215 protein-coding genes, 5 tRNA genes, 2 pseudogenes and 1 riboswitch (1 of these 223 cut by a window edge) are annotated in these 227,275 nt (G+C 58.4%); of the genes and pseudogenes, 117 read left to right on the top strand and 105 right to left on the bottom strand.

Annotated features, from left to right (window positions below; all coding sequences use genetic code 11):
* The 10 genes from ACR0AM_RS04110 to ACR0AM_RS04065 form a co-directional block, all read left to right on the top strand.
* Positions 1-1,138: the 3' portion of an SPFH domain-containing protein gene (locus ACR0AM_RS04110; protein ID WP_480493719.1), read on the top strand. Its footprint begins 8 nt before the window's first position; only the last 1,138 of its 1,146 coding nucleotides appear in the window; its start codon lies off the left edge, out of view; its stop codon occupies positions 1,136-1,138.
* 47 nt (positions 1,139-1,185) lie between these two features.
* Positions 1,186-2,289, top strand: a complete 1,104-nt coding sequence (locus ACR0AM_RS04105; RefSeq protein WP_480475731.1) for a TFIIB-type zinc finger domain-containing protein — start codon at positions 1,186-1,188, stop codon at positions 2,287-2,289.
* Positions 2,290-2,354: 65 nt separating this feature from the next.
* Entirely contained in the window at positions 2,355-3,023 is a 669-nt protein-coding gene (locus ACR0AM_RS04100) for a nitroreductase (RefSeq protein WP_480537382.1), read from the top strand.
* A 41-nt stretch (positions 3,024-3,064) separates the two neighbouring features.
* Positions 3,065-3,502 (top strand): D-aminoacyl-tRNA deacylase, encoded by a 438-nt coding sequence (gene dtd, locus ACR0AM_RS04095; RefSeq protein ID WP_480622195.1) that lies wholly within the window; start codon positions 3,065-3,067, stop codon positions 3,500-3,502.
* On the top strand, positions 3,502-4,605 hold the full coding sequence (locus ACR0AM_RS04090; protein ID WP_480622194.1) for a glycerate kinase type-2 family protein: 1,104 nt from the start codon (positions 3,502-3,504) through the stop codon (positions 4,603-4,605). Before dtd ends, ACR0AM_RS04090 begins: the two co-directional genes overlap by 1 nt.
* Before the next feature lie 234 nt (positions 4,606-4,839).
* Positions 4,840-6,426 carry an ABC transporter substrate-binding protein gene (locus ACR0AM_RS04085; protein WP_480506188.1) on the top strand — a complete coding sequence of 529 codons (1,587 nt, stop codon included), beginning with the start codon at positions 4,840-4,842 and terminating at the stop codon, positions 6,424-6,426.
* Positions 6,427-6,441: 15 nt separating this feature from the next.
* Positions 6,442-7,398, top strand: coding sequence for an ABC transporter permease (locus ACR0AM_RS04080; protein WP_480622193.1), 957 nt, complete (start codon positions 6,442-6,444; stop codon positions 7,396-7,398).
* Complete coding sequence (locus ACR0AM_RS04075; protein WP_480475720.1) at positions 7,398-8,213, top strand: ABC transporter permease; 816 nt, start codon at positions 7,398-7,400, stop codon at positions 8,211-8,213. The genes ACR0AM_RS04080 and ACR0AM_RS04075 overlap by 1 nt, the downstream gene beginning before the upstream one ends.
* Positions 8,210-9,847 carry an ABC transporter ATP-binding protein gene (locus tag ACR0AM_RS04070; protein ID WP_480475718.1) on the top strand — a complete coding sequence of 546 codons (1,638 nt, stop codon included), beginning with the start codon at positions 8,210-8,212 and terminating at the stop codon, positions 9,845-9,847. The genes ACR0AM_RS04075 and ACR0AM_RS04070 overlap by 4 nt, the downstream gene beginning before the upstream one ends.
* A 156-nt stretch (positions 9,848-10,003) precedes the next feature.
* Positions 10,004-10,840, top strand: coding sequence for an alkaline phosphatase family protein (locus ACR0AM_RS04065; RefSeq protein ID WP_480475716.1), 837 nt, complete (start codon positions 10,004-10,006; stop codon positions 10,838-10,840).
* 10 nt (positions 10,841-10,850) lie between these two features.
* On the opposite strand, the gene ACR0AM_RS04060 is transcribed toward ACR0AM_RS04065, so the two are convergent.
* The 5 genes from ACR0AM_RS04060 to ACR0AM_RS04040 all read right to left on the bottom strand — a co-directional run bounded on the left by ACR0AM_RS04060 (position 10,851) and on the right by ACR0AM_RS04040 (position 16,833).
* A complete protein-coding gene (locus ACR0AM_RS04060; RefSeq protein ID WP_480516138.1) occupies positions 10,851-11,774 on the bottom strand; it encodes an alpha/beta hydrolase in 924 nt (307 codons plus the stop codon).
* A gap of 12 nt (positions 11,775-11,786) precedes the next feature.
* Positions 11,787-13,676, bottom strand: coding sequence for an acyl-CoA synthetase (locus tag ACR0AM_RS04055; RefSeq protein WP_480622192.1), 1,890 nt, complete (start codon positions 13,674-13,676; stop codon positions 11,787-11,789).
* A gap of 159 nt (positions 13,677-13,835) precedes the next feature.
* On the bottom strand, positions 13,836-15,656 hold the full coding sequence (locus ACR0AM_RS04050; RefSeq protein ID WP_480622191.1) for an ABC transporter transmembrane domain-containing protein: 1,821 nt from the start codon (positions 15,654-15,656) through the stop codon (positions 13,836-13,838).
* Positions 15,657-15,783: 127 nt separating this feature from the next.
* Positions 15,784-15,857, bottom strand: a tRNA-Gly gene (locus tag ACR0AM_RS04045).
* A 103-nt stretch (positions 15,858-15,960) separates the two neighbouring features.
* Positions 15,961-16,833 carry a MurR/RpiR family transcriptional regulator gene (locus ACR0AM_RS04040; protein WP_480482048.1) on the bottom strand — a complete coding sequence of 291 codons (873 nt, stop codon included), beginning with the start codon at positions 16,831-16,833 and terminating at the stop codon, positions 15,961-15,963.
* Between the two features lie 94 nt (positions 16,834-16,927).
* Between ACR0AM_RS04040 and ACR0AM_RS04035 the strand changes: the two genes are divergently transcribed.
* The 7 genes from ACR0AM_RS04035 (at position 16,928) to ACR0AM_RS04005 (ending at position 24,789) form a co-directional block, all read left to right on the top strand.
* Positions 16,928-17,722, top strand: coding sequence for an N-formylglutamate amidohydrolase (locus ACR0AM_RS04035; RefSeq protein ID WP_480492630.1), 795 nt, complete (start codon positions 16,928-16,930; stop codon positions 17,720-17,722).
* 16 nt (positions 17,723-17,738) lie between these two features.
* The gene (locus ACR0AM_RS04030; protein WP_480486424.1) at positions 17,739-18,260 is read left to right on the top strand and encodes a TRAP transporter small permease subunit; all 522 of its coding nucleotides are present in this window, start codon (positions 17,739-17,741) and stop codon (positions 18,258-18,260) included.
* Positions 18,260-19,585 (top strand): TRAP transporter large permease, encoded by a 1,326-nt coding sequence (locus ACR0AM_RS04025; RefSeq protein WP_480622190.1) that lies wholly within the window; start codon positions 18,260-18,262, stop codon positions 19,583-19,585. The genes ACR0AM_RS04030 and ACR0AM_RS04025 overlap by 1 nt, the downstream gene beginning before the upstream one ends.
* Positions 19,586-19,642: 57 nt before the next feature.
* Positions 19,643-20,680, top strand: coding sequence for a TRAP transporter substrate-binding protein (locus tag ACR0AM_RS04020; RefSeq protein ID WP_480622189.1), 1,038 nt, complete (start codon positions 19,643-19,645; stop codon positions 20,678-20,680).
* Between the two features lie 57 nt (positions 20,681-20,737).
* The gene (locus ACR0AM_RS04015; protein WP_480622188.1) at positions 20,738-22,099 is read left to right on the top strand and encodes a glutamine synthetase family protein; all 1,362 of its coding nucleotides are present in this window, start codon (positions 20,738-20,740) and stop codon (positions 22,097-22,099) included.
* 94 nt (positions 22,100-22,193) lie between these two features.
* Positions 22,194-23,576, top strand: a complete 1,383-nt coding sequence (locus ACR0AM_RS04010; protein WP_480622187.1) for an aldehyde dehydrogenase family protein — start codon at positions 22,194-22,196, stop codon at positions 23,574-23,576.
* 67 nt (positions 23,577-23,643) lie between these two features.
* The gene (locus ACR0AM_RS04005; protein ID WP_480475696.1) at positions 23,644-24,789 is read left to right on the top strand and encodes an iron-containing alcohol dehydrogenase; all 1,146 of its coding nucleotides are present in this window, start codon (positions 23,644-23,646) and stop codon (positions 24,787-24,789) included.
* A 62-nt stretch (positions 24,790-24,851) separates the two neighbouring features.
* Here the strand turns inward: ACR0AM_RS04005 and ACR0AM_RS04000 are convergent, their stop codons facing one another.
* On the bottom strand, positions 24,852-26,084 hold the full coding sequence (locus tag ACR0AM_RS04000; RefSeq protein ID WP_480475694.1) for an HlyD family secretion protein: 1,233 nt from the start codon (positions 26,082-26,084) through the stop codon (positions 24,852-24,854).
* Positions 26,081-26,485, bottom strand: coding sequence for a hypothetical protein (locus ACR0AM_RS03995; protein ID WP_480476916.1), 405 nt, complete (start codon positions 26,483-26,485; stop codon positions 26,081-26,083). The genes ACR0AM_RS04000 and ACR0AM_RS03995 overlap by 4 nt, the downstream gene beginning before the upstream one ends.
* Positions 26,486-26,671: 186 nt before the next feature.
* On the opposite strand from ACR0AM_RS03995, the gene ACR0AM_RS03990 reads away from it, so the two are divergent.
* The 3 genes from ACR0AM_RS03990 (at position 26,672) to ACR0AM_RS03980 (ending at position 28,800) form a co-directional block, all read left to right on the top strand.
* The gene (locus ACR0AM_RS03990; RefSeq protein WP_480622186.1) at positions 26,672-27,745 is read left to right on the top strand and encodes an NAD(P)/FAD-dependent oxidoreductase; all 1,074 of its coding nucleotides are present in this window, start codon (positions 26,672-26,674) and stop codon (positions 27,743-27,745) included.
* Positions 27,742-28,395 carry a DUF938 domain-containing protein gene (locus tag ACR0AM_RS03985; RefSeq protein ID WP_480622185.1) on the top strand — a complete coding sequence of 218 codons (654 nt, stop codon included), beginning with the start codon at positions 27,742-27,744 and terminating at the stop codon, positions 28,393-28,395. Before ACR0AM_RS03990 ends, ACR0AM_RS03985 begins: the two co-directional genes overlap by 4 nt.
* A 69-nt stretch (positions 28,396-28,464) precedes the next feature.
* Complete coding sequence (locus ACR0AM_RS03980) at positions 28,465-28,800, top strand: carboxymuconolactone decarboxylase family protein (RefSeq protein ID WP_209504659.1); 336 nt, start codon at positions 28,465-28,467, stop codon at positions 28,798-28,800.
* A gap of 41 nt (positions 28,801-28,841) precedes the next feature.
* Here ACR0AM_RS03980 and ACR0AM_RS03975 read toward each other — a convergent pair whose 3' ends face one another.
* The 6 genes from ACR0AM_RS03975 to ACR0AM_RS03950 all read right to left on the bottom strand — a co-directional run bounded on the left by ACR0AM_RS03975 (position 28,842) and on the right by ACR0AM_RS03950 (position 36,659).
* Entirely contained in the window at positions 28,842-31,349 is a 2,508-nt protein-coding gene (locus tag ACR0AM_RS03975) for a GcvT family protein (RefSeq protein WP_480622184.1), read from the bottom strand.
* Between the two features lie 142 nt (positions 31,350-31,491).
* Positions 31,492-31,770 (bottom strand): hypothetical protein, encoded by a 279-nt coding sequence (locus tag ACR0AM_RS03970; protein WP_480537374.1) that lies wholly within the window; start codon positions 31,768-31,770, stop codon positions 31,492-31,494.
* Between the two features lie 86 nt (positions 31,771-31,856).
* Positions 31,857-33,266, bottom strand: coding sequence for an FAD-binding oxidoreductase (locus tag ACR0AM_RS03965; protein WP_480622183.1), 1,410 nt, complete (start codon positions 33,264-33,266; stop codon positions 31,857-31,859).
* 94 nt (positions 33,267-33,360) lie between these two features.
* On the bottom strand, positions 33,361-35,151 hold the full coding sequence (gene ggt, locus ACR0AM_RS03960; protein WP_480622182.1) for a gamma-glutamyltransferase: 1,791 nt from the start codon (positions 35,149-35,151) through the stop codon (positions 33,361-33,363).
* A gap of 111 nt (positions 35,152-35,262) precedes the next feature.
* A complete protein-coding gene (locus ACR0AM_RS03955; RefSeq protein WP_480475679.1) occupies positions 35,263-35,652 on the bottom strand; it encodes a GFA family protein in 390 nt (129 codons plus the stop codon).
* A 20-nt stretch (positions 35,653-35,672) separates the two neighbouring features.
* Positions 35,673-36,659, bottom strand: a complete 987-nt coding sequence (locus ACR0AM_RS03950; protein WP_480622181.1) for a 2-hydroxyacid dehydrogenase — start codon at positions 36,657-36,659, stop codon at positions 35,673-35,675.
* Between the two features lie 198 nt (positions 36,660-36,857).
* On the opposite strand from ACR0AM_RS03950, the gene ACR0AM_RS03945 reads away from it, so the two are divergent.
* The 6 genes and pseudogenes from ACR0AM_RS03945 to ACR0AM_RS03920 all read left to right on the top strand — a co-directional run.
* The gene (locus ACR0AM_RS03945; protein ID WP_480554140.1) at positions 36,858-37,319 is read left to right on the top strand and encodes an SH3 domain-containing protein; all 462 of its coding nucleotides are present in this window, start codon (positions 36,858-36,860) and stop codon (positions 37,317-37,319) included.
* A 111-nt stretch (positions 37,320-37,430) separates the two neighbouring features.
* Positions 37,431-38,420, top strand: a complete 990-nt coding sequence (locus ACR0AM_RS03940; RefSeq protein ID WP_480475677.1) for an NADPH:quinone reductase — start codon at positions 37,431-37,433, stop codon at positions 38,418-38,420.
* Between the two features lie 90 nt (positions 38,421-38,510).
* Positions 38,511-38,585 (top strand) — tRNA-Gln (locus ACR0AM_RS03935).
* Between the two features lie 161 nt (positions 38,586-38,746).
* A riboswitch (cobalamin riboswitch) is annotated at positions 38,747-38,938 on the top strand.
* 153 nt (positions 38,939-39,091) lie between these two features.
* The gene (locus ACR0AM_RS03930) at positions 39,092-40,096 is read left to right on the top strand and encodes an ABC transporter substrate-binding protein (protein WP_480622180.1); all 1,005 of its coding nucleotides are present in this window, start codon (positions 39,092-39,094) and stop codon (positions 40,094-40,096) included.
* The gene (locus ACR0AM_RS03925; RefSeq protein WP_480519006.1) at positions 40,093-41,142 is read left to right on the top strand and encodes a FecCD family ABC transporter permease; all 1,050 of its coding nucleotides are present in this window, start codon (positions 40,093-40,095) and stop codon (positions 41,140-41,142) included. The genes ACR0AM_RS03930 and ACR0AM_RS03925 overlap by 4 nt, the downstream gene beginning before the upstream one ends.
* Positions 41,139-41,649 (top strand): annotated as a pseudogene (locus ACR0AM_RS03920) (ABC transporter ATP-binding protein); the annotation flags it as partial. The gene ACR0AM_RS03925 and the pseudogene ACR0AM_RS03920, both read left to right, overlap by 4 nt.
* Before the next feature lie 889 nt (positions 41,650-42,538).
* Here ACR0AM_RS03920 and ACR0AM_RS03915 read toward each other — a convergent pair.
* Positions 42,539-43,489: a GlxA family transcriptional regulator gene (locus tag ACR0AM_RS03915; protein WP_480537370.1), complete on the bottom strand. Its 951-nt coding sequence runs from the start codon at positions 43,487-43,489 to the stop codon at positions 42,539-42,541.
* Between the two features lie 166 nt (positions 43,490-43,655).
* Between ACR0AM_RS03915 and ACR0AM_RS03910 the strand changes: the two genes are divergently transcribed.
* From ACR0AM_RS03910 to ACR0AM_RS03895, 4 genes are read left to right on the top strand one after another with little or no spacing between them, the layout of a single operon-like run.
* Positions 43,656-44,366, top strand: coding sequence for a GntR family transcriptional regulator (locus tag ACR0AM_RS03910; protein ID WP_480622179.1), 711 nt, complete (start codon positions 43,656-43,658; stop codon positions 44,364-44,366).
* 7 nt (positions 44,367-44,373) lie between these two features.
* Positions 44,374-45,291, top strand: a complete 918-nt coding sequence (locus ACR0AM_RS03905) for a dihydrodipicolinate synthase family protein (protein WP_480622178.1) — start codon at positions 44,374-44,376, stop codon at positions 45,289-45,291.
* 5 nt (positions 45,292-45,296) lie between these two features.
* Positions 45,297-46,793: an aldehyde dehydrogenase gene (locus ACR0AM_RS03900; RefSeq protein WP_480622177.1), complete on the top strand. Its 1,497-nt coding sequence runs from the start codon at positions 45,297-45,299 to the stop codon at positions 46,791-46,793.
* Positions 46,790-48,130 (top strand): NAD(P)/FAD-dependent oxidoreductase, encoded by a 1,341-nt coding sequence (locus ACR0AM_RS03895; RefSeq protein WP_480622176.1) that lies wholly within the window; start codon positions 46,790-46,792, stop codon positions 48,128-48,130. The genes ACR0AM_RS03900 and ACR0AM_RS03895 overlap by 4 nt, the downstream gene beginning before the upstream one ends.
* A gap of 9 nt (positions 48,131-48,139) precedes the next feature.
* Here ACR0AM_RS03895 and ACR0AM_RS03890 read toward each other — a convergent pair whose 3' ends face one another.
* Positions 48,140-49,687 (bottom strand): trimethylamine methyltransferase family protein, encoded by a 1,548-nt coding sequence (locus ACR0AM_RS03890; RefSeq protein ID WP_480612198.1) that lies wholly within the window; start codon positions 49,685-49,687, stop codon positions 48,140-48,142.
* A 228-nt stretch (positions 49,688-49,915) separates the two neighbouring features.
* On the opposite strand from ACR0AM_RS03890, the gene ACR0AM_RS03885 reads away from it, so the two are divergent.
* From ACR0AM_RS03885 to ACR0AM_RS03875, 3 genes are all read left to right on the top strand, one after another.
* Positions 49,916-51,382: a flavin-containing monooxygenase gene (locus tag ACR0AM_RS03885; protein ID WP_480622175.1), complete on the top strand. Its 1,467-nt coding sequence runs from the start codon at positions 49,916-49,918 to the stop codon at positions 51,380-51,382.
* Positions 51,383-52,384: an alpha/beta fold hydrolase gene (locus ACR0AM_RS03880; RefSeq protein WP_480622174.1), complete on the top strand. Its 1,002-nt coding sequence runs from the start codon at positions 51,383-51,385 to the stop codon at positions 52,382-52,384.
* Between the two features lie 55 nt (positions 52,385-52,439).
* A tRNA-Met gene (locus ACR0AM_RS03875) sits at positions 52,440-52,516 on the top strand.
* A gap of 58 nt (positions 52,517-52,574) precedes the next feature.
* Here the strand turns inward: ACR0AM_RS03875 and ACR0AM_RS03870 are convergent.
* Positions 52,575-53,132 (bottom strand): ZrgA family zinc uptake protein, encoded by a 558-nt coding sequence (locus tag ACR0AM_RS03870; protein ID WP_480622173.1) that lies wholly within the window; start codon positions 53,130-53,132, stop codon positions 52,575-52,577.
* Positions 53,133-53,380: 248 nt separating this feature from the next.
* On the opposite strand from ACR0AM_RS03870, the gene ACR0AM_RS03865 reads away from it, so the two are divergent.
* The 10 genes from ACR0AM_RS03865 (at position 53,381) to speB (ending at position 64,412) form a co-directional block, all read left to right on the top strand.
* Complete coding sequence (locus tag ACR0AM_RS03865; RefSeq protein WP_480622172.1) at positions 53,381-54,652, top strand: imelysin family protein; 1,272 nt, start codon at positions 53,381-53,383, stop codon at positions 54,650-54,652.
* Positions 54,653-54,745: 93 nt separating this feature from the next.
* Entirely contained in the window at positions 54,746-55,039 is a 294-nt protein-coding gene (locus ACR0AM_RS03860; RefSeq protein ID WP_480476910.1) for a (2Fe-2S)-binding protein, read from the top strand.
* Positions 54,987-55,472, top strand: coding sequence for a bacterioferritin (gene bfr / locus ACR0AM_RS03855; RefSeq protein ID WP_480475650.1), 486 nt, complete (start codon positions 54,987-54,989; stop codon positions 55,470-55,472). The genes ACR0AM_RS03860 and bfr overlap by 53 nt, the downstream gene beginning before the upstream one ends.
* Positions 55,432-56,979: a di-heme oxidoreductase family protein gene (locus ACR0AM_RS03850; protein ID WP_480622171.1), complete on the top strand. Its 1,548-nt coding sequence runs from the start codon at positions 55,432-55,434 to the stop codon at positions 56,977-56,979. The genes bfr and ACR0AM_RS03850 overlap by 41 nt, the downstream gene beginning before the upstream one ends.
* 3 nt (positions 56,980-56,982) lie before the next feature.
* On the top strand, positions 56,983-57,993 hold the full coding sequence (locus ACR0AM_RS03845) for an imelysin family protein (RefSeq protein ID WP_480622170.1): 1,011 nt from the start codon (positions 56,983-56,985) through the stop codon (positions 57,991-57,993).
* A 3-nt stretch (positions 57,994-57,996) separates the two neighbouring features.
* On the top strand, positions 57,997-59,082 hold the full coding sequence (locus ACR0AM_RS03840; protein WP_480622169.1) for a DUF1513 domain-containing protein: 1,086 nt from the start codon (positions 57,997-57,999) through the stop codon (positions 59,080-59,082).
* 100 nt (positions 59,083-59,182) lie between these two features.
* The gene (gene speA, locus ACR0AM_RS03835) at positions 59,183-61,072 is read left to right on the top strand and encodes a biosynthetic arginine decarboxylase (RefSeq protein ID WP_480622168.1); all 1,890 of its coding nucleotides are present in this window, start codon (positions 59,183-59,185) and stop codon (positions 61,070-61,072) included.
* A 22-nt stretch (positions 61,073-61,094) separates the two neighbouring features.
* Positions 61,095-62,318 (top strand): saccharopine dehydrogenase family protein, encoded by a 1,224-nt coding sequence (locus tag ACR0AM_RS03830; RefSeq protein WP_480557714.1) that lies wholly within the window; start codon positions 61,095-61,097, stop codon positions 62,316-62,318.
* Positions 62,319-62,403: 85 nt separating this feature from the next.
* A complete protein-coding gene (nspC, locus tag ACR0AM_RS03825) occupies positions 62,404-63,573 on the top strand; it encodes a carboxynorspermidine decarboxylase (protein ID WP_480622167.1) in 1,170 nt (389 codons plus the stop codon).
* Complete coding sequence (gene speB / locus ACR0AM_RS03820; RefSeq protein WP_480622166.1) at positions 63,570-64,412, top strand: agmatinase; 843 nt, start codon at positions 63,570-63,572, stop codon at positions 64,410-64,412. Before nspC ends, speB begins: the two co-directional genes overlap by 4 nt.
* Here speB and ACR0AM_RS03815 read toward each other — a convergent pair.
* Positions 64,409-64,999: an HD domain-containing protein gene (locus tag ACR0AM_RS03815; protein WP_480605317.1), complete on the bottom strand. Its 591-nt coding sequence runs from the start codon at positions 64,997-64,999 to the stop codon at positions 64,409-64,411. The genes speB and ACR0AM_RS03815 overlap by 4 nt on opposite strands.
* Positions 65,000-65,101: 102 nt before the next feature.
* Here ACR0AM_RS03815 and ACR0AM_RS03810 point away from each other — a divergent pair, with 102 nt between their 5' ends.
* Positions 65,102-65,935 (top strand): LysR family transcriptional regulator, encoded by an 834-nt coding sequence (locus ACR0AM_RS03810; RefSeq protein WP_480622165.1) that lies wholly within the window; start codon positions 65,102-65,104, stop codon positions 65,933-65,935.
* A gap of 2 nt (positions 65,936-65,937) precedes the next feature.
* Here ACR0AM_RS03810 and lptF read toward each other — a convergent pair whose 3' ends face one another.
* Positions 65,938-67,077, bottom strand: coding sequence for an LPS export ABC transporter permease LptF (gene lptF, locus ACR0AM_RS03805; protein ID WP_480622164.1), 1,140 nt, complete (start codon positions 67,075-67,077; stop codon positions 65,938-65,940).
* 443 nt (positions 67,078-67,520) lie between these two features.
* Between lptF and ACR0AM_RS03800 the strand changes: the two genes are divergently transcribed.
* The gene (locus tag ACR0AM_RS03800; protein WP_480622163.1) at positions 67,521-67,733 is read left to right on the top strand and encodes a hypothetical protein; all 213 of its coding nucleotides are present in this window, start codon (positions 67,521-67,523) and stop codon (positions 67,731-67,733) included.
* Between the two features lie 164 nt (positions 67,734-67,897).
* Here the strand turns inward: ACR0AM_RS03800 and ACR0AM_RS03795 are convergent.
* A tRNA-Trp gene (locus ACR0AM_RS03795) sits at positions 67,898-67,973 on the bottom strand.
* A gap of 141 nt (positions 67,974-68,114) precedes the next feature.
* On the opposite strand from ACR0AM_RS03795, the gene ACR0AM_RS03790 reads away from it, so the two are divergent.
* A complete protein-coding gene (locus ACR0AM_RS03790) occupies positions 68,115-68,819 on the top strand; it encodes a lysophospholipid acyltransferase family protein (protein ID WP_480506017.1) in 705 nt (234 codons plus the stop codon).
* On the opposite strand, the gene ACR0AM_RS03785 is transcribed toward ACR0AM_RS03790, so the two are convergent.
* From ACR0AM_RS03785 to ACR0AM_RS03765, 5 genes are all read right to left on the bottom strand, one after another.
* Positions 68,816-69,061: a MoaD/ThiS family protein gene (locus ACR0AM_RS03785; RefSeq protein ID WP_170346142.1), complete on the bottom strand. Its 246-nt coding sequence runs from the start codon at positions 69,059-69,061 to the stop codon at positions 68,816-68,818. The genes ACR0AM_RS03790 and ACR0AM_RS03785 overlap by 4 nt on opposite strands.
* Positions 69,054-71,309, bottom strand: a complete 2,256-nt coding sequence (locus ACR0AM_RS03780; protein WP_480622162.1) for a xanthine dehydrogenase family protein molybdopterin-binding subunit — start codon at positions 71,307-71,309, stop codon at positions 69,054-69,056. Before ACR0AM_RS03780 ends, ACR0AM_RS03785 begins: the two co-directional genes overlap by 8 nt.
* Positions 71,309-71,788, bottom strand: a complete 480-nt coding sequence (locus tag ACR0AM_RS03775; protein ID WP_209504694.1) for a (2Fe-2S)-binding protein — start codon at positions 71,786-71,788, stop codon at positions 71,309-71,311. The genes ACR0AM_RS03780 and ACR0AM_RS03775 overlap by 1 nt, the downstream gene beginning before the upstream one ends.
* Entirely contained in the window at positions 71,785-72,651 is an 867-nt protein-coding gene (locus ACR0AM_RS03770; protein ID WP_480493673.1) for an FAD binding domain-containing protein, read from the bottom strand. Before ACR0AM_RS03770 ends, ACR0AM_RS03775 begins: the two co-directional genes overlap by 4 nt.
* A gap of 125 nt (positions 72,652-72,776) precedes the next feature.
* On the bottom strand, positions 72,777-75,989 hold the full coding sequence (locus tag ACR0AM_RS03765; protein WP_480622161.1) for a 2Fe-2S iron-sulfur cluster-binding protein: 3,213 nt from the start codon (positions 75,987-75,989) through the stop codon (positions 72,777-72,779).
* Between the two features lie 75 nt (positions 75,990-76,064).
* Between ACR0AM_RS03765 and ACR0AM_RS03760 the strand changes: the two genes are divergently transcribed.
* Both ACR0AM_RS03760 and ACR0AM_RS03755 read left to right on the top strand, forming a co-directional pair.
* Positions 76,065-76,967, top strand: a complete 903-nt coding sequence (locus ACR0AM_RS03760; RefSeq protein WP_480622160.1) for a LysR family transcriptional regulator — start codon at positions 76,065-76,067, stop codon at positions 76,965-76,967.
* A 131-nt stretch (positions 76,968-77,098) separates the two neighbouring features.
* Positions 77,099-77,800 carry an SDR family oxidoreductase gene (locus tag ACR0AM_RS03755; RefSeq protein ID WP_480475618.1) on the top strand — a complete coding sequence of 234 codons (702 nt, stop codon included), beginning with the start codon at positions 77,099-77,101 and terminating at the stop codon, positions 77,798-77,800.
* Between the two features lie 2 nt (positions 77,801-77,802).
* Here the strand turns inward: ACR0AM_RS03755 and ACR0AM_RS03750 are convergent, their stop codons facing one another.
* From ACR0AM_RS03750 to ACR0AM_RS03740, 3 genes are all read right to left on the bottom strand, one after another.
* Positions 77,803-79,074: an NAD(P)/FAD-dependent oxidoreductase gene (locus tag ACR0AM_RS03750; protein ID WP_480622159.1), complete on the bottom strand. Its 1,272-nt coding sequence runs from the start codon at positions 79,072-79,074 to the stop codon at positions 77,803-77,805.
* A 175-nt stretch (positions 79,075-79,249) separates the two neighbouring features.
* On the bottom strand, positions 79,250-80,407 hold the full coding sequence (locus ACR0AM_RS03745; RefSeq protein ID WP_480605305.1) for an acyl-CoA dehydrogenase family protein: 1,158 nt from the start codon (positions 80,405-80,407) through the stop codon (positions 79,250-79,252).
* Positions 80,408-80,549: 142 nt separating this feature from the next.
* Positions 80,550-81,113 carry a TetR/AcrR family transcriptional regulator gene (locus ACR0AM_RS03740; RefSeq protein WP_480493663.1) on the bottom strand — a complete coding sequence of 188 codons (564 nt, stop codon included), beginning with the start codon at positions 81,111-81,113 and terminating at the stop codon, positions 80,550-80,552.
* A gap of 303 nt (positions 81,114-81,416) precedes the next feature.
* On the opposite strand from ACR0AM_RS03740, the gene ACR0AM_RS03735 reads away from it, so the two are divergent.
* Positions 81,417-81,881 carry a nuclear transport factor 2 family protein gene (locus ACR0AM_RS03735; RefSeq protein WP_480475610.1) on the top strand — a complete coding sequence of 155 codons (465 nt, stop codon included), beginning with the start codon at positions 81,417-81,419 and terminating at the stop codon, positions 81,879-81,881.
* Between the two features lie 11 nt (positions 81,882-81,892).
* Positions 81,893-82,513 (top strand): pyridoxamine 5'-phosphate oxidase family protein, encoded by a 621-nt coding sequence (locus ACR0AM_RS03730; RefSeq protein ID WP_480475608.1) that lies wholly within the window; start codon positions 81,893-81,895, stop codon positions 82,511-82,513.
* Between the two features lie 220 nt (positions 82,514-82,733).
* On the opposite strand, the gene ACR0AM_RS03725 is transcribed toward ACR0AM_RS03730, so the two are convergent.
* Positions 82,734-83,396 (bottom strand): TetR/AcrR family transcriptional regulator, encoded by a 663-nt coding sequence (locus ACR0AM_RS03725; RefSeq protein ID WP_480622158.1) that lies wholly within the window; start codon positions 83,394-83,396, stop codon positions 82,734-82,736.
* 65 nt (positions 83,397-83,461) lie between these two features.
* Between ACR0AM_RS03725 and ACR0AM_RS03720 the strand changes: the two genes are divergently transcribed.
* From ACR0AM_RS03720 to ACR0AM_RS03685, 8 genes and pseudogenes are all read left to right on the top strand, one after another.
* Positions 83,462-84,778 carry a flavin-containing monooxygenase gene (locus tag ACR0AM_RS03720; RefSeq protein ID WP_480622157.1) on the top strand — a complete coding sequence of 439 codons (1,317 nt, stop codon included), beginning with the start codon at positions 83,462-83,464 and terminating at the stop codon, positions 84,776-84,778.
* On the top strand, positions 84,775-85,677 hold the full coding sequence (locus tag ACR0AM_RS03715; RefSeq protein WP_480622156.1) for a bile acid:sodium symporter family protein: 903 nt from the start codon (positions 84,775-84,777) through the stop codon (positions 85,675-85,677). The genes ACR0AM_RS03720 and ACR0AM_RS03715 overlap by 4 nt, the downstream gene beginning before the upstream one ends.
* A complete protein-coding gene (locus tag ACR0AM_RS03710; RefSeq protein WP_480622155.1) occupies positions 85,674-86,606 on the top strand; it encodes an SDR family oxidoreductase in 933 nt (310 codons plus the stop codon). The genes ACR0AM_RS03715 and ACR0AM_RS03710 overlap by 4 nt, the downstream gene beginning before the upstream one ends.
* Positions 86,603-87,367 carry an SDR family NAD(P)-dependent oxidoreductase gene (locus ACR0AM_RS03705; RefSeq protein ID WP_480475597.1) on the top strand — a complete coding sequence of 255 codons (765 nt, stop codon included), beginning with the start codon at positions 86,603-86,605 and terminating at the stop codon, positions 87,365-87,367. Before ACR0AM_RS03710 ends, ACR0AM_RS03705 begins: the two co-directional genes overlap by 4 nt.
* Positions 87,368-87,446: 79 nt before the next feature.
* Positions 87,447-89,915: a heavy metal translocating P-type ATPase gene (locus ACR0AM_RS03700; protein ID WP_480622154.1), complete on the top strand. Its 2,469-nt coding sequence runs from the start codon at positions 87,447-87,449 to the stop codon at positions 89,913-89,915.
* Entirely contained in the window at positions 89,912-90,301 is a 390-nt protein-coding gene (gene cueR / locus ACR0AM_RS03695; protein ID WP_209504709.1) for a Cu(I)-responsive transcriptional regulator, read from the top strand. The genes ACR0AM_RS03700 and cueR overlap by 4 nt, the downstream gene beginning before the upstream one ends.
* A gap of 95 nt (positions 90,302-90,396) precedes the next feature.
* Positions 90,397-91,275 (top strand): annotated as a pseudogene (locus ACR0AM_RS03690) (NAD(P)-dependent oxidoreductase); the annotation flags it as partial.
* A 107-nt stretch (positions 91,276-91,382) separates the two neighbouring features.
* On the top strand, positions 91,383-94,448 hold the full coding sequence (locus ACR0AM_RS03685; RefSeq protein ID WP_480622153.1) for an aminotransferase class III-fold pyridoxal phosphate-dependent enzyme: 3,066 nt from the start codon (positions 91,383-91,385) through the stop codon (positions 94,446-94,448).
* A 49-nt stretch (positions 94,449-94,497) separates the two neighbouring features.
* Here the strand turns inward: ACR0AM_RS03685 and ACR0AM_RS03680 are convergent, their stop codons facing one another.
* Entirely contained in the window at positions 94,498-94,974 is a 477-nt protein-coding gene (locus ACR0AM_RS03680; protein WP_480622152.1) for a hypothetical protein, read from the bottom strand.
* The gene (gene hemP / locus ACR0AM_RS03675; RefSeq protein ID WP_209504713.1) at positions 94,971-95,138 is read right to left on the bottom strand and encodes a hemin uptake protein HemP; all 168 of its coding nucleotides are present in this window, start codon (positions 95,136-95,138) and stop codon (positions 94,971-94,973) included. Before hemP ends, ACR0AM_RS03680 begins: the two co-directional genes overlap by 4 nt.
* 187 nt (positions 95,139-95,325) lie before the next feature.
* Here hemP and gph point away from each other — a divergent pair, with 187 nt between their 5' ends.
* Both gph and ACR0AM_RS03665 read left to right on the top strand, forming a co-directional pair.
* Positions 95,326-96,015 carry a phosphoglycolate phosphatase gene (gene gph, locus ACR0AM_RS03670; protein WP_480622151.1) on the top strand — a complete coding sequence of 230 codons (690 nt, stop codon included), beginning with the start codon at positions 95,326-95,328 and terminating at the stop codon, positions 96,013-96,015.
* Positions 96,016-96,344: 329 nt separating this feature from the next.
* Positions 96,345-98,048, top strand: coding sequence for a SulP family inorganic anion transporter (locus ACR0AM_RS03665; RefSeq protein ID WP_480622150.1), 1,704 nt, complete (start codon positions 96,345-96,347; stop codon positions 98,046-98,048).
* Positions 98,049-98,055: 7 nt separating this feature from the next.
* On the opposite strand, the gene ACR0AM_RS03660 is transcribed toward ACR0AM_RS03665, so the two are convergent.
* From ACR0AM_RS03660 to ACR0AM_RS03650, 3 genes are all read right to left on the bottom strand, one after another.
* Positions 98,056-98,325 (bottom strand): hypothetical protein, encoded by a 270-nt coding sequence (locus tag ACR0AM_RS03660; RefSeq protein ID WP_480622149.1) that lies wholly within the window; start codon positions 98,323-98,325, stop codon positions 98,056-98,058.
* Between the two features lie 439 nt (positions 98,326-98,764).
* Positions 98,765-99,331 (bottom strand): tetratricopeptide repeat protein, encoded by a 567-nt coding sequence (locus ACR0AM_RS03655; protein ID WP_480622148.1) that lies wholly within the window; start codon positions 99,329-99,331, stop codon positions 98,765-98,767.
* A 30-nt stretch (positions 99,332-99,361) separates the two neighbouring features.
* Positions 99,362-99,844 (bottom strand): Lrp/AsnC family transcriptional regulator, encoded by a 483-nt coding sequence (locus ACR0AM_RS03650; RefSeq protein WP_480475581.1) that lies wholly within the window; start codon positions 99,842-99,844, stop codon positions 99,362-99,364.
* A 108-nt stretch (positions 99,845-99,952) separates the two neighbouring features.
* Between ACR0AM_RS03650 and putA the strand changes: the two genes are divergently transcribed.
* Both putA and ACR0AM_RS03640 read left to right on the top strand, forming a co-directional pair.
* Positions 99,953-103,351 (top strand): bifunctional proline dehydrogenase/L-glutamate gamma-semialdehyde dehydrogenase PutA, encoded by a 3,399-nt coding sequence (gene putA / locus ACR0AM_RS03645; protein WP_480622147.1) that lies wholly within the window; start codon positions 99,953-99,955, stop codon positions 103,349-103,351.
* A gap of 42 nt (positions 103,352-103,393) precedes the next feature.
* Positions 103,394-104,137, top strand: coding sequence for a rhomboid family intramembrane serine protease (locus ACR0AM_RS03640; RefSeq protein ID WP_480622146.1), 744 nt, complete (start codon positions 103,394-103,396; stop codon positions 104,135-104,137).
* Between the two features lie 18 nt (positions 104,138-104,155).
* Here ACR0AM_RS03640 and ACR0AM_RS03635 read toward each other — a convergent pair whose 3' ends face one another.
* Together ACR0AM_RS03635 and ACR0AM_RS03630 are read right to left on the bottom strand one after the other, a co-directional pair.
* Entirely contained in the window at positions 104,156-104,941 is a 786-nt protein-coding gene (locus ACR0AM_RS03635) for an inositol monophosphatase family protein (RefSeq protein WP_480622145.1), read from the bottom strand.
* Between the two features lie 98 nt (positions 104,942-105,039).
* Positions 105,040-105,945: a LysR family transcriptional regulator gene (locus ACR0AM_RS03630; RefSeq protein ID WP_480475573.1), complete on the bottom strand. Its 906-nt coding sequence runs from the start codon at positions 105,943-105,945 to the stop codon at positions 105,040-105,042.
* Between the two features lie 94 nt (positions 105,946-106,039).
* On the opposite strand from ACR0AM_RS03630, the gene metF reads away from it, so the two are divergent.
* Both metF and ACR0AM_RS03620 read left to right on the top strand, forming a co-directional pair.
* Complete coding sequence (metF, locus tag ACR0AM_RS03625; RefSeq protein ID WP_480519088.1) at positions 106,040-106,906, top strand: methylenetetrahydrofolate reductase [NAD(P)H]; 867 nt, start codon at positions 106,040-106,042, stop codon at positions 106,904-106,906.
* Positions 106,907-107,135: 229 nt separating this feature from the next.
* Positions 107,136-107,801, top strand: a complete 666-nt coding sequence (locus ACR0AM_RS03620; RefSeq protein ID WP_480622144.1) for a DnaJ domain-containing protein — start codon at positions 107,136-107,138, stop codon at positions 107,799-107,801.
* Between the two features lie 48 nt (positions 107,802-107,849).
* Here the strand turns inward: ACR0AM_RS03620 and ACR0AM_RS03615 are convergent, their stop codons facing one another.
* Positions 107,850-108,368, bottom strand: coding sequence for a YHS domain-containing (seleno)protein (locus ACR0AM_RS03615; RefSeq protein ID WP_480622143.1), 519 nt, complete (start codon positions 108,366-108,368; stop codon positions 107,850-107,852).
* Positions 108,369-108,616: 248 nt separating this feature from the next.
* On the opposite strand from ACR0AM_RS03615, the gene yghU reads away from it, so the two are divergent.
* Positions 108,617-109,495 carry a glutathione-dependent disulfide-bond oxidoreductase gene (gene yghU, locus ACR0AM_RS03610; RefSeq protein WP_480622142.1) on the top strand — a complete coding sequence of 293 codons (879 nt, stop codon included), beginning with the start codon at positions 108,617-108,619 and terminating at the stop codon, positions 109,493-109,495.
* A 59-nt stretch (positions 109,496-109,554) separates the two neighbouring features.
* Here the strand turns inward: yghU and ACR0AM_RS03605 are convergent, their stop codons facing one another.
* Both ACR0AM_RS03605 and ACR0AM_RS03600 read right to left on the bottom strand, forming a co-directional pair.
* Entirely contained in the window at positions 109,555-110,343 is a 789-nt protein-coding gene (locus ACR0AM_RS03605) for an SseB family protein (protein WP_480622141.1), read from the bottom strand.
* On the bottom strand, positions 110,336-110,923 hold the full coding sequence (locus ACR0AM_RS03600; protein ID WP_480622140.1) for a uracil-DNA glycosylase family protein: 588 nt from the start codon (positions 110,921-110,923) through the stop codon (positions 110,336-110,338). The genes ACR0AM_RS03605 and ACR0AM_RS03600 overlap by 8 nt, the downstream gene beginning before the upstream one ends.
* A gap of 249 nt (positions 110,924-111,172) precedes the next feature.
* On the opposite strand from ACR0AM_RS03600, the gene ACR0AM_RS03595 reads away from it, so the two are divergent.
* The 4 genes from ACR0AM_RS03595 to ACR0AM_RS03580 are packed head-to-tail and all read left to right on the top strand — an operon-like array spanning position 111,173 to position 115,744.
* Positions 111,173-111,832, top strand: a complete 660-nt coding sequence (locus tag ACR0AM_RS03595; RefSeq protein ID WP_209504732.1) for an ABC transporter ATP-binding protein — start codon at positions 111,173-111,175, stop codon at positions 111,830-111,832.
* A complete protein-coding gene (locus ACR0AM_RS03590; protein ID WP_480622139.1) occupies positions 111,810-113,393 on the top strand; it encodes a capsule biosynthesis protein in 1,584 nt (527 codons plus the stop codon). Before ACR0AM_RS03595 ends, ACR0AM_RS03590 begins: the two co-directional genes overlap by 23 nt.
* A gap of 5 nt (positions 113,394-113,398) precedes the next feature.
* Positions 113,399-114,232 carry a 3-deoxy-8-phosphooctulonate synthase gene (gene kdsA, locus ACR0AM_RS03585; RefSeq protein WP_480622138.1) on the top strand — a complete coding sequence of 278 codons (834 nt, stop codon included), beginning with the start codon at positions 113,399-113,401 and terminating at the stop codon, positions 114,230-114,232.
* A gap of 15 nt (positions 114,233-114,247) precedes the next feature.
* Positions 114,248-115,744: a phosphomannomutase/phosphoglucomutase gene (locus tag ACR0AM_RS03580; RefSeq protein WP_480622137.1), complete on the top strand. Its 1,497-nt coding sequence runs from the start codon at positions 114,248-114,250 to the stop codon at positions 115,742-115,744.
* A gap of 47 nt (positions 115,745-115,791) precedes the next feature.
* Here ACR0AM_RS03580 and ACR0AM_RS03575 read toward each other — a convergent pair whose 3' ends face one another.
* Positions 115,792-117,747, bottom strand: coding sequence for an AsmA family protein (locus tag ACR0AM_RS03575; RefSeq protein ID WP_480622136.1), 1,956 nt, complete (start codon positions 117,745-117,747; stop codon positions 115,792-115,794).
* Between the two features lie 95 nt (positions 117,748-117,842).
* Between ACR0AM_RS03575 and rimO the strand changes: the two genes are divergently transcribed.
* Positions 117,843-119,231 (top strand): 30S ribosomal protein S12 methylthiotransferase RimO, encoded by a 1,389-nt coding sequence (gene rimO, locus ACR0AM_RS03570; RefSeq protein WP_480622135.1) that lies wholly within the window; start codon positions 117,843-117,845, stop codon positions 119,229-119,231.
* Between the two features lie 138 nt (positions 119,232-119,369).
* On the opposite strand, the gene ACR0AM_RS03565 is transcribed toward rimO, so the two are convergent.
* Positions 119,370-119,558 (bottom strand): hypothetical protein, encoded by a 189-nt coding sequence (locus ACR0AM_RS03565; RefSeq protein WP_209504738.1) that lies wholly within the window; start codon positions 119,556-119,558, stop codon positions 119,370-119,372.
* 226 nt (positions 119,559-119,784) lie between these two features.
* Between ACR0AM_RS03565 and ACR0AM_RS03560 the strand changes: the two genes are divergently transcribed.
* On the top strand, positions 119,785-120,027 hold the full coding sequence (locus ACR0AM_RS03560; protein WP_480475549.1) for a CDGSH iron-sulfur domain-containing protein: 243 nt from the start codon (positions 119,785-119,787) through the stop codon (positions 120,025-120,027).
* On the opposite strand, the gene ACR0AM_RS03555 is transcribed toward ACR0AM_RS03560, so the two are convergent.
* From ACR0AM_RS03555 to ACR0AM_RS03535, 5 genes are all read right to left on the bottom strand, one after another.
* Positions 120,028-120,288, bottom strand: coding sequence for a DUF6455 family protein (locus ACR0AM_RS03555; protein ID WP_480622134.1), 261 nt, complete (start codon positions 120,286-120,288; stop codon positions 120,028-120,030).
* The gene (locus tag ACR0AM_RS03550) at positions 120,288-120,557 is read right to left on the bottom strand and encodes a DUF6455 family protein (RefSeq protein WP_480605258.1); all 270 of its coding nucleotides are present in this window, start codon (positions 120,555-120,557) and stop codon (positions 120,288-120,290) included. Before ACR0AM_RS03550 ends, ACR0AM_RS03555 begins: the two co-directional genes overlap by 1 nt.
* Before the next feature lie 14 nt (positions 120,558-120,571).
* Positions 120,572-120,823: a DUF6455 family protein gene (locus ACR0AM_RS03545; RefSeq protein WP_480475543.1), complete on the bottom strand. Its 252-nt coding sequence runs from the start codon at positions 120,821-120,823 to the stop codon at positions 120,572-120,574.
* A 68-nt stretch (positions 120,824-120,891) separates the two neighbouring features.
* A complete protein-coding gene (locus ACR0AM_RS03540) occupies positions 120,892-121,260 on the bottom strand; it encodes a YigZ family protein (protein ID WP_480475541.1) in 369 nt (122 codons plus the stop codon).
* Positions 121,257-121,964: a M48 family metalloprotease gene (locus tag ACR0AM_RS03535; protein ID WP_480493647.1), complete on the bottom strand. Its 708-nt coding sequence runs from the start codon at positions 121,962-121,964 to the stop codon at positions 121,257-121,259. The genes ACR0AM_RS03540 and ACR0AM_RS03535 overlap by 4 nt, the downstream gene beginning before the upstream one ends.
* A 121-nt stretch (positions 121,965-122,085) precedes the next feature.
* On the opposite strand from ACR0AM_RS03535, the gene ACR0AM_RS03530 reads away from it, so the two are divergent.
* Entirely contained in the window at positions 122,086-122,325 is a 240-nt protein-coding gene (locus ACR0AM_RS03530; protein WP_267364243.1) for a hypothetical protein, read from the top strand.
* Here the strand turns inward: ACR0AM_RS03530 and ACR0AM_RS03525 are convergent.
* Positions 122,322-122,597 carry a DUF167 domain-containing protein gene (locus ACR0AM_RS03525; RefSeq protein ID WP_480622133.1) on the bottom strand — a complete coding sequence of 92 codons (276 nt, stop codon included), beginning with the start codon at positions 122,595-122,597 and terminating at the stop codon, positions 122,322-122,324. The genes ACR0AM_RS03530 and ACR0AM_RS03525 overlap by 4 nt on opposite strands.
* A gap of 134 nt (positions 122,598-122,731) precedes the next feature.
* Here ACR0AM_RS03525 and ACR0AM_RS03520 point away from each other — a divergent pair, with 134 nt between their 5' ends.
* Positions 122,732-123,310 carry a nitroreductase family protein gene (locus ACR0AM_RS03520; RefSeq protein WP_480622132.1) on the top strand — a complete coding sequence of 193 codons (579 nt, stop codon included), beginning with the start codon at positions 122,732-122,734 and terminating at the stop codon, positions 123,308-123,310.
* The gene (locus ACR0AM_RS03515) at positions 123,307-124,005 is read left to right on the top strand and encodes an EI24 domain-containing protein (protein ID WP_480622131.1); all 699 of its coding nucleotides are present in this window, start codon (positions 123,307-123,309) and stop codon (positions 124,003-124,005) included. Before ACR0AM_RS03520 ends, ACR0AM_RS03515 begins: the two co-directional genes overlap by 4 nt.
* A 6-nt stretch (positions 124,006-124,011) precedes the next feature.
* Here ACR0AM_RS03515 and ACR0AM_RS03510 read toward each other — a convergent pair whose 3' ends face one another.
* Both ACR0AM_RS03510 and mce read right to left on the bottom strand, forming a co-directional pair.
* Positions 124,012-124,284, bottom strand: a complete 273-nt coding sequence (locus tag ACR0AM_RS03510; RefSeq protein WP_480519116.1) for a DUF1467 family protein — start codon at positions 124,282-124,284, stop codon at positions 124,012-124,014.
* A gap of 24 nt (positions 124,285-124,308) precedes the next feature.
* Positions 124,309-124,713: a methylmalonyl-CoA epimerase gene (gene mce / locus ACR0AM_RS03505; protein ID WP_170346086.1), complete on the bottom strand. Its 405-nt coding sequence runs from the start codon at positions 124,711-124,713 to the stop codon at positions 124,309-124,311.
* A 136-nt stretch (positions 124,714-124,849) separates the two neighbouring features.
* On the opposite strand from mce, the gene ACR0AM_RS03500 reads away from it, so the two are divergent.
* Positions 124,850-125,569, top strand: coding sequence for a response regulator (locus tag ACR0AM_RS03500; RefSeq protein ID WP_480622130.1), 720 nt, complete (start codon positions 124,850-124,852; stop codon positions 125,567-125,569).
* Between the two features lie 180 nt (positions 125,570-125,749).
* On the opposite strand, the gene aspS is transcribed toward ACR0AM_RS03500, so the two are convergent.
* The 4 genes from aspS to ACR0AM_RS03480 form a co-directional block, all read right to left on the bottom strand.
* Complete coding sequence (gene aspS / locus ACR0AM_RS03495) at positions 125,750-127,525, bottom strand: aspartate--tRNA ligase (protein ID WP_480519122.1); 1,776 nt, start codon at positions 127,523-127,525, stop codon at positions 125,750-125,752.
* Between the two features lie 79 nt (positions 127,526-127,604).
* Positions 127,605-127,967, bottom strand: a complete 363-nt coding sequence (locus ACR0AM_RS03490; RefSeq protein ID WP_480622129.1) for a CPBP family intramembrane glutamic endopeptidase — start codon at positions 127,965-127,967, stop codon at positions 127,605-127,607.
* Positions 127,968-128,121: 154 nt separating this feature from the next.
* On the bottom strand, positions 128,122-128,769 hold the full coding sequence (locus tag ACR0AM_RS03485; RefSeq protein ID WP_480622128.1) for an aminotransferase class IV family protein: 648 nt from the start codon (positions 128,767-128,769) through the stop codon (positions 128,122-128,124).
* Positions 128,724-129,851, bottom strand: a complete 1,128-nt coding sequence (locus tag ACR0AM_RS03480; protein ID WP_480622127.1) for an aminodeoxychorismate synthase component I — start codon at positions 129,849-129,851, stop codon at positions 128,724-128,726. The genes ACR0AM_RS03485 and ACR0AM_RS03480 overlap by 46 nt, the downstream gene beginning before the upstream one ends.
* A gap of 178 nt (positions 129,852-130,029) precedes the next feature.
* Between ACR0AM_RS03480 and carB the strand changes: the two genes are divergently transcribed.
* A complete protein-coding gene (gene carB, locus ACR0AM_RS03475; protein ID WP_480622126.1) occupies positions 130,030-133,383 on the top strand; it encodes a carbamoyl-phosphate synthase large subunit in 3,354 nt (1,117 codons plus the stop codon).
* A 65-nt stretch (positions 133,384-133,448) separates the two neighbouring features.
* Here carB and ACR0AM_RS03470 read toward each other — a convergent pair whose 3' ends face one another.
* Genes ACR0AM_RS03470 through ACR0AM_RS03460 form a run of 3 tightly spaced genes read right to left on the bottom strand, consistent with a single transcriptional unit; the run spans position 133,449 to position 138,009 of the window.
* Positions 133,449-136,496, bottom strand: a complete 3,048-nt coding sequence (locus tag ACR0AM_RS03470; RefSeq protein ID WP_480622125.1) for an efflux RND transporter permease subunit — start codon at positions 136,494-136,496, stop codon at positions 133,449-133,451.
* 11 nt (positions 136,497-136,507) lie between these two features.
* Positions 136,508-137,545: an efflux RND transporter periplasmic adaptor subunit gene (locus ACR0AM_RS03465; protein WP_480622124.1), complete on the bottom strand. Its 1,038-nt coding sequence runs from the start codon at positions 137,543-137,545 to the stop codon at positions 136,508-136,510.
* Entirely contained in the window at positions 137,542-138,009 is a 468-nt protein-coding gene (locus tag ACR0AM_RS03460) for a MarR family winged helix-turn-helix transcriptional regulator (RefSeq protein ID WP_480475511.1), read from the bottom strand. The genes ACR0AM_RS03465 and ACR0AM_RS03460 overlap by 4 nt, the downstream gene beginning before the upstream one ends.
* A 160-nt stretch (positions 138,010-138,169) precedes the next feature.
* Here ACR0AM_RS03460 and ACR0AM_RS03455 point away from each other — a divergent pair, with 160 nt between their 5' ends.
* Entirely contained in the window at positions 138,170-139,294 is a 1,125-nt protein-coding gene (locus ACR0AM_RS03455; protein ID WP_209504758.1) for a beta-ketoacyl-ACP synthase III, read from the top strand.
* Positions 139,295-139,320: 26 nt separating this feature from the next.
* On the opposite strand, the gene ACR0AM_RS03450 is transcribed toward ACR0AM_RS03455, so the two are convergent.
* Positions 139,321-141,123, bottom strand: a complete 1,803-nt coding sequence (locus tag ACR0AM_RS03450; protein WP_480622123.1) for a hypothetical protein — start codon at positions 141,121-141,123, stop codon at positions 139,321-139,323.
* Between the two features lie 159 nt (positions 141,124-141,282).
* The gene (locus ACR0AM_RS03445; RefSeq protein ID WP_480475505.1) at positions 141,283-141,744 is read right to left on the bottom strand and encodes a hypothetical protein; all 462 of its coding nucleotides are present in this window, start codon (positions 141,742-141,744) and stop codon (positions 141,283-141,285) included.
* Between the two features lie 355 nt (positions 141,745-142,099).
* Here ACR0AM_RS03445 and ACR0AM_RS03440 point away from each other — a divergent pair, with 355 nt between their 5' ends.
* The gene (locus tag ACR0AM_RS03440; RefSeq protein ID WP_480519134.1) at positions 142,100-142,678 is read left to right on the top strand and encodes a thymidine kinase; all 579 of its coding nucleotides are present in this window, start codon (positions 142,100-142,102) and stop codon (positions 142,676-142,678) included.
* Here the strand turns inward: ACR0AM_RS03440 and ACR0AM_RS03435 are convergent.
* From ACR0AM_RS03435 to ACR0AM_RS03415, 5 genes are all read right to left on the bottom strand, one after another.
* Entirely contained in the window at positions 142,675-143,625 is a 951-nt protein-coding gene (locus ACR0AM_RS03435; RefSeq protein WP_480493632.1) for a 2-hydroxyacid dehydrogenase, read from the bottom strand. The two genes, ACR0AM_RS03440 and ACR0AM_RS03435, sit on opposite strands and share 4 nt — an antisense overlap.
* Complete coding sequence (locus tag ACR0AM_RS03430; RefSeq protein ID WP_480475499.1) at positions 143,625-143,963, bottom strand: tRNA-binding protein; 339 nt, start codon at positions 143,961-143,963, stop codon at positions 143,625-143,627. The genes ACR0AM_RS03435 and ACR0AM_RS03430 overlap by 1 nt, the downstream gene beginning before the upstream one ends.
* Complete coding sequence (gene proC, locus ACR0AM_RS03425; protein WP_480622122.1) at positions 143,956-144,771, bottom strand: pyrroline-5-carboxylate reductase; 816 nt, start codon at positions 144,769-144,771, stop codon at positions 143,956-143,958. The genes ACR0AM_RS03430 and proC overlap by 8 nt, the downstream gene beginning before the upstream one ends.
* 39 nt (positions 144,772-144,810) lie before the next feature.
* Positions 144,811-145,311 carry a type III secretion system chaperone family protein gene (locus tag ACR0AM_RS03420; RefSeq protein ID WP_209598027.1) on the bottom strand — a complete coding sequence of 167 codons (501 nt, stop codon included), beginning with the start codon at positions 145,309-145,311 and terminating at the stop codon, positions 144,811-144,813.
* A gap of 321 nt (positions 145,312-145,632) precedes the next feature.
* Positions 145,633-145,881: an accessory factor UbiK family protein gene (locus ACR0AM_RS03415; RefSeq protein ID WP_050604795.1), complete on the bottom strand. Its 249-nt coding sequence runs from the start codon at positions 145,879-145,881 to the stop codon at positions 145,633-145,635.
* 97 nt (positions 145,882-145,978) lie between these two features.
* Here ACR0AM_RS03415 and lgt point away from each other — a divergent pair, with 97 nt between their 5' ends.
* From lgt to ACR0AM_RS03390, 5 genes are all read left to right on the top strand, one after another.
* Positions 145,979-146,869, top strand: coding sequence for a prolipoprotein diacylglyceryl transferase (gene lgt / locus ACR0AM_RS03410; protein WP_480622121.1), 891 nt, complete (start codon positions 145,979-145,981; stop codon positions 146,867-146,869).
* Positions 146,866-147,933, top strand: coding sequence for a class I SAM-dependent methyltransferase (locus ACR0AM_RS03405; protein ID WP_480622120.1), 1,068 nt, complete (start codon positions 146,866-146,868; stop codon positions 147,931-147,933). The genes lgt and ACR0AM_RS03405 overlap by 4 nt, the downstream gene beginning before the upstream one ends.
* A complete protein-coding gene (gene pgeF / locus ACR0AM_RS03400) occupies positions 147,930-148,688 on the top strand; it encodes a peptidoglycan editing factor PgeF (protein ID WP_480475491.1) in 759 nt (252 codons plus the stop codon). Before ACR0AM_RS03405 ends, pgeF begins: the two co-directional genes overlap by 4 nt.
* 270 nt (positions 148,689-148,958) lie before the next feature.
* Positions 148,959-149,087, top strand: a complete 129-nt coding sequence (locus tag ACR0AM_RS03395; RefSeq protein ID WP_480622119.1) for a hypothetical protein — start codon at positions 148,959-148,961, stop codon at positions 149,085-149,087.
* Positions 149,088-149,416: 329 nt separating this feature from the next.
* Positions 149,417-150,199 (top strand): Hint domain-containing protein, encoded by a 783-nt coding sequence (locus ACR0AM_RS03390; RefSeq protein ID WP_480475489.1) that lies wholly within the window; start codon positions 149,417-149,419, stop codon positions 150,197-150,199.
* Between the two features lie 119 nt (positions 150,200-150,318).
* On the opposite strand, the gene ACR0AM_RS03385 is transcribed toward ACR0AM_RS03390, so the two are convergent.
* Positions 150,319-150,819 (bottom strand): Lrp/AsnC family transcriptional regulator, encoded by a 501-nt coding sequence (locus ACR0AM_RS03385; protein ID WP_480493624.1) that lies wholly within the window; start codon positions 150,817-150,819, stop codon positions 150,319-150,321.
* A 227-nt stretch (positions 150,820-151,046) separates the two neighbouring features.
* Between ACR0AM_RS03385 and trxB the strand changes: the two genes are divergently transcribed.
* The 4 genes from trxB to ACR0AM_RS03365 all read left to right on the top strand — a co-directional run bounded on the left by trxB (position 151,047) and on the right by ACR0AM_RS03365 (position 156,128).
* The gene (trxB, locus tag ACR0AM_RS03380; RefSeq protein ID WP_480622118.1) at positions 151,047-151,988 is read left to right on the top strand and encodes a thioredoxin-disulfide reductase; all 942 of its coding nucleotides are present in this window, start codon (positions 151,047-151,049) and stop codon (positions 151,986-151,988) included.
* Between the two features lie 3 nt (positions 151,989-151,991).
* Positions 151,992-152,441 (top strand): RES family NAD+ phosphorylase, encoded by a 450-nt coding sequence (locus ACR0AM_RS03375; protein ID WP_480493622.1) that lies wholly within the window; start codon positions 151,992-151,994, stop codon positions 152,439-152,441.
* Between the two features lie 80 nt (positions 152,442-152,521).
* The gene (locus tag ACR0AM_RS03370) at positions 152,522-154,213 is read left to right on the top strand and encodes an adenylate/guanylate cyclase domain-containing protein (protein WP_480622117.1); all 1,692 of its coding nucleotides are present in this window, start codon (positions 152,522-152,524) and stop codon (positions 154,211-154,213) included.
* 196 nt (positions 154,214-154,409) lie between these two features.
* Positions 154,410-156,128 (top strand): bifunctional sulfate adenylyltransferase/adenylylsulfate kinase, encoded by a 1,719-nt coding sequence (locus ACR0AM_RS03365; protein WP_480519148.1) that lies wholly within the window; start codon positions 154,410-154,412, stop codon positions 156,126-156,128.
* A gap of 101 nt (positions 156,129-156,229) precedes the next feature.
* Here the strand turns inward: ACR0AM_RS03365 and ACR0AM_RS03360 are convergent, their stop codons facing one another.
* From ACR0AM_RS03360 to ACR0AM_RS03350, 3 genes are all read right to left on the bottom strand, one after another.
* Complete coding sequence (locus tag ACR0AM_RS03360; RefSeq protein WP_480622116.1) at positions 156,230-157,117, bottom strand: PhzF family phenazine biosynthesis protein; 888 nt, start codon at positions 157,115-157,117, stop codon at positions 156,230-156,232.
* Between the two features lie 93 nt (positions 157,118-157,210).
* Positions 157,211-157,435, bottom strand: a complete 225-nt coding sequence (locus tag ACR0AM_RS03355; protein WP_209504776.1) for a DUF1150 family protein — start codon at positions 157,433-157,435, stop codon at positions 157,211-157,213.
* A 5-nt stretch (positions 157,436-157,440) separates the two neighbouring features.
* Positions 157,441-157,854: an Hsp20 family protein gene (locus tag ACR0AM_RS03350; RefSeq protein WP_058275530.1), complete on the bottom strand. Its 414-nt coding sequence runs from the start codon at positions 157,852-157,854 to the stop codon at positions 157,441-157,443.
* A gap of 163 nt (positions 157,855-158,017) precedes the next feature.
* Between ACR0AM_RS03350 and ACR0AM_RS03345 the strand changes: the two genes are divergently transcribed.
* The 4 genes from ACR0AM_RS03345 to ACR0AM_RS03330 all read left to right on the top strand — a co-directional run bounded on the left by ACR0AM_RS03345 (position 158,018) and on the right by ACR0AM_RS03330 (position 160,626).
* Complete coding sequence (locus tag ACR0AM_RS03345; RefSeq protein WP_209504778.1) at positions 158,018-158,242, top strand: YdcH family protein; 225 nt, start codon at positions 158,018-158,020, stop codon at positions 158,240-158,242.
* Positions 158,243-158,318: 76 nt separating this feature from the next.
* Positions 158,319-158,804, top strand: a complete 486-nt coding sequence (gene purE, locus ACR0AM_RS03340; protein WP_267362974.1) for a 5-(carboxyamino)imidazole ribonucleotide mutase — start codon at positions 158,319-158,321, stop codon at positions 158,802-158,804.
* Positions 158,801-159,556 carry an NAD(P)-binding domain-containing protein gene (locus ACR0AM_RS03335; RefSeq protein WP_480622115.1) on the top strand — a complete coding sequence of 252 codons (756 nt, stop codon included), beginning with the start codon at positions 158,801-158,803 and terminating at the stop codon, positions 159,554-159,556. Before purE ends, ACR0AM_RS03335 begins: the two co-directional genes overlap by 4 nt.
* A 2-nt stretch (positions 159,557-159,558) precedes the next feature.
* Positions 159,559-160,626 (top strand): 5-(carboxyamino)imidazole ribonucleotide synthase, encoded by a 1,068-nt coding sequence (locus tag ACR0AM_RS03330; RefSeq protein ID WP_480622114.1) that lies wholly within the window; start codon positions 159,559-159,561, stop codon positions 160,624-160,626.
* A 65-nt stretch (positions 160,627-160,691) separates the two neighbouring features.
* On the opposite strand, the gene ACR0AM_RS03325 is transcribed toward ACR0AM_RS03330, so the two are convergent.
* From ACR0AM_RS03325 to ACR0AM_RS03300, 6 genes are all read right to left on the bottom strand, one after another.
* Complete coding sequence (locus tag ACR0AM_RS03325; RefSeq protein ID WP_480622113.1) at positions 160,692-161,843, bottom strand: alpha-D-ribose 1-methylphosphonate 5-triphosphate diphosphatase; 1,152 nt, start codon at positions 161,841-161,843, stop codon at positions 160,692-160,694.
* Positions 161,840-162,613, bottom strand: a complete 774-nt coding sequence (locus ACR0AM_RS03320; RefSeq protein WP_480519156.1) for an alpha/beta fold hydrolase — start codon at positions 162,611-162,613, stop codon at positions 161,840-161,842. Before ACR0AM_RS03320 ends, ACR0AM_RS03325 begins: the two co-directional genes overlap by 4 nt.
* 29 nt (positions 162,614-162,642) lie before the next feature.
* Positions 162,643-163,494 carry a DMT family transporter gene (locus tag ACR0AM_RS03315; RefSeq protein WP_480622112.1) on the bottom strand — a complete coding sequence of 284 codons (852 nt, stop codon included), beginning with the start codon at positions 163,492-163,494 and terminating at the stop codon, positions 162,643-162,645.
* A 246-nt stretch (positions 163,495-163,740) separates the two neighbouring features.
* Positions 163,741-165,378: a chaperonin GroEL gene (gene groL / locus ACR0AM_RS03310; protein ID WP_480475465.1), complete on the bottom strand. Its 1,638-nt coding sequence runs from the start codon at positions 165,376-165,378 to the stop codon at positions 163,741-163,743.
* 53 nt (positions 165,379-165,431) lie between these two features.
* Positions 165,432-165,719, bottom strand: coding sequence for a co-chaperone GroES (groES, locus tag ACR0AM_RS03305; protein ID WP_209504786.1), 288 nt, complete (start codon positions 165,717-165,719; stop codon positions 165,432-165,434).
* Between the two features lie 152 nt (positions 165,720-165,871).
* Entirely contained in the window at positions 165,872-166,546 is a 675-nt protein-coding gene (locus tag ACR0AM_RS03300; protein WP_480622111.1) for a DUF2161 domain-containing phosphodiesterase, read from the bottom strand.
* A 109-nt stretch (positions 166,547-166,655) separates the two neighbouring features.
* Here ACR0AM_RS03300 and ACR0AM_RS03295 point away from each other — a divergent pair, with 109 nt between their 5' ends.
* The 4 genes from ACR0AM_RS03295 (at position 166,656) to ACR0AM_RS03280 (ending at position 170,279) form a co-directional block, all read left to right on the top strand.
* Positions 166,656-167,636, top strand: a complete 981-nt coding sequence (locus ACR0AM_RS03295; protein ID WP_480622110.1) for a TraB/GumN family protein — start codon at positions 166,656-166,658, stop codon at positions 167,634-167,636.
* Between the two features lie 110 nt (positions 167,637-167,746).
* The gene (locus tag ACR0AM_RS03290; protein ID WP_480622109.1) at positions 167,747-168,667 is read left to right on the top strand and encodes a manganese-dependent inorganic pyrophosphatase; all 921 of its coding nucleotides are present in this window, start codon (positions 167,747-167,749) and stop codon (positions 168,665-168,667) included.
* Positions 168,668-168,858: 191 nt separating this feature from the next.
* The gene (locus ACR0AM_RS03285) at positions 168,859-169,734 is read left to right on the top strand and encodes a TIGR01459 family HAD-type hydrolase (protein WP_267362988.1); all 876 of its coding nucleotides are present in this window, start codon (positions 168,859-168,861) and stop codon (positions 169,732-169,734) included.
* Between the two features lie 101 nt (positions 169,735-169,835).
* A complete protein-coding gene (locus ACR0AM_RS03280) occupies positions 169,836-170,279 on the top strand; it encodes a MaoC family dehydratase (RefSeq protein ID WP_267362989.1) in 444 nt (147 codons plus the stop codon).
* A gap of 75 nt (positions 170,280-170,354) precedes the next feature.
* Here ACR0AM_RS03280 and ACR0AM_RS03275 read toward each other — a convergent pair whose 3' ends face one another.
* Both ACR0AM_RS03275 and ACR0AM_RS03270 read right to left on the bottom strand, forming a co-directional pair.
* Positions 170,355-171,344, bottom strand: a complete 990-nt coding sequence (locus ACR0AM_RS03275; protein WP_480553918.1) for a methylenetetrahydrofolate reductase — start codon at positions 171,342-171,344, stop codon at positions 170,355-170,357.
* The gene (locus ACR0AM_RS03270) at positions 171,341-171,922 is read right to left on the bottom strand and encodes a methylenetetrahydrofolate reductase C-terminal domain-containing protein (RefSeq protein WP_480519165.1); all 582 of its coding nucleotides are present in this window, start codon (positions 171,920-171,922) and stop codon (positions 171,341-171,343) included. The genes ACR0AM_RS03275 and ACR0AM_RS03270 overlap by 4 nt, the downstream gene beginning before the upstream one ends.
* A 261-nt stretch (positions 171,923-172,183) precedes the next feature.
* Between ACR0AM_RS03270 and ACR0AM_RS03265 the strand changes: the two genes are divergently transcribed.
* The 3 genes from ACR0AM_RS03265 to ACR0AM_RS03255 are packed head-to-tail and all read left to right on the top strand — an operon-like array spanning position 172,184 to position 174,620.
* Positions 172,184-173,116, top strand: a complete 933-nt coding sequence (locus ACR0AM_RS03265) for a bifunctional riboflavin kinase/FAD synthetase (RefSeq protein WP_480519267.1) — start codon at positions 172,184-172,186, stop codon at positions 173,114-173,116.
* Positions 173,113-173,586 (top strand): YcgN family cysteine cluster protein, encoded by a 474-nt coding sequence (locus tag ACR0AM_RS03260; RefSeq protein WP_480622108.1) that lies wholly within the window; start codon positions 173,113-173,115, stop codon positions 173,584-173,586. Before ACR0AM_RS03265 ends, ACR0AM_RS03260 begins: the two co-directional genes overlap by 4 nt.
* Positions 173,586-174,620 (top strand): threonine aldolase family protein, encoded by a 1,035-nt coding sequence (locus ACR0AM_RS03255; protein WP_480605204.1) that lies wholly within the window; start codon positions 173,586-173,588, stop codon positions 174,618-174,620. The genes ACR0AM_RS03260 and ACR0AM_RS03255 overlap by 1 nt, the downstream gene beginning before the upstream one ends.
* Here ACR0AM_RS03255 and ACR0AM_RS03250 read toward each other — a convergent pair.
* Positions 174,607-175,440, bottom strand: a complete 834-nt coding sequence (locus ACR0AM_RS03250) for an alpha/beta fold hydrolase (protein WP_480622107.1) — start codon at positions 175,438-175,440, stop codon at positions 174,607-174,609. The genes ACR0AM_RS03255 and ACR0AM_RS03250 overlap by 14 nt on opposite strands.
* Positions 175,437-176,039: a DsbA family protein gene (locus ACR0AM_RS03245; protein ID WP_480622106.1), complete on the bottom strand. Its 603-nt coding sequence runs from the start codon at positions 176,037-176,039 to the stop codon at positions 175,437-175,439. Before ACR0AM_RS03245 ends, ACR0AM_RS03250 begins: the two co-directional genes overlap by 4 nt.
* 107 nt (positions 176,040-176,146) lie before the next feature.
* Here ACR0AM_RS03245 and ACR0AM_RS03240 point away from each other — a divergent pair, with 107 nt between their 5' ends.
* Together ACR0AM_RS03240 and rpiB are read left to right on the top strand one after the other, a co-directional pair.
* Positions 176,147-177,166 carry a ribose-phosphate pyrophosphokinase gene (locus tag ACR0AM_RS03240; RefSeq protein WP_480475441.1) on the top strand — a complete coding sequence of 340 codons (1,020 nt, stop codon included), beginning with the start codon at positions 176,147-176,149 and terminating at the stop codon, positions 177,164-177,166.
* Between the two features lie 105 nt (positions 177,167-177,271).
* On the top strand, positions 177,272-177,721 hold the full coding sequence (rpiB, locus tag ACR0AM_RS03235; protein WP_480487551.1) for a ribose 5-phosphate isomerase B: 450 nt from the start codon (positions 177,272-177,274) through the stop codon (positions 177,719-177,721).
* A gap of 28 nt (positions 177,722-177,749) precedes the next feature.
* Here rpiB and ACR0AM_RS03230 read toward each other — a convergent pair whose 3' ends face one another.
* The 7 genes from ACR0AM_RS03230 to ACR0AM_RS03200 all read right to left on the bottom strand — a co-directional run bounded on the left by ACR0AM_RS03230 (position 177,750) and on the right by ACR0AM_RS03200 (position 184,107).
* Entirely contained in the window at positions 177,750-178,100 is a 351-nt protein-coding gene (locus ACR0AM_RS03230) for an H-type lectin domain-containing protein (protein ID WP_480553912.1), read from the bottom strand.
* A 114-nt stretch (positions 178,101-178,214) separates the two neighbouring features.
* Complete coding sequence (locus ACR0AM_RS03225) at positions 178,215-178,625, bottom strand: F0F1 ATP synthase subunit epsilon (RefSeq protein ID WP_209504801.1); 411 nt, start codon at positions 178,623-178,625, stop codon at positions 178,215-178,217.
* Between the two features lie 12 nt (positions 178,626-178,637).
* The gene (gene atpD, locus ACR0AM_RS03220) at positions 178,638-180,062 is read right to left on the bottom strand and encodes a F0F1 ATP synthase subunit beta (RefSeq protein WP_480475437.1); all 1,425 of its coding nucleotides are present in this window, start codon (positions 180,060-180,062) and stop codon (positions 178,638-178,640) included.
* A gap of 20 nt (positions 180,063-180,082) precedes the next feature.
* Entirely contained in the window at positions 180,083-180,958 is an 876-nt protein-coding gene (locus tag ACR0AM_RS03215) for a F0F1 ATP synthase subunit gamma (RefSeq protein WP_480482282.1), read from the bottom strand.
* A gap of 12 nt (positions 180,959-180,970) precedes the next feature.
* Entirely contained in the window at positions 180,971-182,509 is a 1,539-nt protein-coding gene (gene atpA, locus ACR0AM_RS03210; protein ID WP_480475432.1) for a F0F1 ATP synthase subunit alpha, read from the bottom strand.
* Positions 182,510-183,070, bottom strand: a complete 561-nt coding sequence (locus ACR0AM_RS03205) for a F0F1 ATP synthase subunit delta (RefSeq protein ID WP_480493594.1) — start codon at positions 183,068-183,070, stop codon at positions 182,510-182,512.
* A gap of 302 nt (positions 183,071-183,372) precedes the next feature.
* Entirely contained in the window at positions 183,373-184,107 is a 735-nt protein-coding gene (locus ACR0AM_RS03200; RefSeq protein WP_480622105.1) for a class I SAM-dependent methyltransferase, read from the bottom strand.
* Between the two features lie 61 nt (positions 184,108-184,168).
* Between ACR0AM_RS03200 and gloB the strand changes: the two genes are divergently transcribed.
* Together gloB and clpA are read left to right on the top strand one after the other, a co-directional pair.
* A complete protein-coding gene (gloB, locus tag ACR0AM_RS03195; RefSeq protein WP_480605199.1) occupies positions 184,169-184,936 on the top strand; it encodes a hydroxyacylglutathione hydrolase in 768 nt (255 codons plus the stop codon).
* A 174-nt stretch (positions 184,937-185,110) separates the two neighbouring features.
* Complete coding sequence (clpA, locus tag ACR0AM_RS03190) at positions 185,111-187,435, top strand: ATP-dependent Clp protease ATP-binding subunit ClpA (RefSeq protein WP_480622104.1); 2,325 nt, start codon at positions 185,111-185,113, stop codon at positions 187,433-187,435.
* 244 nt (positions 187,436-187,679) lie between these two features.
* Here the strand turns inward: clpA and ACR0AM_RS03185 are convergent, their stop codons facing one another.
* From ACR0AM_RS03185 to ACR0AM_RS03175, 3 genes are all read right to left on the bottom strand, one after another.
* Positions 187,680-189,422, bottom strand: coding sequence for a peptidoglycan -binding protein (locus ACR0AM_RS03185; protein WP_480622103.1), 1,743 nt, complete (start codon positions 189,420-189,422; stop codon positions 187,680-187,682).
* 3 nt (positions 189,423-189,425) lie between these two features.
* A complete protein-coding gene (locus ACR0AM_RS03180) occupies positions 189,426-190,604 on the bottom strand; it encodes a biopolymer transporter ExbB (protein ID WP_209504810.1) in 1,179 nt (392 codons plus the stop codon).
* 69 nt (positions 190,605-190,673) lie between these two features.
* Positions 190,674-191,204, bottom strand: a complete 531-nt coding sequence (locus ACR0AM_RS03175) for a gamma-glutamylcyclotransferase (protein WP_480557829.1) — start codon at positions 191,202-191,204, stop codon at positions 190,674-190,676.
* A 67-nt stretch (positions 191,205-191,271) separates the two neighbouring features.
* Between ACR0AM_RS03175 and ACR0AM_RS03170 the strand changes: the two genes are divergently transcribed.
* Positions 191,272-192,273 (top strand): DUF2125 domain-containing protein, encoded by a 1,002-nt coding sequence (locus tag ACR0AM_RS03170; RefSeq protein WP_480622102.1) that lies wholly within the window; start codon positions 191,272-191,274, stop codon positions 192,271-192,273.
* Here the strand turns inward: ACR0AM_RS03170 and ACR0AM_RS03165 are convergent.
* From ACR0AM_RS03165 to ACR0AM_RS03150, 4 genes are all read right to left on the bottom strand, one after another.
* Entirely contained in the window at positions 192,270-193,121 is an 852-nt protein-coding gene (locus ACR0AM_RS03165) for an extensin-like domain-containing protein (protein ID WP_480622101.1), read from the bottom strand. The genes ACR0AM_RS03170 and ACR0AM_RS03165 overlap by 4 nt on opposite strands.
* Complete coding sequence (locus ACR0AM_RS03160) at positions 193,118-194,038, bottom strand: prephenate/arogenate dehydrogenase family protein (protein WP_480605189.1); 921 nt, start codon at positions 194,036-194,038, stop codon at positions 193,118-193,120. Before ACR0AM_RS03160 ends, ACR0AM_RS03165 begins: the two co-directional genes overlap by 4 nt.
* On the bottom strand, positions 194,035-195,120 hold the full coding sequence (gene hisC, locus ACR0AM_RS03155; protein WP_480622100.1) for a histidinol-phosphate transaminase: 1,086 nt from the start codon (positions 195,118-195,120) through the stop codon (positions 194,035-194,037). Before hisC ends, ACR0AM_RS03160 begins: the two co-directional genes overlap by 4 nt.
* A 64-nt stretch (positions 195,121-195,184) precedes the next feature.
* Positions 195,185-196,600: an aminotransferase class V-fold PLP-dependent enzyme gene (locus ACR0AM_RS03150; protein ID WP_480622099.1), complete on the bottom strand. Its 1,416-nt coding sequence runs from the start codon at positions 196,598-196,600 to the stop codon at positions 195,185-195,187.
* Positions 196,601-196,702: 102 nt separating this feature from the next.
* Here ACR0AM_RS03150 and ACR0AM_RS03145 point away from each other — a divergent pair, with 102 nt between their 5' ends.
* Positions 196,703-197,164 carry an Lrp/AsnC family transcriptional regulator gene (locus tag ACR0AM_RS03145; RefSeq protein ID WP_480475410.1) on the top strand — a complete coding sequence of 154 codons (462 nt, stop codon included), beginning with the start codon at positions 196,703-196,705 and terminating at the stop codon, positions 197,162-197,164.
* On the opposite strand, the gene ACR0AM_RS03140 is transcribed toward ACR0AM_RS03145, so the two are convergent.
* Entirely contained in the window at positions 197,165-198,037 is an 873-nt protein-coding gene (locus ACR0AM_RS03140) for a LysR family transcriptional regulator (protein WP_480519193.1), read from the bottom strand.
* A 93-nt stretch (positions 198,038-198,130) separates the two neighbouring features.
* On the opposite strand from ACR0AM_RS03140, the gene ACR0AM_RS03135 reads away from it, so the two are divergent.
* The gene (locus tag ACR0AM_RS03135; RefSeq protein WP_480519196.1) at positions 198,131-198,412 is read left to right on the top strand and encodes a DUF1330 domain-containing protein; all 282 of its coding nucleotides are present in this window, start codon (positions 198,131-198,133) and stop codon (positions 198,410-198,412) included.
* 58 nt (positions 198,413-198,470) lie between these two features.
* Here the strand turns inward: ACR0AM_RS03135 and rpsD are convergent, their stop codons facing one another.
* The 3 genes from rpsD to ACR0AM_RS03120 form a co-directional block, all read right to left on the bottom strand.
* Positions 198,471-199,091 carry a 30S ribosomal protein S4 gene (gene rpsD / locus ACR0AM_RS03130; RefSeq protein WP_480519198.1) on the bottom strand — a complete coding sequence of 207 codons (621 nt, stop codon included), beginning with the start codon at positions 199,089-199,091 and terminating at the stop codon, positions 198,471-198,473.
* 271 nt (positions 199,092-199,362) lie between these two features.
* Positions 199,363-199,806, bottom strand: a complete 444-nt coding sequence (locus ACR0AM_RS03125) for a hypothetical protein (protein WP_267367456.1) — start codon at positions 199,804-199,806, stop codon at positions 199,363-199,365.
* Between the two features lie 325 nt (positions 199,807-200,131).
* Positions 200,132-202,414, bottom strand: a complete 2,283-nt coding sequence (locus ACR0AM_RS03120) for an adenosylcobalamin-dependent ribonucleoside-diphosphate reductase (protein WP_480622098.1) — start codon at positions 202,412-202,414, stop codon at positions 200,132-200,134.
* A 114-nt stretch (positions 202,415-202,528) separates the two neighbouring features.
* Between ACR0AM_RS03120 and ACR0AM_RS03115 the strand changes: the two genes are divergently transcribed.
* Positions 202,529-202,960 carry a DUF1489 family protein gene (locus tag ACR0AM_RS03115; RefSeq protein ID WP_480622097.1) on the top strand — a complete coding sequence of 144 codons (432 nt, stop codon included), beginning with the start codon at positions 202,529-202,531 and terminating at the stop codon, positions 202,958-202,960.
* Here the strand turns inward: ACR0AM_RS03115 and hisG are convergent, their stop codons facing one another.
* From hisG to hisS, 3 genes are read right to left on the bottom strand one after another with little or no spacing between them, the layout of a single operon-like run.
* Complete coding sequence (gene hisG, locus ACR0AM_RS03110; protein ID WP_480622096.1) at positions 202,961-203,650, bottom strand: ATP phosphoribosyltransferase; 690 nt, start codon at positions 203,648-203,650, stop codon at positions 202,961-202,963.
* Positions 203,647-204,735, bottom strand: coding sequence for an ATP phosphoribosyltransferase regulatory subunit (locus ACR0AM_RS03105; RefSeq protein WP_480622095.1), 1,089 nt, complete (start codon positions 204,733-204,735; stop codon positions 203,647-203,649). The genes hisG and ACR0AM_RS03105 overlap by 4 nt, the downstream gene beginning before the upstream one ends.
* A gap of 3 nt (positions 204,736-204,738) precedes the next feature.
* Positions 204,739-206,277, bottom strand: coding sequence for a histidine--tRNA ligase (gene hisS, locus ACR0AM_RS03100; protein ID WP_480622094.1), 1,539 nt, complete (start codon positions 206,275-206,277; stop codon positions 204,739-204,741).
* Between the two features lie 131 nt (positions 206,278-206,408).
* Between hisS and ACR0AM_RS03095 the strand changes: the two genes are divergently transcribed.
* Positions 206,409-206,603: a SlyX family protein gene (locus tag ACR0AM_RS03095; RefSeq protein ID WP_480484821.1), complete on the top strand. Its 195-nt coding sequence runs from the start codon at positions 206,409-206,411 to the stop codon at positions 206,601-206,603.
* A 4-nt stretch (positions 206,604-206,607) separates the two neighbouring features.
* Here the strand turns inward: ACR0AM_RS03095 and ACR0AM_RS03090 are convergent, their stop codons facing one another.
* The 3 genes from ACR0AM_RS03090 to dnaE all read right to left on the bottom strand — a co-directional run bounded on the left by ACR0AM_RS03090 (position 206,608) and on the right by dnaE (position 210,795).
* Positions 206,608-206,979 carry a hypothetical protein gene (locus ACR0AM_RS03090; protein WP_480622093.1) on the bottom strand — a complete coding sequence of 124 codons (372 nt, stop codon included), beginning with the start codon at positions 206,977-206,979 and terminating at the stop codon, positions 206,608-206,610.
* Positions 206,980-206,990: 11 nt separating this feature from the next.
* Positions 206,991-207,209, bottom strand: coding sequence for a YMGG-like glycine zipper-containing protein (locus ACR0AM_RS03085; protein ID WP_480484823.1), 219 nt, complete (start codon positions 207,207-207,209; stop codon positions 206,991-206,993).
* A gap of 85 nt (positions 207,210-207,294) precedes the next feature.
* Positions 207,295-210,795 carry a DNA polymerase III subunit alpha gene (dnaE, locus tag ACR0AM_RS03080; protein WP_480622092.1) on the bottom strand — a complete coding sequence of 1,167 codons (3,501 nt, stop codon included), beginning with the start codon at positions 210,793-210,795 and terminating at the stop codon, positions 207,295-207,297.
* A 345-nt stretch (positions 210,796-211,140) separates the two neighbouring features.
* On the opposite strand from dnaE, the gene xdhA reads away from it, so the two are divergent.
* The 7 genes from xdhA to ACR0AM_RS03045 all read left to right on the top strand — a co-directional run bounded on the left by xdhA (position 211,141) and on the right by ACR0AM_RS03045 (position 220,525).
* Positions 211,141-212,502, top strand: coding sequence for a xanthine dehydrogenase small subunit (gene xdhA, locus ACR0AM_RS03075; protein WP_480622091.1), 1,362 nt, complete (start codon positions 211,141-211,143; stop codon positions 212,500-212,502).
* Positions 212,499-214,901 (top strand): xanthine dehydrogenase molybdopterin binding subunit, encoded by a 2,403-nt coding sequence (xdhB, locus tag ACR0AM_RS03070; protein ID WP_480622090.1) that lies wholly within the window; start codon positions 212,499-212,501, stop codon positions 214,899-214,901. Before xdhA ends, xdhB begins: the two co-directional genes overlap by 4 nt.
* On the top strand, positions 214,901-215,836 hold the full coding sequence (gene xdhC / locus ACR0AM_RS03065) for a xanthine dehydrogenase accessory protein XdhC (protein ID WP_480622089.1): 936 nt from the start codon (positions 214,901-214,903) through the stop codon (positions 215,834-215,836). The genes xdhB and xdhC overlap by 1 nt, the downstream gene beginning before the upstream one ends.
* Entirely contained in the window at positions 215,833-217,350 is a 1,518-nt protein-coding gene (locus ACR0AM_RS03060) for an ABC transporter ATP-binding protein (RefSeq protein WP_480496423.1), read from the top strand. The genes xdhC and ACR0AM_RS03060 overlap by 4 nt, the downstream gene beginning before the upstream one ends.
* A 63-nt stretch (positions 217,351-217,413) precedes the next feature.
* Positions 217,414-218,496 carry an ABC transporter permease gene (locus tag ACR0AM_RS03055; protein ID WP_480496425.1) on the top strand — a complete coding sequence of 361 codons (1,083 nt, stop codon included), beginning with the start codon at positions 217,414-217,416 and terminating at the stop codon, positions 218,494-218,496.
* A gap of 2 nt (positions 218,497-218,498) precedes the next feature.
* The gene (locus ACR0AM_RS03050) at positions 218,499-219,419 is read left to right on the top strand and encodes an ABC transporter permease (RefSeq protein WP_209598075.1); all 921 of its coding nucleotides are present in this window, start codon (positions 218,499-218,501) and stop codon (positions 219,417-219,419) included.
* A gap of 32 nt (positions 219,420-219,451) precedes the next feature.
* Positions 219,452-220,525: a BMP family ABC transporter substrate-binding protein gene (locus ACR0AM_RS03045; RefSeq protein WP_480475376.1), complete on the top strand. Its 1,074-nt coding sequence runs from the start codon at positions 219,452-219,454 to the stop codon at positions 220,523-220,525.
* Between the two features lie 119 nt (positions 220,526-220,644).
* Here ACR0AM_RS03045 and ACR0AM_RS03040 read toward each other — a convergent pair whose 3' ends face one another.
* Genes ACR0AM_RS03040 through ACR0AM_RS03030 form a run of 3 tightly spaced genes read right to left on the bottom strand, consistent with a single transcriptional unit; the run spans position 220,645 to position 222,703 of the window.
* The gene (locus ACR0AM_RS03040) at positions 220,645-221,442 is read right to left on the bottom strand and encodes a metal ABC transporter permease (protein ID WP_480475374.1); all 798 of its coding nucleotides are present in this window, start codon (positions 221,440-221,442) and stop codon (positions 220,645-220,647) included.
* On the bottom strand, positions 221,442-222,188 hold the full coding sequence (locus ACR0AM_RS03035) for a metal ABC transporter ATP-binding protein (RefSeq protein ID WP_480475372.1): 747 nt from the start codon (positions 222,186-222,188) through the stop codon (positions 221,442-221,444). The genes ACR0AM_RS03040 and ACR0AM_RS03035 overlap by 1 nt, the downstream gene beginning before the upstream one ends.
* Before the next feature lie 2 nt (positions 222,189-222,190).
* Positions 222,191-222,703 (bottom strand): Fur family transcriptional regulator, encoded by a 513-nt coding sequence (locus ACR0AM_RS03030; protein ID WP_480622088.1) that lies wholly within the window; start codon positions 222,701-222,703, stop codon positions 222,191-222,193.
* 57 nt (positions 222,704-222,760) lie between these two features.
* Between ACR0AM_RS03030 and ACR0AM_RS03025 the strand changes: the two genes are divergently transcribed.
* From ACR0AM_RS03025 to ACR0AM_RS03015, 3 genes are all read left to right on the top strand, one after another.
* A complete protein-coding gene (locus ACR0AM_RS03025) occupies positions 222,761-223,732 on the top strand; it encodes a zinc ABC transporter substrate-binding protein (protein ID WP_480622087.1) in 972 nt (323 codons plus the stop codon).
* Between the two features lie 151 nt (positions 223,733-223,883).
* Entirely contained in the window at positions 223,884-225,287 is a 1,404-nt protein-coding gene (locus ACR0AM_RS03020; protein ID WP_480622086.1) for a sensor histidine kinase, read from the top strand.
* Positions 225,284-225,931: a response regulator gene (locus tag ACR0AM_RS03015; protein WP_480540016.1), complete on the top strand. Its 648-nt coding sequence runs from the start codon at positions 225,284-225,286 to the stop codon at positions 225,929-225,931. Before ACR0AM_RS03020 ends, ACR0AM_RS03015 begins: the two co-directional genes overlap by 4 nt.
* 74 nt (positions 225,932-226,005) lie before the next feature.
* Here ACR0AM_RS03015 and ACR0AM_RS03010 read toward each other — a convergent pair whose 3' ends face one another.
* Both ACR0AM_RS03010 and ACR0AM_RS03005 read right to left on the bottom strand, forming a co-directional pair.
* Positions 226,006-226,758: a hypothetical protein gene (locus tag ACR0AM_RS03010; protein WP_480622085.1), complete on the bottom strand. Its 753-nt coding sequence runs from the start codon at positions 226,756-226,758 to the stop codon at positions 226,006-226,008.
* 399 nt (positions 226,759-227,157) lie between these two features.
* Positions 227,158-227,234 (bottom strand) — tRNA-Met (locus ACR0AM_RS03005).
* Positions 227,235-227,275 lie beyond the last annotated feature (41 nt).

Below are 227,275 nucleotides of genomic sequence, written 5' to 3'. Positions count from 1 at the left end.
ATTCGATTTTCTGACCGGAGAATTCATTGACGTCATCCATTGGGTTGACGACACTCGCGACACCATGGTCTGGCGGTTCGAGCGTGAAGGCCATGAAATCAAATACGGTGCCAAGCTGACGGTGCGGGAAGGTCAGGCGGCAGTATTTGTGCACGAGGGGCAGCTGGCGGATGTGTTCACGCCAGGTCTCTATATGCTTGAAACTAACAACATGCCGATCCTGACCACGTTACAGCACTGGGATCATGGCTTTCAGTCGCCGTTCAAATCCGAGATTTACTTCGTCAATACGACCCGGTTCAACGACCTGAAATGGGGGACTAAGAACCCGATCATGTTGCGCGACCCCGAGTTTGGGCCGACCCGCATTCGTGCCTATGGCACCTATACCGTGCGCGTAAAAGACCCGGCCAGGTTCCTTGTGGAAATCGTTGGAACCGACGGCGAATTCACCATGAACGAGATCAGCTTTCAGGTCCGCAACATCATCGTGCAGGAGTTCAGCCGCGTTATTTCGGGATCTGGCATTCCCGTATTGGACATGGCAGCAAACACGGCTGATCTGGGCAAACTGATCGCGGCCGAAGTTTCCCCGGTGCTGGAAGGTTATGGGCTGGAAATGCCAGAATTCTACATCGAGAATATTTCGCTTCCGCCAGCGGTCGAGGCCGCTTTGGACAAGCGAACCTCGATGGGGTTGGCCGGAGATCTGGGTAAATTCACACAGTATTCCGCGGCGGAGGCGATGACGGCTGCGGCCAGCAACCCCAACCAAGGCGGTGGCATGGGCGCAGGTCTTGGCATGGGAATGGGCATGGCAATGGCACAGCAGATGTCAAACATCGCAGCAGGCCAGCCAAGCGGCCCGTGGGGAGCGCCCGCCCCCGCTGCCCCGCGACCGGCAGCCTATGTGGCCCCGCCGCCGCCACCGGTCGAGCATGTTTGGCATATCGCCGTAGATGGGCAGACCAGCGGCCCGTTTTCCAAAGCCAGGATGGGCAGAATGGTCAGCGAGGGCGATCTGACGCGCGACACCTATGTCTGGACCGCGGGCCAGGACGGCTGGAAGAAGGCCGGAGACGTGCAGGAACTGGCGCAGTTGTTCACCATTCTGCCGCCACCGCCGCCGGGGGCCTGACCAAAACGCGATACTCCTCCATCTGTCCTGACACTATTGGGTAATGTATGACACACGCCCCTGACCTTGCAGAGCACCGCTTCCCCTGCCAGCAATGCGGCGCAGATTACCGGTTCAGCCCTGGCGATGGTACGCTGACATGTGATCATTGTGGTCATTCCGAACCCATCGGATCGGGTCCCTGGCAAGGTGCCAGCCTGCGCGAACTGGATTTTGACGCGGCCATTGCGGATCGTCTGCCTGACAGCGAGCTGGAACAGACCCGCGTTCTGTCCTGTCCGAACTGCGCGGCGCAGGTTGAATTCGACCCCAATACGCACGCTGCGGAATGCCCGTTCTGTGCCACGCCGGTGGTAACCGACACCGGTGTGAACCGGCATATCAAACCGAAGGGCGTTCTGCCTTTTGCTTTCGACGAGCGCGAGGCGCATAAGGCGATGAGCGATTGGCTGGGGCGGTTATGGTTCGCGCCAAACGGGTTGAAGGATTATGCCCGCAAGGGCCGCAAGATGCAGGGCATCTATGTGCCTTACTGGACCTTTGATGCCGACACCAAGTCCACCTACCGTGGTGAGCGCGGCGTGATTTATTATGAAACCCACACCGTGATACGGGACGGTAAACGGGTTCAGCAACAGGTGCCAAAAGTGCGCTGGTCGCCCAAATCAGGTCGTGTTGCGCGGTTTTTTGATGACGTTCTGGTGCTGGCCTCGCAGTCGCTGCCCAAGGCTTACACTGACGCGTTACAGCCTTGGGATCTGCCGGCACTTGAACCTTACCAGCCAGAATACCTCGCCGGGTTTCGCGCCGAGGCGTATACGGTTGAACTCAAAGAGGGCTATACCGAGGCCCGCGCGCATATGGCGCGCGTGATCGAACGGGATGTTCGCTTCGATATTGGGGGTGACAAGCAGCGTATCCACGCGGTGGACACCGAGGTGCGCGATGTCACCTTCAAACATATTCTGCTGCCGATCTGGATGGCGGCTTACAAATATCGCGGGCAGACCTATCGATTTGTGGTGAACGGTCGAACCGGGCGGGTTCAGGGGGAACGTCCCTGGTCAGCCATCAAGATCACGATTGCCGTTGTTCTGGGCCTGCTTGTTGCCGGGGTTGTCGGGTATCTGGCAGCCAACGGGCAGCAATAGCAACTGCTTGTACATCTCGCGCGGCATGATCATCCTAAGGGTCGGAACATAACAACGAGGCGCTAGTGTCATTTGCAGAACTGAATAACCTTCTGGAGAAACGCCATTCCTGCCGGGCCTTCATGCCCGACCCTGTACCAAAGGAGCAGATCGAACAAATCGTGGCCAGCGCGGCCCGGGTCCCAAGCTGGTGTAACGCGCAGCCGTGGCAATTGGTGATCACAAGCGGCGCAGAGACCGACAGGTTCCGCGCGGCGATGCAAAACGAAGCTGAAACAGGCGCACCGGCCCCCGATCTTCCGTTTCCCGCGTCATATTCAGGCGTCTATCAAGACCGCCGCCGCGCGTGCGGTTGGGCGCTTTATGAAGCAGTCGGTGTGGAACGCGGGGACCGGGCAGGATCGACCCAACAAATGATGCGCAATTTCGCTCTGTTCGACGCACCGCATTGCGCCATCGTCTCAAGCCCGACGGAACTTGGACCATATGGCGCAATGGATTGCGGAGGGTTTGTTACGGCTTTCTCGTTGGCAGCGCAGGCGTTGGGCGTGGCAACCATTCCTCAGGCCGCATTAGCTGCGTATGGCCCGTTCCTGCACAGATATTTTCAGATCCCGGAAGACCGCCTGATCCTGTGCGCGATTTCCTTTGGATATTCCGACAGAAAGCATCCCGCAAATAACTTTCGCACAGATCGTGCCGCGCTGGGTGACTTTGTCGACTGGCGCGGCTAAACCATCGCTCAGGCAAGATAATCGCCAAGGGGGGGAACCGCGTGCGCGCATTGCTGCAAAGAGTTTCGCAAGCCAAAGTATCGGTCGATGGCAATGTCATTGGCGCATCCGGTCCGGGGCTTTTGATTCTTGTCTGCGCCATGCAGGGGGACGATGAAACCCAGGCTGAAAAACTGGCCCGGAAAACCGCCAGACTCAGGATTTTCAAGGACGATGCGGGCAAGATGAACCGATCGCTTCTGGATGTAAAAGGGTCAGCCTTGGTGATCAGCCAGTTTACATTGGCGGCAGATACAACAAGCGGTAACAGGCCGGGGTTTTCAACTGCAGCACCGCCCGAACTGGGCGAGCATCTGTATAACACCTTCGCAAACTACCTTGCTGCGCAAGGTGTAGCGGTGGAAACTGGACAATTCGGGGCCGACATGGCCGTTGAACTTGTCAACGACGGACCGGTTACAATCTGGGTGGAGACTTGATGGATACTGAAAAGCAAGCCGTTCAACTTTGGCGCGCCGGGGTTGAGGCCGTTGATGGATACACCGCCACCGAAGCTGCTCTGCACGACATCCCGAATCCGGATCGTATCCTGGCCGTAGGCAAGCCCGCCGCCGCCATGGCACGGGCGGCCTTGGCGCGGTTCGGCACGGTTCCCACGCTTGTTGTGACCAAGGACGATCACGGCCGTGACTTGCCGGACACTGTCGAGGTGATCGAAGCCTCGCACCCGGTTCCGGACAACCGCAGCCTTGCGGGCGGGCGTGCTCTGCGTAAGGCGCTGGAACAGATGGACCCCGGATCACATGTGCTGCTTCTGGTGTCGGGTGGCGCATCCTCGTTGGCCGAAGACCTTTTGCCCGGAAAATCACTGAGCGATCTCGAAGCATTGAACCGCAAGTTGCTTTCAGAGGGGATGGACATCGGTGCGATGAACGCTGAGCGGCGCAAACTGTCCCGCATCAAAGGCGGGGGGTTACTGTCGCACTTTGCGGGCGCGCGCGCGACCGTTCTGGCCATCTCGGACGTACCGGGCGACGACCTCAATGTCATTGGATCGGGTATCGGCGCTTTGCCTTCCAGCCACACATTTGGAGCCACCACGCGGATCGTGGCCTCGAACGCCCATGCCCGCAATGCGGTTGTGCAAGCCGCCGAAGCAGCTGGGCTAAAGGTTTGGGCCAATGAAGAGGCGCTGCATGATGACTATCTGAAGGTCGCCGCACACCTTGGCCAACTGCTGCGCGGAATGGAAAAAGGCGTGATGGTCTTCGGTGGGGAACCGACTGTGGTCTTGCCGGATCACCCTGGGCGCGGTGGACGAAACCAAGCGCTGGCACTTGCGCTGGCGCAGGAGATTGCCGGGCAGCCAAACCTGACAGTTGTTGTCGGCGGAACGGACGGCACAGACGGACCGACCAATGCGGCAGGGGGAATCATTACCGGTGCAACATGGAACGACAGCGGGATGACCGCGCTTATAAATGCTGACAGCGGGTCGTTTCTGGACAAAGCCCAAGCCTTGCTGACAACCGGGCCAACTGGCACCAATGTCATGGACTTGGTTGTCGCAATACGTGGATGATTTGGCGTATTTCATGCCGCCCCGGACCGTAAAGGCTCGGAAACTGGTCTGAAACACGATTGTATCATAGTATTCTTGTGGAAAGGGCCTCGCACCGAACAAGGTTACTTGCGCTTCGACCTTCGGCAATGAGGAGAAATACCCTTGCCCGGCTCGCTGAAATAAGCCAACGTTGACTCATGCGTCAACAAAAACCCGAAAAGGGTTAAAACCACTCGATAGGGAGAATACTCGATGAACGAACAAATCACGCATATGGCCGGTCAGGTCACAGCCGGAAAAATGACCCGCCGCGAATTCATGGGGAAAGCCGCAGCTCTGGGTGTTTCGGCTGCGATGGCCAGCACAATGTTCGCAGACGCCGCTCGGGCTGCTGGCCCGAAAAAGGGCGGTGATTTGAAATTTGGTCTTCAGGGTGGTGAATCCACTAACTCTCTGGACCCGGCGACCTACGCAAGCTCTGTTCCCTTCCAGAACGGCAAACAGTTTGGTGACCAGCTTGTCGAAGTTGCACCGGACGGTTCGATCGAGCCTCGTCTGGCGGAAAGCGTTGAAGGCAGCGCTGATGCCAAGGTTTGGACTTTCAAGCTGCGTCAGGGTGTCGAATTCCACAACGGCAAGACCATGACCAGCGAAGACGTGCTGAAAACCATGCAGCGCCACTCGAACGAAGACTCCAAGTCCGGTGCCCTGGGCATTATGAAGGGCATTGAGTCAATGAAAGCTGACGGCGACAACTTCCAGGTCACCCTGACCGAGCCAAACGCCGACCTTCCCTATCTGATGGCCGATTACCACCTGATCATTCAGCCTGATGGCGGTATGGATAATCCAGGGGCAGGTATCGGGACTGGACCGTACAAATTGGAAGTTGACGAACCCGGTGTGCGTCACTTGTTTACAAAGAACGAAAACCACTGGAACAGCGATTACGGCAATTTCGACAGTGTCGAAGTCATCGTCATCAACGACGCAACTGCGCGTACCGCTGCCCTGCAATCCGGACAGGTCCATGCGGTCAACCGCGTGGAACCCAAAGTTGCCGACCTGTTGGGCCGCGCACCCAACCTGACCGTACATTCAACCGCTGGTCGCGGTCACTACGTCTTCATCATGCATTGCGACACGGCACCGTTTGATAACAATGAACTGCGCACCGCGCTGAAATACGCCATCAACCGGGCAGACCTGGTAGACAAGGTTCTGCGAGGCTACGGTTCGATCGGTAATGATATGCCGATCAACGCGGCCTACCCACTGTTTGACGAAACAATCGAGCAGCGCGAATTCAGCATCGAAAAAGCAGCCGAGCACTACAAGAAGTCCGGCCATGATGGTTCGCCGATCATCCTTCGTGTCGCAGATGGCGCGTTTCCAGGTGCGGTGGATGCCGCTGCCCTGTTCCAGCAGACGGCCGCGCAGGCCGGTATTCCACTGGAAATCAAACGTGAGCCCAACGATGGCTACTGGTCCGAAGTCTGGAACGTCCAGCCCTTCTGTGCGTCGTACTGGGGTGGTCGCCCTGTACAGGACCAGATGTATACTACCGCTTACCTGTCAACTGCGGATTGGAACGACACTCGTTTCAAAGTTCAGGCCTTTGACGATCTGTTGTTTGCGGCGCGTGCAGAGTTGGATGCAGAAAAGCGCAAAGGCATCTATAGCCAGATGGGACGTATGGTCCGCGACGAAGGCGGCTTGATTTGCCCGATGTTCAACAACTTTGTTGAAGGCGTCAGTAATCAGCTGGATGGTTGGGAATCAGACCCGAACCAAGAGATGATGAACGGCAACATGTCCCGCAAAATGTGGTTCGTCTAAAACGGGCCACGGATCATGCATCCTATCATCAAACTGGTTTCCCAGCGCCTTGCGCTGGGACTCCTATTGCTGTTTGGCGCTTCGGCTCTGATTTTTGGCCTGACCGAAGCCCTTCCCGGAGACGCAGCGCAAGCCGTCCTGGGGCAGTCCGCAACCCCAGAGGCCCTTGCAAACCTTCGCGAAGAAATGGGCCTGAACCGGCCTGCCCTGACCCGCTACTTCGAATGGCTGGGCGGTATCGTTCAGGGTGATCTGGGTCAGTCCCTGACCAACAAGCTCGACATTGCTGAAAGCATTGGCAAACGGTTGGGCAACACATTGTTTCTGGCATGTGCCGCAGCCGTGGTTTCGGTTCCGCTTGCCATCTTTCTGGGCCTGGTGGCGGTCCGCTACCGCAACCGCTGGCCGGACAAGCTGATCTCAGCTGTCACGCTTACGACAGTGTCAATACCAGAGTTTCTGATCGGCTACGTGGTGATCTACTATGTTTCGGTAAAGCTGGGCTGGTTTTCCTCGCTTGCGATGATCAATGACTCGATGTCATTCGGGCAAAAACTCAATGCGATCGCATTGCCCGCTTTCGTGCTGACGCTGGTGGTCTTGGCGCAGATGATGCGCATGACCCGCGCGGCGATCCTCAACCTGATGCAGTCGGCCTATATCGAAACAGCGGAACTGAAGGGGTTGTCAAACTTTCAGGTCATTGCGCGACACGCCTTTCCGAACGCGATCTCACCCATTGTAAACGTGGTGATGCTGAACCTGGCCTATCTGGTCGTGGGCGTTGTCGTGGTCGAAGTGGTGTTCGTTTATCCCGGCATGGGACAATACCTGGTGGACTCGGTGACCAAGCGTGACGTGCCGGTCGTGCTGGCGTGTGGTGTGGTCTTTGCCGCCGTCTATATCGGGCTGAACATGGTGGCCGATATCGTGTCGATCCTGGCCAACCCAAGACTGAGGCATCCGAAATGATGAAGAATATTCCAATTTCGGCGATGATCGGTCTGTTTTTCACAGGTCTCTATTTCTTTGTCGCCTTAGCCGCGCCTTTGATTGCGCCCTACGGCATGGCCGAAGTGGTTGGCGATGTGTGGGAGCCATCAAGCGCCGAACACCTGTTGGGCACCGACAATATAGGTCGGGATCTGCTGACACGCATGATCTACGGCGGGCGTACGACGATCTTCATTGCGGCTGCGGCTACGATCCTCAGCTTTGTAACCGGCACGTCGCTGGGTTTGCTGGCTGCGGTTCTGGGCGGTTGGGCTGATCAGGTTCTCAGCCGGGCAGTTGATCTGGTCATGTCGATCCCGACCCTGATCCTGGCACTGGTCATTCTGGCCATTGTCCCGGTGACAGTCCCGATCCTGATCCTGGTGATGGGTCTTCTGGACGCGACACGCCCGTATCGCCTGTCGCGGTCGGTTGCCGTCGACATCAACGTGATGGATTATGTCGAGGCCGCCAAGTTGCGCGGCGAAGGCCGTGCCTGGATCATCTTCCGTGAAATCCTGCCAAACGCCCTGTCGCCTCTGGTGGCCGAGTTTGGGCTGCGGTTTATCTTTATGGTCCTCTTCATCTCGACCCTTTCGTTTCTGGGGCTGGGCGTTCAGCCACCGCTGGCCGACTGGGGCGGCATCGTGAAGGAAAACAAGGACGGCATCGTTTATGGCATCGGCGCAGCTTTGTACCCAGCTGTGGCCATCGCGACGCTGGCGATCTCGGTCAACCTTGTCGCTGACTGGGTCCTGAACAGAACCACATCGCTGAAAGGAGGCCGGGGATGAGTGATACCCTTCTCAAGGTCCGTGACCTCAAGATCGGTGCAACGGTCTATCCACCGGGTGAAAAACCCCATGACATCGAAATCGTGCACGGGGTCAGTTTTGACCTCGAACGCGGCAAGGTGCTGGGCCTGATCGGAGAATCCGGTGCCGGTAAGTCCACCATCGGCCTCGCTTCTATGGCCTATGGCCGGGGCGGTGTTGAAATTACCGGCGGCGAGGTTTGGGTAAACGGGCGCGATATCCTGAAATCGTCGCATGGCGATATCCGCAATCTGCGCGGGGGTGAGGTTGCGTATGTGTCGCAATCCGCAGCCGCGTCGTTCAACCCGGCAAAGAAGATCATGGATCAGGTTGTCGAAGCTGCGGTCGAGCACAAGAAATTTTCGCGAAAAGAGGCCGAAGGCCGCGCGCGGGAACTGTTTGCCAAACTAGGCCTACCCGACCCGGATAATATCGGCGAACGCTACCCACACCAGGTTTCAGGCGGACAGTTGCAGCGATGCATGACGGCGCTGGCGCTGTGCCCTGAACCCGATCTGGTGGTGTTCGATGAACCCACCACGGCACTGGATGTGACCACGCAAATCGACGTGCTGATGGCGATCAAAGAAGCCATTCGCGATACCGGTGTTGCTGCTCTCTACATCACGCACGACCTTGCGGTCGTGGCGCAAGTCAGCGACGAAATCATGGTTTTGCGGATGGGGAATACGGTTGAATACGGGTCAACCGATCAGATCATCAACAACCCGCAGGAAGAGTACACGCAGGCTCTGGTCTCGGTCCGTTCGATCGAGCACGAGGAAAAACAGCCCACAGCGGAACCGCTGCTGAGCGTTGACGGTATCACCGCGCGCTACAAGGGGTTGAATTTCGACGTGCTGCACAACGTCAATGTCGAGCTTCATCCGGGTCAGACGCTGGCGGTTGTGGGTGAATCCGGGTCGGGTAAATCGACACTTGCCCGAGTGATCACCGGCCTGCTGCCGCCGCGCGACGGCGAGATTACGTTTGCCGGACGCAAGCTTTCGCCTGACCTTGCCGGACGATCCCGCGAGGACCTGCGCGAGTTGCAGATGATCTATCAGATGGCTGACGTGGCAATGAACCCGCGCCAGACAGTGGGTACGATCATCGGACGCCCGCTGGAGTTCTACTTCAACATGCGCGGTGCCGAAAAGCGCAAACGGGTCGTCGAACTGCTGGACGAGATCGAGTTGGGCGAGAAGTTCATCGACCGTTATCCGGCCGAGTTGTCCGGTGGCCAAAAGCAACGCGTCTGCATCGCGCGGTCACTGGCAGCCAAGCCCAAGATGATCATCTGTGACGAAGTGACATCGGCGCTCGACCCGCTTGTAGCGGACGGTATCCTCAAACTGCTGCTGGATTTGCAGAAGATCGAGGATGTGGCCTATCTGTTCATCACCCACGATCTGGCGACGGTTCGGGCGATCAGCGACAGCATCGCGGTGATGTATCAGGGACGCGTGGCCCGTTATGGTCCAAAGAGTCAGGTGCTCAGCCCGCCATTCGACGACTATACAGACCTTCTGCTGAGCTCGGTGCCCGAGATGCATCTGGGCTGGCTGGAAGAGGTCGTTGCCCATCGCAAAATGGAAAGTGCGGGGAACTGATCTCTGCGCCTGTAACATCACTTTGAAGAAATGGATTCCCGGCGTTTTGCACCTTGGCTGACGTCGGGAATTTATTATTTGGGACGCGATTTGGCAGGCGCGTGGTTTCAACTCGCGTATCGTCCGCATGAAATACTCAGATCAAAGGGCCAAGCCATGGACCGTAAACTACTATTGATCATTCTGGACGGAGTACCATACCGGAATTTCCGCCGCCTGTTCGGCAACCTCGAAGGCTGGGTCGACAGCGGCGAAGCTCGGGTGTGGAAGCACCGCGCAGTGCTGCCTTCAACTTCGGCCAGTTGCTATGCATCGATCCATACGGGCGTAACGCCGCAAGAACACGGCTGCACCGGAAACGGCAACGTCTTTCGCCTGAGCCATAAGGATGTCTTTAGCCAGGTACGTGAGGCCGGCGGCGTGACTGGGGCTGTCACACACAGTTTTTGGTCGCAGTTCTTCAACCGTCACCCGTTCGACTATGTCCGCGACGTCGAATATGACGAGCCAGAGAGCCAGACCATCAATCACGGTCGCTTTCACAGCATGACCGGCTACGGCAAAGACAACCAGATGACCCCGTCCGACGTCGATCTATTTGCCACCTTGACCAATCTGTGTCTGCGCTTTGGGCTGGACTATGGCATCCTGCACACCTGTACACTGGACAGCATGGGTCACCGTTTCTATCACGACTGCGAAGAAATGGATCATGCCTGCTTTGTTGCAGACGAGATGCTGGCCCCGTTCATCCCTCGCTGGCGCCAATTGGGGTATGAGGTGATCGTCACCGCCGATCATGGCCAAGACGAGCGCGGACACCACGGAGGGCGCAGCCCCCTGCAACAGGAAACCGCGCTGTATTACTTCGGCGATGCCGACGGGCCTGACGTAGAAACCGTAATCGACCAGATCCAATTGGCCCCGACCATTCTGAGCCGATTGGGTGCGCCCCTCGCAGACACGATGAGGGCTAAGCCGTTCCTGATGTAACTGACTCACTTCAGTCGTAGGGCCAGATCTCTTGCCCCAGTGCTTCGATAGCGACCGAGATCCGTTCGAAGCTGTCTGCTGCGCGCTTTACCGAGGTTCGCGCACGTAGGTACCCATGAACAAGGCCAGGTTCGTTGATCCAATGGGCCTGACCACCAGCCGCGCTTATCCGCTCGCAATAGACCTTCCCGTCATCGCGGAGCGGGTCACAGTCAGCGGTAATCACAACAGTTGGCGGCAGTTTCGAAAAATCATTGTCCTGTAGCGGCGCATAAGTCGGATCGCCTTGCGGCTGGGCGCCTGTGTATCGGACGGTTTCATAGAATTTGATGTCGTCCAGTGTCAGTAAAGGAGCATGGGCGTGCTCAAGATATGAGCCGCGCGATTGATCTCCGCCAAGGCCGGGGTAGATCAGGACTTGCCCCAGAATTTTGTCCAGCCGCCCGCGCGCATGGTGGGCAATAGCTGCTGACAAATTTCCTCCCGCGCTGTCCCCGGCCAGAACCAGCGGGTCGCCATACTCGACCGCCGCCCATTTCACAGCCGTCCAGCAATCCTGGAACTGCGCTGGATGCACATGTTCAGGACACAGCCTGTAGTCGACTGAAACGACGCGGTATCCCGTCTGCGCACAAAACTCGGCACAGACATCATCGTGGCTGTCCAACCCGCCAACGACAAAGCCACCACCATGAAAATAGACAACCGTTCGGGTCGGATGCCCGGCGGTATAATGGCGGACCGGCACGCCATCGGCGTACAGGTCCTGGGTTTCGACACCGGCAGGGCGCGGTTGGCGAAACTGCTTGCACATCGTGTCATAGACCCGACGCTGGTCCTCGATGGACAAATCGACCGCATCATCCGGATAGCTTTCGGCCGTGCGGCGTATGAACGCCCAGGTTTCTTCGTCGATCAGGCGTTCATAGTCCATTGTTCCTCCGGCTTATTTGGACCACTCCCAGGGCCGGGTATAAGCGCCCAGCACTTTCGAGACATCGTCTTCCGAAGATCCGTTCGCGTCAAGCTGCGCGACAAGGCCACGCTTTTTATCGTCGATCACCAGAACAACCCGCGCGGCAAGACCCGCAGCGTCAAGAGCACCATTGTAAATGCGGGTGATGGCCTGTTTGCGCAGGTCCGGCTTGAATACCTTGCCGACGGCAGTTTTCGGCAACTCGTCAAGAATGGTTATATGCTTGGGTTGTGCGGCACGTTCATGCACGTGAACCTTGCAATATTCCAGCAGCTCATTTTCAGTGACCGACGCTCCATCGACCAATTCAACAAAGGCGCAGGGCACTTCGCCCGAATGCGCGTCCGGCTGACCAATCGCCCCCGCGAAGGCAACAGCATTGTGACCCAGCAGCGCCTCTTCGATTTCAGCAGGATCGATGTTGTGACCACCGCGAATGATCAGGTCCTTGGCGCGACCGGTGATCCAAAGGTAGCCGTCTTCGTCAAACCGCCCCAGGTCGCCCGTACGCAGGTATTTGTCAAAGTGATAAAGACCAATGTTCTTTTCGGCCTCTGTATACGTGTTGCCTGCATACACACCGGGATTCGAGATGCAGATCTCACCAATCTGATCAGTGCCGCACTCTGTCGGCCCATCCGGCCCGTCCAGCAGGATTTTGACATCCGTATAGGGGAACGGAATACCGATCGAACCGATCTTTTTCTCGCCATCCACAGGGTTGCACGAGACCAGACAGGTGGCCTCGGTCAGGCCGTAGCCTTCGACGATGGTGACGCCCGTCGCCTCTTCAAAGCGGCGGAACAACTCCACCGGCAGTGGCGCCGAACCCGAAAAGGCGGTTTTCACGCTTGAGATATCTGCATCCACCGGGCGTTGCATCTTGGCTGATATGGCGGTTGGAACAGTGATGATAAAGCTCACTTTCCAGCGCTCGATCAGCTTCCAGAAATTGTCGAACACACCGTCACCGCGATAACCTGCAGGTGTCGGGAAAATCACATGTGCACCCGACGACACGGCCGCCATCACGATAACATGCACGGCAAAGACGTGGAACATCGGCAGCGGGCACATGATGACGTCATTCTCATCAAACAACAGCGTGTTGCCTAGCCAGCCGTTGTAGATCAGACCCGAGTATTTATGCTGCGCCACCTTGGGCATCCCGGTGGTCCCACCGGTGTGGAAATAACAAGCAACGCGATCTTCTTTGCTGTCCTCGAATGTCAGCGTCGCCGGTTGCTTGGCAAGTTCCTTGTTGAAGTTTTTGTAATCCGCGTGCGCCAGCTTTTCTTTTTCGCCCATCTTGGGGCGCAGGAAGGGAACCAGCCACGACTTGGGCGGCGTCAGGTACCGGTTCAGGTCGATTTCCAGAATGGTGTTGACCTTGGGCGCGTGGCGCACCGCCTCTTCTACCTTTTGTGCAACATCTGTTTTCGGGAAAGACTTTAGTGTAACAACCACTTTGGCGCCTGTCTCGCGCAGGATCGCCGCAATCTGCTCGGGCTCCAGCAACGGATTGATCGGGTTCACGATTCCCGCAACTGCACCGCCCATCATTGTAATCAGTGTTTCGTTACAGTTTGGCAGCACATAGGCCACCACGTCTTTTTCACCGACACCCAGCGAGCGGAACAGGTTTGCCGCCTGATTGACCTTGCCCAGAAGTTCCGACCAGGTCAGGGTCTCAGCCTTGTCCGTGGGCCCGGACAGTAGCTGAAAACTGATGGCGTTGTGGTTGGGAAATCTCTCTGCCGTGCGCGACAGGAGCTGATGGAAGGTGACAGGCAGATCCCGATCCTCCCACGACATTTCCTGTTCCATGCGCGTTTTGTCTTCCAATCCCACAAAGGCCATGTGGTTCCTCCCGTTTTTCTCCCGTGTTTTTGCACGAGCTTGTTGTTCGCATCCAAGATGGAAGCAAAACAAACCTCGCGCAAGCGAGGCCTTAGCTTTGAAAGAGAGTAAACTGTAGAATGACGCTACGGCGAATTCACAAATGCCCGAGCGTCACTCCTATTCTGCTGCTACGCCATCGGTGAACTGCAACCGTGCGAGGCGCGCATATAGCCCATCCTGGGACACCAGATCATCATGGCTGCCCTGCGCCACGATACGGCCCTCGTCCAGCACGACAATGCGGTCGGCTTTCTTTACGGTGGCCAATCTGTGCGCAACAATCAGGGTCGTGCGGCCGGCACGCATCTGATCCACGGCGCCCTGCACCGCTCGCTCACTCTCCGCATCAAGGGCCGAGGTCGCCTCGTCCAGCAGCAGCACAGGTGCGTCGCGCAATATGGCGCGGGCGATTGCGATACGCTGCTTTTGCCCACCCGACAGCATGACACCGCGTTCGCCGACAAAACTGTCATACCCACCGGGCAATGCGGCAATGAAATCATGTGCGATGGCTGCACGGGCTGCGGCTTCTACTTCGGCATCCGTTGCGTCCAGACGACCGAAACGAATGTTTTCGCGGGCTGAGGCGGCAAAGATCACTGGATCCTGCGGCACCAATGACATGTACTTTCGGAAATCTGTGCGATCCAGTTCCCGCAGATCATGGCCATCCAACATCACCCGGCCCGAATTTGGGTCATAGAACCGTTGAATCAATTGAATGATCGTCGTCTTGCCCGCCCCTGACGGTCCGACAAAGGCAACGGTCTCGCCCGGGTTTACCTGAAGCGACAAGTGATCCAGCGCGATTGTATCGGGGCGCGCTGGATAGCGAAAACTTACATCTTCGAACCGGATTTCGCCCCGGACGTCCTTTGGCAAAGGAGCGGGTTTGGCCGGGTCCGAAACCGTATCTTCGGCATTCAGCAACTCGACAAGACGCTCGGTGGCTCCGGCGGCGCGCTGAAGCTCGCTCCAAATCTCGGACAGGGCCGCGACTGAACCCGCCATGATGATCGAGTAGATCACGAATTGAATCAGAACGCCCTCGGTCATCACACCGTTGCGTACGTCATTTGCACCCATCCACAGAACGCCAACGATGCCTGAAAATACCAGAAATATCACAATCACCGTTAGCACCGCGCGCGTCTGAATCCGACGCAGTGAAACGGTATAGGACATCTCGGTCATCTCATCAAATTGCTGCCGGCTGGCCTGTTCGTGGGTAAATGCCTGCACGGTCTGTACCGCCCCCAATGCCTCGCCCGCGTTTCCGGATGACGCAGCGATCCAATCCTGGTTTTCACGGCTGATCACGCGCAAACGCCGACCCAGAATCAATATCGGCACCACCACCACGGGGATAAGCAGCAAGACAAGCCCGGTCAGCTTGGCCGAGGTCAACAGCATCAGAACCAGCCCGCCGATAAACATCAGCATATTGCGCAGCGCGATGGAAACGGATGAGCCAAGAACCGATTGGATGAGTGTCGTGTCGGTGGTGATCCTGCTCAACACTTCACCGGTCATGATGCGTTCGTAGAATTCGGGGCTCATGCCGATCACACGATCAAATACAGCCTTGCGGATGTCAGCAACCACACGTTCCCCCAACCGTGTGACCAACGCATATCTGATACCGGTTCCCGCAGCCAGAACAGCGGCAATGCCCAACGCTGCCAAAAAGTACCAGTCCAGCAATTCACCGTCCTGAATGCGGAAATTGTCGACGACGCGCCGCACGGCCAATGGCAGGGTCAGCGTCATGCTGGCCGTCAGGATCAGCGCCATTGTCGCCCCGATCATCAATAGCCTGTAAGGCTTCATGAAGGGCCAAAGCGACCCCAGCACCCCGATTTTCCTTGAGCGGGCCCGCTCTTCGCTAGCGCCAGGAGCCGCTGATTGTGCTGGTTTATTGGCGGTCTGTCTTGCCATGTCCGGCCCTTGTGTATTGAACGCTACAAAGTGAACGCTTTCTTGGCCCCAGCCGCCGTTCCGGTCAAGCATTCCTGCCAGAAACAGCCAACCATAAGGGCCATTTGACGCAGAAATCAGTGGGGATTGGAGCGGGTAGACGGAATCGAACCGACATAGCCTGCTTGGAAGGCAGGGGCTTTACCATTAAGCTATACCCGCAAATGGTTTGCGCTGGTTAAGTCATGCGCCGGGGCGCGTCAAGCGGGAAGTGTGAAAATTCGCGCGACCAAAACCGTGATATTTCCCGGTGGATGTACGGCCTTCAATCGTGACTGCGGAATATCCGCGTCGAGGAGAAAAACCGCTCAAGTTCCTCGATGCGTTCCTTGCTTTCTTCCCACCGTGCCTCTTGCACTTCAGCGATCAGGGTCTCCGATATCAGCTGTAGCGCTATTGTTGAATCCCAGCTGGATGGCGCCTCGACCAGTGCGTGAAAGGTGTAGTTGGCGGTCTTGCCTATCGGTGATCCCCATTGGTCGGTGAACAGGATAACCGTCACACCGCGGCTTGATGCGACCTGCGCCAATTTCTCGAGATAGGCCTCGTATCGGCGGATATCAAAAATCACCAGAACCGAGGTTTCATCCATATCAAGCAGGTACTGCGGCCAAACGTTTGCCGAATTGCCCAGCATCGTCACATTGGGTCGAATAATCTGCATGTGATTGAACAGATAGTCCGCATTTGAACGCGTGATACGCCCGCCCACGACGTAAAGATGGCGATCCGTATTTGCCAGAAGCTGGGCAACGGTGTCGAACATCTCTTTGTCCAGACGTTCCAGCGTGTGGCGCATATTTGTCCAAACAGCCTGCGCAAACCGCGTTGTGGGATGCTCCGCCGCGTCATCCACAACCCAGGCATCCCGTTTCGAGATCGGCTTTTTGATCTGTGCCGCCACCTCTTCTCGCAGGGCGTCCTGCAGGGCGGGAAAACCGTCGAAACCCAGCTTGCGTGCCATACGTATGACCGTCGGGGTCGAGACCTGCGCGGCAGCGGCCAGCTTGGTGATCGATTGCAAGCCGGTCATTGGATAATCCTGCAAAAGTACCGAGGCCAGCTGCCGTTCTGACCGTGTCAGATCGTCAAGCTCTTCCTGTATCCGCTGTTTGACAAGTTTCGCAACGGTGGCCATCGGCACCTTCATTTCTCAAATTTTTTACAGGATATGATTGTTTGTAATTTTGTCTACAGTAATTTTCTTGACAGGTCTGAGGTTGCTGTAACAAATGCTTCTTATGCACCACGATTCCGAGACACCAATGCTACTACCAACCGAAGCTCCAGCAGCCCGCGCGCAGAATGCCAACGGCCGGGCGCAGTGCGTTTTGGTATGCGAACATGCTAGCCGATTCATCCCAGCGTCATTGAACGGATTGGGCCTGACTGAGGACGCAGCATTGTCTCATGCAGCATGGGATATTGGCGCATTGGCGCTTTCGGTCGAACTGACGAAGGCCTTGGACGCGCCGCTGGTTCATTCCTGCATCAGCCGACTTGTTTACGACTGCAACCGCTCACCTGAACGTGCAGATGCAATGCCGCAGGTAAGCGAAGTGTTTTCCATCCCCGGCAACGAAAGCCTGACGGACGCTCAACGTGCCCAAAGGATCCGCGAGGTTTATGAGCCGTTCAAACAACTGTTGTCGTCTACTCTGGACGCACGGGAGCGGCCGCCTGTCGTAGTCACGATGCACAGCTTCACGCCCGTCTACAATGGAAAGACCCGATCAGTCGAACTGGGCATTCTTCATGACGAAGACGACAGGGCGGCCCAACTTATGCTGCGCTGTGCCAAGGGCTCGGGTCTGAAAGCCGCGTTGAACGAACCTTACTCTGCCACGGATGGCGTCACGCATACATTGCAGGAACATGCGATCAGTCGGGGGCTTCCGAATGTCATGGTCGAGGTTCGAAACGATCTCATCGACACTCCAACGGGAGTCGACCGCATTGCCGGGATCCTGACGCCGATCCTGCAAACGGTAATTGATGCGTATTCGCACACAGAGGCGAAACAATGAGAGTTGAGGTATCGAGATGAAGTTCTTGCGGGGCTACGTGGCGGTCATTGATCGAACGAACCGCTGGATCGGGCGCGTCGTCATGTACGGCATATTCGTCATGATGGGTATTCTGTTCTGGTCTTCGGTCTCGAAAACCTTTTTCGTACCGTCGCTCTGGACACTCGAGATGGCTCAGTTCGCCATGGTGGCCTACTATATGCTTGGTGGCCCTTATTCGATCCAGATGGGGTCAAACGTGCGAATGGACCTGCTTTATGGCGAATGGTCTCATCGCCGCAAGGCCTGGACGGATGCCTTCACAATCGTATTCCTGATCATTTATCTGCTCATCTTGCTGTGGGGTGGATGGGACAGCCTGATGTATTCTTTCCAATATGGCGGTGAGCGCAGCGCGACGATCTGGCGGCCCTACCTGTGGCCGGTCAAGCTGATCATGGTTATCGGTATCTTCCTGATGCTGCTGCAAGCCGTTTCCGAGTTGTTCAAGGATATCTTGCGCCTGTGCGGCGACGATATCCCGCGTGAGGTAATCTGATGTCATACGAGATGATTGCCTTGCTGATGTTCGCATCAATGATGCTTATGATGCTGACCGGCCAGCGCGTCTTTGGTGCAATCGGCTGTGTCGCTGTGGTTTCGGCCTTGTTCCTATGGGGGGATAGGGGCGGCTACGACTTGGGTTTTGCCGCTGCGATCAAAGTCATGAAGTGGTACCCGCTGCTGACACTGCCCATGTTCATCTTCATGGGATACATCCTTTCCGAAAGTCGGATCGCAGATGACCTTTACAAGATGTTCCATGTCTGGATGGGCGGCTTGTCCGGTGGTCTGGCTGTCGGAACCATCGGGCTGATGGTTCTGATCTCGGCAATGAACGGGCTGTCCGTTGCAGGAATGGCAATCGGCGCTACGATCGCCTTGCCGGAACTGCTGCGCCGGAACTATGACAAGCGCATGGTGACCGGCGTCATTCAGGCCGGATCATCCCTTGGGATTCTGGTGCCACCATCCGTTGTTCTGGTTCTTTATGCCATGATCGCGCGGCAACCCGTTGGCCAGCTATGGCTTGCCGGAGTGATACCCGGGCTGATGATGGCGGCCATGTTCATCATCTACATTGTCATCCGCTGCCGCATCAACCCGTCGCTCGGCCCGGTCCTGCCCGCGGAAGACCGCGACATTCCGTTGCGAGAAAAGCTGCTGCTGTTGCAAGCCGGGTTGTTACCCTTGGGCATATTTATGGTGATGATGGTCCCTTTTGTTAACGGTTGGACATCATTGGTGGAATCCTCTGCCATCGGAGCCACCACGGCCATGCTGGCCGCCTTTCTGAAAGGACGGCTGACACGCACGGTTTTCGAGAATTCAATTCGGTACACATTGGGCATCTCGTGCATGTTCATGTGGATCATTCTGGCGGCTCTGGCTTTTGGCGCTGTCTTCGACGGGTTGGGCGCGGTCAAGGCAATCGAAAGCCTGTTCACCGAAAAACTGGGGCTTTCCCCTTGGATGATCCTGGTTCTCATGCAGCTTAGCTTTATCCTGATGGGTACGTTTCTGGACGATACGGCCATGCTGGTTATCGTCGCGCCGCTTTATGTTCCGCTGGTGGGTGCGCTTGGCTTTGATCTTATCTGGTACGGCGTGCTTTATACGATCACCACGCAGATCGCTTATATGACGCCGCCATTCGGCTATAACCTGTTCCTGATGCGCGCGATGGCCCCACCGGAAATATCGCTGCGCGATATCTACAGTTCGATCGTTCCATTTGTTCTGGTGATGGTCTGCGCCTTGGCCATAATCATCATCTTTCCTGAAATCGCGCTTTGGCTGCCGAATTATGTCTATGGAAATTAAGTCACAAGACCCCGGCAAGGGGCGAAGTTCAGCAAGACTAAACAGAGGAGAAAGACAATGACTACAAGACGCAGATTTCTAAGTTCCGCCGGTCTGGCGGGGGCCGCCACACTGGCCTCTCCTGCGATCGTCAAAGCGCAATCCGCCATCAAGTGGCGGTTCCAGACCTATGCCGGTGGCGCATTGGGCGAGCATGTGACCAAGCCAGCCATCGATTACATCAACGCCAATGCCAATGGCGAGCTTGAGATCGAACTGTTCTATGCGGACCAGATCGTTCCGACAGGTGAACTGTTCCAGGCCCTGCAACGCGGCACGATTGATGGTGTTCATTCGGACGACGATTCCATGGCTTCGCCTACTCCGCTGCGTCAATTCGGTGGCTATTTCCCCTTCGCTACCAAGCATATTCTGGACGTTCCGGTGCTGTTCAACCAGTACGGTCTGGCTGATATCTGGCGCTCGGAATATGAGAAGGTTGGTGTGACGTGGCTGTCGGCAGCGGGTCAGGACCCCTGCAACTTCAACACCAAAAAGGAAATCAAAAGCCTTGGCGATCTGAATGGGCTGAAGCTCTATACCTTCCCGACGGCCGGGCGTTTTCTGGCCAAGTTTGGCGTTGTGCCGGTCAATATCCCCTACGAAGACGCGGAAGTGGCGGTGCAAACCGGAGAATTGGACGGAATGGCCTGGTCGGGCATCACTGAAGACTACACCGTTGGCTGGGCCAATGTGACCGACTACTTCCTGACCAACAACATCTCGGGCGCGTGGATTGGGTCCTGGTTTGCAAACCAGGAACGCTGGGCCGAGCTGCCCGACCACCTGAAATCGGTTGTGATGGCGGGCGTCGAAGCAGGCCACACCTATCGTAACCAGTGGTACTGGGGCGGTGAAGCGGCCTTGCGCGCAAAAGGTGACAAGCTACAGCTGCGTCAGGTTCCGGCAGCGGAATGGAAAGAAGTGGAAAATGCCGCTATCGAATTCTGGGACGAGGTCGCACAGGAAGGCGAAATTCACCAGAAGATCGTTGGTATCTTCCGTGAGTATAACTCGGTCATTAACCAGGCCGGTGCCCCTTACACCTTCGATTGATATCAAAACAGGGGTGCTGTCATTCGGTGCCCCTACTCAACGCATGAGGTTTGTTTCATGACCGCAACTCTGACTTTCGAAACCCTGAAATCGCTTGTCGCAGACGGCGCGATCGACACAGTATTGGTTTGCATGGTTGACATGCAGGGTCGTTTGATGGGCAAGCGTTTTCATGCAGGTCATTTTGTGGCTGGCGCGTGGGAAGAGACACATTGCTGTAACTACTTGCTGGCCACGGACCTCGAGATGGCGACGCCGGATGGGTATGCCTCGACCAGCTGGGAGCGGGGTTATGGCGACTATGTGATGAAGCCAGACCTTAGCACATTGCGCCCGGTGCCCTGGCTGGAAGGCACCGCGATGGTCATGTGCGATATGCTGGATCACCACAACCATGAGGAAGTGCCACATGCGCCGCGTTCGATCCTGAAGAAACAGGTGAACCGCCTGAAGGCGATGGGGTATGAGGCGATGTGCGCCACCGAACTGGAATTCTTCCTGTTCGCGAAAAGTTTTGATGCAATCCGAAAGGAAGGGTTCCGCGATCTGGAGCCGATCTCGGGCTATAACGAAGATTATCACATTCTTCAGACCACCAAGGAAGAGCATGTGATGCGCCCGATCCGCAACCACCTGTGGGATGCGGGCATCCCGGTCGAGAACACCAAAGGTGAGGCCGAGGCCGGGCAGGAAGAACTGAACATCAAATACGCACCAGCGATGGACACGGCAGAGTATCACTCGATCGCCAAGAACGCGGTGAAAGAAATCGCCTGGCAGCAGGGTCATGCGGCGACCTTCCTGCCGAAATGGCATCATGAAAGGGTTGGTAGCTCGTCGCATGTGCATCAGTCGCTATGGGCGGATGGCAAACCTGCCTTCTATGATGCCGGGGATGAGCTGGGCATGTCGGCGCTGATGAAAAGCTATATGGCCGGTCTGCTGAAATACGCCGCTGATTACACGTATTTCATGGCACCGTACATCAACAGCTACAAGCGGTTCATGAAGGGTACTTTTGCACCGACACGGATCATTTGGTCTGTAGACAACCGTACGGCCGGGTACCGCCTATGCGGGGATGGCACCAAGGCGATACGGGTCGAGTGCCGTATCCCCGGGTCGGACATGAACCCCTATCTGGCGATTGCAGGGATGCTGGCGGCCGGGATCGCAGGGATCGAAGAAGGGCTGGAGTTGCAGCCGCCGACCAAGGGTGATGTCTATCAGGGCGAGACGGGAAAGATCCCGGGTACATTGAAGGATGCACGCAACGCTTTGCACGGATCACAGATGCTGCGCGCGGCGATGGGCGATGACGTTGTCGATCACTATACCCGTGCGGCTGAGGTCGAAATCGAGGAATTCGAGCGCGTGGTAACCGATTGGGAAATTGCCCGCGGGTTTGAGCGGGCTTGAGAGGGAGGAAGCGAGGGGCCAGCCCCTCGCGCACCCCGGGATATTTTTGGCCAGATGAAGCAGGGATCCTGCTGTCTTTAGAGATGGAGTAACTATGGGGCAGATGTTGCAATGTGTCTCGCCGATCGATGGATCGGTTTATGCGGAACGCGAGGTGCTGTCGCGGGAGGCTGCGTTTGAGGTCGCAGCGCGGGCGCGGGCAGCGCATGGGGCCTGGGCAGCGCGACCGTTGCAGGAGCGGATTGATCTGGTGATGGCGGGCGTCGCGGCTGTCGGCGCGATGAATGATGAGATCGTTCCGGAACTGGCGCATATGATGGGTCGCCCGGTGCGCTATGGCGGCGAGTTTGGTGGCTTCAACGAACGTGCCAGCCATATGGCAAAGATCGCCGAGACGTCACTGGCCGATATTGCCGTGGGCGAGGATGAAACCTTCAAACGCTATATCAAGCGTATTCCGCATGGGGTGGTCTTTGTTGTTGCCCCCTGGAACTATCCTTACATGACGGCGATCAACACGGTGGCGCCAGCGCTGATCGCGGGCAACACGGTTGTTCTGAAGCACGCAACCCAGACTTTGTTGGTTGGTGAGCGGATGGCGCAGGCGTTCCATTCGGCGGGGGTGCCCGAAGACGTGTTCCAGAACGTGTTCCTCAGCCACGACGTGACCAATGATCTGATCGCGGGCAACGCCTTCGACTTTGTGAACTTCACCGGTTCGGTCGGTGGCGGTCAGGCGATGGAGCGTGCGGCGGCGGGTACCTTTACCGGCGTGGGCACCGAACTGGGCGGCAAGGATCCGGGTTATGTCATGTACGACGCCGATCTGGACGCGGCGGTCGATACGTTGATCGACGGCGCGATGTTCAATTCGGGCCAGTGTTGCTGTGGGATCGAGCGGATTTACGTTCACGAAAGCCTGTACGATGACTTTGTCGCCAAGGCGGTAGAGATCGTGAAGGGTTATAAGCTGGGCAATCCGCTGGACGCCGAAACAACCATAGGTCCGATGGCCAATGTACGTTTCGCTGACGAGGTGCGCGCGCAGATTGCCGAAGCGGTTGAGGCCGGTGCGATCGCGCATATCGACCCCTTCCCCGAGGACGACGGCGGCGCATATCTCACGCCACAGATCCTGACCAACGTCACACATGACATGCGGGTGATGCGGGACGAAAGTTTTGGCCCGGTGGTGGGCATCATGAAAGTGTCCTCGGATGCTGAGGCCATCGCGCTGATGAACGACAGCGAGTTTGGTCTGACAGCCAGCCTTTGGACCCGCGATGTGGACCGCGCGGCGCGTGTGGGCGACCAGATCGAGACCGGCACCGTCTTCATGAACCGGGCCGACTATCTGGACCCTGGGCTGTGCTGGACCGGTTGCAAGAATACCGGGCGCGGCGGTGGTCTTTCGGTCATCGGCTATCACAATCTCACCCGTCCAAAATCCTACCACCTGAAGAAGGTCACCGGCTAAGGACGACGGCCTGCTCGGGGCTGACCCCCTCACCCGAGCAGGTCTCAAATCACAAAGGAAACCTGACATGTCACTTGTTGGAAACTGGTCCTATCCGACCGCAATCAAATTTGGTGCCGGGCGCATCAAGGAACTGCCCGAAGCCTGTGCCGCAGCCGGGATGAAGAAACCCCTGCTGGTCACGGACAAGGGGTTGGCCGATCTGCCGATCACAGCGGCGACGCTGGATATCATGGAGGCGGCCGGTCTGGGCCGCGGTGTATTCAGTGATGTGGACCCAAACCCAAATGAGAAAAACCTCGACGCGGGCGTTGCGGCATACAAGGCCGGTGGGCACGATGGTGTGATTGCCTTTGGCGGCGGCTCGGGGCTGGATCTGGGCAAGATGGTCGCCTTCATGTGCGGCCAGACGCGCCCGGTATGGGACTTTGAAGATATCGGTGACTGGTGGACCCGCGCCGACGCGGATGCAATCGCACCGATCATTGCGGTTCCAACGACTGCGGGGACCGGGTCAGAGGTTGGTCGTGCCAGTGTCATCACCAATTCCGAGACCCACGCCAAGAAGATCATCTTCCACCCCAAGGTGCTGCCAACGGTGGTGATCTGCGATCCGGAACTGACGGTTGGGATGCCCAAATTCATCACCGCAGGCACCGGTCTGGACGCCTTCGCGCATTGCGTCGAAGCCTATTCGAGCCCGCATTATCACCCGATGAGCCAGGGCATCGCACTGGAAGGCATGCGTTTGGTGAAAGACTATCTGCCGCGCGCCTACGCAGATGGCAGCGACATTGAGGCCCGCGCCCAGATGATGAGCGCGGCGGCCATGGGCGCGACCGCGTTCCAGAAGGGACTGGGTGCGATCCACGCCATGAGCCACCCGGTTGGCGCGCACTTTAACACTCATCACGGCACCACAAACGCGGTCTGTATGCCTGCCGTGCTGGACTTTAACGCCCCCGCCATCGCCGACCGGTTCCAGAACGCTGCCGCCTATCTGGGCATCAACGGAGGGTTCGATGGCTTCCGCGCCTTTGTGCAGGAATTCAACGACAGCCTTGGTATCCCGCGAAAGCTGGCAGACCTCGGCGTGACCGAAACCTCAATCCCAACCCTCGTCGAAGGCGCAATCATCGACCCTTCATGCGGCGGGAACCCGATTGAGTTGACCAAAGAAAACCTGACACAGCTGTTCAAAGCAGCACTGTAAAAAAACAAGCGCCCGGCAAGGAACCTGCCGGGCGCTTTAAGAACTGTTCTACCGGTGCCGGATCAATGCCCGGTCAGTACCAGAGTGTTGACCGGCATCAGGATCAGGCGCAAACGCAAACCTGCCGCATGGACCACGCCAATTGTGTCAACCACATGCAGGAAAGCAGCTTGCCAAAAGCCCAAATCCTCGTGTTCCAGACGGTCATGGTTGTCGGTGTAGACATTGGCCAGACAGTTGCTGCCTGGAGGAATGTCATCGGCCATACCTTTATACAGCGGCTCCATAAAGACCAGAATTGATCCGGGATTAGTATTGTTCTGTACATCCCGCAATTCATCTGATGGACGGATCTGGCCGGACGGTATGACATCCTGCACCTCGACCACCACAGTGGGGATAACGGTGAAAGGCTTGGTCATGCAGCCCAACTCACCGATCATACCTGGCTTGATCACCTGAGCAGACAGTTGGTTGAAAGCCGCCTGAAAACGGTCATGTCCGGTATGCGATGGAACGAGGATGCCAGCAGGACGCAACAAGGGGCTCACGTAATCACCGACTTGCAGGCTAAACTGCTCGACCCGTCCGGTAACACCGGCGACAATCAGTGTTTTGTCCAACTCGGTCTGCGCGGCGTCCAGCTGTGCTATGGCACTGGCCAGTTGCGCGGGGATCAGCTCCTCGATCTGCTGTTCAACTGCCGCACGTCTGGATTCGGCCGCAACAACCTGCGCCTCACGCTCGGCAACAAGGTTTTCCAACCGCTCAATCTCGGTCAGTCGGACAGCGCTTGAACCTTGGTCGCGCAGGGTCGTATTTCTTTCAAGATCGTCCAAGGACTGCGCCAAAGCCGCCTTGGCACCGGCAATACCTGCATCAGCCTCGGCCAGATCAGTTTCAGCCACTTTCAGCGAGGCCTGAACCTGTGCGATCTGTGCATTTGCCGCCTGAACCTGTGCTGTCTGGCTGAAATCTTCGATCCTGAAAACCGGCTGGCCAGCAGTTACCAGTTCATTGTTCTTAACGAAAATTTCCGAAACACGGCCACCTAGCTGCGGCAGGATCGTCACGGTTCGAAAATAGGACGCTGCGGTTTTGCTGGCTGGGTGAAAATAAAACAGCGTGGTGATTACCGTCAGCGCCAGAATGGCACAGGTCGTAAGACCCCAGCGCAATTCGTACCACATGGTGAAAAGGGTGATCTCGTGACCGATACGTTTGCCCTGAACAAACCGGCGGAACAGATAATCGGGCAGCACCGTGATCAGGGCGCAAAGCAGGGTCTCAATCATGTGTTTTGTTCCTGAACGTCGGTGGATTCTGAAACGCCAGGGGTTGGCGCAGGTGCCTCGGGCACCGGTTCCGGAGCAATCGCACGTCCAAGAGAACGAATGGCATCGGCGATGTTTTTAAGCGGGGTTGCAAAATCCGGAAACTGGAACCCTGCGACCAGTACGGCGGCAATCCAGAATATCCCGTTATGTGTAAATAGTGCCAGCAGTGCCAGAATACCCACCAACTGAAATTGCGGATGGTTGTTCTCGTGCGCCATTTTTTCCGGAACGGAATGAAGCGTCAGGTACCCAACACCGATCAGCACCACGAGAATGACAAAGAAGACGACCATAGCCGAAAAAAGGTAATCGCTTCCGTCAGCTGCGACGACGTATCGGGGAATGTGCCCAGTGGCCATTGGATGAAGATCTGCTGCGGTCACCTTGCCCTCCTGTTCGTTTTGATACTTCTTTGACCGGGTTGAAGCCCAAATTCAAGGCTGCATATATTTTGGAGAATCTTCGAAATGCCAAATGCTTGACCCAAAAAGCTAAATGAAACCCAGAAAACTTGTGGCGAACCTGCTGCGGAAGGAACACAAATAATGATCGATTTCCTCGTCATCGGGGGCGGAATTGCCGGGTTGAGCGCCGGAGCGCGCTTGTCGCAATATGGAACCGTGATGGTTTTAGAGGCCGAAGACGCCTTGGGGTATCACGCGTCGGGTCGCTCGGCAGCCCTGTTTGAAGAAAGCTATGGTCCGCCGTCCGTGGTGGCGCTGAACAGGGCTGGAGCGGAATTCCTGCGCACGCAGGACGGTGGGTACCTGACCCCGCGCGGATTGATGCTGATCGGTTCATTTGACCAGAGCGAAGTTTTCGAAGCCGACCGCACAGACCTGAACATGGAAAGAATTTCGATGGATCAGGCGATTTCGAGCGTTCCGATCCTGAACCCGGCCAAGGTGGGTTTCGCGGCAATCAGTGAAGCCGCATTTGACATCGATACTGACCGTCTGTTGCAGGATTTCGCGCGGACCATTCGCAAGAACGGTGGAACCGTTGCAACAAAAAGCAAAGTAACCGGCATTCGAAAAGAGCGGCATTGGCTGGTCGAGGCCGGGCAGATCTTCGAAGCCGGCAACCTGGTGAATGCGGCCGGTGCATGGGTGGACGAAATCGCCATGCTTGCCGGGGTACCACCTATCGGCATCTCTCCTCGCCGCCGATCAATGGCGCGGCTGCCCGCCCCCGGAGGCCATGATGTATCCGGATGGCCCATGATGCTGGGCACAGGCGAAACATGGTACGCCAAACCGGACGCGGGCAAGCTGCTTGTTTCGCCTGCCGAAGCCGACCCCGTACCACCTCAGGACGCCTATGCCGACGACATGGTGCTGGCCGAAGGTCTGGCGCGCTACGAAGAATTGATGACCGAGGCAGTAACACGGGTCGAAACGAACTGGGCCGGATTGCGCAGTTTCGCACCGGACGGAACCTTGGTGCTTGGGCCCGACCCGATTGACCCGTCGTTTATCTGGTCTGCGGGTCAAGGCGGGTATGGTTTCCAAACAGCACCAGCGGCTTCGCAGTTGTTGTGTGATCTGGTGGTTGGAAACACGCCGGTGCTGGATCCTGACAGTGTCAAGTCGCTGACCCCAAACAGGTTGAACAGATGATCAAACGCTATCTACCTCCCTCTGCGAGTGTCGCCAACGTGGGGGAGGATGGTAAACTTGTTGCCCCGGCTGCAACGCGGAACTCCGATGCGCTTTGTGCGGTGCTACAAGACTGGGCACCGCGCCGCGGGCACGCACTGGAGATTGCAAGCGGAACCGGTCAGCATGTCTGTGCGTTTGCTGATTTGCTGCCCGATCTGACGTGGCATCCCACCGAACCTGACCCTGAACGCCGCAATAGCATCGACGCCTATGCCTGCGCCTTACCCAACGTGGCAAGCGCCGAACATCTGGACGCAACGAATTCGGGCTGGCATGCGCGCTTCCCATCGCAGGACCTGATCGTCTTGATCAACCTGATACATTTGATCAGTTGGCAGGATACCAGAACCATTTTCGCCGAAATCGCTCAGTCCCTGACTGAAAACGGGAGGTTCGTTTTGTACGGCCCATTCAAACGCTCGGGCCAATTGACAAGCGACGGGGACAAAAGGTTTCACGAGGCTCTGATCGGACAAGATCCCGACATTGGCTACAAGAACGACAAAGATATGCTTGGCCTGTTCCAGCAGGTAGGGTTGCGCGTGCTGAAAACCATCGACATGCCCGCAAATAACCTTGCATTTGTTTCCGAGCGCCCTGCCAACTGATCGAGATCAAGGTCAACTTACCACTGCCCGCACATATTCCCGTTATCTTATATGAAAAAGGCACTCAAAATGGCTTGGCAAGAAAAGCTCTCGGCAACTCGTACAAGTTTGCGCAATCTCAACGGGGCCATTCCCGACACGTCGCGCGCATTCGGCGCACTCGGGAAGGCTGTGAAGGAAGGCGGAACGCTCGACTATAAAACAAAGGAATTTATAGCGTTGGGCATGTCGGTGTCGCTCCGCTGCGAGCCCTGCATTACCCTGCACACCGACGCGTTGGTCAAAGCAGGCGCAACACGCGAAGAGGTGTCCGACGTTTTGGGTATGGCCATTCAGATGGGTGGTGGACCAGCCATGATGTATGCTGCCAAGGCGTTGGAATGTTTCGACGAACTATCCGCGTAACCAACAGAAAAGGCCCCGGAAATTCCGGGGCCTTAGATTGATCAGCCGTCCTTGCGGATGGTTTCGTTTTTCGGATCATAGGGGCTGTCGCATGTCACGACAGCATCCCACAGCTTGTCCTGCATCTTGACCTTCAGCTTGGTGCCTTCGACTGCCAGATCAGGCTTCACATAGCCCATCCCGATCGACTTCTCGAACGCGACAGAATAGCCGCCCGAGGTCAGACGGCCTACACGCTCGCCTTCTGGCGTGTACAGCGCCTCGCGGCCCCACGGGTCAGCATCGGCTGGACCGTCGATCAACAAGGTGCAGCACTTGGCGCGCACACCGGTCTCCTCCAGCTTGGCCTTGCCGTGGAAGTCCTTGGACAGGTCGACAAAGCGCGGCAGGTCGGCTTCCAACGGGGTCGCATCGCGGCCCAGTTCGGTGCCAAAGGCGCGGTAAGATTTCTCCTGACGCAGCCAGTTCTGGGCACGGGCACCAACCAGCTTCATGCCGTGCTTCTCACCGGCCTTTTCCAGCAAATCGAACAGGTAGTTCTGCATCTCGATTGGATGGTGCAGTTCCCAGCCCAGCTCACCGGTATAGGCCACGCGGATCGCGTTGACCGGGCACATGCCCAGTTCGATCTGACGGGCCGACAGCCAAGGGAAGCGTTTGTTGGACAGCGCGGTTTCCGGGTCGGCGTCCTTGATGACCTCTTTCAGAACGTCACGCGACTTGGGTCCGGCGATCGCGAAGACGCCCCACTGGGTGGTCACGTCCTGGATCTCGATGTAGCCGAACTCCTCCATCTTGTCCTCGGCCGCTTTACGCAGGTAGTCGGCGTCGTACTCGGTCCATGCGCCGGCAGAGACGATGTAGTAGTTGTTCTCGCCATTGCGGACGATGGTGTATTCGGTACGGGTGGTCCCGTGCGAGGTCAGCGCGTAGGTCAGGTTGATACGACCGACCTTAGGCAGCTTGTTGCAGGTGAACCAGTCCAGGAACTGAGTGGCACCGGGGCCTTTGACAACATGCTTGGTGAAAGCCGATGCGTCGATCAGGCCAACGCCTTCGCGGATCGCCTTGGCCTCTTCGACGGCATATTGCCACCAGCCGCCACGACGGAACGAGCGTGCTTCCTTGTCGAAATTCTCGGGCGCGTCCAGCGGGCCGTAATAGTTCGGGCGTTCCCAGCCATTGACCCAGCCGAATTGAGCACCGCGAGCCTTCTGGCGATCATAGGCCGGAACGGTGCGCAGCGGACGGCAGGCTTCACGCTCTTCATCCGGGTGGTGCAGGATGTAGACATGCTCGTAGCATTCTTCATTCTTGCGTGCCGCGAACTCGGTGGTCATCCAGTTGCTGCTGTAACGCTTAGGGTCCAGCGATGCCATGTCGATCTCGGCTTCGCCATCGACCATCATCTGTGCCAGATAATAGCCGGTGCCACCCGCAGCGGTGATGCCAAAGCTGAAACCCTCGGCCAGCCACATGTTGCGCAAACCCGGAGCCGGACCAACCAGCGGGTTGCCATCCGGTGTATAGCAGATCGGGCCGTTGAAATCATCCTTCAGGCCGGATTCGGCACAGGACGGCACGCGCTCGGCCATTGCCATGTACTGCTCGGCGATCCGGTCCAGATCCAGTGGGAACAGGTCGGCGCGGAAGCTGTCCGGAACGCCGAATTCGAACTGCGCAGGGGCGCCGTGTTCGTAGATACCAAGAATCCAGCCACCGCGTTCTTCACGCGCATAGGATTCGTTGTCGGCGTCGCGGACAACGGGGTGCTCGGGGTTGCCTGCTTCGCGCCATTTGACCAACTCGGGGTCTTTATCCATGACGATAAAGGTATGTTCCACCGGGATAGCAGGCATTTTGATGCCCAGCATCTTGGCGGTGCGCTGCGCGTGGTTGCCCGACGCGGTCACAACATGTTCGGCGGTGATTACGACCTGCTCGTCGGAAGGCACCAGGTTGCCGCCCTTTTCGACCATCTTGGTGCAGGTCACTTCCCAGTGCGTGCCGTTCCAGTGGAACGCGTCAGCCTGCATCTTGCGCACGATTTCGACGCCACGTTGACGGGCCCCCTTGGCCATTGCCTGAGTCACATCGGCAGGGTTAATATAACCGTCCTCGGTGTGATAGATCGCGCCCTTCAGATCCGATGTCTCGATCAGCGGCCAGCGTTCCTTGATCTGGTCCGGGGTCAGCCACTCGTATTTCACATCACAGGTTTCGGCGGTCGAGGCATAGAGCATGTATTCGTCCATACGCTCTTGCGTCTGTGCCATGCGCAGGTTGCCCACAACCGCGAAGCCCGCATTCAGGCCGGTTTCTTCCTCAAGCGTCTTGTAGAAATCCACGGAATACTTGTGGATATGGGTCGTCGCATAAGACATGTTGAACAGCGGCAACAGGCCCGCGGCGTGCCAGGTGGACCCGGACGTAAGTTCGTCCCGTTCGATCAACATCACATCGTCCCAGCCTGCTTTGGCCAGGTGATAGGCAATCGAGGTCCCGACGGCGCCGCCGCCTACGACCAATGCTTTGACTTGGGTTTTCATAACCGGGCGTCTCCCCTTGAAATCAGTTGACACCATATGGCGTACTTAAGGGGGATAGCGCGACATTCATCCGACCAGTGATATGAAAAAAACGACCCGAATATCGAAAGCGGGTCGCAATTCATTCGTCCGGCCGCTGCCCTCAACCACTGGAACGGCAGCGTTTGCTTGTTCCGACCGAGACGCAGACCAATTTGCCGCTTTCGTCCGAGGGACTTTTCACCGCCGGTTCCTGTGATGGCGAAGGCTGCGCCTCTGCCGTGAACCAGCCGTCAGAAAGACCGACACGCGAGGATACCGAGGCAAGATATTCTTTCATGCCAAAGCCATTTTCCGATGCTTTGGCTTGCTGAACATAGTCCAGCCCTGCAACGGCCAACCCGCAGATGGCTACAAACCCCGCCAGATATTTTACGCTCATGTCGACCATCCTCTGTCATCAACCCTTTGAAACCATGACATGTGGACGTTTTGAGGGCGCAAATACGGACCAGGGGGTGAATATGGCTACGTGTCATCCGACAAGATCTTGCCGGGATTCATGATGTTGTCTGGGTCCAGCGCGGCCTTGATCGCAGCCATGTATCGCGTGGCGGCGCCCAGTTCCCTGATCAGATACGGTCTCTTTCCCTGCCCGATGCCATGTTCACCGGTACATGTGCCTTCCATGGATATCGCCATGTCGTTCAGCCAGCCGACAAACGCCTCGGCCTTGGTAACTTCTTCCACGTTTTCCATGTCGATCAGCAGCAGCGTATGAAAATTGCCGTCCCCCACATGGCCCACGATGGGGGCCAACAAGCCGAGGCCGGCAGCCTTCTTCTGCGTCTCGGTCACACACTCGGCCAGGCGCGAGATCGGTACGCAGACATCGGTTGAAATACCCCGCGCACCGGGGCGCAATTGCAGACACGCCCAATACATATCGTGCCGCGCCTGCCAAAGTTTGTTCCGTTCTTCGGTGGTCGAAGTTGCTGCAAAATCCGTGCCACCAAATTCCTCGGCGATCTGACCAAAGGTTTCAGCCTGCTCTACCGCACTGCTTTCCGAGCCGTGAAATTCCAGCAACAACAACGGTGTATCCGGCAGACTCAGCCCGGAATAGGCGTTGGCGGCCTGAACCGACAACTCGTCCAGCAACTCGATCCGGGCAACCGGGATGCCGTACTGAATTGTCATCATCACCGCACGGCACGCGGCGTCGACGGTCGGAAAGGAACACCGGGCCGAACTGATCGCTTCGGGGATACCCTGCAACCGCAATGTCAGCTCGGTGATGATTCCCAACGTGCCTTCGGCCCCGATCAGAAGACGGGCCAGATCATAGCCGGCTGAAGATTTCTTGGCCCGGTGCCCGGTACGAATGATCTGACCGTCTGGCATTACGGCTTCAAGGCTGAGAACGTTGTCTTTCATCGTCCCATAGCGCACTGCATTGGTGCCCGACGCGCGGGTAGCAGCCATCCCACCCAGCGACGCATTCGCCCCGGGATCAATCGGAAAGAACAGGCCCAGATCGCGCAAGTGTTTATTCAACGCTTCGCGCGAGACACCGGGCTGCACGACACAATCCAGATCCTCGGCATGAACTGCAAGCACACTGTCCATCTGTGTCAGATCGACCGAGATTCCCCCCGCCGGCGCATTTACATGCCCTTCCAGCGATGTTCCTGTTCCGAACGGGATCACTGGCACCCGGTGCGCCGCACAAGTTTTGACGATGTCCGAAACCTCTTGCGTCGAATGCGGGAAAACCACGGCATCGGGGCTTTGGTTTTCGATCCAGGTCGTGGTGTGCCCGTGTTGTTCACGGACAGCGGCACCCGTTTGCAACCTGTCGCCAAAGCGCTGCTTGAGAATGCCTATTACGGTTTCAATACCAGCTTCATTCCTTGGTAATGCGGTTGCCTGTACCATTGTCATCCTCCCCAGCCCCAAAAACGTTTTGGGCCTTTCAGCCTATGACTAAAAGGCCCGTTAAAAGCAGGCAATCCCCACAAATACCGAGGGCCTATTCGCCCAGCGCAATCCCTTCGCGGCGCGGGTCGGCACCACCGCTCAGCCTGTCACCGATTTCGATGGCGTGCAGCCCCGAAGTCAGGTCGCGTGCGTTGACTTCGAAACCCAGCTGAGCAAGCGCGTCTGTAAAACCTTCTGCCGAAGTCGCAGCCTCGACATCATATGTTCCGAACCGGTTGACCAGATGAGGTAGGGAAACCGCTTGCTGCACATCCATTCCCCAATCGGCCCAGGCGATGATGGACTTGGCGACATAGCCGATAATCCGGCTGCCGCCCGGAGACCCGATAGCCAGAACCGGCTCACCATCCTGCAACACGATAGTCGGGCTCATGGATGAGCGCGGACGCTTGCCGGGCTCCAGCCGGTTGGCAATCGGCACACCGTCGCTGTGTGTCTTGAACGAGAAATCCGTAAGCTCGTTGTTCAGCAGGAACCCGTTTGTCATCAGGCGCGACCCAAAACCATTCTCGATCGTCGTCGTCATCGACAACACATTGCCATAGCTGTCCACGATCGAGATATGCGAGGTTGACGGCAGTTCCAGCGACACGTCGTCCGCCCAAATCAAAGCATGGTCAAATTCCGGTTTACCCGGTGCGACCTCGGACAAGGCCACTTCGCTTTCCAGCAAAGCCGCCCGCTGGGACAAGTAACCCGGATCAACCAGCCCCTTGGTGGGCATGGGTATGAAATCGCTATCTGCCATGTACCGCCCACGATCCGCAAAGGCGAGGCGCGAAGCATCGCCGATCAGGCGCCATGCCTCGGCACTTTCGGCGCCCATTGCTGCAAGATCATAGCTGTTCAACATCCCCAGAATCTGCCCGACGGTCAGGGCACCCGACGACGGCGGGCCCATGCCGCAAACCTCGTAGGCGCGGTAATCGGCACAGACCGGTTTACGTTCGATCACCTGGTAGAGCGCCAGATCCACCCCCGCAAGAACGCCGGGATTTCCGGGGGCGTTTCGGACTGTTCGCACAATATCCGCAGCGACCTCACCTCCGTAAAACCCCGCAGCGCCATCGCTGGCCAGCACGCGCAATGTTTCGGCATAATCCGGGTTCATCAAGCGCTGTCCCTGCTGCAACGGCTGACCATCAGGCAGGAAATATGCGGCTGTTTCCGGAAACCGCGACAAGCGTTCGGAATCGTCTGCAACAAGGCTGGCAAGTCGCGGGGACACCAGAAACCCTTCATCCGCCAATCGGATGCCATCGGCAAACAACCCGGGCCAGGACGCGCGCCCCCATCTTCGATGCGCCTCTTCCAGCAGTGCAGGCGTACCCGGTGTACCCACCGACAATCCGCCCACCACCGCATCGAAGAATTTCAGCGGTTCGCCGTTTTCGTCCTGAAAGAGCGTCGGGGTTGCGGCAAGCGGTGCTGTTTCGCGGCCGTCCAGCGTCGTCATTTGCCCGCTGGCCGCGTCGTACCAAACCAGAAACGCACCCCCGCCCAGACCAGAGGATTGCGGCTCGACCAGCCCCAGCACGACCTGCACAGCCACCATCGCATCCGCGGCAGACCCGCCCGCGCGCAGCACTTTGGCCCCGGCCTCCACCGCCAGCGGATTGGCCGCAGCTATCATCCAGTTTTCGGATGTGACCGGAACTCCCTCAAGCTTGGCTTCGAGGGCTGCAATAACCTCATCGGTCATCGCCTGAACCTGCCCCTCTGTCGCGCCCTCAGGGGCGACGGCGTCGGCTGTTTCCTGCGCGAACCCCGGTGTCGAAATAGTAAGTGCGGTAGTAAGCAGCAGTGCTGAAACATGTCTCATCTGTTCTAACCCTCCAATACAATCTTTATTTTCAATCCTGTAAGGATTTTGCCCCCTCTGCAACGATCAGGCATGGTAGCGTGTTATCACAGCGAAGTTTCGCCATATCCGCTATGGTTCGGTTTCTTCGGCGCGACGATCCTGATCATAGCGGGTCATTCCGGTGAATTCGGGCAGCCACGCCTCGCGCCGTGTGGTCCAGCATTCATATGTCGGTGTGAATTGGTCAGGCGCGTCAAGGCTCCCCAAATACACTTCGACTTCGGCACCGCTTCGGGCAAATACCGGAGATCCGCAATCCGGGCAAAAGTACCGGTCAGAATAACCTTTCACATTGCCGGTGATCTTAACCGCATCCGCCGGGAAAATGGCTGCCGCATAAAACAACGCGCCATGGTGTTTGCGGCAGTCCAGACAATGGCAAATCCCGACGCGAAGAGGACGGCCCGAAGCCTTGATGCGCAGATTTCCACAGCGGCATCCCCCTTCAAACAAATCCATCCATGATCCTTTCCGACGCGTCAGAGCATCGCAGGCACAACCTGATCCGGTGGGCGGTGGCCATCTTCGAAGGTTTTGATGTTGATGATGACCTTTTCACCCATCTCAACCCGCCCCTCCAGCGTGGCCGACCCCATATGCGGCAGTAGAACCACGTTGGGCAATTGCCGCAAGCGCGGGTTCACACTGGTTCCCTGTTCGTAGACATCCAGCCCCGCGCCCGCAATTTCCCCCGTACGGATCATCCGGGTCAAAGCGTTCTCGTCAATAACCTCACCCCGCGAAGTATTCACGATCACTGCCGAGGGTTTCATTAGCTTCAGGCGGCGCGCGTTCATCAGGTGGAAGGTCGACGGCGTCGATGGACAGTTGATCGATATCACATCCATACGCGCCACCATCTGATCCAGGCTTTCCCAATAGGTCGCCTCCAGTTCTTGCTCAATCTCTGGGCGCAATCGGCGGCGGTTGTGATAATGGATCTGCATACCAAACGCCTTGGCGCGGCGGGCCACGGCCTGTCCGATCCGGCCCATACCCAGAATTCCCAGTCGCCGCCCGCCAATGCGACCACCCAGAAACGCGGTGGGTGCCCACCCGGTCCAGTCGCCTTGCTGCATGACGCTCAACCCTTCGGGAATGCGCCGTGTCACAGCGAGAATCAGGGCCATGGTCATATCTGCCGTGTCGTCGGTCAGCACGCCGGGCGTGTTGGACACCAATATGCCGCGCTGCCGCGCCGTCGCCACATCGATATTGTCGACACCAGCCCCGTAATTGGCGATCAGCCGCAGCTTTTCACCCGCCTGACCCAATAGCCCGCCATCAATGGTATCGGTCACCGTGGGCACCAGCACATCGGCATCCTGCACCGCTGCTACTAATTCCTCACGCGTCATTGGGGTGTCGTCGTCGCGCAGGCGCACGTCAAACAATTCGCTTAACCGGGTTTCTACTGCCTCAGGCAACCGTCGCGTAACAACAACACTTAAACGTTCTCTTGGCACCTCGGCTCTCCCACTGCTTTGCAAACGGACGCGCGCCATGGCATCGTGGCGCAGGATAAGGCGGGGCACAAGAACCCCAATGGCATTGAGTCGACCTTTTTTCAAAACCGGATCAACAGGCATAAGAGCGGGCAGTCAGTGAGTGGCATTCTACCTGTAAAACGCCAATCTCTGGCGGCAGTTTCCGTATTTCTGGTCATGTTCGGTGTCTGTGCCGCACATGCCGAGGTCAAACGCGGTTCGGTCACCAACCTACCCCTGCCCCGCTATGTTTCGATGAAGGCAGCCGAAGGCAACGTGCGACGCGGACCATCCCTAACCCACCGAATCGACTGGGTATTCAAACGGCGCGGCATGCCGCTGCAGGTCACCGCCGAATACGGAAACTGGCGCAAGGTTCAGGACCGCGACGGCGCGGGTGGCTGGGTTCACTATGCCTTGTTGTCTGGCGTTCGAACGGTGCTGATCGAATCCGAGATGCTGCCTGTTTATGCCCGCCCCGATCCAGCCTCGCCCGTGAACGCTCATTTCGAGACCGGAGTAGTGGCGCGCCTTGGAACCTGTTCGCAGGACTGGTGCCGGATCACCGCTGGCGGATACCGTGGCTGGACATTGAAATCGAACCTTTGGGGCGTCGATCCTTCCGAAATTCGGGAATAGGCGAAAGACGAATTCCGGTATCCGCGGTTGCGCATCGCCCTGAAAAAGCGCGACAAGGTGTTTGAGTTACCGGCCCAATCGCCGCTTAACTCGACCTAAATGGAGGACGCTATGCGCGCAGTCACTTATTCAGCCTTCGGAGACGCTGTCGATGTCTTGCGTATACAGGATATTCCCCTGATCCAGCCTGAACCAGGTGAAGTCACGGTCGAGTTGTCCTATTCCGGCGTAAACCCCTCGGATATCAAGGCCCGTGCGGGAACCCGGCCGGGTGTCACGGAACCCCCGTTTCCGCTGATCGTTCCGCACAGCGACGGGGCTGGAGTCATCACAGCGGTTGGTGATGGAGTACCCGCGGCGCGGATTGGCCGGCGCGTGTGGATTTGGAACGGGCAATGGCAGCGCGCATTTGGTACAGCTGCCAGCCACATCACCCTGCCCGAATCTCAGGCTGTCGAACTGCCCGAGACAGTGTCACTTGAAACCGGGGCAATTCTTGGAATTCCGGGCCTAACCGCAAGCCATGCGGTGTTCTCGGGCGGCGCACCGGGCGGGCAAACCATATTGATCCATGGCGGGGCGGGCACCGTCGGGTATCTGGCTGTGCAGCTTGCCAAATGGGCCGGAGCCAAAGTGATCGCAACGGCCAGCGCCCGCAACTTTGACCGGGTCAAGGCAGCTGGTGCGGATGTCGTGCTCGACTACACCGGTGAACACCTTTCGGATCAGATCCTCGATGCAAATGATGGGCATGCAATCGGTCGAATCGTCGATGTCGAATTTGGACAGAACCTTGCCACCAACATTGCCGTCATCGCCGAAAACGGCCGTATCAACGCATATGGATCTGCCCGGAATATGACACCTGTCTTTCCCTTTGGACCCATGATGTTCAAGGCCGTGACGCTCGAAGCGGTTCTGATCTACCTGCTGCCCGCGGACTTGCGCGCCACCGCAATAAAGACATTACACAAGGCACTGACTGATGGCGCACTGATCTGCCCCGTTCACAAGGTCTTTACGTTGGAAGAATGCGCTGCGGCCCATGCGCTGGTACAAGAAGGCAACCGTACCGGAGCGGTGTTGATCGATACCAAATGAGGGGCCTTCAAAAAAAATTTACGGCGCTCGCTTTTTTTGCAAAACGCTCTTGAACCCTGCCATCAACAATCGTAGATAGCCGCTCACCGTTGGGGTGTAGCCAAGTGGTAAGGCAGCGGTTTTTGGTACCGTGTATCGTAGGTTCGAATCCTACCACCCCAGCCATGATTTTCCTATATATCACACACCGACGTCCTCGGGGCGGATTGTAGCGCCTTCTCAGCGGCTTGTCTGACGTCAGCACCATGTTGAGACGCGCAGGTTCATGCCCTTGGGAGAAAATGGGAAAGACCCCCGAGTTTTTTCTTGCCGCAGAGTAAGTGTTAAGGTACCCGCGTTTTACCGGTCCCGATGTGGCTAAGAGGGAATCCGAGGTGCCTTTTGGTGCCAACCGGAACTGCCCCCGCAACTGTAGGCGGCGAGCGCTGTCCATTCCGTCACTGGGCCATTTCGGTCTGGGAAGACAGGACAGACAAAGACCCGTCAGTCAGGAGACCTGCCGGTATGAAACCGAAACACACCGGGCGGGGTTGTCCGGGGAGGTTGCCGAAGAAACGCGCCGGGCGGGCTATGTACCACTCTGCGCTCACAGCAGGCAGAAAAGCGTCTGTTGCTTCGGTAAATGCCCATTCACCCGTTCTCTGGTCATTGACACATGGAGATCGATTGTCATGTTTCTACGCACTGGCCTGATTGGCCTTTCCTTGCTGGCTACCAGCGCTGCCGCCGAAGGAAACTTTCCCTTAACCATCGAAAACTGCGGTCACTCGGTCACGTTTGACGCGCCAGTGACGTCGTCAGTCACGGTCGGCCAAGCCGCGACCGAGGTGCTTTATGCTCTGGGTCTGGGCGAGCAGGTTCTTGGAACCTCGGTCTGGTTCAACGAGGTGCTGCCTGAATATGCCGAGGTGAATGCCAAGGTAGAGCGTCTGGCAGACAATGATCCCAGCTTTGAAAGCGTTGTTGCCAAGCGGCCGGGACTGGTCGCAGCGCAATATGAATGGCATGTCGGACCCGAGGGCATCGTCGCCACGCGTGAGCAATTTCACGAACTGGGTATTCCAACTTACGTGATGCCTGCGGATTGCGTCGGCAAAGACAATACGGTCGGCGGTGATGGCACCCGCCTGCAAGCGTTCTCGACCGATACGCTGTATCAGGGTATCGAAGAACTGGCGGCAGCCTTTGATGTGTCCGAACGCGGCACGGACCTGGTTGCCGAGTACAAGGCCCGTGAAGCCGCAGCCGTCGCCAAGGCGCAAGCCGTGAAGCTGGACGATGTGTCCGCCGTATTCTGGTTTTCCTCTCCTGAAATGGAAAGCGATCCGTTTGTGGCCGGGCAGAAGGGCGCACCGGGATACATGATGAGCACATTGGGCATCCGCAACGTCGTCGAGACGGATGAAGAATGGCCAACAGTGGGCTGGGAAACCATTGCCAAGGCCAATCCGACGGTGATCGTGATTGCCAAGATGGACCGCCGTCGCTTTGCTGCGGACGACTACCTGAAAAAGCTGGAGTTCCTGCGCGCTGATCCGGTGACCAGCCAGATGGATGCGGTCAAGAATGACCGGATTGTCGTTATGGATGCGCAGGCCATGGACGCCACCATCCGCGCAATCCCGGCACTGGAGGATCTGGCCGAGAAGCTGGATACCATCGGAAACAACTTGTGAACGAGGTCGCCGCAATCTTTCGGCAGGGTTTCAAGGCCGCGTGCCTAACTGTGCCACTGTTGATTGCGGCGGTCCTTGCGGGCGCGATGATCGGGGAAACCTCGTTGTCGCCCGATTTGGTTCTCTCCGTTCTGGTCAACAAGCTGGCCGGAGCGGACCTGCCCGTCGACCCAATTGATCAGGGTATTATCTGGAGCTACCGGATTCCTCGCGCTCTGGTCGCTGCGTCCTGCGGTGCCGGTCTGGCTGTCGCAGGGGTCGTGTTGCAGGCATTGCTGCGAAACCCGTTGGCTGACCCTTATATTTTGGGCATTTCTGCCGGGGCCTCGACGGGTGCCGTGGCTGTTACCATCGCTGGTTTGGGCGGGGGAGCTTTGTCGCTGTCTTTTGGCGCGTTCAATGGCGCGCTTTTGGCTTTCGGTTTTGTCGCGTTGCTGGCCCGAGCCTCCGGCGCAGGCGGCGGGCGGGCTGCGACGGCGCAAATCGTTTTGGCGGGAATTGCCGGGTCTCAGTTGTTCAATGCGCTAACGGCCTTCATCATCGCCAAATCCGCCAATGCCGATCAGGCGCGCGGGATCATGTTCTGGCTGATGGGAAACCTCAGTGGCGTGCGCTGGCCGGATGTATATCTGGCCATTCCGGTGGCCCTTGCCGGCTGGCTTATTTGCCGCTTTCACGCCAGAGCTTTGGACGCATTTATTTTCGGCACTGATTCAGCGGCCTCGCTGGGCATACCGGTGCGGCGGGTGCAGGCAACCCTGATCTTCGCCACCGCGCTGACAACAGCGGTCATGGTTTCGATCGTCGGGTCCATCGGCTTTGTCGGGCTGGTCATCCCTCATGCTGCCCGGTTCCTTGTAGGACCGGGGCATCGCAGGCTTATCCCAACGGCCGCCTTGATCGGAGCGGTCTTCCTGATCGGCGCCGATATAGTGTCGCGCATCATCATCCCGGGTCAGGTTCTGCCGATTGGGGTGGTTACCGCCCTGATCGGTGCGCCTGCCTTTGCCGTAATTCTGGTGCGCGGCCAGAGGAACGCCCAATGAAGATCGAGGCGCAAAACCTGACATTTTCGGTTCGCGGCAAGACTTTGCTGTCAGACGTATCGTTTGTCGTGGAGCCCGGCGAAACACTGGCTTTGGTCGGACCCAACGGTTCGGGCAAATCAACTCTGATGCGCCTGTTGGCGGGTTTGGCACGTCCGGTTTCGGGAAAAGTCGTCATAGCGGGCCATCCCGTTTCGCATTTGTCGCGCAGACAGATTGCCCAACGGATTGCCATTGTTGAACAACAGGCTGATACAGCCGAACGCGTAACTGCACGGTCCGTGGTCGAGCTGGGCCGCACGCCCTGGCTGTCGGCCTTACGGCCCTGGCGCGCCGAAGATACCAGACAAGTCGACAAAGCTCTGCAAACTGTGGAAATGGCCGATATGGCACACAGAGAATGGGCAACATTGTCTGGAGGAGAGCGCCAGCGGTTGCACATCGCGCGTGCATTGGCGCAGCAACCGGGCCTTTTGCTTTTGGACGAACCGACCAACCATCTGGACATACATCACCAACTGTCGATCCTGGACTGTGTTCGAATTCTAAAAGTGACAACGGTGATGGCACTGCACGATTTGAATCAGGCAATGGCCTGTGATCGCGTGGCTGTTTTATCAAAAGGACAGCTGGTTTCTCTTGGCCCGCCTGAACAAGCCTTGTCTTTGCAAACCGTTTCAGAAGTTTTCGGTGTCAAAGCACAGTGGGGGTATAGTGCCGGCGGGACGGAACGGTTTCTGTCCTATCATCTGGACTGACGGATCCCGATCGCTTCTGGTCGCACAGGATATCAGCGTCGTCAGCGCGCCATACCAGATAAGTACAATCTACGGCCTCGAAGGCGTATTCCGACGGCGAGCAAGCTTGATCTGGGTTTCCTCACAAACTGCAAAATTGCTCGTCGAATGCTGTCTTGATTCTAACAGAAATAGGATTCGTTCGTTTTCTTGCCTTCCAAGATGATCGGCAGGCGCGTCGTCCGAGCGTCGGTCGACCAAACCCTTGTGGTGTGTTCACTACTTGTTTTGAACCGTGAATCAGATTCCTTTCGGAAACCACTGGGACCTGACCCAAATCTCGAAACGCCATCAGCTTGAACAGATCGCGGCGACCGCACGTCGATATTGCAGATTACCCCCAATCAAAGCCTCAACTTGAGCCTTAAATTAACGGTAGATTAACGAAACAGGGCACAACAAACCTGTCGATGACAAGTTCTTGATATACTTATGCCAATATCGAGATTTATTGGTGGGTAATCCTGCCGATCTGTTGACTAGTCCAGTTTTAACGAGGGGGTATCTCGGCGGGATCAGGGGGTGCCAGGTCGGACCTGTTCAAGGTCAGCGGATCGCGGCACCCCCGTCGGCAGGTAGAAGCAGCAATCTATCCGATTTCAGTTGATCTTGTTGCGCTGCGCGTGCGGTGTGATGCCAAAACTGGACCGGTATACCCGAGAGAAATGTCCCGGATTTTCAAAACCACAGGCCACGGCGACCTCGGTGACCGACGCTTCGGTTTGCAAAAGCAGCTTCCGGGCCCGTTCCAGCCGCATTTCCATAAAGTACCGTTTGGGCGAAGTGTTGAGGTACTTGCCAAACAACCGTTCAAGTTGACGGGTTGAGATACCCAAATTGTCTGCAATGAAGGATGGTGAAACTGGGGTTTCCAGACTGTCCTGCATAATATCTATCGCCTTTGCCAGATGGGCATTGCGCATTCCATTGCGCGACTGCAGCGAAACGCGCTGCTTAGCGGTCGCATTACGCACAGTGTTATAGACCATTTGATCCGCAACATCGGTGGCCAGCTCTTCGCCATGGTCGCGTTCAATAAGATGCAGCATCAGGTCTGCGGTCGCGGTCCCACCTGATGCGGTAATGTGTTTTTCGTCGGCGACAAAGACGCTGCGCACCAGATTGATATCCGGAAAGGCTTCCATGAACGCGTCGTGGTATTCCCAATGGATCGCCGCCTGCATACCGTTGAGGAACCCGGCCTCGGCCAGCAGCCACGCGCCGGAACACAATGCCCCGATCCGCGTTCCACGCGCTCGTTCGCGCCGCAGTGTGGCCAGAAGGGAACGGGTCACGTGGTCACGCATGTGAATGCCCGACAAAACAAAGAGCTGATCGCACTTGGACAGTTCCTCAAGTCCGGAATGCACAAGGGTGACGGACCCATTGGAAGACACGGCCTGCTCGCCCTGTTCGGATACAAATGACCAACGATACAGCTCTTCGCCACTCACAAGGTTGGCGATTCTCAGCGGCTCGACCGCACAGGAAAAGGCGAGGTGCGAAAACTCCTCGACCAGGATGAAGGCGAAGTGCTGCGTCTGAGGCATGAGCAGAACCATTTCCAAACTGGGCCGACGCCCGAACGTGAGTCTATTTAGCAGACATCCATGCTGCACGAGATTTTTTTGTATACAAGTTGTATTTTTTAGAAATACAAAACTGTGACCTCCGCGATTCGAACGCAGCTGCCACAGGACATAGTGAGGCCAAAGGATGAAAGACGAAGCCACGTCGCGCAAAAATGCGCTAAGAGAACACCTGAAGATGTCCATCCTGACTCTGCGCCTTCGTCCAGGTGACGATCTGGATGAGGCGCATCTGTCCGATGAATTCGGCCTGTCGCGCACACCTCTGCGCGAAGTGTTTCGTCAACTGGCTGGCGAAGGCTATCTGGATCTGCGAAAAAACCGCAGTGCCCGTGTTTCGGAAATGTCCTACACCACGCTGCGCGATTTCTTCCTTGCCGCACCGATGATCTACGGGGCTATCCTGCGTCTGGCGGCAGAGAACGCGACTAACGCGCAAATCGCTGACCTGAAAGCGGCTCAGCACGCGTTCAAAGCTGCCCTTCATTCAGGGTCGGCCGAGGATTGCGCACTTGCCAACAACCGTTTTCATGACGTGACCGGAGAGATGTCCGGCAATGTCTACCTGCTTCCGTCATTCAACCGGCTGCTGATCGATCACGCACGGATTGGTATGACGTTTTATCGGCCGCAGACAGTTGAAATGTCCGAAAACCTGTCGCTGGCCAGCCAACAGCATGACGCGATCATCGCAGCCATCGAGGCACGCGATGAAGCTGAGGCGGCGAAACTGGCCGAGGATCACTGGAACCTGTCCCGGGATCAGATCGGGATGTTCGTGATGCCTGACGCACTGGATGTCCCAATGGGTATCCCACCACTTTCGAAACCCGCATGAGGACGGAATGAACCCGATTTTCAAGTTCGAAGGAATTTATACTCCTGTGGTCACCCCCTATCACGACGATGGCAGCGTGAACTGGGACGCCCTGTCCGACGTGATCGAATACCTGATCGAAAATGGTGTGCACGGCCTGATTTCCGGCGGATCCACGGGTGAGAATTATGCCCAGACCGTGCCGGAGCGGCTGGAACTGGCCAAATTCACGCATAAGCACCTGAAAGGGCGGTTGCCCTTGGTCGTTGGCACGGGCGCGATGCTGACTTCGGACTCGATTGCGCTGGCCGCTGGCGCGCGCGATATCGGCGCGGACGCCATCCTGTTGGCCAGCCCGCCCTATTCGGTGCCGACGGATCGCGAAAACGCGCTGAATGCACTGGCCATCGACAAGGCCGCCGACCTGCCGGTGATGCTGTACAACTATCCGCACCGTACCGGCACAATGATGGGGGAAGAGTTCCTTGACCGCGTTGGCCGTAGCCGCAATTTCTGCGGCATCAAGGAAAGCTCGGGCGATATCAACCGGGTCCATTTGCTGGCGCGGGATTATCCGCATATCCAGCTGGGCTGCGGCATGGACGATCAGGCACTTGAGTTTTTCGCCTGGGGCGCACCATTCTGGGTGTGTGGCGGTTCGAACTTCCTGCCAGCGGAACATGTGGCGCTGTATCAGGCCTGCGTGATCGAAGGCAACTTTGTCAAGGGGCGTCGGATCATGTCAGCGATGATGCCGCTGATGCGGGTGCTGGAACAGGGCGGCAAGTTTATCCAGACCATCAAGCATGGCGTCACCATGAACGGTATCGACGCGGGTATCATGCGGCCTCCGCTGAAGGGCCTGAACAAAGATGACAAGCGCGCGCTAGAACAGGTGACGCGCGTGCTGAGAAAGACAATCGCCGACATCGTGGCTGAGGGGTGACAAACATGGATCTGCTGACACAGGACGAGTACAAATCCATCGCCGCAGGTCTGAGCCTGCCGACAGGCGCCTTTATCGACGGCGCGTTTCGTCCGGCGGTTTCGGGCCAGACCTTTGCGACAGAGAACCCTGCAACCGGTGAAAAGCTGGCCGATATCGCATCCTGTGGCGCGGAGGATGTGGACTTTGCCGTCAAGAAAGCTCGTGAGGCGTTCGACGATGGCCGCTGGTCCAAACTGCACCCCGCCGAGCGCAAGGATGTGCTGATCCGGCTGGCCAAACTGATGGCTCGCAGCGCCCGTGAACTGGCGGTAATGGAGAGTATCGACAGCGGCAAGACCATCTACGACTGCGAAACTGTTGATGTGCCCGAGACAATCCACTGCCTGAAGTGGCACGCCGAGGCGATTGACAAGATTTACGATCAGGTTTCACCCGCCAGCGACGATCACATCGCCATGGTGGTGCGCGAGCCAATCGGCGTTGTAGGGTTGGTTCTGCCGTGGAACTTTCCGCTGCTGATGTTGGCATGGAAGATCGGGCCAGCGCTGGCGGCAGGCTGTTCTGTTGTTGTAAAACCGGCGATGGAAACCACTTTGACGACCCTGCGCCTTGCCGAATTGGCGATGCAGGCCGGCTTGCCACGCGGAGTATTGAACATTGTTCCCGGTGGCGGGGCCGAGGTGGGCGAACCCATTGGGCGGCATATGGATATCGACATGGTATCCTTCACAGGCTCGACCGTGACCGGCAAACGTTTTCTGACCTATTCGGCGGAAAGCAACGCCAAAGAGGTGGTGTTGGAGATGGGGGGCAAGAACCCTGCTATCGTCATGGAGGATGCCGAAAACCTCGACCGGGTGGCGGCGCATATCGTCAATGGCGCATTCTGGAACATGGGTGAGAACTGCTCGGCCTCGTCACGCCTGATCGTGCATAAGAAAGTGAAGGCTGAGCTGCTGGAGCGCATCGCGCATCACGCCAAACAATGGAACATCGGCGACCCGCTCGACCCCGAAACCCGCATGGGCGCACTGGTGAGCGAAGACCACTACACCAAGGTTTGTGGCTATCTGGATCAGGCCGAGAACGTGGTGATCGGTGGCAAAGCGGACAACGGGTTTGTCGAGGCCACCGTGGTCGAAGTGCCCGGCAATGACGCTACTTTGGCGCGCGAGGAAATCTTTGGCCCTGTCTTGTCGGTAATTGAAGTCTCGGGCTTTGATGAAGCGATCCAGATCGCGAACGACACCGACTATGGCTTGTGCGCCTCAATCTTCACGGCCAATGTCAAACGTGCCATTCGTGGTGCGCGGATGATCCGCGCAGGCACCGTGACAGTGAACAGCTTCGGCGAAGGTGACATCACGACACCTTTCGGTGGCTACAAGCAATCGGGATTTGGCGGCCGTGATAACTCGATCCATGCTCATGACCAGTACACACAGTTGAAAACCATCTGGATCGATCTGGCCGATGACGCGGATGAGGCCATCGGTTGAGCCGACATGACGCCAAAAGGCTACCCCGGCAGACAGGCCCGTCGGGATGGAATACGATTCTGCCCCCCCAAACACCTCTGGCGGTGCTGGAACGGGACCTGACCGCGGATATCACAATAGTTGGTGGCGGGTTTGCCGGGCTCAGCGCGGCGCGGCGGCTGCATCAATTGGATCCTTCTCTGAAAATCGTTCTGCTGGAAGCCGGTCGTTTCGCGGAGAGCTCGGCAGGCCGGAATTCTGGGTTCATGATCGACCTGCCCCATGACTTGGCCTCGGACAACTACGCAGGCAAGGGATCGGACGCAGATCGCGCCATCATTGCGCTGAACCGCAAGGCCATTGCCTTTGCGACCGAAGTGGCCTCCGATTGCGGGCTGCCACAGGAAATGTTCGACCCCTGCGGCAAATACAATGCGGCCGCCACCAAAGCGGGCGACGCGTATAACCGCGCCTTTGCCGCGCATCTGACCAAACTGGACGAGCCGCATAAGCTTTTAGATCAGCAGCAGATGCAAGAGGTCACGGGCAGCCCGCACTATACCTCGGGGCTTTATGCGCCGGGGACAGTGATGATTCAGCCGGCGGCATATGTGCGAGCGCTGTCCGCCCGTCTGGCCGGGCAGATCGAAGTGTTCGAGCATTCACCCGTTACCGGTTTGGAACAACAAGGCGCAGGCTGGGTGGTCAGCACCAACAAGGCCAAGGTGAGCACCGGGCGGATAATTCTGGCCAATAACGGCCACCTGGAGAGCTTTGGGTTCTACCAGCGGCAATTGATGCACATTTGCCTTTACGCCTCGCTCACAGCCCCGCTGAACGAGGCGCAGATCAAGACACTGGGCGGGAAGTCGCGCTGGTCGGTGACGCCAGCGAACCCGATGGGGACGTCAGTACGGCGCATTTCCGGCAGCTATGGGGATCGCATCCTGATCCGCACCTGCTCCAGCTTTCATCCAACAATCGAGACCAGTCCAATGCGACTGCGCAATGCAGGCTGGGTGCATGACAGAAAGTTCAGGGAACGCTTCCCGCATCTGCCGGATGTGCAGATGGAACATCGCTGGGCCGGGATGCTTTGCCTCAGCCGCAATGGATCAGCCGCGTTCGGTGAGCTTGAGGACGGTGTCTACTCTGCCTGTTGCCAGAACGGTCTGGGCATCGCACGGGGAACACTGCAAGGCATGGGCATCGCTGAACTGGTGCTGGACCGTCGGTCTGTCATCGCCGATCATTTTCTGGCGCAGCCGGACTTGCCGAGTTTGCCGCCCGAGCCATTCGCCTCGCTTGCCGCCAACAGTTATCTGATCTGGAAAGAGTGGCGATCCGGCAAAGAATGAACTTGTCCGTCAAGAAGTCTGGTTCAACTCATCCGCGGCCGGAATTTCCCTCTCGCGGCGGGCGATATAGTCCAGAAGGGCGTCGTTCTTGGCCTCATCCAGCTTGGGTTCCTGATACTCAGCCAAAAGCTTCCTCGCGTAGATCAGGGCGCGTTCGGTGATTTCAACTTCGCCTTCCGCCACCCATTGTTCGATCGAGTTGTTGTCAAACAGTTCGGGCATGAAAAAAGCCGTCTGAAAATTCTCCTGGGTGTGCGGATGCCCCAAATAGTGCCCGCCGGGACCCACATCCGGAATTGCGGCCAAGGCTTCGTCAAAATCATGCCATTTAGGCCCCTCCGCCATCCGATAGGCCATCGCGCATTGTTCCGCGTCCACAACAAACTTGGCGACCGAACAATGCATCCCCGCCTCGTTCCAGCCTGCCGAATGCCAGATGTAGTGGGCCCCTGCATGCAGAACAGCGCCCAGAGTTGTCGCGGATTCGTACCCGGCCTGCGCGTCAAACGTCTTGGCCCCGCCCAGCGTGTTCGAGGTGCGCCATGGCACATCGTAAAAGCGCGCCATCTGACCAATCATGAAATTCATCAGACTGATTTCAGGCGTCCCTGCCATCGGCGCACCGGATTTCATCGAAACGGTTGACAGATAGTGCCCCCAAATCGCCGGACAGCCCTTGCGGATCACCTGCGTATAAGCCAGCGCCGAAAGCGCCTCAGCGGTCAGCTGTGCCACGGTTGCGGGTACCGATGCGGGCGTATTGGCACCGCCCAGAACGAAGGGCGAGCACAAAACCGGCTGATTCCGGCGGCAGAAGGCGCGCATTGCACCCAGCATGGTTTCATCCCAGACCAGCGGGCTGTTGCCATTGCAGTTGCCCGTTGTAACCGGGTGGTCATCAATGAACCCTTGGCCGAAAAGGATATCGCACATGTCCATCACGTCTTCGGCATTCCGGGGCGAGGTGGTCATGCCCATGAACGTTTTGTCCGAGTATTTCATCGACGAATAAGTGATGCGCAGGTGCCGCTGGCTGATCGGGTGATCGTAAGGTTCGACGATATGATGGGCCGAACTGTGCAGTGCAGGCATCATGTGCGACAGTTTATGAAACATCGCCAGATCGTCCAGCGTCGGGTTCCGGCGCACGTCGTCAAGATCACGCAGAAACGGCGCGCCGGTCATCGGCACGAAGATCGAGTGCTTGCCGCCGAGAGCGAGGTTCTTTTGCGGATCGCGTGCGTGATAGGTGAATTGCGCCGGAATGGTCGCGATCAGCTCACGCACCATGTTGCGGTCCAGAAAGACCAGCTCTCCGTCAACCTTCGCGCCCGTTTTCTTCCAGTCTTCCACTGCGGTCGGGTCGCGAAACTGGACACCAACGTTCTCCAGAATATTCATGGCGGCCTTGTCGATAAGCTCAACCTGGCTTCCGTTCATAACTTCGCAATGCGGGATGCCGCGGGTCAAACCCGGCAGCATGTCGAAGTTCGGCGCGGTGCGAAGAGCGCGGCGCGCGGAACGCCCACCGGCACGTGCAAGAGTACGGGTCGACAAGGGGCAATCCTCCTGTTTTGAATCAGACTGACGGAAATACGCCGCGTTCACCTCTCCGATTGCGATATGTGTTTGCAGGAAGCGACACCGCCCTGATGACGGTTTTTCGCCGCGCCTGTTCACGTAAGGTCGTTCAGTCATTTTATCTTGTGTGACCTACTTCACTGCCAATCACGTGCAGACATCTGCAACAGATATCCATAAAGTTGTTTCAGGAGGGGCGCTTCAATGCACCACGCGACAGAGATGCTGATCATCGGTGCCGGGTTCTCAGGGCTGACGATGGCGCTTGAGGCACGCAAACACGGCATCAAAGATATCGCCATTCTGGAAAAGGCCGAAGATATCGGTGGCACGTGGCGCGAGAACACCTATCCTGGCGTCGCCTGCGATGTGCCTTCACATCTGTATTCCATGGCGACCCACCCTAATCCGTACTGGAGTCGCGCCTATGCCGGTGGCGCAGAGATACAGGAATATCTGCAAAATGTCGCGCATCAGGAAGGATTGTATAATCTTTGCCATTTTGGGCAGGAGTTGAAATCGGCGAGATGGGATGGCACGCATTGGCAGGTTGAAACCACGGATGGCCAGATCTGGTCAGCCAAGTTTCTGGTCTCGGCCATTGGCGCGCTGCATCATCCCAGCATTCCGGATATTCCCGGCACCGACAGCTTTCCCGGCCCCTGTTTTCATTCGGCCAAATGGGATCACACCGTCGATCTGACCGGAAAGCATGTGGCAGTTGTCGGCACCGGGGCGTCAGCCGTTCAGTTCGTGCCAGAGATTGCCAAGATTGCGCGCCACGTCACCGTTTTTCAGCGCAGCGCGCCTTACGTTATGCCGCGCCCTGACGGCCCGATCGCGCCATGGGTGCGCAAACTTTATGCCTACCTTCCCCTGCTTCCCCGCATCCGGCGCAAACTGATTCTCATGTTCTTCGAGTTCCGTCACCGCGTGTTCAGGGGCGAGGAACGCGCGATGAACTTTGCCCTAAAAATGTGGCGCAAGTCACTGGAAGGCGCGATTGCGGACCCCAAAGATCGGCGCATTCTGACCCCGGACTATCGAATTGGGTGCAAACGCATTCTCAGTTCAAATGACTGGTATCCGGCCCTGGCCCGCGACAATGTCAGCGTCATTCCGTACGGCGTCGCCAGTATCGATGGAAACAGCATCCTGGCGACAGATGGCACCAGGACAGAGGCAGACGCGCTGATCTGGGGCACCGGGTTTCAGGTCACCAATGTCGTTGAAAGGTTGGATATCACCGGCACAGATGGGCTAACGCTGCGGTCGGCCTGGGCGAATGGGATGTGTGCACATCTGGGCACAGCGATAGCCGGTTTTCCCAACTTTTTCATCCTTCTGGGGCCTCATACCGGGTTGGGGCATAATTCGGTCGTGCTGATGATTGAAGCTCAGGTCGGGCATATCGGCCGGGTTCTAATCGAGATGCAACGCAAGGAACTGTCGGTGATCACTCCCGATGCGGTGAAACAGGCGGCCTTTACGCAGGAAATGCATGACCGCCACGCGGACAGTGTCTGGCAGACCGGAGGCTGCACATCCTGGTACATTGATGCGGATGGGCAAAACACGACGCTTTGGCCCGGAACAGTTGCCGAATTTCAAAAACGCATGTCACAATCGGGATTGGAGCAATACATCCCTATTAGGACCGGAGACAGCTAGATGACATTTATTCTTAGCGTGGTTACGGCCTTTGCCGTCTTTCTTCTGGCCATGGCCCTGTGGACCCGGCGTATAACCCGTCAGGGGCTAAAAACCGTGCCGCAGATGGGCCAGATCGTGCCCGTGCAGGGCGGCAGCATCCACTATGTGGAAATGGGCAATCCGGACGCGCAGACGGTTGTTCTGATTCATGGCCTGGCTGGGCAGTTACAGCATTTTACCTACGCGTTGGCGGATCAACTGGCCGAGGATTACCACGTCATCGCGTTGGATCGCCCCGGTTGTGGATATTCAACCCGGGATACGGCAGAACTCGCACAATTGCCGCAGCAGGCCGCGATGATTGCTGAATTTCTTGAAACCAAGGGCGTGGATCAGGTCGTGGTGGTGGGGCATTCACTGGGCGGTGCGGTGTCGCTGGCGCTGGCTTTGGACCACCCCGAGCGGGTATCCGGCCTCGCTCTGCTGGCGCCACTGACGCACAGGCTGCCTGAAACACCGGTGATCTTCAAACCGCTCGAGATCCGGACCAAATGGCTGCGCAGCCTGATTGCCAACACGATTGCGGTTCCCATGGCCTCAAAAACAGCACCGCACAGTCTGGGTGTGGCATTTGACCCTGAAACCCCTCCAAATGACTTTCTGGACCGTGCGGGTGGTGCGCTAGGGCTGCGCCCGTCGGCCTTTGTCACGGCCTCGCAGGACGTTATCGGGTTGGATGCCAGCTGCGATGTGCTGGTGGCCAGATACCCCGAGCTGTCGGTCCCCGGCGGGATATTGTATGGAAGTCAGGACGCGCTTCTGTCCCCTGCCCGTCACGGACCGCCGATGGCCAAATATGGTCTGAGCTATGAAGAGCTTGACGGTCTGGGTCATATGATCCTGATCACAGAACCGGAGATATGCGCCGCGTTTATCCGCAGGATGGTGGACGCCACGATATTCCGTCAGACGCCCTTGCAGGACCCGGTGACAGAGCCCGTGAAAGAATTCCCCGGTTAGGGCGATTTCCCTCTTGACCCTCCCCGGCCCCTCGCTTACATCGCCTCTCACTCACGGCGGAGTAGCTCAGTTGGTTAGAGCAGCGGAATCATAATCCGCGTGTCGGGGGTTCAAGTCCCTCCTCCGCTACCAAAATCCCCCGACCATCGAACAAAAACACCACTTTTGGTTTTCCCTTTGAATTCAGCGCTCATCGACCCGGCCGAAGATCGAGATATGGTGCCGCGCGTGTAATTTCGACAGCGTCCTGAACCCCGCTCGTATTCAAGTGGATGTTCAGCTGGCCAGTCCCACTGAACCGCGCGAAATAGGCGAACTCGATCATGTTCAGCGCACCCATATCCTGACACTGAATGACATAGTCTGCCTGAAACTCCGAGTGACTCTCTGCCGTTGTGGAGCCTGTGACTGCGTTCGCCTCACCTTTCTGCTGTGTGATGCCGTATGTCAAAACCACATGGGCGGTCACCGTAGAGCACCCAGCTTCGGGCGGGGTTACGAACAGGTCTAGCGGGTCGGAAAGTTCCGACATTGCTATGGCCACACGCGTGCGGTTGTCATCGTTTTCAACCGGGGATTCAAACCCGACGATGTCCATGCTTGGCACCCTCAGCGCCAAGGCGAACCCGGTGTCCGAAAACACGATATCGATCTGACCTGAACCATGGTGATGAGGCGTGGAAATCTGCGTTGCTTGCGCTGCAAGTGCCGCAGGAAACAGGAACAAGGCCAGAACCACGCGCTTCATGAACAACAAACCACCTAAAAAGAATCACTAGGATGATTTTAGCCCGAAACATGTACCGCACAATGTGATCAGCCGGATCAAGACCTCGTCAGATATGGGGAGGGTGACCACCGGGCCAGCAACTCCATTTCCCGATAAAAAAACTCAGATTGACAATGTTGACTTTTTAACTCAGTTATTTCAGCGAAAGCCGCCGCGGGAACAAACCCGCCTGATCTGACAGTTCTGACAAGAAAGTAATGACCTCAATGACCAAGTTGTTTGCAACAGCCAGCGCTTTGACATTTGCGACAGCCTCTTTTGCTTTTGCCGGGGATGTGCCTGCAAAAGCGGATATTCTGGAAACCTATGCCGATATTGCCGAAGCTAAGTATGACGACAGCCTGATTGCGGCAAATGCTTTGCGGGATGCAGTCGGTGCGCTGATTGCCGAACCCTCGGACGCGACCCTGACTGCGGCACGAGCAGCATGGGTTGCAGCGCGTGTGCCCTATCAACAGACCGAAGTTTATCGCTTTGGCAATGCAATCGTTGATGACTGGGAAGGCAAAGTAAACGGTTGGCCGCTGGATGAAGGTCTAATTGATTATGTCGACGCGGCCTATGGTGGTGCGACGGATGAGAACGAATTTGCGGTTCTGAATGTCATCGCCAACCCCAGCTTCGAACTGTCGGGCAAAACCATTGACGCCAGCACGATTACTCCGACCCTGCTGAGAGAAACCCTGCACGAAGCTGATGGTATCGAAGCCAACGTCGCAACCGGCTACCACGCTATCGAGTTCCTGCTGTGGGGTCAGGACATGAATGGCCACCGGGCAGGTGCAGGCAACCGTCCAGCCACTGATTATGCAAACGGCGATGCCTGCACCGGTGGCAATTGCGACCGTCGTGCCCAGTATCTGAGCGCCGCAACCGACCTGTTGGTCAGCGATCTGACCTGGATGACCGATCAATGGAAACAAGGCGGCGCGGCGCGCGCGGCGCTGATGGAAAATGAAACGGCGGGTGTCAGTGCGATCCTGACCGGTATGGGTTCACTGTCCTACGGTGAACAGGCGGGTGAGCGGATGCGTCTGGGCCTGATGCTGAACGACCCGGAAGAAGAGCATGATTGCTTTTCGGACAACACCCACAACAGCCATTACTACGATGGGCTGGGCGTTCAGAACGTCTATCTGGGCAGCTATACCCGCATCGATGGAACACCTGTATCGGGCGCATCACTGGCCGAATTGGTAAACGCAACAGACCCGGAACTGGACGCCGAGATGAAAGCGAAACTGGCCGTCACGATGCAAGCCCTTGGCAGGATCAAATCGACCGCGGAAGTAGGGTTTGCCTATGACCAAATGCTGGAACGCGGCAACGAAGGCGGTGAAACCCTGATCATGGCCGGCGTCATCGGCCTGATCGACCAGACCAAGACAATCGAGCGCATCGTGACCGCACTGGAACTGGACCAGATTGAATTTGAAGGATCAGACAGTCTGGATAACCCCGACGCGGTATTCCACTAAACAAGAACGCGCGCCGGGGGCTTGCCTGCCCCCGGTACACTCAACACGCTGACCCGCCAGCCCACTGAGCCACACAAACTCAAGCCAACATCCATGATTGTCTGCCACTGCACCAACATCTCGGACCACGACATCCGCGCCGCCATCGACTGGATGCGGACAGCCGACCCCCGAACCATCATCACCCCGGGCAAGGTTTACCGTGCTCTTGGAAAATCGGCGGATTGCGGCGGATGCATGCCTCTGTTTCTGGACACGATGCGGTCAAGCGATAATCTCGAAGTACCCATGCAACTCCGCGCTCTGCGCGCGGCAGTATCACAGGAGAGTGCAGATGAAGGGCGATCCAAAAGTCATCGAATATCTCAACAAATCTCTGCGGCATGAACTGACTGCTGTCAGCCAATACTGGCTGCACTACCGGTTGCAGGAAGACTGGGGACTTGGCCACATGGCCAAGAAAAGCCGCGAGGAAAGCATCGAAGAGATGGGCCACGCGGACATGCTAATCGAACGGATCATCTTTCTGGAAGGCCACCCCAACCTTCAGAAGCTAGACCCGCTTCGGATAGGTCAAACACCAAAGGAAACGCTGGAATGTGACCTTGCGGCCGAGATTGATGCACGGGCCTTGTACAAGGAAGCGCGCGAATACTGTCGGGATGCCGGCGACTATGTCTCGATGTCGCTGTTCGAGAAGTTGATGTCCGATGAAGAGGGTCATATCGACTTTCTCGAAACGCAGCTCGACCTCTATGAAAGGATCGGCGAAGCCAATTATGCGCAACTCAACGCATCGAAAATGGACGAAGGCGAATAGCTTTGTCGCCCTGTCGGTGGTCGCCTTTGCGGCCACCCCTTCCCTGTCAGCCGAACTGGTGGATCTGCATCTGAACGTCACCCCCCGCACTGACGATGAACGCGCCCGGATTGCCGTTGTCACGGCGCCGCCCCAGGATTTCAGCGCACCGCAGCAATTTGAAGAACTGCCCGCCGGGGCCGCGACAGTTCGAGTTCGTACGGACGCGGATGCGTTCTCGCAACCCTCAGACAACTTGAGCTTTGAACAGGAGCTGAATTTCAAGGTCGGAAACGGGCTGTTCAAGAAGGTTTGGGTTTCGTCGCCCTCATCGACGCTCGCCTCTGACGGGTTGGGGCCGCTCTATAACGCGCGGTCATGCCAGCGCTGCCATATCAAGGATGGGCGCGGGCACACGCCAAACGGGCCCGATGACAACGCGGTTTCGATGTTCCTGCGGGTCTCGATCCCCGGCACGTCGGAAGATGGCTATGCAGCGATCGAAGAATACATCGCCACTGTGCCCGAGCCTACCTATGGTGGGCAGATGCAGGATTTCGCACTGGCAGGTCATCCAGCGGAATACCGGCTGGACATCTCGTACGAAGAAATCCCGGTAGCGCTTTCTGACGGTGAAACCGCCTCACTGCGCCGCCCGACTTATCAGGCAGCCGGTCTGGGTTATGGTCCGCTGCACCCGGACGCGATGCTAAGCCCACGGATCGCGCCGCAGATGATCGGGCTTGGCCTGTTGGAAGCGATCCCGGTCGAAGACCTGCTCGCTAGGGCCGACCCCGACGATTTGGATGGGGACGGCATATCGGGTCGCCCGAATATCGTCTGGTCGGTCGAGTTTGACACCCCAATGATGGGCCGGTTCGGTCACAAGGCGGGGATGCCGACAGTTATGGAACAATCGGCTGCTGCTTTTGCCGGGGATATCGGCATATCGAACCCGCTCTACCCTGCTCCGCACGGGGACTGCACCAATGTGCAGGTGAACTGCATCAAAGCCCCGCACGGCGACGATGATGAGCGCGGCTTTGAGATCGATCATCAGGGTATGGACCTGGTCGCTTTCTACAGCCGCAATCTGGGCGTGCCGGGTCGCCGCGACGTGGACAACCCCAAGGTTTTGCGCGGCAAAGAGGTATTCCATGCGACCGGCTGCGCGTCATGCCACACACCGTCACATGTCACCCATCGGATGGAAGACCGGCCCGAGCACAGTTTTCAGTTGATCTGGCCCTACACCGACCTGTTGCTGCATGACCTGGGCGAAGGTCTGGCCGACAATCGCCCCGAGGCCCGAGCGACAGGCCGGGAATGGCGCACGCCGCCTTTGTGGGGCGTTGGCCTGACCGAACGCGTCTCGGGCCACACGGAGTTTCTGCATGACGGGCGGGCGCGCACCTTGCTAGAGGCGATCCTGTGGCATGGCGGTGAAGCACAGGCTGCCCGTGATGCCGTAGTCTCGATGCCCAAGGCAGACCGTGACGCCCTGATCAAATTTCTGGAGAGCCTGTGACCCATGCGTTTTCTTACCCTTGTTGCAGTGTTGTTGATGCCACTTGCCGCGCAGGCACAGGATCGCGCACCGGTCCTGATGGATGTGACTGAAACGCATATCCTGCCCCGGTTCGACACCCTTCCGGTAATGACCGGCGCGCTTGTCGGCACATCATTGGTTGTGTGCGACCCGACCTCACCGACGCTGCGCGCGGCCTACGATGCGGCTTTCGACAGCTGGATTTCAGCCAGCCACCTGAGGTTCGGTCCGACTGAGGTCGATGATCGCGCTTTCGCCATGGCTTTCTGGCCCGACACGAAAGGGTTCACATCCAAAACTCTGTCCCAGCACATCGAGGCTCAGGATGATGCCGTGCAAAGTCCGGACGCCTATGCCGAAACGTCAATCGCAGGGCGCGGGTTCTTTGCCCTCGAACGGATGTTGTTCGATCCCACCTTCGCGGAACAGGGCAATGCCGAATATCGCTGCGCGCTGATCAGGGCGATCACGGCGGACATAGATGCCAATGCCCGGGCGATAGCGCAGGACTGGCACAGCTATGCCCCTAGCCTTACCCTACCCGGAGAGAACAGCCGCTATCGGACGCAGGACGAAGCGATGCAGGAATTGTTCAAGGCCCTGTCTACCGGTCTTGAGTTCACGGCTGACACTCGGCTGGGTCGCCCCATGGGGACAATCGACCGCCCCCGTCCGAACCGGGCCGAAGCGTGGCGGTCCGGGCGGTCTTTACGCCATGTGGAACATTCACTGATATCCTTGCGGGATTTAGCCGCACGACTTTCTTTTGATCACGCCGAAATCGCGTCAGAACTGGATGCAGCGTTTGCACGTGCCATTCAGAACGCTCAATCCATTGACGATCCCTCGCTGGCCGGGGTTTCAGATCCCCAGGCCCGGTTCCGGATCGAGGCGCTTCAACAGTCGATCCACGATATCCGCACCATCGCCGTGACCGACCTGGGTCCGACATTGGGGATCAGCGCAGGATTCAACTCGCTGGACGGAGACTAACCCATGACGTCACGCCGCCATTTTCTTGCCGGTCTTGCCGCGACCACGATTTCCCCGGTTCGCGGGTGGGCCTCGGCCGGTTCGCCTGATTTTCTGGCCGCAGGGTTGTTTCCCGACGGGTCCTTTCGACTTGCCGGGTTGAGCACATTGGGGAAAATCGTGTTCTCCGTGCCTCTACCCGGACGCGGACATGCGGCCGCTGCCCACCCGCACAAAGCTCTGGCGGTTGCGTTTGCCAGGCGTCCGGGCACCTTTGCCATCGTCATCGATTGCGCAACCGGCGCGCAGATTGCGCAGCTAAATGCCCCTGAAAGCCGACACTTCTACGGCCACGGCACATTCTCGGCAGATGGCGCGTATTTTTATGCCACAGAGAACAACTACGAAGCCGGGACAGGTATTATCAGTGTCAGGGACGCAGAAAGCTTTTCGCGTCTGGGTGAGTTTTCATCGGGCGGAATAGGCCCGCATGACATGCGCCTGATGCCCGATGGGGAAACGCTGGTGATCGCCAATGGCGGGGTCGAAACCCACCCCGAAACCGGGCGCACAAAGCTGAACCTGCCGACGATGGCACCCAACCTGAGCTATCTCACCCTGTCGGGCAGGATCCAAGAGCAGGTATCGTTACCTGACGAACTTCACAAAAACTCGATCCGACATCTGGCCGTGCGACGTGACGGTCTGGTTGGTTTTGCCATGCAATGGCAGGGCAGCAAGTCTGAACACCCGCCCCTGTTGGGCCTGCATCGTCAGGGTGAAGCCCCGCGCCTGCTTGCCGCGCCGGATCACGAACAAAGCATGTTGCAGGGATACGCTGGCAGCATCGCATTTTCAGCCGACGCCGAGACGATCGCAATCACCTGTCCGCGCGGCAATGCGCTGCACCAGTTTGACACAACCAGTGGCACATTCATCGGCGCCTTCGCGCTTGAGGATGTCTGTGGGCTTGGGGCCGGTGCGAACGGGTTGGTCTTTACCACGGGAACAGGCGCCTTCGGGACATTGACGGGCGCGCGCCCAGCTGTTCGAACCCGCGCCGAATGCCAATGGGACAATCATCTGATCCCAATCCACCCGTCCGCGTAAAATTCGGAATCCCCAATCAGATAGTTTACACTTGGAAGAATCAAACTGCTGCCGTATTGGCGGGCGCGAAACTGGCACCCTACGTTAAGGACCGACTTGATTGAAACAGACGCCCGACGCACCGCATTCCATCTACGGAGTTGAGAAATGGGGCAAAGGCCTCATCGAGGTGACCGAACAGGGCGAGATCGGTCTGCGCAATCCCATGGCCCCCGAGACAGCGGCGATCAGCCTGCCCGGTATCCTCAGCGATCTGGACGACCGCGGCATCAAGGCACCGATGGTCCTGCGAGTCGCGTCTTATCTGGAACACGAAATCGCCCATCTGAACGAAAGTTTCCAAGATGCGATTACGCGCGTGGGCTATAATGGCAGCTATCGCGGCGTATTCCCGATCAAGGTAAACCAACAGGCCCAGGTTGTTGACCGGATCGTCGAGTTTGGGAAGAAATATAACTATGGGCTCGAGGCAGGCTCCAAACCCGAACTGGTGATTGCGCTGGCCCATCGTCTGGCCCCTGACGCGCTGATCGTGTGCAACGGCGTCAAAGATGCCGAGTTCATCCAATTGGCGATTCTAAGCCGCAAGATTGGGTTCAACACGGTCATCGTTCTGGAAAGCCCGAAAGAGGCCGACACGGTAATAGAAGTTTACAACGAACTGGGCATCGAGCCCCTGATCGGTGTTCGGGTGAAGCTGACCAACCAGATCAGCGGCAAATGGGAAGAAAGTTCGGGCGACCGCTCGGCCTTTGGGATGAACACCGATCAGCTTATCGCCACGGTAGACAAGCTGAAAGACGCAGGCTTGCTGCATTGCCTCAAGCTGCAGCATTCACATCTGGGCAGCCAGGTTCAGGATGTCAACGATGTGCGCCGTGCTGTGGGCGAAGCCTGTCGCTATTACACCGAGCTTACGCGCGAAGGCGTGCCATTGACTCACCTGGATCTGGGTGGCGGCATGGGGGTCGATTACACCGGCGAAAAGAAAGCCGCCGAAAACTCGATCAACTACACGGTCGAAGAATACTGCGCCAATGTCGTCGAAACCGTGGCCTACGCCATGGACGAGGCAGAGGTGGGCCATCCGACACTGGTCACGGAAAGTGGGCGCGCGGTGGTGGCGACGTCCTCGATGCTGGTCTTCAACGTGCTCGAAAGTACGCTTTACGATGCGCCCAATGGCCCCGAGGTTGATCCGGATGACCACCACTTGGTCTCGGACCTCGCCGCGGTGCACGGATACCTCTCCCGCGACCGTCTGCAGGAATGCTGGAACGACGCCACCTTCTATCGTAACGAGCTGCGCGCCCTGTTTCGTCGCGGCTATGTCGACCTGCGTCAGATGGCGCGGGCCGAACGGATATACCTGTCGCTGATGGCCCGGCTCAAGGCATTGGCCGCTTCAGAGGATCTGGAAACGGACCTGAATGACCAGCTTGAAAAGGTTGCTGATATCTATCACTGCAACTTCTCGCTGTTCCAGTCGTTGCCAGATGTCTGGGCCATCGACCAGCTGCACCCGATCGTGCCGTTGCAATATCTGAACCAGATCCCCGACCGTCGCGCCGTGCTGTCCGATATCACCTGCGACAGCGACGGCAAGATCGACCGGTTCATTCTGGCCGACGGTGTTTCCCCCAGCCTGCCGGTGCATTCCCTGCCCGAAGAGGACGAATACTTCATGGGTGTCTTCTTCGTCGGCGCCTATCAGGAGACCTTGGGCGATCTGCACAATCTCTTTGGTGACACCAACGTCGTCACCATAGACCTGCGTCGGGACGGTGGCTTTGACCTGCTGCACGAACAAGAGGGCGACACGATCAGCCAGGTTCTGTCATATGTCGAATTCGACCCGCAGGATTGCGTCGCCGCCTTCCGCAAAATGGTGGACGAGGCGATTTCGACCGGCAACCTGAAAGCCAAGGACCGCAAAACCCTGATGAGCGCTTACCGCGACTCGATCAATGGTTACACCTATTACGAATAACCCCTGAGAGGAGATCACCCCCATGGGAACTTTGAGTGGCAAAACACTGGTTGTCGGCGCAGGTGGCGTTTCCCACGCTGCCGTGCACAAGATGGCAATGAATTCAGATATCTTCACCGAAATCACGCTGGCCAGCCGCACGAAATCGAAATGCGACACTATCGCCAGGTCGGTGAAAGACCGTGTGGGCGTTGATATCGCGACCGCCGAGTTGGACGCCTACAAGGTCGAAGACACTGTAAAGCTGATCAAGGAAACTGGTGCTGAAATCCTCGTAAACCTCGCCCTGCCCTATCAGGATCTGGTGCTGATGGACGCATGCCTTGAGGCGGGCATTCATTACGTTGACACCGCGAACTATGAGCCCGAGGACGAGGCCAAGTTCGAATACCACTGGCAATGGGCCTATCAGGAACGGTTTAAGGCGGCCGGTTTGACAGCCATCCTTGGTTCGGGCTTCGATCCCGGGGTCACATCGGTCTTTGCCAAATGGTTGAAAAAGCACAAGCTGGACACCATCCGCCAGATCGACGTGCTTGATGCCAATGGCGGTTCGAACGATCAGGAATTTGCCACCAACTTCAACCCCGAAATCAACCTGCGCGAAGTACTGGCCGAAGTGCGCCACTGGGAAAACGGCGAATGGAAACATTCTCCCGCCATGACCCACAAGGTCGAGTTCGATTTCCCCGCCATCGGCCCCAAGAACATGTACCTGATGTATCACGAGGAACTGGAATCGCTCTCGACCCACTTCCCCGAGATCGAGCGTGCCCGTTTCTGGATGACATTCGGCGACGCCTATATCATGCATGCCAAGGTCTTGGAAAACGTAGGCATGACCCGCATCGACCCTGTGATGCATAACGGTAAGGAAATCATTCCGATCCAATTCCTGAAAACCCTTTTGCCTGATCCCGGTGATCTGGGCGCGGAAACCAAGGGCAAGGCCTGCATCGGCGATATCGCCACAGGTCAGGCCAAGGATGGCTCAGGCGAGAAGACTTATTACATCTACAATATCTGCGATCATCAGGAATGCTATGCGGAAGTCGGCAGCCAGGCCGTCAGCTACACCACCGGTGTCCCCGCCATGATCGGCGCGGCGCAGGTGCTGAAAGGCAACTGGACCGAGCCCGGCGTATGGAACATGGAACAGCTCGACCCGGACGACTTCATGGCCATGCTGAACGAACATGGCCTGCCATGGCAGGTCCATGAACTCGACGGCCCGGTCACCTTCTGATCCGCTTCAGCTTCATCTGGCCCTAAATATCCCGGGGGTCCGGGGGCAGCGCCCCCGGCCTCTCCACCAAACGGAGACGCCGGTTATGTCCGACATGATGACCACACAGGCCGGAGACGCCGGTGCCTTCCGCAATTTCAACCTCTCCCGTGTACCCAGCCCTTGCTTTGTGGTCGACGAAAAAGCGGTTGAACGGAACCTGAAAATCCTCGCTGATGTCGGAACCCGTTCCGGCGCGCATGTTCTCAGCGCGCTCAAGGCGTTTTCAATGTTCTCACTGGCCCCGTTGGTGCGCCGACACCTTGTGGGCACCTGCGCCTCGGGTATCTATGAGGCCCGGCTGGGCCGCGAGGAATATGGCGGAGAGGTCGCCACCTTCTGCGCCGGGTACAAAGACGCGGATTTCGACGAAATCCTGTCGTTGTCCGATCACGTCATATTCAACTCCCCTGCCCAAAAGGATCGGTTTCTCGCCAAAGCCCAAGCCGCCAAAGTGCACGTTGGCCTGCGCATTAATCCGGAACATTCCGAAGGCGAGGTTCCGAAATACGATCCCTGCGCCCCGTGCTCGCGCCTTGGCACACCGGTCATCCAACTGACCGCCGACACCCTGCGCGGTGTTGACGGGCTGCACATGCATACGCTTTGTGAACAAGGGTTTGCGCCTTTGCAGCGCACCTGGGACGCTGTCGAACCGAAGCTCAAACCGTACCTTGATCAGCTCAAGTGGCTGAACTTCGGCGGTGGCCACCACATCACCCGCGACGATTATGACCGCGACGGGCTGGTGGCCTTCCTCAAGGACATTCGCGAAACCTATGGCATTGATGTTTATCTCGAACCCGGCGAGGCTGTGGCGCTGGACGCAGGTGTTCTGATCGGTGAAATCCTCGACCTGCCGACCAACGGCATGAACCTCGCGATCACCGATATTTCGGCCACATGCCACATGCCCGACGTGATCGAGGCCCCCTATCGCCCTGCCCTGATGGATGAGGCCGAAACAGGCCATACCTATCGCCTTGGCGGCCCGTCCTGCCTGGCGGGTGACGTTATTGGCGACTACACCTGGGACAAGCCGCTGGAGATCGGGCAACGTTTTGCCTTCCTCGATCAGGCGCACTACTCGATGGTCAAGACGAACACTTTCAATGGCGTCCCCCTGCCCACAATCGCCCTGTGGAACAGCGAAACGGACGAGCTGAAGATCATCCGGCAGTTCGGATATGACGACTTCAAGGACAGACTCTCATGAGCATTTTTCTCGACAGCGAATTGACCACATCCGAACGCACCGAAGATGCCCGCTTTCGCGTGATCCCGGTGCCTTTGGAGCGCACGGTCTCTTACGGTTCCGGCACGGCCAAAGGCCCCGAAGCGATTATCGAGGCCAGCAATGAACTGGAACGCATCGCCGGTCACGCGGAGCCCTGTGTCGAAGGGATTTTCACCGAAGAACCGCTGAATTGTGACGGCCCGTTGCCCGAGGTGATGGAACGCCTTGCGCACCGCACCGAGGCTGCAATTCGGGCCGGAAAGGTGCCGGTCACTTTGGGCGGCGAGCATTCCCTCAGCTATGGTGCGGTGAAGGGTGTGGCCCGTGCGCTAAACCAACCCATCGGCATCGTCCAGATCGACGCCCATGCCGACCTGCGCAACGCCTATCAGGGCGAAAAACATTCCCACGCCTCAGTGATGCACCTGCTTGCCGAAGAAGGCGTTCGGCTGGCCCAGTTCGGTGTTCGCGCTTTTTCAACTGAAGAGGCCCAAAGCCGACTGAAAAACCACGTCTTTCACGTGGATGCCGAGGAACTGGTGACAGGTAACATCCATTCGGTTGACCTGCCTGCAGACTTCCCCGAGCTGGTCTATGTCAGCTTCGACGTTGATGGGTTGGATCCATCGCTGATGCCCGCCACCGGAACACCGGTGCCCGGAGGGTTGGGCTATTATCAGGCACTCCGGCTGGTCGAACACGCGCTCAAGGGGCGCAGATGCGTGGGCTTCGACGTGGTTGAGCTGGCCCCGGACGGCAATGCCGCCTGGGACTTCACCACAGCTCAGATTGTCTATCGCCTGATGGCCGCCTGTTAATCTTCGGCAGTTTCGTTCAGCTCCATATGGCCTTCGCCCTTGCTCAGGATGCGGCGCAGCATGGGTTCAAAAAACTCCAGCGGTTTCGTCGGATAGTCTGGGTCAAACGCCTTCTGATCATATTCATGGCAGAAATAGCGACAGTCTTCCCAATGGGGGCTGTCGCGATACTTGTCGCGCGCGTTGCGGTCGCCGCCAAGGTGGTGGTTGTAGTAGTAACCCTGAAACACGCAATGGTGTTTGAGTATCCAATAGGTTTTCTCGCTGACATAGGGCTTCATCATCGCCGCTGACAGCTCTCCATGGTTGTAGGGTGACAGAATATCGCCGGTATCGTGGATCAGAGCGGCGACCACCAACTCCTCATCCGCGCCATCCTCATAAGCCCGGGTCGCGGCCTGAAGGCTGTGCTGATACCGGTTGACCGGATAGGGTGTCCATTCCTCGTCCAACGACCGAATAGCGTCGAGGATGCGATCCGGCAGAGCCGCATTATACGCCTCTTCATAATCCATAACGGCGTCCCAGTCGGCCTTGGTGGCATTCTCAAAACTGGTCCAGGTCGGTTTGTGGCTTTTGTCCAGCATGGCTGATCCCTTGGCGTGTTTCCTGAAGTCGACAATATTACGAGTCGCAACTTCAAAAAAAATGAATTGATTTTATCACAATGATCAAAAAATACTCTCGGTATGCGAACCAAAGCTTTGGAAACCTTTCTATGTGTGGCTGAAACGGGTGGTTTTCATGCCGCTGCCCGTAAGCTGAATGTGACTCAAACGGCCGTCAGCGCGCGCATTCATCTGATCGAAGAAGAAACCGGCAGACCACTGTTTACCCGCGGCGCCGGTGGTACAGCGCTGACCGAATTTGGCAGACAATTCAAACCGTATGCAGAACAAATATTGTCCCTTTGGGCCTTCGCGTCGCGCGACTTACCGTTGCAGACGCAAAACCGCCCGGCACTTCGGTTGGGTGGTCAGCTCAGCATCTGGGACCCTTTGCTTGTGGATCTGGCTGTTCGGTTTGAACAGCGCTTTGACAAACTGCTGCTGACACTGAACTACGATCACGATCTGAACATGGTTGAAGCTGTGGCGACCCATGTGCTGGACGTGGCGATCACGCATGAAACGCCATCAGACCGACGCGTCACTTATCACGAACTGGAACCGGAGCTTCTAACCCTCGTCAGAACACCGCAAGCAGCAACGGCAGAAAACGATTTGGTCTTCGTCAATCTTGAACTTGGAGAGATCTACCAGGATCACGTTAGATCGGCTGCGCGACGTGCCTCAGGGCAGACCTTGTTTCTTGGCAATTGCATGATGGCGCTACGATATGTCCTGCAAAGAGGCGGATGCGGCTACTTCCCCGACTACGTCATTTCGCAACATCTGGCTTCGGGTGCGCTCGAACGGGTCGAAGACAGTGTAAGCCTGCTGTTGCCGATGTATTTGGTCGCCCGTGGTGATCGCGAAGAATTCGACGACATTCGTTGTTGTCTGGAAGAACTTCGAACCTGAAATCAAGCGGGTGTTGGGATGACCTCGGACCCGCGCGCACGTTTCCGCAAAAGCGGACGACCTGCGACAAGCAGAAAACAGCACGAGATCAACACACCCATAACGGCGGGAAGGTAAAGCAGCGCCCAAAGCTTCGGGTCATCGATCACAACCGGGGACACAAACCCGCGTACGCCTTCAAGCAGCACAAGAATGGTAAAGGCACCCAAAATCTGAGGCCACAATCCAAACCGTGAAAAGCTGCCCAGCATCAGGGTTGAATACCCCGCCAGCGACACGGCGATGCAAATGGCTATCCAAGAAAATCGCTGATGCAGTTCTTCGATCAACTTACCCTGGCTGAACCCCTCGGTTTCTGAAATCGTATCCCGGTTGAGGATCAGATCAGAGGTCGGAATGGCTTCGAGGCTGCGGTTCGTCAACGGGCTTGCGTTCGTCAGTTGCGAAATGTCGTATGATGCGTCCTGAAACAGGGTCGAGGACAGAACCCTGCCCGCTTTGTTCAGGCGCAGCGCCACCCCGTCGACCATCACCAGATGAACTCCCGCGTCGTTATTGACCAGATAAGCGGTCACGCTGGAATAGCTGACTGCGTTTTCCGGGTCGCGCCGATCGGACACGAACACCTCGTGCAACGTACCGTCTAAATCGATGCCACCGATGTAAACCGTAACATCTTCGGCGGGGTGCAGAAATTCGCCTTCATTCAACAACTGCGCTGTCACATCTCCTGCTACTTCGGCTTGCCGGTATTCCAGTTGTTGGACCGATGCAGGGCGCAGGAACACACTGATGGCAGCCATCATCAGACCGGTGATCACACCGAACAAAACAACGGCCCGCGCTAGTCGCCACGGGCTTGACCCGGTTGCCAGCATCACTGTCATCTCGCTTTCGCGACTCAATCTGTTGGTCACATAGACGGCAGCCGCAAATACCGCCATCGGCATAACCGTACGAACAAGCGTTGGCAGGGTAAGCGCGGTGAATTCAAGAAACACCATAGCGGACTGGCCACCGCTGATGACTTTGTCAAACAGGCTGACAGAACGGGTGATCCAGAAGACACCCACCAGGACGAGGGTGAAGAAGCCGAATAAAACCAGCAATTGCCGCAGAAAATATCCATCAAAACGCGACATATATCCTCATCCGGCTGATTGCGTCGTGGCCGGACAATAAGTCAATCGCCCACCCAAGGAAACCTCGATTACCGCCTCAGAACCGGCATCGGCGGCAACCTAGTTATTCGGACATAGGAAGGGCGCGCTCAACCACAAGCGCGCCCCGGCCACAGGAGGGAAAAACAAAACAGCGTCATGTACCGAACGTGAGCGCCAACTCGTAACAGTTGTAAGTAAAGCGGGATTCTAGTGATTGGTCTGTGATTTAGTTCACCTTTGAACCGGTCACATGAACACTCTTATGGACAAGAACCCCAGCAAAAAGTTAACGACACGTTAACGCCTTGTTTCCAGCCCATTCACTGTACTACCAACATAGTGATACCTGTCGGTTTTGGTGAATGTCCGTGACAGGACGATTGCAAATAACAGTATCAGTTGGCACAAGGAGTCCGATGGCAATGCATAAACCTTCGACATCAGAAGCCGCTGCACTGAATGCGCAATTACTGAAAAAGACCGACTCGGATTACGATGTCGCTATGTGGGCCGCGTGTGCATTGATGGCGCTCCACTCAGACAAACCAGCGGTGTTTCAAGAATACCAGAATATGTGGGCTGAAAAACTGGATGCGGTACGCCCGCACGAAAAAACAGGTGCCAACAAAGGATAACAACAGGTCACGATGGCCTCGCGCCATTGTAGCAGTGTTGTCGAAGCCAATGCTGCGACTAGTATTGATCCAAGCGCGAAATAGCTGAAGACAGGTATAGCGAACTCAAAGGCTGAAACCCGTTCATCGTTGGAAATCACAACTTAGTATTCGGACAATTTCAATGGCAGGGGCAGCAGGGTTCGAACCCGCGACCTACGGTTTTGGAGACCGTCGCTCTACCAACTGAGCTATACCCCTGTAGTGAGCCCCAGATATGCCAGCCGCGCGGCGGACTCAAGAGGCTTTTTCAAATTCCGATCCACGAAATGTCCGGACAAACAAGTTGCGCAAAATGCGTGGTGCGCTAAGACAAGGACCGGTTAGCAGAAGGAACCCGGCGTGAACCTCCGTAAGAAGATTGCAGACAGCGAAGCTGTGCTAAACTGGGTGGCGCGTCGGATTGCAAATTATATTCGGCTGGTACACCGCAACACACGTTGGCAGCGCATCGGCTATGAAGAACTGGACCAGTTGGCCGAACAGGGTGAGCCGGTCATCGTTGTTCTCTGGCATCAACGGCTGGTGCAGTCGCCTTATTTTTTCCCGCTGGACAAGGGGCGCATCTGTTCGATTACATCTTCTGCGCGGGCTGGCAGCATGGTGGGTCGCGTGCAAAAGTTGTTTGGAATGGACACCATTGCCATGGCCAGCAAGGCACGTCATGTCGCCCTGTCGCGACAGGTATTAGGCAAAATGAAACAGGGGATATCCATTGGCATAGCGGCGGACGGCCCCCGTGGGCCAGAGCGGGTTTTGTCGACGGTTCCTCTGGTTTGGGCGCGAACATCGGGTAAACGTGTTTTTGGTATTACCTTTTCGGCGAAACATGGGCGCGAAGCAGGAACATGGGATCATCTTTTGATGCCCCGGCCATGGGGTAACGAGGGGGTATTTCTGTGCCGGGAATGGACAGAAACAGTTCCTCGGAAAGCCAGCGAAGACGAAATAGAAACGCTGCGTTTGAGTCTCGAACAACACATGAACGATATCACGGCCGAAGCAGACCGAATGGTCGGGCGCGAGCCTTGGTCGCCTGACGCTTAACCGCCCCTCAGCCTTTGCATCAAATAGACTTCACTGCCTTCGGGAATCGGTTCGGTCAGTCCGGTCGCGATCACGCGCCCGTCGACAGCGATAGACACGCCAGCGTCGATGGGTGCTTGAAGCTGCGGATGCGCACGCACGAGCGCACGCAGCAACTCTCCGGTGGTTTTGGCCTCGACCTCAACCACCTGCTGGCCCCCGGTCAGTGACCGGAGGCCGGACCAGAGGTGAACCTCAACCATTGCCCTTGAGAGCGGCCAGAATGCGTGGCGGCGACATCGGCAGCCGCTTCATTCGCACGCCAGCCGCGTTGGACACAGCGTTGGCAATGGCGGCCAGTGGCGGCACGATACCCGTTTCGCCCACACCGCGAACGCCAAACGGGTGGCCCGGATTCGGAACCTCGACGATCACGGTGTCGATCATCGGCAGGTCGCTGGCCACCGGGATGCGGTAGTCAAGAAAGATCGAGTTCTGCAAGCGACCGTCTTCGCCGTAGATATATTCCTCGTTCAGGGCCCAGCCGATACCTTGCGCGGCACCGCCCTGATACTGGCCTTCGACATAGGTCGGGTGGATCGCTTTGCCCGCGTCCTGAATGACCGTGTAGCGGGTCACACTGGTCTTACCGGTTTCCGGGTCAACCTCGGCATCGACGATGTGGGTGCCAAAGGACACGCCAGCACCTTCGGGGGTTGCCTCGAAATGGCCCGAGATCGGACCACCGGTTCGGCCCATATCAGCGGTGATATCGGCCAGCGGCATCGGATCGAAATCGCCTGCATTCGGGCCTGAGGGCACCGCACAGCCGTTTTCCCATTTCACCGCATCAACCGGGATACCCCATTTGGCCGCAGCCCGTTCGCACAGTTTCTCGACCGCGTGCCTCGCAGCCTTGATAGTTGCCAGCCCTGACGCATAGGTCACGCGAGAGCCATGGCTTACGTCATTGTAGCCCAGTGTGGCCGTATCGGCGATGGTCACCCGGATATTCTCATACGGGATGCCCAGAACCTCGGCCGCCATCAGGGCCATCGATGCGCGCGAACCACCGATATCAGGCGTTCCGACCATCACCTGAGCCGAGCCATCCTCGGACAAGGCAAGCGACACGCTGGTCTCGCCACCATGGTTGAACCAGAAGCCACAGGAAATCCCGCGCCCCTGCCCCGGCTTCAGCGGAGCCGAATAATGAGGATGCGCCTTGGCTGCTTCCAGCGTTTCGACAAGACCGATGCGCTCGTAGGTCGGTCCATAGCTGGCCTTCGTGCCCTCATGCGCGGCGTTCTTCAGGCGTACCTCAACGGGGTCGAGACCCAGCTTGTTGCACAACTCGTCAATCACCGACTCGACCGCAAAGGCACCCATCGGTGCTCCCGGCGCGCGGTACGCTGCCTGCTTTGGGCGGTTGGCCATAACGTCATAGCCGATCTGCTTGACGTTGGTCAGGTTGTACGGCGCAAAGGCACACATGGCAGTCATGTCGCCCGGCGCGCCGGGAAAGGCTCCGCCCTGAAGGCGGAAGATGCCCTGAGCCGCCGAGATCGTGCCGTCTTTCTTCATGCCGATTTTGACGTCCATCGAGGCAGACGAAGTCGGACCAGTAGCCCGGAACACCTCGGACCGGGTCATCACAAGCTTGACCGGGCGATTGGCCTTACGGCTGAGCGCTAATGCGACGGGTTCGATGAAAACGGTTGTCTTACCGCCAAACCCTCCGCCGATCTCAGACGCAGTGACACGCAACTGCGAGGTTTCGACCCCCAGAAGCGCGGCACAGGTTTTCTGCGCAATCCAATGCCCCTGCGTCGTGCACCACAACTCACCCTTGCCGTCATTACCCAATATGGCCAAACAAGCGTGCGGTTCGATATAACCCTGATGCGTCGCTTCGGTGACGAAACTGTCTTCGATGACCAGATCAGCTTCGGCAAATCCGGCCTCGACATCGCCGTGACCGCTTTCATGGTAGCGGACAACGTTCGGGTGCATTCCTTCCGGCACGGAATAATCCGCGGCTCCTTCGCGGATAACAGGCGCATCCGGTGCCATCGCCTTATCCACATCGGTGACGTGGGGCAGCACTTCGTACTCGACCTCGATCAGCTTAAGCGCGTCACGAGCCGCCAATGCCGAAGTCGCTGCAACCGCTGCAACCGCGTGCCCGTCATATAGCGCTTTCTCACCGGCCATAACGTTTTCCAGAACATTATAAAATTCGCCTTCCAGACCGGGTTTGAACGGCACGTCAGCAAAGTCGGCACGCGTTACAACAGCTTTGACATCCTTATGTGCCTCGGCTTTCGACGCGTCGATCTTCACAATCCGCGCATGCGCATGAGGTGAGCGCAGAATCGCGCCATGCAGCATTCCCGGGGCGTAGGCATCCGCACCAAATTTGGCGCGACCTGTCACCTTGTCCAGACCGTCCGGGCGGTTGGGGCGGGTGCCGACAAAAGTGAAATCTGATTTACGATCGTCCAGAGCCATTACGACGCCTCCCGCATCTCAGCCGCCGTATCCATCACGGCGCGAATGATCTTGTCATATCCAGTACAACGGCAGAGGTTGCCTGCCAGCCAATACCGCGTTTCTTCCTCGGTCGGGTTCGGGTTTTTCTCCAGCAGAGACTTGGCCGCCACCAGAATGCCCGGCGTGCAGATGCCGCATTGCAGGGCGGCGTATTCGATCATCTTCTTTTGCAGCGGATGTAGAATATCACCGTCGGCAATGCCTTCGACGGTTTCGATCTGCTTACCCTCGGCCTCCACACCCAGCATCAGGCATGAACAGACCAGGCGGCCATCAACGGTGACCGAGCATGCGCCGCAATCGCCGGTGCCACACCCCTCTTTCGCGCCTGTCAGGTTCAGCTTGTCACGCAGACAATCCAGCAGGGTTTCACGCGGATCACACAGGTATTCGACCGCATCGCCATTCACGGTGGTGGTTACGTGGAACTTTTTCATGCGTCTTCTCCCTTCGCGCGGGCATAAGCAATTTTTGCGGCGCGCTTGGCCAGAACGCCTGCGACCTCGGTACGGAACGCGATCGTGCCGCGCTTGTCGTCAATCGGGTTACAGGCGGCAGAGGCGGCGGCGGCCAGCGCTTCCAGGGCTGCATCATCCAGCGTGCTGCCGATAATGGCCTTGGCGCAGTCTTCGACCAGCAGAACGGTCGGGGCCACAGCGCCCAGTGATACACGGGCCTCGGTGATGGTGTCGCCGTCAAGACGCAGGTTCACACCAACGCCAACCACAGCGATGTCCATTTCGGTGCGGGGGATGAACCGCAGATAGGCATCGCCGCCGTTTTCCCCACGTGCCGGGATATTGACCGCCGAGATCAGCTCGCCTTTGGCCAGCGAGGTTTTGCCGGGGCCGGTCGGAATATGCTCGACCGCGACTTCGCGAGTACCGTCCGGACCGGTCACGGTGACGGTCACACTAGCTGCGACCATGGCGGGCACGGAATCAGCCGCAGGTGAGCCGTTACACAGGTTACCGGTCGGTGTTGCGCGCCCCTGCACCTGGGTTGATCCGATCAGGTCCATCGCCTCGACCACACCGGGCCAGTCACGACCCAACTCAGGATGCTCGCTCATTTCGGCACCGGTTGCGGCAATTCCCAACGTCCAGCTTCCATCAGCGTTGCGGGTGATGTCGTGTACACCGTTGATTTTCTTGATGTCGATCAGCGTATCAGGCGTCACCAACTCCGAGCGCAGCTGCACCAATACGTCAGTGCCGCCCGCCAGAAAGCGCGTGATGCCCGTCGCATTTGCGGCCAGAGCCGAAGCCTCGGCAAAGCTGGCGGGGCTGTGATAATCCATAATGCTACCTCGCACCTGTTGGTCAGGGATATCTGGGTTCCGGGCGACGTTAATTCACCACCCACCTGACGTCCATGGGCCGAGCGACCAAATTTCACCGTCCAAAGGTCGCTTTCTGACCATGCTTACAGATCGAGCTCGATCACACCATCTGGCGCCACAGCGCGGCTTTGGCACAGAATCATGGCCCCTTGGCGCTGCTTTTTGGACAGCACGAAATCCCGATGCTCGACCTCGCCCGAAAGGACACCACATTTGCACACACCACAGATACCATCGGCACATTTCACATCCACGTGGAAACCCGCCTCGTTCAGAACCTGCGCGGCATCCTTGTCTGCGGGAACCGGCAGCGTTTTACCTGAACGCGCGAGTTTCAGGGTAAATGGGTGATTTTCGTATTCCGGGGTTTCCGGGACCGAGAAATATTCAAGATGTCGGGCCTCTTCGGGGAAACCCTGATGTTCGGCCGCCTGCATGACCCCATCCATGAACCGATCAGGCCCGCACGTATAGACGTGCCATCCCTGCTGATACCCCGAAAGGATTGCATCCAGATCAGCGCGCGTGCCTTCATCCGAGAAATGGTAGTGGACGCGGTTCGCCCAGGGCATCCCCGCCAGATCATCCAGATACCCCGCACCGCCCCGCGTCCTGGCCGAGTAGTGCAACTCGAAATCCATGCCCAAAGCATGCAGGCGATGAGCAAATGCGATCATCGGAGTGATACCGATACCACCCCCCATCAAAATGGTTTTGGACGCCTCTTCGTCCAGTTCGAAATGGTTGATCGGTTTCGAGATGAAAACCTTGCGCCCTACGTTGAAAATTCGGTGCAGCAATGCCGAGCCACCCCGCCCTTCATCCTCGCACAGAACACCGATCTGATAGGTTCCCCGTTCTGACGGGTCGCCGGACATGGAGTATTGCCGCAGGAACTCTGGCGCGACAAGCACATCCAGATGCGCACCTGCGGACCATTCCGGAAGCGGCGCACCGTCAAGGGAGGCAAATTCATACTTGGTGACGTCAGCGGTCATCTTGTCGACCTTAGTCACAGCGACCCGCATCACCGGCGCGTCACCTGAGACCTGATAGCGATGAATGATCGACATATCCCCCGCGGCTTTGCGCGCCTTGTACTCTTTGGCTGTCACCAAAGCCTCATAGGCGGCAATTCCTGCCTCGCGATCCATTGCAAACGGATAGGGCCAAGGGTGCGGGGCCAGATAGGCCGGGTAGACCGCCAATGTCTGATCCTCGTATCTAAGGTCCAGATCCTTTTGCAGATCGCGCCGGTTCAAAGGGTGTGTAATTGGCCGATACGCCCCGTCGGGCTGCAACTCGATATCCCACCACCATTTCTTAGTATCGTTCAGACTGCCATTGCCAACCGCATCATCCAGCTTGGCCAATGCAGGCGCCGCCGAGGGGATGTTCATCGCGGCCCAGCGGAATGGGCGCTCCTTGAAGATACCCTCTAGGTTCCAGGGGCAGGTCTTCATGCACCGCCCGCACATCGCGCCGCCCGGAGTGGTCACGCGGTAGGTCGCGCATTTCTGGCTGTCGGATTTCCAGATTTCATAGCCGTTGAACATCAGCTTTGGCCCGGCCGTGATCGCGCCCGATGGGCATTCGCGCGCGCATTTGTTGCAAGACTCACAAAAGCTTTGCAGACCGAAATCAATGGGCCTGTCATGCGCGATCGGCATATCGGTGGTCACCACGCCTGATTTCAGGCGGGGCCCCAGATAGGGGTTCAGGATCACTTCGCCGATCCGGCTGACTTCGCCCAGACCGGACAACAACAAAAGCGGAGGTTGCAGAACTTCGCCATCCATCACCGTGTGCGCCTTGGCCTTGTAGCCCAGATTGCGGACCTGCTGTGCAATCACGCCTCCCAGCAAGGAGAATCTCAGATAGGCGCGCATCGATTGGGCGACGCTGATCCAGTCGTCGCCGCTGGCACCCTCCATAGTCTCATATCCCTGATCGATGATCATGCTGACGGCCTGATCATGGGGCGGTACGATTTCTTCGCCGGTCGCGTCATGGGAATACCAGGCCCATTCCGGGCAGCGGCTGAGACCCACCGCATCGACCCCCAGAAAATAAGTCGCAGCCTTGATGTTTGCTGCGTTGCGTTGCGCGTCAGATTGCTTAGACGCGTCAGCGCTTTCACCGTCCTGCAACAGCACAAACGCACCCAAAGCGCGGCGTTGGGCAAAACTCGGTGCTGCCTTGCGTACGTAGTACCCACCTTTGGCCGCGTCCTGTAGCGACTTGCCCATATCTCCAAACTGCGCCCGGGCAAACATATCCGCGCGCTTGGGCACGCGAGCGACATTCTCTTCGTCAATAAAGGTCGTAGGTGTCTCGACCCGTTTGAGTTTCTCAAACGGATGTGCCCCGTCCACATAGCGCCGCTTGGCATAGGGGTCACGGTTGAGGGCGTTCTTGGCAAAGCCCGTTCCCAACCACCATGCCGGCCCCTGCGTCCGGAACCAGGGCTGATCGGCCATAGGCTTGAGCGGTTTGTCATGGGCGATCGGCATCTCAGTCGTCACAGCGGCCAAACCAAAGCGCTTGCCCAGCCAGGGCACGACGACCTCGCCATTCTCGACCGAAGCCAGCCCAGCGGCAACCGCCAGCTTGCCCAAATCAACGTCGGTCGACATCATGCTGTGCGCCCGCGCGTCAAAGCCCAAAAGGCGGATGTAATTGGCGATGACCACCGCGTTCTCGGTCGCCAGCAGACAGGCACGATGATCCTGGGCGTCGACAATCCAATCAGCTCCGGGTTCGGACAGGTCGGGGTCGCGGTTGTGTTCGTAAAGAAAGACAATGCTGTGCCGATGGCTGTCGATTGGCTTGGGCGCGGCCTCCATACTGTCTTTCAGATCAGCCATGATGACGTCGATCCCGGATGCCAGCGTTTTGGTCTGACGGGTGCGCAAAGCGTGGGCAAGCCGGTCAATATCGGGATTGCGGCGGGCCTCGGGCAACAGCGCATCAGATGGCAGCGGTCCGCACCCCATCATCGACGCATCGTTGAAATAGCCGAATGCTTTAATGTGGTTGGCCCGTTCCTGCGGGTTCGATGGAATCTCCGAGGCAACCGGGTTCACCATTCCGTCGCGGATGGCGTCCATCATCGCCTGAAACTCACCCATCGCATTGACGATGCTGTCAGGGTGTTCCGGTCGGCGGAAACTCAGCTCGGCCAAAGGGGGCACAAGCGACAGATCCGGCATGTCATTTTGCCGGGCCAAACGCTCCAGCGGGTAACCGCCCATATGAACGGGCCGGTTTTTGTCCGAGAATAGACGGATCCCCATCGAATATCTCCTGTTGATGCCCGTCCCGTACCCCGCCATGGACAGCAATACCATTCATGATTAATCATAAATAGTATGAGCAAAATTGATTTCACTGACCTTGATGGCAAGGTTCTACGCATTTTTTTGACGATACTCGAGGAAAGCTCGGTCTCGAAAGCCGCAGATCGGCTGGGGGTTACGCAATCTGCGATCAGTCATACACTGGCCAAACTACGGCAGGTTCTGGGCGACCCGCTCTTTGTTCGTTCAGGTCAGGGTCTGACGCCTACCGAACGCGCCCTGTCCCTGAAAGAGCCTGCGCAAAAGGTGCTGGACGGGATGCGCGCGCTGACCGACGGCCGACCGTTCGATCCGTTGTCGGAACAGATCAACATCCGCATTGCCACTAATGACATGCCACGAGAGCTGATCTTTCCACAGCTGCTGCGTCACACCCGCGCCGAAGGCGCGCGCCTGCGGTTGGAATTCATCCCATCGGGTGTGCCCGATCCCGAGTTGTTGCGCAGCGACCGGTGCCAGTTGATGCTGACCCCGCTGCCTCCCGACGGACCAGATATTTTCCAGAAAAGACTGATCGAAAGCCCGCTGATGGTGTTCTACGACGCCACGCAACGCCGACCACCGGGCAGCTGGCAGGACTATTGCCACAGCGACCATGTCGAGGTGCGATTTGCCGATGGCCGAAACGCCCGTGCCGTGATGCGCGGCGTTGATCAAAGCCAGATCAATCCTGCGGTTGTAACCCTGCCGCATTTCAACGCGATCCCGGCCTTTGTGCAGGGCAGCGACCTGATCTCGACAGATACGGCACTGATGAAACAGGGCCCACTTGCCGCGCTGGATTGCGCACCGTTACCTTTCGCCTGCCCGCCTGTGTCCATCTATATGGTCTGGCATCAAAGATCGACCAATGACCCCGCCCATCGCTGGTTACGCGGCCGGATAGAAGCCATCGCAGCTTCCCTTCAGACCTGAGACAGCCGTCAGCTGCACATGACCCGGGCCAGGTTCGGCTGCGGGACACGGTCACGAGTACTCAACAAAACTGATTGGTCAAACCGCAAATCATTCGCCATCCTGAAACCAAATCAAAACGGAGATCTCAGATGGAGAAAGTAGCACTCATCACAGCAGGCGGCAGCGGCATGGGCGCGGATTCCGCGAGGCGGCTGGCCGCAGACGGTTTCAAGGTCGGGATTCTGTCATCCTCGGGCAAGGGCGAAGCGCTGGCGCATGAGTTGGGAGGCGTCGGTGTAACCGGCTCGAACCAGTCCACGGTGGATCTGCAAAAGCTTGTTGATGCGGCCATGGCCCATTGGGGGCGCATTGACGTCTTGGTCAATTCCGCCGGCCACGGCCCCCGTGCTCCGATCCTTGAGTTGACGGACGAGGATTGGCACACCGGTATGGACGTCTACTTTATGAATGCGGTCCGCACCACGCGGCTTGTGACACCGATCATGCAGGCGCAGGGCGGTGGATCGATCATCAATATCTCGACCTTCGCTGCATTCGAACCTGACCCGGTTTTCCCGACCTCAGGTGTGTTTCGCGCCGGGCTGGCCGCGTTCACCAAACTGTTCTCGGACAAATACGCTGCCGAAAACATCCGCATGAACAACATCCTGCCCGGTTTCATTGACAGCCTGCCCGAAAAAGAAGAATTCCGCGCTCGCATTCCCATGGGGCGCTATGGGCGCAGTTATGACGAGGTCGCCTCGGTCGTGGCCCTGCTGGCATCCGAAGGCGGTGGCTACATCACCGGGCAGAATATCCGGGTTGATGGTGGCATCACCCGCTCGGTCTGAATTCAGATCCGCGCCTTTATCAGATGCGTCAGCGCCGCGCCGGATTCAAAAAAGGCGCGGCGCACGCGCGTCCAGCTTTCGCGATGCTCATGCACCGCAGGAATGGGCAAAAGCGAAAGCTCACCTGCAAGAAGACTTTCGGCCATCATTCGCCCGAACACCGTGCCGGGGCCAATACCACGGCCGGAATATCCGTGCGCGGCCAGGGCGTTGGGGCCAATCTGCGTGATTTTCGGGATATGGTCCGAGGTCATGGCAATCCGCCCGTGCCAACCCTGTTCAAACGGCTGATCGGCAAGCTGAGGATAAAGCTCAGCCAGTTTGCGTCGGACCCATCCGGTATGCGCGCTGCGTCCTGCATTCCCCAGATCGCCCATGCCGCCAATGATCATCCGCCCCGCCTGATCCAGCCGGAAGGACGTCATGATCAGCCCGGTATCCCAGCATCCTTCTGCCTGCGGCAGAATGCTGGCGCGCAGATTATGCGACAGCGGGGCCGTAGCGTATTGAAAGTAATAAACGGGAACATAGGCGGGCGCAGTATCTGGCAAGCCAAGGTGATAGGCGTTGGTTGCCTGAATGACGGATTTGGCCCTGACAGTCCCGCCCGGTGTGGTCAACACCCATTGCCCACCTTCGTGCCGAAGGGTCTGCACTGCGCTTTGTTCATGGATCTGCACCCCGGCCTGAGACGCGGCACGCGCCAATCCCATGACATAAGCCAAGGGTTGTATTGTTCCTGCGCGAGGGTCGAACAACGCCCCATGAAAAGCATCGCTGCCGGTCCGGTCACGGGCCTGATCCGCCGACAGCAGCGCTACCGGCGCGCCAGACCCGCTTAGCTGCGCATGTCGCGTTTGCAGGTCCTTCAGGCCCGAGGCGGAATGCGCGCAATGCAGGGTTCCGTTGCGAATGGGCTCACATGTGATGCCGTGTTCTTCGATCAGGGAAAAAACGTCTGACGGTGCTTTGCCCAGCAGATCGATCAGGCGATCACCAGCCTCTGCACCGATATGCGCGCGGATCTCATCCGGTGGCAGCCACAGCCCGGCATTGACCAGACCGACATTGCGCCCTGACCCGCCAAACCCGATCTTCTGTGCTTCAAGCAAACAGACCGAAGCGCCGGTACGGGCTGCCGTCAAGGCAGCTGAACACCCGGTATATCCGCCACCTATAATGGCCAGATCGACAGTTTTGTCACTGCTCAGCGGCAGAGCTGTGACTGCTTCGGTACATGTAGTCCGCCACAAGGCTTGTTCGGGATCGTTCACGTCAGACCTCTGAGTCTTTCGGCGGATCATCATACCGCTACACGTCCTTTGCAAGTGGGCAACTGTGGTCGGGTCAGCAACGAAAAAACCCCGCAAGCACGGGCCTGCGAGGTCCACCAAAAGCGAGCATTCCGTCAGGAATGATGACATCAGGCAAGAGGCCGCCCGGATACCTTCAAACGTCAAGCGACCGTGCGATCACCTCTTTCATGACCTCGTTGGTGCCGCCGTAAATCATCTGCACGCGGGCGTCTGCGTAGAGACGGGCAATTGGGTACTCCATCATAAAACCGTACCCGCCGAACAGTTGCAGGCACTCGTGCATGATTTCGTTCTGCACCTCCGAGCCCCAGTATTTGGCCATCGAGGCGGTGGCCGCGTCCAGTTCGCCTGCCTCCAGTTTGCCGATACAGTCATTGACGAAACTGCGCAGAACCTCGGCCTTGGTCTTGCATTCTGCAAGTTTGAAACGCGTGTTCTGGAAATCCATCACCCGCTGACCGAACGCTTTGCGCTCCTGCACGTACTTTACCGTTTCGGCAATGGCAAAATCGATCGAACCCAGCGCCATGATTGCGATATTCAGCCGTTCCCATGGCAGTTGCTTCATCAGCTGATAAAACCCCTGACCTTCCTCAGCCCCCAGCAGGTTCGTCATCGGTACTTTGACATCTTCAAAAAACAGCTCGGCCGTGTCGTTGCCCTTCATCCCCAGTTTTTTGAGGTTGCGCCCCCTGCGAAACCCCTCGGCCCCTTCGGTTTCGACCACGATCAATGACACACCCCGCGCGCCCTCGGACTTGTCAGTCTTGGCGGCCACGATGATCAGATCCGCCGTCTGGCCATTCGTGATGAAGATTTTCGAGCCATTCAGCCGGTAGGAGTTTCCGTCTTTCTCGGCCGTTGTGCGCACAGCCTGAACATCCGAGCCGGTGCTGGGTTCCGTCATGGCAAGTGCACCGACCATTTCGCCCGAAGCCAGTTTGGGCAGCCATTTCCGTTTTTGATCTTCGCTGCCATAAGCGGTAAGATAATGGGTCACGATCGACTGAATACCATAGCCCCAGCCGGCGTCGCCCCGTGCGCCCTGTTCGTACGCGGTGATGGCGTCAAAGCCCATACCACCGCCGACGCCGCCATATTCTTCGGGGATTGCACCAGCCATCAGGCCGGTTTCACCCGCTTTGCTCCAGAAGTCGCGATCAACGGCCCCGTTTTCAACCCAGGTTTCGATATTCGGCGACAGTTCGTCATCCATGAACCGGCCAGCCATATCCGCGAACATGCGGTGTTCGTCGGTGACCCATGCCGCGGTCGAAGTGAAAAGTGACATCAAAGGCTCTCCAAACAGTCTTTCGCAAAAGCCTAACGGTCGGCCCGATTCCCGCCAATCCACGTGACGTGGCGTTCCGACTTCGAACAACGCAACGTTTCTTTGCTAAGTAACTAAAAGAACCTGCTTGTTTTTAAGGAAATTAACTCAGCGCCAATGCCAGCAATTGCTGTGCTGCATCCCTGGCGTCTTCCGCAGGATCACAATTCTTGAGCAAAACCGCGGACACGATTGCCCCTTCCTGCAACAACACGATCTGGCTGGCGAGTTTCTGAGGATCACGCGCACTAGCCTGTTCAGCGACGGACGTGAAATGCTCCAGCAACAGCTGCTTATGCTCGGCAGCCTGCACATGGATCGGATGATCTGTATCCTGATATTCAGCCCCGGCCTTGATGAACATGCAGCCCCGGAACCCATCCTCCTCGAACCATTCCTTCAAGGCATCAAAACTAGCGATGAGTTGCTCGGCCGGTGTTTCTGCCATCTCTTCGATGCGCCGATAGAACCACTCGCGAAAATTCTCATCCCGCAGGCGCAGAGCGGCTACGATCAGGTCTTCCTTGGTGCGGAAATGTTTGTACATCGACGTTTTCGACACGCCCGTTTCCGCCACCAGCTTATCCATGCCGGTCGCGTGAAACCCGTCGCGGTAAAAAACCTTCAGGGCTTTGCTGACAAGTTCATCCCGTTTGTTTGGACGCATGATTCGGCTCCATGGTGTACCGTTCTGTACATATTGCCCCGAAACATGAAGTACAACCGGCCTAACACAAATCATTGTTTTCATTAGAATTCATGGCTCGCCTTGAACCGCGCGGAAAATTTTCTGCTTTTCCCCTTGCAAAAGTTAACAGATCGGTACACCTTATTAGAAAGTTAACCGATCAGTACACCAGAGGATTTGACCGATGAAACGTCGCGCCAGCATATTCCCCCCTCAGTACGTTCCATTTCTTCTGACACTGGCCATCCTTGCCGCCTCTCTGACCTGAAAGCCCCCTGCACCATGTCCCGCCCCCCACTTCCCCCCTTCACGTTCGAAACTGCCACACAAAAAGTACGCATGGCCGAAAACGCGTGGAACAGCCGCGATCCCGACCGCGTCACCCCCGCATACACAGATGACAGTCAGTGGCGTAACCGGGCGGAATTTCTGTCAGGACATGGCGAAATTCACGCCTTCCTAAGCCGTAAATGGCACAAGGAGCTGGACTATCGACTGATCAAGGAACTCTGGGCCTTTACCGGTAATCGCATCGCCGTTCGTTACGCTTACGAGTGGCACGACGATAGCGGTCAGTGGTTCCGGTCTTATGGCAACGAGAATTGGGAATTTGCCGAAGACGGGCGCATGTCGCATCGGCATGCCTCGCTGAACGATCACCCCATAGCCGAAAGCGACCGCTTGTTCCATTGGCCATTGGGTGAACGCCCCGATGACCATCTCGGGCTTTCTGATCTGGGTCTTTGAAAGGACATACCGTGCCGCGTGCGTTTTCCGAACTGACCTTCACCCCTACCGTCCGTGCCCATCAGGAGCGGATGGGATCGGCAAAAACCTATGCCAAATTCATTGAAAGTGGCCCGCAACAGGGCCATTTGATCGGCGAGCCGGAAAAACAGTTCATTCAGGCGCGCGACGGGTTTTATCAATCCTCGGTGTCTGAAACAGGCTGGCCTTATGTGCAGTATCGCGGCGGGCCGGTCGGGTTTCTGAAAGTACTGGGGCCGCAAACCATCGGATATGCCGATTTTTCGGGTAACAAACAGTATATCTCGCGCGGGAATCTGGACGGCAACGATCGGGTCGCGTTGATCCTGATGGATTACGCCAATCAACGTCGTTTAAAGATCCTGGGGCGTGTCGAATTCACGGAGGGTCAAGCCGCCGCTGCCAGCTTGTATCCAGAAGAGGCCGAAGCCCCTGCAGAGCGGGCGGTGATCATACGTGTTGAGGCGCTTGACTGGAACTGCCCGCGCCACATCACGCCGCGTTTCACCGAAGCCGAACTGCGACCGCATCTGAACAGTTTGGGCCAGCAACTCGCGCAGTTGCAGGCTGAAAATGAAAGGCTGAAACAAGAGCTGTCAAAGCTCTCGTGACGCGTAAGACACCACAGATTTTATTGAGTATAAACAGGGAATAAGCCAATGGTTCGTTCGGTCTTTCAGCTTTCTGCGGCGTGCCTTGCCGGAGCGGCCCTGATCCTTATGATAATGATGTTTGGTTTTTTTGCTTCGCCTAGCGCCGTCCGAACATCACCACCTTCTGTGTTCAGCACCATCCTGTTCAACCATTTGCAGCAATAGCAATGCCGCGCGTTCAACCGCGACTGGTCTGAACCATCGCTTCGATACCGGCTGCACAAAAATCGATCAGGCGTTCCACTTCTGACACCCTGCCGCCTTGCGACAGGGCCCCGACCCGCCAGCCACTGTTGAGATGCGCCAGCATTGCCGAAACGGAATAGACCTGGCCGCTGGCCAGCAGCGCAGGGTCAACATCTGGATAAAGAGCAGCGATTTCGTCGATAAAAAGCCGGGCGGTCGGATCGAAACACTCTGCCGCGATTTCGCGCCAGCGGGGATCGACCGAGACATGCGCCACAAGGCGCCCATAGGCCATCCATCCCGAACCGCCTGTTTCTGCCAATTCCACATAAGGCCGGATAAAGCTGTCCAAAATGCTGCGCAGTGTCAGTGGACCCGCCCCTTTGGCCCTATTCAGCGCATCGGTTCTGATCTGTGCCAGCTTGCCAGCACGACGTGCTATGGCGCGAAAAAACAGCTCCTCCTTGCCGCCGCCGTGGTGATGAACAAGGCCAACCTGAACGCCTGCAAGCGCAGCGATATCGCGGATCGACGCACCTTCGAATCCGCGTTCAGCAAAGACTGTTTCGGCGGCATCCATGATCCGCGCTTTGGTTTCCAAAGACCGCTTGGAAGGTGCCCTTTGTCTTGGTTTTTCTACGTTTTTCAGCGTCATGAATTTCATCTTGCCTTATTTTGGTCGTTCGTTCAATTTAAACCTCACGAACTTTGGGAGGGTTCATGACAGAAACGCGCGACGAATTCGCCCTGATCGGGGCGGGACCAATGGGTTTGGCCGCGGCCAAGGTGCTGAAAGAACAGGGGATCGCATTCCAGGGGTTTGAGTTGCATTCGGATGTTGGCGGTCTGTGGGATATCGATGCCCCAAGATCAACCATGTACGAGTCAGCGCACCTGATCTCTTCCAAACGCATGACCGAATTTGCAGATTTCCCCATGGATGACGCGGTCGCCGAGTACCCCTCGCACCGGACGATGCGCGACTATTTCCGCGCATTTGCGGATCGTTTCGGGTTGCGTGAGAATTACAAACTCCATGCGGAAGTCACTCAGATCACTCCGCTGGGCAATCCGGGTGACGGTTGGCGCGTGTGCTGGCGGGATCAGGATGGCGACCATCAGGCCGAATATGCCGGCGTACTCATTGCGAACGGCACCCTGTCGGAACCGAATGTACCCAGCTTTCCGGGTACATTTGACGGCGAGTTGATCCATGCCTCACAATATCGGTATCCCAGTCAGTTCGACGGCAAGCGTGTGTTGGTCGTGGGCGCAGGTAATTCCGGCTGTGACATCGCAGTGGACGCGATCCATCACGCGAAACGCTGCGATCTGTCGATGCGGCGCGGGTACTATTTCGTCCCGAAATACGTCTTTGGCAAACCCGCTGACACAATGGGCGGAAAGATCCGTCTGCCGATGTGGCTGAAGCGTAAGGTCGACAGCCTGATCCTTGGCTGGTTTGTCGGCGATCCGCAGAAGTACGGCTTTCCCAAACCGGATTACAGGCTGTACGAAAGCCACCCCGTGGTGAATTCGCTGGTTCTGTATCACGCAGGCCATGGCGATCTGAGAATCCGCCCGGACATTAAACGGCTGGAAGGCCACACCGTGCATTTCAAGGACGGCTCCTGCGACGACTATGACATGATCCTCGCCGCGACCGGATACAAACTGCACTACCCATTTATCGACAAGGACCTGCTGAACTGGCAAGGCGATGCCCCGCATCTGTATCTGAACACGATACATCCCGAACGGGACGATCTGTTCGTGCTGGGCATGATCGAGGCCACAGGTCTGGGCTGGCAGGGCAGGCACGAGCAAGCCGAGATGGTGGCGCGCTACATCAAGGGGCTTCGACACGGCTGCCCCGTGGCAGCCGATCTGCAAGCAGAAAAGCAAAAAGACTATACGCGCGCCACCGGAGGCATGAACTATATCGACCTGCCCCGCATGGCCTATTACGTGGACAAGAATACGTACAGAAAGGCTGTCACCGGCTGGATCGACCGGCTGCGGAAGGCCATCGCATGAGTGGCATTGACCAGATCACACTGAATTTCAGTCCGGCGTCTCTGACGCTGTTGAATGCCATTCTGGCAATCGTGATGTTCTCGATTGCCATCGACCTGACGCCTCGGGATTTTGACCGTTTAAGGCGCGCGCCCAAACCAGTGGTTGTCGGATTGATTTCACAACTCGTCGTCCTGCCTGCGCTGACCTTTGTGATGGTGTGGATTACCGCACCGCAACCGTCAATTGCGCTTGGCCTGATCCTTGTCGCGGCCTGCCCAGGGGGCAATATCTCGAACTTCATCACCCACCGCGCGGGCGGGAATGCAGCGCTTTCGGTGTCGATGACAGCCTTCGCCACTATCGGTGCAATCTTTATGACACCTTTCAACATTGCGCTTTGGGGCGGGCTTTACCCACCGACCCGCGCAATCCTGCAACAGACCCAGATCGACCAAATGCAGATCGCAATCCTGGTCGGTCTGATGCTGATCCTGCCGCTGGTTCTGGGAATTACGCTGAATCAACGCCTTCCCGCCTTGACGGCACGGTTACGCGCACCGCTGCAACTTCTGTCGATGGGTATCTTTGCTGGGTTTATCGTACTTGCTCTGGCTGCCAACTGGGGGTTTTTCCTTGGGTTTGCCGGAGCTGTTGCCGGGCTTGTGATCCTTCACAATGCCCTGGCGCTGGGGGGCGGTTGGGTTGTGGCCACTCTGACCGGGCTGCCCCCCTTTGACCGCCGCGCCATCACCATTGAGACCGGAATTCAGAACTCCGGACTTGGGCTTGTCCTAATCTTTGCATTTTTCAACGGTCTTGGCGGCATGGCCGTGGTCGCCGCATTCTGGGGAGTATGGCACGCTATCTCGGGCCTGGCTTTGGCGTCGGTCATGGCACGAACCGAGGCCGCACGATGACCCGCATCCTGATTACCGGCGCTGCCGGGATGGTCGGGCAAACGCTGTTGCCCGAACTTGTGGGGAACGAGGTCTTTGCAACCGATCTGAAACGCCCGGATAACCTGCCGGAAGACGTCTCATTTTTGTCCATGGATGTTACTACCGACGCTCCTGCACGTGTGATTGCCAAGGTGAAACCGGATGTGATTGTGCATTTGGCTTCTGTCGTGACGCCGCCACCGAAGATGGCGCGCGCCGTAGCCTATGCTGTCGATGTCGAAGGCACGCGCAATGTGGTGAATGCCGCTATCGCAAACGGAGTGCGCAGATTGGTCGTTACGTCGTCCGGTGCCGCTTATGGCTATCATGCAGACAATCCTGTGCCGTTGCGCGAGGGCGATTCATTGCGCGGCAACCCCGAGTTTCCTTATTCAGATCACAAGTGCCAGGTCGAACAGATTCTGGCCGAAGCCCGCAGCGCCGCCCCCGATCTTGAGCAGGTTGTTCTGCGCGTGGGCACGGTTCTGGGGGCTGGAACCGAAAACCAGATCACCGCCCTGTTTCTCAAGCCACGTTTGCTGGCGGTATCCGGCAGCGACAGCCCGTTTGTCTTTATCTGGACCCGGGATCTGGCACGCATCCTTCAGCGTGCAGCAACCGACGGGCCAACCGGGATATACAACGTCGCCGGTGACGGCACGATGGGCGTGACCGACTTGGCCCGCGCCATGGGAAAACCGGTTCTGCGCCTGCCCGCATGGGTGTTGAAAGCGGCCCTAGCCGTGGCGCGCCCACTGGGTTTATCTCGCTATGGGCCGGAACAGGTACGGTTCCTTCAATATCGGCCAGTTCTGGACAACTCCGCCCTGAAATCTGAATTCGGTTATGTGCCCGAAAAAACCAGCGCCGAGGTTTTTGCGCTCTGGCAACAGCAGGCCGGGTTATGAAAACCGCGGTCATCTCCGGCGGTGCGGGCGGTTTGGGACAGGCTCTAAGCCGCGCATTGCAAGCCCGTGGGTGGCGGGTGGTGCTGTTGGATCTTGATGTGTCCGGTCTCCAAACAGAACCGAACCAACTGCCAATTACCTGTGATCTGACAGACCCCGAACAGCTTGCCAACGCAATTCAAAGGGCGATCACGTCAAGCGACAGCATTGATCTGGTCATCTACAACGCCGGGGTTACGCAAATTCGGGGGTTTGACCAGTCTGACACGGCCAGTCACCGTGCACTGTTCGATATCAACTATTTTGCAGCCGTTGAGATGGCTCGTGCATTCTTGCAGCCTCTCCGCGTGTCAAAGGGAACGCATCTGGCTATCTCGTCGGTGGCTGGATTCGCTCCGCTCTGCCATCGCACGGCTTATGCAGCCTCGAAACACGCGCTTGAGGGTTTTTTCAAATCGCTTCGATCCGAAGAAAAGCCACATGGCGTTCAGGTTCAGATTGCAGCGCCGTCTTTTGTGGCCACCAACCCCGACAACGCAATGGAGCAACCCGACGGAACCGCGCGCCCCGGATCGGCCAAGGACGGAATGGACGAAATGAGCCCCGAGAGCGCCGCCGTGGCGATCCTGCGCGGACTGGACAAATCGCAGCCCATGATCCCGGTCGGACGCGTTGCACACATGTCGTGGTGGCTCAACCGTCTGTCACCACGCCTGTATCAGCGCTTAATGGAGCGTAACATGCGCGGGCCGGGATCGTAGAATTTTGCCGCGACCCCCTTGACCTTCCTGTCACTGGAACCCCCATCTGGAGGGCAGAAAACCACGTGGGATGAGTCGCATGGCGCAAAAAGCACTGACAGAACTGAAAGTCACCGGCATGGGATGCGCGTCCTGTGTGGGCCGTGTCGAGGCTGCGCTGCGTAATGTATCTGGTGTTGATGCGGCCTCGGTCAATTTCGCGACCAAGACGGCGCAGGTGGAATTTTACGGGCCGGTTTCGTCCCTGACTGCGGCGCTGGATGCAGCCGGCTATCCGGCTGAAACAAGTCATGCGGATCTGAGCATCGAGGGCATGAACTGCGCATCCTGCGTTGGCAAGATCGAGCGCGCGTTGGCGTCCACCGCTGGCGTGATCGAAGCGCAGGTCAATCTGGCAACTCGGACGGCTTCGGTGACTTACGCCACAGCTGCAACTACGCCCGAGGCGCTGGCTCAGGTTGTTACCGGAATTGGATACCCCGCGCGTATCCAAGGCGTTGCGGAACCAGAAAGCCGGGAAGACGATGAAATTCAGCGGCTGGTCCGTTCCACAATACTGGCAACGGCACTGGCCCTGCCCGTATTCATTCTTGAGATGGGCGGGCACGTGATCCCCGCCTTCCACCATTGGATACAGGCGACCATTGGAACGCAGACGAGCCATTTGATTCAATTTGCCCTGACCTCGGCTTTGCTGATCGGACCGGGCCGTGTGTTTTACCGCAAAGGTATCCCGTCGCTGATGCAGGGCACGCCGGACATGAACGCGTTGGTAGCACTTGGGACCGGCGCGGCTTATCTGTATTCGGTCACGGCCACTTTCGCGCCCGACCTGCTGCCGCAGGGTACGGCCAATGTCTATTTCGAAGCAGCCGCGGTGATCGTGGTTCTGATCCTTCTCGGCCGGTTGATGGAGGCACGCGCCAAAGGCAAAACAGGGGCTGCGATCCGAAAACTGGTGGGTTTGCAACCAAAAACCGCACGGGTCGAACTGGACGGACAGATACAGGACCGGCCAATCGCCGAAATCGTTGTCGGAGATATCCTGCACATCCGCCCCGGCGAGCGTGTACCGGTGGATGCCGAAGTGCTTGAAGGCACCTCTTACGTTGATGAGAGCATGATCACGGGCGAGCCTGTGCCTGTTGGCAAGTCGGTGGGAGCGCCTGTTGTCGGCGGCACCGTGAATGGCACCGGCGCTCTACGGGTAAGCGCCACCCGGGTCGGTGGCGACACGGCTCTGGCACAGATCATTCGTATGGTGCAGCAGGCGCAGGGCGCGAAACTGCCTATTCAGGGGTTGGTGGATCGGATTACCTATCGCTTTGTTCCTGCGGTCATCGCTGTTGCGGTGATCACCGTCGCGCTCTGGCTGATCTTCGGCCCCAGCCCGGCCCTTCCCCTTGCGCTTGTCGCAGGTGTTTCAGTTCTGATCATCGCCTGCCCCTGCGCAATGGGGTTGGCGACCCCAACCTCGATCATGGTGGGCACCGGGCGTGCGGCAGAAATGGGCGTTTTGTTCCGCAAGGGGGATGCGTTGCAACAGCTTCAGCAGGCGCGCGTCGTCGCGTTGGACAAGACCGGAACCCTGACGCTGGGGCGCCCCGAACTGGACAGCGTGACAACGGCTAAGGGGTTTGACCGGGAGGAGGTTCTACGGCTGACCGCAGCCCTTGAGGCAAGGTCGGAACACCCGATCGCTTCCGCCATCACCCGAGCGGGGCCCGCGACACTGCCAGAGGCATCGGATGTCCGTTCGCTTACCGGGCTTGGCCTGCAAGGGTTGGTCGAAGGCCGCGACGTGTTAATCGGGTCGCACCGGTTGATGCAGCAGAGTGGGATCACCCTTGGAGCTCTGACGGATGAGGCCGAAACCCGTGCCGCTCAAGGGGCAACTCCTCTGTTCGTGGCTCTGGATGGGCAGGCGGCGGCCACTTTGTCCGTTTCTGACCCGATCAAGCCCGGCACAGTGGAGGCGCTGGACCGGTTGCACCAAATGGGGCTAACCGTGGCCATGATCACCGGTGACAACGCGCGCACGGCGCAGGCTCTGGCCGACCGGCTGGGGATTGATCATGTCACTGCCGAGGTACTGCCTGATGGCAAGGTAGATGCAATAACGGCTTTGCGGGACCGGTTCGGAGTGCTGGCCTTTGTCGGTGACGGGATCAACGATGCCCCCGCTCTTGCGGCGGCTGATATCGGCATCGCCATCGGTACCGGCACGGATGTGGCCATCGAAACAGCCGACGTTGTCCTCATGTCCGGTGATTTGCGGGGCGTCGCGAATGCGACCGAGATCAGCCGCCGGACAATGAAGAATATTCGCCAGAATTTGGGCTGGGCCTTCGGATACAATGTCCTTCTGATACCGGTGGCTGCCGGTGCGCTGTACCCGTTTGGCGGCTATCTGCTATCCCCTGCACTGGCGGCTGGTGCAATGGCACTGTCGAGCGTTTTTGTGGTCTCGAATGCGCTGCGCCTGCGCCGCATTCGCGCCAGCCTGCCGGAAACATCAGGTACGGCCACCAAAGAGGTGCACGCATGAACATCGGAGATGTTTCCGCCCGCACTGGCCTGCCCGCCAAGACGATCCGGTATTATGAGGACATTAACCTGATCAAACCAATGCGCGACGACAATGGCTATCGCCGGTTTCGCGACCAGGACGTGCATAAGCTGAACTTTCTGGGTCGCGCCCGGGCGCTTGGGTTCACCATCGAGGATTGCCGGACCCTGCTGGCACTCTACGAAGATGAGACCCGTGCCAGTGCCGACGTGAAACAGGTTGCACGCGACCATCTTGTTCAGATCGAAACCAAGATCGCAGACCTGAACGCCATGCGCGATACGCTAAGTCACTTGATCGACGCCTGCGCCGGGGACGACCGGCCCGATTGCCCAATCCTACGAGATCTGGGTGGGAAAGGCTGACTTGGGGTTGCCCTTTGGGCGCAGCTTTGCTTTGTCTTCGCCAGAGATTTCGGTCAGGCCTGTTTCGCTGAAGCCGACCGAACAGCGGAGAGGATCACAAAATGGCAAAAGTCGCGTTCCTTGGCCTTGGTGTCATGGGCTATCCCATGGCCGGACATCTGCAAGCCGCAGGCCATGACGTCACCGTTTACAACCGTACGACTACCAAGGCCGAGGCCTGGGTCGCGCAGCATGGCGGCGCGATGGCGACCACTCCGGAAGACGCCGTCACGGGTGCTGAGTTTGTCATGGCCTGCGTCGGTAATGACGACGACCTTCGCGCGGTTTGCACCGGAGAGGGCGGCGCGTTTCAGGGCATGTCCGACGGGGCCATTTTTGTCGACCACACGACAGTTTCGGCAAAGGTCACGCGCGAACTTTATGCGGCTGGCCAATCTGAGGGTATCGCTTTTGTGGATGCCCCCGTTTCGGGCGGTCAGGCGGGCGCTGAAAACGGCGTTCTCTCAATTATGTGTGGCGGCGATCAGGCAGCTTATGATGCGGCTGAACCGGTGATGAACGTCTATTCCAAAATCTGCCGTCGACTCGGAGCCAGCGGCGCGGGCCAGATGACAAAGATGTGCAACCAGATCGCGATTGCCGGACTGGTTCAGGGTCTCAGTGAAGCATTGCACTTTGCCGAAAAAGCGGGCTTGGACGGAAAGGCCGTTGTTGAGGTGATCAGCCAGGGTGCGGCGGGCAGCTGGCAGATGGCAAACCGGTATGAAACCATGCTGGATGATCAGTTCGAACATGGCTTTGCTGTCGACTGGATGCGCAAGGATCTGGGGATTTGTCTGGATACAGCCAATGAAACCGGTGCGTCTCTGCCGGTGACCGCTCTGGTCGATCAGTTCTACAAGGACGTGCAGAAACTGGGCGGCGGGCGATGGGATACGTCATCGCTGTTCAAACGTTTGCGTGCCTTGGATTGAGGGGCCAGGGGGCTGTCTGCCCCCTCTTGTCCCTTTGGGCCAATTCACCCCCGAGGATATTTCCGGCCAGATGAAGAGGATCCCGGATGAGCGGGACGGAGAAAGAAATGAGCGATTTGGTGAACTTCTGGGCAGACGCGCTGCGCCAACACTGGGGGCTGGACGCACGGTTGACCCGGCTGGATGGCGAGTATGACCTGAACTTTCTGGCGCAGGCCAGAAATGGCCAGGACTATGTGCTGAAAGTCATGCGCGCGGGGTGTGACGCGGGCCTGGTAGATCTTCAAATCGAAGCGCTTGCGCATATCGCCTCGGAAGCACCGGGGTTGCCGTTTCCCAAGGTGTTCCCGGCGTTGAACGGCGCAATGTTGCCGGAAATTTCCGATTCCGAAGGGAAATCGCGGCTGGTGTGGTTGCAGGAACGCCTGCCCGGGCGCTGCTATGCACAAGCGAACCCGAAATCCGAAGAGCTGATCCTGAAATTGGGTCGTGTTGTGGGCGCAACAGATCGCGCGCTGGAGGGGTTTCAGCATGAAGCTTTGCACCGCCCAGATTTCAAATGGGACCTGACGCAAGCGAGTTGGATCAATGACAAGCTGGGCGCCATCAGCGATCCCGCGCGTCGGGCGTTGCTTCGGGATATCTGCAACGAATTCACGGCGATCACGGATAGGCTTGAGGGCCTGCCGAAACAGGCCATTCACAACGACGCCAATGATTATAACGTTCTGGTTGAAGGCGAATTGGGCGAGCGGAGGCGGGTTTCCGGCCTGATTGATCTGGGTGACATGTGTGCAGCACCGCGCGTCTGTGACCTTGCGATCGCCGGGGCCTATGTGGTGCTAGATCATGCCAGACCCGAGCGGGCATTAACTGCCCTTGTGCGGGGGTACCATGCCGCAAACCGACTGCAAGCCGAGGAGATCGACCTGATCTGGCCTCTGCTGCGGATGCGACTGGCAGTATCTGTCCTCAACTCGACCCTGATGGCGGTCGAAAACCCGGACGATCCATATGTAACAATCTCGCAGGCACCTGCGTGGCGGTTTCTTGAGAATGCATCCGTCAACGGCGGACTGATGTCTGCGCGTCTTCGAGCAGCGTGCGGGCTGCCGGTCGTGGGCGGCGCAGAACGCATCCATGCGTATCTGCAAGAACATCGCGGTCGGTTTTCCCAACTGCTCGGTCAGGACCTAATCAATGTTCCTATGGGGTCGTTGTCGGTTGAGAATTGCGTGTGGCCCCAGAACCCTTTCCACATGCCATTGGCCGAGGCCGCACATGTTGGTGAAGAATACGGCGAAGGGCTGTGGCTGGGCTATTACAACGAACCCCGCCTGATCTATGCCGAGCCGGGATTTCGCAAAGGGCCTTGGAAAGCCTCGGATCGGCGAACAGTGCATCTGGCGGTAGATGTGTTTGCACCTGCCGGGACAGTGCTGCATGCGCCAATGAGCGGGCGGGTCGAGGTGGTCGAGAACCGAGATCAGCACCTCGATTACGGTGCGGTGATAATCCTGCACCATGAAACGCCGGATGGCGATCCGTTCTACACGCTCTATGGTCATCTGGACCCGGAATGCTGTGACCGGTTGAAACCCGGCGATCCGGTGGCACAGGGGGCGGCGTTCGCCCGGTTGGGCGACGCCAGCCAGAATGGCGGATGGGCACCGCATGTGCATTTCCAGCTGGCGCTGACAACCAATGGCATGGAGGCGGATTGGCCCGGTGTCGGCGATCCGGATGAGATGGAGTTGTGGCACGCAGTCTGCCCGAACCCGGCGGCCTTACTGAACCTGCCGGATGACAAGGTTTTCTACCAACCCACCGACAAACAGGCGATCCTGCAGGGTCGCCGCGATCACTTTGGCGGCAACCTGTCGCTGACTTATGATGACCCTGTCATGCTCGTACGCGGGTGGAAACATCACCTGTTTGACGAATGGGGCCGCCCCTATCTGGACGCCTATAACAACGTCCCTCATGTGGGTCATGCGCATCCCCGCATTCAAGCTGTAGCGGCGGATCAGTTGAAGCGGATGAACTCGAATACCCGCTACCTGCATCCGGCACAGACAACTTTTGCTGACAAGATCCTGTCCAAACTGCCCGATCACTTCGAGGTCTGCTTCTTCGTCAATTCCGGAACTGAAGCGAACGAACTGGCCCTGCGGCTTGCCCGTGCCCATACCGGCGCCAAGGGGATCGTGACGCCAGACCATGGCTATCACGGCAATACGAATGCGGCTGTGGCGATATCGGCCTACAAGTTCAACAAACCCGGTGGCATCGGGAAAGCCGACTGGGTCGAACTGGTCGAGGTTGCGGACGACTATCGCGGTTCGTTCAAGCGTGACGATGCGGATCGGGCGCAGAAGTTTGCCGATCTTGTGGACCCGGCCATTGCTGCCTTGCAGGACCGGGGTCAGGGTCTGGCCGGGTTCATCGCTGAAACTTTCCCGTCTGTCGGTGGACAGATCATTCCGCCCAAGGGTTACCTGCCTGCGGTTTATGAAAAAATCCGTGCCGCCGGGGGTGTCTGCATTGCAGATGAGGTGCAGACGGGTCTGGGTCGCCTGGGTGAGTTTTACTTTGGCTTTGAACATCAGGGCGCGCTTCCTGATATCGTGGTGATGGGTAAGCCAATTGGTAACGGACACCCTCTGGGTGTGCTTGTAACGACGCGGGCGATTGCCGACAGCTTCAATAACGGGATTGAATTCTTCTCGACCTTTGGCGGATCGACGCTGTCTTGCCGGATCGGTAAGGAAGTATTGGACATCGTCGATGACGAGGGCCTGCAGGACAATGCACGTCAGATGGGTGACCGCCTGATGACCGGGCTGCGCCAGATCGAAAGCGACTTTGGTTGTGTTGGCGATGTACGGGGCATGGGGCTGTTTCTGGGTGTTGAGCTGATCAATCCCGACGGAACCGAAGGAACCGAGATTTGCAGCTATGTCAAAAACCGGATGCGCGATCACCGAATTCTGATCGGCAGTGAGGGACCAAGGGACAACATCCTGAAAATCCGCCCACCGCTGACGATTGAGGCCGAGGATGTGGACATGATCCTGTGGGCGCTAAGGGACGTGCTGTCCGAGGTCGGTGACTTCTCTCCTGCTCCGGTTTGCGATCACGACCATCACCATGCGGGATGCGGGTGCTGCTGAAGGATAAACCCCGGCGCTTTGCCGGGGTTTGACCGTCCTGCAAGCACAGTCAATGTAAAACGGCAGTGCGGGTATCGCGGCCTGTCGTCGGAATCGCATTTCCCGTTGTCATACGCCGGAGCGTCAGGCCCAGTTCCTCCGACAGGGATGCCAGAGCAGGCGCAAAATCCGGACGCACGATCAGCGACGCCATCATCATCGCGTCTTCGCGTGCCCCTTCGGATGCGGCGGCAACCATCTGGGCAAAACAACTCTCATCTGCGCCCAGACATGCACAACCCAGACCGTGCCTGATTAACGGACGTCGACAATGCGTAGCACAAAGCGAACACAGGCGATCCAGTGTCAGCATGGCGGCACGCCCATAATCTGATCCCAGCGCTATGCGAAAATCGCTCGCGACATCAGCGCGCCCCCTTTCGCCCTGACTCCACATCCGCAGATACATCACCGCACCCGCTTCGACTGGATCAAGGTCCGCCAGACGGCCGACCGCGGCACCGCCGCGCAATGAATGCGCGCTCATTTCGTCAGGATCAGTTTACCCGCACGGGTGATGCGCAGGGTATACAATTGGTCGCCCAACTCGATATGTGCCAGGTGGCCACCCTTGGTCAAATCCTCGGCCTTGTGCGCAGGCAACATCGAGACAGCATAACCTTGGGTTGGGGTCGGGTTCTGTACATTCATCGGGGCATCTCCAGAGCGAGTCGGCATGGTGCCATACCTGTTGCGTTTCGTTTGATCTGGCTGACCCGAGAGGGTTGGCTTTCCGTTTCTGACATTAAATCTGATTGTTTTAGTAAGGTAAGTCAAGCGCTGTTTCAAATCAGGTGTCATTGAGCCGATTGCGCCCCTGAAAACGACGGGTTAAGACTTGGGACAAGTATTGAAAGGCAAGCAAAACGTGACCGCAGCAGTTGTTTTTGATCTGGATGGAACGTTGGTCGACAGCGTCGGGGACCTGGCAGCAGCGGCCAATAAAACGCTGAATGGCGTCGGTCACGATCCTATACCCGTTGATGTGATCAGAGGGTTTGTTGGCAATGGCCTTCCCAAACTGGTCGAGCGCCTGATGCGACACTGTGATTTGCCCATGGATCGCCACGCGGAACTCACACAACAGACACTGAAGCATTATAATGCGGCCGTCAGTGCAACGACCGTGCCTTATCCCGGAGTTCCCGAAGCCCTGGAAAAACTGAAACAGATGGGGTGCGTTCTTGGTATCTGCACCAACAAACCCGAAGCACCCGCACGTCACGTGCTGGAGGCGCTCAACCTATCCCGGTTCTTCGACGTTGTTTTCGGCGGTGATACATTGCCAATTCGCAAACCGGATCCGGGCCACCTGCTGGAAAGCTTCAAAGCACTTGGGACCTCGGGCACACGCTTGTATGTCGGCGACAGCGAAGTCGACGCAGAAACAGCTGTAAACGCCAGGATACCGTTTCTGTTGTTCACGGAAGGGTACCGCAAGACCCCGGTGGCCAGTATACCGCACACCGTTGCGTACAGTGCGTCCGAAACACTGCCGACACTCGTGACCAAATTGATCCAGAACTAAGTACGTTCACACGATGTCAGTCATCAAACGAATGGCTTGGGCTTTCGCGAACCCCTAAAAGTTAAGAGGGGCCGGTCGAGGGGGTGTGACCAGCCCCTCATCGGGGAAAGTAAATACCGTGTTTGTGTGTGGTAAGTACGGTAAGTCATGTGTACCCCCGATCGGCAGCCAGCGAAATTGGGGGATTCCCGTAGTTCGGCGAAAATAACTGTAAAACTGGAAAAAACAGCAATTCAGGCCACCCAATTTACCTGTGAAAATTTGCCTATAAGATGGCTTGACGGTTCGAACATTCAGTTCGCAAGCTGAATGCGGGTGAAAGGTAACCCATGGAAAAACAGGCCAGAAATCAGAGAGCGGCGCATCTGCAAGTCCTGCAGGGCATTCTGCCTTTTGACTGTGCGCGCCTTCCGGCGGAAATGCTGGCTGGTCTGAGTTTTGCCTGTCTCGCGATCCCCGAAGTCATGGGTTACACCAAAATCGCCGGCACACCGGTCATGTCCGGGCTGTATACAATCCTGATTCCCATGGCTCTGTTTGCGCTGTTCGGCTCGTCCCGACACCTTGTTGTCGGTGCCGATTCGGCGACAGCAGCCATCACCGCCTCGGGGCTGGCGGGCTTGGCGGTGTCCGAAACCTCAGAGTATCTGGCACTTGCGTCCTTGCTGGCACTTATGGCTGCCATGCTTTTGATAGGTGCGCGTGTCATAGGACTAGGGTTTCTGGCCGATTTCCTGTCCAGAACGGTATTGGTCGGCTTTCTGACCGGCGTAGGCATTCAGGTTGCGACAGGTCAAATCCCCGGATTGTTGGGCATCGAATCCGCTGGGCACGGAACACTTGCGAGATTGAAGGACGTTTATTTCAACATATCCAACGTCAACTGGCCAACCGTGATCGTCTCATCAGCCGTGCTGGGCATTGTCCTAGGATGCACAAGACTTTCGCGCAAAATCCCGGGGCCATTGGTTGCCATAGTCGGGGTGGTCCTGTGCAGTTGGGCCTTTTCATTCGGCACTTCCGGAATTTCGGTGTTGGGAGAGGTTGCCGGCGGTTTGCCCTCCTTCTCGATCCCGGACGTGCAGTGGAACTGGACCTTGTTTAAACAACTGCTTCCCACGGCCCTGTCCATCTTCGTTGTCATTCTGGCACAAAGCGCCGCCACATCGCGGGCATACGCCTCCAGATATGATGAGACATTCAACGAAAACACGGACCTGATCGGACTGGGTCTTGCAAACTTCGGGGCTGCATTCACGGGAACATTTGTGGTCAATGGCAGCCCCACAAAGACTGAGATGGTCGCCAGCGCCGGAGGGCGCAGCCAGGTAGCGCAACTTACAACAGTGGTAATAGTCCTGTTGGTTATCCTGTTTATGACCAAGCCTTTAGCCTATCTTCCCACAGCAGCACTGTCGGCCATCGTTTTCCTGATCGGTCTCAAGCTGATCGACCTGCACGGAATGGCAACAATTTACAGGCAGGCCCGGTCCGAGTTCTGGGTTGCCACGGCAACTGCCACCGTGGTCGTTCTGGTTGGGGTCGAGCAAGGCGTCATTTTTGCCATGGTCCTGTCTCTGGTCGACCACACGCGCGGGGGATATCACCCAAAGAATTCGGTAGTATTGCGCACCGAGTCCGGTGGCTGGCGCTCAAAGGGATTGGAAGCGCCAAACCAGTTCGAGCCCGGTCTGGTAATCTACCGGTTTTCCCACGGTATGTACTACGCGAACATGCAGATTTTCACCGAGGAAGTGACAACAATCGTTCAGAACGCAGACGGCAAACTGACATGGTTCTGCATCGACGCCTCGGCAATTGACGTTGTCGATTTCACAGCCGGGTTCACTTTGTGCAGTATCGCCAATTTCCTGCGATCCAAGAGGATACGGCTGGTTTTCACGCTGGTCGAGCCAGATGTGAAAGCCGAGCTGGATCGCTACGGCATCACAGAACTGATTGGTGAAACTGCGTTTTATGAAAACGGCAAAGCCCTGCTGGATGCCTATCACACGCGCCCAAATCCCATGTGACCGTTAATCACCTGTAGCTTCGCGCCCTGGACATCTTCCCGTTCCCCGGATTGAAAGAGTTGTTCGGATCGCAGCAATTGTAATGCGCCGCCAAATCGGGTTTGGCTTTGTACATGTGCCCCACATAGTGTTTGGCAGAATTTTCCGCACCGCATTCGTCAAACAGGGCCAGCATTCGCGCCTTCAGCGCCCTCGGGTTAGCCCCTTTTTTGACGATCTGTTCTCCGCCATTCAGCGACACCAACCTGCCAATCTGGCACGTCTTGATCAGAACCACCTCGCGGTCATAATTTCCGGGCGGTGTCTACCCTTCGGCCAATCCGGTATTTGCGGCCTGCATGATGACGATCGTGTCGGCTGCGACGCAGGCTTACAGGAAAACGGTGAACATGATGAAAAAAACGGTGCCGTTTGCAGAAAGCCGGTAGACCGCACCACATGTTCGATAAACTCGTCGCCATCCAGCACTGGCAGAACATAAGAGAACACCACCGTGCCGAGGATCAGATAATCGAGCCCGGTAAAGGTGCTCTCCAACCCTGTCCAAAGCATCAGGTTGTTATCCAAAAGATGGGCCAGTCCACAAAAAGCCACGCGCCCGTCAGTCAGAACCCATACCACTGGATAGCCAGTGAACAACTCCGAAGGGGTCCAACACGATCAGTTTGCCCGCAAAAAGGTTCGGTATCCCCTTGCGGTTCTTTCTAAACCCGGCGTCAGATATCTTGACCGGGCGGTTCCAAAAGACCGCCGGGTTCTAACAATGCCCGCTCTGACAGCCATGGGTTAAGTTCTAGCGCCTCGGCAAGGGCAGCGCGCGCGTCGTCAAGGCGCTTCAGACCCAATAATGACAAGGCGCGACCGCTCAGCGCACCTATATGGTTCGGCGACAACTCGATCGTGACATTCAGATCCTGCAAGGCAGCAGCGAAGTCTTGTCTGAGATAGTTCACAAACGCACGCTGATTGTAACCTTCGGCGTAGTTCGGGCAGTAATCGACAAGCTGGTCAAGCTCTTCCAACGCGCCCAGTAAATCCCAAGCCTCCCGCCGTGCCATTCCCCGGTCCAGCAAGCCTTGCGCACGCGCATCCGGCGCGTCCGTCCAAAGCTCCCACATCTGGTTGGAAATGGCGCGCTCATCACTTTGCGATTCTGCCTTCCGAACCTGATTGATTAGCGCATCCACACCTTCTGAATGATCCGGAGCATCAGGGCAGGACTGGGCGTGCGCCGCACAAGACAAGGCAACAACAGAAAGAGCAGAGAGGAAAGCGTGTGTCATGTACCAAGGATGGCTCGTAATCCTGATCCGTCAAGCCTGATGCTCGAACCCACCCAAACTGCCGGCTTCCTTAACCGCCTCCATCGCCACAAAGGTCGAGGTGCTGGCGACATGCGGCATGGATGAAATCTTTTCGGCCAGAACACGACGATACTCTGACATCGTGGCTGTGCGGACCTTCAACAAATAGTCGAAATTCGAAGCAATCATATGGGCTTGCTCGACCTCGGCAGTTTTTCGGACAGCCGCATTGAACTCGGCCAGTGCCTTTTCGCGGGTATCGGTCAGGCGCACTTCGACAAAGGCAACGTGGTCCAGCCCCAGTCTGATCGGATCCAGCATCGCCCGGTATCCTTTGATCACCCCGCTTGCTTCAAGCCGTTTCAGGCGCGCCTGTGTCGGTGATTTCGACAGACCAATTTCGCGCGCAAGATCGGCGACCGAAATGCGCCCATCCTCGGCCAGAATTCTCAGAATCGACCGGTCAAACCGGTCCAGGTCAGGAAAGTTCATTTGTGCTGCTCTCTGGCGAAATTTCAGGTGTTCCGCCTTCAATTATCGTAAACTCAGGCGATTGTCCTGAGTTTTCGCAGTTATATTGGCACAAAGACCGGAGGACTCATGTCTCATACCCTGCGTACATTAATCGACACCTCAACCTATGCTGACCAGTCGGCGATCCTTGAAACCCTGATCTCTCAGGCCAGCCTGAGCGCCACAGACCGCGCCGCCATCAGCGCCGCCGCCGCGCAGCTTGTGCGCGACATCCGCTCCAGCACGTCTCCGGGGTTGATGGAGGTGTTTCTTGCCGAATACGGCCTGTCCACCGACGAAGGCGTCGCCCTGATGTGCCTGGCCGAAGCGCTGTTGCGCGTGCCGGATGCCGACACGATTGACGCGTTGATTGAAGACAAAATCGCCCCTTCGGACTGGGGCAAGCATCTTGGGCACTCGTCTTCATCCTTGGTGAACGCCTCAACCTGGGCCCTGATGCTGACGGGCAAGGTTCTGGACGAAGGCAAGGCCTCGCCTGTTGGCGCCCTGCGCGGGGCCATCAAGCGATTGGGTGAACCCGTGATCCGTACCGCCGTGTCGCGTGCGATGAAGGAAATGGGGCGGCAATTCGTGTTAGGTGAGTCCATCAACGCCGCGATGGAGCGTGCGCGCGGGATGGAAAACAAGGGATATACCTACTCCTACGACATGCTGGGAGAGGCCGCGCGAACCGAGGCGGACGCCGCGCGATATCACCTGTCGTATTCACGCGCCATCTCGGTCATCGCCGAAGCCTGCACCCATGAGGATATCCGCGCCAACCCGGGAATTTCAGTCAAGTTGTCAGCCCTGCATCCCCGTTATGAATTGGCGCAGGAAAAGCGCGTGATGGATGAACTGGTTCCCCGACTGCGGGCGCTGGCCCTTTTGGCCAAGGCCGCTGGTATGGGGCTAAACGTCGACGCCGAAGAGGCGGATCGCCTGTCTTTGTCACTGCAGGTGATTGAGGCGGTGATGTCCGATCCGGCGCTGGCCGGCTGGGATGGGTTCGGCATCGTGGTTCAGGCTTATGGGCCACGCGCGTCGCTGGTTCTGGACACGCTCTATGACATGGCGGAACGCCACGATCGCAAGCTGATGGTCCGTCTGGTCAAAGGCGCCTATTGGGATACCGAGATCAAACGCGCGCAGGTCGAAGGTGTGGACGGCTTTCCCGTCTTCACCCACAAGGCGGTCACCGATGTGTCCTATATCGCCAATGCGCGCAAATTGCTGGGCATGACAGACCGGATCTATCCGCAATTCGCCACCCACAACGCCCATACAGTCAGCGCCATCCTGCACATGGCCGAAGGTCAGCCTTTTGAATTTCAGCGCCTGCATGGCATGGGCGAGACATTGCATCAGCTTGTGATGAACAGGCAGAAGACCCGCTGCCGCATTTATGCACCGGTTGGCGCACATCGTGACCTGCTGGCCTACCTTGTGCGGCGTCTGCTGGAAAACGGAGCGAACTCATCCTTCGTCAACCAGATTGTCGACGATAACGTCCCGCCGGAAGTGGTCGCCGCAGATCCGTTTGTTACTGTTCAAACGCCTCCGCCCCCGTTGCCCACCGGCCCCGAACTGTTCCAGCCGGATCGCCCCAATTCCAAGGGCTTCGATCTGCACCACACCCCGACGCTGGACAAGGTTGACGCAGCGCGGGACCAGTTCCGCGCGTATCACTGGTATGCACAGCCCTTGCTGGCTGACGCTGCCAAACCCCAAGCGGATGAGCAGGTAATCAACCCGGCGAATCCTGCTGACAAGCCCGGCGTGGTGGCTCCGGCGAGTGAAGCAGATGTGGAACTGGCGCTGGCTTCGGCAAAGCCATGGCAGGCCCCGGCAGCGGAACGTGCCCGCATCCTGAACTCTGCCGCCGATCTTTATGAAACGCATTACGGCGAGTTATTCGCCCTTCTGGCGCGCGAGGCTGGCAAATCGCTGCCTGACGCCGTGGCAGAACTGCGTGAGGCGGTGGATTTCCTGCGTTACTACGCCGCCAACATACCTGATGCCGAGCCCGCTGGAGTATTCACTTGCATCAGCCCGTGGAACTTCCCGCTGGCGATTTTTTCCGGGCAGATTTCGGCTGCTTTGGCGACCGGAAATGCCGTCCTGGCTAAGCCTGCACCGCAGACACCCCTGATCGCGCACCGCGCCATTCAATTGCTGCATGAGGCTGGTGTGCCGCGCGACGCGCTGCAATTGCTGCCGGGTGGTCCGGCCGTGGGCGCGGCGCTGACATCGGATGCGCGCGTCTCGGGCGTGGCCTTCACCGGTTCAACGGCAACCGCTCTCAGGATACGGTCGGCAATGGCTGGGTCCATGCGCCCCGGCACCCCGCTGATCGCGGAAACCGGCGGCCTGAACGCCATGATCGTTGACAGCACTGCACTTCCGGAACAGGCCGTGCAATCGATCATTGAAAGTGCCTTTCAATCCGCAGGCCAGCGGTGTTCGGCACTGCGATGCCTGTACCTGCAACAGGATATCGCAGATGACGTGCTGACCATGCTCAAAGGGGCAATGGATGCCCTGCGCATCGGGGACCCCTGGCTGATCTATACCGATTGCGGCCCGGTGATCGACGCGCAGGCCCGGCAGGTCATCGCCGATCACGTCGCTACGGCACGGGCCGAAGGGCGCGTTCTGAAAGAGCTGCCGCTGCCGCCCGAAGGCATCTTTGTTGCCCCAACGTTGATCGAAATCTCGGGCATTGCCGCGCTGAAGCGTGAGATTTTTGGCCCCGTGTTGCACGTGGTAAGATTCAAAGCGCAGGAGATCGACAAGGTCATCGCGGATATCAACGCAACCGGATACGGGCTGACCTTTGGCCTGCAAACCCGGATCGACGACCGGGTGCAGCATGTGACCGAAGCTATCCATGCCGGAAACATCTATGTAAACCGCAATCAGATCGGTGCCATCGTTGGCTCCCAACCTTTTGGCGGTGAAGGGCTGTCAGGCACCGGCCCGAAGGCGGGCGGCCCGAATTATATGGCCCGGTTCTGTGCACCGGATCGGCAAATCACAGATGAGATTTGGGACGACTTAGCAGACTTGCCTGCCCCTCAAGGCCAACCTGCCCCAACCCAAACCCGTTCTCTGCCCGGTCCAACCGGAGAATCGAACCGGCTAAGCGAATATCCCCGCCCGCCTCTTCTGTGCATGGGGCCGGGGGAAACGGCAGCGCGCGCGCAGGCTGAAGCCGTACAGGCGCTGGGTGGAACGGCCATTCAGACAACCGGAATGCTTGACCTTCACCGTTTGGAGAACCTGACCGGCATCTCTGGTGTCCTTTGGTGGGGCAATGCTGAAACCGCACAGCAGATCGAACAGCACCTGGCCCGCCGGAACGGTCCCATTGTGCCCCTGGTTCCGGGCAGACCCGACCGCGCGCGTGTGCTGGGTGAACGCCATGTGTGTGTCGATACGACCGCAGCCGGCGGAAACGCTGCGTTGTTGGGAGGTGCGGCATAAGCTTGCCTTGACGCTGGGCGCGCAAAAGCCCAGCGTCACCTCATGTTTCCGATCCGCGACCATAACCCCTCAGGGCGCACGCCTTATGTTGTCTACGCCTTATTGGCGGCCAACATCCTGATCTTCCTCAGCTATGTGGGGATCATGAATGATGCGCCACTGATAAACCGGTTGTTCTTCGACTATGCCATCATCCCGGCGCGGGTCAGCGACGGGGTTGGCCTGGAAACCCTTGTGACATCCATGTTCCTGCATGGGGGCTGGATGCATCTTGCCGGGAACATGCTGTTCTTATGGATATTCGGCGACAATCTGGAAGACGAAATGGGCCATCTGCCCTTCTTGCTGTTCTATCTGGTCGCAGGTATCGGCGCAGGTCTGATCCATGTGGTTACAGGGCCGGACTCTCAGGTGCCTACCGTCGGCGCCTCGGGCGCGATTGCAGGTGTCATGGGTGGATACCTGCTGCTGTTTCCAAAGGCGCGTGTGGATATTCTGCTGATCCTAGTTGTCTATTTCAGGGTCTTCACCATCCCCGCCTTCATCATGCTGGGCGTGTGGCTGGCGATTCAGTTCTTTGGCAGCGTCACCAGCAACCCGGACGAAGGCGGTATCGCCTATTGGGCCCATACCGGCGGGTTTGCCGTGGGCCTGATCCTATGCGTGCCATTGTGGCTGCGGCGCGGTGGCGTGCAGTTTTGGAACCGCACGCATGGGCACCCGCCCCACCCAGAGGCAAGGTACAAGCTGTCGCAGTCACGTATTCCGCGCGTTCCGCGTCGATAAAGCTGGGCTAAGAGGCGATCAGCCCCGGATGACTTTGGCGAATTGATCAAAGATCGGTTCATTCGAACAGATCACTTCACCATCTTCCAGCACATTGCCTTCGGGGTTCAGGGCCTGTACGAAGCCGCCTGCCTCTTTCACGATGACGATACCGGCGGCAACATCCCACGCGTTCAGGCGGCGTTCCCAGAAACCTTCGTACCGACCCGCGGCCACATATGCCATGTCGAGCGCCGCAGCCCCCCAACGGCGCACACCGGCGCAGACGGGCATCAGACGCGCCAGATCCTGCAGGGTTGCAGGCAGGTCAGAACGACCCCCAAAGGGCAGGCCGGTTGCAAAGATCGATTCAATCATGCGGTGACGCCCCGACACACGAATTCGGGTGTCGTTCATCCACGCACCTTCGCCTTTTTCAGCAAAGAACATCTCATCCTTGGCAGCATCATAGATCACGCCAGCAACGATTTTGCCCTTATGTTCCAGTGCAATCGAAATTGCCCAATGCGGCAGGCCATGCAGAAAATTGGTGGTGCCGTCCAGCGGATCGACGATCCAGCGGCGGGTCGGGTCTTCTCCGTCGATGGAACCGCCCTCTTCGGCCAGCCAGCCATAGGTCGGGCGTGCGCCCAGCAATTCGTCCTTCAGGATGGCCTCGGCCGCGATATCGGCCTTGGAAACAAAGTCGCCCGCGCCTTTCATCGACACCTGCAGATTCTCGACTTCACGAAAGTCCTTGACCAAAGAACGCCCCGCCTTGCGCGCGGCCTTGATCATGATGTTGAGATTTGCACTGCCAACCATTGTAAAAGGGCTCCTGTCCGGTCAAACCGCGCGTATACTGCCGCAAGGCTTCCTTGCCAAGAGGAATGATACGCATAACAGACCCGCAGAAAACGCCTCTACCGGGATTGCAGCTTGTGCGCCTCTTCGCGGGCCAGTTTCACCAGTTCCTGCACGTAGGGTTTATCCAGATCATCTGATCGGACCGCTGCGTAAAGGCGACGCGTGATCCCCTCTTTGGTCAGGGGCCGGGTCACATAGTCCGAGTTGTATTTGACCTCGCGCACGACCCAATCCGGCAGAACCGAGATGCCCCGGTTTGATGCCACCAGAAGCAGGATGACAGCTGTCAGTTCCACCTGCCTGATCGAGGCAGGTTCGACCCGTGCAGGGATCAACAATTGGCTGAACACGTCCAGACGTGTGCGCTCCACCGGGTAGGTGATCAGAGTCTGGCCTCGAAAATCCTCGGCCTCGATATAGGCTTTTTCCGCCAGTGGATGGGCTGATGCAGCGACAAAGACGGGGTTGTAGTCAAACAGCTCCACAAACTCGACACCCGGCAGATCTTCGGGATCGGATGAGACCACCAGATCAACCTCTTCCTTCTGCAAGGCTGGAAGGGCGTCGAAGGCCAGACCGGGTCGGATATCGACATCCACGTCGCCCCAGGATTTCCTGAAGGATTCAAGAACCGGAAACAGCCATTCGAAACATGCGTGACATTCGATGGCGATATGCATCCGTCCGGTACGCCCGTCCCGCAGCGATGAAAACTCATTCTGTGCCGCCTCGACCTGCGGCAGGATCTGCTCGGCCAACCGCAGCAGACGCAAACCGGCGGCTGACAGCTTCATCGGCTTTGAACGTCGCAGAAAAAGCTCGACCCCGGCCTGATCCTCCAACCCTTTGACCTGATGACTCAATGCGGATTGGGTGATGTTCAATTGGTCGGCAGCGCGTGCCAACCCACCACATTCATGGATCGCCTTGATGGTTCGCAGGTGCCGGAATTCAATGTGCATCTCAAGTATCGTTCATGTTGTTGTTGAATAATATGAGTTTGTCTCACAATGCCTGTCATGGCACAAGATAGTCAGTTGATCCAGTGAGGCAGCCATGTCCAAACCCGAAATTTCATTCGAGTTCTTTCCGCCCAAAACTCTGGAGGCTTCTTTCCGCCTTTGGGATACGGTCCAGACATTGGCACCGCTGGAGCCTCGTTTTGTTTCCGTCACCTACGGTGCAGGCGGTACGACCCGGGAACTGACGCGCGACGCGGTCGCAACCCTGCATAAATCGTCTGGCCTGAACGTCGCCGCGCATCTGACCTGTGTCGACGCTTCGCGGCAGGAAACGCTGGAAATCGCCGACACATTCGCACGTGCGGGCGTGCAGGACATCGTGGCCCTGCGGGGCGACCCGCCAAAAGGGCATGATCGGTTCGTCCCGCACCCAGAAGGCTTTAACAGTTCGATTGAATTGATTGAGGCGCTGGCTGAAACCGAAATGTTCAGCATCCGTGTCGGGGCCTATCCTGACAAGCACCCTGAAGCTGCGGACATGTCAGCAGACGTGGACTGGCTGAAGGCCAAACTTGACGCGGGCGCTGACGAAGCCCTGACGCAGTTCTTTTTCGAGGCCGAAACCTTCTTCCGTTTCCGTGACGCCTGCGCCAAGGCGGGCATCGACAAACCGATCGTTCCGGGCATTCTGCCTATAGAAAACTGGGCAGGCGCGCGCAAGTTCGCCAAAAGCTGCGGCACGCATATTCCCGATTGGGTCGAACAAGCCTTTGAAAAGGCCGTGCGCGACGGGCGTGAGGATCTGCTGGCAACTGCGATCTGCACCGAGTTGTGCTCGGACCTGATCGAAGGTGGCGTGGACAAGCTGCATTTCTATACCCTTAACCGTCCCGAACTGACGCGCGATGTGTGCTTTGCCCTTGGGATCACGCCACAGGTCGATCTGCAAAACGTCGCCTGACATCTTAAAAATCCAATGAGTCGCCCGGGTTACGAACATGCCCGGGCGTTTTCCTTTTCTTTTGCGCGACCTGTTTCGCAGTCGCATCCGCGAATTCACGCCTTTGCGGAACAATGGAATCTTCGCATCGCGATTGTTGTCAGCTTTTCTCTCAATCAACCGTGAGATTTGACAAAACCATGCCCTCGGCAACACTAGGGGTGTGTAGTTTTTAATGAGTGTTTTGAGTATGGAACCTGTCGATAAGGTCAGGGCACGCACGGATGCCCTGGCAGATCTGGGCCTGAACCCGTCTGCCAATTCCAGTGAAATACGAGAGGCTTGGCGTCACATCGCCTTTCACACGCATCCTGATCATAAGGAAGGCGACAGTTCCGGGTTTTCGCGCGCCAAGGCAGCCTATGATTTTCTGCGCAAAGAAGGGCTGGCGACAAAGGGCGGTACCACTACTGGCCCGCCACAACCACGTCGGCCGCGGCTGAAAAAACGTATCATCGAGCTTCCGCAGGAGGATATTGCCGCCTGCGAGGCGATGCTGAATCCTGGGCAAGCGCTGTCGCATATGAACAGTCAGCCTAGTATTCAACCTAAATGCTGCAGTAGTGTTGCTGACCATGTTCCCGACGCGGTCGGATGCTATGGGCGACACCTGACTTACTTCGTCACAACACCGGTCAATCAGGGCGCAAATCGTGTGGCTTTGCCAACGACCGTTCTGACCAGTGCGCGGCACACCACAGCGGAAATCCTGAGCTTTCAGTCCAGCGACACGGGCGCCGGGGAAGTAGTCATTCCCGATACGATCCGCGAACGCAAATTCCCAGGTGCCAAAAGCGTCAGGATCCGGTTTGATGCAGATCAGGCGATACGGGATCAGTTCTGGCTTGCTGGCTGAACGAAAAGCCCGGCTGGTTAAGCCGGGCTTTGTGCATTTGCGGCCGGGTCAGTTTTTCACCGGACCTTCCGAGGTAAATTTCGGGATAACGCTGGTCGAGGCGTCAGACGGCTCGATACCCGGCCAGTTGCCTTCGGCAAGGTTGATGTTGCCCGGAATGTCTTCTTCGAAGAACCCGACAACCACATCCGTGATGTTTAGATACAGCTTGTCGTCAACGATCCGCCACAAGTTCGGGTTTGCCGGAACCTTGCCGCCGCGCGACACACCATAGGCGCAGTGCCCATCATATTGCGGGGCATAATAGGCCGGGTTTTCCAGAAATTTGTCGCGGTTTTCCTCGGACGAGAATGCCCAGGTTGCACCATTGTACGCGGCAGTGATGCTGGCATTGCCACGCACGCCTTCGTGCTGTGGCTGACCTACGGGGACCTGATCCAGGTTGCGATAGGCAACAACATCATACCCCGAGACGGCAAACCCCGTGCCGTCAATATATTGCGGTCCGGCAAATGCCGGAACGGCCAGGGCCAGGGCCGCAGCAAAGGTCAAAGCAAAGCGTTTCATGTAGTTTATCCTTTTCGTACCAGCGGTATCGGTGACGCCGTGATGGCAGGTCTGGCAAAACAATATGCGATTCCCATTCTGTTCGTAGCCCTCCTCGCGCCGCTGTGACCCCTCTCGAGCAAACGTGAGAGTTTGGTCGCGGATTATTACAAATTAAGCCGGAAAAGCTGGGTTGGACTCGGCGGATTGCAACACTACCTGTAAGACTGCACCGAACGCGGCCCGGACAAAGGCATGAAAGGCAAGACATGAGCGACCAATCTTCGTATACCCCCCCAGCAGTCTGGGCATGGGACAGTGAAAGTGGCGGACAGTTCGCCAACATTAACCGACCTATTGCCGGCGCAACTCATGACAAGGACCTGCCGGTTGGACGCCACCCTTTGCAGTTGTATTCCCTTGCCACGCCCAACGGTGTCAAAGTCACCGTAATGCTGGAAGAATTGCTGGCATTGGGTCACGAAGGCGCTGAATACAACGCCTGGCTGATCAACATCAGCGATGGCGACCAGTTCGGTTCAGGGTTTGTCGAGGTCAACCCAAACTCGAAAATCCCCGCCCTTTGGGATCGCTCTGGCGACAAGCCGGTTCGGGTGTTTGAAAGCGCCTCGATCCTGTTTCATCTGGCTGAGAAGTTCGGAGAGTTTCTGCCTGCGTCCGGGCCGGAACGGACCGAAGTCATGAACTGGCTATTCTGGCAAATGGGCAGCGCCCCTTATCTGGGCGGCGGGTTTGGCCATTTCTACGCCTACGCGCCCGAAAAGTGGGAATACCCGATCAACCGCTTTGCGATGGAGGCAAAACGCCAGCTGGACGTTCTGGACAGGGAACTGGCGAACAAGACCTATATCGCGGGCGAGGAATACACGATTGCCGACATGGCGATCTGGCCGTGGTACGGTCAGCTGGTTCTGGGCCGTCTGTATAGCGCGGCAGAGTTCCTTGACGCGGAATCCTACAAGAACGTTGTACGCTGGGCCAAGGCGATTGACGCACGGCCTGCGGTTCAGCGTGGCCGTATGGTCAACCGCGCCTTTGGCGAGCCGCACACGCAGCTTCAAGAGCGCCACGACGCCAGCGATTTCGAAACACGCACGCAAGACAAACTGGAAGCTGCTGCGGAATAGCAGCGTCCCATCTTAGTGCCACGCGGCGCAATATGCGCCGCGTGTTTGCGTTTTGGTCGTTACTTCAGAATTGGTGGTTTCGCGGGATTGCTGCCCGGTACCTCGCGCACCAGATCTGCAACCTGCGGTTCGGGCAGGTCAAAGCGAAGCCCCGTCTTCGCCAGCAGCGCGGCAGCGGCGTCATCTGTGGCAAAGAACCCGACATCCATCGCCCCCGCCTCGACCCCCGAAAACGTCAACGCCTCCGAAGCTGCCTTGGCCAGCGCTGGCTCGGCCCCATCAACCGCTCCGACAAACCCCAGCAAATGACCCTGAGCGCCCGCTTCTGATTTCGTGGCGACCAGATAGGCCGCACTGGCAAGCCCGCCAGCAGTTGCCAGCTTTGCATCAAGGGCGGTCAACAGGCTGTCTGGCAAACCGGCGGGCGGCATGAACTCGGCAAGCTTTTCCTCGACCTCTTCCGGGCCATGCAACAACGTTTCGGCCAGCCAGCCCAAGGCCTCGGCAGGCACCAGCATGGATGATGGGGCAGTTTCCAGGTTCAGGCCCAGCCCGATCTCCTGCCCTGCCAGCATCGCCGACAACACACGCCCCGACAGCGCAACATAAGGCACAGGCCTCCCCGCAAACTGCGCCAATCGTTCCTCGCGGTCGAAAGCCAACACAAAGCGCCCGTCGGCCACATCGAACACTTCGGGCGAGATGTTTTCGCCCACCGCTTCTTCTGTCAGCATCAAGAACAGCTCACTATCAGCAAGCCGTTCAAAAAACCGCAGACGGGCAGCATCGTTCTGCGGATCTGCCAGCATCGCGGCATGCGCCGTGTCCAACGCTGTGGTTTCAGTCATTCAGCACCTCTTGGACCCGCGCGCGCAGAACCGGCAGCAGTTCTGCCTCGAACCACGGGTTTTTCTTTACCCATGCCGTATTCCGCCAGGACGGATGAGGCAAGGCAAAGACCCGCGGCGCATGGTCCTGCCAGTTCCAAACGGTGTCCGTCACCGAACCCCGCGCGCCCAGATGATATTTATGCGCATGACCACCGACCAACACCGTCAACGGCACCTGCCCCAGTTCCTGCATCACCCTGTCATGCCAGGTATTGCCGCATATCGCGGGCGGAGGAAGGTCAGAGCCGCGGGCATCATAGCCGGGGAAACAGAATGCCATGGGCACAATCGACACGAGGTCACGATCATAAAACACAGGTGCATCGACCCCAAGCCAGTGGCGCAGCCTGTCGCCTGACGGGTCAGTAAAGGGCTGCCCCGACTCGTGCACGCGCGCACCCGGTGCCTGCCCTGCGATCAGGATGGGTGTTCCGCGCCGAAACCAAACCACCGGGCGGGGTTCATGAGCAGTTTTGGTTTGCGCAAAGGACGCAGCGCACAGGCGGCACGCGCGGATTTCGCCATCTAGATTTTCCATCTGGTTGCGTAACCTCCCAAAGCTGTTTTGCAAAGATCAGGTGTGAAACCACATAATAAAGGTGCGGCAGATTACCAGAAGTGCAGCGGAATTGCCGACAACCGATCAGTTGTTTGCGGGTTTGGCAGCAACGCATTGAACATTTGTTTCATAATTCGACATAATGTAGCCAACATGGATTGGTAAAAACCATCCTTTCTGACCGCCTGAAAGCGCGGCGACACAACGGAAACGAGCAGCAGGCCCCGAATGCTAGAGTTCGACAATGTCAGCAAGTCCTTCTGGACCGGGACGCGCCGCAAGGTGATCCTGGACAGGGTCTCGTTCCGTGTCGAACTGGGTACGTCGCTGGGCGTTCTGGCCCCGAATGGTACTGGCAAAACCACACTGATCAACATGATGGCCGGTCTGGAAAAGCCCGACGAAGGTGTGATCCGCCGCGAATGCCGGGTCTCTTTTCCCATGGGTTTTACCGGGGGTGTAACCGGCAAGTTGTCAGCGCTTGAGAACGCGCGATACATCGCCAAGATTTACGGCATGGACCCGGACTATGTTGAGGCGTATTGCAAATGGCTCTGCGGCTTGGGTGAATATTTCGAACAGCCGTTGTCCACCTATTCTTCGGGGATGCGATCACGATTCACGTTTTCTTTGATGCTGGCGCTGGATTTCGACATGTATCTTGTCGATGAAGGGATGCCAGCATCTACCGATGTTGAATTCAACGAAAAGGCAGGGGCGATCCTGAAGGAAAGGTTGCGCACTACGACTTTGGTGATCGTGTCGCACAGCCCGACTGTATTGGAAAAATTCGCTCAGCAGGCCGCCGTTCTGCTGGACGGGCAATTGTACATGTTTGACTCCTTGGAAGAGGCAAAGCAGCTATATGACTACGAAACCCAAGGTTAGAAAGTACAACTGGCGCAACAATCGTCAGGTGGACGATTCGGCTGAGGCGCGTGCGGATGCAATCTCTCGTATACGGGGCGCGACGCAAGGCCAGGCACCAGCGGCCGAGGCTCAGCCAGGCACGCAAATTGACGACATCAAGCGCGAAGGCCTGACAGGCCGCCAGTTGCGCATCGCGCGAAAACTGGCGCAGAAACACGGACTGGCAGCAACATCGGACTATGATGCGGTGCGCTTGCTGCGCAAGAAAGGCATTGATCCGTTTCAGCGCACGAACCTTCTTGATCTTGCCGCGGCAAAGCCCTCGGCACAGGGCGACAGTTCGAAGGTCAAAGACAAGATCAGCATTCAGTTGCCGCAATCCATTGGCGCAAGCACACCGAACCTTCCGGGACCCGAGCTCAGCCCGGCTGAGCGGCGCAACCTTGAAATCGGTCAGATTCAGAAGGACATCGCGCGTCGACGCAGGCGTAAGCTGTTTGGCCTTTTCGCACGTTTGGCCGCTTTTGTGTTCCTGCCGACCTTTGTTGTGGGGTTCTATTTCTATCGCATCGCCACCCCGATGTATGCCAGCGATTCCGAGTTTCTGATCCTGCAAGCCGATGGCGGGCCAGGCTCTATCGGCGGGCTGCTTGCCGGGACGCAATTCGCCACCACGCAGGATTCCATCTCGGTTCAGTCTTTCCTGGAGTCGAAAGAGGCTTTGTTGCTGCTGGATCGGGACGCAGGGTTTTCCGATGTCTTCAGGCAGGAAAAGATTGATCCGATTCAAAGGCTGTCGCCCGACGCCACGCTGGAAGACGCATACAAGCTGTTCAAACGCATGATCACCATCGGGTATGACCCAACCGAAGGGGTCATTCGGATGGAGGTTGTAGCACCGGACGCACAGACCTCGACCGAGTTCTCGGAGCGTTTGATCTCTTACGCCGAAGATCGGGTGAATGCCCTGTCCGGCAAGAAGCGCGAAGACCAGATGCGCGATGCATTGGAAAGCTTTGAAGCGGCGCAGGAGGCGCGGCGGCAGGCGCAGGAGGAATTGATCGAGCTTCAGCTTCAAGGGGCGGTGCTGGACCCCGAGAATGTCATTGCCAGCCTGCGCGCCCGCATCAACGAGATCGAGATATTGGTGCAGGACAAAGAGCTTGAACTTGCCGCCCTGCAGGACAACCTGCGCCCGAACAAAGCCAAGGTTGACGGTGTCAAGGCTGACATTGCCCGGCTTGAAAAGGTGCTGGAACAACTGAATGCCGAGATGCAGGATGCTTCCGATGGCGAAAATTCGCTGGCGCGGTTGAGCGTGCGCATCCAGATCGCTCAGGCGGATCTGGCGGCGCGGGACATGATGCTGCAAACGGCAATGCAGCAAATGGAATCGACCCGATCCGAAGCCAACCGGCAGGTGCGTTATCTGACCGTCTCGGTGAACCCTATCCCCAGTCAGGAACCCAGCTATCCGCGCAAGTTCGAAAATACGATTTTGGCATTCCTGTTGTTTGCTGGTATCTACCTCATGATCTCGCTTACCGCGTCGGTCCTTCGTGAACAGGTATCCTCATAAGACTCATGAAACATGTAAAAATCTCCGACCTGACAGTCGGCAACGACCTTCCGCTGACCATCATTGCAGGCCCCTGCCAGCTTGAAACGGCAGACCACGCGCAGATGATTGCTGGTAAGATAAAAGAGGCCTGCGACGCAGCCGGTGCGCAATATGTCTTCAAAGCATCTTATGACAAGGCAAACCGGACCTCGCTGTCCGGCAAGCGCGGCATGGGCATTGATGCGGGGTTGCAGGTTCTGGATAGCATCCGCAAATCGATGGGCATTCCGGTCCTGACCGATGTTCATACCGAAGCGCAGTGCGCCATCGCCGCCGAGGCGGTAGACGTCCTGCAAATCCCGGCGTTTTTGTGCCGCCAGACGGATATGCTGCTCGCTGCGGGCAATACGGGCGCAGTGGTCAATGTGAAAAAGGGTCAGTTTCTCGCGCCGTGGGAGATGCCCAATATCGTGTCCAAGATCGAAAGCACGGGGAATCATAATATCCTGCTGACCGAACGTGGCACTTCATTCGGCTATAACACGCTGGTGGCTGATATGCGGTCCCTGCCGCAAATGGCCCAAACCGGTTATCCGGTGGTGATGGATGCGACCCATTCCGTGCAGCAACCGGGTGGAAAAGGTGGCTCCTCGGGCGGGCAACGCGAATTTGCTCCGGTCATGGCGCGCGCCGCCGTGTCGCTGGGTATTGGCGCGGTGTTCATTGAAACACACCAAGATCCGGACAATGCCCCTTCGGATGGGCCCAACATGATACCGTTGGATCAGATGCCCCAACTCATTGACACTTTGATGCGCTTCGATGCGCTGGCCAAAGCTGATCCTATTCAGATTTAACGATTGAGACTTGTTATGACCAAACCGATTCCCGAGGTAACACCAAACACCTGGAGCTTTCTCCGCGACGCAATGATCAAACCCACCGGGTTTCGCGAATACGACGCCCGATGGAAATATCCGGAAGAGATTAACCTGCCGGGCATGACGGCGCTTGGCCTAGGGCTTGGCACGCAAATGCGCAGGCGCGGGATCGAGCCCGTGATCGCTGTAGGAAACGATTACCGTGACTATTCACTGGCGATCAAAAACGCCCTGATCCTGGGATTGATACAGGCCGGAATCCGCGTGAAAGACATTGGCCCTGCGCTTAGCCCGATGGCCTATTTCGCACAGTTTCATCTGGATGTACCGGCCGTGGCGATGGTTACGGCCAGCCATAATCCAAACGGCTGGACTGGGGTCAAAATGGGATTTGACCGCCCTTTGACACACGGCCCCGACGAGATGTCTGAATTGCGCGACATCGTTCTGAATGGCGAAGGTCAGACGCATGCGGGTGGATCTTGGGAATTCGTCGAGGGCGTGAAAGAAGCGTATATCGACGACCTCGTCGGCGATTTCAAAGTGTCCCGCCCGCTAAAGGTTGTCTGCGCAACCGGAAACGGCACCGCTTCGGCCTTTGCGCCCGAAATCTTCGAACGGATGGGGGTTGAGGTCGTCCCCAGCCATAACCGGCTGGATTACACTTTCCCGAATTACAACCCGAACCCCGAAGCGATGGAAATGCTGCATGACATGGCGGCAACGGTAAAATCCAGCGGTGCCGATCTGGCACTTGGGTTTGACGGTGACGGTGATCGTTGCGGCGTCGTCGATGATGAAGGTGAAGAAATCTTTGCCGACAAGGTGGGCGTGATCATGGCCCGCGATCTGGCCAAGCTGCACCCCGGATCGACCTTTGTCGCAGATGTGAAATCTACCGGCCTGTTTGCCAGCGATCCCGAGCTACAGGCCCTTGGCGTCAAGGTAGATTACTGGAAAACCGGCCACAGCCACATGAAACGGCGCGTCAAGGAAATCGGTGCGCTGGCTGGGTTTGAAAAGTCGGGCCATTACTTTCTGGCCGAGCCGGTCGGGCGCGGTTATGACTGCGGAATGCGCGTCGCGGTCGAGATCTGTAAACTGATGGACCGCAACCCGGATCAAAGCATGTCCGACCTGCGCAAAGCTCTGCCCAAGACCTGGTCGACGCCCACCATGTCACCCTATGCAGCAGATACCGAAAAATACGATATCCTGCAGCGACTGGTCGACAAGCTGGTTGCCAAAAGCGAAGCTAATAAGACATTTGCTGGCCGCGCGATCAAGGAGGTCGTTACGGTGAACGGCGCACGTGTCATTCTGGACAACGGCAGCTGGGGGCTGGTGCGGGCTTCATCCAACACACCCAATCTGGTGGTCGTGTGTGAAAGCAGCGAAAGCGAAGCTGAGATGCGTGCGATCTTTGCCGATATTGATGCAGTGATCCGAACCGAACCCGGTGTTGGAGATTACGATCAAACCATCTGAAGAAAACTGCTTGGGGCATATCTGATTGCCCCAAGCGCAACACTTGCTCAGTTGCTGCCAAACAGTTTGAGCAGCCCTTTCTTCGCCTCTTCTTCCAGCTTGTTCTTAAGCGCATCTTCGATCTGATCGCTGTCCGTGATGGTGGTATCCAGCTCGTTTCCAACCTTTTCGAAAACTTTCTGTTTCGCGTCGTTTTCCAGCTCCTTGACCTTCACATCTGCCGCTGCTTCGATGACCTTGGTCAGATCCGGCTTGATTGACGGGTTGCTCCACGGGCCAACGATGCGCACAGGCACCGAGATGCCCTGCCCCGAATTGGCACGCAAAGCTACAGGCGTGAACAGATAATCGATATTGCGCGCGCCCAGCCCCACGACCCCCTGACCATCGGCACGGTAATTCTTGAGCGACATGAGCAGATCGTTATTCGTCAACATACCCTGATCGATGGTAAAGCTGGCCGACAGGCTGTTGAACACCGTTGTTCCACCCGATCCGGTCCCCTGCCCCATAAGTCGATCCAGATCGAAACCGGATATTACCCCCGTCCCGACATCCAGATTCCCCTTCCCGCTGAGAGAGCGCATGATCTGATCCTCAGACTGACCGACACCCAGAAACTCAATGGTTCCTGCCGCGCTTCCCGACAGGCGTTCGACACCGGCCAACGTTGACAATGCCTGTTTCAGATCAATCTCACTTGCCGTCACCTTGCCGCCCACGGACAGGCCATTGCGATTATTGGCAACCACCTGCCCGTTCAACTGACCCGAAAACAACGTCGCCGGATGCATCGCAAGAACCGCCCGCGCGTGATCCAGTGTCAGCGTCAGGTCACTTTTCCCAAACGTCATGCCGGGAACTGCGATTGAGTTGGCCGTCAGGCGAATATTGCCATTCGCCAAAGCCAACGCGGATGCGTCGATTGGGTCTTTTGACCAGCCTTCCTGAGCTGGTGAAGCAAGCTGAGACGCGCCACCCGACTCGGTGCCGGTTTCGGATATCTTCGACAGGTCCAGATCGCCCGCATCCAGGCGTGCGACGATCTGAGGGGGATCGGAAATGGTGATATCCGCCTCTCCGACAAACCGGTTGCCATCCAACTGCGCTGTCATGTTCCGCAGGGAAATCCGACCGTCCCGCGTATAGGTCATTTGCGCAGAGATATCGGCAACGTTACCCAATCCCGACGGCACAGCCACGCCCGCCTGACCGAAGGCCGCCAGCATCTTTTCTGTATCTTGGGTGATGATCTTTGTGGTTCCGTCCATCTCTCCGGCCAGATTGACGTGGCCGTCAAAGCCAATCTTACCACCCGGTGCAGTCAGGACCAATTCAAGCGCGGTTACGAACCCTGCGGCAAAGGCTGGCAAGTCCGGAATCTTCAAATCAACCTGAACAGCACCTCCGGGTACAGGCATTGATGCCTCCATTACCATCGGTGCAGTGACCTGAGGCCAACTGGCCGACAAGGTTACATCAGGAAAGTCCATCTGCGTGGCACCGTCTTCCACATAGATCAGTCGCGCATTATTAAGCTGCAACTCTTCCAAAGTTACGGCCGACGATGCGCTGGCCGGAACCGTCCCTGCAGACGGTGTGGCAGTCGCGGTGGTCACAGGCACGCTCAGCTCCCAGTTTCCGCGCCCTTGCGAACGCTCCAGCCGCAGCACCGGGTTTTCCGCGAAAACGCGTTTGATCCGCAGATCCCCGTTCAAAAGCGCAGCAGCATCCACGCCCACGGCAAGGCTATCAGCGCTCAGCATCGGCTCTGGCCCGGCCCAGCTGGCGTTCCCAAAACGCACGGGCCCGGTTTCCATCCCCAGCACCGGCCAGAACGACAGGCGCACATCGCCGCTCAATCTCAGTTCGCGCCCGGTCTGGGCTTTGACCTGCTCAGCCAGAATCGCGCCAAGCTTGTCTCCGGGCATCAGCAAAAGCGCGCCAATTACCAGCGCAATCACTGCCACAACAATAAACAGGATGCGTATCAGCCATTTCATGATCTGCTCTCCGCCTTTTGGCTTGTCTTTGCCGCGATCATTCAAATCGCACGTCACATTTGCAAGAGGAAGCTTTCCCCACTATATGCCGCGCCATGACGACGAACCCGCCAAACCTCCGCCCCGACCTGGCTCCGGCCGCCCGGATCACCGAGACACCCCGTTCAAACCAGCCGACGATCGGCATGGTGTCGCTGGGCTGTCCAAAAGCTTTGGTCGACAGCGAACGCATTCTGACCCGGCTTCGTGCTGAAGGATACGGCATTTCGCCCGATTATGCCGGGGCCGATGCCGTCATTGTGAACACCTGCGGGTTCCTCGACAGCGCCAAGGCGGAATCGCTGGACGCAATCGGAGAGGCGCTGGTTGAAAACGGCAAGGTCATCGTCACCGGCTGTCTGGGGGCCGAACCGGATTACATCCGCGAACACCACCCCCGCATCATGGCGGTCACCGGACCGCATCAGTACGAGCAGGTTATGGATGCGGTTCACGCCGCCGTTCCCCCTGACCCTGACCCGTTCGTTGATCTGCTGCCCGCCAGCAGCGTTCGATTGACCCCCCGCCACTACAGTTATCTGAAAATCTCAGAGGGCTGTAACCACAAATGCAAGTTCTGCATCATCCCTGATATGCGGGGAAAACTGGCCAGCCGTCCGGCCCATGCGGTTCTACGCGAGGCGGAAAAGCTGGTCGAAAACGGCGTGCGAGAACTGTTGGTGATCTCGCAGGATACTTCGGCCTATGGGCTGGACCGGAAATACGATGTGAACCCGTGGAAAGACCGCGAGGTGCGCAGCCACATCACCGATCTGGCCCGTGAACTGGGTCAGATGGATGCCTGGGTGCGGCTGCACTATGTCTATCCCTATCCACATGTGCGCGAGTTGATCCCCCTGATGGCGGATGCCGGGTCCAACATATTGCCGTATCTGGATATCCCGTTCCAGCACGCCCACCCGGATGTTCTGAAACGGATGGCCCGCCCCGCCGCAGCGGCCAAAACTCTGGACGAAATCCAAGCCTGGCGCGCAATCTGCCCCGATATCACCCTGCGTTCGACCTTTATCGTTGGCTATCCGGGTGAGTCCGAGGCCGAATTCCAAACCCTGCTGGACTGGATGGACGAGGCGCAACTGGATCGAGTCGGCTGTTTTCAATACGAAAACGTGGACGGTGCGCGCTCAAACGACCTTCCCGATCACGTCCCGGCCGAAGTCAAGCAAGAGCGGTGGGATCGCTTCATGGAAAAGGCTCAGGCCATTTCAGAAGCCAAGTTGCAGGCTAAAGTCGGACAAACGCTTCAAGTAATCGTCGACGAAGTGGATGACGAAGCCGCCACCTGCCGCACCAAATCGGACGCTCCCGAGATCGACGGCAACCTGTTCATTGACGAGGGCTTCGAAGGCTTCAAACCCGGCGATATCGTCACCGTCGAAGTGGACGAGGCGGGGGAATACGATCTGTGGGGGAAACCCGTTTAACGCCAGTAGCCTGCCCCATAGTGTTTTCGGGTCAATAGTTACGAAGTACTGCTCAGGTAGAAAAAAACCGCCATGAATGGCGGCGAAAATTCCTGAAAATGGTGCAGGCGGTCCGTAGTCAAACCGCCTGCGAAAAGCTTACTGAGAAACCGGGTTGCAGACGGTTTGACCTGCTTCGGTTGTTGCCAGTTCATAGCCTGCCGAGCAGCTGGCCGAGCCATACTTGTCATAGTCGGGTTGTACGTAAACAGGGGTCGGTTCTTCCTGCTGCGCACAAGCGGTCAGGACCAGGGCAAATGCGCCAACGGCTGCAAGTTTCAGTTTCATGTCCGTCAATCCTCTATTACTTTTCTGATATTGCCCAGCTTTTCGGGCCGCTTCCAGAGTACGGGCTGAACGGCAATCTGGCAACTAAAACGGTCACTTCCTTGTGAGGAAGAGCGATTCCATGCCAGTTCGAAGCCCAAACGATGATCCTTGCGGCATTACAGCTACCTTTTTGTCTGCATCGTCCTAAACTGTGTGACGTTTCAGCCAAATACGGAGAAGCCACATGTCAGACACACCCGTTATTGCCCAGAAAACCCCTTTTCCAGTCGAAGTTGCCGAAGGAAAAACCTATTTCTGGTGCGCGTGTGGAAAGTCAAACCGGCAACCCTTTTGCGATGGCTCACATAAAGACAGCGGGTTCGAACCGGTGAAATATACGGCCGAGGCCAGCAAAAAGGTCTTTTTTTGCGGGTGCAAACACAGTGCAAACGCGCCGTTGTGCGATGGAACGCATAAAGACCTTTGATCAGCCCTTCAATCTGTTCAGTGTCTCTGAATTTGCACAGAAATCTGGGGCCGTGTCCGCTGGATTCTGCCGCTGAGCCAGCCAGTTTGTGCATTGCGCACCACAGCCCGAGGCGCGACAGCGCGTGACCAGTTCAGCGTATCCTTCGGGCGACAACCGCCCTTCGGCCATGGCTTCGCTCAGTGAAACTCCCATGCTGCGGGAAACAGAGCGCGTCAACCAAAAGTGCTTTTCGACCTCACCCAGAATATCCCGAGGCATCACGCGTCCTCCGCTTGCAAAGCTTTGATGGCCTTGAATCGACCGCGGTTCGGGCATGTGCACGGGGCATGATCAATCTGTTCGCGCCGTTCCAGCCACTCCGGACAGGTTCTGGCCCAGGTACAGCCGCGACACTGTTGCACGATCTCGGCCCAATCCTCATGTTTCAGGTGACCATCCCGATAGGCTGCGGCCAAGTCGGTTCCTGTGACCTGACCCATCCGCAGTACCAGACGAAGGTGGGCCATGATTTCACCGAGTCGTGGCATGACGAACCTGACAGTTAAGGCATCAATTTGTGCAGTAACTCCTGGTTACGGCAGTATTCCGGTGTCCGCCCAGCGGTCGCCATTTTGTTGAGCAGATCCTGACAATGATCCGGGTTTGGACAATCGGTACATCGCAGAACTGCCTCGGAAATCTGGTCGAAAGACACCTTGCCACCAATGGCTGCTTCCTCAAGATCGATGTCCAGCATTCTGGCCATGTCGTCCACCAATCCGGCATGAAGCCTCAAGGACTCTCGGGTGGGCATGCTGTATCCTTTCCCTTTCGCGCTTTACGAAATCGTAGCGCATCCGGGGCGTCATACTTTGACACAGGTCAAAATTGGGCGCCGATGTGATCCAGATAGGCCCGGGTTGCATCCTGAACGCGGCGAAAGCGGTCCCCACCCAGCTTTTTGCCTCCGTACCAGCGGGTGACGATGATCACGTGATTGTCCAGCCCTGCACGCTCGATCATCCGCAGGATTACCATACCGGCCCCGCTTTCCCCATCATCGGCCTTCAGTGCACCGGTCGGCAAAGAGGCGGCCCAGGTGTTATGTGTGGCCTTGGCATAGGATTTATCGGACTTCAGTTGATCCAGAACCGCGTCAACTTCCGCGCGCGACGCCACAGGCGCGCCAGATACCGCATATTTCGACCCGCGATCCGTCAAAATTACGCCAAGGCGCACAAGATCGGTCATTGCGTCAGCCCCAGTTGCGTGGCGGTTTCAAGCACGATGTGCACGCGCTGCGCGTTTGGTGGGTGGGTGCCCAGAAACCTGTCGCCAGGATCCGGAATCCGGTCAAAGAACTTCGCCCCAACCAGCGGGTTGTAGCCCGCATTATGTGTAATGATCGTTCCCATCTGGTCAGCTTCAAGTTCAAAAGCCTTCACATAAGCCTGAACACCAACCTGCGCGCCCACTTTCTGAGCCTCTTCTATGTCGGCGGCGTCACCCCCGCGCAGCTTTTCCGCCTTTCCAAACTCAGTGGCGCTTGCGCTGGCATTTTCGCTTTGCCTTGCGATGTGCCCCAGAACGTGATGGGCCGCCTCATGTCCCATGACAAAAGCCAGTTCGTCTGCGTTTTGCGTAGAACGGATCATCGCAACGGTAAAAATGATGGTAGGTTGCCGCTGGTCGTCCAATGTCTGAAAGGCATTGGCGGATGCGCGCGGATTCAGGTCAACGAGAATCTGGAAATCGCATTTCTGAGGCCTTGGTTGCTTCAAACACTGGCTGCGGGCCTCAGCCACGATGTTCTGGCTGACTTCGCGAAAGGTCTGGGCAACATCCTCAGAACCCGGCCCTTCACCCAGCCAGTCCGCGGCAGGCTGCAAGCGCAATGCACCTTCCGCACAGGCCGCAAGCAGCAGGGGAAACACCAAAACAAAGCGTCTGCGCATGTTACGTCCTTCGGCTCGGTCTGACTGCGATTTCAACATAGTACCTGCCGCTCAGAGTGACCACACAATGCTTTGAAACGAACGTCTTGCATTGCGCGTCGACGGCTTGCACTCTGTCCTTATGTTTTCGATTGAGCATGAATTCGACTCGACGGTCATAACGCTTGTGGACGAAGGTGAAAAACCCTTGCAGGAAGATGTTGTGATCAACAATTTCGCCGAATGCGTCACGCTGGAACAGTTTGATCCGCGAACCGACCAGGTGCAAAAGATCACCTTGTCGCCCGAACAGGTCCGCGACCTGGCCGCAGCGCTGGACCTGCCCGAGGGTGTTTACCAGATCCGTGAAACGGGACCTTAGGGCACATAGACAAACACCTTGTTGCGCGCGGTTTGCCCCTGCTTGAGTGTCAGTGTCGAAGGGGCAACGCGAAGGCACCTCGCAAGGATCGCCTGAACCGCATGGTTGGCTTTGCCACTGTCAGGCGGAGCCGTGACAAATACCCTGATCTGCCCGCCTTCCACGATCACCCGGTCGCGCGCGGCCTTAGGTGTTACTTTCAAGTGAAACACTGCCCCGGCGTGCGCCTGCGCGCTGAGATCCGGCAGATCTCGTAGTTTCGATTTCGCCATTGTCGCCCCTTCCCTCAATAGTCTTGCATGATGGGCGGTAGGATGAAATTGATCCACGCGATCCGTCGCCGCGCCCTTGAAACCCTCGGCATGCCGACCAAGATACAGAGACGTGATGTAAAGGAAGTTAACATATGTCCATGAAAAACCCCGCTGCTCTGGAGTTTTTGCAGTCGCGCCGGTCCCGACCCGCCAAGACACTGGTTGCCCCGGCTCCGACACGGGACGAATTGCGCCCCCTGCTGACCGCAGCCGCACGCAGCCCCGATCACGGAAAACTGGAACCCTGGCGATTTATCGTTCTGGAACAGGGGGCCATGGCACGGTTGGCAACCCTGACCGAGGCCTGCGGGCAACGGCTGAACAAAAGTCCAGAAGACATTGCAAAAGCGCGCAGCCAGTTCGACATGGGGCATCTGGCCGTAGCCGTAATCGAAGTACAAAAACCGTCCGAGAAAATACCCGCAATCGAACAAACCTATTCTGCGGGCGCGGTCTGTCTGGCCCTGCTGAATGCCGCGCTGGCCGCGGGTTGGGGTGCAAACTGGCTGACAGGTTGGCAAACCCACGACCACGACTTCTGTGTCGACGCCTTTGGCCTTGCCAAGAACGAGCGTGTCGCCGGACTGATACATATCGCCACCGAAGGAACTGCCCCACCCGAACGCCCGCGGCCCGATGTGGCAGCCATAACGGAATGGATCACAGAATGATCATCCTGAACGCCTTTTTCAGCGCACTAAGCCAGATCGGAGATCCCAAGTTCCGTGCCGTTCTGCTGCGCGGTGTAGGTTTGACCATCCTGTTGCTGGGTCTTGCATGTGTCGGTGCGATCAGGTTGATCAACTGGTTGTCGGGCAGTGAAATCTCGCTGCCATTGGTCGGAGCTGTCCCGTGGCTGAACGACGTTCTGAACTATTCAGGTATCGTTCTCGTCCTGGTCCTGCCTGTTTTCCTGATGGTACCGGTGGCGTCAGCCATCACATCGATCTTTCTGGACGAAGTGGCGCAGGCGGTCGAGGACAAGCATTTTCCAGCCTTGCCACCTGCACGACGCATTCCGGTGTCGGAGGCCCTGAAGGACGGCCTCAGCTTTCTTGGCGTGCTGATTGTAGCAAACCTGCTGGCGCTGATCCTCTATGCGATCTTCACCCCGTTTGCGCCCTTCATCTTCTGGGCCATGAACGGGTTCCTGTTGGGGCGGGAATACTTCACGCTGGCCGCCATACGCCGGATCGGGCGGGATGGCGCGCGCCAATTGCGGGCCCGACATTCGACCACGATCTGGGTCGCCGGAACCCTGATGGCCATTCCGCTGTCGATACCGCTGTTGAATCTGGTGATCCCGATCCTTGGCGCGGCGACATTCACCCATGTTTATCATGCTGTGTCAGGCCAAAAGGTCTGACACAGATTACCTCGGCTCCAGTTGGTTCAACCAGTCGAGGTCCCGCACTGAAATCACACCGGAAATGATGATCCCGGCAATGATCGCCCACAAAACCACAGCAATGGCGGTGGTGATCCACATCTTGGCTTTCATGTGATGGACTTCCGGCGCACCCGCATGGGTGCCCGGAACGATATCGTTCAGGTCACCCTGAGTTTTGATGCGAATGGGCAGCACCACAAGCAACGTCATGAACCAGATGACGGCGAACAGCACCAATGCAGCAGTAATGGTCACTTCAGGTCCCCCGGGTTTTGCGGATCATACCTGTTCCAGCTCGACCAGGCAGCCGTTGAAATCCTTGGGGTGCAGAAACAGAACCGGTTTACCATGCGCACCGATCTTGGGCTCACCTGATCCCAGAACACGGGCTCCGGTTGCTTTCAGATGATCACGGGCCGCGATGATATCCTCGACCTCGTAACATACATGGTGGATGCCGCCGGCCGGGTTCTTTTCCAAGAACCCGTTGATCGGGCTGTCATCACCCAGCGGATACAGAAGTTCGATCTTGGTGTTGGGCAGTTCGATGAACACGACCGTGACACCATGATCCGGCTCGTCCTGCGGCGCGCCGACTTTGGCGCCCAGCGCGTTGCGGTATTGCTCGGACGCCGCCTCAAGATCCGGTACGGCGATGGCGACGTGGTTCAGACGTCCAATCATGTCTCACTCCTGCTGTCCTGCGTTGCATGGGTTATGGGGGCTGATCCGCCAAAGGACAAGTGCGCCAAATCGCGCGTTAACGTCGTGTTAGCCAGGAGTTCCTAGCGTGAAGCATCTGCTGCATAGGAGAGCTGCCATGGACGATTCGGGCCTACTTGCCACCACCACCGCCGCGCCCACCGCGACTCGACCCTTGCTGGGTCAGACAATATTGGTTGTCGAAGACAGCCGGTACGCTTGCGATGCCATCCGCCTGATGTGCCTGCACAGCGGCGCGCGCATTCGCCGTGCGGATTGCCTGAAATCGGCGCGAAGGCATCTACAGATCTATCGGCCTTCGGTCATCCTGGTCGATATGGGTCTGCCCGACGGGTCCGGAGCTGACCTGATCGCCGAACTGGCCGAAGCTTCACCACGGATCAGCGTGATCATGGGCCTGTCGGGCGATGACGCTACCGAAGGTCTGGCGTACGCAGTCGGGGCGGATGGATTTCTGTCCAAGCCGATAAAATCATTGTCTTATTTTCAGAAGTCCATTCTGGAGCGCCTGCCCGAAGATCGACGCCCAAGCGGGCTCCACTCGGTTCGCGACGAAGTCATCCGACCCGACCCGATGGCTTATCAGGACGACATGGCGCATATCGCCGATGTCCTTACCGGGCCCAACGATCATCGCACATGGGATTACGCCGCCCAGTTTCTGCAAGGGGTCGCACGGGAAGCCGATGACAGACCGTTGGCAGAAGCCGCCCGAAAGCTGGCGCTGTCACGGGCGAACGGCGCACCGATCACGGCGCAGGCAGCGCAGGTCGCCGGCATGGTGCAGAACCGTTTGGAACAAAGAAAGGCGATTTGACGTGATTGCAGCTTATTTCATCACTGCAACGCTTCTGTGCATCTGGGCCTATCGCCAAACACGGCAGACTGCACGCTCAATTCGTGTCAACCGAGGCGATTTGAACAACCCGTTGGACTGACCCGCGAATACTCGCTGGCATCAAAATGAATCCGCCCGCTAAATGCGGGCGGCTGTTGTTCAGTCCTGCGGAATGAGGCGCAAACCCAGTTCCATCAGTTGATCTGACGTCGGGTCCGACGGCGCATGCATCATCAGGTCTTCGGCCCGCTGGTTCATCGGGAACATCATGACCTCGCGGATATTGGCCTCATCCGCCAACAGCATCACGATCCGGTCGATCCCTGCAGCGCAGCCACCGTGCGGCGGCGCACCGTAGTGGAAGGCGTTGAACAGGGCGCCAAATCGGGATTTCACTTCATCCTCGCCATAGCCCGCCAGTTCAAAAGCTTTCAGCATGATTTCCGGCTTGTGGTTCCGGATCGCACCCGACACCAGTTCGTATCCGTTGCACGCCAGATCGTATTGATAACCGCGCACATCAAGCGGATTGCCCTGCAGCGCTTCCATGCCGCCTTGCGGCATCGAAAACGGGTTGTGCTCAAAGTCGATCGCGCCGGTTTCTTCGTCTTGTTCGTAGATCGGGAAATCAACGATCCAGGCAAAGGCAAAGCGGTCTTTCTCGGTCAGGCCAAGCTCGTCGCCGATCACGTCGCGCGCCTTGCCTGCAACCTTTTCAAAAGCTTTCGGCTTACCACCCAGGAAAAATGCAGCATCGCCGACCCCCAGACCCAATTGCTGGCGGATCGCCTCGGTTCGTTCGGGGCCGATGTTCTTGGCCAGCGGACCTGCGGCCTCCATCCCTTCGCCCTGATCACGCCAGAAGATGTAGCCCATCCCCGGCAGACCCTCTTTCTGGGCAAAGGCATTCATACGGTCACAGAACTTGCGGCTGCCACCGGTTGGCGCGGGGATAGCGCGAATTTCGGTGCCTTCCTGTTCGAGCAGTTTTGCGAAAATCGCGAAGCCAGACCCGCGGAAGTGGTCAGAGACCACCTGCATTTTGATGGGATTCCGCAGGTCGGGCTTGTCCGTGCCATACCACAGCGCCGAATCCTTGTAGGAAATTTGTGGCCAGTCCTGATCAACCTTGCGGCCACCGCCGAACTCTTCGAAGACGCCGGCCAGAACGGGCTGGATCGTGTCGAACACATCCTGCTGCTCGACAAAGGACATCTCGAGGTCGAGCTGGTAGAAATCGGTGGGCGAGCGGTCGGCGCGCGGGTCTTCGTCGCGAAAGCAAGGCGCAATCTGGAAATATTTGTCGAAACCCGACACCATGATCAGCTGCTTGAACTGCTGCGGGGCCTGCGGCAAGGCGTAGAACTTGCCCGGATGCAGGCGCGACGGCACCAGAAAGTCACGCGCGCCTTCGGGCGAGGATGCGGTGATGATCGGCGTCTGATACTCGCGGAACCCCTGATCCCACATACGCTTGCGCATGGAGGCCACAACGTCCGAGCGCAGGGTCATGTTGCGCTGCATCGCCTCGCGCCGCAGGTCGAGGTAACGATAACGCAGGCGCGTTTCCTCGGGGTATTCCTGATCGCCGAACACCATCAGCGGCAGTTCCTCCGCAGCCCCCAGAACTTCCAGTTCGCGCACGTAAACCTCGATCTCGCCGGTGGGCAGTTTCGGGTTCACCAGTTCGGCGGCACGCGCCTTGACGGTTCCGTCGATGCGGATGCACCATTCGGAACGCACCTTTTCCAGCGCAGCAAAAGCGGCGCTGTCGCCATCGCACAAAACCTGTGTCACACCAAAATGATCGCGCAGGTCGATGAACAGGACGCCCCCGTGATCTCGGACCCGATGCACCCAACCGGACAGGCGAACGGTTTCACCGACATTGGCGGCGGTCAGTGCGGCGCAGGTGTGGCTGCGATAGGCGTGCATGGATCATATCCCTTCGGGCGCAGAATTCGTCGCGCCGATACACCCTGTCAGGCCCGGAAAGTCAAGGCGGGTCGCCCTGTCAAAACGGCCTTTGCACGTTGCCTGAGTAGAAATAGACACCCAGCCCGACCGCAAAGATGATATTACCCACAATCACGTGCAACAGCACCGCATAGAAGAACGAGCCGCGCTGCCTGTAGGCCCATGTAAACAGCAGCCCGCCCGCAAATGTCATGAGGGCGACAATCCAGCTCCAATGCATCAGATGCGCGAACGAGAAGATTGCAGCATTCAGCACATAAGCCGCGCGCCCCTCTGGCAAGATCGCGTGATAACACTGGAAGTATAGTGGGCGGAACAGCACAGCTTCGCGAAGCGACCAGTTGGCCCAATCATAGCGCAGCTCGGCCCATTGAATGCCCGGTGTCCAATGCAGCAGCAATATCCCATCCCGGTCAGGGCAAACAGTGCCGGAAACATCCTGTTCGTAGGAAACAAAACCGCGATGATCAGCGGCGGGACAATATTAAACAGGCCGAACTCAACCCTTAACCGCGGCAATGCAACCGGAGACCCGACCATCGCACCTTCTTTGATCACGTGTATATCAGCTCCACCCGGATCAGCCCGCGCAGTGAATTGCCCATGTAGGCAGTTTGCGCATTTTTCAGGTCGCTCAAGGTCAGCACGGCCTCGGACACCGTTTCTTTATCCAGCAACTCTTCGCGCAATATGCCAGGCAACAGACCGCTGGACAGCGCAGGCGTCAGAATACGGCCATCCCGCTTTTCGACGAAAAGGTTGCTGATGGTGCCCTCACACAGTTCATCAAGCTCATTCAGGAATAACACTTCGTCTATGCCATCCGTCAGCGCGGCGCGGGCATCGTCATATAGGGCGCGGCGGCTTGTCTTGTGACGCAGCCAAAGATCATTGGAAGCCAGCCGCTGATCAGACAGGGCTATGCGCCAGACCGGAGGGTTGCTGGCCAGAACCCCGGTCGTCAATTCGAATGCACCCGATGCATCCAACGTCAAACGACAACGCAAGGGGGTGTCGCCCAACGCGCCATCCAGCGCGGCGGTCGCTGCATCCGGGTTGAAGGGAAGGCCAAAGGCCGCAGCGGTTCGGGCCATGCGCGCAAGGTGACGGTCTTTTCGGACAAAGCCCTGATCTGGCCGAAACGCCAGCGTTTCGATCAGGCGGAAATCAGGCTCAGCTGGCGGGCGAAGCGGGCTTTCCATAGCGCCTCCTCATATTCTGCCGGGGCGGTACTGTCCCAGACAAGGCCCCCGCCCACGTTCAGGGTGGCCTGATCGCCTTCCAGCATCAGCGTACGAATGGCCACGTTGAACTCGGACCGGCCATCAGGCGCGGCCCAGCCGATGGTGCCACAATAGATGTCGCGCGGCCAGGGTTCCAGCCCGGCCAGAATTTCCATGGCGCGAATTTTGGGGGCGCCCGTGATCGAGCCGCAGGGAAACAACGCCATCAATATATCGCTGAGCCCTGCGCATTTGAGCAACTGGGCCCGGACAAGTGAAACCATCTGATGCACGGTCGCATAGGTTTCGACCTTAAACAGTTCAGGTACATGAACGGAACCGGGCAGCGCGACACGGCTGATATCGTTGCGCAGCAGATCGACGATCATCAGGTTTTCCGCCCGGTTCTTTTCGTCCGTGGTCAGAAACGACCGGCGCCGCATATCCTCATCCGGGTCTTCGCTGCGCGGCTGGGTACCCTTCATCGGTCGTGTTTCGATCTTTCCATCCGTGTCCGTGCGGAAGAACAACTCCGGCGAGCGGCTGAGCAAATCGGGCAACCCGACCTGCTGCACCAGCGCGCCATGCCCAACGGGCTGCCCCGCTGCCAGTGCCGCATAAAGGGCTTCACTGCTGCCCGAGACGGTCAGATCAATCGGAAAGGTCAGGTTCGCCTGATAGATATCACCAGCACCGATGGCATCATGCACCACTTGAAAGGCTTCGCCATAACGCGCCTCATCCCAGCGCGGCTGAAACACGCGCACCTCGCCCGCAGGCGTCGGTAAAGCAACCCGATCCGGTGCGCCGTAAACCCCAAAGCACAGCAGGGGCAACCGACGCGCATCCGGCAAAAGATCGATCAGCCGGGGTTCAAGCACATATCCCAGTTCATAGCTGGCATAGCCAGCCAGCCATGCCCCGTCCGCGCGCGCCTCATCCAGCGCCGCCAGAGCCTGGGGCACGTCCTTCGCAGTATCCGCGCGGATAATCCGAGACGGACGCTGAAACCGGGCTCCGCGACCGGAGTGTCCCTGATCAAAACGAATACGCAACTGCATCCTCTTTTGCCGTGAAGGGCGATATAGAGAATACTCTGGCAGGGGAAAGGGGGGAAAGCGGCAATTTCGCTTCTGTTTCCGATACCCCTTGAACCTTTCTGCGTGGTCCCTATAACCCACGACAATTTGGGCGCTTGGGCGGTGCCCGCGACTCGTGCAAAATCGAAGGGGCCAGGCCATGCCGAAGAGAACCGACATCAAGTCGATCATGATCATCGGGGCGGGTCCCATTGTTATCGGTCAGGCTTGCGAGTTCGACTATTCTGGAGCGCAGGCCTGCAAAGCCCTGCGCGAAGAAGGTTACCGGGTTATTCTGGTCAACTCGAACCCGGCGACAATCATGACTGACCCCGGACTTGCCGATGCCACCTATATCGAGCCGATCACGCCCGAGGTCGTCGCCAAGATCATCGAAAAGGAACGCCCTGATGCCCTGCTGCCCACAATGGGCGGGCAAACCGGTCTGAACACCTCGCTCGCGTTGGAAGAGATGGGGGTGTTGGACAAGTTCGGTGTCGAGATGATCGGTGCCAAACGCGACGCCATCGAGATGGCCGAGGACCGCAAATTGTTCCGCGAGGCGATGGATCGGCTGGGGCTGGAAAACCCTAAAGCCACCATCGTGACCGCCCCCAAGAAGGCCGACGGCTCTGCCGATCTGGACGCAGGTGTCCAGATCGCTCTGGACGAGCTGGAGGAAATCGGCCTGCCTGCCATCATCCGCCCGGCCTTTACCTTGGGCGGCACAGGCGGCGGCGTGGCCTATAACCGCGAGGATTATATCCATTTCTGCCGCTCGGGCATGGATGCCTCGCCTGTCAACCAGATCCTCGTCGATGAAAGCCTGCTGGGCTGGAAAGAATACGAGATGGAAGTGGTGCGCGACACCGCCGACAACGCCATTATCGTCTGCTCCATCGAAAACGTCGACCCGATGGGCGTGCACACGGGTGACTCGATCACCGTGGCCCCTGCCCTGACGTTGACCGACAAGGAATACCAGATCATGCGCAACGGCTCGATTGCCGTCCTGCGCGAGATCGGAGTGGAAACCGGTGGCTCGAACGTGCAATGGGCGATCAACCCCGATGATGGCCGCATGGTTGTGATCGAAATGAACCCGCGCGTGTCGCGCTCTTCGGCGCTGGCCTCCAAGGCGACGGGTTTCCCAATTGCCAAGATCGCTGCGAAACTGGCCGTGGGTTACACGCTGGACGAGCTGGACAATGACATCACCAAGGTCACGCCTGCGTCGTTTGAACCTACCATCGACTATGTCGTCACCAAGATCCCGAAATTCGCGTTTGAGAAATTCCCCGGCTCTGAGCCTTATCTGACCACTGCAATGAAGTCGGTGGGTGAGGCGATGTCCATCGGCCGCACCATTCACGAATCCATGCAAAAGGCGCTGGCCTCGATGGAGTCCGGCCTGACCGGGTTTGATGAGATCGAAATTCCGGGGCTGAGCATCGGCCTGTGGGATGAGGTCGAAAGCAGCGACGACAAGGCACATGTCATCAAAGCGATCAGCAAGCAGACCCCCGACCGCCTGCGCACTATCGCACAAGCCATGCGTCATGGCCTGACCGACGACGAAATCTTCGGCGTTACCAAGTTTGACCCCTGGTTCCTGGCCCGCATCCGCGAGATCACCGAAGCAGAGCGCACCGTGCGCAAGGACGGTTTGCCAGTGACCGAAGAAGGCATCCGAAAGCTCAAGATGCTGGGCTTTACCGATGCGCGTCTGGGCAATCTGTCTGGCCGCAGCGAAGATAACGTACGCCGCGCCCGCCACAATTTGGGCGTTACCGCGGTTTTCAAACGCATCGATACCTGCGCCGCCGAGTTCGAAGCGCAAACGCCCTATATGTACTCGACTTACGAAGCGCCGATGATGGGCGATGTCGAATGCGAGGCACGCCCAAGCGACCGCAAGAAGGTCGTTATTCTTGGTGGTGGTCCGAACCGGATCGGTCAGGGGATCGAGTTCGATTATTGCTGCTGCCACGCCTGCTATGCGCTGACCGAGGCCGGGTACGAGACCATCATGGTCAATTGCAACCCCGAGACGGTTTCGACCGACTATGACACATCGGACCGTCTGTATTTCGAACCGCTGACCTTTGAACACGTCATGGAAATCCTGACGAAGGAACAGGAACACGGCACGCTGCACGGTGTGATCGTTCAGTTCGGTGGGCAAACTCCGTTGAAGCTGGCCAACGCGCTTGAGGCCGAGGGTATTCCGATTCTGGGTACCACACCGGACGCAATTGACTTGGCCGAAGACCGCGAACGGTTCCAGGCGCTGGTCAATGAACTGGGCCTGAAACAGCCCAGAAACGGCATTGCCTCGACCGACGAAAAGGCGCTGGAGATTGCGGAAGAGATCGGTTTCCCGCTGGTCATTCGCCCCTCTTACGTTCTGGGCGGTCGTGCTATGGAAATCGTGCGCGATATGGATCAGCTGCGACGCTATATCAACGAGGCCGTTGTGGTCTCGGGCGACAGCCCCGTACTGCTGGACAGCTATCTGGCGGGCGCGGTCGAACTGGACGTAGACGCCCTGTGTGACGGCACCGACGTTCACGTCGCGGGCATCATGCAGCATATCGAAGAGGCGGGCGTCCACTCGGGCGATTCCGCCTGTTCGCTGCCGCCCTATTCACTGTCGAAAGAGATCATCGGGCAGATCAAGGATCAGGCGTTCAAGCTGGCCAAGGCACTGAACGTCGTTGGCCTGATGAATGTGCAATTCGCGATCAAAGATGATGAGATCTATCTGATCGAAGTGAACCCGCGCGCGTCGCGCACCGTACCGTTTGTTGCCAAGGCCACCGACAGTGCGATTGCATCGATTGCTGCACGCATCATGGCGGGCGAGAAGCTGGCCAACTTCCCGATGCGCCCTCCCTATCAAGAAGGCAAGGACACCAAGATCGCGGACCAGATGACGCTGGCCGATCCGGACATGCCGTGGTTCTCGGTAAAAGAAGCAGTCATGCCCTTCGCCCGTTTCCCCGGCGTCGACACCATCCTTGGCCCGGAAATGCGCTCGACCGGCGAGGTGATGGGCTGGGACCGTGACTTCCCACGTGCGTTCCTCAAGGCGCAGATGGGCGCGGGCATGGTGTTGCCGTCCTCTGGCCGTGCGTTCATTTCGATCAAGGATGCCGACAAGGGCAAAGCCATGCTGGAAGCGGCGCAAGTTCTGGTTGACCAGGGCTTTACGCTCGTGGCCACGCGCGGCACCCAAAGCTGGCTGGACGAACAGGGTGTTGCCTGTGACGTGGTGAACAAGGTGTACGAAGGCCGCCCGGATGTTGTGGACATGCTGAAAGACGGTCAGGTGCAGCTGGTGATGAACACCACCGAAGGCGCGCAGGCGGTTGAGGACAGCAAGGCCATCCGCTCGATCGCGCTGTATGATAAGATCCCATATTTCACCACCGCAGCAGGTGCCAACGCCGCTGCACTGGCGATCAAGGCGCAGGCTGAAGGCGACGTCGAGGTGAAATCGCTACAGGGGTAAAGACCCCTGACCCAAACGAAAAAGCCCCAGAGGAAACTCTGGGGCTTTTCTTTATTTCCAATGCTTTACGTAGGTATTTCCGTCGTTCTCTTTCGTTCGTCACGGGCGAAGAACAGCAGATAGAACACCGGTGCTGCAACCATTGTCAGCACAGTGGCAAATGCCAGACCGCCCATGATCGTCACTGCCATCGAGACGAAGAACGCATCCGTCAGCAGCGGCGCCATGCCCAGAATGGTCGTGACAGCCGCCAGCATGACGGGCCGCAAACGGGACACGGATGCTTCGATGATTGACTCGCGCAGGGGCTTGCCGGTGGCGCGGACCAGATCGATTTCCTCAACCAGAACAATGCCGTTCTTGATCAGCATACCCGACAGGCTGAGCAGGCCCAGAAGTGCCGTAAAGGTGAAGGGCAGCCCTGTTCCCAGCAGGCCGATCACCACGCCGTTCACGGACATCGGCACCAGCAGCCAGATGATGATCGGCTGGCGGATCGCGTTGAACAACAGGACCGAGATCAACACCATGATCAGCAGGCTCAGCGGCAATTGTCTGCCCAGGCTTGCCTGTGCTTTGCGCGAGTTTTCGAACTCTCCACCCCATTCCATCTTGTAGCCGGGTGGCAGATCGATGGCCTCGATGGCGTCGCGCACTTCGGCGTGGACCTGTGCCGCTGTCAGGTCGGGCGGGATGTCGGCGCCGACGGTGATGGTCAGAACCCGATCACGACGGTGAACCAACGTATTGAGCGATTTGTACTCGAATCCATCCACCATTTGTTCAATTGGAACAAACTTTTCCGACTGGTCCGAGTACACGACCTGATCGACAATCGAGTAATCTCCGTCCGCGGGTCGGCGCAGGATAATCGGGATCAGGCGGTCGCGCTCACGGAACACACCACCCGTGATGCCGTCGGTCGAGAATTGCAGAGTGGCGGCGATATTTTCGCGCGTGACACCTGCTGTCTGCGCCCGTTCTGTTGCATAGATCGGTTGCAGCGCCAGTTCCTGTTCGCGCCAGTCGTGATGAACCAGCAGCGCGTTCGGCGATGCGGCTGCCATGCGCTGCACCGCCTCATCGGCAAGCTGGCGCAGCACGACCGGGTCGCTGCCCGAGAAGCGGGCCTGAATCGGATCACCACCGCCGGGGCCAAAGACCAGACGCTTGGTGCCGAACTCACCTTCGGGGAATTGGACAGACCCAAACGCTTCAAGATCTGCTTGCAGCGCCGGGATGTCGTCCAGGCTTGCTGTGCGGATGACCATGTGCCCATAGCTGGGGTTCGGCTTTTCGGCTGAATAGGTCAGCATGAAACGGGTTGCCCCCTGGCCGACAAAGGTCGTGACCGAGACGACGTCGTCGCGTGCTGCCAGCCAGTCTTCGAACATCGCCATGTCTTCGGCGGTTCGTGCAATCGGTGTGCCCTGCGGCAGTTTGTAGTGCACGAAGAATAAAGGCGTGTTGGAGTTGGGGAAGAACTGCTGCTTCATCAGCCCAAACCCGGCATAACACACCACGGTTACGCCGACGAGACCAGCAACAACCAGCCAGCGGAAGCGCAGCGCAAAGCGCAGAATCGCACCATAGATGCGGAACAGGAGGCCGCCATAAGCGTCGATCTCGCCTGCTTTGCCCTGTTTGAAGAAGTAATGCCCTAATAGCGGCGTGACGGTGATCGCTAAAACCCAGCTGAGCAACAGTGAAATGCCGATCACGGCGAACAGAGAGAACAGGAATTCTCCGGTTGCGTCAGGGCTGAGGCCAATGCCCGCAAAGGCCATGATGCCAATCACGGTCGCACCCAGCAACGGGATCTGGGTTTTTGACGCCACATCGTCGGCCGCATCGCGCGAGGACTGGCCGCGCAACATGGATATTTGCATCCCTTCAGCCACCACGATGGCGTTGTCCACCAGCATCCCCATGGCGATGATCAGGGCACCCAGTGAGATTCGCTCCATCTCGATCGAGAAGAGCGACATGAACAGAAGCGTGCCGACCACGGTCAGCAGCAAGGTCGAGCCGACAACAATGGCCGCGCGCCAGCCCATGAAGATGCCCAGCACGGCGACCACGATGGCCACCGACATGGCAAGGTTCACGAGAAAGTCGTTCGAGGCCTGCTCGACCACCACATGTTGCTGATAGATCGGCAGGATTTCGACACCGAAGGGAATGCTTGTATTCAACTCCGCGAATTTGGCGTCAGCGCGTTTGCCAACCTCGACAATGTTTTCAGTGGCCAGACCCGCGATGCCCAAGGTGAAAGCCTCGGTCCCGTTGTAGCGGATGATAATGTCGGGGTCGTTCTGACGGGCGCGATAGACATCGGACATGTCAAAGAGGTTGATCACCTGCCCTTGCGAACCGACAGACAGGCCCGCAATGGCCGACACGCTGTCCGACCCTTCAGCCGTCAGGATGGTGGTGCGGTCGTTATCAGAGCGCAAGGACCCTGAGGAATTGACCGAATCCGCATTGGCAATCGCCTGGTTGATTGCTTGCAGCGGGACATTCTGGTTCACCGAAATCGCCAGATCGGGTTCGACAAAGATCGCCTCGTCCGGCAGGCCCTGAACCTCGACATCCGCAACGCCGTCAACGGTCAGCAGTTCACGCCGCAGGAAGGTTGCCAGTTCGTGCTTTTCAGCGTCCGAGAACCCTTGGGCGGTCACCGCATAGAACAGGCCGAACACGTCGCCGAACCCGTCATTCACAAACGGTTGGCCGACGCCCGATGGCAGGCCGCGCGTGGCGTCGCGCACCTTGGCCCTGAGCCGGGTCCAGATGGCGGGCAGTTCGGTGCCGTCGTATGTCGACTTGATCTCAACCTCGATCAGCGACCGTCCGGGTTGATTGACCGAGGTGATGACGTCCACCTCGCCCATCTGCTGTATGGCGGATTCCAGCGGTTCCGATACTTCCAGCGCCACCTGTTCGGCGGTGGCGCCCGGGTATTGCGTGATGACAACCGCGTTCTTGATTGTAAAGGCCGGGTCTTCCAGACGGCCAAGCGATGTGAACCCCCAGATGCCCCCAATGAGAGCAATGAGAATGACCAGCCATGTGTAAAGCGGCCGGTCGATTGAGGCGCGGGCGATGTTCATCTGTCAGCCCCTCAGTTCGCGAAACCGGCGAACCGGCGCACCGTCTGACCATCCGTCAGCACAGTGCCCCCGGCCACAACGACCTCATCCCCATCTGACAGGCCCGTCAGCACCCGGACTTCGCCGGTTTGCGTGGGCTCGATGGTCACTGGGACGCGGCGCACGGTGCCCTCATCCGCCCCTACCGGGGAAAACACCACGACGTTCAGCGCGCCGTTTGCGTCAGCGACTACGGCGGTCGCCGGGACGACGATGCCTGTGCGGTTGTCCTGCACCTGAACGTTGACGGTAACGGAAGAACCGGGAAAGATTTGCAGCCCCTTTGGCGGGGTCAGGCCAAACTGGATGCGGAAAGTTTGACCGACGCTGGAGGTTTCCGCGTCGAATTCACGGATTTCCAGCGGGAAGACTTCGTCACTGACCGGGAATTTCGCGGTGATGAAGAAGTCGTCATTCTGGCCAGAGCGTTGAAACAGGATCTCGGGCACATCGACCACGATGCGAAGTTCCGACATGTCGTGAATGCGGACGATGGGCGTGCCCGCCGAGACGGTCGTAAACGCCTCGACCGAGCGGCTGGAGACCAGCGCGTCAAACGGCGCGGTCAACGTGGCGTGTTCCAGTTCATATTCCGCGTCGCGCAGGGCGATTGCGGCCAGCTGCGCCTCGGTCTCGGCGTCGTCCACGGCCACCTGGCTGGCGGTTGTACCGCGCAGGCGCGACAGGCGGGCGACGGTGCGGTCGGCCTGTTCCTTTTGCAGCCGCGCCCGATCAAGGCGCAGCTCGAACGGTTCCTGATCCAGGCGGGCAATCAGACCATCCTTGGGAATCATGAAGCCTTCGTTGATGGGCATCTCGACAATCTGGCCAGCAACCTGAAAGGCAAGATCAACGGTCTGGCGCGCGGCGACGCGGCCAAAGAACTGCCGCGTGAAACCCGGCGCGGTTTCGCGCACCTGCATGAGTTTCACCGGTTTCGGGGTCTCTTGAGCGGCAATCGGGGTTGCCAGAATGGCCAGTGCAAGGCCCAGAGAGGTCAGGAGTTTCATTTCTTCAATCCCTCGGGAATTCCCGTTTTCAATACGTTGTCGCGGATTTTGCGCGCCAGTCGCGCGAATTCGGCAGTTTCTTGTTCGTTTAGGCCCGAGGCCCTGTGAAACAGGTCCCCGGCGGCGGCGACCAGCATGTTGCGGGCCTCTTCGCCCTGCTCTGTCAGCACCAGCAACCAGGCCCGGCGGTCTTCGGGGTCACGCCGCCGCGTCAGGTAGCCCGTTTTTTCAAGGGCATCGGCTGTGGCGGTGATCGTTGACGGGACGCTTAACATATCAGCGGCCAGAACGCCCATGCGCTTGGGTTGATCCAGTTTGATCAGCATGTGGCATTCCGGGTGGCTCAGGTCTGTTTCGATACAGTCGAAGGTCTCTTCCAGTTTCCAGTACAGGGCATAGACGCCCATGATCGCCTGAATCTCGGGGCTGAGGCGGCCCAGCCTGGCGCTGATATCGTCTGGCATTGGGGGGTCTCTGCGCGGGTTACGGGGCGATATACTTCAATTTCTGAACTATTCAAGATATGAAACTGCGCCCCGGAACGAATTCCCTTAGGTCAACATATCTTGATCAAATCACGCCATGACTGCATTTTGGGCGAATCCGAAACATTCAGGACCCGCCATGTATACCCCCGCCATCACCGGTACCGGTGTCTTCACCCCGGAAAACGTCATCACCAACGCGGAGCTTGTTGAAGCGTTCAACGCCTATGCCGACAAGCAGAACGCGAAGAATGCCGAGGCCATCGCAGCCGGGCAGATGGAGGCGATGCAGCATTCCTCGGAAGAGTTCATCGTCAAGGCGTCGGGCATTCAGAACCGCTACGTGATGGACAAGGCCGGGGTGCTGAACCCGGACGTGATGCACCCGACGCTGCGCCAACGCAGCGATGACGAGCCCGGGATCATGACCGAGATGGCAGTGGATGCCTGCAAGAAGGCGCTGGCGCAGGCGGGGCGCACGGCGGCGGATGTCGATCTGGTGATCTGTGCGGCCTCGAACCACGAGCGCGCCTATCCGGCGATTGCAATCGAGATTCAGCAGGAACTGGGTATCGACGGGTTCGGCTTTGACATGAATGTCGCCTGTTCTTCGGCCACGTTCGGCATTCAGGCGGCGGCGGATATGGTGCGGTCCGGTTCGGTGCGCGCGGCGTTGGTGGTGAACCCTGAAATCTGCTCGGGCCATCTGGAATGGCGCGACCGGGATTGTCACTTTATCTTTGGTGATGTGGCAACGGCAACGCTGATCGAGCGGATCGAAGACGCAAAAGGCCCGCATTTCGAAATCCTGTCGACCCGCTGTGCCACCGCCTTTTCCAACAATATCCGCAACAACAACGGGTTCCTGCGCCGGTCGCGCCCCGATGGTGTGATTGACCGCCGCGACATGCAGTTCATGCAGAACGGCCGGAAGGTGTTCAAGGAAGTGTTGCCGATGGTCAGCAAGCATATCAGCGACCATATGGAGGCCGAAGGGGTCAGCAATACCGACCTCAAACGCCTGTGGCTGCATCAGGCCAACAAGACAATGAACGACTTCATCGGCAAGAAGGTTCTGGGCCGCGAACCCGAGGCGGGCGAGCAACCCAATATCCTTCAGGATTATGCGAACACCTCATCCGCAGGGTCGATCATTGCGTTTTCGAAATACTCTGACGATCTGCAAGAGGGCGATCTGGGCCTGATCTGTTCTTTTGGGGCCGGGTATTCGGTTGGATCGGTGATCGTGAAGCGTCACGCCTGATCGGCATTCCGCAAAGCGCTGACGGCCTAGAGATCGGCCGCGAGCTGAAAAACCTGAAACGCGGCCCCTTCCCCACCATCAATCCGGCTGAGATAGGCGGGGGTTTCACCCTTGGCTAGCTGGGATTGCAGCCCGCGCCCCTGAGATGCCCAATCCCAGAATTCGGCACGGGGCGCAGCGGTGCACAGCAGCACATAGCTTACACCCAGTGCAGCAAGACGCGGACCGGCCTGGGACGCATCCATACGCAAAACCGCGATCTGCGCCTGAATTCCGGCCCGGTTGCGGTGATAATTCCCAGCCAGAACCGAATGATCAGTATAGCGCAGCACCTCCGCCGCATAATCAAAATCGACCAGAACCATTCCTGCTGGCAGGTCTTGCAGGGCCGCGTAGGCCTCGAGCGCTTTGCAGGGGGCGCCGGCGTTTTGCGAATCCTGCGCTACCTCGGCGACGGGTGCCGCAAGGGATGGGCGCACAAACCGTTCCAGCTGTTTTTCCACGCTGATGCCGATCTTTGGCGAGACGCAGACGATAAAGCCTATCATAGCCAGGCCGGATAGCGTGCGGCCATGGGTTCTGTAACTGACGTAAAGGGCCCGCAGCACCTGAGCCTGAACAGCCACAAGGGACACGCCCAGAAACGTCATCATCCGGGACTGGTACAGAAACATGGAAAACCCGGTCACAATCAGCGCCAGAAACAGGAGGTAATCCATTTTGTCTTGTGACTGGCGGGCAAAGATCAAGGCCGCCACCGCCGTGATGACAGACATGGCGATCAGGGCCGCAGCCTCGCCCAGATGCCGTTCCAGAACGACGGTGATATTCTGTGCTTCAGCGACCTGGCTGAGCCAGAAGTCGCGCATGTCCTGAGGCAGATCCGCAATCGGGTTTTCAAGGCAGTGGGGTGCAAATGCGTAAGCGCAGCCAAGTGTTACAGCGCCTATCACAAGACACGCGCCGATACGCCCCCAATAGGACCAGCCCGACCCGACCCAGGCTGCTGCACACAGGCACAGGGCCGCGATCCCGGCCGGCAGGGCCACACTGATCGTCAGGGCATCGCAACTTGGAAACAGAAAGCCCTGACGTCCCGTTGTTGCAACGCTGGCCAGCAACAGGGTCAGCGCCAGCCCGGCTCCAAACACCATGGTGTTGCGGCGGGCGGCTGTGCCGGTCACAATCCAGTCAATCGTAAGGAACACCGCGATAATCGCGACCTGCACGATTGATTCGGTTCCGATGGACACCGAAAGGGCGAGGCAGGCACCCAGCCACCCCGCAGCAGAGGGTTTGGCCTTGCGCAGGACAAAGAACATGAGGGCCGCTGCAAACAGCAGAATCTGAACATTGTGGTGGTCAAACGAGAAATAGTCGAACTTCCGATAATGTTCGAGCGTCAGCACACCGACCACCAGTGCCGAAACTGCGCCATTGCGCCCGCCCAAAGCTCCACCGGTGACAGCAAAGGCCCACAGGGTCAGCCCCGCCAGCAGCACCGGCCAGACAAACGCGGTCACTTGCAAGGCGCTGTCGGGTGGCACGACCATCGCGGACAGCGTGTAGAGCCCGGCAATCGGCGCATCGACAAGCCGGGACCAGTGCATCAGCGTGCCGTCACCCGGCCCCAGCCGATGCTGATAGGCGTCAAACCAGCCCTGCCCCGCCAGCAGGTCCTGCACCATGACCCAGCGCATCGCGTCATCGGGGCCTTCCTGATAAGCACCAAACAGCACCGTGGCCAGAAAAAGCGTATAGACAAACAGGAACGACCGCCAAACCATACGGTCTGCGAGAACGCTGTAATTTCCCTGCATTTTCTGCATGGTTTACTGCCCTTGACGATCTTGCCTGCGCCGCAGCTTATCGGAAAGACGTGACTGAATTGAGGCACAGGGTCCGGTTGGTGATCATTCCACAAAGCGCACGACATCTGCTGCAATCCGGGCAGGCGGAATTTGGCCGGTTACGGACCGCAGTCAAGCCTAGCTGACGCTTTCTTCTTCCAGGTGCAGTTTCATTTCAATCAGGACCTGCTGAAGCAAACTGGTTTCTTTCAGCAGCCTTTTGGCTTCGTTCACCGTGATGATGCCATCTTCGATTGCGGATTGATATTCAGTCATCAGCATTGCAAACCGCTGGCTGAGCGCGATGACATCCGAATTCACCCCGCCTGTGCGAGGATCCTCGGTGTTGCGTTCGCTGTAGGACAAGGTGATGTTTTTCAGATCCGCCAGCGCGGATGTCACATGCGGATAAGTTGCTGCGTTTTCAAGCCGAGCCACCGCATCCACGGGCATGAACCTGTCCGCGTGTTCGGCATTGTCCGAATAATACCGGCCCAGGGTCGCCTTGGATTTTCCGGTGATTTCACAAGCAGCTTCTATTCCGACATCTTTGACCAGCGCTTCTGTGTGTTTCTTCAGATAGGCCCCGATATCTGCCATTGATTTACCTTTATTACCTGCAAACGCCCGCCCGGTGTCCAAACCGGGGAAAGCGTCGGGAAATTTCCCATACCTGAGTCATAATTGAAATGTCATACATTGACTATCCCTCAGATAAGCGGGGGATTTTGTGAGTGAGTGGCGGCAGTTCAAGCCGGTAAAGAGTGATTGCAGGGCGGTATTGTTGGGCCTTGCTTTGTTTTGGCCACATGTTGGCCGACGGCGTCGCTGTTGCAGACGCGGGGGTTCCATCCCCTACGAGCCCAGCTCGGCCTCTGCACACGCAACGGCGACGTCGCTTCTTACGACCGATTGCTCTCTTGTTCCTTTTCGTCGGGCGTTTTAGACCCACGCCATGGCAAAGCTGTATTTCAACTATTCCACCATGAACGCGGGCAAGTCGACCGTGTTGCTACAGGCGTCGCACAACTATCGCGAGCGCGGGATGCAGACCTATCTGATGACCGCCGCCCTTGACGGGCGGGCGGGTGCGGGGCGGATTGCATCGCGCATCGGCATATCGGAGCAGGCTGACACGTTCACACCCGAAGATGATGTCTTCGCCATGATCCGATCCCGGCTGGACAATGGTTCCGTGGCCTGCGTTTTCATTGATGAGGCACAATTCCTGTCCGAGGCGCAGGTCTGGCAACTGGCCCGTGCGGTGGACGATCTGGATGTGCCGGTGCTGGCTTATGGGCTGCGGGTGGATTTTCAGGGCAAACTGTTCCCCGGTTCCGCCGCCCTGCTGGCCCTTGCCGACGAAATGCGCGAGGTGCGCACGATCTGTGAATGCGGTCGCAAGGCCACGATGGTGATTCGGCGGGATGAAACCGGCAAGGCCATCACCGAAGGGGCGCAGGTGCAGATTGGCGGGAACGAGACCTATGTCTCGCTCTGCCGTAAACACTGGCGTGAGGCGGTGGGCGACTAGACCGGGTTGGGCAGCGCCCTGCCCGCGACAAAGGCCGCCACGTTATCCAGCGCCATGTGACCCATGCTGCTGCGCACCTCTTCGGTGGCTGTACCCAGATGGGGCAGCAGGGTGACGTTTTCCATATCGCACAGGGATTGCGGCACTTTGGGTTCAAATTCGTAGACGTCCAGCCCCGCCCCCGCTATCTGACCGGTTTGCAGCGCCGTGATCAGCGCGGCCTCGTCCACCACCTCGCCACGGGCGATGTTGACCAGAATGGCCGAGGGGTTCATCGCCTCAAGAACCTGCGCATTGATCAGGTGGCGGGTTTCCGCACCACCGGGAACGGCAAGCACAAGAAAATCGACCGAGGCGGCGAGTGTTTCAAGGTCAGGTGTGAATTCCGCCGGGAAATCCAGATCTTTTGCATTGCGGGACTGATAGGCCACCTGCATTGCAAACCCGAAATGACAGCGGCGCGCGATGGCCTGCCCGATGCGGCCCATACCGACGATGCCCACGCGCTTGCCGGTCACATGATGGCCCAGCATCTGCGTCGGGTGCCAGCCCTGCCACTGACCCGACCGCACCAGCCGCTCACCCTCACCGGCACGCCGGGCTGTGGTCAGCAGCAGGGTCATGGCGATATCAGCCGTGGCATCGGTCACCGCACCGGGGGTGTTGGTCACGTCAACCCCGGCCGCACGTGCGGCATCCACGTCGATATGGTTGAAGCCAACACCGAAATTGGCCAGCAGCTTGCAGCGCGGCTGACCTGCATCCGCAAAGACCTGAGCCGAGAACTGATCGCCCAGTGTCGGCACGACCACGTCATAGTCGGCCAGAGCGGCCAGCATCTCCTGCCGTGACATGGGCAGGGTGTTTTCCCGGATGGTCACATCGAAATCGGCGCGGGCGCGCGATTCGACCGCCGGAGTCATCGGGCGCGTGATCAGCAGTTTCATCAGTGCATCCGCCCGCCGGTTGGAACCTTGCCGTCAGGGCCGATCAAAACGATCTCACCGCTGTCATCGGGAAGACCCAGCACCAGAACCTCGGACATGAACTTGCCGATCTGGCGCGGAGGGAAGTTGACGACAGCCATGACCTGTTTGCCAACCAGAGTGGCCGGATCGTAATGCGCGGTGATCTGGGCCGAGGTCTTGCGCTCGCCGATCTCGTCGCCAAAGTCGATCCACATCTTGATCGCGGGTTTGCGGGCCTCGGGATAGGGTTCGGCGCGGATCACCTCGCCCACGCGAATATCGACCTTGAGAAAGTCGTCGAACGAAATTTCATTCACGCGAGAGCTCCTTGGATCGGTCGGTTGCGGCCTTGACGGCACGGTGCAGCAGGTCAGGAAAGCCGGTTTCCTGATGCATCAGAACCTCAAGCGCGGCCTGTGTGGTACCGTTCGGAGAGGTCACGTTGATGCGCAGCTGCGCGGGGTCTTCGTCGGACGCCATGGCCAGTGCCCCGGCACCGGCCACAGTGGACTTGGCCAGTTTCATCGCAAGCTCGGCAGGCAGGCCATGCGCCTCGCCCGCTGCGGCCAGGGTTTCGATCAGATGGAACACATAGGCCGGGCCGGACCCGCTGAGCCCGGTGACGGCGTCCATCTGTGCCTCATCCTCAAGGCGAACGGTCTGGCCCACTGCCGCCAGCAGGTTTTCGGCCTGTTCCATATCGGTCTCGGAGGCGTGTGCGTTGCCGATCAGTGCCGTGATGCCCTGACGGATAGCGGCGGGTGTGTTGGGCATTGCGCGAATGATCGGGGTGTCTTGGCCCAGAACGGATTCGAAGGTGGCAATCGAGGTACCAGCCGCAACGGAAATGAACAGGCTGGACCCACCGCCCAGCGCCTGAATGGCAGGCAGGGCTTCGCCCATCATCTGCGGTTTGACCGCAACCAGCACCACGGCGGGGGATTCAGGTAACGGTGCGTTGATATTGACGCCCCGCGCCTTCAGCCAATCTGACGGAAAGGGATCGATGACCCAAACGGAAGCTGGCGGAAGGCCGTGTTCCAGCCATCCCGCCAGCATTGCGGACCCCATCTTTCCGCACCCCAGAAGCACAAGCCCCTGTTCGGCCACTCGCGTCATGTCCATTTGCCCCTCCCGCATTACATATCGGTTCGGAGCAAAGGTTTACGCGCGGCCGTAGGCCTCTGCAATGGCCACTTGCATGGCTTCTTCTGGCCCTCTGTTGCCCCAGGTCACCAATTGGATCGCGGGGTAGTACCGCTCGGCGCTCATGACGGCGGCATTGATCATCGTGTCGATCTGGTCAGCGCTGGCCGTTTGCCCGCCTGCAAGGACCAGACCATAGCGATAGACCATCAGCTTCTGGTTTGCCCAATAGGTAAACGCGCCTGCCCAGCACTGGTCGTTCATCTTGTTGAGCAGCTCATAGAGCTGCATTTCACGCTCGGCCGGTGGTTCCATTTCGAAGCTGCACACCATGCGCAGCGTTTCGTCATAGTTGGACCAGGCCAGTGTGATCGAGTAGGTGCGCCACTGCCCTTCAACGGCCATGGCAATCTGATCGTCCCCAATGCGATCAAAATCCCAGTCGTGATGTTCGGCCAGATGCTCAACAATGTCGATCGGATGAATGTCTTCTTCGAGATACTGCTCGGAAAGGGCCATAATGCCACCTCACTAATCTCTAGCATTTCGGGGCTGGCAGCGCCCCAGCGCTAGTTGCCTGCTCTACAAACCGGGCTTCCCCCATAGGCCTGTACTAAATATGGTGCGATGTGGCGTAAGTTCTGGCAACCCTAATTATTGGGGATAACAGCAATAAGTTGTGGACAGAAAGCAACGGCGATCAAAATATTGGTGCCAGAGTCAGCTTTATCTTGAAAAAATTATGCGACGCGTCAGAATACACAGCACCGCACAATCCGGGCTGGATTGCGCGACGTTATGCTTTGTCCGAAAATTGTGAAAACAGGGAACGCCGGGGCGTTATTTGTCCAGTTTCGCCTCGAGCGCGGCGATGCGGGCTTCGAGTGCCGCGTTTTCTTCGCGCGCCTTCTGGGCCATGGCGCGCACGGCGTCAAATTCTTCACGGGTAACGAAATCGCGGTCGGCCAGCCAGCGGTCGATCATCGACTTCATCGCGTTTTCAGCCTCTTCCCGCGCGCCCTGCGCCACGCCCATGGCGTTGGTCATCAGTTGGGACACGTCATCCAGGATCTTGTTGCGGGTCTGCATATCTGTTCTCCGATCTCGCGGTTTACATGTATATGGGCAAAGAATGGCGCGGGCTCAAGGTTGACTTGACCTGCAAACCCCGGGCAATGAGACGCACATGCAGGCTGTTCTGAATTTCCCCGATCTGTCGCCCGAACTGTTCTCGATCCCGCTGTTCGGGATGGAGTTCGCGTTAAGGTGGTATGCGCTGGCCTATATCGCGGGCATCCTGATCGCGTGGCGGCTGGCCGTTGTGGCGTTGCGCCGCCCAACGCTCTGGCCTGCGGATGGCCCGCCGATGAAGCCCGAGCAGCTGGAGGATCTGGTCACCTGGATCATTCTGGGCGTGATTCTGGGCGGACGGCTGGGCTTTGTGCTGTTCTATCAACCGGCTTATTACCTGTCCCACCCGCTGGAGATCGTGAAGGTCTGGCAAGGCGGCATGGCCTTTCATGGCGGATTGCTGGGCGTGATCCTTGCGTCGTACCTGTTTGCACGACGGCACCGTATCCCCGCCCTGTCGCTGGGGGATCTGGTTGCCTACACCGTTCCGCCCGGATTGCTGCTGGGGCGACTGGCCAATTTCGTCAACGCCGAGCTGTGGGGCCGCCCGAGCGAGCTGCCCTGGGCTGTCATCTTTCCTGGATATGCTGCGCAGGATTGCCCCGGCGTGGTCGCAGGCATGTGCGCCCGGCACCCGTCGCAGCTGTACGAGGCCGCGCTGGAGGGTGTGTTGCTGGGGGCGGTATTGCTGTGGCTGGTCTATCGGCGCGGCGGTTTTCGCACACCGGGCCTTGTCATGGGGACGTTCCTGGCGGGCTACGGCGCGTCGCGCTTTATCGTCGAGTTCTTTCGCCAGCCGGATGCGCAGTTCGTATCGCCCGGCAATCCACTGGGGCTGGCCTGGCATGTGGGCGGGTACGGGCTGACCATGGGGCAGTTCCTGTCGCTGCCGATGATTGCGCTTGGTCTGTGGTTTGCCCTGCAGGCGCGGCGGCGGGCGGCATGAGCCTGACCGATCATCTGATCGCCCGCATCCGGCAGGATGGACCGCTGAGCGTGGCGGATTACATGGCTGAATGCCTGCTGCATCCGACGCTGGGCTATTACACGACCCGTGATCCGCTGGGAGCAGCGGGGGATTTCACCACAGCGCCGGAAATCAGCCAGATGTTCGGGGAGCTGGTCGGGCTGTCTCTGGCGCAGAGCTGGATGGATCAGGGACGGCCCGCACCGTTTACCCTGTGCGAGCTGGGGCCGGGGCGCGGTACCCTGATGGCCGATATTTTGCGCGCCACACGGTCTGTACCCGGTTTTCACGAGGCGGCGCAGGTTGTTCTGGTCGAAGCATCGCCTGTATTGAAACAGGTGCAGGCGGCAACGCTGAAGGATTACGAGGCGGTCTGGATCATTACGATCGCCGACCTGCCCGACCAACCGCTGCTGCTGGTTGCCAACGAGTTCTTTGATGCCCTGCCCATCCGCCAGTTTCAGCGTGACGGCACGGGCTGGCGCGAGCGTCTGGTGGGTGAGCGTGACGGCGGGTTGACGTTCGGACTGGGCGCAATCGGGCCGCAGGTGGCGTTGAATGACAGGCTGTCGGACACCAAGGACCGTGATCTGGTCGAACTGTGCGCTGCTGCGATTCCCATTCTGACCGTGATCGCGGGGCGGATCGCCAGCCATGGCGGCGCAGCGCTAATTACCGACTATGGTGACTGGCATTCGCTGGGCGATACCTTGCAGGCTCTGCAAAACCACGAACATACCGATCCTCTGGCATCGCCCGGTCAGGCCGATTTGACCGCGCATGTGGATTTTGAGCCTTTGGCCGTTGCGACCCGCGCCTGTGGTTGCAGGCATACGCGCTTGACACCGCAGGGCGTCTTCCTCGAACGACTGGGGATCACCGCCCGCGCGCAAGCTTTGTCAAAGGCGCTGAGCGGTTCCGAGCTGGATGCGCTGATTGCCGCGCATCGGCGGTTGACGCATCCTGATGAAATGGGAAATCTGTTCAAGGTGATGGGCCTTTTCCCGGCCTATGCAGCCCCACCACCAGGATTGGAACCATGACGCTGGAAATTCTGACCTCGGACCTGCTGTCGCCATTTCGCCATGGGTTCTTTACCCGTCGCGGCGGCGCGTCTTCAGGAATTTTCAGCGGCTTGAATTGTGGTCAGGGGTCCTCGGATCAAACCGAGATTGTCGCGCTGAACCGGCGGCGGGTGGCCGACGCGATGGAAGTTGAACCCGAGGCAATGGTCGCGGTGCATCAGGTTCATTCGCCAACGGTTCTGACAGTCAAAGCCCCGGTTGACGGTGAAAAGCCCAAAGCGGATGCCATTGTCACAGCAACACCCGGCCTGGCCCTGACGATCCTGACGGCCGATTGCCAGCCGGTTCTGTTCGCCGATCCCGACGCGCATGTGATCGGTGCCGCCCATGCCGGGTGGCGCGGCGCGCTGGACGGTGTTCTGGAGGCAACGCTGGACGCGATGGAGGCGCTGGGAGCCGACCGCAGCAATATCTGCGCCGTGATCGGACCCAGTATTTCCCAGCGCGCTTACGAGGTGGGGCCAGAGTTTCTGGACGCGTTCCTTGCGGATTCGCCGGACAACAGCCGCTTTTTTGCCAATGGTGAAAGTGACCGCCTGCAATTTGATCTGCCCGCCTTCGGGCTGCACCGGCTGCGGCAGGCGGGAATCGGACAGGCCGAGTGGACCCGGCACTGCACATATTCCGACCCCGACAGGTTCTATTCCTATCGCCGATCAACGCACGCGAACGAGGTCGATTACGGGCGGCTGATCTCCGTCATAAGATTGTGATCTTCGTCCAGATTTAGGTGCCCTGCCACTTTTCCGCCACATTTGTTGTGTTGATTGGGCATCAGAATCGTAACGAGTTTTTGCCAGTAATCAGATCGGTATCTGACGTTCGAAAATCGGGCGCTGGCGTGTTGAGTGGGAGGTCCGTCTGACTTCATTTTTCTGTCCGCAAATCATCCCGGATAAGCCTTATCCCTGCCGCAAACGCGCGTCACAAAAGGTTTACAGAGGATGTGGGGAAATACGCCCCGCTCAGAGCAGGACCAAAAAATGAAAACCAAATCACGCTTTCTGAAAGCCATGGTCGAGGCCACTCGGGACCAGAACCTGGAAATGCCGTGGAAGCGGGCAACAAGCAATTCTGTCAGGGTCGCCAGTCGCATCGCGGCACGACGCTGAGACAGAAAAACCCAGAGACCAAGCTGCCGGTCTTATCTGGGTCGACGCGTATCAGGTTTGCTCCGGCCTGATGTATCGCGCGTCACGAGCGAGGGGTTCGTGACTTTTACGGAGTTGTGTGTGCGGGCAATTTCGCCCGTGAAGTACGAGTTTGTCTGGGGGGTCAATGTGTTGACCATTGGAAAGCGAGATTTAGTCGCGTTGCGGGACCGTTCCGGTCGTCGCCCGGGGGTCACCCATTTGTTTCAAGACAAAGAACCAGTTCGCCGGGCGCGTCTGTACGGGGGTACGCCGCGCCTGACCGAACATTTTGAGGGGACGGAATATTAATGACTATTCCAAATTCACTGGCCCGCGCGGCCAGAAATGCAATCGAAACTTCGGCCATGCTGCGAGAAATACCGCGGCCAGTTTCAAAGCCAAAGGCCCAGCTGCGCCGCTATGAAGTCAGCAGCCTGCTAAAGAATGGAGATGTGGTTCAGACCCGCCATATCGCGCCCGCCTTGCCGATGTTTGAAGACGCGTTTTGTGCCTTCACACGTGGATCTTTGGTGGAAACAGAACATGGACCGATGGCAATCGAGGATTTGATGCCTGGGGATACGGTCCTGACGCAGAATGGCGCATCGGAAACCGTGTTGTGGAAGGGATCCGTCACGTTGATCCCCGGACGCGCGGATTCACGTGGCCGGACGCGACCGCTGACGCGGATCATGGCGGATACGTTCGGGATGCAAAAGCCAATGTCGGGTGTCATTGCCGGCCCGGCGGCGCGAATCGTGGGAACACCTGCGCATTTGCGGCACCTGCATGGGGGACAGCCGATTCTTACACCCGTGTCCGAATTTCAGGACGGGATGGGTGTCATTGAAACAATGCCGCCTACCCCCGTTGAACTGTTTCACATTTGTTTAAAACGCCATTCCGTTATTCGCGTAGATGGATTACAGTTTGAAACATATCATCCAGGTGTGAACGCGGTTCGCATGATCAGCCACTCGCTTCGGTCGATCTATCTGAACTTGTTCGCGCATATCGAGTCGCTGAACGATTTTGGCCCGCTGCTGATGCCGCGCGCCGGAGATGGTGAGATCGACGCGATGACGGCCTGAGCATGATTGTGATTACTGCATTATGGGGGGCATCATGCAGCTGGTAATAAGTTGGGTTCTATCCCTTGCGGTGGCAGCACTGTTGCCACCAATCACCGCGCAACCAAAACGTGTTGGCGTTACGCCATCCGGTTCATACGTTCTTCCAGAACGTCGAACGGTACGCCTGGCTCGTCTTTTGCGCCGCGAATAACGAGCGATGTCTTGACGCTGGCCACGTTTGGCGTGGTCAGCAACTCGCCCGTCAGAAACTGCTGAAAGCTGCTCAGGTCAGGTGCGACGCATTTCAGAATGAAATCCACTTCGCCGTTCAGCATGTGGCATTCGCGGACCAATGGCCATTCGCGGCAGCGGCCTTCGAACGCGCGCAGTTCGACTTCGGCCTGGCTGTCCAGACCGACCATGGCAAACACCTGAACCTCGAACCCCAACTCGCGTGAGTTGACCTCGGCGTGATAGCCGGTGATGAAGCCGGATTCTTCGAGTGTGCGCACCCGGCGCAAACAGGGCGGGGCCGAGATTCCGACCCGTTTTGCCAGCTCGACATTGGTCATACGACCGTCCGCCTGCAGTTCCGCCAGAATCTTGCGATCAATATCATCCAGCCGAGTCGTGACCATCAAATGCTCCTGATTTTTTCGGTTCTTATATCAGCACCCCACACGCGCGCAATAATGTTTCGCAGATGCGCAATTTTCTTTGTTTCCTTTTCGCCTTCTTCCCGTAATCACAAGGCACCCCGGCCCGAGGGGACCTGAACAGTAAGGGGCTTTAAGCCGGGCCAGTCGGTCGCTATATCGGGGCGACGGGCCGCGGGCCCAATTCAGGCAATTCGAGCGGGGGCACCATGACCGACACAAGACACACCAAGGTTCTGATCATCGGGTCAGGGCCCGCAGGATACACCGCAGGCGTATATGCAAGCCGCGCCATGCTGGAACCCATTCTGGTACAGGGCATCGAACCCGGTGGTCAGCTGACAACGACGACCGAGGTCGAAAACTGGCCCGGCGACACCGAGGTGCAGGGCCCGGACCTGATGGTGCGGATGCAGGACCATGCGAAGGCCATGGGATGTGAGGTGATTGGCGATATCATCAGCGATCTGGACCTCAGCAAGCGCCCCTTCACCGCCAAGGGCGACAGCGGCACCACCTATACCGCTGATGCGGTCATTCTGGCCACAGGCGCGCGTGCAAAATGGCTGGGTCTGCCCTCGGAAGAGAAGTTCAAGGGCTTTGGCGTCTCGGCCTGCGCCACCTGTGACGGGTTCTTCTATCGCGGGCAGGAAATCGTGGTGATCGGTGGCGGCAACACAGCCGTGGAAGAAGCCCTGTTCCTGACCAATTTCGCCAGCAAGGTGACCCTGATCCACCGCCGCGATGAGTTGCGGGCGGAAAAGATCCTTCAGGATCGCCTGTTGAAGAATAAAAAGATCGAACCGCTGTGGTTCCACCAGCTGGAAGAAGTGATCGGCACCGATGCGCCTTTGGGCGTCGAAGGTGTTCGGGTCAAACATGTTAAAACCGGCGAGATCACCGAGATCCCGTGCAAAGGTGTCTTTGTCGCCATCGGCCACGCCCCTGCGAACGAGTTGGTCAAGGACACGCTGGAAACCCATATGGGTGGTTATGTCGTCACCAAACCGGGCAGCACCGAAACCTCGATCCCCGGCGTGTTCGCGGCAGGCGATCTGACCGACCATGTCTATCGTCAGGCGGTAACAAGCGCAGGAATGGGCTGTATGGCGGCACTGGATGCCGAACGGTTCCTGGCCGAACAGGACTGATGCATGCTTGAATTCTCTGGCCCAGTCTGGAGAATTCTGTTTGCGTCGCAGGCAGCGACCCCATTGCTGCCTGCCCGCGCGCCTGAGGGGCGCTTTCATCATTCCGGACAGTTCGCGCTTTATGCCTCGCTTAGCGCCGAGGGCGCTTCGGTCGCCATCCGGCGCTACGTCTCGGGGGATGATCCCGACCGCGTGATACAAAGGTTTCTGGTGGAAAACGCGCGGTTGGTGGACTACCGCGGGCAGACGGCTGTCTCGGTGATCTGGCAGGATAATCGTGCTATGGGGGTCCCTTCGCCGACATGGGCTTTTTCGGATAAAGCGCGGGCACTGGGGGCGGACGGCTTGATCTACAGCTCGCGCACGCGCCCTGACCTCAGCCATCTGGTGCTGTTTTGTGCGGACAAGATATCAATTCACTCCCAACACCCTGCCACCCACTGGCAGGCTTAGATTTGCACCCGAAGCCTTGACCTGACCGCGAACGTCCCCGCAAAGTCCAACCACAGCGAACAGCGATACAGGTGGTATTCTTGAAGAGCGCTTTGTGGCGTGGCGGTTGGGCAACCCGGCTTCGGATCGGCAGCGGGTTGGTTCTGTTTGCTTTCGCTTTCTTCCATTTTATCAACATCGGGATGGGCCTGTTTCACACCGATTATCTGCACGGGATGCAGGACGGTCGAACAGCGGTGACGCGGCATATCCTTTTGAGCGTGCTGCTTTATGCGGCGCTGTTCACGCATGCCGGTCTGGCGCTGACCTCGATCGCGCAGCGCCGGACCCTGCGCATGCCGTTCAGCATGGCGTTGCAGGTGGTTCTGGGTCTGCTGATACCATTGCAGCTGATCTCGCATGTCATCCAGACTCGGGTCGCGCACGAGATCTATGACGTCAATGACGAGATGGGGTATATCATCATCCTGATGTGGCCCAGCACCGTGATATGGATGCAAAGCGCGTTGTTGCTGATCGTCTGGGTGCATGGCTGTATCGGACTGCATATGTGGCTACGGCTGACGAAATGGTGGTCCAGCGCCGTACCCTATCTGATCGGTGTTGCCGTCTTCATCCCCATGTTCGCTTTGGCCGGTCTGCTGACCGAGGGTCGCCGCATTTGGATGGATTTCGCAGATGAGTTTTTGCGGGAACAATATATCGAGCATTACAACTGGCCCTCGCCCGAGGCGTTCCAGACCATGTTCACCGTCAAGGACAATGCCCTTCTGGCGTTCTGGCTGGCCTTGGCGGCCACGGGTCTTGTGTATATCGGGCGCAAGCTGTGGCGGCGCAGGCATTCGGTGCGGGTGAGTTACAGCAGCGGGCCCGAGGTAGATGCCGAAAAGGGTATGACCCTGCTTGAGATTTCGCAGGCACATGGTGTGCCCCATGCGGCCTTGTGCGGCGGGAAGGGGCGCTGCACCACGTGCCGCGTCATCGTTGAAGAGGGCGCCAGCGCCCTGCCCCCACCCGGCGATGTCGAGGCCCGCAGTCTGGCCGCTGTCGGCGCCTCACCGCAGACAAGGCTGGCCTGTCAGATCCGCCCGACGGAACCGACCACCGTTTTCCGCGTTTTTCAACCGGATGGCGGGCGCATCCGCGGGCATGCCAGTCAGGGGCAGGAACGGAAACTGGCCGTGCTGTTTCTGGACATGCGTGGATTTACCGCTCGCACGACCGGTCAGTTGCCCTATGACATCGTGTTCCTGCTGAACCGGTTCTTCGACGCCGTTGTTCCTGCCATCACCAAGGACGGGGGTGTCGTGGACAAGTATATGGGTGACGGGTTGCTGGCGGTTTTCGAAAAACCCGATGCAGCAGCATCCGCCAGCGCTGGGTTGAAAGCTGCGATAGATATCAGCCATGCCCTCGACCGGTTCAACGAACGGCTTGAGGCCGAGGGCAGCCCTGGCATTCGGATCGGAATGGGCCTGCACCTTGGGGATCTGGTGCTGGGTGAGATTGGCGCGCAGGGACATGCCGCAAGAACGATCATCGGCGACGCTGTCAATGTGGCCAGCCGACTGGAAAGCGAGACCAAGGCGTTGGGGGTCGAACTGCTGGTCTCGCAAGAAGTGTTGACGGCTGCGGGCATGGACCTGCCGCCGGAGGGGATCCGGATGTTCCAGCTGCGCGGCGTTGCCGATCCGATTCCCGCCCTGCCAGTCACTCGCGCGTCCGGGCTTACGCCACACACGCAAAAACAGGAACAGTCATACTTTGCATGATCGGATTATCTACGCCCCAAGGAACCAGATCATCATTTTGATTTCAGAGTTGGAAATTCCTTCCAATCCGCGAGAAATCAGCGCATATCGTCCTTTGTTTCATTGACGCCAGTGGACTTCGCGCGACAGTCGGTGCAAATGCCCCGAAAACGCCCTTGAATCACTGGCAACACAACACTGCGATAAGAGTATTCAGATGACGATGTTAAGCAATCTGGCCCCCATTCCCGAACTTTATGTGTCGTACGACTCGGCCCAGAAACTGAAGGTTGAAGCCGCCGACCTGACCAGTTGGGATCTGAGCCCGCGCCAGATCTGTGATCTGGAACTGCTGATGAATGGCGGTTTCAATCCGCTCAAAGGTTTCCTGAGCGAAGCCGACTACGACAATGTCGTTGAAAACATGCGTCTGGCTGATGGCACCCTGTGGCCGATGCCCATCACGCTGGACGTCAGCGAAGATTTTGCGGACAAGATCGAACTGGGTCAGGATATCGCGCTGCGTGATCAGGAAGGCGTGATCCTGGGCACCATGACGGTGACCGACCGCTGGACCCCGAACAAGGCGCGCGAAGCTGAGAAGGTTTTTGGCGCCGATGACGATGCCCACCCGGCTGTGAACTATCTGCACAATGTGGCGGGCAAGGTCTATCTGGGTGGCCCTATTGTTGGCATCCAGCAGCCCGTTCACTATGACTTCCGCGGTCGCCGCGATACACCAAACGAGCTGCGCGCCTATTTCCGCAAACTGGGCTGGCGGCGGATCGTGGCCTTCCAAACCCGCAACCCGCTGCACCGTGCGCATCAGGAGCTGACTTTCCGCGCTGCCAAGGAAGCGCAGGCCAACCTGCTGATCCACCCGGTCGTCGGCATGACCAAGCCCGGCGACGTGGACCACTTTACCCGCGTGCGCTGCTATGAGGCGGTACTGGACAAGTATCCCGCATCCACCACCTCGATGAGCCTGCTGAATCTGGCGATGCGCATGGCAGGCCCGCGCGAGGCGGTCTGGCACGGGCTGATCCGTGCCAACCATGGCTGCACCCATTTCATCGTGGGCCGAGATCACGCGGGCCCGGGCAAGAACTCGGCCGGTGAAGATTTCTATGGCCCCTATGACGCGCAGGATCTGTTCCGCCAGTTCCAGGATGAGATCGGCGTTGAGATGGTCGATTTCAAACACATGGTCTATGTGCAGGAACGCGCGCAATACGAGCCGAATGACGAGATTCTGGATAAGGACAATGTCACGATCCTGAACATCTCGGGCACCGAACTGCGCCGCCGTCTGGCCGAGGGCCTGGAAATCCCCGAATGGTTCAGCTTTCCCGAAGTTGTGGCCGAGCTGCGCAAGACCAAGCCGCCACGCAGCCAGCAGGGCTTTACCGTGTTCTTCACCGGCTTCTCGGGCTCGGGCAAATCCACCATCGCCAACGCGCTTATGGTCAAGCTGATGGAGATGGGGGGTCGTCCGGTCACGTTGCTGGATGGCGATATCGTGCGAAAAAACCTGTCATCCGAACTGGGTTTCTCGAAAGAGCATCGCGACCTGAACATCCGCCGGATCGGCTATGTGGCATCCGAGATCACCAAGAACGGTGGCATCGCCATCTGCGCCCCGATCGCACCTTATGCCACCACACGCCGCGCGGTGCGCGAAGAGATCGAGCAGTTCGGTGCCTTCTGCGAAGTGCATGTTGCGACCACCATCGAAGAGTGTGAGCGGCGCGACCGCAAGGGTCTGTATAAGCTGGCCCGCGAGGGCAAGATCAAGGAATTCACCGGCATCTCGGACCCGTATGACGTGCCTCAGAACCCCGAGCTGCGTGTCGAGACCGAGAATGTCGAGGTCGACAACTGCGCCCATCAGGTATTGCTGAAGCTGGAAAGCATGGGCCTGATCGCAGCCGGCTGAATCTGATGAATGAAACGAAGCGGCCTCCGGTTTACGGGGGCCGTTTTTGTTTTGACGAGGCTGAGGTGTTTGGGGACGTCGCCGGGTGTGAGCCGGTTCGTCTATTGCGCGGTCTCTGGCAGGTCAACCTGCCCGCGCATCAGGATATGCCCCTGACCGGCAACCCTGATCCCTGTCATCGCGTCGGCGGGTCCAACGCGCGTGACCACGGCCTGACCGGGGCGGCCCATATCGTGACCCTGTTCCGCAACGAAACTGTCTTTGGTCATTAGCCCGTATCTCCACAGATAGGCCGCCATGGCCCCGGTGGCGGACCCGGTAAACGGATCCTCGGGCGGGCTGGGCGGGGCCATAAGCAGGCGCGAGAACGTATCGCCCGCATCGGTGGCCCCTTGGAGCGTCACGAGGAAAGGCTCGGCCATATCCGAGCCGGAATACCCTGCCGTCGCAGCCACTTTCCGCAGCGCGCCCTCGGACAGGCGGGCCGCGCGCAACGCGTCATGATCGCGCAGAACGGTGATACAGAAGGGCAAGCCGGTTGAAACCATCCGGGGTGGCGAGATGATGGCTTCTTGCGGCAGGCTGATCGCCTTTGCCACCAGATCGGCAGGCACATGCGCACCAAATTGCGGTGCGACCTGCGTCATTTCGATCTGGTCGCCCTGCAATCCGATCGAAACCAGACCCGCGCCGGTTTCCAGCGTCAGATTATCGCCGGAGATCATACCACGCGACCGCATCGCCGCTACGGTGGCAATCGTCGGGTGCCCGGCGAAGGGAATTTCGCGGCTGGCCAGAAAATACCGGACGCGGATGTCGGCCACGTCGGACGGGCCGGTGAATGTGCATTCGACCAGAGCGGTTTCGCGCACATATGCCATGCAGACCTCGGCCGAGAGACCCGCGCCGCCATGGACCACGGCACAACCGTTGCCGCCAAATGCACGATTGGTGAAGGCGTCTACCCAGTCGAATTCAAACCAGCTCATGCAGTCGGCTCCGTTACAGGTTAAAAGCGGCAGTTTCGCCGATGCGCATGTGTTGCGGGCAACGTTTCAGCCCCGCCCGGGCTAAGGGGCCGTTCAGTGAACGGCCACAGGTGACAGGTCGTGCTGACGGGCCAGAACGAAAGCCAGCTTGCGGTCGGCCACAAGCGCCAGTTGCTGCCCATCGGAATCGTGCACGGCATAAAGGTGATCCAGATCACCTGCCTGATCGCGCAGATCACGCGGCAGATCGGCAACGTCGACTGTTTTCACATAGACGATACGATCACCTTCGGTGTTGATTTCAATCGGTGTATTCATAGCTCTTACCCCTTCCGTATATTGATTGTCTGAACCACGGTTTCCGGCACGGCGCGAGTCAGATCCACATGCAGCAGACCGTTTTCCATGATCGCCTCGCCCACCTCGACCCCGTCGGCCAGCACGAACATGCGCTGAAACTGACGCGCCGCGATGCCACGGTGCAGGAAGATGCGCCCCTCGCTGTCGTCGCGCTGACGGCCCCGGATCACCAGTTGGCGATCCTCGATGGTGATCGACAGATCCTCTTCGGCGAACCCTGCCACGGCAAGGGTGATGCGATAGGAAAAGTCCGAGGTCTGTTCGATATTATAGGGCGGGTATCCTTCATTACCGGCCTTTGCAGACCGTTCCAGAAGGCGTTCCAGCTGCTCGAACCCCAAAAGATGCGGGTATGAGCCAAGAGTAAGTTTCGACACGTATTTTCGTCCTTTATTGTCAAAGCGACGTGGTGCGCGGTCCCGTTCCGGCAACCGCTTGTTATAGAATATGGGAAGAAACCAGGATGTCCACAAGGTCTGGCGCGATAACGTCTGACACACTATCTTGTTGGGCAAGCACCACAACAAGCCCGAGTCGCCAATGAACGCGCCCACCGACCTTTCGATGAAAACCGATGAAGTTCTGCGGGTTGAATTGGAGGTTTTCCGCCGCCAGCACCGCGACCTTGATGAAGCGATCGAGGCGCTGCATGAAAAAGGAACGGCTGATCAGTTGACCCTTCGGCGTCTGAAAAAGGAAAAACTGCGCCTGAAAGACTTCATCCGCCTGATCGAAGATCGCCTGACCCCCGATATCATTGCCTGAACGCCCTGTACCGCATTGCCACAAAAGCGGATTTGGCTATAGTGCGCGCTCTTTCTGAGCGCGGAGACGTAAGCGGATGAGCGATGTGACAGTGGGGATCATCATGGGCAGCCAGTCGGACTGGCCCACGATGAAGGAAGCCGCAGATATTCTGGATGAACTGGGCATCGCTTATGAGGCGCGTATCGTTTCGGCCCATCGCACCCCGGACCGGTTGTGGGACTATGGCAAGACCGCCGTGTCGCGCGGGTTGCAGGTGATCATCGCGGGCGCTGGCGGAGCGGCACATCTGCCGGGCATGATGGCCTCGAAAACACGCGTACCGGTGATTGGCGTGCCTGTGCAGACGCGGGCCTTGTCGGGGGTGGATTCACTGTATTCCATTGTGCAGATGCCCAAAGGCTTTCCGGTGGCGACCATGGCAATCGGGTCGGCTGGCGGGGCCAATGCGGGCCTGATGGCCGCGGGCATTCTGGCCTTGCAGGATGAAGCCCTGGCCGCGCGGCTGGATGCCTGGCGTGACGCGTTGTCCGCCTCGATCCCCGAGGAACCGCAGGGATGAGCAGAATCGGGTTTATCGGCACCGGGCATATCGCCGCGCCGATTGCGCGGCTGATGGCCGCCAAAGGGCATGAGATCAGCGTGACAGAACGCAACGCCGAGGTCTCGGCCGCCCTGAAGGCCGAACTGGGCGTGACTATCGCGCCGCCGCAAACGGTGATTGACGCCTCGGACATCGTGTTTCTGTGCCTGCGCCCGCATATCGCGGCCGAAGTTCTGGCCCCCCTGACCTTTCGCGCCGATCAGCAGGTTGTTTCGGTTATGGCGGCCGTTTCCGCCGAGGATTTAGCCAAGCTTTGCGCCCCTGCGTCGGATTTCGTCCAAACCATCCCGCTGGGGTTCTTGCAGTCCGGCGGCTGTCCGATGGCGGCGTTCGGCAATGACCGCTTGCTGGCCGAGCTGTTTGAGCCGGAAAACCCAGTGGTCAAGGTTGCGGATGAAGCGGCGCTGAATGCGCATTTTGCCATTTGTGCAATGGTTCCCGGCATTCTGGATCTGATGGCCACCGGGGCCGAATGGCTGGGTGACGTAACCGGCGATGCGGACGGGGCCGAGTTCTATACCACGCAGTTGATGGCGGGTTTTCTCGCCGCGATGGAAAAAGGCACAGCCGGGCGGTTGGCACAGGAGCGCGACGCTTTGGCGACCGAAGGTACTTTGAGCCTGCAGATGACGGGCACCCTGATCGAACAGGGCGCGCATGAGGCGCTGAGAGCGGCGCTTGGCGCAATTGGAAAACGTTTGGAGAATTGACGATGGCGGAGATGCTCGCCCAAGGTGCAGTGATCGGGATTCTGGGTGGCGGCCAGCTGGGCCGGATGTTGTCGGTGGCAGCCTCTCGGCTGGGGTTTGTCAGCCACATCTACGAGCCGGGCGCAAACCCGCCTGCCGGACAGGTTGCGGATCGGGTTACGACAGCGGCCTACGACGATATCGACGCCTTGACGGCCTTCGCCGATGCGGTGGACGTCATCACCTATGAGTTCGAGAACATCCCGACCGAGGCATTGGATATTCTGGAAGCCCATCGCCCCATTCGTCCCGGGCGTGAGGCATTGAGGGTCAGTCAGGACCGCCTGACCGAGAAGACGTTCCTGCAGGGGCTTGGCCTGAAAACGGCTCCGTTTGCGGATATCACCGATCTGGACAGCCTGAATGCGGCCATCGAAGAAATCGGCACGCCCGCCATCCTGAAGACCCGCCGCTTTGGCTATGACGGCAAAGGACAAGCCAGATTGCGCAGCCCCGGGGATGCCGAGGCCGCGCTGGCCGATATGGCTGGTGCGCCTGCCCTTCTGGAGGGTTTTGTTGATTTCTCACACGAGGTTTCGATCATTGCAGCGCGGGGACTGGACGGTCAGGTGGCCTGTTTCGACCCGGGTGAGAATGTGCACCGCGACGGCATCCTGCACACCACCACCATCCCTGCCCGACTGTCCCCTGCCCAGCGCACCGATGCCATCCTGCTGGCGGCCAATATCCTGAACGCGCTGGAATATGTCGGTGTCATGGGCGTTGAGCTGTTCGTGACACCCGGCGGGCTGATCGTGAACGAGATCGCGCCGCGCGTGCATAATTCGGGCCACTGGACGCAGAATGGCTGCGCCGTGGATCAGTTCGAACAGCACATCCGCGCGGTGGCGGGTTGGCCGTTGGGCGACGGGCAGCGCCACTCGGATGTGGTGATGGAGAACCTGATTGGCGACGATATGGACCGTGTGCCCGAGCTGGCGCGCGAACGGGACGTCGCGCTGCATCTTTACGGCAAGGCCGAGGTCAAGGCCGGTCGCAAGATGGGACATTTCAACCGGATCAAGCGGTAGAATATCGCGCTGCGGCGCGATGCCTTCGGCGAAAGTATTTGGAAAAAGGTGAAGCCGGTCTGGTTTCACCCCACAAAGCGCGCCGCGATATCCCCTGACATGTAGCTGACGCGCCCGCCCGCCAATGTCGCGGCGACCCGGTGAGTGGTTGCGTCAAGGATTACCAGATCGGCGCGTTTGCCCGCGGCAAGCGTGCCCCGGTCCTGCAAGTCCAGCACCCGCGCGGGGCCGGATGAGATCAGCGCCCAGGCCCCTGCGAGATCCAGCAGCCCGGTTTTGATCAGCATCAGCGCCGCGCGGCGTGGACTGGGATAATGGTAGTCCGAGGCCAGCGCATCACAGAGCCCCATCGCAATCAGCTCTACCGCGCTGGCGTTGCCCTTATGCGAGCCGCCGCGGACCACATTAGGTGAGCCGAGAATGACGTGATCCCCGGCAGCGCGCGCGGCCTCGGCGGCTTCAAGCGTTTCGGGAAACTCGGCAATGCGCACCCCTTGGCCGCGCCACCAGGCGCGCGCCTCGGCAGTTGTGTCATCGTGGCTGCCCAGACGCACGCCCATGTCCGCAAGGTCCGAACAGAGCGCTTCTAGCGCCGCCGGAACCTCAGCCTTGCGGGCGTGCATGTCGAGCAGCATCGCAAAATGCGCCTCTGGGTTGCGTCCGGCCTTCAATGCCTGCCCGGTCAGGCGCGGTGGTTTCTTGCCCTGTGCCAAACGATCATGCGGCAGGTGATCATTGAAGACCACGTATGGCACCTGCCAATCGGCGATGCGACGGGCCAGCCCGTCGTAATCCGCGAGCATATTGGTCTCGAACCGCAATTGCGGGATCAGATCGGTGACCGTGCTGCCCTTGACCGCTGCGATGGCCGCAAACACCTGCGCGGCAAAGTCCGGGCCGCGCACGCCGCCTTCCCAGCTGTAAAACTGCGCCAGAACGGCTGTGGTGATGCCGTTGGCGGCCAGTTCGGCCTCGACCGACAGAATGCCCTCATTCATCTGCTTCATCGCGCCGCGACGTGGGGCGATGTGGCGTTCGAACCCATCGCCGTGCAAGTCGACAATACCTGGCAGAACAAGAAACCCGGTCAGGTCAATCCGCCGCCCGGTAGCCTCTTTCTGAATGACCCCATCCGCAATGGAGAGGTCTGCGCGTGACAGCCCTTCATCCGGTAGCAGGACCTCTGCTCCGGTCAATGTCAGTTCCAATGCGGTCATTCTGATGGCTCCGCCCCCGGTTCCGAGCAGTTTTGCCCGATACAGATCTCGTCTATTACGTCCATCACACCGTCCAGCCAAGTGATCTGCGGATCAAACCGGCCGAATTCAATGAAGTGCAGCACCTGCGCCATGACCTGCGGGTTGTTCATCATGAAGGTATGGGTCACCGGCAAGACAAGATGATCGGCCATGCCTTCGACCTTGGTGGACTCGACCGACACTTTGCCATCGTCAGGACCGTCGATCAGAGACGAAAACACGAGGTTCAGGGACTGGTCACCTGCGATGACACCCAGTTCGAAATCCACGGGCGGCAGGCGGCTGGGAATACCATCCGGGCCCGTACCCAGTTGAAGACCGGCCGGACCGTTCAGGTATCCGAACACCTCCCACGCGCTGAGTTCATCGACCAGCTGGCTACCCTGATTGGGCGGCCCCAGCATGACGACACGGCCCATGTTTTCAGGGCTGTGGTCCTGCAACCAGTATCGCAACAGGATGCCGCCCATGGAATGCGCAACGACATTGACGGTATCAGTGCCGCAGGCTGCAAACGCTTGCGGGATGGTTTGTTCGGCCAGTTCGGGGATTCCGATTTCGGTCGATGGGTAACCGGGGCGCACGACGGAATAGCCATTCGCTTTGAACAGTTGTTCCATCACGCTGAACGACGCCTCGGTCCGGGCAAGACCGTGCAGCAGGACAACGCATTTCGCATTGGCCACGGCGGGAATAAGGCAACAAAGCAGGGCGATCAGAATTCTCATACCCGCCAGATAAAGCCTGTGCGCCCACGTTAAAAGACCTTCCCACGTTGACGTCGCAGGACAGCCAGCGCGATACCGCCCAAAACCAGCGCCGCACCAACAAGCAGCCGCACACCCGCGCTTTCCCCCAACAGCACCACGCCGCCCACAATCGCAATCACCGGCACGCTGAGCTGAACAACCGCCGCCGTTGAAGGTGCCTGTTGGGGCAGAACGCGATACCACAAGGCGTATCCCAGACCCGAGGTCACGCCACCTGACAAGGCCGCAAGGAGATAGCCCAATCCGGTCATGTGCCACTCTGCCCCTGTGGCCATCAGGGCCAACGCGGTCACAGGCAGCGCGACGATGAAATTTGCAGCCGTGCCCTGCAACGCATCAGGCTCGGACCGCCCGGCCAGTGAATAGGCCGCCCAGCCGATCCCGGCGGCAATCATCAAAACGGTTCCGGTTGGATCGACCTGCACTGTTCCTGTGGGCCACAGGACACAGGCCAGACCACCCAGCGCAATCGCTGCTCCGGCCAGCTGTCGGCGGGTAGGTTTGGTCCCGGTAAGGGCGGTGGCGGCGAACATGGTGATCTGCACAACGGCAAAAAGGATAAGCGCGCCCAGCCCCGCATCCAACGTCAGATAGGCAATGGAAAACCCGATCATATACAGGGAAAGCGACCCGGCCCCGATGAACCGCCTGCAGGTGCGCAGCGGCAAATGTCCTCTGCGCAGCACAACCAGTGCGGCCAGAACCAGCGCCCCCGCCAGAACCCGGATAATGGCAAACCCCGCGGGATCACTGGATCCGCTGTCGATAGCCAGCCGGTTCAGAATGGAGTTCGCCGCAAAGGCGCACATGGTCAGGGCGGTCAGAAGGAACAGTCGCATTTCAACCACATACCGACTTGGCGGCAGGTTGGACACTCACAATTCGAGAACACGCGGAGCTGCCTTCATCTTTTCCAAAATACTCCCGCCGGAGGCGTGGCCGCATTGCGGCTATCAGGAACGAAACGGGGCCGCCAAAAGGCGACCCCGTCCGTTAGCACTTTGGCTTCCCCTCTCGACGGCTTGACCTTGCAGCCAAACGCCTGTCAGGGGTCGTCAGAATTCGCCGAGGCGAATTCGACGTGCTTACATCATGCCGCCCATGCCGCCCATGTCGGGCATGCCGCCAGCAGGTGCATCTTTTTGCGGCTTGTCTGCAACCATCGCTTCGGTGGTGACCAGCAGGCCGGCAACCGAAGCCGCGTCTTCCAGAGCGGTACGAACAACTTTGGCCGGGTCGATCACGCCGAACGAGAACATGTCGCCATATTCTTCGGTCTGAGCATTGAAGCCAAAGGCCGGATCCGAAGACTCGCGCACTTTGCCTGCAACAACCGCGCCGTCTACGCCTGCGTTTTCGGCGATCTGGCGCAGCGGCGCTTCGATGGCCTTGCGCACGATGTTGATGCCTGCGTCCTGATCAGCGTTTGCGCCTTTCAGCGATTCCAGTGCTTTACCGGCCTGAACCAGAGCAACACCACCGCCTACAACGACGCCTTCCTGAACGGCTGCGCGTGTTGCGTTCAGAGCGTCGTCCACACGGTCCTTACGCTCTTTCACTTCAACTTCGGTCATGCCGCCGACGCGGATAACGGCAACACCGCCTGCCAGTTTGGCAACGCGTTCCTGCAGCTTCTCACGGTCGTAATCCGACGAGGTTTCTTCGATCTGGGTGCGGATCTGGGCAACACGTGCTTCGATCTCGGCTTTCTCGCCAGCACCGTCGACGATGGTGGTTTCGTCTTTGCTGATCTCGATCTTCTTGGCGGTGCCCAGCATGTCCATGGTGACATTCTCAAGCTTCATGCCCAGATCTTCGCTGATCACCTGACCACCGGTCAGGATTGCGATGTCCTGCAGCATGGCTTTGCGGCGATCGCCGAAGCCCGGTGCCTTGACAGCAGCAATTTTCAGGCCGCCGCGCAGTTTGTTGACAACCAGAGTTGCCAGCGCTTCGCCTTCAACGTCTTCTGCAATGATCAGCAGCGGCTTTTGCGACTGGATCACCTGCTCGAGCAGCGGAACCATCGGCTGCAGCGAGGACAGTTTCTTTTCGTGCAGCAGGATCAGGCAGTCGTCAAGCTCGGCCACCATCTTGTCTGCGTTGGTGACGAAGTAAGGCGACAGGTAGCCCCGGTCGAACTGCATCCCTTCGACAACATCGGTCTCGGTTTCCAGACCTTTGTTTTCTTCGACGGTGATGACGCCTTCGTTGCCAACCTTCTGCATCGCGTCTGCGATTTGCTGGCCAATTTCAGCTTCGCCGTTGGCCGAGATGGTGCCAACCTGAGCAACTTCTGCCGAGTCTTTGACTTCACGCGAAGCAGCACGGATGCCTTCGACGACTTTGGCGGTTGCCAGGTCGATACCGCGCTTCAGGTCCATCGGGTTCAGGCCCGCTGCAACCTGCTTCAGGCCTTCTTTTACGATGGCCTGCGCCAGAACGGTCGCGGTGGTGGTGCCGTCACCGGCCTCGTCATTGGTGCGGCTGGCGACTTCTTTCACCATCTGCGCACCCATGTTTTCGAACTTGTCTTCCAGTTCGATTTCCTTGGCAACCGAAACACCGTCTTTGGTGATGCGCGGTGCGCCGAAGGATTTGTCCAGTACCACGTTGCGGCCTTTGGGGCCCAGGGTCACTTTGACAGCATCAGCCAGGATGTTCACACCCCGGAGCATCTTGTTGCGGGCATCGGTGTCGAACTTGACGTCCTTTGCAGCCATGTCGTTTCTCCTTGAGAAAATGTGTTGAGTGGAAGATCAGAGAAAGCGCGGGCTTACTCGATGATCCCCATGATGTCGCTTTCTTTCATCATCAGCAGCTCTTCGCCGTCGACCTGAACCTCGGTGCCCGACCATTTGCCGAACAGGATCTTGTCGCCAGCCTTGACCGCCATTGCGATCAGCTCGCCGCTGTCCTTGCGCGCGCCTTCGCCGGTTGCGACGACTTGGCCTTCGCTGGGCTTTTCTTTTGCGCTGTCAGGAATGATCAGTCCGCCTGCGGTTTTTTCATCGCTTTCGGTACGGCGAACCAGCACACGGTCATGAAGCGGTTTCAATGCCATCTTTGCAGCTCCTTGGGCTCAAAGTTTTGTTTATCCTCCCCTCGCCTTTCGACGAGGCGTTAGCACTCGGTGTGTATGAGTGATAACGACGCATAGCTAGGGAGTCTAAAACGCCGAGTCAACAAGGTGTTTGGGATTTTTTTAACAACGCCTCAGTCAGCCTGTTCCCAGCTGTACGCCCAGTGTTTCAAGCCGTCTGTTCCCTCAGAGGTAAGAGCGTAGACACCTTTTTCAACCTTCTCGAACCACCCATAGTGATTTTCCCGCATCAACCGGGTGGCGACCGGAACACCCGCCGATCTGGCAACCTCGGCCCCTTTGGCCGGGCCGTGTTCTGCCAGAAAGGCCGCGCATTTGAGCGCATCCTGACGGTAGGCCGTCACAATCCCATGACGTGTCGCGCCCCCGGAATTGGGGTCGCCCTCCAGCCGGTTGAATTCACGCAGCAGCCGCGCCGCCCTGGCCTTGTCCTTGCGCGGCACATATGGGCCCGGATCGCATTGCACCTCGACCGTGCCATCGGCACGTACGGTGATCAGACCCAGACCAAGCCTGCGGCACAGCGCCAGATTGTCCCTGAGCGCCCGCCGGGCCGTGCGCCCGGTGGGTTTGCTGACCCCGATATAGACCTGATCCGTGAGTTTCAGGCGGGTAATCGCCTGATGGAAAAGGGACAGCGTGAACCTGAGCTTGAGTTCGACAATCATAGGCGGCTCGTCTTCGCGCATGGCGACGATATCGGCTGCGCCCACTTCTCCTTTGACGGTGTATCCCTGACGCTCCAAAAGCGCCTTGATCGGGGGATAGAGGTCCTGCTCGCGGTTCATGGGCCTATGCTACGCAGATTGTTGAGGAATACCAGACGGGTTGCTTGAACATGGGCCGCAGGCATGGCTATGTCTGGGACACCTTGATGACACAACACCGGATAGGTTCATGCGCCTGCTGACGTTTCTCGCTTTTCTACTGGCCCCGATCACGGCTGCGGCTGCGTGCGATGGGCAGGACCTGCGCCCACTGCTGTCAGATGACGCGCGGGCCGAGTTGCAACGCGCCGTGGCGGACATCCCCTTTCCGGAAGGCAACCACTGGATTGCGCGCAAGGATGATACGGTTCTGCACATCGTTGGCACCCTGCACACTTATGACGAACGTATGGAAAAGGTGGTTGAACGCCTGTCTCCGGACCTGAGCCAGGCTGACGCATTCTATTTCGAAGTCACCCAGACTGACATGGATGCTTTCGAAAAGAATCTGGCCAATAATCTCAGCGCCGTAATGATCACTTCCGGGCCGACCCTGATCGACCTGATGGGAGATGAAGATTGGGCCGCATTTTCGACCGCGTTGCACCAGCGCGGCATTCCCGGCTGGATGGCTGCCAAAATGCGACCGTGGTTCTTGAGCATGATGCTGAGCATCCCGCCCTGCATGATGGAAGATCCGAACGGGACCTACGGCATGGACGCCCGCCTGAACGATCTGGCCGCAGAAAACGGCATTCCGCAATACTCGCTGGAACGTATCGACGACCTGATCGCCATGTTCGACAGCCACCCTCTGGAACAGCAGGTCGAGTCGCTGGTGCGGCTGTCCGGGGCGATGATGGGAAGCAACGATCAACTGGCCACCATGGCCAATGGATATCTGGAAGAAAAGCACGCCGAGATCATACAACTCGCCCGCCTGCAGGGGTTCGAGGAATCCGGGCTGAGCCGGGACGTCTTCGATGAGGAATGGAACGGGTTCGAGCAGCAAATGCTTGTCCAGCGGAATGCCCTGTGGATGGAGCATATTCTGGCCATCACGGATCAGACGGCAGTGATCGCGGTCGGCGCAGGTCATCTGAGTGACGATCACGGTTTGCTGAACCAGCTGGAGCAGGCCGGATACACGCTGACACGCGCCGCTTTCTAAGCTGGTTCAGCGGTTTTCAGACCAAGCGTCGCAGACGGGCTGCTGTGGCGTGACAAGGACGTTTGTCCGCCCTATAACGCGCGCAAATTTCCATTCCGCAGGACGCTGACATGACAACGCTCGTATTTGGTCACAAATCCCCCGACACCGATTCCACAGGCTCGCCGATCCTGTGGTCGTGGTACCTCAACGAAATCAAAGGTGTGCAGGCCGAGCCCGTGCTGTTGGGCGAGCCCAACACCGAAGCGGCGTTCATGCTGGACAACTGGGATCTGCCCAAACCACGCATCCTGGACGATCTGGCAGCGGACACTCCGGTGGTTATCGTCGACACCAACAACCCTGCCGAACTGCCCGCCAACGTCAATGACGCTGACATTCGCGCCATCATCGACCACCACAAGCTGGTCGGTGGTCTGGAAACCAAAGGCCCGATCGACATCACCGTGCGCCCGCTGGCCTGCACGGCCACCATCATGGTCGACCTGATGGGCGACGATGCAGCCAAGATGCCCGACGCCATCAAGGGCGCGGCACTGACCTGCATCCTTTCGGACACGCTGGAATTCCGCTCGCCCACCACCACGCCCCATGACCGCGAGGTCGCAGAGCGGCTGGCGGCCGAACTGGAGCTGGATATCTCGGCTTATGCGGCAGATATGTTTGCGGCGAAATCGGATGTCTCGTCCTTCTCGGATGCCGAACTGATCCGCATGGACAGCAAGGAATACGAGGTCGATGGCACCAAATTCCGCGTCTCGGTTCTGGAAACCACTGCGCCGGCCGTCATTCTGGACCGCAAGGCAAGCCTGGCGGGTTCGATGGTGGATGTCGCCAAGGAAGACGGTGTCGATCAGGTGCTGCTGTTCGTCGTCGATATCCTGAACGAGGAAGCCACCCTGCTGGTGCCCAATGATCTAGTCAAAACCGTTGCCGAGAAAAGCTTTGGTGCATCCGTCGATGGCGACGCCGTGGTTCTGCCGGGCATCATGAGCCGTAAAAAGCAGATCATTCCGAACCTGAAGGTCTGAAAAAACACGCGGGGTCCGTCATTCTGAGTAAAACGGGCCTCGCATTATTGGTCTTCAGTCTGCGCCTTCGGCATTGCGCTTAAACAGACCTTTACCCAACCGACGAAATACAGGGCGGCCACCGATCGATTGGTGGCCAATCCCTTGCCAATCGGTCATAAGGCTCGTGCAGTTTCAGCTTGAGGCCACATATGACCCAGATCGTTCACGCGCTGTCCGAAATCTCCGCCCGCTACAAAGCGTTGTTTGTCGATCTTTGGGGGTGCGTTCACAACGGAATCACGGCCTATCCCGAAGCTGTCGCAGCCCTTCAAGCCTATCGCGCGGACGGGGGGCTTGTTGTGCTGGTCACGAACTCGCCCAAACCCCGTGCGGGTGTGGCCGAGCAACTAGTGCAGTTCAATGTTCCCGCAGATGCCTATGACACCATTGCCACCAGCGGCGATTCCGCACGGTCGGCGATGTTCCGTGGTGCTGTCGGGCACAAGGTTTACTTCATGGGGGAATGGCAGCGCGATGCGGGCTTTTTCGAGCCCCTGAAACTGCTGCACCACCCGATCCATATCGAACGTGTCCCGCTGAGAGAGGCCGAGGGGATCGTCTGCTGTGGTCCCTTTGATCCAATGGCTGACCCGGACGTGAACCGCCCCGATTTCCTCTATGCCAAACAGATGGGCATGAAGCTGCTGTGCGCAAACCCCGATATTGTTGTCGATCGCGGCGAGGTGCGCGAATGGTGTGCCGGCGCTTTGGCCAAGCTCTATACCGAGATGGGCGGCGAGAGCCTGTATTTCGGCAAGCCGCACCCGCCGATCTACGATCTGGCGCGCCGCAGGTTGCAGGAACTGGGCCATGATATCCCCGACAGCGACATTCTGGTGATCGGCGACGGCCCCCATACGGACATTCTGGGGGGCATGGGTGAAGGCATTGATTCCCTGTTCATTTCGGGCGGGCTGGCGGCTGCTGAGACAAAAACGTCGCACCATCCGGATCACGAATCCCTAACGGCTTATATCGAAAGGGAAAAGATCAACCCGACCTACACAATCGGTCGATTGAGATAGCAAGAAAAGACTTGATTTTCTGCAGTTGCGAAGTAATAAAGTTGCCAACCTAGGCCGGATAGTGGTTTTTTCTTTCTCGGTCGATTTCGAGTGAGGGCAACATGTTGGACAATCTTCCACGCGGAACGATCTGTATCGAAGACATCGAAATGGGAATGTCCCGCCACCTGCGCAAAGTGGTGACGGACGAAGATATCGAGATGTTTGCGCAGATCTCGACAGACCGGAACCCGGTGCATCTGGATGATGATTATGCCCGCGATACAATCTTCGAAGGGCGTATCGCGCACGGAATGCTGACAGCTGGGCTGATCTCGGCCGTTATTGGCGAACAACTGCCGGGTCATGGCACGGTCTATATGGGGCAGTCACTAAAGTTCCTGGCCCCCGTGCGCCCCGGTGACATGGTTTATGCCGAGGTCAAAGTCATCGACATCGACTTTTCCAAGCGCCGCGTCAAACTAGATTGCCATTGCTCGGTCGAGGGTAAGAAGGTTCTGATCGGCGAAGCCATGGTACTGGCCCCGTCGCGCAAGTTCGACTGACCGGCAAACACATCCATGCAAAAGGCGCCTGACCGGCGCCTTTTTTGTTGGGACACTGAGTTTTGCCTGTGCCTTTCAGGACGGGCGGGCGCGTTTTCGCCCTTTCAACGCACCGGATTCCAGAATGATCTCTGACACCACGTGTTCACGCCTGTAGGCCATCACATGAACGCCAGACACTCCCGCGATATCGCGAATCTGCTGGATCAGTTCGATACAGATCTTTTTGCCCTCGTCAGCTGGTTTTTCGGCTTTCTCCATCCGCTCGATTACCTGATCGGGGATGTGAATGCCGGGAACATTGCTGCGCATCCAGCGTGCCGCACGCGCTGACGCGATGGGGCCGACGCCCGCGATGATGAACACTTTCTTGTCCAGTCCCGCATCGCGCACACGCGCCATAAATTTCTCGAACAGCGGAATGTCGTAGATGTAATTGGTCTGAATATACTCGGCCCCGGCCTCAACCTTCTTTGCCAGACGATCAGGTCGCCAGTCATAAGGCGGTATGCAGGGGTTTTCGGCAGCACCAAGGAACAGTTGCGGCGGGCGCGTGATCTTACGACCAGAAAGGAACATTCCCTGATCGCGCATCGTGCGGATCGTCCGCAACAGGGTCAGGGAATCGAAATCGAATACCGGTTTTGCCCCCGGCTGATCCCCGACGCCGACGCCGTCGCCGGTCAGGCACAGCACGTTACTGACGCCCAACGCCGCAGCCCCCAGAACATCGCCCTGAATGGCAATCCGGTTCCGGTCGCGGCAGGAAATCTGATAGACCGGAGAATAACCCGCGCGCGTCAGCAAGGCACAAATCCCAATCGAGGACATATGGCAGTTCGCGCCCGAAGCATCGGTTGCATTGATCGCGTCAGCCACTTCGCCAAGCGGTTGGGCCGCCTGATAAACATCCTCGGGGTCGGCACTGTCGGGTGGGTTCAACTCGGCGGTGACTGCGAAACGGCCTGAACGGAGCACCTTCTCCAACCGGCTGTGCGACACATGTCCTTGGGGAACCGGAACATAGCCTATCGGCTCCACCTCGTTGCGATGGGTATCACTCATTTCTTCAGTTCCCGGTTTATCGCGTTGGGTGGTTCGGCGGCCAGTGGTGCCGCAGAAGGTTCATTCTCGCGCGCTTCGGGGAATGCCTCGGCCAGCGCCAACCGGGCAGCATCCCGGGTCTCGCGCTCGTGCGCTGCAATCTCGCGACTGACACGCAACCAGGATGACGAGCCTTTCAACGTGTGCTCCACCGGTGGCAGAACTTCTTTTATTTTGTCGGCTCCGTGCCGCATGCGGCTGGCTCCGTTCCAGGCCAGGGCCCAGACACATTTCATATCCGGCTTCACCTCGCAAAACTCGCCGGGGCGCACGCCGCCACAGGGGCCATTGCGCAATTGCTTTGGGCAGTTCATCGGGCAGGACATGCCGGTCGATGACAACACGCATTGCCCGCACATCTTGCAATCGAACAACAGGGTTTTGACGCCCTTCTCAACCAGTGCGATGGGGCGTTCGACGCGGTTATATCCGATCTTTGCAAATATCGGGTCCATCGCGACCATGCCGCGTTCGACACATTTATAGATCCACTCGAAAGTGCGGGCATGACGAATCGCGAACAGTCGCATTCGGTACATGGGTCTGCCTCCTGTGCTGGGTTCGTTCGAACCTCGCCGGGCTTTGATCCGGTGCGCCTTAATCCAGGGAACCGGATTTTCAGTCTAAACCCGGAGTTTTTTTTGAATCAAGCGGTTGGAGGCGCTTGGCCTGAAATACTTGGATTGGCCTCGTGCGGTTTCCCGGTCAACTGAAATGTTCAAAGCTCAATCACAGGATCGCATTCTTGGAATTCAAACTGCCGCTTGAACAAATTGACTCGCGCCGCTACGCAATCGTCTATGCACATCATCCGGGATATCCAGTTCGTCCAGCCAGAAGATCGCGGCGCCAGCGTGGCAATCGGGAATTTCGACGGCGTTCATTTGGGGCATCAGTCGGTCATTGAACTGGCCCGTAATGCAGCGCCGGACGCGCCGCTGGGTGTGTTAACCTTCGAGCCGCATCCGCGGGAGTATTTTGCGCCTGACGCGCCTCCGTTCCGCCTGATGCGGGGCAATGCGCGAGCGCACCGGCTGGAGAAGCTGGGCGTAGAGAAGCTGTATGAACTGCCGTTCAACGCCGCGCTGGCCGGGCTTTCGCCAATGGAGTTTGCGCGCAACGTGATCTGCGACGGGCTGGGCCTGTCGCATGTCGTGGTGGGTGCCGATTTCTGCTTTGGCAAGGGCCGCAGTGGCACGGCGCAGGATCTGGTGAAGTTCGGGCAGGACATGGGGTTCGGTGTGACGATTGCGCCTTTGATGGAACGGTCGGAAAATGTTGTATCCTCAACCGCCATTCGCACCGCGCTGAGCGACGGCCGCCCACGGGACGCAGCCGCGATGCTGGGACACTGGCACCGGATCGAAGGCGAAGTGATCGGGGGCGAACAGCGCGGGCGCGAGCTGGGCTTTCCCACCGCGAACATGTCCATCGAAGGGCTGCATCCGCCAAAATTCGGTGTCTACGCCGTACTGGTGGATGTGTTGGATGGGCCGCATAAGGGCAGCTATCACGGTGCGGCCTCGATCGGGGTGCGCCCGATGTTTAACGGCCAGGTGCCCAATATCGAAACCTTCCTGTTCGACTTTTCGGGCGATCTGTACGGGGCGACCCTGTCGGTGGGTCTGATCGACTTTCTGCGCCCCGAGATGACATTCGACGGGCTGGAGAGTCTGATCACGCAGATGGATGCCGACTGCGAACAGGCCCGCGGTATATTGACCGCCCTATGAGTGTTGATCCGATTGAACGCGCGGGCCTGCCTGCCCGGTTTTGGGAACGCAAACCCCTGCGCCAAATGAACCAGCGCGAGTGGGAGGCATTGTGTGATGGCTGCGGCAAATGCTGCCTGAACAAGCTGGAAGATGAAGACACGGGCGAGGTTGCCCTGACCTGCGTCGCCTGCCGCTTGCTGGATGATGAAAGCTGCCGCTGCGTACAATACGACATCCGGCATCAATTCGTGCCCGAATGCATCGTCATGACCCCCGGCAATATCGACGAACATGCCTATTGGTTGCCGCAAACCTGCGCGTATCGGTTGCTGTGGGAAGGCAAACCGCTTTACGACTGGCACCCGTTGATATCTGGTACAGCGGACAGTGTGCACGCTGCCGGGGTCTCGGTTCAGGGGCGCACGGTATCTGAATTCGAAACGCCCATGGAAGAATGGGAAGATTACATAATCGAGGAGCCAAGCTGATGCATTTCGCGTCTGACAATTCCGGGCCGGTTCATCCGCAGGTCATGGCCAGGCTGGCCGAGGTCAATCAGGGCTATCAGATGGCCTATGGCGCGGATACGCTGATGAACGAGGTGCGCGACCGTATCCGCAGCATATTCGAGGCTCCGGGTGCTGCGGTCTATCTGGTGGCGACCGGGACAGCAGCGAATTCGCTCGCCCTTGCAACATTGTCAAAGCCTTGGGAAACAGTCTTCTGTTCCCCAGTCGCGCATATCCACGAGGACGAATGCAACGCACCGGAGTTTTACAGCGGCGCCAAGCTGACCCTGGTACCGGGCGGAGACAAGATGACCCCTGAGGCTTTGCGCGGGTCAATTCTGGGCGAAGAAACACGCGGTGTGCATGGGCCGCAGCGCGGACCCGTGTCGATCACACAAGTGACCGAGCGCGGATCGGTCTATTCGCTGGCAGAGTTGCAGGCCCTGTGCGAGGTCGCCAAGACGTACGGCCTGCCCGTGCATCTGGACGGCGCACGCTTTACCAACGCGTTGGTTGCGCTGAACTGTTCCCCTGCGGATATGACATGGAAAGCAGGTGTAGATGCTGTCAGTTTTGGTGGCACCAAGAACGGTCTCATGGGTGTCGAGGCGGTTGTGTTCTTTGATGAAAGCAAAGCCTGGGAGTTTGAGCTGCGGCGCAAGCGCGGGGCGCATCTGTTTTCCAAACACCGCTATCTGTCCGCTCAGATGGCGGCCTATCTGGAAGACGACCTGTGGCTGAAGATGGCGCGTCAGGCCAATGACAACTGCGCCCGCTTGGCCGAGGGGTTGCGCGCCAAGGGGGCCGCATTTCTGCACGAACCGCAGGCCAATATGATCTTTGCCTCATTCCCACGCGCGAAGCACAAGCAACTGCACAAGGCAGGCGCGGTTTATCACCTTTGGGGGGCAGAGCTGGAAGGCGAGGATAACAACGAAAACCTCGCGTGCAGGCTGGTTTGCGACTGGTCCATCGGAGCGGCGGAGATCGATCAGTTTCTCAATCTGCTTTGACGCCTAACGGGGCGTTGGTCTGCCAGAACGCCCGCAGCAAAGCGCCGGTTTCACCAGGGTGTGAAATCGGCAGCATGTGCCCTGCGCCGTTTATGCGTTCATGGCGCGCATCAGGCAGGCGCCGTTGCAGCCCTGCGCAAATCGCGTGGATCACTGGCGGCGTCTCTGACCCGCTCAGCAACAGGGTCGGCATCGATGCGCGCCGGAGCCGATCCGGGTCAAGCAACCCTGCCTGATCGTCATAGAGCACAGGGTGCACAGCCGGAACCGCATCGATTCCACGCACCATATTTGCCCGCATGCGCTCGGGCAAATCAGGCCATTTGGGGCTGATCTTCGTGCTCCACGCCCTGTTGAACAGGCGCGCGGCCAATACCTTGTCACCAGACGCGAAGGCCGCACTGACTGGCTCGGAGTCCCGTTCGTGCTGTTCGAACAACAGCGGCGCATCCTGTTTCGCAACTGCAAAGAACACGGGTTCGATCAGGATCAGGCTGCGCACGCGCTCGGGATGTTCAATTGCCAACCTGAGTGCGATCATCGCCCCAAAGGAATGCCCGATCACATCCGTGGGTTTCGTCAATTCAGCCAAGGCCGGTCTTGTCACTGCGTCAAAGAAATCAACCTGCCCGTCCCAATCCGGGCTGCGCCCATGCGACAGCATATCCGGGGCAACAAATGTCGCACAGCCATTCAGCGCACTGGCCAAACCAGACCAGGCACCGGAATGCGCAATCGTGCAATGGAGGGCGAGCAGTTTCCGATCCCCCTCACCCAAGTGCCTGACGAAAACGGATTGCATCGTGGCCCTGACTGTCACCCGTTCATCTCGGCCAGATGCCGATCCAGATCGTCCAGCCTGTCCTGACCCCAGAACCGCTGGTCGTCGGGCGTGATGTAGAACGGTGCGCCGAAGACACCCCGGTCCACGGCTTCCTCGAGGTTGGCAGCGTAGGTTTCTGCCCCCACCAGCAAGCCGCTGTCTGCCAGACCGGGATCAAACCCGGCTTGCGTCAGACATTCGCGGATGACATCGTCCTGTGCGATATCCTTTTCCTCGGCCCAGCAGGCGCGAAGGAAGGAATGACACAGCTTGCCCACATCGCCCGAGCCGTCCTTGATCGCGGCAATAACCGCATAAGATGACGGGGCCATGTTGGTCGGCCAGTGCCCGGGTTTCAGATTGAACTCCATCCCCAGATTCTTGGATTGGCGCAGCAACTCCTGTGCGCGGTATTCGATACGAGAGATATGCCGGTCTTTCGGAGGGGTTCCCCCGGTGCGCGCGAACAGGGCGATAATGTCCAGCGGTTTATAGTTGATCGTGGCGCCGTGTTTTGCCGCGATTTCTTCCAGCCGCATCCCTGCCAGATAGGAATAGGGCGAGAGTGTCGCAAAAAAGTAGTCAATCTGGGTCATGTGCACTTTCTCCGCTGCGTTACCTTTGCGGGACGGTAAGGCCATGCTAAGCGGTGTCAACATCACGATTCTGTCACATTGCCATTGCTGCCCGGGGACCTCAGCCGATGCCGACACTTCACGAACCCAAGCTTATCGCTGGGAACGCCAACCTTCCGCTTGCCCAAGCCATCGCACGCCGCATGAGCCTGTACCGAGGCGTTGATCAGGGTCTGGTCGATGCGCGTGTCGAACGGTTCAACGACGGTGAGATTTTCGTCGAAGTATTCGAGAATGTGCGCGGCGAGGATATGTTCATTATCCAGCCGACCTCGAACCCGGCCAATGACAACCTGATGGAACTGCTGATCATCGCAGATGCCCTGCGCCGGTCGTCCGCGCAGCGGATCACTGCCGTGATCCCGTATTTCGGGTACGCTCGTCAGGACCGTCGCACCAAGGCCCGCACGCCCATCAGCGCCAAGCTGGTGGCCAACATGCTGACCGGGGCCGGGATCGAACGGATCCTGACAATGGACCTGCACGCGGCCCAGATTCAGGGCTTTTTCGATATGCCCGTGGACAACCTTTATGCCTCGCCCATCTTTGCGCTGGATGTGAGGCATCAGTTCAAGGGAAATCTGGATGAAATCATGGTCGTTTCACCCGACGTGGGCGGCGTGGCCCGCGCGCGTGAACTGGCCAAGCGGATCAACGCCCCTCTGTCGATCGTGGACAAGCGCCGCGAGAAAGCGGGCGAAGTGGCCGAGATGACCGTGATCGGGGATGTGAAGGACAAGATCTGCCTGATCGTGGACGACATGTGCGACACCGCCGGAACGCTGTGCAAGGCGGCGCAGGTGCTGCTGGATAACGGTGCGAAAGAGGTTCATTCCTACATCACGCATGGCGTCATGAGCGGCCCTGCGGTGGAACGGGTGACAAATTCGGTGATGAAGTCGCTGGTGCTGACCGATACGATCCAACCGACCAAAGAGATTTTGGGCGCCAAGAACATCCGCATTGTTCCGACCGCGCCTATCTTTACGCAGGCGATCCTGAACATCTGGAACGGAACCAGCGTGTCATCCCTGTTCGAAGACAAGACGCTGACACCGATCTACGAATCCATGTACCAGATGGATTGAGTTTGGACGGGGCGACAGGATGTGTCGTCCCTTTCTTTTTGAACCACCGATTGCGCACAAGTCTGCCTCATGCGCGCGATCAACGACACAAGCGGACCGATCTCCATGACTGGCAACAAACGCATTGTTCTTTCCAGCGACCACGCGGCAATCGAGCTGCGTCAGGCCGTGGCCAACCACATCGCGCAGCAAGGATGGGACGTGGTCGATATCGGCCCGACGACCCCGGAAAGCACCCATTACCCCAAACACGGCAAGGCCGCGGCACTGGCCGTAGCCTCGGGTGATTGCGGATTGGGGATAATCCTCTGCGGCACGGGTCAGGGCATCATGATGGCCGCAAACAAGGTGCCCGGCATTCGCTGCGGCGTCTGTTCGGACGCGTTTTCCGCCCGGATGATCCGCCAGCATAACAATGCCAATATGCTGTCGATTGGCGCGCGTGTTGTCGGCGAAGGACAGGCGCTGGATATTGTGGATGCGTTTCTGGGTGCCGAATTTGAAGGCGGCCGCCACGCCACACGGGTCGACATGATCGAAGCGCAGGACGACTGAGCTCCGCGCCTGTCCTGCAAGCCCAGGATCAGGAAATGTCCCAGTCGTCCGGGTGTGCCACCTCTCCAAACGCGGTCCAGCTGATCCGGATGCGGGCAATCCGCGTGTCGGACCAAGTCCGAAACACCGCTTCAAACCCTTCTGTGGTGACATTTTCTGCCTGAACCTCGGCGCGCAGGGCTGATGATGTGTCGACATCCCAAAGGGAAATCCCGATCTGAACCATGGGCGGGCTAAGAAACGTGTCCTTGAATTGGATGGGTTTCCGACGTTCGCGGGGGCCTTCGCCAGTCCACATGTCCCCGCCTTCGGCAAATTCCGAAAACAGAACACTTTCACCTTGATCGATGCCAATGGGATGGGTCAGAAATTTTTTCATGTTTTCATCATTATACTTGAATTTCCGCAACTTATCCCTGCTTTTTGGCAAAAGCACGACAAAAAAACGGCCCCGCAATCGCGAGGCCGTTCCAATTTTTCACTGTTAAGCCAATTACAGGCTCATATGCGTCCCAAGCGCTTCCATGTCGGCCAGCAGCTTGGCGGCTTCGTCGACGATCGACATATCGTCGCCGCCCTTTGCCGCTTCGTGCGAGGCGCGTGCCTCGGCAATCAGCTCGTCCATATGCGAACGGGTGATTTCCGAAACCGGAACCGCCTTTTCGGCCAGAACCGACAGGCTGTCGCCGTTGATCTGGGCAAACCCGCCGGTGACCAGGTATTCGCTGGACCCTTCGGGTGCCTCAACCTTCAGCAGACCGGGGCGCAGCGTTGTGATGGTGGGGGCGTGATCGGGCATCGCCGTCATGTCCCCGTCTGCGCCGGGAATCTGGACCGCGGTGACCTCGAGCGAAGCTAAGCTCCGCTCGGGGCTGACGAGGTCGAAATGCATCGTGTTTGCCATCAGGGATACTCCTTAGGCGGCTGCTGCTGCCATTTTTTCGGCTTTGGCGATCACTTCGTCGATGCCGCCAACCATCAGGAAGGCTGCTTCGGGCAGGTGATCGTATTCGCCAGCCACAACGGCCTTGAACGACGAGATGGTGACATCCAGAGGAACCTGAACCCCCGGCGAGCCGGTGAAGACCTCGGCCACGTCGAACGGCTGTGACAGGAAGCGTTCGATCTTACGGGCACGGGCCACGGTCAGCTTGTCCTCTTCCGACAGTTCGTCCATGCCGAGAATGGCGATGATGTCCTGCAGCGACTTGTAGCGCTGGAGAATTTGCTGAACGTCGGTCGCAACCTTGTAGTGCTCTTCCCCGACGATGGCCGGGTCGAGCAAGCGCGAGGTCGAGTCGAGCGGGTCAACCGCAGGGTAGATACCCTTTTCCGAGATCGCACGGTTGAGAACGGTGGTCGCGTCGAGGTGCGCAAACGAAGTTGCCGGCGCGGGGTCGGTCAAGTCGTCCGCAGGCACGTAGATCGCCTGCACCGAAGTGATCGATCCGGCCTTTGTCGAGGTGATGCGTTCCTGCAGGGCGCCCATGTCGGTGGCCAGTGTCGGCTGGTAGCCCACAGCGGACGGGATACGACCCAGCAGAGCCGACACCTCGGAACCCGCCTGCGTGAAGCGGAAGATGTTGTCGACGAAGAACAGAACGTCGGTACCAGACTGGTCGCGGAACTGCTCGGCCAGGGTCAGACCGGTCAGAGCAACACGCGCACGCGCACCCGGAGGCTCGTTCATCTGACCGTAAACCAGGGCCACCTGGCTTTCCGACAGGTTGTCCGGCTTGATCACGTTCGATTCGATCATCTCGTGGTACAGGTCGTTGCCTTCACGGGTCCGTTCACCAACACCCGCAAACACCGAGAAGCCCGAGTGCACTTTTGCGATGTTGTTGATCAGTTCCATGATCAGAACAGTTTTACCAACGCCGGCGCCGCCAAACAGGCCAATCTTACCGCCTTTGGCGTAAGGGGCCAGCAGGTCAACCACCTTGATGCCGGTGACCAGAACTTCCGACTCGGTCGACTGTTCGGCAAAGGTCGGTGCGGGCTGGTGGATCGCGCGAACTTCGGTCGCCTCTACCGGACCTTTTTCGTCGATCGGCTCGCCGACGACGTTCAGGATGCGGCCCAGGGTGGCATTGCCAACCGGAACCGAGATCGGTGAACCGGTGTCGGTGACCACTTCGCCACGGACCAGACCTTCGGTCGCGTCCATCGCGATGGTGCGGACAGTGTTTTCACCCAGGTGCTGAGCAACTTCCAACACCAGGCGCTTGCCATTGTTGGTGGTTTCCAGCGCGTTCAGAATTTCAGGCAGCTGATCTTCGAAGTGCACGTCGACGACGGCCCCGATGATCTGTGTGACTTTGCCTTTTGCATTCGCCATGTTTCGTCTCCGGTTTGTCTCTACAGCGCCTCGGCGCCGGAAATAATTTCAATCAGCTCGTTGGTGATCACGGCCTGACGCGAGCGGTTGAACTGGATCGTCAGCTTGTCGATCATCTCACCCGCGTTGCGCGTCGCATTGTCCATTGCGGACATCCGCGCGCCCTGTTCAGACGCTCCGTTTTCGAGCAGAGCCGAGAAGATCGCGGTCGCAACCCCCTTGGGCAGCAAGTCGGCCAGAATGGCCTCTTCGCTGGGCTCGTAGTCGAAGATGGCACCGCTGTCGTCACCTTCCGATTCCTCGAACGAGGCGGGGATGACCTGCTGTGCCGTCGGGATCTGGGTCACAACGTTGACGAACTTCGAATAGAAGATCGTGGCAACGTCGAACTCGCCCCCGTCGAAGCGGGACAGGATGTCCTTTGCGATGTCCTGCGCGTTGGAATAACCCAGACGCTTGACCTCGCTCAGGTCCACATGCCCAACGAACAGATCGCCAAAATCACGCTTGAGCGCGTCACGGCCTTTCTTGCCGACGGTCAGGATCTTGACCGTCTTGCCCTTGCCGCGCAGCTCTTCCGCCTTCTGGCGGGCCAGCTTGGCGATGTTCGAGTTGAAGCCGCCACACAGGCCGCGTTCAGCTGTCAGCACAACCAGCAGATGGACATCATCACTGCCCGTACCACGGAGCAGCTTGGGGGCGCTGTCGCTGCCCCCAACCGACGCCGCCAGCCCCGCCATCACGGCATTGAACCGCTCGGCATAAGGGCGCGAGGCTTCGGCAGATTCCTGGGCGCGGCGCAGTTTTGCGGCCGCGACCATCTGCATGGCCTTGGTGATCTTGCGGGTCGATTTGACCGACTCGATCCTGTTTTTAAGGTCCTTCAGACTAGGCATCGGAACCTCCTATCAAGCGAAGGTCGCGGCGTATTCGTCGATCGCTGCTTTGAGTTTGTCGGACGCTTCACCTTTGATCTTTGGATCTTCGTCGGTGATCCACTTCAGCAGGTCAGCGTGCTTGCCGCGCAGATGCGCCAGCAGACCGGCCTCGTAGCGGCCAACGTCAGATACATCGATCTTGTCGAGATAGCCGTTGGTGCCAGCGAAGATGACGCAGACGATTTCCGCGTTGGTCAGCGGCGAGTACTGCGGCTGCTTCATCAGCTCGGTCAGGCGCGCACCACGGTTCAGAAGCTGCTGGGTTGCGGCGTCGAGGTCGGAACCAAACTGCGCAAAGGCCGCCATTTCGCGATACTGAGCCAGTTCCAGCTTGACCGGACCGGCAACCGATTTCATCGCGTCGGTCTGAGCCGACGAGCCCACACGCGAAACCGACAGACCGGTGTTCACAGCAGGACGGATGCCCTGATAGAACAGTTCGGTTTCCAGGAAGATCTGACCGTCGGTGATCGAGATCACGTTGGTCGGAATAAAGGCCGAAACGTCACCACCCTGTGTCTCGATAACCGGCAGAGCCGTCAGCGAACCAGCACCGAAGTCTTCGTTCAGCTTTGCCGAACGTTCCAGCAGGCGGGAGTGGAGGTAGAAAACGTCACCCGGATAGGCTTCGCGGCCCGGCGGGCGACGCAGCAACAGCGACATCTGACGATAGGACACGGCCTGTTTCGACAGGTCATCATAGATGATCAGCGCGTGACGGCCATTGTCACGGAAATATTCTGCCATCGCGGTTGCGGCATAGGGTGCCAGGAACTGCATCGGTGCCGGGTCGGACGCGGTTGCGGCGACAACGATCGAATATTCAATCGCACCGGATTCTTCCAGTTTCTTCACCAGCTGGGCAACGGTCGAACGCTTCTGACCGATCGCAACGTAAACGCAGTACAGTTTCTTCGACTCGTCGTCGCCCGCTGCTTCGTTATAGACTTTCTGGTTCAGGATGGTGTCCAGAGCCACGGCGGTTTTACCGGTCTGGCGGTCACCAATGATCAGCTCGCGCTGGCCACGGCCAATCGGGATCATCGCGTCAACCGATTTCAGGCCGGTTGCCATCGGTTCGTGCACCGATTTACGCGGAATGATACCGGGTGCTTTGACGTCTGCAACGCCGCGCTTGGTGGCATTGATCGGACCTTTGCCGTCCAGCGGGTTGCCCAGACCGTCAACAACACGGCCCAGCAGCTCGTCACCGATTGGAACGTCCACGATCGAGTTGGTGCGCTTGACGGTGTCACCTTCTTTGATGTCACGGTCAGAACCGAAGATAACGACACCGACGTTGTCGCTTTCCAAGTTCAGCGCCATCCCCATGATGCCGCCGGGGAATTCGACCATCTCACCGGCTTGAACGTTGTCCAGGCCATATACACGGGCAATCCCGTCACCGACGCTCAACACGCGACCGATCTCGGCCACTTCGGCTTCCTGACCAAAATTCTTGATCTGGTCCTTCAGGATTGCAGAAATCTCTGCAGCTTGGATTCCCATTTATCCGACCTCTTTCATTGCATTCTGTAGGGAGTTCAGCTTCGAACGGATCGAACTGTCGATCATTTTCGAGCCCACTTTGACGACAAGACCGCCGATGAGGCTTTCATCAACGGTCGCATTGATAGTTACGGTCTTGCCCACACGCTCGGACAGCGTCTTGGACAGTTTTTCCAGTTGTGTCTTGGTCAGCGCCTTGGCCGAGGCGACATCGGCGGTCACTTCGCCACGCTCATCAGCCAGCATGTCACGCAGCACCTGCACCAGTTGCGGCACAACAAACAGGCGGCGTTTCTGCGCCATCAGACCCAGCGTATTGCGCAGGATGGCGTTCAGGCCCATCTTGTCAGCAATTGCGGTGATCGCAGCTTCCTGCTGAGTACGCGAAACCAGCGGCGATGCGATTAGGTCGCGCAGGTCGGCACTGTCGCCCAGTGCTGCTGCCAGATCATTGATGCCGGATTCCAGACCCGCAAGGTCATTATTCTCTTTTGCGATCTCGAAGATCGCGGTGGCATAGCGCTCGGCGATGCCTGTGGAAATCGAAGCTGGTTCGGACACGTCCACCCTTCCGATATTTGAGGCCCCGATTTTGGGTAGCGGCCGCTACCTTGGGGCGTGAGGAAACCCCGGCCAGACGGTCGGGGATCAAAATCACCGGGGATGTAGCAGAGGTGAACCAACCAAGCAATACGCTATAGCGGTAACAGATTTATCCACAAAATGTTAATTTTCATACACTTACACCAAGTGCGACCGTTTGGACCGGTCGCGGCAGTTGAAAAATGTTACGAATATGCAGGTTTTTGCGATTCCTGTGACTTTTTTCCCGCGAATTTGTCACTTTGGGATGCACACGGTTGTCACGCAGGCTTTAGCAGACCATCAAGCGCCTTGATAGGCTTCCTGATGGCATCTTTGGTGACATTGCCCCGGGGCGGATGAATGTTCTTTGTGACCTCGACCATCAACACCCCGCCCGCCATGACAGTTGGAATGCGCTGGCCAGTTTTTTCGATCAGACTGCCCGACTTCAACCAGAACCGCCGGAAGGACGGCGGCATGTAAAGAGCCGAGCAATGCGCCTCGGGCAGGAAGTAGTGCGACCTGAGCTGATTTTCCAGCTGAGTGGCGGAATAGGGACGGCCAAAGCCAAATGGCGTTTTGTCCGTACGTGACCACAGACCCGCCCGGTTCGGAACAATGAACACGGCCCTGCCACCGGGGCCCAGAACGCGCCAGCATTCCTCGAGCAGCTGGTTTGGCCGCTCGGACGTCTCCAGCCCGTGCATCACCACAAGCTTGTCCACGTGACCGGTTTCAATGGGCCACCGGGTCTCTTCCGTCAGGACCGAGACATTGGGCATCCCCGCGGGCCAGGGCATCACACCTTGCGGGCCGGGCATCAGCCCGATGACCCGGCGCGCATCGGCCAGATAAGGGCGCAACAGCGGCACGGCAAAGCCAAAACCGGCAACTGTCTGACCTTTGGCTTCGGGCCAGAGCTCGGTCAGCCGCCCGCGAATAGCCGCCTGTGCCGCGCGCCCAAGGGTGCTGCGGTAGTAGAAGTTCCTCAGATCCTGCACATCAAGATGCATTGCGGACATCCGGTCAATCGGCTTAGCTGGGCGCAGTCTAGCAATGAAAGGGCAAAAGGCCATGCCTCTTGAAATCGTTACAATCCCGTGCCTCAGCGACAATTACGCCTTTCTGGCCCATGACAGCGGCAATGGCCAGACTGCGCTGATCGATGCCCCAGAAGCCACGCCGATTCTTGCGGCGCTGGAAGATCGGGGATGGGCGTTGTCACATGTGCTGCTGACCCATCATCACTGGGATCACGTTGAAGGGCTAGCCGAAATTCTGGCCAAACACCCTACAATGGTCATCGGTGCGGCCGCCGACGCGCACCGCCTGCCCCCGCTGGACCAGCAGGTTGCCGAAGGCGACAGCTTTGAGGTCGGTGGCGAACCAGTCGAGGTGATGGACGTTTCGGGGCACACGGTTGGTCATATCGCGTTTTATCTTCCGCAAAGCGCGGTCGTCTTTACCGCTGACAGCCTGATGGCCCTCGGATGTGGACGTCTGTTCGAAGGCAGCCCGGCGCAGATGTGGGCGTCGCTGAGCAAGCTGGCCGCTTTGCCGGACGACACTCTGGTCTGTTCGGGGCATGAATATACACAATCCAACGCAAAATTCGCCATTACCGTCGATCCCGAGAACGCTGCGTTGAAACAGCGAATTGCCGATATCGACCGCGCCCGCGCCGCTGGCGAAGCCACTGTTCCGTCGATTTTGGCGCTTGAAAAAGCCACCAACCCGTTCCTGAGGGCCACTGATCCGGCGATTCAGGCCCATCTTGGTATGGCAAACGCCGATCCTGCGGCGGTTTTCGCCGAAATCCGGGGTAGAAAAGACAGGTTCTGATGCTTATTTGCCCCTCTTCACGGCCACGGTCACAACAAATGTGACTGTCAAGTGAAAGAAAACCCTTGAAGCCGGGCCACGATCAACCAAACTCTAATAGTATGAGGACATGGTTGGGATGGGGTTCCGGCCGAAAGCCCGCCCCCTTCTGACCCAAGACAGAGGAGCACCCGCGTGCCTTCATTCTCGAGCACACTGGAACAAGCCATCCACGCGGCCCTTGCGGCTGCGAATGAACGGCGACACGAATTTGCAACGCTGGAGCATTTGCTGCTGGCGCTTCTGGAAGAACCCGATGCGGTGCGCGTCATGAAAGCGTGCAGCGTCGATCTGGACGAGTTGCGCAGCACTCTGGTTGAGTTCATAGACGAAGATCTTTCAAATCTGGTCACGGATATCGACGGGTCCGAAGCCGTACCGACGGCAGCGTTCCAGCGCGTCATTCAGCGCGCCGCAATCCATGTGCAAAGCTCGGGCAGGACCGAAGTGACCGGTGCCAATGTACTGGTCGCCATATTTGCCGAGCGCGAAAGCAATGCCGCCTATTTCCTTCAGGAACAGGACATGACCCGGTACGACGCGGTCAATTTCATCGCCCATGGCGTGGCCAAAGACCCCGCTTATGGTGAAAGCCGGTCGGTGTCCGGTGCGGATCAGGTAGAAGAAGAAGCTCAGACAGGATCCGGCGACACGGAACAAAAAGAAAGTGCGCTTGGGAAATACTGCATTGACCTGAACGCGAAATCGCGCGCGGGTGATGTCGATCCGCTGATCGGGCGCGCGGATGAGGTGGAACGCTGTATCCAGGTGCTGTGCCGCCGCCGCAAGAACAACCCGCTGCTGGTGGGCGATCCGGGCGTAGGCAAAACCGCCATTGCCGAAGGTCTGGCGCACAAGATCGTCGCCGGAGAAGCCCCAGATGTCTTGGCACACACTACCATCTATTCGCTGGATATGGGCGCACTGCTGGCTGGGACCCGTTATCGCGGCGATTTCGAAGAGCGCCTGAAGGCGGTTGTAACCGAGCTGGAAGAGCACCCCGACGCGGTGCTGTTCATCGACGAAATCCATACCGTGATCGGTGCCGGTGCAACCTCGGGCGGGGCGATGGATGCCTCGAACCTGCTGAAGCCTGCGTTGCAGGGCGGCAAGCTGCGCACCATGGGCTCGACCACCTACAAAGAGTTCCGACAGCATTTCGAGAAGGACCGCGCTCTGTCGCGCCGGTTCCAGAAGATCGATGTGAACGAACCTTCGGTTGAAGACAGCGTCAAGATCCTGCGCGGTCTGAAACCCTATTTCGAGAAACATCACGACATCAAATACACCGCTGATGCGATCAGAACCGCAGTCGAGCTGTCGGCACGTTACATCAACGACCGCAAGCTGCCCGACAAGGCCATCGACGTGATTGATGAGGCTGGCGCGGCGCAGCATCTGGTGGCGGAAAGCAAACGGCGCAAGACCATCGGGGTCAAAGAGATTGAGGCCGTGGTTGCCAAGATCGCCCGCATCCCGCCCAAGAACGTCACCAAGGACGATGCCGAGGTGCTGAAAGATCTCGAAGCCTCGCTGAAACGGGTGGTCTTTGGGCAGAATCTGGCGATCGAGGCGCTGGCCAGCGCAATCAAACTGGCGCGCGCCGGCCTGCGGGAGCCTGAAAAGCCCATCGGCAACTATCTGTTTGCCGGTCCGACCGGTGTGGGCAAGACCGAGGTGGCGAAACAGCTGGCGGATACGCTGGGCGTTGAACTGCTGCGTTTCGACATGTCGGAATACATGGAGAAACACGCGGTCAGCCGTCTGATCGGCGCACCTCCGGGCTATGTCGGGTTCGATCAGGGGGGTCTGCTGACCGACGGTGTCGACCAGCATCCGCATTGTGTGTTGCTGCTGGACGAGATTGAAAAGGCGCACCCGGACGTGTTCAACATCCTGTTGCAGGTGATGGACCATGGCGAGCTGACTGACCATAACGGTCGTACAGTGAACTTCCGCAACGTGGTGCTGATCATGACCTCGAACGCGGGGGCGCAAGAGCAGGCCAAGGCCGCGATCGGGTTCGGTCGTGACCGTCGAGAGGGCGAAGACACTGCCGCGATTGAACGCATGTTCACGCCGGAATTCCGCAACCGTCTGGATGCCGTGATCTCGTTCGCGCCGCTGCCGAAAGAGGTCATTTTGCAGGTGGTCGAGAAATTCGTCCTGCAACTGGAAGCCCAACTGCTGGATCGTGGTGTGACCATTGATCTGACACCCAAAGCCGCCGAATGGCTGGCGGATAAAGGGTATGACGACAAGATGGGTGCGCGCCCGCTGGGCCGTGTCATTCAGGAATACATCAAGAAACCGCTGGCCGAAGAGTTGCTGTTTGGCAAGCTGGCAAAAGGCGGTGTGGTCCGTGTCTCGGTCAAGAAGGGTGATCTGGATCTTGATATCCTTGGCCCGGATCAACCGCGCATTTCGGGTGACAAGCCTCCGCTTCTGACGGCAGACTGATCGCCCACCGCATCAAACAGAAAACCCGCCTACCAAGGCGGGTTTTCTTCGTTTCGCCCAACACAGACAAGGACTCATCCACTCGACCGGAGTCGCGTTAGCGTCTCGGTTATACTGCGTGTGAAACGCCTGTCTGACATGCGCCGCCTTGATTCTCCAACGGCTCTGGTCACTGTGGCCGGTATCGCCAATAACCGGTTGCGGGGCGGCGGCTTGTTTTCGTGGCTGCTGAGGGCCAGAGGCTTTACCTTTCGGTCAGCTTCAACTCGATCCGGCGGTTTTGCGCGTGTGCCTCCGGCGTATCAGCGGGGTTGACGGGCTGGAATTCGCCAAACCCGTTGGCTGCAAGGCGGTTGGGCGGAATGCCCAGCGCGTCAACCATATAGCGCACAACCGACAACGCGCGACCCTGGCTGAGCTCCCAGTTGTCGCGATACCGGCCCGACCCCGCCAGAGGAACGTTGTCGGTGTGGCCGTCGACCCGGATCACCCAGTTCAGACCGGGCGGGATTTCAGCAGCGACACTGCGCAGGATGCTGGCCACCTTGGCGACCTCCTGCTGCCCTTCTTCGGACAGCACGGCGGACCCGGTCGGGAACAGAACCTCGGACGAGAACACGAACCGGTCGCCTTCGATGCGCACCCCTTCCTGACCGCCAAGGACATCCCGCAAACGACCAAAAAATTCCGAGCGATAGCGTTGCAGATCCTCGGCCTGTGCCGCCAATTCCTGATTCTGCCCGGCCAGTGCCTCGGCCTCGGCCTCAAGACGCAGGCGTTCCGCTTCTTCCAGTAGACGTCGCCTGCGTTCTTCGGATGCGGCACGGGCCAGCGCTGCGTTCAGGTCCTGCCCTAATGTCTGAATCTGCACCTCGGCGGCGGCGTTGCGTTCTTCGAAATCGTCTAGCAGCGACTGCAAGGAGCCCAGTTGCCCGCGCAAGGCGGCGATCTGCTGGTTCAGCAGTGCGGCTTCTCGCTGCGCTTCGACAGAGATTTCTTTTTCTTCCGAAAGCGTCGCATTGGCGAGGTCCAACAAGGCCTGCCGCTGCTCGGCCAGAGAACGTTGTGCATCAGCATCCGCCTGCGCTTGCGTCTGCGCCTGCAAAGCGGCTTCAAGCTGGGCCCGCAGTTCATCCGGGTTCACGTCACCAAACTGACGCTCCAACGCGGCACGCGCCGCCTGTGCTGCCGCCAGCAGGGTGAGTGTGTCTTCGGCCTCTTTGCGTTGCGCTTCCAGCGCAAGTGTCATGGCCGTCAGCTCGGCATCGGCATCCTGAAGGCGGTTACGCAATGCCTCGGCGGCGGCAGCTTCGGCCAGACGGGCGGCCTCTTCATCGCTGAGCTGCTGTTCAAGGGAGGTGATCTGGGCGTCCCGGTCGGCGCTGCCTTGCTCCAGATCCGCCACCAGCGCTTCCAGTGCTTCACGACGGGCAGCGGCCAAACGGGCGGCTTCGGTCTGCGCGTCGATTTCCTCGCGGCTTTGGGCAAGCGCCAGGTTCAGCGCCTCTTGCTCGGTCAACAGTTGCGCGCGCTGCGTTTCAAGCGCTGCAATATCGCCCAGTGCCCGTTCCTGTTCGGCCAGCAGGGCGGCAACTTGCGCTTCGAAGTTGGTGATCCGGGTCTGTGCCTGATCCAATGCGGCAGCCTGACGGTCGCGATCGGTGGTCAGTGACGCGATCAGTGACTGGGCCTGCGCCAGATCGTCTTCAGCCTGCGACAGGGTGGTGTTCAACGCCCCAAGCCGCGCCTGCAAGCGGCTGTTTTCGCGTTCTTCCAGCCCCAGCGCACCCGCCAGCGCCGCGATTTCGTCGGCCAATGTGGTCAGTTCGTCTTCCTGACCCGAGATGGTTTCGCGCAGCACAAACTGGATCACCATGAAGATGGTCAGCACAAAGGTCAGCACCATCAACAGCCCCGTCATCGCGTCGACGAAACCGGGCCAGACCGAGCCCTGGAACCGTTGACCGGTGCGGCGGGACAGCGCCATGGGTTATTCTCCTTCCGGCGTGGTACGCACCGCACCGCGCGGCAGGGTCAGCGCCTTGACCAGCAGTTCTATATCCTTTCGGAACTCGTTCATGCTTTCCTGACGGCCCGCCGAAATCTCTTCGAGGATACGCAGCAGCTGCACATCCATCGAGCGCAGGCGCATCCGGCTTTCGGCGTCGATGCCTTCACCCGCGCCGTGATCGCGCATGTGATCCAGCAGGGCTTCCTGACCCAGCGCCACGCGTTCCAAAGCCGAGGTGACTCCTTCGGTATTGGCCTGACGGTTGTTCATTTCACCGATCACATCGACCAGCAAACCCAGCTTGGCGGAAACCTCGGCGCGCTCGCTTTCCTGCGCTGAAAACAGATCCTGCAACGCATCCATCTGTTCGGACATAGCGTCCAGCACCGGCGTGAGCACGGCAATTTCGGCACCGCCTTCTTCTCCACCCGCGAAACCGACACGGGTGATCGAAGACAGCCATTCTTCAAGCTCGCGATAGAAGCGGTTCTGCCCGTGCCCTGCGAAAACTTCGAGCAGACCGACGATCAGCGACCCGGCCAGACCCAGCAGAGACGATCCGAACGCAACGCCCATTCCCTGCAACTGCGCTTCGAGCCCGGTCATCAGGCGGTTGAACACGGCCAGCCCTTCTTCGCCCTCTTGCGGATTAAGGCTGCGGATCGTATCGACGATGGCAGGTACGGTTGTCGCCAAACCGAAGAATGTGCCCAAAAGACCCAGATAGATCAGCACGTTGGTGATATAGCGAGTGATCTCCCGCTCTTCCTCGACCCGTTCGGCTACGGAATCCAGAATCGAGCGGGTTGAAGTGGAGCTGATCTGCGACCTCGCGCCCCGTTCGCGCAGCAATGAGGCCAAAGGAGCCAGCAATTGCGGCGTGCGGGCGTCTTCGCGAACAACACCGCCGACGAAGGCCTCGATCCAGCGTACAGATCCGATCAGTTGCGTCACCTGATAGAAACAGGCAAGAACGCCGATCAGAAAAACCATCAGGATGAAGCCGTTCAGGTACGGGTTGGCGAAGAACACCGGCAACACATAGGGCAGCGCCAGAAACACACCCAGCCCGGACAGGCCGATCGCCATCAACATCAACAGAATCTGCCGTGTTGGATGCGAGAAATGGGGTCTCGCGCCCTGATGTGCCTGCGCCATGCGCGTGGTTCCCGGTATTTGCCTGCTCTGCGTCGAAACTAGCGAAATTCCACTGGTGACGCCAAGAGTTTATGCGGTAATACTGCGCACCCGTTGCGCCAACCACTCAAGATCGGCGTCGCGCAGGCCGATCTCGGCCAGATGTTCGGCGGTATTGTACAGGTATTCGTCATTCGGGCCGCGCCCGCCAACCGCATGGGCGATGATCCGGGCCTGATCCTCCAACGGCATCCCGCCGCAATACTGCACATGGTCGGCATCGATCACATAGGTCACGGCGTTGACAATGTCGCCATTTTCCAGATGCACATCCAGCATACGTTCGACATAGGCCGACGAGATCAGCTCGCGCTCGCGCAGTTCGTGCAGGGTGCGGTCTTCGTGACCGGTTTCAACCGCAAGGGCCAGACCGGTGCAGATCGCGTTTGCCTGTTCGTCCAGCGCCAGCACCAGACCCGGTTCTTCTTCGGTTCCCCGGTGGTGGATCGAGCTCATGCAGAAGGACCGGGCATAGCCATGCAGTGTCGCGCGTTCGCTGCGTGCGACCGGAAAGCCCGGATTCCACAGCAGCGATCCATAACCGAAAACCCACATCGTCATTGCACTGGTCCTTGCCCGTTTGGGCCTATAAACATCAATTCCGAGGCAGGAAAAAGGGCCAAAGCTCATGCGCCGTGTCATACTAGTAGTCATTTTTATCGGCGCACTGTGGAGCGTCTATTGGTTTGTCGCCGGATATGGCCTGCGCGCGGCTATCACTGGCTGGTTTGATCAACAACAGGCCCGTGGCTGGCTGGCTGATTTCTCGGACGTGACAACGGCAGGGTATCCCACCCATCACGTGACCCGCCTGAACAATCCCGCCCTTGCCGACCCGGTGAATGGCACAGCCTGGAGCGCGGACTGGATCGAATTCGAAAGCCCAGCGATCTGGCCCGGACGGCAGGTGCTACGGTTTGCCAAGACGCCCCAACGTCTGTCCTACTACGATCAGACGTCAACGATTGTCGCAGATGAGTTGATTGCGGAACTACAGTTGCAACCCGGCGTTTCGCTTGTGCTTGAGAAACTGGCGCTGACGGCAGGGGCGTGGTCGGTGACCGAGAACACCACTGCACTGGCCGCCGGGGACACCTTAAGTCTGATCATGGCGCAAACATCCCTGCCCGAAGCTTATGCCATTACCGCCCGCGCGGATGGGTTCACACCCGGTGATCGGTTGCGGGCCCTTATGAATTCGGCCGCGTCGCTGCCGCAGTCCTTCGAAACGCTGGAACTGGACATGGTCACCACGTTCAGCAAAGTCTGGGACAGGTCGGCGCTGGAACACAGCAGACCGCAGCCCGTGGCCATAGACCTGCGACTGGCCGAGATCAAATGGGGTGGGTTACGCCTGTTTGCGGCTGGTAAGCTGGATGTAGACTCACAGGGTGTTCCGAGCGGTGAGATCGCCGTCAAGGCCGAGAACTGGCGTGATATGATCGACATGGCAAACGCGGCAGGTGCCCTGCCCGATCAGGCGGTTGATCCTGTTACCCGTGCACTGAATTTTCTGGCAGGGTTGGGGGGCAACCCCAACGCGCTGGACCTTCAGCTGAACTTCCGGGATGGTTTTGTAGCCCTGGGGCCGGTGCCGCTGGGCCCTGCCCCGCGGTTGATCCTGCGTTAACGGCAATACGCTCCGCTGCGGTAGCGTGCCGTATCCAGATGGAAATGATCGCGATGGTAGCCGTCCGAGTTCGGCCCCAATACCGTGCCGAACGGGCCACACGCACCGCGCCAGATCTTCTGCAATTGCTTCTGTGACGGGTTCTTGCGCCATCCTTCCAGGACGGTCACGACCTCACCATCGGCCAACTTGAAGGCCGAAATATCGATGGCGCGTCCTTTGCCGTGCTCGGAAATCCGCGCGCCCTTGCGGTTGTTGCGAGTTCGGCATGCATAATGGGCTGCCACCTGCAATTCGACCACCGGGCCGCGGCGTTTGAAGGTGGGTTTGACCGTTTTGTCGACCCATTTGTTCAGCGCAACTGCGGTGCCGCAATCCATCGTCGCCGGGCGGCTGAGTGCTACACCAGAAACAGAGGTGATCTGCACCGCATCTTTTACGCCACAGGCCGAGTTGTCGCTGCCGACCCTGCCGACGGGCTTGCCCTGAATGGCGATATCTCCGCAAACAGACCCTTTACGCAGCTTGCGCTTCTTGAAAAGCACCTGCTGTTCAAGCGATTCAGGTCTCAAGTAAGGCATCAGCGACGTGTCGGGCCCCAGCAGTGGCAATTCCGATGGTCGCGCCAAGGCGGCAGTGACCTGCGGTGAAACCGGGCGTGAGATAGGGCGCAGATCAGTTATAGCCGCCACTGAAACCGGGGCAATGGCAGACACATCCTGAATGTTGTGCTGGTCCAGAATCGGACGTGCGGGAGGAACCAGAGATCGTTCCAGAGGTGTTGCCTGTGTGGCCACGGCGCACAACGCCATGATCCCGATCAGAAATTGCCCCCGGTATAACCTCATGAACCTGCCTTTCCCCGCCCGAAATCCGGTGCGTCGGTGTCCTGCCCCGCGTCGATGATGCCGCGACGAATAGCACGGGTATGGGTGAAGTAGTCAAACAAATGTTCCCCGTCCCCGGTCCGGATGGCACGTTGCAGCGCAAACAGCTCTTCCGTGAACCGGCCCAGGATTTCCAGCGTCGCGTCTTTGTTGGACAGGAACACATCGCGCCACATGGTCGGGTCGGATGCGGCGATGCGAGTGAAGTCCCGGAAACCCGCGGCCGAGTATTTGATCACTTCGCTATCGGTCACCCGGCGCAGATCGTCGGCCACGCCAACCATCGTGTAGGCGATCAGGTGCGGCGCATGGGACGTGACGGCCAGAACCAGATCGTGATGATCGGCGTCCATCTCATCGACATGGGAGCCCATACCTTCCCACAACGCCCGAAGGCGGGCGATTGCATCCGGGTCGGTTCCTTCGACGGGCACCAGCAGGCACCAGCGATTGTCGAACAATCTGGCAAAACCCGATTCCGGACCGGAATGTTCCGTCCCTGCCAAAGGATGCGCGGGAATGAAATGCACACCTTCGGGGATATGCGGCTGAACTGCGTGAATGACATGCCGCTTGACTGACCCCACATCCGACAGGGTCGCGCCGGGCTTGAGCACGGGTGCGATGTCTTCTGCGACGGCCCCCATTGCCCCCACAGGCACGCAAAGAACGACAAGATCAGCACCTTCGACCGCTTCGCGCGCCGTGTCACAGACGCGGTCGCACAGCCCGATTCTGCGCGCGGTGTCACGTGTCGCCTCGGACCGGGCATAGCCGGTCACTTCCCCGGCCAAGCCCCCACGCTTGATCGCCCAGAACATGGAGGAGGCAATCAGGCCCAGCCCGATCAGCGCAACCCGGTCGTAAATCTGACTCATGCTGCGCCCTCTTTGAATGCTGTAATCACCGCAACGACGCGGTGGCAGGCTTCCTCATCGCCCACGGTGATCCGCAGGGCATTCGGCAGGTTGTAGCCTGCAACCCGGCGGACAATCAAACCCTGCGTTTTCAGATAGTCATCACAGGCCTCGGCCTCGGCCCTATCGGCAAAACGCGCGAGGATGAAATTGGTACAGGACGGGTCCGAGGGTACGCCAATCTTGTCCAGCTCCTCGGCCAGCCACACCCGAAGGCGCGCATTTTCAGATTGGCAGAACGTCAGGAAATCGACGTCGCTGATCGCTGCTTCGGCTGCGGCCAGGGCTGTCAAAGACAGGTTGAAGGGCTGACGCACCCGGTTCAGAACATCGATAATCGATTGGTGCGCATACCCCCAGCCGATCCGCATCCCGCCCAGCCCGTACACTTTCGAGAATGTGCGGGTCATGATTACGTTCTCATACGCATCCACCAAAGACGCGCCGCCATCGAAACCGTCGACAAATTCGGCATAGGCTCCATCCAGAACCATCAGGCAGGTATCAGGCAGACCCTGCGCCAGATGGTCCAGCTCGTCGTTCGAGATCATGGTCGAGGTCGGGTTACCGGGGTTGGTCACAAACACGATCCGCGTCTGGCTGGTTACGGCGGCCAGAATGGCATCCACATCGACTTTGCGGTCGCGCTCGGCCACCATGACCGGTGCGGCACCTGCCATGCGGGCGATGATCGGGTACATGGAGAACCCGTGCTCGGTATAGATCACCTCATCCCCCGGCCCTGCATAGGCCTGAGCGATGAATTGCAGCACCTCGTCGCTGCCGACACCGCAGATGATCTGCGCAGGGTCCAGCCCGTGACGTGCGCCGATAGCCGCGCGCAAACTGGCGTGGTCGGTGTTGGGGTACCGATGCAAAGTGGCCGCGCTGTCGCGCACCGCCTCAATCGCCTTGGGGCTGGGGCCGAACGGGTTCTCGTTCGAGCTCAGCTTGATCACATGCTCAACACCCGCCACATGTGACTGGCCGCCCTGATAAAGCGCGATGTCCATAATGCCGGGTTGCGGGGTGATCTTGGTCATGAGAGGCTCCGTTGATTGGGCCCCTCATACCTGTCTCAACGGATTGAGAAAAGCGGCAATTCCATTATGCGGCCTTGAAGCGCGCAGTCGCCGGGTCGGCGTTGTAATACGGTACGAATTCCTCGGTACGGCGCGACAGGTCATTGACACTGTCGATGATGAATTGAACCGTTTCCTCGCTCATCAGGTACGAGAAATTCAGGCGTACCCAGCCGGGTTTCTTCATCTCTTCGCCCGCAGACAAGGCCGCGTGCAGCGCCTCGGACGCGGCGCGGTCAATCCCCAGCAGGCGGTGGGCATAAGGCCCTGCGCAGGCACAGCCGCCGCGTGCCTGAATGCCGTAGACGTCGCTGAGCATCCGGGTAAACAGCTGCTGATGCACGGGCTGCCCCGCATTGTCGCGCACGAGGAAAGAGAAGATCGGCAGGCGATGCGGGTTATTGACCCCAAGCAATGTCAGGTTCGGATTATCCTTCCACCCGTGCAGCGCCATCTGGTTGTACTGCGCCTCGCGCCTTGCGATTTCTTCCGTGCCGACGACATCCTTGACGATAAAGGCCAGCGCCGCGCGGATGTCGCCGATCACGTTGGGCGTTCCCGCCTCTTCCCGCGCAGACAGGTCCGCGCTGTAGTCATGCCGCCACGGTGACACGAAACTTACGGTGCCACCACCCGGCCAGCTGGGGCAGTTCCGTTTGGCTGCAGCCCGGTTTACGATCAGAACACCCGAGGCCCCCGGACCGCCCGGAAACTTGTGCGGGGAAACGACGATCGCATCCTTGCGCGCGTCCGCCGGCCCCATATCCATCGGCAGGTAAGGCCCGCCTCCGGCGTAATCCCAAATCGCCACGGCACCATGCGCCTTGAGCAACCGCGTCACCGGATCAGGGTCAGTGACAATTCCGGTTACATTGGACGCCGCCGAAAAGGAACCGATCAGAAGATCTGCGCCTGCATGGGTCAACAGCGCGGTTTCCAGCGCCCCCAGGTCAACACCGCCACCTTCGGCTTCGGGGATTTCAACCACAAGTGCCTTGCTTTCCCGCCACGGCAGGATGTTCGAGTGATGCTCGTAAGGACCAATCAAGACAACCGGTTGGTCGGCCTCTGCCACCCCGAGCAGGCTGACCAACCGGTTGAGCCCCGCAGTGGCACCAGACCCGGTGAAGATCACCGCATCCTCTTCCTGGGCACCAACAATGCGGGCTATTTCCGCCCGTGCCTCGCGGCGCAGATGTGTCATGTAAGATCCGCAGTAAGAGGCCTCGGTGTGGCTGTTCGCGTAAAACGGCAACACATGTTGCGCCACAAAGTCTTCGACTTGCCGCAAGGCGCGACCCGAAGCGACGTAATCCGCATAGACAAGCGGCACGTCCCCATGCAGACCCGGGATCAGAACATTCTCTCCGATCAGCCCATCGCGCAGGTTTGAATTGTGAGCGGTGGAACAGAGTTCCGCACGAAACTTGGACAGGGACATTGCATTGGCTCCTAACTGTCCGAGTAATGTGATTTATTATTCGCGCGAAAACTTCACCTTTCTTTGCGTGTGTTTTTAATTTATTGTGTCATATGATCAAACATGGCACAAAAATTAGATCAAATTGACACACGACTTCTGAAAGAGCTGCAAAAGGACGCCACTCTGTCGCAACGGGAATTGGCGGATCGTGTGGGGCTTTCTCAGAACGCCTGCTGGCGCCGTCTGAAGGCTTTGAACGAAGATGGTGTCCTGATCGGTTCAACCGCCCGCATCGCACGCGAGAAATTGGGGCTGAGCCTTGTGGTCTTTGTCATGCTGCGCACGCGGCATCATTCGACCGAGTGGCTACAGGCCTTTCGCAGCCACGTTCTGACGATCCCCGAGGTCGTGGATTTTCATCGTATCGGCGGTGACTATGATTATCAGCTGAAAGTCGTCACACAGGATATGGCGTCTTACGACAAGGTGTATCAACGGCTGATCGAAAAGGTCGAGCTGGACAGTGTCACGTCGTATTTCGCGATGGAAGCAATCGCCGAAGGACGACCATTGCCGATATGATCACGCCGTAAACAACGGGCGTTTTTGCTTGAAAAAGGGCACCGCGATGTCGCGGAATGCGACCAGTTTTGCCGAAGGCCAAACATCCGGATGCGCCACGATCCAGATATCTGCGTAGGGTTGCGGTGAAAGGACCGGAACCTGCACCAAGCCCCGGAGTGAGCGGCCCAGAAACACCGGCATACGCACAACGCCCAACCCTGATTGTGCAGCACCCGCCATCGCGACCATGTCATCAAAGCGCATATGTATCCGCGAGTTCGGATAGATTTTGTCGACGCCGTCCGGCAGGTTCGGCTGCTTTTCATAAAGCAACCAATCCACGGGCGCGTTCGGATCTTGCCGCATTCGCGCGGCCCTTTCAGGCGTGGCAAAACAAGCGCTGTGCTGTTGCGTCAGGCGCAGACCTTTCAACGTATCGCCGGGGTTGCGGCTGATCCGGATCGCAATGTCGGCTTCGCGTCGATTAAGGTCCAGAATCTCGTTTGCCGCGCGCACCTGCAAAGACACAGCAGGGTGCCTTTGAGCAAACTCGCCCAGCGCCGGGGACAGAACATGGGCAATTAACAGTTGCGGCGCGGTTAAGGTCAGTTGCCCTTCCAATCGGGCATCTCGCCCTGACAAACCACGCAGCATCGCGTGTTCTGCGCTTTCCATCCGTGCAGCATATGCAGCGACAAGGTGCGCTGCTTCTGTCGGCCGATACCCGTCGGTCAGCCTTTCGAACAGCACTTCACCTGTCGCAGCTTCGGCGCGCGCTATACGGCGCGCGACAGTTGTGTAGTTGACGCCAAGCTCTTGTGCCGCGGCGGACAGGGTGCGCCTTCGAACCACGGCAAGTACGGCCCGGTAATCATCCCAATGAATATCCATACATGCAAATTCGCACATCATTGATGCAAATACACGCGTTTTCGCAAAGCAGATCACACCCTAGCTTTTGCCCACACATCAAGGAGAAAAGCCATGATCTATGCCTACGCAAAACTCACTGTAAAGAATCCCAACGCTCTGGCCGCATATCGCGAACAGGCCGGGACTGCATTGGCCCGCCATGGCGGAAAAGTCGAACACGCCACCGCAGAAACAACCGCGCTGGACGGCGCGCCGGACTTGCCTGATGTTGCAGCCCTGCTTTCCTTTCCCAACCGGGACGCGGCGCTGGGATGGATCAACGACCCGGAACTAAAAGACATCCACGAGCTGCGTCGCAGCGCAGGCGCGTCAGATATCGTTCTGCTGGGCTGAAAATGAAAAGAGCCGCACCCAAAGGTGCGGCTCTGAATTCCGGATCGGAATGCGAAGATCAGTTCTTCGCGTAGAATTCGACGACCAGGTTCGGTTCCATAATGACCGGGTACGGCACATCGCTCAGGCCCGGTGCGCGAACGAACGTTGCGGTCATTTTCGAATGGTCGGCGTCGATGTAGTCAGGAACATCACGCTCGGCTAGGGCAACAGCTTCCAGAACAACAGCCAGTTGCTTGGACTTGTCACGCACTTCGATGACGTCGCCTTCTTTGACGCGGTAGCTGGGGATGTTGACACGCTTGCCGTTCACTTTGACGTGACCGTGGTTCACGAACTGACGCGCAGCGAAGACGGTCGGTACGAACTTGGCGCGATAGACGACGGCGTCCAGACGGCGCTCCAGCAGGCCGATCAGGTTTTCACCGGTGTCGCCTTTTACACGCTCGGCTTCGGCATAGATGCGGCGGAACTGCTTTTCGGTCAGGTCGCCGTAGTAGCCTTTCAGCTTCTGCTTGGCACGCAGCTGCAGACCGAAGTCTGACAGTTTGCCTTTGCGGCGCTGGCCGTGCTGGCCGGGGCCGTATTCACGACGGTTGACCGGGGATTTCGGACGACCCCAGATGTTTTCGCCCATCCGGCGGTCGATTTTGTACTTGGCAGACGTGCGTTTGGTCACGGCTGATCTCCTTCTTTAGGTCGATGCCCAAACGGGCAACTATGAAGGGCGTTGTCCTCTTGAGGTTTCCCTCATGACAGGCTTCCCCTTGCGGGGGCCACCAACACCAATGAAGCCGCGCTTATATCCGCAAAGCCGGCAGAGTCAACACGGCATTCAACGCAGTTTCGAATATCTGCAAAGATATGTTCACCGCTGGCAGCACAGGCCCCTGCGCGCATAGCGACGGTTGCTGTCACACTGCTTTCATCAAAAAAAATACAGGTCGCGTTCAGGCCGGAAATGCAACGACATTCCCGCCGCCTTCAACACCCGCCTTGTGCACCATCACAACCTCGGTCACGTCGACGATCCAGAATTCTTCATCCCGTGGCGGGCATGCGCCATCGAAAACGATGGTTGGTGCTGCATCATTAGTGTCGGCAACAAGGTTGGCTGAAAACCGCTGCGACCCATTGGTAAGTGTCAAAGCACCGGTCACGTGGCCGGAAACTTCCCGGACAATCGGGAAGCGGTTTTGTATGCGGGTTGCAGCGCCCCGCGCATATCCAATCTGTTCGACGCTGTTCTCGGCTTCTGCGCTCAGCACTATCGCCTGTCCGCGCCATGACCAAGCCGCGCCGACGGCCAGACACGCCAGAGGCGCGTCCTCGAGTCCGTCAATTTCAGTTTGATCCCATGAAATGGCTACCTGACCGTTAACTCCGGCTCTCATCTGCCCACTCGCACTATTTAACATCCCGATATTCAATCATTGCTTATCAGCACCAAATCCGGCGGAAAAGAGACAGGAATGAAGCATTCACAAGAATGTTGCAGAAGTGAATCAAAAATATGTGTTCGACCTGAAATCAATACGCGCCTGCGAACAATCCCGTGTCTTGTTCGTTGCCGGCCGTCCGAACATCAACTGGCTGCGACTGATCAGGGTTCGAAATAGAAACCACCGCCCAGAAAAGCGATGGCCACGCTTGCGTGGCCAGACACTCACTCTGTCGGGTCAAATTGATGAGCGCTGACTTTCGTGTCGCGCCTCATACCTATCCGCATTTGGAATGGCCGCAGCTGCGGCAGGTCATGCAGCCTTCGATCATGACCATGTCGTACTGACCGCAGGACGGGCAGGCTTTGCCACGTGGCGCGTCCAGGTTCACCACTTGCGCCTGGGGATCGGATTTCAACCCCATCCCCTCGCCTTCCAGAAAGCCGATGGCGACCATGTGCTGTTCGATCACGCCCCCGATCGCGGCCAGGATCGATGGGATATACTTGCCTTTGACCCACGCCCCGCCGCGTGGGTCGAAAACGGCTTTCAGCTCTTCGACCACAAAGGACACGTCCCCACCCCGACGGAACACGGCCGAGATCATCCGCGTCAGCGCCAGTGTCCAGGCGTAATGTTCCATGTTCTTGGAGTTGATGAACACTTCGAACGGGCGGCGGCGGCCCGAGATGATGATGTCGTTGATGGTCAGATAAATCGCGTGCTCGCTATCGGGCCATTTCAGCTTGTAGGTCGACCCCTCCAGCGATTGCGGGCGATCCAGCGGTTCGGACATGTAGATGACGTCGCCGCTTTCAATTTCATGAGGCGCATTCGCGCTTTCCCCCGGCACCTTGTCGTCGCTTTCCGAAACGGTCAGAACCGACCCCGTCACATCGTTGGGCCGGTACGTCGTGCACCCTTTGCAGCCCTGATCCCAGGCCTGCATGTAGACATCCTTGAAGGCGTCAAAGCTGATATCCTCGGGGCAGTTGATGGTCTTGGAAATCGAGCTGTCGATCCATTTCTGCGCCGCCGCCTGCATCTTGACATGATCAAGGGGTGTCAGGGTCTGGGCATTGACGAAATAGTCGGGCAGCGCTGCGTCGCCGAACTTGTCGCGCCACATCTGAACGGCGTAATCCACAACCTCTTCCTCGGTTCGCGAGCCGTCTTTTTGCAGAACCTTGCGGGTGTAGGCATAGGCAAAGACCGGTTCAATCCCCGACGACACATTCCCGGCATAAAGCGAAATCGTGCCCGTGGGCGCAATCGAGGTCAGCAGAGCGTTGCGGATACCATGTTCGCGGATCGCATCGCGGACGTCGTCATCCATTTGCTGCATCGTGCCGCTGGCCAAATATTTCTCAGCGTCGAACAGGGGGAACGCGCCTTTCTCCTTAGCCAGATCGACCGAGGCCAGATATGCGGCGCGGGCGATTGCGTGCAACCAGCGTTCCGTCTGGCGCGCCGCCTCGTCGGACCCATAGCGCAGGCCCAGCATCAGCAACGCATCCGCAAGACCCGTCACGCCCAGCCCGATGCGGCGCTTGTCCTGCGCTTCCGCCTCTTGCTCGGCCAGCGGGAATTTCGAGGCGTCCACGACGTTATCCATCATGCGCACGGCTGTCGCGACCAGTTCCTGCAATGCCGGTTCATCCAGATGCGCGGCATCCCCGAACGGTTCGGCAACCAGCCGCGCCAGATTGATCGAGCCAAGCAGGCAAGCCCCGTAAGGCGGCAGAGGCTGCTCGCCACAGGGGTTCGTCGCGGCGATGGTTTCAACATAGCTCAGGTTGTTGGCCTGATTGATGCGGTCGATGAAGATCACGCCCGGTTCGGCATAATCATACGTGGCCTGCATGATCTTGTTCCACAGATCACGCGCCTGAACGGTGTGATAGATCTTGCCGTCGAACTGCAACTCCCACGGGCCGTCGGCCTTGACCGCCTCCATGAAGGGATCGGTCACCAGCACCGACATGTTGAACATGCGCAGGCGGGCCGGGTCGGATTTGGCGGTGATGAACTGTTCGATATCGGGATGGTCACAGCGCATGGTGGCCATCATCGCCCCCCGGCGCGAACCCGCGGACATGATCGTCCGGCACATTGCGTCCCACACATCCATAAAGCTGAGCGGGCCCGAAGCATCTGCCGCCACGCCCTTCACATCCGCGCCGCGCGGGCGGATGGTCGAGAAATCATAGCCGATCCCGCCCCCCTGCTGCATGGTCAGCGCGGCCTCTTTCAGCATGTCAAAGATACCACCCATGCTGTCGGGGATGGTGCCCATGACGAAACAGTTGAACAGCGTCACCTGCCGCGCGGTACCTGCGCCTGCGGTGATGCGCCCGGCGGGCAGATACTTGAAATCTTCCAGTGCCTCGTAAAACCTGTCTTCCCAATGATCCGGATCGTCCTCGACCCGCGCGAGGTCACGGGCGATGCGTCGCCAGCTGTCTTCAACCGTCTGATCGATGGGCGTGCCATCCGCCTGTTTGAAGCGGTATTTCATGTCCCAGATCTGCTCGGCGATGGGGGCGGCAAAGCGGCTCATTGGTGATTCCCTGTGCTGAAAGAGGTATCCAGACTAACACCCACTACACCTTGATGAAAGCCAATCCTGAGCTACAATGGATAGACAGCCAATGGACGACTCTGTGGGAAAGCTGTGGATAAGTACGTGAACCTCATCAAACTTTCGGTTGGTTCGGAAAGCGTGGACTCTCTGATCGCGTGGCAGGACAGCCGAATGCCGCTTTATGAGGACGGATATCCGCGCCACGTAACCCGCATGTGGCCCAAACGTGATGCCGAGATTCTGAATGGCGGATCAATCTATTGGGTGATCAAGGGTGTCGTACAGTGCCGTCAGCGCATTCTGCGTCTGGATGAAGTGATTGGTGAAGACGGTATCCGCCGCTGCGCCATCGTCCTCGACCCAAAGGTACATCGTACACAGAATGCCTTGAAACGCCCGTTTCAGGGCTGGCGATACCTGAAACCGGAAGATTCACCAGCTGACCTGCCGAAAGGGCGCGCGCAGGACGACGCCCTGCCCGATGATCTGAACCGCGCCCTTGCGGATATCGGTGTGCTGTAATTACCGCAGCCGATCCAGCAATTCCGTCAGAACCGCCTTGTCCGCCGCGTCGACCTTTGCAACCCGGCTGCGCCACAATGTGGCCTGCGATTGCAGGATCAAGCCGTCCGACAGGATCTTGAGGTGGTTCGCCCGCAAGGTTTCACCGGACGAAGTGATATCGGCAATTGCCTCGGCGGTTTCGTTCATGACCGTGCCTTCGGTCGCCCCCTGGCTGTCGACCAGAGTGTAGTCAGCCACGCCCGCGTCTGTCAGGAACTCACGCACCAGTCGGTGATATTTGGTGGCAATCCGCAGCCGGTGGCCATGGGTGTTGCGAAATGCTGCTGCCGCCGCGTCGAGATCGTCCAGCGTGTCCACATCGACCCAGCAGGCAGGTGTGGCGATGATCAGATCAGCCTTGCCAAAGCCCAGCTGCGCGATCTCTTCGACCTGCTGTTCCCAGCGCGGAAGTTTTTCTTGCACCAGATCGATCCCGGTGACGCCCAGATGGATACGGCCCGACGCAAGTTCGCGCGGAATTTCGCCCGCCGACAAAAGGATCAGTGAGACGCCGTCAATCCCGTCGACCCGACCCGCATATTCCCGGTCCGAGCCGTTGCGGGACAGCACGATGCCGTGCTTTTCGAACCATGAGACGGTCTTTTCCATCAACCGGCCCTTCGAGGGCACGCCCAGTTTCACACTCATTGCGCGGCCTCCTCGATTTCAAGCATCAGGTCCGGGCGGATCACGCCGCCGATCGCGGGGATTTCGGCCCCATCGCCCAAGCGGCGCGTCAGCGCATCATAGCGCCCACCGGTGGCGACAGGCGGCAGGTCGGGACGGCCTTCGGCGTAGAACCCAAAGACAAACCCGTCGTAATATTCCATCGATGTCCGGCCATAAGACGCTTCGAAATCCAGCCGGGCGACGTCGACGCCACGCGCTTGCAGGGCTGCGATCCGCGCCTCCAATCGGTCCAGCGCCGGGGTGATCTGCGGCAGATCCACTGCCACATCCCTCAGCTGTTCCAACGCGAAGGGCATGGTTTCACGCACATTCAGCAGCGTTTCCAACCCGGCCAGCTCATTGTCAGAGATCGGCGGCGCAGCGCGATCTTCGCGCAGGGCTTTGATCCGGTCGGCAATCTCGGGCGCGCGACGCTTGCCGATCATCGGAACATTAACCGCCATCGGGTCGTCCGCGTCCAAAAGCGCGTCACGGCCTTCGGGCCCCGGTTTACGCCCTGCAAACCGGTCCAGCAGCGCACGAAACCGGCGCGGCCGCCACAGGTGCCGCATCAGCGCGGCCTTGCGGCGGTCTGTGGTCCGAAGCCCTTCGACAGCCGCGGTCAGAATGCCAATATCCCCGGTAGCTGCGCGCAGGGGCAGCCCGCGCAACTGCAGCGCCATCAGCGAAAACACTTCGGCATCGGCACCAGCGGGATCATCGCGGTCAAACACCTCGTACCCCACCTGAATATACTCGTTCGACCGGTCCGGGTCGTGTTCCTGACGGCGGAACACCTCACCTGAATAGGTATAGCGCGCTGGCTCGGCCCCGTCCCGCATGTGCATCTGAACAACAGGCAGGGTGAAATCCGGGCGCAGCATCTGCTCGCCCCGCAGCGCGTCCGAGGTGACGTAGGCACGGGCGCGGATATCCTCGCCATAGAGGTCCAGCAACATTTCAGCGGGTTGCAACAGAGGCGTATCCACCACCTGCGCGCCCGCAGCCTCGAACCGGACACGCATCATCGCGGCACGGGCCTGTATCTGGGAACGGTTGGGCATGGGTCAGTCCTGACTGTTCAGAATTTCACGCACTTTCGCGACCAGATCAGCGCGCGATACTTCGAACTGGCTGGGGCGTTCTTTCCATTCCTCCAGCGTGGCGCTTTCGGCGATCTTAGCCCCAAGGATCAGGTCCTTGATCTGCACGATGCCTTTTGCCTTTTCGTCCCCGCCTTCGATCACCGCAACCGGAGAGTTGCGCTTGTCCGCGTATTTCAACTGATTGCCAAAGTTCTTGGGATTGCCCAGATACACCTCGGCCCGGATGCCCGCATTGCGCAGCTCGGCCACCATCGCCTGATAATCGGCCATCCTGTCGCGATCCATGACGGTGACGACCACGGGGCCTTTGGCCTGGGCGCTGATCCGGCCCTTTTCGCGCAGCGCCGCCAGTAACCGATCGACGCCGATGGACACCCCGGTCGCGGGCACTTCCTGCCCGGTGAACCGCTTGACCAGATCGTCATAGCGCCCGCCGCCCGCAACCGAGCCGAATTGCCGCTTGCGGCCTTTCTCGTCGAAGATTTCGAACGTCAGTTCGGCCTCGTAGACCGGACCGGTGTAATAGCCCAGGCCACGGACGACGGAGGGGTCAATGACAATGCGGTCGGGGCCGTAGCCGCCAGCGGAGAGAAGTTCAGCGATCTGTTCCAGTTCAGCAATCCCATCCGCCCCGATCTTGCTGTCGCCCACGGCAATGCGGAGGTTGGCCAGCGTACCGGCCGTATCGACGGCCTTGGAGGTAAGAAAGGCGATCACCGGGTCTGCCTGATCATCGCTGAGACCAACGCCGTCGATAAACGCGCCCGACGCGTCCAGACGACCCTTGGTCAGCAACTCGCGCACACCCTGCTCACCCACCTTGTCGAATTTGTCGATGGTCCGCAGCACGGCATCCCTTGTCAGTAACTGATTTGCTGCCGCAACCGCCACATTAAAGTCTGGTGTTTGACCACTTTCGACTACCGCAAGTCCAATCGATTCCAGAACACCGTTCAGAACCTTCCGGTTGTTGACCCGTACCAAATAATCGCCGCGTGGAATGCCCACGGTTTCCAGCGTATCCGACAGCATGGCACAGATCTCGGCGTCTGCAGCCATGCTGGCCGTCCCCACCGTATCCGCATCACATTGATAGAACTGCCGATACCGCCCCGGCCCCGGCTTTTCGTTGCGCCAGACCGGACCCATCGCATAGCGGCGATAGGGCGTGGGCAAATCATTGCGGTGCTGGGCGTAGACACGGGCCAGAGGCGCGGTCAGGTCATAGCGCAGGGCCATCCAGTCGCCATTTCCGCCCTCGTCAAACTCCTGCCACGCGAACACGCCTTCGTTCGGGCGGTCCACGTCGGGCAGGAACTTGCCCAGCGCCTCGACGGTTTCGACCGCGCTGCTTTCCAGCGCGTCAAAACCGTACCGATGATAGACACCCGCAATCGTCCGCAGCATCTCGGTGCGCTGCGTGACTTCCTCGCCGAAATAGTCACGGAACCCTTTCGGCGTTTCGGCCTTGGGGCGGGGCTGTTTCTTGGGCTTGGCCATGTGGGGCGTCCTTGGGAGTGTACCTGTTCCGCGCGCGGTCTATCCCATGGCCCGCATCTGGGCAAGGCGCGCTTTCTCTGGCCAAGGCGTCACAGGGTCGCTATGTGCAGCCTGAAAGACAGGAGCATTCCATGCAGCATCTGGAAGAACAGATTGCCCATCTGACCCGCACGGTTGACGAATTGAACGCGGTTGTCACCCGGCAACAGGCCGAGATTGACCGGCTGACCCGCCGTGTCGAGATGCTGCTGCACCGCGAGGCCGAGCGCGCGCAGGAAGGGTCAGGCGGCGTTGTCCTTGGTGACGAACGTCCGCCACATTACTGACGGCTTACAGCCCCAGCGTTGATTTCACCGCGTTGTCGACGACGCCACCCAGCAGGGCGTTTTCATCCCCGGCGCAGCCGTCTTTCAGAGCCGCCACAAATGTTTCGCGCAGCGCGGCCTTTTCCTCGTCCGAACTGGCATGAGCTTCGAGGTCGATCTGACGGTTATAAAGTGACAACGCCGTCATCTTGCCGACCACGTCGACAATGTATTCTTCATTCCCGTCAGCCTCTTCGATGACCGACGCGCATGTGTGATACATGAGCGGCAGCGCCGCTTGCACCATCTGTTCGGCTTCCTCGTCCGCAAGTGCAAAACCGGGCCCTGTAAGCAGCGCGGCGGTTGTGATCACTTTCATCGCGTTCAAACGCATCATCCCGCCCCCGCTTATTTCGAGTTCGCGCCGATCAGCGCACCAGCAATTGCCCCTGCGGCGGCACCCTTGCCGTCGCCGATCAAGGCCCCGACACCGGCCCCGATCACAGCACCTTTGATCGTGTTCTCTTTCTTCTTGTCGTCCGCAAGCGTGGCTGTCGCCGAAACCAAAACCAGCGATGCCGCCGCCCCCAATACAATCGTTCTGAGATTGAGACCTGCAATCGTCATATCAACGCCCTCCCGTGGCATGATCAGAAGACATATTTGCAAGGTCAGCCTAGCGATGCGCTAACTGTCTGGCAACAAAGCGGTGTCAGATCTCTTCGACGGTCATAACACCTTCCAGCGATTTGATCGCGCCCTTGATCTGGGGATTGATCGGAAACACACGCCCAAGGTCGATTTCGACGTCGCCGGGCAGGCCGGGGTCCAGCAACAGCAGCTGGATCGGGCCGCGGGCCGCACCCTTGGCAGCGGTTGCGGCTTCTTCAAGAACCGTTGCAATCGTCGACACTGCCCGCGCTTCGTCGACAAAGATGCGCAGGCCCGTCGCCCCGGCTTCGGCCACCACAGAATCCGCTGGTCCAACCGAACGTCCCAGCAGCTTGAGCTGATCGGACTCCATCGTCGCCTCAACGGTCAGAACCACCTGAGCGCCGGTTTCCAGAAACTCGCGGCATTTCTCCAGTGTGTCGGAAAACAGCGTGACCTCATAAGCGCCGGTCGGGTCCGAAAGCTGGGCAAAGGCGAACCGGTTGCCCTTGGCCGATTTCCGTTCCTGCCGCCCGGCAACCACTCCGGCCATCTTGGCGATCAACGGGCCAGAGCGGGCTTTCTCTGTCACCTCGTCCAGCGTCAGAACCTGTTTACGCTTTAAGGCCGGCATATAGTCATCCAGCGGATGACCAGAGAGGTAGAAGCCGATGGCCTTGAACTCTTCGCTCAGACGTTCAGCCGGCAGCCAGTCGGGGGTCGGCGACAGGCGTGGTTCGGGCAGGTCATCTCCGGCCTCGCCAAACAGCGATACTTGGTTCGAATTCTTCTGTTCATGGATCGCGGCCGAATACTGCACCAGCGCATCTAGGCTTTCAAACACGCGGCGGCGGTTCCGGTCCAGCTCATCAAAGGCCCCGGCGCGGGCCAGCATCTCAAGAGGGCGTTTGCCCACTTTCTTCAAATCCACGCGGCGGGCGAAATCGAACAGGTTGACAAACGGCTTGTCCGCGCGACCCGCAACGATCAGGTTCATCGCCTCGACACCCACATTCTTGAGCGCGCCCAGCGCATAGACCAGATGTCCGTTATCAACATCGAACGTGGCCTGAGATCGGTTCACACAAGGTGGGACATACGGCAGTTCCAGCCCTTTTCGGACCTCTTCGAAATAGATCGCCAGCTTGTCAGTCAGATGGATATCACAATTCATGACGCCCGCCATGAACTCGACCGGATGGTTCGCCTTCAACCAGCCGGTTTGATAGCTGACCACCGCATAGGCGGCGGCGTGGGATTTGTTGAAGCCGTAATTGGCGAATTTCTCGAGTAGGTCGAAGACTTCGCTGGCTTTCTTGGCATCCACCCCGTTTTCTGCCGCGCCTTTTTCGAACTTGGGGCGTTCGGCATCCATCGCCTCTTTGATCTTCTTACCCATCGCGCGGCGCAGCAGGTCCGCGCCGCCCAGGCTGTACCCGGCCATAACCTGCGCGATCTGCATCACCTGTTCCTGATAGACGATAATACCTTGAGTTTCCTCAAGAATGTGGTCGATCAGCGGGTGAACGGATGTGATTTCGCGCAGCCCGTTCTTGACCTCGCAATAGGTCGGGATGTTCTCCATCGGGCCGGGACGATAGAGCGCGACGAGGGCCACGATATCCTCGATACAGGTGGGTTTCATGCGCTTGAGCGCGTCCATCATGCCCGAAGATTCAACCTGGAACACCGCGACCGTCTTGGCCGCTGAATAGAGCTTATACGTCGCCTCGTCATCCAGTGGGATGGCGTTGATCTGGTTCTCGGCCCCCTCGGCAGGTTCATAAAGCTCGGTGCCATCGGCGGCGATGTGCAACTTCCGCCCGGACTTGAAGATCAAGTCCATCGCGTTCTGGATCACGGTCAGGGTTTTCAGACCCAGAAAGTCGAACTTTACCAGCCCGGCCTGTTCCACCCATTTCATGTTGAACTGGGTTGCAGGCATGTCGGATCGCGGGTCCTGATAGATCGGCACCAGCGCGTCCAGAGGCCGGTCGCCAATCACAACCCCAGCCGCGTGGGTCGAGGCGTTGCGCAGCAGCCCTTCGACCTGCTGTCCATACGTCAGCAAACGATCCACCACCTCTTCGTTACGAGCTTCCTCCCGCAGACGCGGCTCATCCTTCAGGGCTTTTTCGATGGAAACCGGTTTTACCCCTTCAACCGGGATCATCTTGGACAGACGGTCCACCTGCCCGTACGGCATTTGCAGCACCCGCCCGATGTCGCGCACGGCGGCCTTTGACAGCAAGGCACCAAAAGTGATGATCTGCCCCACCTTGTCGCGCCCGTATTTCTGCTGCACGTAACGGATCACCTCTTCGCGGCGATCCATACAGAAGTCGATATCGAAGTCGGGCATCGAAACCCGTTCGGGATTCAGGAACCGTTCAAACAGCAGGCTGTAACGCAGCGGATCGAGATCGGTAATTGTCAGCGCATAAGCCACCAGCGAGCCCGCACCCGACCCCCGCCCCGGCCCAACCGGAATATCGTGATCCTTAGCCCATTGAATAAAGTCCGCAACGATCAGAAAGTAGCCGGGGAACCCCATGCCTTCGATGATGCCAAGCTCAAAATCCAAACGTTCCTGATATTCCTCGGCCGTCACCGCATGGGGGATCACGGCCAGACGTTTCTGCAAGCCCTCGTTGGCGATGCGGCGCAGTTCAGCGACCTCGTCATCGGCGAATTTCGGCAGGATCGGATCACGCCGAGAGGCCATGAAAGCGCAGCGTTTGGCAATCTCGACAGTGTTCTCGATGGCCTCGGGCAGATCGGCAAACAGCGTCACCATTTCCTGCTGCGACTTGAAATAATGCTGCGCGGTCAGGCGGCGGCGACCTTCCTGCTGGTCGACATAGGCCCCTTCGGCGATACAGATCAGCGCATCATGGGCCTCGTACATATCCGAGGTCGGGAAATAGACGTCATTGGTGGCAACCAGCGGCAGGTTCTTGGCATAGGCCATCTCGATATGGCCGCGCTCGGTCTGGCGTTCGGCCTCTGGTTGGCCGTCCTCGCCCGGATGACGCTGGAGTTCGATATACAGATGATCCGGAAAGATCGCGGCCAGCCGATCCACCAGCGCCTCGGCCGCCGGACGTTGCCCCTGTTGCAACAGGCGGCCCACCGGCCCATCGGGCCCTCCGGACAGGCAGATCAGCCCGTCGGAGCGGCCCGCAAGCTCGTCCAGCGTGACCTGCGGCAACTGCCCGCCCTTGTCCACGTAAAGGCACGTGCTCAGCTTCATCAGGTTCTCGTACCCCGCCTCGGACTGTGCCAGCAGAACAAGCGGCGCGGGCGTTTTTGGCTTTTCCCCCGGTTGCGATTGAACGTAAGTCAGATCAACCTGACAGCCCATGATCGGCTGGACACCGGCCTGGCTGGCTGTCACCGAAAATTCCAGCGCCGAAAACATGGAATTCGTGTCAGTCACCGCGACGGCAGGCATCTCCATCTTCTCGCACAGGGCGGGCAGTTTTTTCAGCCGCACAGCGCCTTCCAGAAGGGAGTATTCGGTGTGAACACGTAGGTGAATGAATCGGGGGTTTCTGCTCATGAACGGCACGCTACCCTAGCCGCGAGGCATGCAAAAGCCGGAACCTGCGCCATTGTTTGGCAAAATAATCATTTTCGATTATTCGGATTTTCCAGAAGGTGCTTCGGAAAGCGACATCTTCACTGACAAAAAAACGCTTTAGTTTCAAGCAACTGATATTTACACAGGGTGCGCAAATCCACGCCACTTGGCTGTAATGATGCATCATACAGGCAGTTTTTCTTGCCAGATCACGCATGCTGTTTCTAACATCCATTTGCAAGCTATCCGCCCGCCACTCTTTCTACGTCGCATCGAAGGAGGGCACCACCAGGGCGCAACCGGGTAAGGCGACGGGTTTCTCGAATGGACATCACGTTTCTTCTGAATGGAGAGACAGTGGAGCTGACGGATATCAATCCGACAGCCACTCTGCTGGATTGGCTGCGTGAAGATCGTGGCCTGACCGGCACCAAAGAAGGCTGCAACGAAGGCGATTGCGGTGCCTGCACTGTCATGGTGACGGATGCGGGTGGCGCAAAGGCCCTGAACTCGTGCATCCTTTTCTTGCCGCAGCTGCATGGCAAGGCGGTTCGAACCGTCGAAGGCGCCAGCGGCCCCGATGGCGAGGTCCATCCGGTTCAGCAGGCCATGGTTGACTTACACGGGTCGCAATGCGGCTTTTGCACACCCGGTTTTGTCATGTCGATGGTGGCCGGTCACACCAATGGCGCGACGGATCACGACACACAGCTTGCCGGTAATCTGTGCCGTTGCACGGGTTATGCACCCATTATTCGCGCAGCCGAAGCGGCCGAGAAGCATCCCGTGCCTGTCTGGGTCAAGGACAAGCCTGTCGCAACGCCTGCCGCCTCACCCATGCTGCCGGGCTCGTCCGACGCGCTGGCTGCTGTGTATGCCGAGAACCCGAATGCCACTTTGGTCGCGGGCGCAACTGATGTTGGGCTTTGGGTGACCAAGCAACTGCGCGATCTTGATCCGGTGATCTTCCTGAACAGCTGTGACGATCTGAAAGAGATCACGATCACCGACGAAGATATTCGGTTCGGTGCCATGGTCGATATGAACCGCATGGGCGAAGCCTTGGCGGACATTCACCCATCGTATGCCGAAATGATCCGGCGCTATGCCAGTGTTCAGGTCCGTCACGCGGCCACTGTGGGTGGCAACATCGCCAATGGCTCACCAATCGGAGACAACCCGCCCGCGCTGATCGCATTGGGTGCGACGCTGCACCTGCGCAAAGGTGATGAACGCCGGTCAGTCGTGCTGGAAGACTTCTTCATCGATTACGGGAAACAGGACCGCGCGCCGGGTGAGTTTGTCGAAGCCGTCAGCTTCCCGCGTCAGGCGGACCGGCTGAAATGCTACAAGCTGAGCAAACGGTTCGATCAGGATATCTCGGCCGTGTGCGGATGTTTCAACATTACCATTTCGGACGGACGGGTGGCGGCTGCGCACATCGCGTTTGGCGGTATGGCTGGCATTCCGAAACGGGCAACCCATGTCGAGGCCGCGTTGATCGGCAAGCCATGGACGCGCGAGACGATTGACGCCGCTCTGCCCGCTTTTGCCGACGATTATTCACCGCTTACCGATATGCGCGCCTCGGCCACGTACAGGCTTGAGACCGCCAAAGCGATGCTGGAACGGTACTTCCTTGAGGATCAGGGCCAAGTGACCAACGTGCTGGAGGTATCGGCATGAGCGTAACCAAACCCCTTCCCCACGACGCGGCACCGCTGCACGTATCCGGTTCCGCCCGATATGTGGACGACATCCCGACGCCAAAGCGCACATTGCATCTGGCCTTTGGCCTGAGCCCGATCGCCAAGGGCACGATTACCGCGATGGACCTGTCTGCCGTGAAAGCAGCAGCCGGGGTCGTCAAGGTCATGACGGCACAGGACCTGCCCTTTGCCAACGATGTTTCGCCCTCGATCCACGATGAACCGTTGCTGTCCGACGGGACGGTTCACTATATCGGCCAGCCTGTTTTCCTTGTGGTTGCCACCAGCCATCTGGCCGCCCGCAAGGCGGTTCGGTTGGGCAAGATCGACTATGCAGAGGAAACACCGATCCTGACGGTGGAAGAAGCTCTGGCAGCAGACAGCCGATTTGAAGACGGGCCCCGCATCTATGCCAAGGGCGACGCGGACGCCGCGATTGAAAGCGCAGCCCACGTCATCGACGGAACATTCGAGATCGGCGGTCAGGAGCATTTCTATCTGGAAGGTCAGGCAGCCCTTGCCGTGCCGAATGAAGGCGGCGACATGCTGGTCCACAGCTCGACCCAGCACCCGACCGAGATACAGCACAAGGTGGCGGACGCTCTGGGCCTGCCCATGCATGCGATCCGCGTCGAAACCCGGCGCATGGGTGGCGGATTCGGTGGCAAGGAAAGCCAGGGGAATGCGCTGGCCGTCGCCTGCGCAGTGGCGGCGCGGGCAACCGGCAAAGCCTGCAAGATGCGCTATGACCGCGATGATGACATGATCATCACCGGCAAACGCCACGCCTTCCGGATTTCCTATCGCGCGGGATTTGACGAACAGGGTCACATTCAGGGCGTGTCCTTTCTGCAATACGCGATCTGCGGCTGGGCACAGGACCTGTCCCTGCCCGTCGCCGACCGTGCGATGCTGCATTCGGACAATGCCTACCTGCTGCCCAATGCCCGGATTGAAAGCCATCGGTTGAAGACCAACACGCAGTCAGCCACCGCTTATCGCGGGTTTGGTGGCCCGCAGGGGATGGTTGCCATCGAACGTGTGATGGACCACGCCGCGCATGAACTTGGGTTGGACCCGGTGGAATTGCGCCGCCGCAACTATTACGAGCCCGCGCATAAGGTTGCCGAAGTCCAACCCCACGAGAAACCGCTGGGTCATCCCGACCCGCACGAAGACCTGACCAGCCGTGGCGCGGTGGAAACAGGGACGGCCCCGGTCCGCCCCCTGCCCGCTGGCGGCAACACGACGCCCTACGGAATGGAGGTCAGCGATTTCGAACTGCATGGCATGACCGAAGCGCTGATGAAGTCCAGCAACTATGCCGCGCGCAAAGCGGCCATCGAGAAATGGAACGCCGAAAACAGCGTGATCAAGAAGGGCATCGCCTTTTCTCCGGTCAAGTTCGGAATTTCCTTCACGCTGACCCATCTGAACCAGGCCGGTGCGCTGGTGCATGTGTATCAGGATGGTTCGGTCCACCTGAATCATGGCGGCACCGAGATGGGTCAGGGCCTGTTCCAGAAGGTCGCGCAAGTGGCCGCGTCGCGTTTCGGCATCCCGCTTGAGATGGTCAAGATCACCGCCACCGATACGGCCAAAGTGCCGAATACGTCAGCCACGGCAGCGTCTTCGGGCAGCGATCTGAACGGCATGGCGGTGAAAGCGGCTTGCGATACGATCCGCGACCGGATGGCCGATTATCTGGCTGAACGGCATCAGGCCGACCCCTCCGCGGTCACTTTCACGGATGGCCACGTTTCGGTTGGTGAAGAACGGTACACGTTTGCCGAAGCTGCCGCACTGGCCTATCAGGGTCGCATAAGCCTGTCGGCCACCGGCTTTTATAAAACGCCCAAGATCGAATGGGACAGGATCGCGGGACGCGGTCGCCCGTTTTACTACTTCGCCTATGGCGCTTCGGTCACCGAGGTCGCTGTGGACACGTTGACGGGCGAGAACCGCATTCTGCGCACAGATATCCTGCATGACGCGGGCGCTTCGCTGAACCCGGCGCTGGATGTCGGACAGGTCGAAGGCGGTTACGTGCAGGGCGCGGGCTGGCTGACGACCGAGGAACTGGTCTGGGACGGCAAGGGCAACCTGCGCACACATGCGCCCTCGACCTACAAGATCCCGGCCTGTTCCGACCGGCCCGACATTTTCAACGTCGCACTTTGGGATGGCGAGAACCGAGAGGACACCATCTATCGCTCGAAAGCCGTGGGGGAACCCCCGTTCATGCTGGGAATATCGGCCTGGCTGGCGCTTTCGAATGCGGTGGCAGCCTGCGGGGACACCTATCCGGCACTCAACGCGCCCGCCACCGCCGAAGAGGTCTGGCGCGGCGTCCAGAGGATGAAGGGAGATATCTGATGGGATTTGACCTAGAGGCTTTGAGGGAGGCGGTCAAAACCCACGGCAAAGTGGTTCGGGTGGTCATCGCCGGGATCAAAGGGTCGTCTCCGCGCGAAGTTGGTGCCGCCATGCTGGTCTGGGGCGGCGGGCAAAGCGGCACAATTGGTGGCGGAACACTGGAATACCAGGCGGCAAATGCCGCACGGTTGCAAACCACGCCAACCCGCCTGACGCATCATGCACTTGGACCCGAGTTGGGGCAATGCTGCGGCGGTGCCGTGTCGTTGCTGAGCGAGGTCTACGACGCAAACACTGTCAATGATCTGGACGATACGGTCATCGCGTGCCCGGCCACGGGTGACGAGATGCCCCTGTCGGTCAAGCGAATGCTGGCGACGGCGCGCGGACAGGGGATTGCGCCAGAACCGCAGCTGATCGATGGCTGGATGGTTGAACCTGTTCACAAGCCGACACGCAATCTGTGGATCTGGGGCGCGGGCCATGTCGGCCGTGCGCTAGTGGATGTGCTGTCCCCGCTTCCCGATCTTGCGATCACCTGGGTGGACACCAGCCGTCAGCGCTTTCCGGCCACTGTGCCAGCGGGCGTGACAATTGTTCCGGCCATAAAACCGGCCGAGCTGATCCGCCATGCCCCATCCGACGCCGAACATCTTGTGCTGACATACTCGCATAGCCTTGACTTTGAACTGTGCAACAGACTGCTTTTGCACGATTTTGGCTTTGCGGGGCTGATCGGCTCGGCTACGAAATGGGCGCGATTCCGGTCGCGTCTGGCCGCTCTTGGGCATCCGCCTGAACGGATAAGCCGGATCACCTGCCCGATCGGTGACCCGTCGATGGGGAAGCATCCACATATGATCGCCGTGGGCGTCGCCGCACAATTGCTGCGCCCGGCCCTGCAAAACGAGTTGAAGAAGGACCTGAGCGCGTGACCATTCCACTTTTGAGCTTGCAAGGGCTGACCAAAGCCTACCCCGGTGTTGTGGCCAATGATCAGGTGTCCTTTGACATCGGTGAAGGCGAAGTGCACGCGCTGCTGGGTGAAAACGGCGCGGGGAAATCCACGCTGGTGAAAATGATCTATGGGCTTGTGAAGCCGGACAGCGGCACCATGAAGCTGCGCGGCAATCCGTTTGCGCCGCCCGAACCGCGCGCGGCCCGTGCCGATGGGATCGCGATGGTGTTCCAGCATTTTTCGCTGTTTGACGCGCTGAACGTGGCCGAGAATATCGCGCTGGGGATGGAGAATCCGCCCCCGATGGGGGATCTGGCATCGCGCATTCGCGAAGTCTCGGAAACCTATGGTCTGCCGCTGGACCCGTTCCGCACGGTTGGCGATCTGTCCGCAGGCGAACGCCAGCGGGTCGAGATCATTCGCTGCCTGTTGCAGGACCCCAAACTGCTGATCATGGACGAACCGACCTCGGTTCTGACCCCGCAAGAGGTCAATATCCTGTTTGAGACGCTGAACAAGCTTCGCTCCGAGGGAACCTCGATCCTTTATATCTCGCATAAACTGGAGGAGATCCGAACGCTGTGCGACCATGCCACGATCCTGCGTCTGGGCAAGAACGTGGGCGAATGTGTTCCCGCTGAAACCTCGGCGCGCGACATGGCCGAGATGATGGTCGGTTCGACGTTGCAGACGCCTGAACGCTCGGGCCGGGAACTGGGCGAGGTCGCGCTGGATGTCAGCGGGCTGTCAGTCCCCTCGCCTTCGGAATTCGGCACCGCATTGCGCAATGTGCACATGACGGTCCGCAAGGGCGAGGTTCTGGGCGTCGGCGGTGTTGCCGGAAACGGGCAGGATGAATTGCTGGGCGTGCTGTCCGGGGAAATCCTGACATCGGCGGATGCGATCAAGTTCAACGGTCAGGCAATCGGCAAGCTCGGCCCGACAGCGCGCCGCAAGCTGGGCGTTCTGACCGCGCCTGAGGAACGGCTCGGCCACGCGGCGGCGCCCGACATGAGCCTGACCGAAAACGCTTTGCTGACCGGATCTGTGCGGGAAGGGCTTGAGAAAAACGGCTTCTTGAAATGGTCCGAAACCCGGAGTTTTGCCGAAAAGATCATCGAAGCCTTCGACGTACGTACGCCCGGGCCCGAAAACGCAGCGCGGTCCTTGTCCGGCGGCAATCTGCAGAAATTCGTGATTGGACGCGAAGTGCTGCAAAACCCTGATGTGTTGGTGGTAAACCAGCCAACCTGGGGGGTGGATGCCGCGGCGGCCGCGTCGATCCGGCAAGCCATACTCGATCTTGCGGCGAAAGGCACAGCGGTGGTCTGCATTTCGCAGGATCTGGATGAGCTGATGGAAATCTCGGACAGTTTTGCGGCCTTAAACGAAGGTCGGCTGAGCGCACCGCGCCCGACCACCGGCCTGACCGTGGATGAGATTGGCCTGATGATGGGCGGTGCCCATGGCATGGAGGTGGCACATGTGTGATCTGCTGAATCGCCTTCGGCGAGAGTATTTGCAAAAAGATGAAACATCTGGGGGGATGAGCAGTTGATTGTATTGGAGAAACGGCCACAGCCGTCCAGGGCCTGGTCTTATGCGACCCCCCTTGTGGCGGTGCTGGCGACAATGGTGTTTGGCGGGTTGCTGTTTGCCATATTGGGGAAAAACCCGGTCGAAGCCATCGGTACCATCTTCTGGGAGCCGCTTTTTGGCGAGTTCGCATTCTATTACCGCCCTCAATTGCTGGTCAAGGGCGCCCCGCTTGTGTTGATCGCTATCGGATTGTCGCTGGGATTTCGAGCCGGTATCTGGAATATCGGGGCCGAAGGGCAATACATCATGGGCGCCATATTCGGTGCGGGCGCAGGTCTGGCCTTCTATCCGCTCGACGCCTGGTACATCTTCCCGATCATGGTGGCCGCAGGCGCATTTGGCGGCTGGCTGTGGGCAACGATCCCGGCTTTGCTGAAAGTGCGTTTCGGCACCAACGAAATCCTCGTGTCGCTGATGCTGGTCTACGTGGCCGAACAGATGCTGGCCTCGGTCTCGCTGGGTTTGCTCAAGAACCCCGAAGGGTTCGGCTTTCCCGGCTCGCGCAACCTGCAATCCTATGAAAGCGCGCACAATGCCGAGCTGATTGCCGGTTCCGGGATGCATTGGGGTGTTGTCGCGGCCTTCATCGCGGTGATCTTTGCCTATGTTTTGCTGAACCGTCACATGCTGGGGTTCCATATCCGTCTGACGGGTGAGGCCCCCCGCGCCGCAAAGTTTGCAGGTGTGAATCCAGCGCGCCTGATCCTGTTCTGCCTTGGAATTTCGGGCGCTTTGGCCGGGTTGGCCGGGATGTTCGAGGTGTCCGGCCCGTCCGGTCAGATCAGCATCGATTTCAATGTGGGTTATGGCTTTACAGCGATCATCGTCGCCTTTCTGGGCCGACTGCATCCGGTGGGTATTCTTTTGGCCGGGGGCCTGATGGCGCTGACCTATATTGGCGGTGAAATCGCACAATCGCAGCTGGGCCTGCCTGCCGCAGCCATTCAGGTGTTTCAGGGAATGCTGCTGTTTTTCCTGCTGGCCTTCGATCTTCTGACAAACTTCCGCATCCGTGCGGCTCGTAGCGAGGTGGCGTGATCATGGATCTTGGTCAAATCAATCCCGTTCTTCTGGTTGCTTCGCTTATGGTGGCCGCAACCCCCCTTCTGCTGGCCGCGATCGGAGAGCTTGTCGTGGAAAAGGCAGGCGTTCTGAACCTTGGTGTCGAGGGCATGATGATCGTTGGCGCGATCAGCGGTTTTGCGATCTCGGTCGAAACCGGATCGCCCTGGCTGGGCTTTGTTGCTGCCGCCATTGGCGGGGCCGTGCTGTCGCTGCTGTTCGTCTTGCTGACACAGTTTGCGTTGGCCAACCAGGTTGCCAGCGGCCTTGCGCTGACCCTGTTTGGCCTGGGGTTCAGCGCCCTGATGGGGCAAAGCTATGTGGGCGTCAAACCACCCAGCATGGGCGATATCCACATCCCCTTGATCAGCGATATTCCGGTCATCGGCCCGATCCTGTTTCGGCACGATCCCATCCTGTATCTGGGCATTGCGCTGACCGCTGTGGTCTGGGCCGTCCTGAAGTACACCCGCGTCGGGTTGATCCTGCGGGCGGTTGGTGAAAACCACGATGCCGCCCATGCGCTTGGCTACAAGGTCATCAAAATCCGTATCATGGCGATCCTGTTTGGCGGGGCCTGCGCGGGTCTGGGTGGAGCTTACATCAGTCTGATACGTGTGCCGCAATGGACCGAGGGCATGACCGCAGGTGTCGGCTGGATCGCACTGGCGCTGGTGGTGTTTGCCAGCTGGAAACCGTGGCGGGTCCTGCTGGGTGCATATTTGTTCGGCGGCATCACCGTCTTGCAGCTTAATTTGCAGGCAGCGGGCGTTGCCATTCCCGTCGAGTATCTGGCAATGTCACCCTATCTTATCACGATCCTTGTGCTTGTGATCCTTTCGGCCGACAAGAGCAGCGCACCTGCCTCACTGGGCCGGACCTTCCATGCCTCACACTAGGGGCCAACTGAACCAACTTGGGGAGTAACTACATGAAATTAAAATCGCTTCTGACAACTGCCGCGATAGCGCTTGGTCTTGCGACCGGTGCAGTGGCACAAGACAAAACCAAGGTCGGTTTTGTTTATGTCGGCCCTGTCGGCGACGGCGGCTGGACCTATGAACACAACAAAGGCCGTTTGGCGATCGAAGAAGAGTTCGGCGACAAGGTCGAGACTGTATTCGTTGAATCAGTACCCGAAGGCCCCGACGCCGAGCGCGTGATGACCCAGATGGCGCTGGAAGGCGCGGATCTGATCTTTACCACCTCGTTCGGCTATATGGATCCAACCATCAATGTGGCCAAGAAATTCCCGAACGTGAAGTTCGAGCACGCGACCGGCTACAAGACCGCCGACAACGTCTCGGTCTATTCAGCGCGTTTCTACGAAGGCCGCGCGGTTCAGGGGCATATCGCGGGTAGAATGACCGAATCGAACATCATCGGCTATATCGGGTCCTACCCGATCCCCGAGGTGATCCGCGGTATCAACTCGGCCTATATCCACGCCAAGAAAGCGAACCCGGATGTACAGTTCAAGATCGTCTGGGCCTATACATGGTTCGACCCGGCGAAAGAGGCTGACGCTGCATCGGTTCTGATCGAACAGGGCGCCGACGTGATCCTGCAGCACACTGACTCGACCGCACCGCAGGCCGCCGCACAAGAGGCGGGCAACGTGATCACCTTCGGTCAGGCTTCGGATATGAGCGAATACGCCCCCAAACCGCGTGTTTCCTCGATCATCGACAACTGGGGACCCTACTACATCGCGCGCACAAAGGCCGTGATGGACGGCACCTGGACCTCGTCCAACACCTGGGACGGTATCGGGCCGGGCATGGTAGAAATCGGTGAGATTTCGGATGCAGTTCCCGCGGACATCAAGGAAGAGGCACTGGCCCTGAAAGCCGCGCTGGCCGATGGCAGCTATCATGCCTTTACCGGACCGCTGAAAAAGCAGGACGGCAGCGACTGGCTGGCCGAGGGCGAAGTGGCCGACGACGGTACTCTGGCCGGTATGAACTTCTATGTCGAAGGGCTGGAAGGCGATATCCCGCAATAAACGGCGCGGATAGAAATGCATAAAGGCCCGCAGGATTGCGGGCCTTTTTTTTGGCGTTTTCGTTTCGGTCACATTACCGGATGCCCGGGATTCTACGGCCGCAAAGACCTACGGAACCTTTAGGCCATGTCCTGCGTTCGCCACCCGATCAGGCTGAGACACGCAAAAACGATCGCGGCAACGCAGACAATCGAGGGCCCTGCCGGAGTGTCGAATACATACGCAGCCCTTAGCCCTGTGATGGCCGAAAGCGCACCTATTCCCGCAGCAATCAGGGCCATGGATTCTGGTGACCGTGCCAGGTTTCGCGCAGCAGCCGCCGGAATGATCAGCATTGCGGCGATCAGCAACACGCCCACAACCTTGATCGCCACCGCTACGGTCACAGCAAGTGACAGGGTCAGGATCAGTTGTTCTCGCCTTGGATCGAAGCCGCTGGCATAGGCCAGTTCTTCGTTCAGTGTCGCGGTCAGAAGTTGCGACCAACGCCAGACAATCAGAGCCACGACAAGCGCCGCACCGCCCCAGATCACGACCAGATCCGAACGGGAGACCGCCAGAATATCCCCAAACAGATATGCCATCAGGTCAATCCGGACACCGGACAGGAATGAAACTGCTACCAGCCCGAAGGCCAGCGCAGAATGCGCCAGAACCCCCAGCAGCGTGTCCATCGCATAACCGCGACCCGCCAAAAGCGAAACGGTCAGCGCCATGACCAAAGCGACGGCCAGCGCACCCGTGAAGATCGACATCTGAAACGTCAGGGACAGGGCCACGCCCAGAATTGCGGCATGCGCGGTCGCGTCGCCGAAATACGCCATGCGACGCCACACGACAAAACATCCAAGGGGGGCCGCCGCAAACGCCACGCCAATACCGGCGAGCATTGCCCGCATCATGAAATCATCCAGCATTATTCCGCCGCTTCCTGTGGGTTCGCATCATGATCATGATCATGATGGTGATCATGTTCATGACGATAAAGGGCAAGCGCACCGCCTGTTCCGGTTCCGAACAAGGCCCGATACTCGGGTGCCGAGGCGACCACGGCCGGCGATCCTTCGCAACAGACATGCCCATTGAGGCATATCACCCGGTCCGACGCGCTCATGACCACATGCAGTTCGTGGCTGATCATCAAAATGGCGCATCCGGACTCGCGTCGGACTGCCTCGATCTGCTGGTAAAAGCTGGCCGATCCCCGTTGGTCCAACCCCTGTGTCGCTTCGTCCAGCAACAAGATGTCCGGGTGGTTGATCAAAGCTCTGGCCAGAAGTACCCGCTGGAACTGTCCGCCGGACAACTGTGACATCTGGCGTTTCAACAGATCCGGCACACCCGCCGATTCAAGCGCCTCGACACATTGCCTGCGCGACACAGGTTCGGTCAGACGCATGAACCGCTCGACGGAAATTGGCAAAGTCGGATCGACATGCAGCTTCTGCGGCACATAGCCGATTTTCAAACCGGGTTTCAGTGACACGTGACCGGCGGAAGGCCGTGTCGCACCGATAATGGCCCGCAGCAGGCTGGTCTTGCCTGATCCGTTCGGGCCAACGATGGTCACGATTTCACCCGGTTCAACGACCATATCCACATGATGCAGCACGGTATGCGCGCCATAGCGGACGCTGAGTTTCTCGACAGTGATCAGGGCCATCTTTATGCCTTTTCGGTGCAGTCAGGGCAGAGACCTTCAGCCTCTACAACCGTTCGCTCGATCTCGAAACTTGCCGCGCGCGCGGCAGCGCCAAGAACACCTTTGGAGGGGGCGGACTGCGCCTCGGCTACGGCATCACATTTTCGGCAAATCATGAAAGCAGGTGAATGCGCCGCGCCGGGATGAGAGCAGGCGACAAACGCGTTCAGCCGCTCGATCTTGTGGACAAAGCCGTTCTGTACAAGAAACTCCAACGCCCGATAAGCGACCGGAGGCTGGGACCCGAATCCTTCGTCGCGCAACCGATCAAGGATTGCGTAGGCGCCAAGGGCGCGATGTTCCTGCAACAACATCTCAAGAACCTTGCGGCGAACCGGCGTCAGACGCAGCCCTTCCTCTTTGCACCGGGCTTCGGCAGATGCCAGGGCCGTTGCGACACAGCTCTGGTGGTCATGTTCCTGAAACCCGACCGGGGCGGTGTCTTTGCCAGGTACCGGGTGCACATCACTTGTCATGTTATTTCATATCATGTATTGCCACTTGAAATGTTATAAAATCACACAGAGAGCTCTATGTCCAGAACGCTTCTTCTTCCATTGTCGATCACAGTTGCATTGCTGGGTGGACCGGCCCGCGCAGATGCGCCAAACGTTGCCGCGGACATTGCCCCGGTTCATTCGCTGGTGGCCCGTGTCATGGAGGGTGTGGGAACACCTGCCCTGATCGTCGCACCAGGTGCCTCGCCCCATGAATACAATCTGCGCCCGTCCGAGGCAGCCGCGTTGCAAAACGCCGATCTGGTGTTCTGGGTAGGAGAAGACTTGACGCCATGGTTGGAAAGCGCGATAGAAACCCTTGCCCAAGGCGCGACTGCCACTGCCCTATTGGACGCAAAGGGCACAGAGCTTCTTGAGTTCCGGGAAGACACATTGTTTGAGGCGCATGATCACGCGGACGATGCGGGTCACGAAGACCATGACGACCATGACGATCACGAAGGCCATGATGATCATAACGATCATGATTCTCATGACCCACATGCCTGGTTGTCGCCAACGAATGCCAAAGCCTGGCTGACCCTGATCGCGGATCAACTGTCATCAGCGGATCCCGACAACGCCGCTGCGTATTTGGCAAATGCCAAAGCGGCGCGCGAAGAAATGACCGCGCTTTCCGCAGAAGTGGCAGAGTTGCTTGAACCGGTTCGCGGCGGCAACTTCATCGTGTTTCATGATGCCTACCAGTATTTTGAGGTCGCGTTCAATTTCCCTGCATCAGGCGCGATTTCCCTGAGCGACGCGTCCGACCCAAGCCCCGCGCGTATTGCCGCTATTCAAGGTCGCATTCACGCCGAAGGCATCAACTGCGTATTGTCTGAACCACAGTTCAATCCGGGCATCGTCGAGACCGTGTTGGATGGAACATCGGCGCAATCCGGTGTGATCGATCCACTGGGCTCGGCACTGGAACCGGGGCCGTCTTTGTACCCGCAAGTCATTCGTAACATGGCGCAAACCCTGTCGGAGTGTTTGAAAACCCGTTGAGCCGGGACTGGGATCGGGACGCGGGAACCTGCCGGGGTGCACCCAAAAAGGCCAAGTCCCGGCCCGCGCATCAGGTTTCGAACATTGGAGAAGCGCATCAGACCTTGGTCTGTAGCGCGTCAAGCAATTGTCGTTCATAGTCGATTGCGAAATGAGACCCAAAATTACCGACCTGACAATTGGCAACTGGTCTTTGTCGCGCGTTTTTCTCGCGGCAAGTGTTGTGGTCATGGGGACTGCAACGGTGTTTGTTGGTCACTGGGTATCGAACCGGATCGAAAATGCGGTTGTACAAAATTCCGCCAACTCTGCGGCATTGTACATGGAAAGCATTTTGTCCCCACTCAGCCAGGAACTGGCGCATGGAGACCGCCTTTCCGAACAGGCCAGCCGGGCGCTGGACGAGATTTTCATCACCCAGCCGATGCGCGAACGCATTGCCTCGTACAAGTTCTGGAAACAGGATGGCGAGATTGCCTACGCATCGGATTCCGCCATCATCGGTCGCCGATTCGAGCCAACAGACGACCTGAAACGCGCATGGGCTGGAGAAATCTCGGGCTCATTTGAAGAGCTGGACGACGAAGAAAGCGCGGCAGAGGCTGCGCTTGGCATTCCATTGCTGGAAGTCTACAGCCCCATTCGCGAAATCTGGTCGGGGGAAATCATCGCGGTCGCCGAGTTTTATGAAAAGGCCGATCAGCTGGAACTGGACATGGCCAGAGCCCGAAGAACAAGCTGGTTGATCGTTGGCTCGGCCTTTGCGGCAAGCACGATTGTTCTGTTTTCCATTATCGCAATCGGCGACAACACCATTCGACGGCAAGGGCGCCTTCTGAACGATCGTCTTGCCGAAAGTGAAAAGATGGCCGCACAGAATGCCATGCTGCGGTCGCGCGTCATTGATGCATCGGAAAGATATGCTGCGCAAACGGACAGGTTCCTCAAGAAACTCGGCGCGGAACTGCATGACGGCCCTGCCCAATACCTGTCTCTCGCCGCCCTTCGACTGGAGGCTGCATTCGGCGACAGGCCGGAGATGCCCACCGAGGCCGAAGAAATTCAACAGTCGTTGCAGAAGTCTTTGGCAGAAATTCGCGCCCTGTCACGGGGGCTGTTCGCACCGGACATCGAAAACCTGGCGCTCGTTGATGTCGTGAAAAGAGCTGTCGAGGACCATTCCGAGCACAGCCCTTTTCGCCCTGGTATTTCCTTTCATGGCAATCCGTCGCCTGATTTGTCAATCTCGGGCAAGTTGTGCGTTTTTCGGTTCCTGCAGGAAACGCTTTCCAATGCCGCAAGATATGCGCCCGCGTCCCAGTGCACTGTCACCTGCGACGTACAAGATGATCGCATTACCGTTCAGGTCAGCGACGACGGCCCCGGGTTCGCCCCCTCCGGCGAGACGGTTTTGCGTGAGGACGGGGGCCAGGGCCTTGTCGGCTTGCGTGACCGGGTCGAAAGCATTGGCGGTCGGTTCGAGGTGACATCAACCCCGGGCAAGGGCACCACCGTTGCTATGACATTGTTTCCCAGAAAGATGAGTGCATCATGACAACATCCGTCGTTATCGCAGATGATCACCCGATTTTCAGGGACGGTTTGCATCGCACATTAGAAGAGGCTGACGGCTTCAAGGTTCTCGCCGCCGGATCAAATGCGGATGAGGCCGTTTCCCTTGTCCGAACCCATCAGCCTGACATCGCCATCCTCGACCTGTCGATGCCCGGCGGCGGCATTAGCGCGACCCGTCGAATTGCTGAAATGGCAAACCCACCTTTCATTGCGATATTGACGGTCTCTGAAAACAGCAGTGACGTTGCAGACGCTTTGGAGGCGGGTGCCATTGGCTATATCGTCAAGGGCGTGACAGCACGCGAATTGACAGCTTCGCTGCGCAGTATCGCCTCGGGCGAAGGGTTCGTCTCGCCGGGTCTTGCTTCGCGTATGCTGCTTCAGATCAATCGCGGAAACGGGTCGCAGCAAGAAGCTGACGCCATAGATGATCTTACCCATCGCGAAGAGGAGATTCTTCGGCGCGTCGCCAAAGGGCTGAGCAATCGGGAAATAGCCGATGAGTTGGGAATACAGGAGAAAACCGTCAAGCATTACATGACGGCGATCCTGTCCAAGCTCCATGCGCGAAACCGGGTGGAGGCCGCTCTTATCGCGCATGAGGCCTGGAACAAGAAAGACTAGGGGTCAGGCGCTCAAAGACCGGGGCGGTCTCTCAAGAAAAGAAACCGCCCCGCACAATCGTCAAAGTTAGTTACTCAGTTGGCAATCGCCTGAAGTCTGCTGCGATCCGCCGCAGTTGCGGTTCTTTCTACGACAGTCCGGTTGAACGGGTCTTTCAACTCGTAACGCCCGCCCTCGATCTCTTCTTTCCAGCCGTTTGCGTAACTAACTTCGATATTGCTGCCCTGAATTTCGATTTTTGCCGGGTTACTTCCAGCGCCACCACTCTGCCCGGGCGAGCGCACGCTGTCGATTGAGATACCGTTTGCCAGTGACCGAAGGCGCGAAACGTCGGCACCGGTGGCCGGTCGTTCCTCGACTGTTCGGTTCTGCGCGTTCTTTCTTTCGTACCGGCCGTTTTCAATCTCTTCCTTGGTGCCGTCAGCATAGCGTACTTCTATGCCGCTCGCGCTTGTCTCGACCTTTGTTATTCCAGCCGACCCCGATGACTGCCCCCCAGACTGAGACCGGTCCTTCTTATCGCCCCGACCCGAGCGTGACGAACCATCGTCATCATCATCATCGTCGTCGTCATCATCATCGTGACCACCTTTACCCGATCCGGAATTGTCGTCACGATCACCGCCGCTGCCCGACCCGGAATTGCTGTCATGGTCATCATCCCCGCCGTTGCCGTCACTCCCCTTCCCGCTTTTTGCAAACGCGTAAGCAGGTTCCAACCGCAGATGACCGTCTGCGTCAAAAACCGGCACATAGGGTGTCATCACAATCAGCGACGCCAGCGCAACCGTGCTGAGAAGCTGACCAGTTCTTTTCCGGGTATTCATTATCGTCTCCAATCCTGTTCGAGGCGTTATCCTGTATTGGAGGCAGAATATCCCGGGCCCGGCTTCGCTACATCGGGCTTAGGTCTGATGATTTTCCGGCCGAATGTCCGGACCGGAGAAGCTAAGAATTACAATTCCCGAATCTCAACCTGATCCAACACTCCTATTTTCGCTCTGAGCAATGAGGGACCGCGTGTCGGTGCCGACAGCACTGACGGTGGAGGCGTGTTGGTTTTCATGTTGGGGTAAGAGTCGGCTTCAGGTAGCGTCAGAATGAGAGCGCTTTGATAGCTGTTCTTTGCTCCGTAGCGTAGCACCGTTGTAGCACCGGGTTCGGCAGGGCCAAACACAGAAAGCGCCCCTTGGGGCGCTAAGTGCTTGATATCTGACTGGAATTTTTGGTTGCGGGAGTAGGATTTGAACCTACGACCTTCAGGTTATGAGCCTGACGAGCTACCGGGCTGCTCCATCCCGCGACACTTTTTATGACCTACCGCTTACGCTACTTGAGGTCTTT

Source organism: Ruegeria sp. AD9, from assembly GCF_056542305.1.
Note: the sequence above shows the minus strand (reverse complement) of the source record. Positions and strands in the feature narration are given on the sequence as shown.

Bases quoted from the DNA above. Each gene is read 5' to 3' on its own strand.
- ACR0AM_RS04105 (WP_480475731.1), top strand. From the start codon at position 1,186: ATGACACACGCCCCTGACCTTGCAGAGCACCGCTTCCCCTGCCAGCAA.
- ACR0AM_RS04090 (WP_480622194.1), top strand. From the start codon at position 3,502: ATGGATACTGAAAAGCAAGCCGTTCAACTTTGGCGCGCCGGGGTTGAG.
- ACR0AM_RS04085 (WP_480506188.1), top strand. From the start codon at position 4,840: ATGAACGAACAAATCACGCATATGGCCGGTCAGGTCACAGCCGGAAAA.
- ACR0AM_RS04080 (WP_480622193.1), top strand. From the start codon at position 6,442: ATGCATCCTATCATCAAACTGGTTTCCCAGCGCCTTGCGCTGGGACTC.
- ACR0AM_RS04075 (WP_480475720.1), top strand. From the start codon at position 7,398: ATGAAGAATATTCCAATTTCGGCGATGATCGGTCTGTTTTTCACAGGT.
- ACR0AM_RS04070 (WP_480475718.1), top strand. From the start codon at position 8,210: ATGAGTGATACCCTTCTCAAGGTCCGTGACCTCAAGATCGGTGCAACG.
- ACR0AM_RS04065 (WP_480475716.1), top strand. From the start codon at position 10,004: ATGGACCGTAAACTACTATTGATCATTCTGGACGGAGTACCATACCGG.
- ACR0AM_RS04060 (WP_480516138.1), bottom strand. From the start codon at position 11,774: ATGGACTATGAACGCCTGATCGACGAAGAAACCTGGGCGTTCATACGC.
- ACR0AM_RS04055 (WP_480622192.1), bottom strand. From the start codon at position 13,676: ATGGCCTTTGTGGGATTGGAAGACAAAACGCGCATGGAACAGGAAATG.
- ACR0AM_RS04050 (WP_480622191.1), bottom strand. From the start codon at position 15,656: ATGGCAAGACAGACCGCCAATAAACCAGCACAATCAGCGGCTCCTGGC.
- ACR0AM_RS04040 (WP_480482048.1), bottom strand. From the start codon at position 16,833: ATGGCCACCGTTGCGAAACTTGTCAAACAGCGGATACAGGAAGAGCTT.
- ACR0AM_RS04035 (WP_480492630.1), top strand. From the start codon at position 16,928: ATGCTTCTTATGCACCACGATTCCGAGACACCAATGCTACTACCAACC.
- ACR0AM_RS04030 (WP_480486424.1), top strand. From the start codon at position 17,739: ATGAAGTTCTTGCGGGGCTACGTGGCGGTCATTGATCGAACGAACCGC.
- ACR0AM_RS04025 (WP_480622190.1), top strand. From the start codon at position 18,260: ATGTCATACGAGATGATTGCCTTGCTGATGTTCGCATCAATGATGCTT.
- ACR0AM_RS04020 (WP_480622189.1), top strand. From the start codon at position 19,643: ATGACTACAAGACGCAGATTTCTAAGTTCCGCCGGTCTGGCGGGGGCC.
- ACR0AM_RS04015 (WP_480622188.1), top strand. From the start codon at position 20,738: ATGACCGCAACTCTGACTTTCGAAACCCTGAAATCGCTTGTCGCAGAC.
- ACR0AM_RS04010 (WP_480622187.1), top strand. From the start codon at position 22,194: ATGGGGCAGATGTTGCAATGTGTCTCGCCGATCGATGGATCGGTTTAT.
- ACR0AM_RS04005 (WP_480475696.1), top strand. From the start codon at position 23,644: ATGTCACTTGTTGGAAACTGGTCCTATCCGACCGCAATCAAATTTGGT.
- ACR0AM_RS04000 (WP_480475694.1), bottom strand. From the start codon at position 26,084: ATGATTGAGACCCTGCTTTGCGCCCTGATCACGGTGCTGCCCGATTAT.
- ACR0AM_RS03995 (WP_480476916.1), bottom strand. From the start codon at position 26,485: ATGGCCACTGGGCACATTCCCCGATACGTCGTCGCAGCTGACGGAAGC.
- ACR0AM_RS03990 (WP_480622186.1), top strand. From the start codon at position 26,672: ATGATCGATTTCCTCGTCATCGGGGGCGGAATTGCCGGGTTGAGCGCC.
- ACR0AM_RS03985 (WP_480622185.1), top strand. From the start codon at position 27,742: ATGATCAAACGCTATCTACCTCCCTCTGCGAGTGTCGCCAACGTGGGG.
- ACR0AM_RS03980 (WP_209504659.1), top strand. From the start codon at position 28,465: ATGGCTTGGCAAGAAAAGCTCTCGGCAACTCGTACAAGTTTGCGCAAT.
- ACR0AM_RS03975 (WP_480622184.1), bottom strand. From the start codon at position 31,349: ATGAAAACCCAAGTCAAAGCATTGGTCGTAGGCGGCGGCGCCGTCGGG.
- ACR0AM_RS03970 (WP_480537374.1), bottom strand. From the start codon at position 31,770: ATGAGCGTAAAATATCTGGCGGGGTTTGTAGCCATCTGCGGGTTGGCC.
- ACR0AM_RS03965 (WP_480622183.1), bottom strand. From the start codon at position 33,266: ATGGTACAGGCAACCGCATTACCAAGGAATGAAGCTGGTATTGAAACC.
- ggt (WP_480622182.1), bottom strand. From the start codon at position 35,151: ATGAGACATGTTTCAGCACTGCTGCTTACTACCGCACTTACTATTTCG.
- ACR0AM_RS03955 (WP_480475679.1), bottom strand. From the start codon at position 35,652: ATGGATTTGTTTGAAGGGGGATGCCGCTGTGGAAATCTGCGCATCAAG.
- ACR0AM_RS03945 (WP_480554140.1), top strand. From the start codon at position 36,858: ATGTTCGGTGTCTGTGCCGCACATGCCGAGGTCAAACGCGGTTCGGTC.
- ACR0AM_RS03940 (WP_480475677.1), top strand. From the start codon at position 37,431: ATGCGCGCAGTCACTTATTCAGCCTTCGGAGACGCTGTCGATGTCTTG.
- ACR0AM_RS03930 (WP_480622180.1), top strand. From the start codon at position 39,092: ATGTTTCTACGCACTGGCCTGATTGGCCTTTCCTTGCTGGCTACCAGC.
- ACR0AM_RS03915 (WP_480537370.1), bottom strand. From the start codon at position 43,489: ATGCCTCAGACGCAGCACTTCGCCTTCATCCTGGTCGAGGAGTTTTCG.
- ACR0AM_RS03910 (WP_480622179.1), top strand. From the start codon at position 43,656: ATGAAAGACGAAGCCACGTCGCGCAAAAATGCGCTAAGAGAACACCTG.
- ACR0AM_RS03905 (WP_480622178.1), top strand. From the start codon at position 44,374: ATGAACCCGATTTTCAAGTTCGAAGGAATTTATACTCCTGTGGTCACC.
- ACR0AM_RS03900 (WP_480622177.1), top strand. From the start codon at position 45,297: ATGGATCTGCTGACACAGGACGAGTACAAATCCATCGCCGCAGGTCTG.
- ACR0AM_RS03885 (WP_480622175.1), top strand. From the start codon at position 49,916: ATGCACCACGCGACAGAGATGCTGATCATCGGTGCCGGGTTCTCAGGG.
- ACR0AM_RS03880 (WP_480622174.1), top strand. From the start codon at position 51,383: ATGACATTTATTCTTAGCGTGGTTACGGCCTTTGCCGTCTTTCTTCTG.
- ACR0AM_RS03870 (WP_480622173.1), bottom strand. From the start codon at position 53,132: ATGAAGCGCGTGGTTCTGGCCTTGTTCCTGTTTCCTGCGGCACTTGCA.
- ACR0AM_RS03865 (WP_480622172.1), top strand. From the start codon at position 53,381: ATGACCAAGTTGTTTGCAACAGCCAGCGCTTTGACATTTGCGACAGCC.
- ACR0AM_RS03860 (WP_480476910.1), top strand. From the start codon at position 54,746: ATGATTGTCTGCCACTGCACCAACATCTCGGACCACGACATCCGCGCC.
- bfr (WP_480475650.1), top strand. From the start codon at position 54,987: ATGAAGGGCGATCCAAAAGTCATCGAATATCTCAACAAATCTCTGCGG.
- ACR0AM_RS03850 (WP_480622171.1), top strand. From the start codon at position 55,432: ATGCGCAACTCAACGCATCGAAAATGGACGAAGGCGAATAGCTTTGTC.
- ACR0AM_RS03845 (WP_480622170.1), top strand. From the start codon at position 56,983: ATGCGTTTTCTTACCCTTGTTGCAGTGTTGTTGATGCCACTTGCCGCG.
- ACR0AM_RS03840 (WP_480622169.1), top strand. From the start codon at position 57,997: ATGACGTCACGCCGCCATTTTCTTGCCGGTCTTGCCGCGACCACGATT.
- ACR0AM_RS03830 (WP_480557714.1), top strand. From the start codon at position 61,095: ATGGGAACTTTGAGTGGCAAAACACTGGTTGTCGGCGCAGGTGGCGTT.
- nspC (WP_480622167.1), top strand. From the start codon at position 62,404: ATGTCCGACATGATGACCACACAGGCCGGAGACGCCGGTGCCTTCCGC.
- speB (WP_480622166.1), top strand. From the start codon at position 63,570: ATGAGCATTTTTCTCGACAGCGAATTGACCACATCCGAACGCACCGAA.
- ACR0AM_RS03815 (WP_480605317.1), bottom strand. From the start codon at position 64,999: ATGCTGGACAAAAGCCACAAACCGACCTGGACCAGTTTTGAGAATGCC.
- ACR0AM_RS03810 (WP_480622165.1), top strand. From the start codon at position 65,102: ATGCGAACCAAAGCTTTGGAAACCTTTCTATGTGTGGCTGAAACGGGT.
- lptF (WP_480622164.1), bottom strand. From the start codon at position 67,077: ATGTCGCGTTTTGATGGATATTTTCTGCGGCAATTGCTGGTTTTATTC.
- ACR0AM_RS03800 (WP_480622163.1), top strand. From the start codon at position 67,521: ATGCATAAACCTTCGACATCAGAAGCCGCTGCACTGAATGCGCAATTA.
- ACR0AM_RS03785 (WP_170346142.1), bottom strand. From the start codon at position 69,061: ATGGTTGAGGTTCACCTCTGGTCCGGCCTCCGGTCACTGACCGGGGGC.
- ACR0AM_RS03780 (WP_480622162.1), bottom strand. From the start codon at position 71,309: ATGGCTCTGGACGATCGTAAATCAGATTTCACTTTTGTCGGCACCCGC.
- ACR0AM_RS03775 (WP_209504694.1), bottom strand. From the start codon at position 71,788: ATGAAAAAGTTCCACGTAACCACCACCGTGAATGGCGATGCGGTCGAA.
- ACR0AM_RS03770 (WP_480493673.1), bottom strand. From the start codon at position 72,651: ATGGATTATCACAGCCCCGCCAGCTTTGCCGAGGCTTCGGCTCTGGCC.
- ACR0AM_RS03765 (WP_480622161.1), bottom strand. From the start codon at position 75,989: ATGGGGATCCGTCTATTCTCGGACAAAAACCGGCCCGTTCATATGGGC.
- ACR0AM_RS03760 (WP_480622160.1), top strand. From the start codon at position 76,065: ATGAGCAAAATTGATTTCACTGACCTTGATGGCAAGGTTCTACGCATT.
- ACR0AM_RS03755 (WP_480475618.1), top strand. From the start codon at position 77,099: ATGGAGAAAGTAGCACTCATCACAGCAGGCGGCAGCGGCATGGGCGCG.
- ACR0AM_RS03745 (WP_480605305.1), bottom strand. From the start codon at position 80,407: ATGTCACTTTTCACTTCGACCGCGGCATGGGTCACCGACGAACACCGC.
- ACR0AM_RS03740 (WP_480493663.1), bottom strand. From the start codon at position 81,113: ATGCGTCCAAACAAACGGGATGAACTTGTCAGCAAAGCCCTGAAGGTT.
- ACR0AM_RS03735 (WP_480475610.1), top strand. From the start codon at position 81,417: ATGTCCCGCCCCCCACTTCCCCCCTTCACGTTCGAAACTGCCACACAA.
- ACR0AM_RS03725 (WP_480622158.1), bottom strand. From the start codon at position 83,396: ATGACGCTGAAAAACGTAGAAAAACCAAGACAAAGGGCACCTTCCAAG.
- ACR0AM_RS03720 (WP_480622157.1), top strand. From the start codon at position 83,462: ATGACAGAAACGCGCGACGAATTCGCCCTGATCGGGGCGGGACCAATG.
- ACR0AM_RS03715 (WP_480622156.1), top strand. From the start codon at position 84,775: ATGAGTGGCATTGACCAGATCACACTGAATTTCAGTCCGGCGTCTCTG.
- ACR0AM_RS03710 (WP_480622155.1), top strand. From the start codon at position 85,674: ATGACCCGCATCCTGATTACCGGCGCTGCCGGGATGGTCGGGCAAACG.
- ACR0AM_RS03705 (WP_480475597.1), top strand. From the start codon at position 86,603: ATGAAAACCGCGGTCATCTCCGGCGGTGCGGGCGGTTTGGGACAGGCT.
- ACR0AM_RS03700 (WP_480622154.1), top strand. From the start codon at position 87,447: ATGGCGCAAAAAGCACTGACAGAACTGAAAGTCACCGGCATGGGATGC.
- cueR (WP_209504709.1), top strand. From the start codon at position 89,912: ATGAACATCGGAGATGTTTCCGCCCGCACTGGCCTGCCCGCCAAGACG.
- ACR0AM_RS03685 (WP_480622153.1), top strand. From the start codon at position 91,383: ATGAGCGATTTGGTGAACTTCTGGGCAGACGCGCTGCGCCAACACTGG.
- ACR0AM_RS03680 (WP_480622152.1), bottom strand. From the start codon at position 94,974: ATGAGCGCGCATTCATTGCGCGGCGGTGCCGCGGTCGGCCGTCTGGCG.
- hemP (WP_209504713.1), bottom strand. From the start codon at position 95,138: ATGAATGTACAGAACCCGACCCCAACCCAAGGTTATGCTGTCTCGATG.
- ACR0AM_RS03665 (WP_480622150.1), top strand. From the start codon at position 96,345: ATGGAAAAACAGGCCAGAAATCAGAGAGCGGCGCATCTGCAAGTCCTG.
- ACR0AM_RS03655 (WP_480622148.1), bottom strand. From the start codon at position 99,331: ATGACACACGCTTTCCTCTCTGCTCTTTCTGTTGTTGCCTTGTCTTGT.
- ACR0AM_RS03650 (WP_480475581.1), bottom strand. From the start codon at position 99,844: ATGAACTTTCCTGACCTGGACCGGTTTGACCGGTCGATTCTGAGAATT.
- putA (WP_480622147.1), top strand. From the start codon at position 99,953: ATGTCTCATACCCTGCGTACATTAATCGACACCTCAACCTATGCTGAC.
- ACR0AM_RS03640 (WP_480622146.1), top strand. From the start codon at position 103,394: ATGTTTCCGATCCGCGACCATAACCCCTCAGGGCGCACGCCTTATGTT.
- ACR0AM_RS03635 (WP_480622145.1), bottom strand. From the start codon at position 104,941: ATGGTTGGCAGTGCAAATCTCAACATCATGATCAAGGCCGCGCGCAAG.
- ACR0AM_RS03630 (WP_480475573.1), bottom strand. From the start codon at position 105,945: ATGCACATTGAATTCCGGCACCTGCGAACCATCAAGGCGATCCATGAA.
- metF (WP_480519088.1), top strand. From the start codon at position 106,040: ATGTCCAAACCCGAAATTTCATTCGAGTTCTTTCCGCCCAAAACTCTG.
- ACR0AM_RS03620 (WP_480622144.1), top strand. From the start codon at position 107,136: ATGGAACCTGTCGATAAGGTCAGGGCACGCACGGATGCCCTGGCAGAT.
- ACR0AM_RS03615 (WP_480622143.1), bottom strand. From the start codon at position 108,368: ATGAAACGCTTTGCTTTGACCTTTGCTGCGGCCCTGGCCCTGGCCGTT.
- yghU (WP_480622142.1), top strand. From the start codon at position 108,617: ATGAGCGACCAATCTTCGTATACCCCCCCAGCAGTCTGGGCATGGGAC.
- ACR0AM_RS03605 (WP_480622141.1), bottom strand. From the start codon at position 110,343: ATGACTGAAACCACAGCGTTGGACACGGCGCATGCCGCGATGCTGGCA.
- ACR0AM_RS03600 (WP_480622140.1), bottom strand. From the start codon at position 110,923: ATGGAAAATCTAGATGGCGAAATCCGCGCGTGCCGCCTGTGCGCTGCG.
- ACR0AM_RS03595 (WP_209504732.1), top strand. From the start codon at position 111,173: ATGCTAGAGTTCGACAATGTCAGCAAGTCCTTCTGGACCGGGACGCGC.
- ACR0AM_RS03590 (WP_480622139.1), top strand. From the start codon at position 111,810: ATGACTACGAAACCCAAGGTTAGAAAGTACAACTGGCGCAACAATCGT.
- kdsA (WP_480622138.1), top strand. From the start codon at position 113,399: ATGAAACATGTAAAAATCTCCGACCTGACAGTCGGCAACGACCTTCCG.
- ACR0AM_RS03580 (WP_480622137.1), top strand. From the start codon at position 114,248: ATGACCAAACCGATTCCCGAGGTAACACCAAACACCTGGAGCTTTCTC.
- ACR0AM_RS03575 (WP_480622136.1), bottom strand. From the start codon at position 117,747: ATGAAATGGCTGATACGCATCCTGTTTATTGTTGTGGCAGTGATTGCG.
- rimO (WP_480622135.1), top strand. From the start codon at position 117,843: ATGACGACGAACCCGCCAAACCTCCGCCCCGACCTGGCTCCGGCCGCC.
- ACR0AM_RS03565 (WP_209504738.1), bottom strand. From the start codon at position 119,558: ATGAAACTGAAACTTGCAGCCGTTGGCGCATTTGCCCTGGTCCTGACC.
- ACR0AM_RS03560 (WP_480475549.1), top strand. From the start codon at position 119,785: ATGTCAGACACACCCGTTATTGCCCAGAAAACCCCTTTTCCAGTCGAA.
- ACR0AM_RS03555 (WP_480622134.1), bottom strand. From the start codon at position 120,288: ATGCCTCGGGATATTCTGGGTGAGGTCGAAAAGCACTTTTGGTTGACG.
- ACR0AM_RS03550 (WP_480605258.1), bottom strand. From the start codon at position 120,557: ATGCCACGACTCGGTGAAATCATGGCCCACCTTCGTCTGGTACTGCGG.
- ACR0AM_RS03545 (WP_480475543.1), bottom strand. From the start codon at position 120,823: ATGCCCACCCGAGAGTCCTTGAGGCTTCATGCCGGATTGGTGGACGAC.
- ACR0AM_RS03540 (WP_480475541.1), bottom strand. From the start codon at position 121,260: ATGACCGATCTTGTGCGCCTTGGCGTAATTTTGACGGATCGCGGGTCG.
- ACR0AM_RS03535 (WP_480493647.1), bottom strand. From the start codon at position 121,964: ATGCGCAGACGCTTTGTTTTGGTGTTTCCCCTGCTGCTTGCGGCCTGT.
- ACR0AM_RS03530 (WP_267364243.1), top strand. From the start codon at position 122,086: ATGTTTTCGATTGAGCATGAATTCGACTCGACGGTCATAACGCTTGTG.
- ACR0AM_RS03525 (WP_480622133.1), bottom strand. From the start codon at position 122,597: ATGGCGAAATCGAAACTACGAGATCTGCCGGATCTCAGCGCGCAGGCG.
- ACR0AM_RS03520 (WP_480622132.1), top strand. From the start codon at position 122,732: ATGTCCATGAAAAACCCCGCTGCTCTGGAGTTTTTGCAGTCGCGCCGG.
- ACR0AM_RS03515 (WP_480622131.1), top strand. From the start codon at position 123,307: ATGATCATCCTGAACGCCTTTTTCAGCGCACTAAGCCAGATCGGAGAT.
- mce (WP_170346086.1), bottom strand. From the start codon at position 124,713: ATGATTGGACGTCTGAACCACGTCGCCATCGCCGTACCGGATCTTGAG.
- ACR0AM_RS03500 (WP_480622130.1), top strand. From the start codon at position 124,850: ATGGACGATTCGGGCCTACTTGCCACCACCACCGCCGCGCCCACCGCG.
- aspS (WP_480519122.1), bottom strand. From the start codon at position 127,525: ATGCACGCCTATCGCAGCCACACCTGCGCCGCACTGACCGCCGCCAAT.
- ACR0AM_RS03485 (WP_480622128.1), bottom strand. From the start codon at position 128,769: ATGGAAAGCCCGCTTCGCCCGCCAGCTGAGCCTGATTTCCGCCTGATC.
- ACR0AM_RS03480 (WP_480622127.1), bottom strand. From the start codon at position 129,851: ATGCAGTTGCGTATTCGTTTTGATCAGGGACACTCCGGTCGCGGAGCC.
- carB (WP_480622126.1), top strand. From the start codon at position 130,030: ATGCCGAAGAGAACCGACATCAAGTCGATCATGATCATCGGGGCGGGT.
- ACR0AM_RS03470 (WP_480622125.1), bottom strand. From the start codon at position 136,496: ATGAACATCGCCCGCGCCTCAATCGACCGGCCGCTTTACACATGGCTG.
- ACR0AM_RS03465 (WP_480622124.1), bottom strand. From the start codon at position 137,545: ATGAAACTCCTGACCTCTCTGGGCCTTGCACTGGCCATTCTGGCAACC.
- ACR0AM_RS03460 (WP_480475511.1), bottom strand. From the start codon at position 138,009: ATGCCAGACGATATCAGCGCCAGGCTGGGCCGCCTCAGCCCCGAGATT.
- ACR0AM_RS03455 (WP_209504758.1), top strand. From the start codon at position 138,170: ATGTATACCCCCGCCATCACCGGTACCGGTGTCTTCACCCCGGAAAAC.
- ACR0AM_RS03450 (WP_480622123.1), bottom strand. From the start codon at position 141,123: ATGCAGAAAATGCAGGGAAATTACAGCGTTCTCGCAGACCGTATGGTT.
- ACR0AM_RS03445 (WP_480475505.1), bottom strand. From the start codon at position 141,744: ATGGCAGATATCGGGGCCTATCTGAAGAAACACACAGAAGCGCTGGTC.
- ACR0AM_RS03440 (WP_480519134.1), top strand. From the start codon at position 142,100: ATGGCAAAGCTGTATTTCAACTATTCCACCATGAACGCGGGCAAGTCG.
- ACR0AM_RS03435 (WP_480493632.1), bottom strand. From the start codon at position 143,625: ATGAAACTGCTGATCACGCGCCCGATGACTCCGGCGGTCGAATCGCGC.
- proC (WP_480622122.1), bottom strand. From the start codon at position 144,771: ATGGACATGACGCGAGTGGCCGAACAGGGGCTTGTGCTTCTGGGGTGC.
- ACR0AM_RS03420 (WP_209598027.1), bottom strand. From the start codon at position 145,311: ATGGCCCTTTCCGAGCAGTATCTCGAAGAAGACATTCATCCGATCGAC.
- ACR0AM_RS03415 (WP_050604795.1), bottom strand. From the start codon at position 145,881: ATGCAGACCCGCAACAAGATCCTGGATGACGTGTCCCAACTGATGACC.
- lgt (WP_480622121.1), top strand. From the start codon at position 145,979: ATGCAGGCTGTTCTGAATTTCCCCGATCTGTCGCCCGAACTGTTCTCG.
- ACR0AM_RS03405 (WP_480622120.1), top strand. From the start codon at position 146,866: ATGAGCCTGACCGATCATCTGATCGCCCGCATCCGGCAGGATGGACCG.
- pgeF (WP_480475491.1), top strand. From the start codon at position 147,930: ATGACGCTGGAAATTCTGACCTCGGACCTGCTGTCGCCATTTCGCCAT.
- ACR0AM_RS03395 (WP_480622119.1), top strand. From the start codon at position 148,959: ATGAAAACCAAATCACGCTTTCTGAAAGCCATGGTCGAGGCCACTCGG.
- ACR0AM_RS03390 (WP_480475489.1), top strand. From the start codon at position 149,417: ATGACTATTCCAAATTCACTGGCCCGCGCGGCCAGAAATGCAATCGAA.
- ACR0AM_RS03385 (WP_480493624.1), bottom strand. From the start codon at position 150,819: ATGGTCACGACTCGGCTGGATGATATTGATCGCAAGATTCTGGCGGAA.
- trxB (WP_480622118.1), top strand. From the start codon at position 151,047: ATGACCGACACAAGACACACCAAGGTTCTGATCATCGGGTCAGGGCCC.
- ACR0AM_RS03375 (WP_480493622.1), top strand. From the start codon at position 151,992: ATGCTTGAATTCTCTGGCCCAGTCTGGAGAATTCTGTTTGCGTCGCAG.
- ACR0AM_RS03365 (WP_480519148.1), top strand. From the start codon at position 154,410: ATGACGATGTTAAGCAATCTGGCCCCCATTCCCGAACTTTATGTGTCG.
- ACR0AM_RS03360 (WP_480622116.1), bottom strand. From the start codon at position 157,117: ATGAGCTGGTTTGAATTCGACTGGGTAGACGCCTTCACCAATCGTGCA.
- ACR0AM_RS03355 (WP_209504776.1), bottom strand. From the start codon at position 157,435: ATGAATACACCGATTGAAATCAACACCGAAGGTGATCGTATCGTCTAT.
- ACR0AM_RS03345 (WP_209504778.1), top strand. From the start codon at position 158,018: ATGAACGCGCCCACCGACCTTTCGATGAAAACCGATGAAGTTCTGCGG.
- purE (WP_267362974.1), top strand. From the start codon at position 158,319: ATGAGCGATGTGACAGTGGGGATCATCATGGGCAGCCAGTCGGACTGG.
- ACR0AM_RS03335 (WP_480622115.1), top strand. From the start codon at position 158,801: ATGAGCAGAATCGGGTTTATCGGCACCGGGCATATCGCCGCGCCGATT.
- ACR0AM_RS03330 (WP_480622114.1), top strand. From the start codon at position 159,559: ATGGCGGAGATGCTCGCCCAAGGTGCAGTGATCGGGATTCTGGGTGGC.
- ACR0AM_RS03325 (WP_480622113.1), bottom strand. From the start codon at position 161,843: ATGACCGCATTGGAACTGACATTGACCGGAGCAGAGGTCCTGCTACCG.
- ACR0AM_RS03320 (WP_480519156.1), bottom strand. From the start codon at position 162,613: ATGAGAATTCTGATCGCCCTGCTTTGTTGCCTTATTCCCGCCGTGGCC.
- ACR0AM_RS03315 (WP_480622112.1), bottom strand. From the start codon at position 163,494: ATGCGACTGTTCCTTCTGACCGCCCTGACCATGTGCGCCTTTGCGGCG.
- groL (WP_480475465.1), bottom strand. From the start codon at position 165,378: ATGGCTGCAAAGGACGTCAAGTTCGACACCGATGCCCGCAACAAGATG.
- groES (WP_209504786.1), bottom strand. From the start codon at position 165,719: ATGGCATTGAAACCGCTTCATGACCGTGTGCTGGTTCGCCGTACCGAA.
- ACR0AM_RS03300 (WP_480622111.1), bottom strand. From the start codon at position 166,546: ATGAACCGCGAGCAGGACCTCTATCCCCCGATCAAGGCGCTTTTGGAG.
- ACR0AM_RS03295 (WP_480622110.1), top strand. From the start codon at position 166,656: ATGCGCCTGCTGACGTTTCTCGCTTTTCTACTGGCCCCGATCACGGCT.
- ACR0AM_RS03290 (WP_480622109.1), top strand. From the start codon at position 167,747: ATGACAACGCTCGTATTTGGTCACAAATCCCCCGACACCGATTCCACA.
- ACR0AM_RS03285 (WP_267362988.1), top strand. From the start codon at position 168,859: ATGACCCAGATCGTTCACGCGCTGTCCGAAATCTCCGCCCGCTACAAA.
- ACR0AM_RS03280 (WP_267362989.1), top strand. From the start codon at position 169,836: ATGTTGGACAATCTTCCACGCGGAACGATCTGTATCGAAGACATCGAA.
- ACR0AM_RS03275 (WP_480553918.1), bottom strand. From the start codon at position 171,344: ATGAGTGATACCCATCGCAACGAGGTGGAGCCGATAGGCTATGTTCCG.
- ACR0AM_RS03270 (WP_480519165.1), bottom strand. From the start codon at position 171,922: ATGTACCGAATGCGACTGTTCGCGATTCGTCATGCCCGCACTTTCGAG.
- ACR0AM_RS03265 (WP_480519267.1), top strand. From the start codon at position 172,184: ATGCACATCATCCGGGATATCCAGTTCGTCCAGCCAGAAGATCGCGGC.
- ACR0AM_RS03260 (WP_480622108.1), top strand. From the start codon at position 173,113: ATGAGTGTTGATCCGATTGAACGCGCGGGCCTGCCTGCCCGGTTTTGG.
- ACR0AM_RS03255 (WP_480605204.1), top strand. From the start codon at position 173,586: ATGCATTTCGCGTCTGACAATTCCGGGCCGGTTCATCCGCAGGTCATG.
- ACR0AM_RS03245 (WP_480622106.1), bottom strand. From the start codon at position 176,039: ATGACCCAGATTGACTACTTTTTTGCGACACTCTCGCCCTATTCCTAT.
- ACR0AM_RS03240 (WP_480475441.1), top strand. From the start codon at position 176,147: ATGCCGACACTTCACGAACCCAAGCTTATCGCTGGGAACGCCAACCTT.
- rpiB (WP_480487551.1), top strand. From the start codon at position 177,272: ATGACTGGCAACAAACGCATTGTTCTTTCCAGCGACCACGCGGCAATC.
- ACR0AM_RS03230 (WP_480553912.1), bottom strand. From the start codon at position 178,100: ATGAAAAAATTTCTGACCCATCCCATTGGCATCGATCAAGGTGAAAGT.
- ACR0AM_RS03225 (WP_209504801.1), bottom strand. From the start codon at position 178,625: ATGGCAAACACGATGCATTTCGACCTCGTCAGCCCCGAGCGGAGCTTA.
- atpD (WP_480475437.1), bottom strand. From the start codon at position 180,062: ATGGCGAATGCAAAAGGCAAAGTCACACAGATCATCGGGGCCGTCGTC.
- ACR0AM_RS03215 (WP_480482282.1), bottom strand. From the start codon at position 180,958: ATGCCTAGTCTGAAGGACCTTAAAAACAGGATCGAGTCGGTCAAATCG.
- atpA (WP_480475432.1), bottom strand. From the start codon at position 182,509: ATGGGAATCCAAGCTGCAGAGATTTCTGCAATCCTGAAGGACCAGATC.
- ACR0AM_RS03200 (WP_480622105.1), bottom strand. From the start codon at position 184,107: ATGCATCTTGATGTGCAGGATCTGAGGAACTTCTACTACCGCAGCACC.
- gloB (WP_480605199.1), top strand. From the start codon at position 184,169: ATGCCTCTTGAAATCGTTACAATCCCGTGCCTCAGCGACAATTACGCC.
- ACR0AM_RS03185 (WP_480622103.1), bottom strand. From the start codon at position 189,422: ATGGCGCTGTCCCGCCGCACCGGTCAACGGTTCCAGGGCTCGGTCTGG.
- ACR0AM_RS03180 (WP_209504810.1), bottom strand. From the start codon at position 190,604: ATGGCGCAGGCACATCAGGGCGCGAGACCCCATTTCTCGCATCCAACA.
- ACR0AM_RS03175 (WP_480557829.1), bottom strand. From the start codon at position 191,204: ATGACGATGTGGGTTTTCGGTTATGGATCGCTGCTGTGGAATCCGGGC.
- ACR0AM_RS03170 (WP_480622102.1), top strand. From the start codon at position 191,272: ATGCGCCGTGTCATACTAGTAGTCATTTTTATCGGCGCACTGTGGAGC.
- ACR0AM_RS03165 (WP_480622101.1), bottom strand. From the start codon at position 193,121: ATGAGGTTATACCGGGGGCAATTTCTGATCGGGATCATGGCGTTGTGC.
- ACR0AM_RS03160 (WP_480605189.1), bottom strand. From the start codon at position 194,038: ATGAGTCAGATTTACGACCGGGTTGCGCTGATCGGGCTGGGCCTGATT.
- hisC (WP_480622100.1), bottom strand. From the start codon at position 195,120: ATGACCAAGATCACCCCGCAACCCGGCATTATGGACATCGCGCTTTAT.
- ACR0AM_RS03150 (WP_480622099.1), bottom strand. From the start codon at position 196,600: ATGTCCCTGTCCAAGTTTCGTGCGGAACTCTGTTCCACCGCTCACAAT.
- ACR0AM_RS03145 (WP_480475410.1), top strand. From the start codon at position 196,703: ATGGCACAAAAATTAGATCAAATTGACACACGACTTCTGAAAGAGCTG.
- ACR0AM_RS03140 (WP_480519193.1), bottom strand. From the start codon at position 198,037: ATGGATATTCATTGGGATGATTACCGGGCCGTACTTGCCGTGGTTCGA.
- ACR0AM_RS03135 (WP_480519196.1), top strand. From the start codon at position 198,131: ATGATCTATGCCTACGCAAAACTCACTGTAAAGAATCCCAACGCTCTG.
- ACR0AM_RS03125 (WP_267367456.1), bottom strand. From the start codon at position 199,806: ATGAGAGCCGGAGTTAACGGTCAGGTAGCCATTTCATGGGATCAAACT.
- ACR0AM_RS03120 (WP_480622098.1), bottom strand. From the start codon at position 202,414: ATGAGCCGCTTTGCCGCCCCCATCGCCGAGCAGATCTGGGACATGAAA.
- hisG (WP_480622096.1), bottom strand. From the start codon at position 203,650: ATGAGTGTGAAACTGGGCGTGCCCTCGAAGGGCCGGTTGATGGAAAAG.
- ACR0AM_RS03105 (WP_480622095.1), bottom strand. From the start codon at position 204,735: ATGCCCAACCGTTCCCAGATACAGGCCCGTGCCGCGATGATGCGTGTC.
- hisS (WP_480622094.1), bottom strand. From the start codon at position 206,277: ATGGCCAAGCCCAAGAAACAGCCCCGCCCCAAGGCCGAAACGCCGAAA.
- ACR0AM_RS03095 (WP_480484821.1), top strand. From the start codon at position 206,409: ATGCAGCATCTGGAAGAACAGATTGCCCATCTGACCCGCACGGTTGAC.
- ACR0AM_RS03090 (WP_480622093.1), bottom strand. From the start codon at position 206,979: ATGATGCGTTTGAACGCGATGAAAGTGATCACAACCGCCGCGCTGCTT.
- ACR0AM_RS03085 (WP_480484823.1), bottom strand. From the start codon at position 207,209: ATGACGATTGCAGGTCTCAATCTCAGAACGATTGTATTGGGGGCGGCG.
- dnaE (WP_480622092.1), bottom strand. From the start codon at position 210,795: ATGAGCAGAAACCCCCGATTCATTCACCTACGTGTTCACACCGAATAC.
- xdhA (WP_480622091.1), top strand. From the start codon at position 211,141: ATGGACATCACGTTTCTTCTGAATGGAGAGACAGTGGAGCTGACGGAT.
- xdhB (WP_480622090.1), top strand. From the start codon at position 212,499: ATGAGCGTAACCAAACCCCTTCCCCACGACGCGGCACCGCTGCACGTA.
- xdhC (WP_480622089.1), top strand. From the start codon at position 214,901: ATGGGATTTGACCTAGAGGCTTTGAGGGAGGCGGTCAAAACCCACGGC.
- ACR0AM_RS03050 (WP_209598075.1), top strand. From the start codon at position 218,499: ATGGATCTTGGTCAAATCAATCCCGTTCTTCTGGTTGCTTCGCTTATG.
- ACR0AM_RS03045 (WP_480475376.1), top strand. From the start codon at position 219,452: ATGAAATTAAAATCGCTTCTGACAACTGCCGCGATAGCGCTTGGTCTT.
- ACR0AM_RS03040 (WP_480475374.1), bottom strand. From the start codon at position 221,442: ATGCTGGATGATTTCATGATGCGGGCAATGCTCGCCGGTATTGGCGTG.
- ACR0AM_RS03035 (WP_480475372.1), bottom strand. From the start codon at position 222,188: ATGGCCCTGATCACTGTCGAGAAACTCAGCGTCCGCTATGGCGCGCAT.
- ACR0AM_RS03030 (WP_480622088.1), bottom strand. From the start codon at position 222,703: ATGACAAGTGATGTGCACCCGGTACCTGGCAAAGACACCGCCCCGGTC.
- ACR0AM_RS03025 (WP_480622087.1), top strand. From the start codon at position 222,761: ATGTCCAGAACGCTTCTTCTTCCATTGTCGATCACAGTTGCATTGCTG.
- ACR0AM_RS03020 (WP_480622086.1), top strand. From the start codon at position 223,884: ATGAGACCCAAAATTACCGACCTGACAATTGGCAACTGGTCTTTGTCG.
- ACR0AM_RS03015 (WP_480540016.1), top strand. From the start codon at position 225,284: ATGACAACATCCGTCGTTATCGCAGATGATCACCCGATTTTCAGGGAC.
- ACR0AM_RS03010 (WP_480622085.1), bottom strand. From the start codon at position 226,758: ATGAATACCCGGAAAAGAACTGGTCAGCTTCTCAGCACGGTTGCGCTG.